This window comes from Serratia nematodiphila DZ0503SBS1 (genome assembly GCF_000738675.1).
Taxonomy (GTDB): domain Bacteria; phylum Pseudomonadota; class Gammaproteobacteria; order Enterobacterales; family Enterobacteriaceae; genus Serratia; species Serratia nematodiphila.
Window position 1 is genome coordinate 2,688,351 of the sequence record NZ_JPUX01000001.1, and the last position, 230,686, is coordinate 2,919,036.

Here is a 230,686-nt window from a genome sequence, read left to right on the forward strand (position 1 = left end):
CTGCTGGCGCTGCTGTTCACCAGCATCTACCCGCAGCGCGCCTATATTCTGTGGCGCATGCAGATGGCGGACTGCCTGCAAACCGCCGCCCGCCTCTACGGCGCGTATTTTTCGCCGAACGTCATTGAGCGGCCGCGGCTGGAGCCGCAGCTCAAGGATCTGTTGAATCAGGTGGTGAAGCTGCGCAGCCTGATCGTGCCCGCCAGCAAGGAAACCCGCATCCCCAAAGCGGTGTTCGAGGCGGTGCAAACCCTCAGCCGCAATCTGGTGTGCACGCTGGAGCTGATGGCCGACGCCTACTGGGCCTCGCGTGAAACGCACTTCATTATGTTGAACGCCCGCACGCTGCGCAGCACCCAGCTGCTGACGCTGAGCTCGCTGGAGTCGTTGGCGGTGCTGATGCGCGAAGGGCCGCAGGCGCAGCGGCAGGCGGCGGCGGGGCAGTTGGCGGAGATCGCCGGCGAGCTGAAAACGCTGATGCAGGAGGTCAGCCTTGGCCAGCACGGCGAAGCGCCGATTTACGGCTATGTCTGGCTCAGCATGGAGCTGGCGCAACAGCTGGAAGAGCTGGGGGATTTGCTCCAGGTCTGCACCGCCGCCGGGCGTGAATAAGGGGTCAGATCATGAAGGCGGCGCTTTGGGTTTTGGCCGCCGGGGCAAAGTGGGTAAGATAAGCCAATCACTGTTGTGCCGGACCGCCACAAACCTGTATCTTGGTGCCATGTGGCCGTAAGCAAATGAATCTGTGTATTACTAAAGCAAGGGTATAAAGATGGATAATGCAAATAAGCCGAGTTTCCAGGACGTGCTGGAGTTTGTGCGTATGTTCCGCCGCAAAAACAAACTGCAACGCGAGATCGTCGACAACGAAAAGAAAATTCGTGATAACCAGAAGCGCGTGCTGCTGCTCGACAACCTGAGTGAGTACATCAAGCCCGGCATGAGCATTGAAGACATTCAGGGCATCATTGCCAACATGCGCAGCGACTACGAAGATCGCGTTGATGACTACATCATCAAAAATGCCGATCTGTCCAAAGAACGCCGCGAGCTGTCCAAAAAGCTGAAGGCGATGGGCGAAGTGAAGTAACCCGCTTTAGCGGGCCGGGCGTCCTGCCTGGCCCGCATCCTTATCATCCCGCCTGATTTTCCGTTCTTGCCGACATTGCCGTTTCCGTTGGGGCGTTCCCCGGCGGCCGAAGGCGCCTCCCCATCCTGCAGGATCTGCAGGTGACCGCCGGGGAACGCGTGTTACTGCTCCGCGCCGTACATGTCGAAGTCGAAATACTTGTCATTGATTTTCTTGTAAGTGCCGTTGGCGCGGATCGCCTGCAGCGCGGCGTTGAAGGCGTTAAGCAGCGCGGTATCCTCTTTGCGTACCCCGATGCCGTCGCCGACGCCGAAGTACTTGCTGTCGCTCAATTCGGCGCCGATAAAGGCAAAGTCTTTGCCGCCGGGCGTTTTGAAGAATTCGCTGGCGCTGACGCTGGCCAGCAGCGACGCATCCAGGCGGCCGTTGGCCAGATCTTCGTTCACCTCCTGCTGGCTTTGGTAAGCCACCACGTTGACGCCGGCCGGCCGCCACAGCGCGTTGGCGTAGGCCTCCTGGCTGGAACCTTGCTGCACGCCGACCGATTTGCCTTTCAGCGAGGCGGCGGTAGGCTGCAGATTGCTGCCTTTATGCGCCACCAGCCGCGCCGGGGCGTTGGAGACTTTGCTGGAGAAAGCGATCTGCTGCCGGCGCTGTGGCGTAATGGTCATCGACGAGGCGATGGCGTCGAACTTCTTCGCCTGCAGGCCGGGGATCATGCCGTCCCAGCTGCTTTCCACCCACACGCATTTGGCCTGCATCTGGTCGCACAGCGCCTGGGCGATATCGACGCCGAAGCCGGTCAGCTTGCCCTGCGGATTTTTATACTCCAGCGGCGGAAAGGTGGGATCGATGCCCAGCTTGATCACTTTGCCGCTGAATTCACCGCTCAGCGCGGGAAAGCTCGCGGCCAGCGGCAACAACAACAACAGCCCTTTGATGATTTTCATGTCATTTCCTCTGTGTTGGCGATTAAACCGCGGGGCGAGCCAAAAAGCGCTCGACCAATTTGACCCAGTAAGTGGCGCCCAACGACAGACTGTCGTCGTTGAAGTCATAACCGGGGTTGTGCAGAGAATTGCCCGGCGTGGCGGGGCCGTTGCCGATAGAGATGTAGCTGCCTGGGCACTTCTCCAGCATAAAGGCGAAATCTTCGCTGGCGGTGAATGGCCGCAGCGTGGGGATCACCCGGCTCTCTCCGGCCCATTCCAGCGCCACCGCGCGCGCCAGCTCGGTTTCTGCCGGGTGGTTCACCAGCACCGGGTAGCCGTGCTGATAGTCGATCTCCGCGCGGGCGCCGAAGCTGGCGGCCTGCGCCGTGACCAGCTCGGTGATGCGCTGTTCCAGCCGCGCACGCACCGCCGCCGTCAGCGCGCGCACGCTGAGCGTCAGGGTGGCGGTCGCCGGGATCACGTTGGCGGCCTGGCCGGCCTGCATCGCCCCCACGGTGACGATCGCCGTTTCCTGCGGATCGATATTGCGCGCCACGATGGTTTGCAGGCTCATGACGATGGCCGCGCAGGCCACCACCGGATCGACGGTGCTCTGCGGCACCGCGCCGTGGCCGCCGTGGCCGTGCAGGGTGATGTGCACCGTATCGGCCGAGCACATGAAGGGGCCGCAGGCGAAGCCCAGGTGGCCGGTGGGTAAGCCGGGCACGTTGTGCATGGCGAACACCGCGTCGCAGGGGAAGCGCTCAAACAGGCCGTCTTCAATCATCACTTTGGCGCCGCCGCCGCCTTCTTCCGCCGGCTGAAAGATCAGATGCAGCGTGCCGAAAAAGTTCGGCTGCCGCGCCAGATAGCGGGCCGCCGCCAGCAGCATGGCGGTGTGCCCGTCGTGGCCGCAGGCATGCATCACCCCGGAATGGGTGCTGGCGTAAGGCAGTTTGGTGGTTTCGGCAATCGGCAGGGCGTCCATGTCGGCGCGGATGCCGAGCGATTTTCCCGGCCCGCGCTGCAATGTGGCGACAACGCCGGTTTGTCCTACGCCACGCGTGACGCGGTAACCCCATTCCTCCAGCCGCTGCGCCACCAGATCCGACGTCGCAAACTCCTGGAAGCCCAGCTCCGGGTGGGCGTGAATGTGGCGGCGAAGCGCGACCATCTCATCATGAACGGCGGCGATATCAGGCAGTACCAGTGAATGCATCATCACGATCTCCGGCAAAGGGCCCCGGCTAACGGGTACGGAACGGGGCAGAGAGGTTGGTATCGAGACTAGCAAACTCCGTTTTTGCCGGGTAGCCGCCGTTCGGTTATGCTGACAACCTATGATTGTCAGGAGGTGAGCATGAAACTGCACCAACTGCAGGCGCTGGTGGCCAGCGCCGACAGCGGCAGCATTCGCGCGGCGGCGCGGCATCTGGGGCTGTCGCAGGCGGCGGTGACCCGCGCACTGCGCGAACTGGAGCAAGAACAGGCGCTGCCGCTGCTGATCCGCACGCCGACCGGGCTGGGTTTTACCCCCTACGGCAAAACCCTGCTGGCGCACGCCCGGCTGGTGCTGAACCAGTTGGAGCAGGCGCAGGGCGAAATGGCGGCGCTGCGCGGGAGTGCGGCGGATCTGGTCAAGGCGGCGATCACTCCCTGGCTGATGCTGACGGTGCTGCCGCCGGCGGTGATGGCGTTTCGCAGCAAGGTGCCGGCGGTGCGGCTGGAACTGTCGGAAAGCCTGATGGCCAACGCCCAGTCGCAGCTGCGCGAGGGCACGATGGATTTCGCCATCACGCCGCTGCCGGCGTCGTCGGCGCCGCAGGAGTTCCACTGCGAGCCGCTGCTGGAGTATGAAACGGCGTACATGGTGCGGCGCGGCCATCCGCTGGCGCACAGCACCTCGCTGCATCAGCTGCTGGAGCAGGATTGGGTGATGAGCTATACCCAGGAAAGTTTCGATGCGCTGCTCGATGAGGTGTTCCACCGCCACGGCGCGCGCCTGCCGCGCCAGCGCATTATCCAGGCGCATTCGTTCGGCATGCTGCAGGCGCTGGTGGAATCCGCCGAGATGTGCACCTGGTGCCCGCGGCCGATCGTCGCGCTGCCGCAGTTCGCCTCTCGCCTGCAGCCGCTGGCGCTGCGCGAGAGCTGCCAACCGGCGCAGTTGAATATCGTCACCCGGCGCAACAGCATTCTGAGCGCCGCCGCCCACGCGTTTATCGACACGCTGGTGCGCACCCTGCGCCAGCAGGTGCGATCGTCGCGGCCGGAGGATCGCCAGATCTACGATCGCGTGCGCCTGCTGATTTAGCGGATCTGCCCGGATCGCCGATCCCGTAAATGGGATCGCGATCCGCATTTGTAGCATTTTTAGCCGCAATGTTAACGAACTGTGATTTTGCTCAAATAATTATTTTTGCAGCTTTGGTTATATGTCGCTCTATGTTCACGTTGTCATTTTTAGTTATCGGGATGTGTAATGGTTAATTTGTTGAAATTTATAATTTTATAACTCAGTTTGTTTTTTGTTTGATAAAAATGACAACGTCAACATTTATAATTTTCAAGCGTTTAACGAGAATATTGGAGGGATAGATGAGCCAGTTGCCGGAAAAAATGCGCGCGGTCGTTTGCCACGGCCCGCAGGACTACCGTTTCGAACAGGTGCCCACGCCGCTGCCGAAGGCGCGCGAGCTGGTGATCAAGGTGGAAGGCTGCGGCATCTGCGCCGGCGACTGCAAGTGCAAGAACGGCGCGCAGATGTTTTGGGGGGAGACCCCGTGGGTCAAACCGCCGGTGGTGCCGGGGCACGAGTTCTACGGCCGCATCGCCGCGCTGGGCGAGGGCGCGGAAGGCAAATACCGGATCGGTGAGCGGGTGATCGCCGAGCAGATCGTGCCGTGCTGGGAGTGCCGTTACTGCAAATCCGGCAGTTACTGGATGTGTGAGACGCATAACATTTACGGCTTCCAGAAAGACGTGGCGGAGGGCGGCATGGCGGAATACATGCGCTTTTCCGAGAACGCCATCGTGCACAAGATCCCGGAAAGCCTGAGCCATGAAGACGCGGTATTGATCGAGCCGATGGCCTGCGCCATTCACACCGTGGCGCGCGGCGACATTCAGCTGGACGACGTGGTGGTGCTGGCCGGCGCCGGGCCGCTCGGGCTGTGCATGGTGCAGGTGGCGCGGCTGAAAACGCCGAAGAAACTGATCGTGATCGACGCCATCGACGAGCGGCTGGCGCTGGCGAAGGAATTTGGCGCCGACGTGGTGATCAACCCGCTGAAGGAAGACGCCGACCAGATCGTCAAATCGCTGACCGGCGGCTACGGCTGCGACGTCTATATCGAGGCCACCGGCGCGCCGATCGGCGTCACTCAGGGGCTGCAGATGATCCGCAAGCTGGGCCGCTTCGTGGAGTTCAGCGTGTTCGGCAAGGAAACCACCGTCGACTGGTCGATCATCGGCGATCGCAAGGAACTGGACATTCGCGGCGCGCACCTGGCGCCCTACAGCTATGAGATCGCCATCGATCTGTTCGAGCGCGGGCTGGTGACCTCAAGCGGCGTGGTGACCCACAGCTATTCATTGAACGACTGGGACGAAGCCTTCGCCCTGGCGGACTCGACCGACTCCATCAAGGTGATCCTGGTTCCCTGACCCTCCCGCCGTACCGCTGTTGCAGTCACGATCGTCGGCCCGTCCGCAATGGAGGGGCCGGCCGGTCGGCCAAACGTAAAGACATGCTGTTGCTCTGATAACCACAACAAGAAGCTTCCCTACAGGAGAATTGGCTATGTTTTCATTATTCAAAAAGACCCTGCCTTTTATCGTCGCCGGTGGAATGTTGGCGGCCAGCCATGGGGCGCTGGCCAAGCAAATCACTATCGGTATGTCGTTCCAGGAAATGAACAACGACTACTTCGTCACCATGAAGCAGGCGCTGGATCAGGCGGCTGCGGATATCGGCGCCAAGGTGTACGTGGCCGATGCGCGCCATGACGTCGCCAAGCAGATCGGCGACGTGGAGGACATGCTGCAGAAGAAGGTGGATATCCTGCTGATCAACCCAACCGATTCGGTGGGGGTGCAGTCGGCGGTGATCTCCGCCCATAAGGCCGGCGCGGTGGTGGTGGCGATCGACGCGCAGGCCGAAGGGCCGCTGGACTCGTTCGTCGGCTCGGAAAACTACGACGCCGGCTTCCAGGCGGGCGAATACCTGGCGAAAGCGCTGGGCGGCAAAGGCAAGGTGGCGATCCTCGACGGCATCCCGGTGGTGCCGATCCTGGAGCGCGTGCGCGGCTTTGAGGCGGCGATGAAGAAATACCCCGACATCAAGATCGTCACCAAGCAAAACGGCAAGCAGGAGCGCGACACCGCGCTGACCGTCACCGAAAACATGCTGCAGTCGGCACCGGATCTGGCGGGCATCTTCAGCGTCAACGACGTCGGCGCGCTCGGCGCCCTGGCGGCGATAGAAAGCAACGGCGCCAAGGTCAAGCTGGTGAGCGTCGACGGCCAGCCGGAAGCCATCAAAGAGATCCTCAAGCCGAATTCGCCGTTTATCGCCACTTCGGCGCAGTTCCCGCGCGACCAGCTGCGCATCGCGCTCGGCATTGCGCTGGCCCGCTACTGGGGCGCCACGGTGCCGAAAACCGTGCCGGTCAAAGTGAAGCTGATCGACCGCAGCAATGCGGCCGGCTTTAGCTGGTAACAGCGGCAGGTTCGCCCCGCTGCGGCGGGGCGTTCGGTGCGGAGGGCAATGCGGTGACACCTTTACTGGAACTGAAGCGAATAAAAAAGAGCTTTCCCGGCGTGAAGGCGCTGGACGGCATCGATCTGGCCATTCAACGGGGCGAGGTGCACGCCCTGCTGGGCGAAAACGGCGCCGGCAAATCGACGCTGGTGAAAATCATGTGCGGCATCCATCAGCCGGACGAGGGCGACATTTTTATCGACGGCGAGCAGCGCCGCTTTAACAACTATCGCCAGGCGATCGAGGCCGGGGTCGGCATTATTTTTCAGGAATTCTCGTTGATTCCCTACATGAGCGCCATCGACAACATCTTCCTCAACCGGGAGATCAGGAACCGCTGGGGCCTGCTGGATCGGCGGGCGATGCGGCGCAAGGCCGAGGCCATTTTCAAGCGGCTGACGGTGGCTATCGATCTCGATTGCCCGGTGGAGCAGCTGAGCGTGGCGCAGCAGCAGTTTGTGGAGATCGCCAAGGCGCTGTCGCTGGAGGCGCGGGTGCTGGTGCTGGACGAACCGACCGCCACGCTGACGCCGGGCGAGGCCGAACACCTGTTCAGCGTGATGAACGATCTGCGGCTGCTGGGCGTTGGCATGGTGTTTATCTCGCACCATTTGGACGAGATCTTCACCATCTGCGATCGCATCACCGTGCTGCGCGACGGCGCCTACATCGAAACGCTGGCCACCGGCGACACCAACGTGGAAGAGCTGGTGCGGCTGATGGTCGGGCGCAAAATCGAGAACGCCTTCCCGGTGAAACAGCATCCGGTCGATACCGCGACGGTGCTGCTGGAGGCGGAGATCCAGCGCGAGAAGCACGGCGCGACCGACCGCTTCCACCTGCACAAGGGTGAGATCCTCGGCTTCGCCGGGCTGGTGGGCTCCGGGCGCACCGAGACCGTCTCGGCGCTGATCGGCGCCAGCCGCTGCCACCGCAAACGCGTCAGCCTCGGCGGCCAACCGGCGGCGCTGCGCTCCCCGGCGCAGGCGCTGGCGCAGGGCATCGGCCTGCTGCCGGAGAGCCGCAAAACCGAGGGCCTGGTGCTGCCGTTCTCGGTGGCGCAGAACATCACCCTCAACCGGCACCACCGGCGCGGCAAGATCTTCGTCAGCGCCCGCAAGGATCGCGACGTGGTGCAGCGGCTGATCCGCGCCGTGGGGGTGAAAACCCCGGACGCCGAGACCGCCGTCAGCACCCTGAGCGGCGGCAACCAGCAGAAAGTGGTGATCGCCCGCTGGCTTAACAACGACTGCAACATCCTGATCTTCGACGAGCCGACGCGCGGCATCGACGTGGGCGCCAAGGCCGAGATCTACCAGCTGATGCAGCAACTGACCCAGCAGGGCATCTCCATCATCATGATTTCCTCCGAACTGCCGGAGATCATCGGCGTGTGCGACCGCGTGCTGGTGTTTCGCGGCGGCCATATCGTCGCCGAGCTGACCGGCGACGACATCGAATCCAACCACATCATGCTTCACGCGACCGGGAGTGCCTTATGATCGGAATTGAACAACCCGCCGTGGCGCGCCGCGCCGCCGGCCTCAGCCTCGGCAAGCGCTGGGAAAAACTGCTGCATCACCCGGCGGTCCTGCCGTTTATCGGCTTCGCTGTCCTGTTCGTGCTGATGAGTCTGCTGAACGACAGCTTCCTCAGCGTCAACAACCTGACCAACGTAGCGCGCCAGGTGTCGATCAACGCCATCATCGCGGTGGGCATGACCTGCGCCATCCTGACCGGCGGCATCGATCTCTCGGTGGGGCCGGTGATGGCGCTGGCCGGCTCGGTCGCCGCCGGGCTGATGCTGGCGGCGGTGCCCATTCCACTGGCGATGGTAGCGGCGTTGGCGCTCGGCGCGCTGTTCGGCCTGGCCAACGGCGCCTGCATCGCCTACCTGCGCATGCCGCCGATCATCGTCACTCTGGCCTCGATGGGCATCGCCCGCGGCCTGGCGCTGCTTTATACCGGCGGCTACCCGATCTCCGGCCTGCCCGACGTCTTCTCCTTCTTCGGCCGCGGCACGGTGCTGGGCATCCAGGTGCCGATCCTGATCATGCTCGGCGTGTATGTGCTGGCCTGGCTGATGCTCAACCAGCTGCCGTTCGGCCGCTACGTCTACGCGATGGGCGGCAATGAAGAGGCGGCGCGCCTGAGCGGCATCCGCGTGCCGCGCTACAAGATGCTGGTGTACGTGATCAGCGGCCTGACCGCCGCGCTGGCCGGGCTGGTGCTGACCTCGCGCCTGATGAGCGGGCAGCCCAACGCCGGCGAAGGCTTCGAGCTGGACGCCATCGCCGCCGTAGTGCTGGGCGGGGCGGCGATCTCCGGCGGGCGCGGCGCCATCGTCGGCACGCTGGTGGGGGCGATGATGCTCGGGGTGCTCAACAACGGCCTCAACCTGATGAACGTGTCGCCGTATATCCAGAACGTGGTGAAGGGCGGCATCATCCTGGCCGCCATCTACCTCAGCTCCGTGCGGCGCAAATAGGAGGCGCGATGTCAGTCTTTCTTGGCATAGACGTCGGCGGCACGGTGATCAAGGTCGGGCTGTACCGGGCAAGCGGCGAAGAGCTGGCGATCGCCGAGCGCGACGGCGCGGCGATCGCCGCCCAGCCGGGCTTTAGCGAACGCAATATGGATGCGCTGTGGGATGACGTCTGCGCGGCAATCCGCCAGACGCTGCACGCTGCGGGGCTGTCGGTCGGGCAGGTGCGCGGCGTCAGTTTCTCGGCGCACGGCAAAGGGCTGTACGCCATCGATCGCCACGGCAAGCCGGTCGGTAACGGCATCCTCTCCTCGGACAACCGCGCGGCGGCCACGGCGGCTGAGCTGCGCCGCGCCGGCGTGGACGCGCAGAGCTACCCGCGCAGCCTGCAGCCGCTGTGGCCCAGCCACCCGGCGCTGCTGCTGCGCTGGCTGAAGCAGCGGCAACCGGCGCAATACGCCGCCGTCGATCGCATCCTGATGGCGCACGACTACCTGCGCTTTCGCCTCACCGGCGAGGCGGCGGCCGAAGTGACCAACATCTCCGGCAGCAACCTGTTTAACCAGCGCAGCGGCGCTTACGATCCGGCGCTGATGGCGGCCTTCGGCATCGAAGAGGCGCAGGAGAAGACCGCGCCGGTGATCGGCTCGGCGCAGCTGGCCGGGCGGGTGACGGCCGCGGCGGCGGCGCAATGTGGTCTACGGGTAGGAACTGCGGTGTACGGCGGCCTGTTCGACGTGGTGGGCGCGGCGCTCAGCTCCGGCGTGGCCGACGATCGCACGCTCAGCGCGGTGGCGGGCACCTGGTCGATCGCCACCTGCGTGACCGAGCGCATCATTCCCGCCGATTACCCCTACGCCTGGGGGCGCTACTGCATCGACGGCCGCTATTTCGTGCACGAAGGCAGCCCGACCTCGGCCGGCAACCTGGCCTGGTTCCTGCGCCAGTTCTGCGCCGGCGACCGGCAGCGCTACGCCCAGTTCAACGCCTGGGTGGCCGAGCGCCGCGAGCAGCCCAGCGGGCTGCTGTTCCTGCCGTATCTGTACGGCTCCAACCTCGGCGGCAACACGCCGGGCGGCCTGATCGGTCTGAGCGCCCACCACGAGATGGCGGACGTGGTGCAGGCGATCTACCAGGGCATCGTGTTCTCGCACCTGATCCATCAGGAGCGCATGGTGCAGCTGAACCCGCGCATCGAGCGGGTGCGCATGACCGGCGGGCCGACGCAGTCCGAGGTCTGGATGCAGATGTACGCCGACGCCGGCAACCTGCCGCTTGAGGTGGTGGAAACGCGCCAAGGAGGCTGCCGCGCCGCCGCCCTGTGCGCCGCCGTCGGCGCCGGGGAGTACGCCGGGTTCGCCGAGGCGATCGCCGCTGCGCCGCCCAAACTGCGCTGTTATTATCCCGCGACCGCCGCTCATCGGCGCCTGCGCGCCCAGCAGGCGCGCTATCTGGCGGTGGCTCAGGCTTTGAGTGAGGTGACTGATGCAAACGACTAACGCCGCCTGTCTGGGGCTGTATGAAAAGGCGCTGCCCGCCGAACTGAGCTGGCCGCAGCGGCTGGCCACCGCCGCCGAGCTGGGCTTTGAATTTGTGGAGATGTCGATAGACGAACAGCCGGCGCGCCAGCAGCGGCTGGACTGGGATCGCCGCCAGCGGCTGGCGTTTATCCAGGCGCGGCTCGACAGCGGGGTGACGGTGCCGAGCCTGTGCCTGTCGGCGCACCGGCGCGATCCGTTCGGCAGCGCCGAGGCTGCCACCCGCGAACGGGCGCGGGTGCTGATGAGCAAGGCGCTGGAACTGGCGACGGATCTCGGCATCCGCAACATCCAGCTGGCGGGTTACGACGTCTATTACGAACCGGCCGATCGCCACAGCCGCGAGCGCTTTATCGAGGGCATGCAGTGGGCGGCGGCGCAGGCTGCCAGGGCGCAGGTGATGCTGTCGGTGGAGGTGATGGACACGCCGTTCATCAACAGCATCAGCAAATGGCGCGACATCGCCCGCCACGTCAACAGCCCGTGGTTCACGGTGTATCCCGATCTCGGCAACCTCAGCGCCTGGGGCAACGACGTCGCCGCCGAGCTGGCGCTGGGCATCGGCAGCATCACCGCCATACACCTCAAAGACACCGTGGCGGTGGGGCCGGGCAGCGCCGGGCAGTTCCGCGACGTGCCGTTCGGCGAGGGCTGCGTGGATTTCGCCCACGCCTTTTCCGTGCTCAACGCGCTCGGCTATCGCGGCCCCTACCTGCTGGAGATGTGGGCGCGCGAAGACGGGCAGGATAAGCAACGCATCGCCCAGGCCAAGGCCTGGCTCGAACAACAAATGAATGATGGAGGCATCGCATGCTGAACGAACTCAAGCGGCAGGTGCTGGCCGCCAACCTCAGCCTGCCGGCATACGGGCTGGTGACCTTTACCTGGGGCAACGTCTCGGCGATCGACCGCCAGAGCGGGCTGGTGGTGATCAAGCCTTCGGGCATCGCCTACGAGGCGATGACGCTGGAGGATTTGGTGGTGGTGGATCTGGAGGGCAAGGTGCGTGAAGGGCATCGCAAACCCTCATCCGACACCGCCACCCACCTGGCGCTGTACCGCGCCTTCGCCGATATCGGCGGCGTGGTGCACACCCACAGCCGCAACGCCACCATCTGGGCGCAGGCCGGGCAGCCGATCCCGGCGCTGGGCACCACCCACGCCGACTACTTTTACGGCGACATTCCCTGCACCCGGCCGATGAGCGAGGCGGAGATCGCCGGGGATTACGAGGGGGAGACCGGCAAGGTGATTATCGAGACCTTCAATCAGGCGGGGCGTGATCCGCAGCAGGTGCCGGGAGTGCTGGTTTACTCCCACGGCCCGTTTGCCTGGGGCAAGGACGCGGCGGATGCGGTGCACAACGCGGTGGTGCTGGAAGAGGTGGCGATCATGGCGATGGCGACGCGCCAGCTGGCGCCGGCCATCGCCCCGATGCAGCCGGAGCTGCTGGACAAACATTTCCTGCGCAAGCACGGCAAACACGCCTACTACGGGCAATAGCGCCCGTCAGCGATTCAACAGCGAGCCGGTGAAGAACTCTCTGCGCACCGGCAGCTCGCCGCGCGGGCTGTTAATGGCGCTGAACAGCAGCTCCGCGGCAATCTCCCCCAGTTTCTGCGTATCGTGATACACCCCCGGAATGTGCAGGCCGTAAGCGCCGGCGCGCGGCGGCTCGTCTATCGAGAAGAACTTCACCTGCTGATAGAGCCCCATCTCGTGGCAGATGGCGATGGCGCCCAGCGTGATGATGCCATTCAGGCCGATGATGTAATCCGGGCGGTTCTCCGGCTGCGCCAGATAGGCGCGCACCTCGCTCTCTTGCGAGGTGAAATCGTAGTCGCCGTTGATGATATGAATCTCACGGCCGCTGCCCTGCAAGGCCGCGACGATGCCGGCGGTGCGCGTTAGCGTAATTTCCGAATCCGCCGGGCCGCCGATAATTAAAAGCTTCTGCTCCGGCTGCTCCGCCAGATAGCGCCCGGCCAGCACGCCGATTTCGCGGTTATCGAGGAACACGCCGCTCAGCTGCTGATCGTAGAGATCGCGGTCGATCAGGATCAGCGGCACGCCGTACACCTCGGCCAGCTCGAGATAGGTGGGGCGGTAGCGCTTGTCGTCGCGCACCGCCGAGAGCAGGATACCGCGCGCCTTGTAGCCGAACAGCGCCTGAATGGCGCGCATTTCCGCCTCTTCGCTGCCGTCGGTGTCGAACAGCATGATCTGGTAGCCCTGCTGGCGCGCAATGCGCGACACGGTCTTGATCAGGCCGGAATAGAACGGGTTGTACATGCTGCTGGTGACGATGCCGATAATCTGGCTGCTGCTGCTTTTCAGCCCCTGCGCAAAGGCGTTGGGCACATAGTTCAGCTCTTTGGCGATGGCGTGAATGCGCTCGCGGGTTTCCGGCTTGACCAGCTCGGGCTTATTGAAGGCGCGGGAAACGGTGATATTGGTCACCCTGGCGCGGCGGGCGATATCCACGATAGTGGCATTGGGATTGGCTTTCGACACCGTCTTTCCTTGCGTTATGCCTCAACAGATCCCTTATTGTAGGGAAAGGGCGGGGGCGGTGCTAGGGGGGAGTTGGGGGTGGCTGGATGGGGGAGGAAAAATAACGAAACTCAGTCGTTAGGCACGATCTGCATTCATTTTATTTAATGCCTTTGTTAGCGCCCTTTGACAACGCTTGGGAATTGAGGATGGTTAATGGGACAAAGTCGCTATTTCCGAACGTTAAGATGGTTGATTAGTATTATTCCGCAAGCGGGATAAGCTTTTTACCCGTGTCTTCGAAGAAAGAAAATGAAGCCCAGCGATATGTATATAACAAAGCAATCTTGCCGGCATGCTTCTCAATAACCTCTTTTAAATATGACTTGCTTTTTTTGCTATTTGGGAAATGGGCCGCAAAGGTCACTATTGCTCTTGATGAGAGTCCACCACCATTTCGCATAAAGAGAACAAAATCGTTCCCTCTAAGCACGTTGAACTCCGCACAGTTTGTAACATCATTATCAAACTTAGCAACTACATTTTTTATTTTATCATACAGGATAATCATATCCCCAAAGATTTTCTTGTTTGCTAGGTCAATATTTCTTTTGTTTAACTCACCTATATACTTATCATCATCAACTTTACCAATCGGGTATCGTGCCTGCAGCACTATATCCTGCGACGCAATTTTTAATAGCTTCAGCTCGTCAGGGGCTAATGACAGCTCCAAATCGATAGCCATTTTATCAAGCTTATGTCCATAATCGCGAAATTTAAGGTCTATAGTGTCTTTCTGAGCACCAAGATTCATTAACAGGACAGCAGATTTTAATAACATTTCGAATGCATAACCCAACATAAGTCTGCTGGTTTTATCAGTTGCAGACGTGATATCAATATATTCATAAATAACAGGGTTTTTATTATTTTCATGAAGCGGATTTTTATTTTTATCGCCTTCGGCTCTCAAAATCTTTGCTGATAAATACAGTTTTTTAGATTCGGCTAACCAAGCCTTGCGATCGAAGATACCTTTTCCATTTTTCTGTGTGATTATTTCACTCTGCATTTAGTAGTTCCCATGTTAAAAGTATTAAACCCGAAACTAATCAGGAGCCAATCCCATAGCAGTAATAGCCAACCACTTTCAGTAAAGGTTCAAATTCAATTGCGCTGATATCTTCAACACGTTGCCAGTCTCGTTCAACCTCATCCGGGTTAAGTCCACCTAAGGTGAAGGCATTAGTAACAATGAGCCCGGTGTGTTCATCCTGTAAGCCGTTGATATCTTCGATGGATAAATGACCGAGATAAAGATGTTGTTTAACAAAAAGTCGTAGAGTTAAAGTAACCTCCACCTTGTCACCGTATCCATTATCAATTTGAGTTTTAGCTTCCTCAAATATCAGCAACTCCCCATGCTCCCCAGGTTCACTCGGTAAGGAACCATTATTCCACCGAGTCTGTGCAATTTCTAACGAAGTACCTAATAGCTTGTTTTCCGCGCTGTAGACAGGCAAATTGTAAAACTCATTTGGAATTAGCAGGGGTTTAGGGGCGGAACATCTAATTCCAAAACTCATGAAGCCATTTCTGAAATCACATAATACAGGGGCTGCCACCTTTGCCCGCCATTTATGGTCGCCTGTAGAAACTGGGCGGTAAAGCGCAATCTGTAATTTCTGCGCACGCCGTAACGCTGCTTTGGTAAAACCAGCAGGGCAGACTAAAGCCCCTTGATGCGCGCATACGTCTTGTACTAATCCGTGAAATTCTTCAACACCTTTGACATCTACCGGATTAGCATAGTCCTTACAATCAATAACAATACGCATCTTGTACTGACCAATGGACTGCTCCACCAGAACATCCACCTGTCTTTTGGTTTCGCTCTGGACACCATCAAGCATCACATTGTGTTGCACTACAGCACCAGGAGATAGTTGCCTTTGTATCATGGCAACAAGTTGCTCGAGAGCTTTCCAATCTGGAATCTTACTTTTATCTTGATCAGCCATTGCGCCGCTCCGTTTGAGTCTTATATGTGAAGATACCATTAGAATAACTTGAAGGAGAAATTGTTGGTTACCCAGTAAAGTGGACGACTCTTTTCAGTAATCTTAAAGAGGGCAGATTAGTTTACCTTTAAAGCGAACTTTCGCTCTTCGCCCAAAGCTGCCCCTCCAATACCGCCGATCAAAGCACTAAACCAGCGCCAGCAGCGCTGGAGCGATGGTGGTGAGGGGCTTATCAGGGGAAATCGCCGTCCCCGCTTAAGAACGATCGAAAAAGCAACGCGGACGATGAGTTCTACGACCGTCTTCCGGTAACAACACCGCTAATCTAGCCGCGACTTTTCACCCCCAACCCCGCGCCACAACTCCGGCAGCAGCGTCAACGTCTCATCAATCAGCGCCCGTCGGTCGTTGCCCGGCTTCCAGATAGTCACCATGGTTTGGCTGATCCCCTGGCTGCCCACTTCTGTACGCAGCGTGTTGACGTTTTTCCACTGTTCGGCATGCATATGTGTTGGCAGGAATCCCCAGCCGCAGCCTTGTTCAAGCAGGGCGCGCAGCATTTCCAGCTCGTTGGTGAAAATGGTATGCCCAGAAATTTGCAGGCGGCGCGCCACCGGTTCGTCAGAGTCCGGATGCATGATCACCTGCGGCGTGAGCGAGAGCTCCAGCAGCGAAAGCGGCTGCTCCGCGCCGGGGAAAAGCGTTTTAGCGGCGTAGAAATCCATCTCTATCGCCCCTAAGGCGCGCCACTCCATGGCGTCGCCCACGCTGCGGTGGCGCGCCTGGCAGATGCCCAGATCGGCCTGGCCGTTTGCCAGCAGGCTTTCCGCCTCGTCGCGCGAGGCGTTAATCAGGCTCAGGCGCGTGTTGCGCTGGGCCATGGCGGCTATCAGCGCCTGCAGCAGCGCGCGGGGGGTAAAGGGATCGTAGACCAGCGAGATTTCCTGCGCCGCGCTCTTCGGCACGTCTTTGGCAAATGCCTCAAAGGCTTTCACCTGGCGCATCAGCAGGTGTGCCTGGCGCTGCAGCTGTTCGCCTTCCGGCGTCAGGTGCAGGCTGCGCCCCTCGCGCAGGAACAGCGCATAGCTCAAGCCATCCTCGAGAAAATCAATCAAATCGCGCAGCGTCGTGCGGTCTTTGCCCAGCTTGAGCGCGGCTTTCGCCAGGCTGCCGTGCTCGGCCACGGCGGTGAAGGCTTCCAGTTGGGCAAAAGAATAAATCAGGCTTGGCACGCGGCTCTCCCGTCGATTTTGCGGGGGATTTTCTCCCATCAGGCGTTTTTTATTATAGGCCGCGTTTTTTTAAGCTGAACGCCTTCCTGAACCAAGCGAGAAAAAATATGAAAAGCAAAGTGTTTAACCGCAGCCTGTTGGCGGGCGTTGTCATCAGTCTCTGCAGCGGCCTGTTGGCGCCCGCCGCGCTGGCCGCCTGTGCGGGCACCGAACTCAGAGCCTGTCCGGCGCCTTTCGATGCGCAATTGCCGGACACGCACAAGATGCTCACCTGGAGCCAGAGCGACCGGGTGATCGGTTTTCGTAATGACTACCGCAACTATGCCGGGGATGTGTTTCATCACGGCAGTGCCACACCGCTGGTGGCTGCCGCTAAACAGCTAACGAATGCCAGCTATCGGGTGAATGGCAAAACCTACAGCCTGCAGGATTATCTTCAGCGCCAGAACGTCAGCGGCATGCTGGTATTGAAAGACGGCAAAATCGCCTGGAAATATCTGGGGCAGGGCAATACCGACGCCACGCTGTGGACATCGCGCTCGGTGGGCAAATCGGTGGTCGCCACGCTGGTGGGCGTGGCGATTAAACAGGGCAAGATCCGCTCGCTCGACGATCTCATCACGCAATACGAACCCGACCTGAAAGGCACCGCGTGGGACGGCGTGACCCTCAGGCAGCTGATCACCCACACCTCCGGCGTGGCGTGGAATGAGGATTACACCAACCCGAAGTCGGACTTCGCGCAGCTGACCGAGTGTGAAGCCAAACCCGGCACCTATGCCTGCGTGCGCAAGCTGGTGGCCGGCCTGCAGCGTGCGCATCCGGCCGGGCAGAACTGGTCTTACTCCTCCGGCGGCGCGTGGCTGCTGGGCGACGTACTGGAGCGCGCCACTGGCATGCCGCTGGCGGCCTATCTTGAGCAAAGCATCTGGCAGCCGTACGGCATGGCGAGCGATGGCGTGTGGCATGCCTACGCCAAAGGCCAGCACGACGTGGGCGCGCACGGCTTTAACGCCACGCTGGAAGACTGGGGGCGCTTCGGTGAGTTCATTCTGCATAACGGGACGTTGCCGAACGGCAAACAGATCTTGCCGGAAGATTGGGTAGCCCAGTCGTCCAACTGGACGCGGGCGGCGGGCTCGGTATCGGCGGCGCATCCTAACGGCATCTACGGCTTCCAATGGTGGAACAACGAAGTGCCGGCCAATGCGACTAACGTAGAACCCGCTCCGCAGGCGTCCCTCAAGCATTCCCTGTGGGCGCTGGGGATCTTCGGCCAGATGATCATGGTGAATCAGGCGGAGAATCTGGTGATCGTCCAATGGTCCACCTGGCCGCAGGCGGAGCCTTCTTTCAGCGCGCAACCGCTGGAGGCGTCGCTGATGTTTAGCGCGATAGCGAAGGAATTGCGTTAACCCCGGCAACTATCGACAGAGCGAGCAGGGGCGGTTGCCATTTCGCCCCTGAGCGGCATATTACATGTTTTCGACGTCGACCTATTCATGCCGTAGGGGAGGGGAGTATCAATTCTCTATAGGTAGTGGAGGCCAGTCTCCACCGTTTTTAATTAATAACTCTTTTATCTTGTTAATTTTCTCTTTATCCTCGGCATCGCCTACCCCTCTATCTATAAAGCGCTGAAGCTGATTGCCCATAGTCCAACCAAATTTCCCTTTTATTTTGCTATCTGCACCTCTCTCTAACAAAAAAATCGTATGATCAAACGAATGAGAATCCAGTGAGCTTATCAATAAGGTGTTTCCCAATGAGTCTCTTGTATTTATGTCTGCGCCATAATCCAGCATCACCCTTAACGTTTCAGTGTTTTTGGCTTTGATTGTTTGGAATACAATGGGCTCATTGAATACCTTATCTTTTGCGTTTGGCGGTAAACCGCCGTCGAGCATGGCTTTGACCCAAATCCCCTTGTCGGCTTTCATGACAAATTCCGCCGGGCTGCTTCCCCCTTCCGGTCTGGGCTGCAGCGGGTCTGCGCCAGCTTTAACCAGGTCGGTTATTATTTTCAGCCTTTCCGGCGTATTTTTATCGTAGATTGCGTTTAGCACCGACCAAAACAGCAGGGTCATGTCTGCTTTCACCGGTCGATTCAGTTCTTCCTTGCTTATAGAGGGAAGTTTCTCTTTCAGTTTCACTTCATCGCCATCATAAATCAGCTGTGCGATGTCCAGCTGCCGGCCTTCAAAAAAATCCTGTGGCTCATATCCCATGCTTTTGTTGCATCCTTGCACCATGAGGACAGTAAACAGTAGCGCTATTGCCATTATCAATTTGCTCATACTCTCCCCCTGAGAATGGTGGCATCCTCGTCTCTTCAATCAGTTTTTTGGTCTATAGCGTGTTTATCGAAAGCCAGATGTAACCTGACAGCTTCAGTATAAATAACCGGCAGCTGTCAGATCCGAGTTAGTGAAATTACTGAGTTTCCTTTGCTCCTTTTAAAAGCATGATCTCGAGTATTTTCTTACACTGTTCATTGTATTCTGAGCCATCTTGGCTGTCTTTTATTTGCCGATTCACTGCTGTTAACAGCGAAAGATTGTTTATATTTACCGGGTTAGGGTTCGCACCCCGATTGAGCAGTAGGGTCATGTGCTCAAAGGCTGAGCTAAAAAAAGCATCCATTAATAAGGTTTGTTGTAAGGAGTCTCTGATGTTAATGTCCGCTCCGTAATCCAGCATCACCTTTAACGTTTCAGTGTTTTTGGCTTTGATTGTTTGGAATACAATGGGCTCATTGAATACCTTATCTTTTGCGTTTGGCGGTAAACCGCCGTCGAGCATGGCTTTGACCCAAATCCCCTTGTCGGCTTTCATGACGAATTCCGCTGGGCTGCTTCCTCCCTCCGGTCTGGGTTGCAGCGGATCTGCGCCAGCTTTTACCAAGTCGGTTATTATTTTCAGCCTTTCTGGCGTGTTTTTATCATAGATTGAGTTTAGCACCGACCAAAACAGCAGGGTCATGTCTGCCTTAACCGGTCGATTCAGTTCTTCCTTGCTGACAGAGGGAAGTTTCTCTTTCAGTTTCACTTCATCGCCATCATAAATCAGCTGTGCGATGTCCAGTTGACGGCCTTCAAAAAAATCCTGTGGTTCATATTCCATGTTTTTTTGCATCCTTGCATCATGAGAACAGTAAACAGTAACGCCATTGCCATTATCAATTTGCTCATATTCTCCCCCTGATAGTGGCGACATCCTCGTCTTTCTGATCTTCAATCATCAGGTGAAATAATATCATCGGCGATATACAGCAGTTTCAAACTGGAAAACATAGTGTGTCTCTTCCTTTGCTTGCTGCGTCTTGGCCTGTTCAGGCGGGCGCTCGCACTCCTTGCACTCGATGGCCCCCTGAGGGGCATGTTATCGAACGGCAGCCAGCGATAGCTAACGGCGCATAGGACACCAAATAAAGGATGATAACGGCTCAGGCCAATTTGTAAAGCCGGCCAACTATTAACTGGAAAGTTCTTGTTTTCTAAAGGCTGCTGTAGGGTGTTAACTCCGCCGCATAAATCGATAAACCAACGCCAGGATCAGTAGCGGCGGGGATGTGCCCCTGTTTCTGTCCTTAACATTATCAATCTTTGCCATACCAGGATTTAAAATACTTCAGGAAACTGTAGGCCACGGCATAAAAGCCAGTGACGGCGCCGACTTTGCCTTCCTTCCATGCGCCGCTCAGTACGTACCATTTGAAAAATGCGCCGATCGCGCTAACGACGCCACGAAATAACGAGGGCCTAATGTTTCTGTATTTTACTACCCTTGTCGTATAGCTATTGAGCTTGTTGAATATTTCATGGAGAGAGTAAAAGGTATCGTGCTTAACATTGCCGGGAATGACCGACGTGTGAATATAGCCTTCAGCGGCATCATCTACCGGAGCATCATTGAACCTGACCTGCGTTCTATTGAACAGCCGAACGGGGTAGTCCGGTGAGGAGATGGGATAAATCGTTCTGACTGGCTGTCCGAGAACAAACCAATTCCTTTTGATTCTAAAGGCTTGCTGTGGCGGTGGGTTTTCCTGCGCTTTGAATTTTAAAATGGACGCTATGGTTTCGGCATCAAGGATTTCGTCGCTGTCCAGGCACAACACCCAGTCATGATGAGCTTGAGAAATCGCAAAGTTCATTTGCCGTCCGTGAGTCTCGAAACGATGATAAATAGGGCTTATTCCAAAGCTTTGGCAAATAGACAGCGTTTTATCCGTACTGCCGGAGTCCACCACAATCCACTCATCCGCAATGCCCATGAGTGGAGAAAGCACCTCGTGTAATAAACGAGAGGAGTTAAAAGTCAGTATACAAACAGCTATCTTTGCCATTAACTAACATCCTTAAAAATCGCGAGCAGGTGAGTGCGTGATATTTTCTCTGGAATGGAAATTACGATTCTCTTCTTATCCCTTATCAACCTCAGAAAATGCTTAACCCCGCCGGTCAAACCGATAAACCAGCGCCAGCGCCAACGCCAGGAGCAAAAGCGGCGGGCGAGGGCGGTGAAGGGCGCGTTGAGGGCGAACAGCAATCCCAGGTTGAGAACGATCTGGTAAGCGATGTAGGTCAGCAGCCCGATGATGACGCCAAGCGCTAGCCGGCTGCCCATGCCGGGGGCGCGCGGGGCGGTGAAGGTAAACGGGATGGCCAGCAAAATCATCGCCAGCACCAGCAGAGGCTGGCCGAGTTTTTTCCACAGCGCCAGGCGGTATTCGGTGCTGGGCTGCCCCGAGCCTTGCAGGTAATCGATATAGCGATCCAGCTGTTGGAGCGAGAAACTGCCCGCCGGCAGGGTCAGCTCTTTCAGGCTCGGCACGGCGAACAGTGAGCGCCAGAGCAGGCTGTCTTGTCGCGCAATCGTCTCCTTTCTGCCTTGCCAGCTTTTCTGCATCACGTTGTGCAGCAGCCAGCTGCCGTCAGCGGCGGTGCTGGCGCTGTCGGCGTAAATGTAAGACTCCAGCGCGCGGTTGGCTTGATAACGGAAGATCTCAATGCCGTGGGGCTGGTCGTTCTCATCGACGGTCTTCACTGTTACAAACTCGTTGCCGTGCCGCGCCCACAGCGGGTTAACGGTAACGTCGTTATTATTCGACTGCGCCAGGGCGTTATTCTTCATTTGCAGCGCGCGTTGCTGCAGCGGCGAGGCGGCCCATTCATCGAGGGCGCCGAGCGAGAGGTTCATCAGCAGCCCGGCGGCGAGCATCACCAGCGCGATGCGGAATATCGACATCCCGGCGGAACGGATCGCCGTCAGCTCCAGGCTTTTGGAGAGCTGCCCCAGCCCGACGATGCCGCCGAGCAGCGCGATAAACGGCCCCAGATCGACCAGGCTGCGCGGCAGGGTCATCACGGTCACCAGCAGCGCCTGCTGCCAGCGGTAGCCGCCCGGGGTCACGTCCTCCAGCTCGTTGATCAGCGTAAAGGTGGTGAACAGCGGGATGAGCAGCCCGGCCGCGGCGGCGAAGCCGATGAACACGTTGCGGATCAGATAGCGGCTAAAAAGAGTCATCGGGAGGGTTTCCGCAGCAGAGATAGGTCGCGCGCCAGCAGCAGGGCGATACCGACAGCCATCGCTATCGGCACCAGCCAAACGCCGGGGATCGTTGGCAGAGAGCCGTTGGCCACCAGCGTGCGGCAAATGTTGCCGCCATAGAAAATCACGGTAAACAGAACCGTGAGGGGCAGCAGCGCGGCGTAGCGCCCCTGCCGCGGCTTGATGCGGCTAAAGGGGATCGCCAGCAGCACCATCAGCACGGTGGTCAGCCCGCGGCTCTCGCGCCATTGCAGTTCGGCGGCGTCGCCCGGATCGGCGGAGCGCGCCAGTTCCGCCGGCGAGGCCGACTTGTGCCGGCTCTCGGCGCTGGGCACGAACGGTTTGAGCGCGATGTCGAAGTTGTCGTAGTTCTGCCCGTTGTCGTCGGCGCCCTCACGATCCAGCACATAGGCGGTGCCGGTTTTCAGCCGCACGGCGGGGCTGGCGGGGGAGGCGTCGAGCACCTCCACCGACTGCGCGCGGTACAGGCTGGTGTGATGGCCGCCGCGCACATAAATCAGGGCGTCCGTCAGGTGGTTGGCCGTTTTGTCGACGTGACTGGCGAGGATCATGCGGCCGTTGCCGCTGACGTTGAATTTGTCGGCCTGCAGGTGGCTCACGTCCAGCACCGATTGCGACTGTTGCTGCAGCTGATAAATATTGGCGTACGCCCAGGGCCTGCCATACAGCGACAGCAGCGTGACCGCTATCGCCAGCGGCACGGCGAGTATCAGCACCGCCTTGTACAGCCGCAGCGGGCTGGCGCCGGCGGCCAGCATGGCGGTGATCTCCGCATCGCTGTACATCTGGCTCAGCGCGACCGCCACCGAGACATACAGCGCGACGGGCAATATCATCTCCAGCGCGATCAGCGATTTATAGAAAACCACGTCGGCCACCACCCGCAGCGCCAGCGTGCCGTTGGCGGCGTCGGTCAGGTAGCGCTGAGCGGAGTAGCTGGCGAACATGAAGATCAGAAACCCGGCGATCATCATCACCAGGCGGCGGATCTCAACCGTGATATAGCGTTCAATCAAAGACATGCGTTATCGGTTCCCGGCGGCGTGCGCTTCATGGCGTCTCCTGCGCGATCAGCGCGCGCAGCAGGGCGATCACCTGGTCAACTTCCTGCGGGGTGAGTGCGCCGTCCTTCGCCCACTGCACGCGCCCGGCCTTGTCCAGCACTACGATGGTGGAGCTCTCCTCCGGCAGCCGCCAGGCCATGCGCCCCAGCCCGTCGCTGTCGACGATGAATTGCGCCCAGGGGTAATGCCGCTTGTTTTTCTCGATCTTGCCGCGCACGAAGAAGCCGGAACCCGGTATCGCGTCGTCGGTGTTGACGATGGTGGTCGGCTGGAAGCGATCGCCCGGCAGGTTCGCGTCCTTAACGGCGTTGATCAGCAGCGAGTTCTTCTTTTTGGCGGAGGTGCGCCCGGCGATGTACTGGATCACCCGCACCTTGCCCGCCAGTTTTGCGCTGTTCCACGGCCGGTAGCTGAAATCGCCGTTGCGCAGCAGCAGCTCGCCGCGATCGGCGATGGCGATCGGCGCCACCGGCCGGCCATGCACGAAGTTATGCGCAGATGCCGTCAGCGGCGACAGCAGCAGCGCAAGGGTCAGCAAGCGACGTAACGTCATCATGGCTCCGTGCAACCCGCTTATCTGCCCGCCGCGATGGCCGGCTGGGAAAACGACAGCGGAAAACGCGCCAGCAGCAGCTCCAGGCGCTGGCGGATGTCGATATCCAGGATCGCCGGCCGATCATAGATATCGCCGCCGGCCAGCTTGTCCGCCACCATCACGTCATGCCGGTCGCCCATCAGGCCGTTAATCGCCGCCAGGAAGCGCGAGATCTGCCGGGCCTCGCGGTTGTCGGGATCGATCGATCTCAGCGTGTCATAGAACGAGACCTGGCGGCTGACGATTTTGCGCACGTCATGGAACTGATGCCCGGTCAGCGCTGGGCCGGCGATCAGCGTTTGCAGCTGGCGCATTTGCTCCTGGCGGTAGGTGATAAAGCCCTGTGCGCTTTCCAGCCGGGTGTGGCGCAGCGCATAGCGCACGTAAGACCACACCGGCTTGCTGAGCAGCAGCCGCAGCAGGTTGCCGTAAAGCGTCAGGTTCTTCTGGTTGCCGTTGCGAAACGCGTCCTGAAAATGGCCGAGCACCACGGTGGTGGTGTGGAACAGGCGGTTGGCGCGGTGGGGGGCGCCGTACAGCTGCTGGGCGAAGCGCAGGTGCTTATAGCGGGCGCGGATATATTTGTAGCGCATGCGGGTAGCCGCCGCCAACTGCGGGTCTTGCAGGAAACCGTTCACCAATTGCAGCAGCTCGCGGCGGGAAAAGCCGTCTTCCCAAAACTGCAGGCACAGCGCGTAGTTGTCCCGAATGCTCTCGGGGGAGCATTCCAGATCAATCTGCTGCGGCAGGCTGATATTCGCCTCAACCAGGTCGTCCTCTTCCACCGCGACAAACAGCGCCTGGGTGGTTTCGGCTGAGAACTTTTTCCAATTATTGCTAGCGGTCATTGATTACTCTCTTTGGGCACATTCAGCCCCAACATAAAGCGATTGCGGTAGGCGCCGATCGTCGGTATCAGGGATAACAGAACGTCTAAACATTGCCCAAGTAAATAAGCGAAGGCGGCGCCCTGCACGCCGAAGGCATACGCCATCGACACCAGCAGCGCAATGTAGGCCGCCGAGGCCGTCGCCTGCGCGATCAGGAAGGCGCGCTGTTTGCCCGCCATAAACAGTAAGGATTCCTGCGGGAAGCCCATCATGGAGACGATGATCGCGCCCAGCATGATTTGAATCAGGTCATAGGCTTCCAGGTATTGCTGCCCGAATACCGCGGAAATAAGCGGCTTGCCCACCAGCAACATCAACACCGCAACGGCCAGGCCGATGCCGCCGGCCAGCAGCGAAGAGCGCAGGCCGAGCAGCCACGGGGTCTTGGTGCGCGGATCCAGGCGCATGATCTCGGGATAGAAGCTTTTCTCCAGCAGCTTGGCCGGGGTGCCCGTCGCATCGAAGAAGGTCATGGCGATCTTGAACAGCCCGGCGGCGGCCGGGCCGAGCACCACGCCCACCAGCACGGTGGTGCAGGAGTTGCGGGCGGCCCAGATGGTATGGGCGATGTTGGTGGTCCAGACGAAGTTCCAGGCGCCCTCGATGCGGCGCGCGACGTTGAACAGGCGCGGCCTCAGCGCGCCATGGATATCGCGGCGGCGCAGCTCGCGCGCGGTGAACCACCAAAACAGCGTGCCGCCGATCAGGTTAGAGGCGTACCAGGTGACGATAAAGCCGGGGAACCCCAGATCGAAATAATAGGAGATGACGCTGCCCACTGCCTGCAGGAATGGTTTGATCGCCTGCTGGATGGCGATTAAATCGAAGCGGTTGAAGGCGCGCAGCACGCCGGTCGGCGTGGAGGAGGTCATCGATGGGATCAGGGTGCAGTACAGCATGGCGAGCCAGAAACTTTCGCTGTCCAGCCCCAGAGCGTGAGACAAGAACGGCAGCATGATCATGCCGCCCAGCACGGCGATGACGCCGCTGGCGATATCCAGGCCGAAGGAGAAGGCGACGACGTCGCGGAAGCGCCCGGTATTTTGATGCTCCAGTGCCGGAGTGCCAAATTGCACCACAAACTGCCAGGTCTGGAATTTGATGAAATCGCTGACCGCTTTGGTATAGGCCTGAATCACCACCAGCACGCCGAACATGTCAGGCGACATGCCTTTACCGGCGCAGGAGAGCGCCAGCAGGCCGAGCAGCGCGCTGGCGACGCTGCCGGAGCCCAGGTAGGCGGCATTACGTAAAATGGAACGAAACGCGCCGTCGGAAAACCACCGTTTCATAGCCCAAACCAGCCGTTATCGTTGTTTTGCTGCATTTTGTGTTCCGCAGTCATGCGTTTGCCCTGTATTCGGTTAATAAACCTGAGTTTCTTCGCCGGCGTTCTCGCCGGGTTGCCCGAGATCGCTCTGCGGGCGCTTCGCGGGGTTCACCACGGCGGAAATGGCATTGAGCGCATTGCTCAGCACCTCGTCGTAAGGGGCTCTGGCGTCCAGCTCGATGATGCGCGAGCCGTTGTATTGCAGGCGCACCATGGCGGCGATCTTGTCTTTCAGCTCTTCGTAACTGTGATCGGGCTTGCGGGAAAAGGCCGTATCGACGTCGATATCAAGGCGAATGATCAGCTCCGGCCGATAGACGGCCATGCGTTGATATAAACGGCGTTCGCGCGCCGCCAGGCGGCTTAATAGCCACCCTTTTGCGCGTTCCACGCCGATGCCGGGCCCATCGTAGTAAAAACCTGAGATTTCCGCCTGCGGGTAGCGATCGCTGATCACCAGAACACCGCTCTGCGCCAGCCGCCGCACCTTGCGCAGGTTGGATGCGCGCCACAGCGAAAAACCGTACATGATCAGCGCCGCCCACAGCGCCGGCGGCCTGTTGCTCATGCGTTGGGTTTTGTCGGATTTGGCCGCCAGGCGCCGTTCCAGCCACACGCCGATGAACGGCAACCGCTTGATTTTGTCGCCGTCTTCGCCGGAGATCAGCCCCAAATAGCGCCGCTCCGTGGGGCGATGTTGCTGCAGGTTTTTCACCAGGTCGGCGGTCAGCGTGGACTTGCCCGTGCCGTCACTGCCCACCACGGCAATCAGCCCGGTGATGCAGGTGGGAGAGGTATCCTGTGTGGCGGTGAGTTTATTTTTTTTCATCTGTTTCGGTACGGAAAGGTTATTTGTCGGCTAGGCATTGGCGGCCCTCAGCGATATTTTAACGGCGCGCAGCGATGCGTCGAAAATACGGTCGGCCGGCTCGCGGCCGTCTAAATCCAATATGTTAGCGCCGTTAAACGTCAGGTGCGGGATGACGGCGATCTTTTCACGCAACGCCGCCAGCGAGTGATCGGGTTTGCGTGAATAGGCCGTTTGTTCGTCAATATCCAGCCGAATTAATAATAAGGGCTGATAAGACGCCATCCATTGGTACAGGTTTTGTTCGCGCTTTCTCAGCCAGCGGATCCAGCGATTGCCGCCGGCGGTTTTCGCCAGCTGCGGGCCATCGAAACGAAACCCCGCCACTTCGGCTTGCGGATAGCGATCGGTGATCAGTAATGCGCCGCTGCGGCTTTTCTTCAGCATGCGACGGAATTTATAAACGCGCCAATAGGAGAGTAAAAATATCACCAGCGCCGTGGCATTATCCGGCGGTGTGGAAGGGCGCTCATGCACGCGTTCCGATTTCTTCAGCAAATAACGCCCGAAGGGCGCGCCAATAATCGGCAGCGAACTGATCCATTCGCCAATACGCCCGGAAGACTGGCCGAGATACAGCAGTTCGGCAGGTTCTTGTGCCGATAAAGCGTTGACCAGGCTGGCGGCTAACGTGGATTTTCCCGAGCCATCACAGCCGGTTATCGCTATTACGCGCACGGGCGAGCGATCAGATGAAGGTCTTATCTGCTGACTCACAATAATTGTTCCAATGCGAAAAAAACTATTGTATTCCAATACGCCTTGGGTTCAAGATATTTATTGTGCTTTGCTGCGATAAAATAATGAGATCGGTATTCTTTTTCGTTATTTGAATTGATATTCATGGCGTTTGTTCTTGTTATTTTGTGCTAATTGTTCGTGCGTGGGCCGGTTTCGCTTTTTATGTTAATTCTCGGCATGGCTCACGGCGAAAAAAGAGCAGAGGTTTTCAATTTTCGCTTAATCTTTTGTGCTTTTTTGGCGCTGCGTATGGCAAATTTTTTTCACGCAGCCACCGCGGCAATGATAAGCGATCGTTCGCTTCAAATATGGCACGCCGTTTCTGGTGTATTGAAAGAGAGTCTTATTATGAGTGCAAAATTTCCGCCGCTGATTGCGGTTATCGGCAGCGACGGATCGGGTAAGTCCACCGTTTGTGAACATCTGATCGAGTATGTGAAACATTATGGCCCGGCGGTGCAGGTGCATCTGGGCAAGCAGGCGGGCAACGTCGGGCGCGCGGCGGCGAAATTGCCGCTGCTCGGGCGCTCGGTGGGCAAGGCTATCGAGAGCAATACCAAAAAAGTCAAAACGAAAAAATCCCGCATCGGCCTGTTGCCGTCGGCGGTGATCATCGCTTTCGTGGGGCGGCGGCTGCTGCGTTTTCGCCGCATGCTGGCGTATCGCCGGCAAGGGTTCATCGTGTTGACCGACCGTTTTCCGCAGGCGCAGATCCCTGGCGCTTACGACGGCACGGTTTTTCCCGTCGACGTTGAAGGGAGCCGTTTCGTCCGTTGGCTGGCGGCGCGTGAACGGGCGGCGTTTCAATGGATGGCGGGGCAAAAACCGGATCTGGTGCTCAAGCTGAATGTCAGTCTGGACGTGGCCTGCGCGCGCAAACCCGATCACCGCAAAGCGGCGCTGGAGAAGAAGATCGCCGTCACGCCGCTATTGACGTTCGAAGGCGCCGACATCGTGGATCTCGATGCCGATCGGCCGATCGAGGAGGTGCTTTCGGCGGCGGAAAAAGCCATCGCGGAATTTATGGCGGCGCAGGGGTATCGCTATTCGGCTGATGGGGTATCAACGGCTGCGCACTGAGGTGCGCATCGGTTCGGCAGGGCGGCGTGGCCATTTTCGGCACCGCCGCCGCGGCCGAGAAGGAAAGGCTTTATTTTTTCAGCGCCGCAAAGGCGCGCACGATGGTGTCGATTTCTTCATCGCTGTGCGCGGCATTGACGCTGCAACGCAGCAGGGTCACGCCCGCCGGCGCGGCCGGCGGCAGCACCAGGTTCACATAGACGCCGTGGGCGATCAGCTCGCGCCAGAAACGCAACCCTTCTTCCTTTGAACCGATCATGACCGGCACCACCGGGCTGATGCGCGGCCCCAGGGTATAGCCCAGCTCGGCGAGGCCGTGGTACAGGCGGTGCGCATTGCTCCACAGTTTTTCCCGCAGCTCGGGATGGCGGGCGATTTTTTGCAGCGCCGTGCGCACCGAAGCGATGCTGGACGGCGACGGCGAAGCGGTAAAGATATACGGCCGGCTGCTGTAGCGCAGCACGTCCATCCCCTTGCCGCCGACGGCGAAGCCGCCGATCGAAGCCAGGCTTTTGCTGAAGGTGCCCAGGATGATATCCACGTCTTGCTCGACGCCCAGCGCTTCGGCCAGGCCGCGGCCGTGCTCGCCCATTACGCCGAAGGAGTGCGCTTCGTCGACCAGCAGATACCCGCCCAATCGCCGCTTGATGTCGACGATTTCCACCAGCGGGGCGACGTCGCCCAGCATGCTGTAGATGCCTTCCACGATAATGATCGCCTCGCGGGCGCGTTCGCCCAGGCGCACCATGCGGCGCTCCAGATCGGCGGCGTCATTGTGGCGGAAGCGAATAATTTCCGCGCCGCCGAGGGCGCAGGCGTCGTAAATGCTCGCGTGGCTGTCCGCGTCGATCAGCACCACGGCACCCGGTCCCGCCAGCGTGCTGATGACGCCCAGGTTGGCGGTATAGCCGGTGGAGAACACGATGGCGCTCGGGCGATCGAAGAATTCCGCCAGCTCCCGTTCCAGCGTCAGGTGCGATCCGTAACTGCCGTTCGCCATGCGCGAGCCGGTGGTGCCGGTGCCGAGCGCGGCCAGAGCCGCCTGGCCGGCGGCGATCGCCTGCGCATCGAACGTCAGGCCAAGGTAATTATTGGTGCCGGCGAGGACAATCTTTTGATCGCCGATGCGCCCCTGGGTGGCGGAATACACTTCGTCGATACAGGTGCCGAACGGATTCAGACCGGACGTTTGAAATTGTTCACGGTCATTGGCGAGCCGCGCAAACTTATCATACAGTCCCATGGTTTTTCTCCAGATAAGGGCGCAGCGCGTCAAGCAGTTGCTCAGGCGTTCTGACATCAAGCAATATATTGATAGGAATGGAGATATCTAATTCATCTTCCAGCATCATAAGCAGATCCAAGACTCTGATGGATTCCAGGCCAAGATCATTGACGAGATCGCTATCAGGTTTTATTTCCACTCCGCCTTCGACGATACCTTGCAAACACGTCAGGATATAATCCATTACAGCATCGCGATTTAGCATAAGAACGTTGACACACCTCTACTTGGAATAATTAAAACAGCCCTTCACGCAGCGCGCGTTCCAAACTCACCTGTGGAAACCAATTAATCTGTTGAGACAGCGCCTGATTACTGGCGGACCAGTCGCGATGCGTTAATTCGCGTATTTTGCTGCGCGTCAGCATCGGTTCTTGTTTTACCAGGCGGTTCCACACCACGCTGATATCCGCCAGGGCTTTCAGCAGCGGCAGCGGAATGCCCACCAGACGCACCGGCCCGTGACGCACGGCGGCGCCGATGTCCCGCAGGCGCAGCCAGTTATAGCCTTCGGCCACGCCGTCGCACAGTTCGTAAATATTCGGCTGCGCAGGTTCGGTTTGCACCCATTGGCTGACCGCCTTTGCCAAATCGCTCACGTGCAGAAAAGAGAGCCTGGCGTCAGGCGCGCCCAGCCGGGGCAGCACGCCGCGCAGCAGGCCGTTGAACAGCGGTTTCAGCTCTTTATCGCCGGGCCCGTAAACCGCCGTCGGGCGGAAAATCCCCAGCGCGATATCGCCCGTGGCGGCGATGAGTTGCTGCTCGGCGGCCTGTTTTGAATGGGCGTACCAGGACAGCGCCGGATGGCGGGCCGCCAGCGACGACATGAACAAGAAGCGATTGCAGCGGCCGTTCTGTTTGGCCGCCTGCATCAAATTCAGGCTGCCGGTGACGTTGCAGCGGGTGAACACCGCTTCCGCATGCCCGCGCACCTGGCCCGCACAATGCACGACGCACTCCGCGCCGCGCACCAGTTCGGTGAGCGAGGGCCGATCTTCCAGCGCACCGGGGATCCACTGCAGGTTGTCTGCGGCGGCTTTTCCGGCTTGCCGCGTCAGGGCGCGCACGCTAAACCCTTGCGCCAGCAGTTCCTGGACGATATGCCGGCCGATAAAGCCGGTCGCGCCCGTCACTGCCACGGTGCCGCTCATTGCGCGAAACCGGCCAGCTGCGGCATTTGCGGGTAGAGCGAAGCGCTCAGCCAGCGTTTCTTGGCCTCCGCGCGCGCGGGTTTGCCCGACGACGTGCGGGGAATGCTGTGCGGCGGCAGCAGCTCGATGTCCACCGCGATGCCGAACTCGCTTTGAATGCGCGCGCTCAGCGAATGCACGATTTGTTCACGGCGTTCTTCCGAACTGACTCGACACTGGATCTGCAAAATGATCCTGGCCGCTTCGTCGTGTTCTTCGGTCACGAAGGCAATCGCATCGCCGGAACGGATTTCCGGTTCGGATTCCGCGACGTACTCAATATCCTGCGGCCAGATATTGCGGCCGCGAATGATGATCAAATCCTTCTTGCGGCCGGTGACGTACAGATAGCCGTCCAGCAGATAGCCGAGATCGCCGGTGTCCATCCAGCCGGTCACCTGGATCTGCTGCTGGGACTCATCGTCGCAGAAATAGCCGTTCATCAGGCTGGGGCCGGAAATCGTGATATGGCCGACCTGACGTTCCGGCAGCGGTTGCCCGGTTTCGCTGCGGATCTCGATGCGATGGCCGGGCAGCGCACGGCCGCAGTTGACGAAGGTCGAGACGGCGCGGGTCTTCTTGCCCGGCGCGACCGCTTTACCCTCGTATTCCAAAATATCGCGGTCGACCTCGTTGGTTTGCGGGCCGGAGCAAGGGTCGGAAAAACTCACCGCCAGGGTGTTCTCGGCCAGGCCGTAGCACGGCATGAAGGCTTTGCTGTCGAAGTTGATGCTGCTGAAGTGTTCGCCAAACTGGCTGAGCAGCTCGGCCGGGATCGGCTCGGCGCCCACGCCGGCGACCCGCCAGCTGGAAAGATCCAGATCGGCCAGCTCTTTGGCGTTGCTGCGGCGCAGACACAGATCGTAGCCGAACGGCGGGGCGACGGACACCGTGCCGCGGTTCTTGGCGATCAGTTTCAGCCACTGCATCGGGCGCATGGCGAAATCTTGCGTGCGCAGGTAGTCGACGGACAGCTGGGTCGCCACCGGCGTCAGCAGGAAACCGACCAGGCCCATATCGTGATAGAAGGGCAGCCACGACACGCAGCGGTCGCCCGCGCGCAGCTTGATCCCGTCGCGACTGATCGCGTTCAGGTTCGCCATCGCCGCCCGCTGGGTGATGATCACGCCGCGCGGAAAGCGGGTGCTGCCCGAGGTGTATTGGAGATAGGCGATATCGTCGGGCGAAGGCGCCGGCAACGCGATCTCCGGCTCTGGCAAGGCGTTAAAGTCCGCGTCGCTGAGGATGTGCATCGCCGACGTGTTTTCCGTGGCCGACGCGATGAGCGGTGTCCACTCTTCGCTGCTGATGATCGCCGCGGGGTTGCAGCTGGCGATTAGCCCTTTCAGTTTGGCGGTGTAGGAGTCGCGCTGGCCAACGCCCATCGGGATCGCCAACGGCACCGCCACCAGGCCGGCATATTGGCAAGCGAAAAAGGCTTCGACGAAGCCCGGGCTGGTTTCGGCGATAAGCGCCACGCGATCGCCTTTCTTGAGCTTCAGGGACAATAAACGCCGCGCGCCCGCGATCGCTTTTTGCTGCAGCGTGCGATAGTCGAGAACGGTCACGAGTTGATTGCGACGGTCGTAAAAATTCATTCCCGTATTACCGAGCGCCGCGTAATCCAACGCGTCTACTAACGTGGGGAAGTCCGCATAGCGCATGGGAAGAGAATGAACGGAACTTGTTTCAGACATAGACAAACTTAGCCATAGATTAAAAATCACCAAAAGAGAGAAATCACTCTTGGCGAGGTAATTGATGTTTTACTATGAATAGGTTTTGAATAAGTTTGTTATTCAACCATCTTCATTCCGCGAACAGCGTATATTGCCGTGCTCGAGCGGCATGCCGGTTATTAACCGGGCAGAACGTAAGTAGCCCGAGTCATCAGCCTTGAGCGGCATCCTGGCGAGATATGAGAGACTATTGTAATATCCGGACTTCGCCGTTCTTTAGTCTGCATCTGTCGGGCAGGAAATAACTGTCGGCTCATAGGTTATGACCTCATGCATGGCTATCTTGGAACTTAAACACTTCATAAACAGTATGCCGCAAGAAATTCAAAAGTGAACGATTCATTTAAGGCTAATCTTAAAAATAGCATTAAGTGGTAAAAATGGCGGCACACCTCCTGATTAAAGTCGGTACACTAAAAGCGGCGAGTTTCTTTTACCATAACAGCACGAAATAATAAAAGAGCACTATTAGCGTAGCCTGGCTGCGCCGCTTTCTGTTTCCTTTTTTTATCAATTATGGGCATCGCAGGGTGAATGTCAGGCAACACGTTGCTGATTCGCCGGGGGAGAATATTCGGTTTTTCTTATCATTGAGCCGGGGGCAATACACAATTCAATAAAAGGCAACAGCATAAAAAATGCTAAAGGCGTTGTCGCGTGCTTATTTAATTATTTTATTAAAACGTAAGGCTATTTATGATCCGTATTGAGAAAGTTCTGGATAAACGCGAACTTAAAGAATTTATTGCTTTCCCCTCGCAACTGTTTCGCGATGATCCGAACTGGATTGAGCCGCTGCATGTAGAGCGCGAAGAGCACCTGTCAAAGAAGAATCCCGGGACCGACCATATTGAATGGCAGGCATGGGTGGCCAAAAAACAGGGCAAAGTGGTTGGGCGCATCACTGCGCAAATCGATTCTTTGCACCGGGAGCTGCATGGTGAGGATACCGGCCACTTCGGCATGATTGACGCCGTTGACGATCCCGCCGTGTTCAGCACCTTATTCACGGTAGCGGAGGAGTGGCTGAGGTCGAAAGGCGCGCGTAAAATCACCGGGCCATTCAGCCTCAATATCAATCAGGAAAGCGGCCTGTTGGTCGAAGGGTTCGATACCCCGCCTTCCGCCCTGATGACGCACGCGAAACCCTACTACGCGGCCCAGATAGCGCAGCAGGGCTACAGTGAAGGGATTGATTTGCTTGCCTATTGGATGAAAAGAACCGACCTGCATTTTTCGCCGTCGTTAACCCGGATGATGGATCAGGTGCGTAAAAAGGTGACCGTCCGCCGTCTCAATCGCAAGCGCTTTCGCGAGGAGATGCAGGTGCTGCGCGAGGTGTTCAACTCCGGATGGCAACATAACTGGGGGTTTGTCCCGTTCACCGAGCATGAGTTCGCCACCATGGGGGATCAGCTGAAGTTCCTGGTGCCCGACGATATGATCCATATCGCCGAGGTGGATGGCGCCCCCTGCGCCTTTATCGTCGGTCTGCCGAACATTAACGAAGCGATTGCCGATCTGCAGGGGCGTTTATTGCCGTTTGGCTGGGCGAAGCTATTGTGGCGCCTGAAAGTCAGCGGCGTGCGCACCGCGCGCGTGCCGTTGATGGGCGTACGCCAGGAATATCAATTCAGCCGCATCGGGCCCATTATTGCGCTGCTGCTGATTGAGGCGCTGCGCGAGCCTTTCGCGAAGCGCAATATCGACGCGCTGGAAATGTCGTGGATCCTGGAAACCAATACCGGCATGCGGACGATTTTAGAACGCATCGGCGCGGTGCCGTACAAGCGTTACCGCTTGTACGAGAAAACGCTTTAAGCGGCTGATATCGCGTCCCCTTTTTACGCTCCCAGAATAATAACCGCGCCAGGGCATTTTCGGGCGGTGCCGTTTCAGGAGCAGGGTGACGGCGAGTGAGTGAATGCATCGTTTTCTGAAAGAGAACGGTTAAGGTTTTTAATTAATAAACTTGAGATAAATTCACGCTGCGTGATTTATTTGCGAGTGAGTGTCGCAGTTTTGACGAGAGCTGATTGTATGCCTGTGGAAAAGAAAAAAGGAATAAGCCGATTAACCTACAGCATTAGGAATTCCTGGGCCGGGTTTATTGATGCTGTGCTTACCGAAGATGCGTTCCGCCAATTATTGGTTATTAACGCTATTTTACTGGTTGTTACATTTGGTTTAGATATTACAAATATAGAAAGGCTGTTATTAATCACCTGCAGTTTTCTGCTATTGGTGGTTGAGCTGCTTAATACGGCGATTGAAACCGTAGTCGATCGCATTTCGCTGGAATTACATCCGTTATCCAAACGCGCCAAAGATTTGGGCGGCGCAGCGCAGCTGGTAGCCGTGGTGATGACTATCATTATTTGGGGAATGGTGCTGCTGGGGCGATAGGGGCTTGGGTGGTTCAACCACCCAGTCGGTGAACGTGGCGATATAAGCGGTTATCATCGCTGTTTTGCGTCTTCTGCCATTTAAGCAAGGAGAGTTGGCCGTTATGCCCGTGAATTTTGATCTCAACGATCTCTATGCGTTTCGCGCGCTGGTGGAGTATGGCAATTTTCGGCTGGCCGCAGAGTCCATCTGCCTGTCCCAGTCGGCATTGAGCCGCAGGATTGAGAAGCTGGAAAACGCGCTGGGCATCAAGCTGTTCGATCGCACCACCCGGCGCGTGACCTTGACGCTGTACGGGCAGGCTTTTGCCGAACGTTCGGAACAGTTGCTGATGAACGTCGAAGCGGTGATGGCCGATATCGATAAGGTCAGCCAGGAGCGGGTGGGGCTGGTTACCGTCGCCACTGTGCCCTCGGCGGCCTACTATTTCATGCCCGACGTGATACGCCGTTTCCGGCTGCGCTATCCGCGCGTGCGCGTCAAGCTGATCGACGGCAGCGCAGGTAATGTCATCGAGGCGGTCACCGGCGGCCAGGCCGATTTCGGCATCTGCTTCGCCGGGCGGCTGCAGCCTAATCTTGAATTTGTGCCGTTGGTGGGAGACGTCTACGTGGCCGCCTGCCGGCGCGACCATCCGCTCGCCGCTAAAAAGAACCTCACCTGGCAAGAGTTCTATCAGCAGGATTACGTCTCGCTGGATAAAACCTCCGGCAATCGCAATCTGCTCGATCAGCGCCTGGAACACCTCGTGCCGGAACGCCCCAGCGTGTGTGAAACTCGCCATGTGACGACCATGCTGGGCATGGTTGAGGCGGGCATCGGCATTGCCGCCGTGCCCGCCATGTCGATGCCCACTTCAGAACATTCGGTGTTGACGTCGGTATCGCTGGTTGATCCGGTGGTGAAACGCACCGTCGGTTTGATCCGGCGCCGCGGCCGCATGCAGTCTTTCGTCGCCGCCGAGCTGGAAAAGCTGATTACTGAACAGTATCACTCTGCCTGACCGGCTGCTGCGCCGGCACGGTTCGCATGCCGGTCGCGCGAATGGTCGGCTGCGCCTGAGAGGAGGCGAGGAAGTCCAGCAACGCTTTGCCTTCGCGGCGGTGCTCGGCCTTGGCGGTCACTGCGCCGGCGAAGCGGGTGATGTACTGCACGTTTTCCGGCAGCTCGCCGATAAAGGTGACGCCCGCCACGGGCAGCAATTCGCTCACCTGCTGGAAGCCCAGCGCGTATTTCCCCTGCGCCACTTCAGAGGCCACCGGAATGCGCTCAACCTTATGCGCTTTCCCTTTCACCTGTTCCTCGATGCCCAGTTTTTTGAACAGTTGGCCGCTGACATAGCGGCCGCTGGCGCTGTCGGAATAGGCGAAAGAGTCCGCCTGCAGCAAGACATTGCGCAGCTCGGCATCCGTTTTTATCACCGGCTTGGGCGCGCCCTGTTTCACCACCATGCCGATCGGCGAATCGGCCAGCTCCACGCGCGAACCCGGCTGGGTCCAGCGCTCTTTTTCCAGTTGGGTGAGCGCGTCGCCCACCATGATCAGCACATCGGCTTGCTCTCCGCGCGCCAGCCGCGCGGGGATCGCCTGCGGCGTTTTGCCCATCGAGGGGCCGGACACCAGAATGATTTTGTCGCCGCTTTGAGCTTCATATTCCGGAGCCAGCTTCTCCAGCGCGGCTTTGAAGCCGCCGGAAATCATGACGGTCACGTCTTTGGCCAGCGCCGCCGTACTGCAGGAGGCGCACACCAGCGCGGCGAGGATCGAACGAGTGAGTTTTTGCATGGCATCATTCCTTTTGAGATGGCGGCTTAGCGCGCGGTTTGCAGCGGCATGGCGATGCGGCGATACATATACAGCGTCGCCAGCAGGGCGCACAACGCGGCGAAGCTCATCCAGTAGCCCGGTGAAGCCTTGTCGCCGGTGTATTCGATCAACGCGGTGGAGACTACCGGCGTAAAGCCGCCGAACACCGCCGTCGCCAGGCTGTAGGCGAGCGAGAACCCGGCCACCCGCACTTCCGTTGGCATGATCTCCGTCAAGGCCGGGATCATGGCGCCGTTGTAGAGGCCGTAAATGAAGGACAGCCACAGCAGCACGGCCAGCATCATGCTGAAGCTGGGGGCGGCGGCGAGCAGGCTCAGCGCCGGGTAGGCGGTGGCCAACGTCAGCAACGTCATGGCGACCAGCACCGGTTTGCGGCCGAAACGGTCCGACAGCGCGCCGCCGATGGGCAGCCAGATGAAGTTGGAGATCGCCACCAGCAGGGTGACCAGCAAGCTGTCGGAAGCGCTGAGCAGCAGCACCTTTTTGCCGAAGGTCGGCGCATAGACGGTGATGAGGTAAAACGCGGTGGTGGTCATGGCGACCATCAGCATGCCGGCGATCACCACCGGCCAGTTTTTCAGCAGGGTTTTAAACACGTCGCGCATCGCCAGGTGGTGACGGCGAGCGGTAAATTCCTGCGTCTCTTCCAGCTTGCGGCGCAGGAAAAAGATGAAGGGAACGATCAGGCAGCCGAACAGGAAAGGCAGGCGCCAGCCCCATTCGCGAATGGCGCTTTCTTCCAGCGCCGCATTGAGCGCGAAGCCCATGGCCGCCGCCACCATGATAGCCACCTGCTGGCTGCCGGACTGCCAGCTGGTGTAGAAGCCTTTACGGCCCGGCGTGGCGATTTCGGCCAGATAGACGGACACGCCGCCCAGCTCCGCGCCCGCCGAGAAGCCTTGCAACAGACGCCCGCACAGCACCAGCAGCGGCGCCCAAAGCCCGATGCTTTGGTAAGAGGGGATCAGCACGATCAGGAAGGTGCCCGCGGCCATGATCGACAGGGTGACGATCAGCCCTTTGCGGCGGCCGACTTTATCGATGTAAGCGCCCAGCACGATGGCGCCGATCGGGCGCATCAGAAAGCCCGCGCCGAATACCGCGAAGGTCATCATCAGCGAGGCGAACTCGCTGCTGGCCGGGAAAAAGGTGTGTGCGATGTAGGTAGCGTAAAAGCCGAACAGGAAAAAATCGAACTGCTCTAAAAAGTTGCCGGAGGTGACGCGCAGTATCGCGCCGGATCTGGCCCGGGTGGTCATGGGTGAGGTAGAGGAATGCATCGTTATCTCCAGTTTGTTATTGGCGCCTGACGCCGCGCCTGTTGCTGAAGACTCGCTCAGGAAAATAAAGTAAATAAGCGCAATAAACGCATGGCGCGATGCGTTTGGCGCATCAATCGGCGTTAACAATGTTGCCTAACCCGATGTAACGTGGCGTTAACAAGTTTGCCGCTCACCGCCCGCTGCGCAGAACGCCGAAAACGTTATGCGCTTTTTGTGACAGGGTTCATAAAGGGGCGCGGGGAAGCGCCCGTGCCTCTGAACGATTATTCGATACCGCTCGTAAAAAGGTGAATGCCGCGCACTGCGTTTGCAAAATGCGTGGATGTACGTTCAGCCTTGCAGTAACAACGCATGCCTTTGCATGCTATCCCAGCGCCTCTCTGCTATAGCTTTACATCTATATAGTTACTGATCTATATTTTAGGGAGGTCCTGTGTGGGAAATTAAAACAACGGATGCATTTGATCATTGGTTCAGATCACTCAGCGATGCCGACCGGGCCTGCGTGCTTGCTGCATTGATGGTCCTGCGGGAAAAAGGGCCCGGCTTGCCCAGGCTCTATGCCGATACGGTTAAAGGCTCGCGTTACAGCAACATGAAAGAGCTGCGTATTCAGAGCCGTGGCGAACCGTTGCGGGCATTCTTCGCTTTCGATCCGTACCGTATTGGCATTGTGCTTTGCGCGGGCAATAAAGCCGGTAATGAAAAACGTTTTTACGATCGAATGCTGCAGATTGCCGATCGGGAATTCACGAACTGGCTGAACACATTAAACGAGAAGGAGTGACGCGATGGGCAGAACGTTGGAACAGCTTATTGCGGATGAAAAGCCCGAGGTCGTGGCCAAAGCGCAGGCGCTGGCGGCGGACATCATGCTGAACATTCACCTTGCCGAGCTGCGTGAAAAAGTACAGAAAACGCAGGTTGAAATGGCGCAGGCGCTGGGGATCAGGCAGCCGACCGTCGCCGTGATGGAAAAACCGGGCCGCGATCTGAAACTGTCTTCGCTTAAACGCTATGTTGAGGCAGCCGGCGGCAAACTGCGCCTGGACATTGAACTGCCGGACGGTTCGCACTACGAATTTGTGCTGTAAGCGCTAACGGCAGAAAAGCACAAAGCCCGCTCAGGTTCCCCGGAGCGGGCTTTGTGTACCAGGGCTCCTTTGACACGAGCAGGCGGCCGTGAAAGCAAAGAGGCTCAAAACGGGCAGGCTGTGTGAGCGCTTTCGTTTGGGCCGGATAGCGTTAAACAAGCCACCCGCACTCCCTTCGCGATGTCTTGCTTGCCCGTAACTGTCTCCTTGCTTCTTAGCTGAAACGATACAAATTATGTTGATAAATAGCTCATTTCATGTGCAAAAACTCAATATCTTTCATTAGAACTGCGATGAAATTCGTATTTTTATCGCACTATTACTTCAAATACTCACCCGGTGAAGTTCATCACATTTCTTTAACCTGCTTAACAGTAGATTTTCCTTGTTTAGAAAAAAATCGATTCAGCTAAAGGGGAAGGGAAATGAAAAAGACATGGGTTATGGCGGTGTTTTCGGCCTTGATTTCAGGGCAGGCGGCGGCGCAGAGTTGGGTGCTGACCAGCGCTGAAGATGGCGTGGAGAAAGGAAACTGGAAGATTTCGAGCGAGGCGCTGAAGGTGAAGGATAAAACGTTCAGCATCGAACAGAAAGTGTTGCACGGCGGCAAGCAAGAAGGCAGCAAAGTCCTGATTATCCGCAGCCAGGATGGCCTGACCATCACGCTGAGTCCCACCCGCGGCATGAACCTCCTGCGGGCAGAAGGCTTTGGCGCGAAAATGGGATGGGATTCACCGGTCAAAGAGGTGGTCAACCCCGCTTTTATCAATCTGGAAAGCCGCAATGGGCTCGGCTGGCTGGAAGGTTTCAATGAGATGATGGTGCGTTGTGGCTATGAGTGGACCGGTCATCCGGTGACCGAAGGAGGGCAAATTTATACGTTGCACGGCAAAGCGGGCAATACGCCGGCCTCGCGGGTTGAGGTTGAGGTAGCGGATACGGCGCCGTATGAAATTCGTATTCGCGGCCTGATCAAAGAGAGCACATTCAAAAAAGCCGATCTGCAAACCCTCACCGAATTGCGCTATGTGCCCGGCAGCAACAGTTTCAGCCTGCATGATGTGTTAACCAACCGGGCGGATTATCCCCATGACTACCAGATTATTTATCACAGCAATTTCGGCGCGCCGATTCTGGAAAATGGCGCCCGTTTCCTGGCGCCGATGGCCAGCATCAGCCCGTTTAACGACTATGCCAAAGCCGGGCTGAAGACCTGGGGAACCTATGCCGGCCCAACCAAAGGGTTCGATGAAATGGTCTTTAACATTAAGCCATTATCGGATCCGAATCATCAGACACTGGCGGCGCTGGTCAATAACGCGGGCGACAAAGGGGTGGCGATTCAGTTCGATACCCGCCAGTTGCCCGTCCTGACGCTGTGGAAGAATACCGATACGTTAAAACAAGGGTATGTGACGGGGATTGAGCCGGGCACCAGCTATGCCTACCCGGTTACCGTCGAGCGCGAACAAAAACGCGTCAAGCAGTTGCAGCCTGGCGCCAGTGCGCAGTTTGATCTGACCTATACCTTGCTGCACAGCAAAGCGCAGGTGGCGGATCTGGAGAAGAAGATTGCTGATATTCAGGGTAAGGTAAAAATTGATGAGAATGCCGCGCCGATAGCCAAAGAGTAACGCTGCCTGTCGACGCGTTTAGCGTTAAAGCAAAAAGCCCGCTTAAGTTGCCTTAAGCGGGCTTTTCTAAATATGGCTCCTCTGACTGGACTCGAACCAGTGACATACGGATTAACAGTCCGCCGTTCTACCGACTGAACTACAGAGGAATCGTTGGAACGGGGCGAATAATAGCGGGGCGCCCGGGGTTTGTCAAAGCGCTAAACTGCAAAAAAAGCGCGTTTGCTGAGGGAATGAACACCTTGCGCTGTTTTTCGGCATTTTCCATCGCTGTGCGGTGATTTTGCGGCCCACAACGATTGCACAAGCCTTTGCACGGCGATGGTGCAGGGCCGTTCTCCCTCTCATGCTAGCCGCACTGCCCATACTCTCGGTTATCCCCGCTACACGCCGCGCTGCAACTGATATGTAGGATGAATAAGCAAACAATATGTATTCGTCGTCACAATGGCTGGATTTTTGCTTACCCATTTTTGGGGAATGCGACTGCGCTCTCAAGAAAATTATTTTCCCCGTCTACACATAAAGTGACTGATCCGCGCCCCAGGGCGTTTCGCTACAACAGTGCTGAGGAAGATAACAATGTCATCGAAATTGATAAAAAGTCCGCTCGCTGCTTTGCTCATCGGTTGTTTAGGTACGGCTTTTTCCGCGCAGGCCGATATCGTCATCGGCGTCGCCGGGCCGTTCTCCGGGCCGAACGCCACCTATGGCGATCAGTATTGGCGCGGGGCTTCGCAGGCGGCGGCGGACATCAACGCCGCCGGCGGGATCAAAGGGGAAAAAATCAAACTGGTGCAGGGGGATGACGCCTGCGAACCGAAGCAGGCGGTCGCGGTCGCCAACCGGCTGGTGGATCAGGACAAGGTGTCGGCGGTGGTCGGCCACTTCTGTTCCTCATCCACCATGCCCGCTTCCGAGGTGTATGACGAGGCCGGCATCATCGCCATTACCCCCGGCTCCACCAATCCGCAGATCACCGAGCGCGGCATGAAGAGCATGTTCCGCATGTGCGGGCGCGACGATCAGCAGGGCGTGATCGCCACCAACTACATGTTGGATACGCTGAAGGCCAAGCGCATCGCGGTGATCCACGATAAAGACACCTACGGCCAGGGGCTGGCGGACGCAGCGAAGGCGGCGATGAACAAGCGCGGGGTCAAGGAAGTGCTGTATGAGGGGCTGTCGCGCGGTGAGAAAGACTTCAACGCGCTGGTGACCAAGATCGCCTCGGTCAAGCCTGACGTAGTCTACTTCGGCGGCTGCCATCCGGAAGCCGGGCCGCTGGTGCGCCAGATGCGCGAACAGGGCGTGACCGCCAAGTTCTTCTCCGGCGACTGCGTGGTGACCGAAGAGCTGGTGACCGCCGCCGGCGGGCCGCAGTACACCAACGGCGTGCTGATGACCTTCGGCAACGATCCGCGCCTGATCCCGGAGGGCAAGGCGGTGATCGCCAAGTTCCGCGCCAGCGGCTTTGAGCCGGAAGGCTACACCCTCTATTCCTACGCCTCGATCCAGGCGATCGCCGCCGCCTTCAACGCCACCGGCGGCAAAGACAGCGCCAAGGCCGCCGAATGGCTGAAGTCACACGACGTGGACACCGTGATGGGCAAGAAAGCCTGGGATCAGAAGGGCGATCTGAAGGTCTCGGACTACGTGGTCTATCAATGGGATGACAAGGGCAAATATCACCAGCTGTAAACGGCCGAACCGTGAAGTTATGACCCTATGACCGACGGGCCGCCGCCCTGGCGCGCCCGTTCCGCGATGACCTTTGGCCGCGTCGGACTGCGTTGGCGGCCTTACCAGGCGAGACTGCTCATTATGGATGTATTCTTTCTGCAACAGCTGATCAACGGCCTGACCCTCGGCGCGGTGTATGGCCTGATCGCCATCGGCTACACCATGGTTTACGGCATCATCGGCATGATTAACTTCGCCCACGGCGAGGTATATATGATCTCCGCCTACCTGTGCGCCATCGGTTTGGCGCTGCTGTCGTTCTTCGGGCTGCACTCGTTTCCGCTGCTGATCCTCGGCACGCTGGTGTTCACCATCGTCATCACCGGGGTGTACGGCTGGGTAATCGAGCGCATCGCCTACAAGCCGCTGCGCAACTCCACCCGTCTGGCGCCGCTGATCTCCGCCATCGGCATGTCGTTAATCCTGCAAAACTACGCGCAGATAAGCCAGGGGCCGCGCCAGCAGGGCATCCCGACGCTGCTGAGCGGCGTGTTCCGCCTGGAGTTCGACGGCGGCGTGGTGCAGATCACCTACACCAAAGTGTTCATTCTGGTGGCGTCGCTGCTCGGTATGGCGATCCTCACCTACATCATTCAGCGCACCCGGCTGGGGCGCATCTGCCGCGCCACCCAGCAGGATCGCAAAATGGCTTCGATTCTCGGCATCAATACCGATCGGGTGATCTCGCTGGTGTTCGTGATCGGCGCCGCCATGGCCGGGTTGGCCGGGGTGCTGATCACCATGAACTACGGCACCTTCGATTTTTACGTCGGCTTTATCATCGGCATCAAGGCCTTCACCGCCGCGGTGTTGGGCGGCATCGGCTCGCTGCCGGGCGCGATGCTGGGCGGGCTGCTGCTCGGCGTGGCGGAGGCGCAGTTCGCCGGCATGGTGAATTCGGATTACAAGGACGTGTTCTCCTTCGGGTTGCTGGTGGCGATCCTGATCTTCCGTCCGCAGGGCCTGCTCGGCCGGCCCCTGATCGCCAAGGTTTAAGGAGAACGCCATGTCGCAATCCGTAATCAACGGCGGGCTGAACGTCAAACGCAGCCTGCTGGACGCTGTCTTGGCCGGGCTGATCGCCCTGATCGTGTTCGGGCCGATCGTCGGCATCGTGCTGAATGGCTACAGCTTTAACTTCGAGCCGCACCGGCTGGTATGGATTATCGCCGCGGTGATGGCCGGGCGGCTGCTGCTGAGCCTGTTCCTGCAAACCGCGCCGGGGCGCAGGGTGTTGGCGCGCTTCGACGGCGGCAACGACGGCGTTTACGTGCGGCCGCTGGGCTATAAATCCAACCTGCGCTGGATCCTGCCGCTGATGGCGGCGATCGCGCTGCTGTTCCCGTTTGTCGCCACCAAATACCTGCTGACGGTGGCGATCCTCGGCCTGATCTACGTGCTGCTCGGCCTGGGGCTGAACATTGTGGTCGGGCTGGCGGGGCTGCTCGATCTGGGGTACGTGGCGTTTTACGCCATCGGCGCCTACGGGCTGGCGCTGGGCTACCAGTATCTCGGGCTGGGGTTCTGGGCGATGCTGCCGCTGGGCGCGCTGATGGCGGCGCTGGCTGGCGCATTGCTGGGCTTCCCGGTGCTGCGCATGCACGGCGACTACCTGGCGATCGTTACGCTGGGGTTCGGCGAGATCATTCGGCTGGTGCTGAACAACTGGATGTCGCTCACCGGCGGGCCGAACGGCGTCTCGGTGCCGGCGCCGACGGTGTTCGGCCTGGAGTTCGGCCGGCGCGCCAAAGACGGCGGGGTGCCGATCCACGAGTTTTTCGGCATCGATTACAACCCGAATCTCAAGTTCATTTTCATCTACGCGGTGCTGTTTTTGGTGGTGCTGCTGGTGCTGTATATCAAGCACCGGCTGACGCGCATGCCGATCGGCCGCGCCTGGGAGGCGCTGCGCGAGGATGAGATCGCCTGCCGTTCTCTGGGGCTGAATCACGTGTTGGTGAAGCTGTCGGCGTTTATGCTCGGCGCTTCCACCGCCGGGCTGGCGGGGGTGTTCTTCGCCACCTACCAGGGCTTCGTCAACCCGACTTCGTTCACCTTCTTCGAGTCGGCGCTGATCCTGGCGATCGTGGTGCTGGGCGGCATGGGCTCCACCCTCGGCGTGGTGCTGGCGGCCTTCGTGCTGACGGTGGCGCCGGAGCTGCTGCGCAGCTTCGCCGAATACCGGGTGCTGCTGTTCGGCGTGCTGATGGTGGCGATGATGATCTGGCGGCCGCGCGGGCTGGTGCGCATCAGCCGATCCAGCTTCGCTGAACGCAAGGGGGTGGCGCCATGAGCGACGCCATTTTGCGGGTGGAACACCTGATGATGCACTTTGGCGGCATCAAAGCGCTGAACGACGTCAATCTGGAGGTGGAACGCGGCTCCATCACCGCGCTGATTGGCCCCAACGGCGCCGGCAAGACCACGGTATTCAACTGCCTGACCGGCTTTTACCGCGCCAGCGGCGGCGCGATCCTGCTCAATACCCACAAGCGGCCGACCGACGTGATCCAGGTGCTGGGGCAGAAGTTCCGCGCCGGCGACTGGATACGCCCAAAGCGGCTCGGTTCGCGCCTCTATTACAAGATGTTCGGCGGCACCCACCTGGTGAACCGCGCCGGGCTGGCGCGCACCTTCCAAAATATCCGTCTGTTCCGCGAAATGTCGGTGGTGGAGAACCTGCTGGTGGCGCAGCACATGCAGAGCAACCGCAACCTGATCGCCGGGGTGCTGAATACGCCGGGCTACCGCCGGGCGGAGAGCGCCGCGCTCGATCACGCCTTCTACTGGCTGGAGGTGGTGGATCTGGTGAGCTGCGCCAACCGGCTGGCGGGGGAGATGTCTTACGGCCAGCAGCGGCGGCTGGAGATCGCGCGCGCCATGTGCACCGCGCCGGAGATGATCTGCCTCGATGAGCCGGCCGCCGGGCTGAACCCGGTGGAGACGGCCACGCTGAGCCGCATCATTCGCTTCCTGCGGCAGCATCACGGCATCACGGTGCTGTTGATCGAGCATGACATGGGCATGGTAATGGAGATCTCCGATCGGGTGATCGTGCTCGATCACGGCGATGTGATCGCCCGCGGCACGCCGCAGGAGATCCAGCACAACGAGGCGGTGATCGCCGCCTACCTGGGCGCGGATGAAGAGGAGCTGGCGGGATGAGCGAAGCGATGTTGGAATTTCGCGAAGTGGATGTGTTTTACGGGCCGATCCAGGCGCTGCGCCAGGTGTCGCTGCAGGTGAACGCCGGGGAGACGGTGGCGCTGATCGGCGCCAACGGCGCGGGCAAGTCCACGCTGTTGATGTCGATCTTCGGCCAGCCGCGCATCGCCGGCGGGCAGATCCTGTTTGGCGGCGAGGACATCAGCCGTCGCTCCACGCACTTTGTTGCCAGCAGCGGCATCGCGCAGGCGCCGGAGGGGCGGCGCATCTTTCCGGACATGAGCGTGGAGGAGAACCTGCTGATGGGCACCATCACCGTCGGCAATCGCTACCTGGAGGAGGATTTGCCGCGCATGTTCGAGCTGTTTCCGCGCCTCAAGGAGCGGCGCAACCAGCGGGCGATGACCATGTCCGGCGGCGAGCAGCAGATGCTGGCGATCGCCCGCGCGCTGATGAGCCGGCCGAAGCTGTTGCTGTTGGACGAGCCGAGCCTGGGGCTGGCGCCGATCGTGGTGCGGCAGATCTTCGGCGTGCTGCGCGAGCTGACCCGCAGCGGCATGACGCTGTTTCTGGTGGAGCAGAACGCCAACCACGCGCTGAAACTGTCCGATCGCGGCTATGTGATGGTCAATGGCCAGATCCGCCTCACCGGCAGCGGCCAGGAGCTGTTGAACGATCCGGAGGTGAGAAAGGCCTATCTGGGCGGCGGCTGAGCGCCGCCCCACGGGCAGGGATGCCCGCGTTCATTTTTCAGCGGCGTTGCGCTTCTTGGCCATCGTAGTGCGAACGGGCCGCTCTGAAGGCGTCGGCGGAGGCGATAATCCACGACCAGAGCGGCAGCATGTTGAGCAGCATCTCTTCCCCCGCGTCGGTGATGGTGTAAACCACGCGGGGCAGTTTCTCCTGATAATCGCAGCGCGATATCAGCCCGTCCCGCTCGAGATGGCGCAGCGTCCGCGTCAGCATTCTCTGCGTCACGCCCGCCAGTTGGCGGCTTATCTCGCCGTGGCGCAGCGGCCCGTGAGTGCCCAGGAGATGCAATATCCCCAGCGACCAACGGTTGCCCGCATGCGCGAGGATCTCACGCTTCAACCCTTCATCGTCGTTGCTCAGTTCTTCACAGAACGCCTGCGAAAATTGCAGCAGCGCTGCGCGATCGCTCGTCATATTCCTCTCCGGTATCACGCGTGTACCTAATTGAACCCGTTTTTGTCAGCTGTCAGGATGACGCAGTGTCAAGACAGGAGGCAAGCATGAAATCCACAAATCCATCTATCAATACCGTGCTCATACTCGGCGCCGGTGAACTGGGGTTGCCGGTACTGCGAGCGATGAGCCGGCAGGCTCGGTTATCTCCATCTTTAAAAATCAGCGTGCTGCTCCGGCCGGAGGCTGCACGCGCCGTCAGCGGCCCGCTCCGGGCGCGGCGGGATGCGCTGGCGCGGCTCGGCATCGCCGTGGTGGAAGGCGATCTGCAGCAAAACGGCGTGGAGGCGCTGAGCGCGCTATTCCGTTCCTTCGACGCGGTGATCAACTGCAGCGGCTTTGTCGGCGGGGCGGGCACGCAGATAAAGATCACCCAGGCCGTCTTGCAGGCGGGCGTGGCGCGCTATTTCCCGTGGCAGTTCGGCGTGGACTACGATGTCGTGGGTAAAGGCAGCGGGCAACAGGTGTGGGATGAACAGCTTGAGGTGCGCCACCTGCTGCGTGCGCAGAAGGCGACGGAGTGGGTGATTGTTTCCACGGGCATTTTTACCAGCTACCTGTTTGACCCCGCCTTTGGCGTGGTGGATGCGGCAAGCAAAACGGTGCGCGCGCTGGGTGACTGGCGCTACGCGGTGACGCTGACCACCCCTGAGGACATTGGCCGGCTGACGGCCGCGATTTTTTTCCATCGGCCCGCGTTTCGCAACCAGGCGGTTTATATCGCCGGCGACACGCTGACCTACCGCGAGCTTGCCGAACTTATGCAGGCGCACTGGGGCGTGGAGGTCAACAGGATCCTGTTGGACAAAGAGCGGCTGCGGGAAGATGTGCGGAACCATCCGCGTGACGTCGGCGCCAAATACCGGCTGGCTTTCGCCCGGCCCGACGGCGTGGCCTGGGATAAGGCGAAAACCTTCAATGCGCGCCAGGGCATAGCCACCACCACCGCCGAGCAGTGGCTGGCATCTCAGGGCGGTTAATCGCCTGAGCGCCGCAGTCAGAACTGGCGCTGCATCCAGCGCACGTTCAGCCGCACCAGCGCGATGATGGCGCCGGAGAGCAGCCGCAGCCCGGCGGGCATGTCGCGGCGGCGGATGTCCAGCAGCAGCACGGTGCGCACCTGCGGGCTGTCGTTCCATACCTCGTGCTCGAAGGTATCGTCCCACAGCATGAATTCCCCCTCGCGCAGCCGGTATTCGCGGCCGTCCACTTTCAGCACCGCCGCCGGCGCGCCGTCGGCGCGTTTGGGCATGTCCAGCACCAGATAGCCGCGCAGAATGCCGCGAAACGGCCCGCGATGGGGCGGCACCTGTTTGCCGGGCGCCAGGAAGGAGAGCGAGGCGGACAGCACGTCAGGCGACGAAGCGATCAGCGCCGCCAGCGTCGGGCAGCGCGCCAGGTTGTGGGGGATGGGCTGGCCATAGGCCTTCATGATGAACATGCGCCAGTCGCGCGCGTCATTGGCGGAGATCGACGCCTGCTGGCTCATGATCTCGTGAAAACGGGGAATATTGTGCAGATCGTGGGCGACGGTCAGCGCCTCTTCGCGGATCTGCCGCCATTGGGCGGTGAAACGTTCGGCGTCGGGGAACAGCGCGGCGCTGTCGAGCACCGGTTGGCCCTGAATGCGGCGATCGTAAACATTGCGCAATGCGAGCACGGACCAATCATAAATCGCGGACATCATAATGACCTCGCCTCAGGAAACGCCAAAGGGACACTGCGCGCTTCTTCGGCGCGGCGCGTGGACGGCCTGGGAAGAACGGCAGGAAAAATTGGTACGCTTCAATAGATTAGCACAGCATTTTGGCAACCGTGCGTCGGTGAGCGTGTCGATGGGCGGTGAAAAAAACCACACAATTAAAGTGTGACGCATATCGCATTTATCGGGCCGGTTGGTTAAAATATCGCAACTTGCCGCACCTGTCCGGATTTTGTTTACCATGGAACACGCTCCCGTTTCGCGCTCAACCGCCTGGTTGCGCGTGGTTATCCTTGCCGTCTCGGCCTTTATCTTCAACACCACCGAGTTTATTCCGGTCGGTCTGCTGAGTGATATCGCCGCCAGCTTCTCGATGCAAACCGAACAGGTCGGCTTGATCATTACCATTTACGCCTGGATCGTCGCCGCCGCCTCGTTGGCGTGCATGCTGCTGACCAGCAAGATTGAGCGCCGCAAGTTGCTGATCGGCGTGTTCATGCTGTTTATCGCCAGCCACGTGCTGACCGCCGTGGCCTGGAACTTCACCACGCTGGTCATTTCGCGCGCCGGCGTGGCGCTGGCGCACTCGGTGTTCTGGTCTATCACCGCCTCGCTGGCGATCCGCGTGGCGCCGCCGGGCAAGAAAGCCCAGGCGCTGAGCCTGCTGGCGGGCGGCACCGCGCTGGCGATGGTGCTCGGGCTGCCGCTCGGGCGGGTGGTCGGGCAGCTGCTCGGCTGGCGCATGACCTTTATCGGCATCGCGGTGTGCGCCACCCTGGCGCTGGTGCTGCTGTGGCGCCTGCTGCCGGTGCTGAAAAGCGAGCATTCCGGTTCGCTGGCCAGCGTGCCGCTGCTGTTCAAGCGCCCGGCGCTGGTGGCGCTTTACATGCTGACCATCATTGTGGTGACGGCGCACTTCACCGCCTACAGCTACATTGAGCCGTTTATCCAGACCGTGGCCGGGCTGTCGGAGAACTTCACCACGCTGATGCTGCTGCTGTTCGGCGCCGCCGGCATCGTCGGCAGCCTGCTGTTCAGCCGCTACAGCGAGCGGTTTCCTTCCGGCTTCTTCATCGGCGCCATCACGCTGCTGGCCTTGAGCCTGCTGCTGCTGTTGCCGGCGGCCGGCAGTGAAAGCCACCTGACGGTGCTGTGCATCTTCTGGGGGATGGCGATCATGGCGATCGGCCTGTCGATGCAGGCCAAAGTGCTGAGCCTGGCGCCGGACGCTACCGACGTGGCGATGGCGATTTTCTCCGGCCTGTACAACTTCGGCATCGGCAGCGGCGCGCTGCTGGGCAACCAGGTGAGCCTGCATCTGGGCATGGGCAACATCGGCTTCGTCGCCGCGCCGCTGGCGCTGATCGCCCTCGGCTGGTGCCTGTTGAGCGTCTACCGCAGCGAACGGCTGCAGCAGCACCACAGCCGTTAACCTGCCGATTCGGGATGCCGCTGCGGCATCCCGCGCTACATTTTCCTGCTATAAAACAGGCTGCTGCAGCGTTTTATGCTTAACTTTTTTTCATAGTCTGCTAATTAAAAATTTAACTCCGACGCCGCTTCGCTAGCATAGAAAGTCATCAAAAATGTTAATGCGAGGTTAATGGTGAGTGAATCTGTAGCGGCGTCGCCGATCCATGCGCGGGATTTGGCGGCCAGAATCGACGCCTTGCCCGCGTCGGCCGGCCTGTGGCGCTTTATCATTCTGCTGTCGCTGGGCGGCTTTTTCGAACTCTACGATCTGTTCCAGACCGGCTATATCAGCACTGGCCTTATCGCCGACGGCATTTTCCACACCGGCGCGCAGGGCGTTTTCGGCGTGTCGGATCAGGCGGCCTTTGCCTCCGCCACCTTTCTCGGTCTGTTCGTCGGCGCCAGCCTGCTGAGCCCGTACGCCGATCGCTTCGGCCGGCGCGCCACCTTTATGTTCGCCCTGATCTGGTATGGCGCCTTCTCGCTGCTGTTGGCGTTTCAACAGCAGGCGGAATGGGTGATCTTTCTGCGTTTTCTGGTGGGCGTCGGGCTCGGCATCGAGTTGGTGACCATCGATACCTACCTGACGGAGTGGGTGCCCGCGCACTTGCGCACCCGGGCTTTCGCCTTCGCGTTCTTCGTGCAGTTTCTGTCGGTGCCGGCGGTGGCGCTGATGTCCTGGTGGCTGGTGCCGCAGACGATTTGGGGGCTGAGCGGCTGGCGCTATGTGGTGATCGCCGGCGCGCTGGCTTCGCTGGTGATCTGGCTGGTGCGCAAGGGGCTGCCGGAGTCGCCGCGTTGGCTGGTGCAACAGCGGCGCTATGCGCAGGCCCGGCAGGTGATGCGGGACATGGAGCGGCGCTGTGGCGTGGCGGCCGCGGACTTCCCGTCGCGCCCGGTGGACGATGCCGAGGGAGCGCCGCTGCGCGGCCGCTTTCGCGACATCTGGGCGCCGCAATATCGCGATCGCACGCTGATGCTGGTAGTGATGAATTTCTTTCAGGCCATCGGCTTCTTCGGCTTCGGCAACTGGCTGCCGGCGCTGCTGTCGGGTAAGGGCGCTTCGGTCACCCACAGCCTGCTGTACGCTTTCTTTATCACGCTGGCCTACCCGCTGGGCTCGCTGCTGTGCAGCTTCTACGCCGACAAGATGGAGAACAAGTGGCAGATCGTGTTGTCCTGCCTGGTGACGGTGATCTTCGGCTCGCTGTTCGCACTGCAGAACAACCCGCTGTGGCTGATCCTGTGCGGTTTCTTCATCACCTGGTCCAACGCCTGGCTGACCTACAGCTACCACTCTTACCAGTCCGAGATCTTCCCGACCCATATCCGCGCCCGCGCCGTCGGTTTCTGCTACTCCTTCAGCCGGCTGTCGACGGTGTTCAGCAGTATCATCATCGGCATTATCTTGCAGTACGGCGGTTCGCTGGGGGTGATCGCGTTTATCGTCGCCAGCATGCTGATCGTGATGCTGGTGATCGGGCTGTTCGGCCCAAAAACGCGCGGTATCGATCTGGAAAACATCTGACGTTTTTGCGCCGGCGGCGACGCCGGCTTCTTCAGCAAAAAAACTCGCGATCATGCGAAAATTATTCCGTTATCACTGCCTTTACGCCTGCCGTACTGTTAACCCGTACAAAATCCAATTCGATACCGAGCGGGGAACACGTCATGAGCACCCTTACCGCGCCCGATGGCGCACGCATTTTCTATAAGGATTGGGGCCGCGGCCAGCCGATCCTGTTCTCCCACGGTTGGCCGCTGTCCGCCGACGCCTGGGACAACCAGATGCTGTTTTTCGGCCAGAGCGGATTCCGCGTGATCGCCCACGATCGCCGCGGCCACGGCCGTTCGGAGCAAACCTGGCACGGCAACGACATCAACCAATACGCTGACGATCTGGCCCTGCTGATCGAAACGCTGGATCTGCGCAATCTGATCCTGGTCGGCCATTCCACCGGCGGCGGCGAAGTGGCGCGCTACATCGGCCGTCACGGCAGCGATCGGGTGGCGAAGGTGGTGCTGGTCGGCGCCGTACCGCCGCTGATGCTGCAAACGCCGGTCAACCCTGAGGGTACGCCGATGGCGGCCTTCGACGGCATTCGCAGCGGCGTGGCGGGCAACCGCTCGCAGTTCTTCAAAGATTTGGCGGTGCCGTTCTATGGCCTCCACTGCGACGAGGTGGAGAGCAATGCGGGGCTGATCGACCACTTCTGGCTGATGGGCATGCAGGGCGGCGTGAAAGGGCAGTACGAGTGTGTGCGCGCGTTCTCCGAAGTGGATTACACCGCCGACCTGCTGGCGATCGACAAGCCGACGCTGCTGGTGCACGGCGACGCCGATCAGATCGTGCCGATCGGCGCCTCGGCGCTGAAAGCCGCTAAGCTTATGCAACAGGCGGAGCTGAATGTTTACGCCGGCGGTTCGCACGGTTTGGCGCAGATCGATCCCGATCGCTTCAACGCCGATCTGCTGGCCTTCATCCAAAATTCGCCGTTTTAAGGGGCGCGATGAACCTGACTGCTATCGCCGCCCGCTGCGCACAGCGGCTGCATGCGCCTGCGGTGCGTTGGCTGCTGCTGCTCGCCATTTGCGCCGCCTATATTCAGGGCGGGTTGGTCAAAGCGCTGAACGTCGAAGGCGCGGTCGCCGAGATGAGCCACTTCGGCCTGCAGCCGGCGGCGCTGTTCGCCGTGCTGGTGACGCTGCTCGAACTGGCGGCGTCGGCGCTGATCCTGAGCGGCTTTTATCGCTGGCTCGGCGCGCTGGCGCTGGCCGGTTTTACCCTGATGGCGACGCTGATGGCCAATCCGTTCTGGCAGTTCGACGGGGCGGAGCGCGGCCAGATGATGAACGGATTTTTTGAACACCTTGGGCTGGCCGGAGCGCTGTTGCTGGTGGCATTTAACGATTTGAAGGAGCGAACAGATGGCTGAGCAGACGGAAAACAAGGCGGCGGCGGGCGGCTTCGCGCCGCTGAAAATCCCATTATTTGCGGTGCTGTGGGGCGCGACGGTGCTCGGCAACGTCGGCAGCTTTATGCGCGACGTCGCCAGCTCGTGGTTGATCACTGACCTGTCGAGCAACCCTTCGGCAGTGGCGCTGATGCAAACCGCCGCTACGCTGCCGGTGTTCCTGCTGGCGATCCCGGCCGGGGTGCTGTCGGACATTCTCGATCGGCGGCGCTTTCTGATCTTCGTGCAAATCTTGCTGGCCTGCGTGAGCGGCAGCCTGCTGGTGCTGTCGCAGACCGGCTCGCTGACGGTGGAGTATTTGCTGGCGCTGACGTTCGTCGGCGGTATCGGCGCGGCGCTGATGGGGCCGACCTGGCAGGCGATCGTGCCGGAGCTGGTGCCGCGCGCCGAGCTGAAAAACGCCGTGGCGCTGAACTCGCTGGGCATCAACATCGCTCGCTCCATCGGCCCGGCGGCCGGGGGGCTGCTGCTGGCCAGCTTCGGCGCCGGCGCGGCCTACGGCGCGGACGTGATGAGCTATGTGCTGGTGATCGCGGCGCTGCTGTGGTGGAAGCGGCCGAAGGTTGAGGACAGCGGCCTGTCGGAACACTTCTTCGGCGCCTTCCGCGCCGGCCTGCGCTATGCCCGCTCCAGCCGCGAGTTGCACGTGGTGCTGCTGCGGGCGGCGGTATTTTTCGCCTTCTCCAGCTCGGTCTGGGCGCTGTTGCCGCTGGTGGCGCGCCGCATGCTGGGCGGCAGCGCCGGCTTTTACGGCGTTTTGCTGGGGGCGGTGGGCGCCGGGGCGATCCTCGGGGCTATTGTGCTGCCGCGCCTGCGTCAGCGGCTGAATGCCGACGGGCTGGTGTTGCTGGCGGCGGTGTTGACGGCGGCGGTGATGGCGGCCCTGTCGCTGGCGCCGCCGCAGTGGCTGGCGGTGGTGCTGCTGTTGGTGCTGGGCGCAGGCTGGATTATCGCGTTGACCACGCTCAACGGTGCGGCGCAGGGCGTGCTGCCCAACTGGGTGCGCGGCCGCGGCCTGGCCATCTACCTGATGGTGTTCAACGGCGCGATGGCGGCGGGCAGCCTGCTGTGGGGGCTGGTGGCGCAGGAGCTGGGCGTGGCCGCCACGCTGCTGGTCGGCGGCGTCGGCCTGTTGGCGGCGGGGCTGCTGTTCCACCGCCTGCGTCTGCCGACCGGTGAGGCCGATCTGCAGCCGTCGAACCATTGGCCGGAACCGTTGGTCAACACGCCGGTCGAAAACGATCGCGGCCCGGTCATGATTCAGGTGGAGTACCGCATCCGCGAACAGGATCGGCCGCAGTTCTTGCGCACGCTGCTGATGCTGGAGCGGGCGCGCCGCCGCGATGGCGCTTACGCCTGGGGTATCACCGAGCATACCGGCGATCCGGAATGCATCATGGAGTGGTTCCTGGTGGAGTCCTGGGCGGAGCATCTGCGGCAGCACCAGCGGGTGTCGCACGCCGACGCCGATCTGCAGCAGGAGGCGCTGCGCTTCCATATTGGCCCGGAGAAACCGGTGGTGCATCACTTCCTGTCATTGGACAGGCGGCAGGTGAAGCATTAACTGCACGGCCAGGCGGTGAGAAGGTGCTATGCTTTTGGTCGGTTCGGCGGCGCGGCCGCCGTAAGACGAATGTAGTCAGTACAGGGAGACACATTGATGACGGCACCTTCTGCTTTTGCCCGCGAGCTTGGGCTGCGCTATCCGATCGTTCAGGGGCCGATGAACGGCGCGTCGCCGCCGGCGTTGGCGGTGGCGGTGAGCAACGCCGGGGCGCTGGGATCGTGCGCGGCGGCGCTGTTTTCACCGGCGGTGATCCTCGAACGTGTGCAGCAGATCCGCGCGCAGACCGCCGCGCCGTTCAACATCAACCTGTTTCTGCTCAATGAGCAGCACCCGGATCTCGCCGAACTGAAGCGCGCCCAGCACCTGCTGCGGCCGTTCCGCGAAGCGCTGGGGCTGAGCGAGCCGCCGATCCCCACTCAATTCGCCGAAAACAACCGCGACCAGATCGCAGCCTTGCTGGAGGCTGCGCCGCCGGTGGTCAGCTTCACCTTCGGTGTGCTGCCGCGCGCCACGGTCACGCAGTTCAAGAAGGCCGGTTCACGGGTGATCGGCACCGCCACCACGGTGGCGGAAGCCCGCGCCTGGGAAGAGGCGGGCGCCGACTTCGTTTGCGTCTCAGGCTCGGAGGCGGGCGGCCACCGCCCGACCTTCCTCGGCGATATCGAACAATCCTGCGTCGGGCTGATGGCCCTGCTGCCGCAGGTGGTGGCGGCGGTGAAAATCCCGGTGATCGCTGCAGGCGGCATCATGAACGGGCGCGGCATCGCGGCGGCGCAATTGCTGGGCGCGCAGGCGGCGCAGCTCGGCACCGCGTTTCTGTGCAGCCCTGAGTCGGGCATCGCCGAAGCCTGGCGGGCGGCGCTGAGCAACGCCGGCGATGACAGCACGCGCCTGACGCGCGCCTTCAGCGGCCGCCCGGCGCGCGGCATCGTCAATGATTTCATGCGGCAGATGCGCGCGGAAGAGGCGCAGATCCTGCCTTATCCGGTGCAGAACGCGCTCACCGGCGATATCCGCCAGGCGGCGGCCAGGGCCGGGCGCGGGGAGTTTATGTCGCTGTGGGCCGGGCAGGGTGTCGGCCTGGCGCGGCCGATGCCGGCGGCGCAGCTGGTCGCCACCCTGGCGGCGGAGCTGGCAGCGGTGTGACCTCGTCTGCGCGATTTATTGCTGTGGCAATGTAAAAAGACGCCGGGGTGAGGCCTGATAAGAGATGAACAGTCCGGCGTTCGCGCCGGACTGTTGGTTTCTTGGCTAGACGAGAATATCGGCGGAAGCGTCGACATGCCCAACGATTTTAACCAGGAAATCAGGTGATTGATTGCCGGAGAGATTGATGGCCAGATCGGTGACATTCTGCTGCGCGTCATAATTCAGCGCCGCTTCATACAACGAGCCGCTTAAACTATCCACGAAGTGCAACTCGCTCCCTTCGGCCTTAGCCGTCTGGTTGAGCCACGACAGGTCGATTTTATCCACCGCCGTCTGGAAATCGCGGATCCAATCCGGCGCGGCGGCTTGGCTGTCGCCGGTTTCGCGGAAGACGAAGGTGTCCGCGCCTGCATCGCCCCAGAGCTGATCGGCGCCGCCGGCACCGTAAATGATGTCGTTGCCTGCACCGCCTTTTAGCGTATTGTTCAGCGCGTTGCCCACAAGAATGTCGGCGCCGCTGCCGCCGATGATATTTTCAATCTGCGCGCCGTAGGCGATGGCGATATTCGCCTTCAAGCCGCCTACATCAGAGAATGCGCCTTCGTTAATGTTGATGCGCTGATCCTGGCTGTAGCCTGAAAAATCCAGCGTGTCATTGCCGCCGGCATCCCAGATAGCCGCCACGATTTTGTCCGTGGACGCTTTAACGCTCAGAAAGTCTCTGTCCGTATTCGAGTTGAAACCATAGGTGGTATCGCCGGTGCGCGTGGTGGTATTCGCGCCGTAAAGCTTCTGTATGGCGGTAATATCATCCAGCTGCGGTCCTGATGGCCAAACGCCTTTATAGTCAGCGCTGGTGTATTGTTCGTTAAAATAGCTCATCAAAGAATATTGATGGTCGTCTTCATAATACTTCGCCGAGTTGGCGTAGGTGGGGTAGGTGGCATTTGACGCATCATAATTGCCGGGATGAGAAAGCCCCAACGCATGCCCTATTTCATGGGTAAGCGTATCCCTGGCGTAGTTATTGGTTTGCGGATTGGAGGCGTCGTAGCCGTTATTACCGCTGATCCAAATGGTGCTTTTGAGATTGCTCTGCGTACTTTCATACGAGGTGTAATTGCCCCCGCTGGCCGCCTTATAAAAACCAAACTTTATATCTGCATTTTTCGCGTCGTTGCCTTTAACCTCGGTGAACGTGATGTTGGCCACATCCGACCAGGATTGCAATGAAAGCTTGGTTTGGGCTTGCTGAGCGGCGGTAAGCTGCGCGGCGCCCGTCTTGTCGCTGCCGGTATAGACGGGGAAAGAGTAGGTCAAGGTAGCCGCATGGTCGGTCACACCTTTGCCATTGGCGGAATAATGGCTCCTCAGCAGCAGATCTGAAACCTCTTGCGTGGTATATGACGGTTTACTGCTCCCCGCGTGATCGCCTCTTTCATAACGGGTTAAATAATCGGAAATCTTATCGGTAGCTAATGACATATCAAACTCCTTTGGACGTTGACAATATTGCACCTAACGCTCTATATGCTCGTACACAGGTTTGAAAATCAGGGGTAATTAATGTGATATCATTGGCTTGCCTCCTTGGTCTGGCTTGAATATTGCGTTCAAGCGGAATATATCCTTATCATTAATCACGGTGAGGAATTAATTGTGCACTGCGATTGAGTTAAAGCAGTATAAACACAATTATTTTATTAATTAGTTATTCTTATATGAATCTTTTACATAAGATATGAGTAAAAGACTTGTTTAAATAACTCGTTGGAATTAAATCTTAATTTAATATTTCTCTGTAATCGGCGCGCGGCATTTGCGTTGCTGATTTATCTTTCTGTTTTTCCAGCTTTTTATCTGTGAAATGCGGTGAGTAGCCGCCATTGCCGTAACGCATAGAGGCGGCCGCACGCCGGCTGTCGTCATTAATCGGATACGGGATTATTGAGGGCGCCCGCGTACACCGATTAACTTGCCTGATGCTTAAAAACTGTAGGTGCCCTGCGCCAGCACGAAGTTCATATCTTTCAGCCCGGCATGGTGCTGCAGGCTGGGGCCGACGTCGAAGTAGACGTAGGCGACCTTGAACTGGAGATCGCTTCTCGGCGTCCAGGTGGTTTCGACCTGGTACTGGTTGCCGATAAAGCGCGATCCCTGTTCGCTGCCTTTCACCGGGCGCATTGGCCCGAGATAGAAGGCGTCCTCGCGGCGTTGCCGCCATAAGGCGTCCCAGCTGAAGTCGATGGCCAGGGTTTGCCACGGCGTAATGGTGACCGAAGGATGGATGGCGATCAGGTTAGCCGGCGCCACCAGCCCGTTTTCGGTCAGGTAGGGAAGCTTGGGGTACATGGCGTTGAAGGTGTTGAGCTGCCCATCGTGACCGTTTTTGTCGCCGCTGGCGATGCCAATCTTGCCGCCGAAGCGCGGCCGCCAGCGCCAGTCGCTCACCGTATAGCCGGCGTGCGCCGACGCCGACCAGGCGCGGATATCGCGCTGTTCTGCGCTGCCGAACTGCCAGGCAGCTTCATTATCCCAGTCGAACCCCCGCGCTGCGCCGAAGATGCGTGCGCCGACGGTATAGCGCCGCTCTTGCCCGCTAAGCTGCGCGTAGTGGGCGTCGTTATCCTCAAAGCCAAAGGTGTAGAGATCGAGCGAGGACGCCAGCGGCGTCAGCGGCGTGGTGCCGTACAGTCCCCACACCTTTTGGCTGTTGTCGGTATCGTCGTCGAAACTGCCGGTTTTAAGGGTGACGGGATGGCCGATAAAGGCGTCGAGGCGGTTTTTATCCTTGACCCAGCTGGCGCGGATAGCATCGAAGGAACGGCGCACGTTGGGGCCATCGCGGGTGCCCAGCAGGTGCAGCGAACCCAGCGCAATCTCCTGGCGGCCGACCCGCAGGGTGCCGAGGCCGTAGGCAGTGGGCAGTTTCATATCTACATAGCCCTGCCCGAGGTAGGCATGATCTTCGTCGGTCGGCTTGCGCCCGCGATCGCGCGGCGTGGCCAGCGACGATCCCACTTGCACATAGGCGCCGAAATAGTCGCCGTAGTCGAGGCGCGCGCCAACCAGCAAGCGCTGCATGAAAGTGTCGTCGCGTCCGCCGCTCAGATCCCGTTGATCCGTCCATTCATAGCGCTCGCGCAGTGAACCGTCGAAAGATAAGGTGGCCGCATCGCCCAACGGGATGTTTTTCCAGGGGGAAGCGGCGGGCTCCGCCGCCAGAGCGGGAAGCGTGGAGAACAGCAACAGTGCGGGTAACGTGCGTTTCATCATGAATATCCGAAGAAAAAAGCGCGCCGCAGCGCGCCTTGGGTTTATTTGGCCGTCTGGTGAATTTCGGCGATGTAGCCGCCGGGGAAACGCACCAGCGCCGAGGCGCGGCGTTCCGCCGCCGTCGAACGCCACAGCACCTGCGCGCCGCTGGCCGTCGCTTTGGCCAGCGTGGCCTGCAGATCCTCGACGCCATAACCGGTGCGCTCATGGCCGAACGGATAAGGCAGATGCCCATCGGTGACGAAAATGCGCGTTTTGCCAAAACGCGAGTCCAGTTCGATCTGGCGGATCTTGCCGTTATCGTTGCGGCCGATCGCCGCATCGCTGACCTGCTCGTCGCGCACGACTTTGCCGTGCGAGAACGTCTGATAGCTTTTCAGGAAGTCATCGACGCGGTAAGCGGAGAGATACAGGCGGTTTTCCGGCACGCTCAGCAGCGGCTTGTAGTTGGGCGCCTTGGTGTGCCAATAAAGCTGCATGTTGACGCCGCCGGGCCATTGGATCACCGCGTCGCGCCCAATCGGATCGTCGAAGGGGGCGACCAGCACATCGGCGCCGGCGGCCCTGGCCTGCCGGATAGCGGCGTCCATATCCCTGACCAGAAAACCGTTGCGTTCGACGCCGAACGGGTACGGGATCGGCGTTTTGAAATCGAACACCGAGAAGCTGCCGGCCGGCGTCAGTATCAGCTGGGAATAGGTTTCGCTCGGCGTCGGCGTGACGTTGACCAGCACGCGTTCGGTGCGGGTGCCGCCGAAGGTTTTCAGGATGCTGTCGACAAAGGCATCCATCTTGCCGCGTTCGACGTAGACATGGGTGGTGTCATATTGCGGCCCCACGGCGAGAGATGCCGTATCGGCCGCCCATGATACGGCAGGGAGCAGCAGCGCAAGGGCCGATATCCTCAGCCGACGAGAAGAAATACCGATAATGTGTTGCATGATGACCTCCAGGTAGCGGTTATTTTCCTGAGTGCAGCGTAATTTCCTATGAGCTTTCCCGTCGGCTGAAAAATAAAAGCTAAAAACGCAACGCGCGTGATGAAACGCTAAATAGGGGCGAAGTTCTGACGCCCCGGCGAATATGGCGCAGGGGCAGAACATTTATTCTTATTGGCGTAAACGGTGAGGCGCCGGGCCAGCAGGCCCGCTATCGCTAAGGGACGGCGCTGATAATGCGGCCCGCCTCGTCGCGTGTTGAAGTGAATTGAGGATAATCCATAACGGTGTTCTCCTTGATGGGATATATCGTATTAGCGCGCTGAATTTACGTTCTTCATTGCCCTCTCAATATAAATACAGCATTAAAAGAATTGCCGCCCATCAAATTTTTATATGACTTGTTGAGTAAATACGAATAAGCGGGGAAATAAAGTATAACGGCGCACGCCGTGGCCGGCGTTGAGGGGCGGCGGTGTGGATCTCGGGAGGAAAAACGGCCTGCCGAAGCAGACCGTTGCGGGGAGTTTACGCCAGATCGAAGCGATCGAGGTTCATCACTTTGTTCCAGGCGGCGACGAAGTCATGGGCGAACTTCTCTTGCCCGTCGGCGCTGCCGTAGACTTCGGCCAGCGCGCGCAGCTGCGCGTGCGAACCGAACACCAGATCGACGCGGGTACCGGTCCATTTGACCGCGCCGCTGCGGCGATCGCGGCCTTCGAACAGGCCATCCTCACCCACCGGGTGCCAGGTGGTGCCCATGTCGAGCAGGTTGACGAAGAAGTCGTTGGTCAGCGCCTGCGGGCGATGGGTGAACACGCCGTGCTGCGTGCCGCCGACGTTGGCGCCGAGCACCCGCAGCCCGCCGACCAGCACCGTCATTTCCGGCGCGGTCAGGGTCAACAGCTGAGCCTTGTCGACCAGCAGCGTTTCGGCCGGCACGCGGTATTTGCCCTTCAGGAAGTTGCGGAAACCGTCGGCGAGCGGCTCCATCGCCTCGAAGGAGTCCAAGTCGGTCTGTTCCTGCGAGGCATCCATGCGGCCTGGGGCGAACGGCACCGTCAGGGTCAAGCCGGCGTTCTTCGCCGCCTGTTCCACGCCCGCCGCGCCGGCCAGCACGATAAGATCCGCCAGCGAGACGCGCTTGCCACCGGTTTGCGCATCGTTGAAGGCGCGCTGGATGCCTTCCAGCGTGGCCAGCGTCGCGGCGAGCTGCGCAGGCTGGTTGACCGCCCAGTCCTTCTGCGGCGCCAGGCGAATGCGCGCGCCGTTGGCGCCGCCGCGTTTATCGGAACCGCGGAAGCTCGATGCGGAAGCCCAGGCGGTGGAGACCAGCGCGGACACCGGCAGGCCGGAAGCCAGCACCTTGCTTTTCAGCGCGGCGATGTCCTGCTCGTCGATCAGCGGATGATCGACCGCCGGAACCGGATCCTGCCAAATCAGCTCTTCCTGCGGCACTTCCGGGCCGAGGTAGCGCGCGCGCGGCCCCATGTCGCGGTGGGTCAGCTTGAACCAGGCGCGGGCGAAGGCGTCGGCCAGCTCTTCCGGGTGCTCATAGAAGCGGCGCGAAATCTTCTCGTAGGCCGGATCGAAGCGCAGCGACAGGTCGGTGGTCAGCATGGTCGGGCGGCGCTTCTTGTTCGGATCGAAGGCGTCGGGAATGGTTTCGCCGATGTCTTTCGCCACCCACTGGTGCGCACCGGCCGGGCTTTGGCTCAGCTCCCATTCGTATTCGAACAGGTGGCGGAAGAAGTCGTGGTTCCACTGGGTCGGGGTGGTGGTCCAGGTCACTTCCAGGCCGCTGGTGATGGCGTCTTTGCCGACGCCGGTGCCGAAGGTGCTGTGCCAGCCGAGGCCCTGCGACTCCAGCCCGGCCGCTTCCGGATCGGCGCCGACGTGAGACGCCGGGCCGGCGCCGTGGGTCTTGCCGAAGGTGTGGCCGCCGGCGATCAGCGCCACGGTTTCTTCGTCGTTCATCGCCATGCGGGCGAAGGTTTCACGGATGTCGCGCGCGGCGGCCACCGGATCGGGGTTGCCGTCCGGGCCTTCCGGGTTGACGTAGATCAGGCCCATCTGCACCGCCGCCAGCGGGTTTTCCAGATCGCGATCGCCCGAGTAGCGGCTGTTCGGCCCGCCGCTCAGTTCCAGCCAGATCTTCTCAGACCCCCAGTAGACGTCGTCCGGCTCCCAGGTGTCGGCGCGGCCGCCGGCGTAGCCGAAGGTTTTGAAGCCCATCGATTCCAGCGCCACGTTGCCGGTCAGGATAATCAGATCGGCCCAGGAGATGTTGCGGCCGTATTTCTGCTTGATTGGCCACAGCAGGCGGCGCGCCTTGTCGAGACTGACGTTGTCCGGCCAGCTGTTGAGCGGGGCGAAGCGCTGCTGGCCTTCGCCCGCGCCGCCGCGGCCGTCGCCGATGCGGTAGGTGCCGGCGCTGTGCCAGGCCATGCGGATGAACAGGCCGCCGTAGTGGCCGAAGTCCGCTGGCCACCATTCCTGCGAGTCGGTCATCAGGGCGTGCAGATCCTGTTTGACCGCGGCCAGATCGAGGCTGTTGAAGGCATCGGCGTAGTTGAAGTCTTTATCCATCGGATCGGACAGGGGGGAGTGCTGATGCAGCGGTTTCAGGCTGAGCTGATTAGGCCACCAATCCTGATTGGTGGGGCCGTTCTGCGGTGCGGGCTGCTTGCCGCCCGAAAACGGGCATTTGCTTTCAGTTGTCATAATGCGCTCTCTGCTTCCGTAAAGATGCTCCAGCCGCCGGGCGTGGAGCGGTTAACAAGGCATGCGGGTAAGGCTTGCGTCGGGTGTTGCGCTAAATAACTGAACTCAATCGATTTACGTCACTCCCGTCGCCAACGGACAAAGGGTGACTCATGGCTAAGCTTAGTCAGCGGCGGCGGAGAGATAAAATAGGAATGAGTGAATATTGTGATAGCTTGCGGCGATTCATGGCTGTGCTATTGATTGTCAGCACACCGCTTTATCGGCGCCGCAACATGAACGTGAGCACCGCGTCCGCCAGTTTGCCGAACGGCGCGCGCAGCAGGCCGGTAAAGTGCCAGCGGCTCTGGATGAAAACGCCCTTGGCGTGGCTCAGCGCCCGAAATCCTTCGATGCCGTGACAGGCCCCCATGCCGCTGGGGCCGATGCCGCCGAACGGCAGATCGTCCTGGGCGAAATGCAGCAGGGTGGCGTTGACGCTGACGTTGCCTGAGGTGGTGTGCGTCAGCAGCCGATCCTGCTGCGCGCCTGCCGGGCCAAAGTAATACAGCGCCAGCGGGCGCGGCCCGGCGTTGATAACGTCGATCGTTTCATCAAAGGCGGCGTAGGTGCGCACCGGCAGCAGCGGCCCGAAGATCTCTTCTTGCATGATCCGGCTGTCGTCGGGGGCGCCGACGATCAGCGTGGGGGCCAGGATTTTCGGCCGTTCAGACGCCGAGTCCGGGCGATGGCCGACCGGAATGATTTGCGCGCCCCGCGCCTGGGCGTCGGCCAGCAGGTCTTGCAAACGCTGATAGTGCCTGTCGCTGATGATGGCGCCGTAGTCGCTGCCCGTCGGCCCTGTGGGGTAAAACGCTTTGACCGCCGCGTCGTAGAGCGCCATGAAGCTTGCCAGATCGTCCTGATGGATTAGCAGGTAATCGGGCGCGATGCAGGTTTGGCCCGCGTTCGACAGCTTGCCGAACGCCACGCTCTGGACGTTTCTGGCGTTAACCGCGCCGCGCGCCATGACGGCGGGGCTTTTGCCGCCCAACTCGAGCGTTAACGGCACCAGATTTTTAGCGGCCGCCTGCATGACCTGACGGCCGATCGCCGTACTGCCGGTGAACACCAGATGGTCGAAAGCCAGCTCGCTGAATCTGGCCCCGACCTCCGGCCCGCCGGTCACCACGGCGATCTCGTCGGCGGGAAACTGCGCCGCCAGCATCGTCTCTATGAGCTGGCTGGTATGCGGCGTGAGCTCCGAAGGTTTCAGCATCACGCGGTTGCCGGCGGCCAGGGCGGTGGCCAGCGGGATGAAGGTCAACGATAAAGGGTAGTTCCACGGCGCCATGACGCCGATCACGCCCTTGGGCTGATATTGCACATAGGCGCGCGCAGCCTGGTACGGCAGGGCGACGTGGCGGCGCTCCGGCTTCATGAAGCGTTTCAGGTTGCGCAGCAGGTAATCGATCGCCTGCACGGTGACCACAATCTCCAGAATGTCGGTCTCGTAAGGCGAGCGGTGGCCGAAGTCCGCGCTGACGGCCGCCGCCAGCGCGCCGCGCTGGGCCAGAATGGCGCTCCGCAAGCGGCGCAGGGCGGCCTTGCGCTGATCCATCGTCGGCGCGCCGTCGCGCAGGAAGGCGTGGCGCTGGGCGGCAAGCCGTTGCTCCATCGTCGTGGCGGTGTCATCTCCTTGCACTTGAATACTCCTGATGCCGATCGAAAGCGGGAATGCGGTTTGCCGAATTGGGTTTGACCTTAAAGTGAGCTTTAAACCTATACTCGTTAAACGATCAACGCAAGATCGTCGGCCAGCCGGGATGAGGGAGCCAGAGATCCCGGCGCCGCGCGCAGTATAAACCTTCTTTTTTAACCATAGTGTAAATGGGAGAAACGACATGGGTTATGTAACGACCAGCGATGGCGTCGAGATTTTCTACAAGGATTGGGGCCCCAAAAACGGCAAGGTTATCTATTTCCACCACGGCTGGCCGCTGTCCAGCGATGACTGGGATGCCCAGATGCTGTTCTTCGTGAACCAAGGGTTCCGCGTGGTTGCGCACGATCGCCGCGGCCACGGCCGCTCCAGCCAGGTGTGGGAAGGGCACGACATGGACCACTACGCCGATGACGTCGCCGCGGTGGTGAAACACCTCGGCGTACAGGGCGCGATGCACGTGGGCCACTCGACGGGCGGCGGCGAGGTAGTGCGCTATATCGTGCGCCACGGCGAGGACAAGGTGTCCAAAGCGGTGTTGATCAGCGCGGTGCCGCCGCTGATGGTGAAAACCGATGCCAATCCGCAGGGCACCCCAAAATCGGTATTCGATGATTTCCAGGCGCAGTTGGCCGCCAACCGGGCGCATTTCTATTACGACGTGCCCGCCGGCCCGTTCTACGGCTATAACCGTCCGGGCGCCAAACCGTCGGAGGCCATTATCTGGAACTGGTGGCGGCAGGGCATGATGGGCGGCGCCAAGGCGCACTATGACGGCATCGTCGCCTTCTCGCAGACCGATTTCACCGAAGATCTCAAGAAGATCGCCATTCCGGTGCTGGTGATCCACGGCGACGACGATCAGGTGGTGCCTTATCAGGATTCCGGCGTGCTGTCGGCCAAGCTGGTGCAAAACGGCACGCTGCATACCTACAAGGGCGCGCCGCACGGCATCCCGACTACCCACGCCGATCAGGTCAACGCCGATCTGCTGGCGTTCGTGAACAGTTAAGCGCGAACAAGCACTTTGCTCCGCCCTGAGTGGGCGGGGCTTTTTTCATTGCGATGAGGAACGCCAATGCAAACGATCCTGGGCGCCAGTGGCCAGATCGCCCAAGAGCTGGCGCGTGAACTGAAGCGCGCGTACACCGATGATTTAAGATTGGTCAGCCGCAACCCGAGGAAGGTCAACGACAGCGATACGCTGGTTGCGGCCGACCTGCTCGATGCACAGCAGACCCTGGCGGCGGTGAAGGGCAGCGAGGTGGTGTATTTCGCCGCCGGCCTGCCGCCGGATTCGGCGCTGTGGGATCGGCAATTTCCGACCATGCTGCAGAATGCGCTGCACGCCAGCCGTACCGCGGGCGTGCCCTTTGTCTATTTCGACAATACCTATATGTATCCGCAGAACGGCGAGCCGCAGACGGAATCGACGCCGTTCGCGCCTCGGGGGCGCAAGGGACGGGTGCGCGCTCTGATGACCGAGAGGGTGCTCGACGAGATGAAGCGGGGGCAGATCCCCGTGCTGATCGGCCGTGCGCCCGAGTTTTATGGGCCGGGGAAAACGCAGAGCTTCACCAATGCGCTGATCGTCGACAGGCTGAAAGCGGGGGAAAAACCGCGCGTGCCGGTTCGCGATGACAGGCTGCGCACGCTGATCTGGACGCCCGACGCCAGCCGCGGGTTAGCTCGGCTCGGCAATACGCCCGACGCGTTCGGCCAGACGTGGCATCTCCCGTGCTGCGACGAGCGGCTCACCTATGCGCAGTTCGCCGCCTTGGCTTGCGAGGTGTTTGGGAAGGACATTTCATATTCCGTTATCGGCAAATGGGCGTTGATCGCCGCAGGGCTGTTTTCGTCCGGGGCGCGAGAGATGCGCGAGCTGCTGCCGCGCTACGAGCACGATAACCTGTTCGACTCGACCAAGTTCAAACAGCGTTTTCCCGATTTCGCCGTCACGACGTATCGCGCCGGGCTGGAAACGATTTGGCGGGAGTGGAAGAACGCGCAAGCGCGACGTTAAGGCATCTGTCGCGCCATGAGCAGGCGCATTCGGCACCCTGTCATCACTCTGCCCTCATGATCCTCTCACACCGTCTCGATCGGCGCGAGCGAGCCTCGTCCTTCTCCGGGCGGGGCTTTTTATTGGCTATGGTACCCCGCTTGAGCGCCGCCAGCGCGAGGGTGATTGAGGGATATCCCTCATTGCGGCCCTGCCGGCGGTTATTTAAGCTGAATGGGCAATGCAACGGTGAATATGGAGATAATCATGACTGATTCAGTGTCCAACGATCGTAATCCCACCCCGGATGTGGCGGAAGACAACGCGTTTTTCCCATCCCCTTACTCCCTCAGCCAATACACCTCGTCCAAAACCGACTTCACGGGCGCCAGCTACCCGAACGCCTATCGCGGCGGCAAGTGGAAGGTGCTGATGATCGCCTCGCAGGAGCGCTACCTGCTGATGCAAAACGGCAAGTTCTTCTCCACCGGCAACCATCCGGTCGAGATGCTGCTGCCGATGTATCACCTGGATCTGGCCGGTTTCGAGATCGACGTCGCCACGCCGTCCGGCGATCCGGTGAAGCTGGAGATGTGGGCGTTCCCGCATGAAGATGAAGCGGTCAAGGCCACCTATGAGAAGTACCGCAGCCAACTCAAGCAGCCGAAAAAGCTGACGGAAGTGGTGAAGGATCTGGATGGCGGCAACTACCTCGGCGTTTTCATTCCCGGCGGCCACGGCGTGCTCAACGATATCCCGTTCAGCGAAGAGGTGAAAAAGACGCTGCACTGGGCGCATGACCACGATCGCTACGTGATCTCGCTGTGCCACGGGCCGGCCGGTTTGCTGGCGGCGGGCATCGGCGAGAGCAAAGACGATTTCCTCTATCGCGGCTATGAGATGTGCGTGTTCCCGGATGCTCTCGATACCGGCGCCAACATCGATATCGGCTATATCCCCGGCCCGATGCCCTGGCTGGTGGGCGAACGCCTGCGTGAGCTGGGCGTTAAGATCGTCAACGCCGACATCACCGGCAAGGTGCATAAAGATCGGCGCCTGCTGACCGGCGATAGCCCGCTGGCTTCCAACAACCTCGGTAAACTGGCGGCGGAAACGCTGCTGGCCGACGTCGCCGCGCGATGAGCGACGAGATCGCGCAGCGCGCTTTCCAGACGGCGTTGGCGATGGACCACGAGCGCACTTTGTCCGCCATTCAGGGGCGGGTTCGCGCCTTCGCCGCGCCGTTCGGTTTCAACCGCTTTGTGCTGTTTTCCGCCTCCGCGGCGGCGGAGGCGGGGATCGAGCATATTTATTGGGTCGAAGGCGACTGGTTCGGTGAGGGGGAGGCGGTCGATGCGCTGACCTACGTGCGGCACTGCCCGGTGACCCGGCACATGCTGCGGGCCGCCGAACCGTTCTTCTGGACCAAAACCCGGGCGCAGCAGGGCGAGCGCTACCGGATTGTGCGCACGCCGCGCGGCGCCGGTCTGCACGGCGTGCAGATCCCGGTATTCGGCCCCGCCGGGTTGGAGGGGGCGGTCAGCCTGGGGGGCGAGCGCATCGACGCCTCGCCGCCGGTGCGGCTGGCGCTGTCGCTGGTGGGCACGGCGGCTTTTCTGGCGGCGCGGCGGCTGTTCGAACCTGCTGCCGGTGAGGGGGAGGGCCGGCTGTCGGCGCGCGAGCGCGAGGTGCTGAGCTGGACCGCCATTGGCCGGCGGCAGGCGGATATCGCCGCGATGCTCGGCCTGTCTGAACGCACGGTGGAAAACCACCTGCGGCGCATTCGTCAACGTCTCGGCGCCGCCACCACCGCGCAGGCGATCAGCGTGGCGATCCGCCTGGGCGAAATCGCCCCCGAGAGCCGTTAGCCCGCCGCCATTTGCCGCAGCAGCCACGCGCGCAGCGCCATGATATCGGGGCGCTGCGCGGTCTCTTCGGTGGCCACCAGATAATAGTTGGCGCCGGGCAACGCCATCTCGAACGGCGCTGCCAGCACGCCGCGCTGCAACAAATCGCGCGCCAGCAGCCGGCTGGCGATCACCACCCCCTGGCCCGCCACCGCCGCCTGCAGCGCATGGGTCTCGTCGCTGAAGGTCAGCCCGGCTTCCACGTTCAATCCTTCCGGCCCGTAGCGCCGCCGCCAGTTCTCCCAGGTCGGTGAGTCGGCGGGCACCTGCCGATGCGCCACGTGAAACAGCGTCACCCGCAGCAAATCTTCGATGCGCTCCAGCGCCAGCGCCGGGCTGGCCACCACGATAAAGCGATCCTCATGCAGCAGGGTGCAGTGCAGATCGCTTTCCGGCATTTCGCGGTAGCGGATGGCGACGTCCACGGTGCGCTGGCTGAGATCCACCCGCTCGACGCTGGTGTGCAGGCGCAGATCGATGGCGGGAAACTCCGCCTTGAAATCCGCCAGGCGCGGCACCAGCCAGTGGGTGAGAAAGTTGGAGGTGGTGGTGACGGTCAGCGCCGGCGGCTGCCGGGCGCGGGTGATTTGGGCGACGGACTGCTCCAGCGCGGCGAAGGCGCGCTGGGTGCCGGCATACAGGATCTCGCCGGTTTCGGTCAGGCTGACGCCCTGCGCGCTGCGCTCGCACACCCGGCATGCCAGCACCGACTCCAGCAGCTTAATCTGATGGCTGATCGCCGTTGCGCTGACGCCCAGCTCCTCGGCGGCCAGTTTGAAGCTGCGGCAGACGGCCACGGCGTGGAAAGCGCGCAGCGCGCCCAGCGGCGGCAAACGGGTTTTTCTCATGGCTGAATTATTCTCATCCAAGGCTGAAAACTATGAGTTTGTCTGACCGATTATACAAGAGATAGGCTACTGACATGTGAACAGGGAAATGAATTTATTTCATCATTTCCATCATGTCGGAGTGAACGATGAGCCTCTATATCAACAACGGCGCTCTGGGCGCCATGGAACACACGGGAACGGCGGCGAGTGCCCTGGCGCTCAGCGTGCCGGTCGCGGCGGGCGCCTTGCTGCTGAAGACCGAAAATCTGCTGGGCATCGGCGCTACCCTGATGCTGCTGACGGCATTGGCGCTGGCGTTTCTCGGCGGCGCCGCGCTGGCCCGCTGGCGGACGCTGCGGAACCGGCCTGCGCTGGCTATTCTCCGCCACGGCTTTTTACTGGCGGCGGCGGGATGGCTATTGATGCTGCTGATGCTGTTCGGCGGCCACGGCTGGCCGGCCCTGCTGCCGGGCCTCGCCCTCGGCGGCCTGGGCCAGGGCGTCGCCTACCGCACGGCGGTGGGGGAGAAAGGGGCCTTCGTCGTGGCGTGCAGGCTGACGACGGTGGTGACTCTCGTGGCCGTAGTGGTTGCCGTTTCGCTGGTGCAAACCTATGCGGCGCCGGGGATAAAGGGAGCCTGTTTCGCGCTGGCGCTGCTGGTCGATCTGGCCTTGCTGGGGGCGTTGATGGCGCGGATTGCGGAGCGTGACAGGGAGTGAGCCGCCGCGCCGCAGGTAAACAGCCCGCCGGTAAACCCGGCGGGCTTCGCTTAGGCGGCCGCCAGCTCTTGCGGGGCAATGGTTTGCAAACCGACAAGCTGAATGGCCGGCTGCTCCAGATTGATGCCAAAGTATCCTTGATCCCAATTGTAGATATTGACGACGTGCTGATTGAGCGCGCTTTCGCCCTGCATGAATATCGACAGATCCTGCGTATGGGTTTGCGCGTTGTAATTCAGTGAGAAGCTGCTGTTTGATCCTTCGGCGCCGAAGGCCAGCAGGTGGTTATCGATAGACAGGGAGGAGGCCTGTAAAAAGCCCAGCTCGAAGCTGTCGTCGATGTAGATATTGTGGGTCTGCTTCACGGGAATGTTCAGCAGGCTGTTGGGGAAGGGCACATCGTTGGACAGCATGCTCAGGTTTACGCCGAGATAATCCTGCGGCGCACTCCCACCCGGCGCAGTGGTATAACCATGCTCGAAGCGAATCTCGCTGGAGCCTTTGCCCAGGTTGACCTCCAGACCGTTGGCCGGCGTCAGCACCCGATCGTTAAAGGTGACGTTGTCCTTAAAGTCGGTCAGTTTCACCGCTTCGATGTTGTACAGCCCGTCCTTAAAGCCATACAGCCCGATGCCGTTTTTCTCGATCACCCCGCGTCCGCCGTAGCTGCCCTGGGCGTCAAACTTCAGGTTTACCCCGTGCGACAGGCTGGAATAATCGACCGTATCGTGGCCGCCGCCGCCGTCGATCACCGTCCAGCCGTAGTTGCCGGCGTTGTTTTGCCAGCCGCGCGGTACGCTGATGGTGTCGTCGCCGCTGCCGGTGTTAACGGCGATATTGCCGAACGCCAGCGTGAAATCATCATCATGCAGCGTACCGACGCGGTACAGATTCGGCGTGGACAGCACGTCGGCAATGTCGTTGAAAATCGCCGAGCCGATATCCAGCTTGCCGGGGATAATGCTGCCGCCGCCGGTCACGCTGCTGCCGTAGGACTCAGTGTAGAAATCACGCGCCGCCTCGGCGGCCAGGCGGATGGTCTCGTGGCCAATGCCGAGGGTGGTCAAATAGGTGGGCACTTCGCCCGCCAGCAGCGTTTCAACCACGTAACTGAGGTTTTTCATCTGCATGGAGACCTGCGCCGCGGCAATCAGATCGTAAGTCCCGCCTTCCACCTTAAAGGCCGAGGTGTCGTTGGTCGCCACCCATTCGGTAAAGAACGAGGTGTCGCCTAAATAGGAGAACAGCGTGGTGCCGGCCCAGGGGGAATAGTTGGGGGCGCCGGTCGAGGAGGCGTCGGTGAACACTTCGGACGCCGCCGCACCGGCGTCGATCAGGCCAACCTCGTGAATATCCGGCACTTTGGCGCTGGTGGGCGGGGCATCCGGCAGCGGCGCATTGGGATCGCTGCTCAGATCGACGCCAAACAGCGTTTTGGCGAAGTTTTTGGCGATGTTGTCGGAGGCATTCTGAATGCGCGCCTCCCAGTCATCGGGCACGTGCCCGGTGCGCAGCTCATACTGCAACTTGGTTTGGTCGCGAATGTAATGGGCAAACGCCCCCTGATTCGAGTTCACGCCATAGGCGCCTTTGATCCAGGTATACACCGCGATATCCACGCCATCAATGGGTTGGTTGGCATGGTTGGGATCGGTGAGCGCATCGACGGATGCGGCATACACGGCCGGCCAGTCGCCGGCTTTGGCGGCCTCCCAAATCGCTTGCAGTTTTTCTCGGTCGGTAATGACGTAAGCCATATAAACACTCCTTGTTGCTGAGAGATTGCTTTGAAATTCAACATGATGAATGGAAGCGCGCGATGGAATAAACCGAAACCCGAACAGCCAGAAACGCGCATGCCGCGAGCCGCAGCGAACGATGGGCGGCAGGCACCCATAGCGAAAGGATAGACGCAACTTGCCGAGCGCGAACAATTCGCTTATCGATTGTTTTTACAGGATTATTGCTGTAAAACGGCGGGTTAACCCGCGTATTGGCGTCAGGAAGGGATATCCGTCAGCTGGGTTAGGAATATTCTTAGATAAAAGAGTGGGTTTCGCTGGTGGGGGGGCCGGATAGTTTCCTACAGCTGCGTTTATCTCCTTGCCGCCGTATCATTTACCCTGGCGCCCGCTTATCCTGCATCAGCATTAGCGCGTAACGGAAACCGCGGGCTGATGAACGGTTAATCCAACCTGGAGGACTCGCTATGTCCGATCGCCCTACCATTGCGCTTATCGGCCCCGGTGCCATCGGCACCGCCATCGCCGCGGCGCTTCATGAAGTGGGCCGCACGCCGCTGCTTTGCGGGCGTACGGCCCATCCGCAATTAATTCTGCGCCACGATGAGGGAGAAGTGGTGGTGCCGGGGCCGGTTTTAAGCGATCCGCGTACCGTAGCCCATCCCTACGATCTGGTTTTTGTCGCCGTAAAAACCACGCAGGTGACCGACAGCGCGGGCTGGCTGGCGGCGTTGTGCAATAAAAACACCGTCGTGTGCGCGCTGCAAAACGGCGTCGAGCAGCAATCTCTGCTGGCGCCTTACGTCAATGGGGCGACAGTGCTGCCCTCCGTGGTGTGGTTTCCGGCGCAGCGCGAGAAAGATGCGTCCGTCAGGCTGCGCGGCACGCCGCGCCTGACGCTGCCGGATGCGCCACAGGCGCAAGCGATCGCCGACGCGCTCAGCGGTTCACGCTGTGCGGTTGAGCTGTCATCGGATTTTATCTCGATTGCCTGGCGTAAGCTGTTGCAGAATGCGGCTGCGGGGCTGATGGTGCTGGCCAATCGCCGCGCAGGCATGTTTTCGCGCGCCGATATAACGCAACTGGCTCTGGCTTATCTGCGTGAATGCCTGGCCGTCGCGCGCGCGCAGGGTGCGGTGCTTCACGATAACGTGCCGGAGGCGATCGTGGACGGCTTTCAGCGTGCGCCCGCGGATTTGGGCACCTCTATTCTTGCCGACCGGCAGGCCAACCGGCCACTGGAGTGGGACATACGCAACGGTGTCGTGCAGCGTTATGGGCGCTTGCAGGGCATGCCTACGCCGATTAGCGATATCCTGGTGCCGCTGCTGGCGGCGGGCAGTGAAGGGCCGGGGTGATAGCCGGCGGCGCAGGCGTTCGTCGGGCAAGGGTATTTTCGCTGTCAATGCAGCTGGCATTCAGACAGCCGGTTGCCTGCCGCAGCCCAAACACCCCAACAGCAAAAAGCCCGCTTAAGTTTCCTTAAGCGGGCTTCTCTAAATATGGCTCCTCTGACTGGACTCGAACCAGTGACATACGGATTAACAGTCCGCCGTTCTACCGACTGAACTACAGAGGAATCGTGTGAACGGGGCGAATAATAGCGAGGCGCCGCAGGCATGTCAAAGGCGGATTACACATTCTGTGACTGTTTGCTTACAGAATGCGCAACCCGTTGAGTTTTTTGGCAGATTTAGCCCTCGGGCGCCCGCTGCAGGCGCAGCTGATAGCGGTAAACGCCGGCGGTGAGCAGGAAATCCCGGTGCACGCTCGGGCTCCAGGAGTCGTCGCCGCCCACCCCCATGTGGAAGCCGTCCAGGTGCAGCCAGGTGCCTGCTTCCGGCTGCAGCAGATGCTGGTGGCTGCAGGCCATCAGCTGTTGCAGGCCGTAGCGGCTGAGCGAGAAGTGGAAGCGGCCGTCGATGCGCCAGCCGCCGTAGCGCAGGCTGCGGGTGTCGCAGCGCAGGCCGTTCTCGCCGGGGAAAATATACGGCGTGTGCAGATCCGCCAGCGGCAGGCGCCAGCGCCCGTGCTGCGCGGCCAGGCGGCGATCCGGGTAGTTCTCGTGCGGGCCCAGACCCAGCCATTCCGCCTGCGGCTGCACCGTCGCCAGTTGGCAGTTCAGGCCGATGCGCGCCGGCGGCGGCAGGGCGTCGGCCACCTCGACCTCCACGTTCACGCTCACCGCGCCCAGCGCGTCGAACAGCCACTGCTTGCGGCTAATCAGCAAAATCTGCCCGTCCACGCCGAACTGGTGTTCGCTCACCACCCGCACGCCGTTTTGCAGCGCATCCGCCTGCAGCCGCACGCAGTGCTCCTCCAGCCGGTACAGGCCCGCCAGCTTCCAGCGTTCGACCCAGGCGTTGGGATCGATATGGTCCGCCTCGCTGACGCCGATGTCGTTATCGATCGGCGCGCGCGCAAAGCCGTCGCGCAGCGGCGTCAGCAGCTGCGGCTGCTCATTCTGCCACCACTGCGTCAGGTGGCCGCTGCTGCGCTCGAAGCGCCAGCGCTGGTCGCCGTGGGTGAGGGTCAGCCCCTGATCGTCTTCAATCAGCGTGGGCGGCACGCCCTGCGCCTGCGCCGGCGCGGGATGCAGCGCGCGCGGCACCCGCCACTGATCCCAGGCGCAGCGGTGGTGCGCTTCAGACCAGTCGGTGGCCTGCGGTTGCACCACCTCCACGTTCAGCCACAGCTCGCCGGGCTGATGCAGCATCGGCAGCCGGTCGAGCAGGGTGAAGCTAGCGCTGCCCTGCGGCGGCAGCGCCAGATCGAAGCTGCCGCTGGCGCGCTCCACGCCGTCCAGCTCCAGCCGCCAGTTGAGCTGTTCGTTGTCGGTGTGGCGGAACAGGTAATCGCTGGTGACGGTCAGCGTCAGCGAGGCGGCGTCGAAGGCGAAGCGGAACAGTTGCTGCGCCCGCTGCGCTTCGAACAGCGCCGGGTGCGGGGTGCGATCCGCGAACACCAGTCCGTTCAGGCAGAACTGGCGATCGTTGGGGGTGTCGCCGAAGTCGCCGCCGTAGGCCCAGAACTCTTCGCCGCGCTCGTCGCGCTTGATCAGCGCCTGATCGACCCAGTCCCAGACAAAGCCGCCCTGCAGGCGCGGATGTGCGTGGAACGCGCGCCAGTAGCGCTCGAAACCGCCGAAACTGTTGCCCATCGCGTGGGCGTATTCGCACAGGATCAGCGGGCGCGGCTCCTCCGGCAGGCCGATCCACTTGCCGATCGCCCATTTGGGCACCGCCGGGAACGGCTGATCCTGATCCACTCGCGCATACATCGGGCAGATGATGTCGGTGGCGGCAGTGTCGGCGCCGCCGCCTTCATATTGCACCGGGCGGGTCGGATCCTGGCTTTTCACCCAGCGGTACAGCGCGTCGTGGTTCACGCCGTGGCCGGACTCGTTGCCCAGCGACCAGATGATGATGCAAGGGTGGTTGCGATCGCGTTGCACCATGCGGGTGACGCGCTCGCTCATCGCCGGCAGCCACAGCGGATCGTCAGCCAGGCGGTTCATCGGCTGCATGCCGTGGGTCTCGATATTGGCTTCGTCCACCACGTACAGCCCGTAGCGATCGCACAGCCGGTACCACAGCGGGTGGTTGGGATAGTGCGAGCAGCGCACCGCGTTGAAGTTGTGCTGTTTCATCAGCAGGATGTCGTGGCGCATCGTCGCCTCGTCCATCACCTGGCCGTGGCGCGGGTGATGCTCGTGGCGGTTAACGCCGCGGATCAGCAGCGGCTGCCCGTTGAGCTTCAACAGCCCGCCGCTGATTTCCACCTGGCGGAAGCCGACGTCATAGGCTTCCACCTCGATAATTTCTCCTGTGGGCGAGAGCAGGGCGACGGTGGCGCGATACAGCGCGGGCGTTTCGGCGCTCCACAGCGCCGGGCGTTCCACCGGCAGGCGCAGCGTGACGCGATCGTCATAGGCGCCGCGCTCGTCCACGATCTCGCTGCCGAGGGGCTGGGTGCGCTCGGCCACCCGTGCACCATCGCGCCACAGCTGCACCTGCACCTGCAGCGGGCCGGGCCGGCTGGCGCGCGCCGTCACCACCAGTTCGCCGCGGGTAAAGCCGTCATGCAGCGGGGTGGTGATGCGCACATCGCTCAGGTGCGTGGCGGGTTTGTGCAGCAGGCTGACGTCGCGAAAGATGCCGCTCATGCGCCACATGTCCTGATCTTCCAGATAGCTGCCGTCGCACCAGCGCAGCACCATCACCGCCAGCCGATTTTCCCCCGGCCGCAGCCACGGGCCGAGATCGAACTCCGCCGGCAGGCGGCTGTCCTGCGAATAGCCGACCCAGTGGCCGTTGCACCATAAATAGAACGCCGAGTTGACGCCATCGAAGATGACGCGCGTCTGGCCGGCGGCCAGCCAGGCCGGATCGACGTTGAAGGTGCGCGAATAGCATCCGGTCGGATTGTCTTCCGGCACGCGCGGCGGATCGACCGGGAACGGGTAGCGCACGTTGGTGTAAATCGGCGCGTCGTAGCCGGCGAGCTGCCAGTTGCCCGGCACCGCCAGCGGGGCGGCGTCCGGCAGATCTTGCTGCAGCCAGCCTTCCGGCGCCGCCTCTGGGCGCGGGAAGTAGCTGAAACGCCACTCGCCGTTCAACGACCGGCGGCTGGCGCTGGGGGCATCGTCGCGCGCGTCTTCCACCGTGCGCCAGCTGGCGAATGGCGGGTGGGCGTCCAGCCGGCGGTAGTGGGTGCAGGCCGGGTTTTGCCAGTCACGGCGGGCGAGGATCTCGGACAGGGAAGCTAGGGGTTCAGCGGGCATCGGCGATCGTCCAGTCGGCTAGGTGATGCTCACCAAGATGCTGACCGGCGCATAAAAAGTAAAGCGGTTACACGCAACCTTGCAAGGGCGATCAAATAACCGCTAATGCGGCTCGCCAGCGCGGTAGATCCGCTGTGGGCGGCCCACCTTGCCGTAAATGATCTCGGCGCGCAGCTGCTGTGCGGCGGTGCAAAACTCCAGATAACGGCGCGCGGTGGTGCGGCTGAGCCCCATTTTTTGCGCAACGCTTTCAGCGGTGTGGCGCGCGGCGGGCTCGGCGAACAGCGCGCGGACCTTGCCGAGCGTCAGTTCGTCGATGCCGGCGGGCAGCGCCGCCTGCTGTTCGCCGCGGGCGTAGGTGTTGAACATCTCGTCAATGCGGCGCTGGTTGAGGCGCGCTTTGTCTTTCAGCGCTTCGCGGCGCTGGCTGAAGCGCTGCAATGTCTGGCTCAGCCGGTCATAGGCCAGCGGTTTGATCAGGTAGTCGAACACGCCGTAGCGCAACGCCTCGGCCACGGTGGCCATGTCGCTGGCGGCGGTGATGAACACGATGCCGCCGCGATAGCCGCTCAGCGTCAGTTCGCGCAGCAGGGTGATGCCCTGGCCGTCGGGCAGAAAGTTGTCCAGCAGGATCAGGTCCGGCTTGAAGCGTTCGGTCATGGCGCGCGCCTGCGCCAGCGTGCCGGCCAGCCAAATCTGGCGGCAGCCGCCGTTCTGGCGGATAAACTCCGCGTGCATCTCCGCCAGTGGCGTTTCGTCTTCAACGATCAGGATGTTCAGCCATTCCATAGTGCGACCCGTAATTGCAATAAAAATGCTAAGTGAATGTAAGTGAATTGCGGCGCCAAATAAAGATTATCTCAATAATAAACACCATAAGATTAATTAAGTAAATAAAGAACATTAAATAACTTATTAACCGGGATCGGTTTGTGAAATAGGTCAATAATCGGCGTTTTTTTTCTGCTTACCATGGGTTTATTGAACGAGAAGGTGGTTTTATCTTCATGGTTTTTAAGGTTTTAATTGCCATTTCTGATGTTAATTAAAATGCCTTTTTGTATTTCATTTGTTGTTTGCCAGTTAACCCAGAGAGCGTGTTATGTTAGGCGATGCCGTATTTAATCGGGTAAAGCGATCGGATCATAAAGCGATTTCAGAAATAAGCGCCTTCTTGCGCAGTAACGATCTGAATATCGACACCACGGTTGAAATATTTATTACCGTTACCCAGCACGACAAATTGGTCGCCTGCGGCGGCATCGCCGACAATATTATCAAATGCGTCGCCATCAGCCCGCTGATGCGCGGCGAAGGGTTGGCGCTGGCGCTGGCGACCGAGCTGGTGAACCTGGCCTATGAGCGCCATCACACCCAGCTGTTTATCTACACCAAGGTGCAGAACGAGCCGCTGTTCCGCCAGTGCGGTTTCTACCCGATCGCCACCGTGCCGGGCATCGTGGTGCTGATGGAAAACAGCCCGTGCCGCCTGAAGCGCTACGCCGCCCAGCTGGCGAGCCAGCGCCGGCCGGGCGAGACCATCGGCAGCATCGTGATGAACGCCAACCCCTTCACTCGCGGGCACCAATATCTGGTGCGGCAGGCGGCCAAACGCTGCGACTGGCTGCACCTGTTTCTGGTGAAGGAAAACACCTCGCGCTTCAGCTATGAAGACCGGCGCCGGCTGGTGCTGGCCGGCACCGCCGATATCCCCAACCTCACGGTACACGAAGGCTCGCAGTACGTGATCTCGCGCGCCACCTTCCCCTGTTACTTCATCAAGGACCAGGGCGTGGCCGACGACTGTTACACCGAAATCGATCTGAAGATCTTCCGCCAGTATCTGGCGCCCGCGCTGGGCATTACGCACCGCTTCGTCGGCAACGAGCCGTTCTGCGCGGTGACCGCGAAATACAACCGCGACATGCGCTACTGGCTGGAAACGCCGGCGTTGCCCAGCCCGCCGATCGCGCTGGTGGAAATCGAGCGTTTGCAATATCAGGGCACGGCGATCTCCGCCTCCTGGGTGCGCAAGCTGCTGGCGGCGGGGGACTTCCACGCCGCCGCGCCGCTGGTGCCGCCGGACACCCTGTACTACCTGCAGGATCTGCAAACGCAGCGCCGGGCCAAGGCGGCCCCGCATCCTTTTGAGTCCGCACAATCAGGTGAATGATGAAAATTATCCGAGAAGCAATGGCCGGCACGCTGGAATCCAGCGATGTCATGGTGCGCATCGCGCCCGCCGAAGGGCCACAGCACGATCTGCTGATCGCCAGCAGCGTGGAAAAACAGTTCGGCGCGGCGATCCGCCGCACCCTGCTGGAGGTGCTGCAGCGTTATGAGGTGGAACCGGTGCAGGTGATCGTCGACGACAAAGGGGCGCTGGACTGCGTGCTGCGCGCCCGGCTGGAAACCGCGCTGATGCGCGCCTGCGAGGGTGGCCAACTGCCGTGGGAGGCGAAAGATGAAAACGCTGAATAAAACCCGGCTGCGCCGCAGCATGTTGTTCGTCCCCGGCGCCAACGCGGCGATGGTCAGCAACGCCTTTATCTATCAGGCCGATGCGCTGATGTTCGATCTTGAAGACTCGGTGATCCTGCGTGAAAAAGACGCGGCGCGCCGGCTGGTGTACCACGCGCTGCAGCACCCGCTGTACCAGGAGGTGGAAACCATCGTGCGCGTCAATGCGCTCGACTCCGCCTACGGCCTGGCGGATTTGCAGGCGGTGGTGCGCGGCGGCGCGGACATCGTGCGCCTGCCGAAGACCGACAGCGCGCAGGACGTTATCGACATGGAGCGCGAGATTGCCGCCATCGAAGCGGCCTGCGGCCGGCCGGTCGGCAGCACCGGGCTGCTGGCGGCGATCGAATCGGCGCAGGGCATCACCAACGCGGTGGCGATCGCGCACGCTTCGCCGCGTCTTATCGGCATCGCGCTGGGGGCGGAAGACTATGTACGCAACCTGCGCACCGAACGCTCGCCGGAAGGCATCGAGCTGCTGTTCGCCCGCTGCTCGCTGCTGCAGGCGGCGCGCGCCGCCGGCATTCAGGCGTTCGACACCGTTTACTCCGACGCCAACAACGAGGCCGGTTTCCTGCAGGAGGCGGCGCTGATCAAACAGCTCGGCTTCGACGGAAAATCGCTGATCAACCCGCGCCAAATTGAGCTGCTGCACAACCTGTACGCGCCGACCGCCAAAGAGGTGGCGCACGCGCAGCGGGTGGTGGACGCCGCCGAAGCGGCGGAGCGGGAGGGGCGCGGCGTGGTGTCGCTGAACGGAAAAATGGTCGACAGCCCGGTGATTGAACGCGCCCGGCTGGTGCTGGCGCGCGCCGCGCTGTCCGGCTTACGGGAAGAACCGGCGCAGCACGGGGAGGAAGCATGATGAACCGCCAACAACGATTGATGACCTTCGCCAACCCGGCGGATCTGCCGGGCTATCAGGACGTGTCCAAAGCCAACCTGCAGGCGCGCAAACCGCGCGATCTCAAACTGTGTGACTCCTTGCAGGAAGCGGTGCGCCGCAGCGGGCTGCAGGACGGCATGACCATTTCCTTCCACCATGCGTTTCGCGGTGGTGATTTGACGCTCAATCAGGTGATGGAGACGCTGGCGGCGATGGGGTTCCGCAACCTGACGCTGGCCTCCAGCTCGCTGACCGACTGCCATGCGCCGCTGGTTGAGCATATCCGCCACGGCGTGGTGAGCCGCATTTACACCTCCGGGCTGCGCGGCCCGCTGGCGGACGCCGTTTCGCGCGGCCTGCTGGCGGAGCCGGTGCAAATTCATTCGCACGGCGGCCGGGTCAACCTGATCGAATCCGGCGAGCTGAAGATAGACGTGGCCTTCCTCGGCGTGCCGGCCTGCGATGAGTTCGGCAACGCCAACGGCTACAGCGGTGAAGCCTGCTGCGGCTCGCTCGGCTATGCGCGGGTGGACGCCGAGGCGGCGGGCACCGTGGTGTTGCTGACCGAGCAGCTGGTGCCGTATCCGCATCATCCCGCCAGCCTGGCGCAGGATCGGGTGGATCTGATCGTGCAGCTGGAGCGGGTGGGCGACGCCGACAAGATCGGCGCCGACGCCACGCGCATGACCTCGAACCCGCGCGAGCTGCTGATCGCCCGCCGCGCCGCCGAGGTGATCGCCGGTTCCGGCTACTTCACCGAAGGCTTCTCGCTGCAAACCGGCACCGGCGGCGCCTCGCTGGCGGTGACCCGGTTCCTGGAGGACAAGATGCGCGCCCGCGGCATTCGCGCCGCGTTCGCCCTTGGCGGCATCACCTCGACCATGGTGGATCTGCACGAGAAAGGGCTGATCGGCAAGCTGCTGGACGTGCAGAGCTTCGATCGGGCGGCGGCGACCTCGCTGGCGCGCAACCCGCGCCATATCGAAATCAGCGCCAACCAGTACGCCAACTTCAGTTCCAAGGGCGCCTCGGTCGATCGGCTCGACGTGGTGGTGCTGAGCGCGCTGGAAATCGACACCGGCTTCAACGTTAACGTGCTGACCGGCTCCGACGGCGTGCTGCGCGGCGCATCCGGCGGCCACTGCGACACCGCCGCCGCCGCGCGGCTGGCGATCATCGTCGCGCCGCTGGTGCGCGGGCGCATCCCGACGCTGGTGGAGCAGGTGACCACCTGTGTCACGCCGGGCTCCAGCATCGACATTTTGGTGACCGACCACGGCATCGCCGTCAACCCGGCGCGGCCGGAGCTGGCGCAGCGCCTGCGGGAGGCCGGGCTCGAGGTGGTGAGCATCGACTGGCTGCGCGCCCGCGCGCTGCAGCTGACCGGCGAACCGCAGCCGATCGCCTTTACCGACAAGGTGGTGGCGGTGGTGCGCTACCGCGACGGCTCGGTGATCGACGTGGTGCATCAGGTGGCGGAGTAAGCGATGGCCGCCGTCGATCCCCAACTGGCCGCCGAACGCGCAGTCAGCCTGCCGGAACTGCTCACCAGCCGCGAATGCCGTCAGGCGCGCCAGCAGGCGTGGCTGGCGCAACACCAGTGCACGCTGCTGGTGCTGACGCTGGTCGTCCCCGGCCCGGTGAAGGACAGCGCGCTGACGCGCGGCATCTTCAACCTCGGGTGGGCGGCGCTGCTGCGGCTGTGCGCCGAGCAGGGCTGGCCCAGCCCGCAGGCCGAAGCACTGGCGCTCTCCACCGGCTGCGAAGGTTTTGTCGCGCTGCGCGCCGATGCCCAGCGGGTGAAGGACTGCGCCATGCAGCTGGAGGTGAGCCGCCCGATCGGCCGGCTGTGGGATATCGACGTGCTGGATACGCAGGGGCGCATTTTGTCGCGCCGCGATATCGGCCTGCCGGAACGGCGCTGCTTGCTGTGCGGCCAACCGGCCAAGATCTGCGCCCGCCAGCGGCGGCACAGCAGCGAGCAACTGCTGCATGAAATGGAAAGGATGTTCAACGATGCGATCTCTGCCGATTAACCTGCCCGCCCGCCGTGCCGAACCGGCCTGCGACTTCGCCCGCGCCGCCTTTCGCGCGCTGCTGGTGGAGGTCAACCTCACGCCCAAACCGGGGCTGGTCGATCGTCATAACACCGGCGCCCACCGCGACATGGATCTCGGGCATTTCTACCGCAGCGCCCGCGCCATCGGCGTGTGGCTGCCGCGCTTTATCCAGCGCGGGCGCGAAGACGCGGCTCTGCCGGCAGAACAGCAGCTGGCGCGGCTGCGGCCGCTGGGCCTGGCCTGCGAAAACCAGATGTTTCGCGCCACCGGCGGCATTAACACCCACAAGGGCAGCGTGTTCTCGCTCGGGTTGTTGTGCGCCGCCTTCGGCCGCCTGCAGCAGCAGGGGCGCGCCATCGGCGCAGCGGCGCTGTGCGCCGAAACGGCGGCGATGTGCCGAGGATTGGTGGACCGCGAGCTGCGGCGCAACAACGCCGGGCAGACCGCCGGCCAGCGGCTGTTCGCTGCCTACGGCCTCAGCGGCGCGCGCGGCGAGGCGGAGGCCGGTTTTCGGCTGGTGCTGGACGGCGCGCTGCCGCTGTATCGGCAACGGCTGGCCGCCGGCGGCGACGAACAGCGGGCGCTGCTGGACAGCCTGCTGTGGCTGATGGCCCACAACGATGACACCAACGTCGCCTCGCGCGGCGGCATGCACGCCCTGCGCTGGCTGCGGCGCCGGGCGGCGTTGCTGCTGGCGCAGGGCGGTTCGGCCGGGGAGGCGGGCCTGGCGCGCCTGCGGCGCTTCGATGCCGATTGCATTGCCCGCAACCTCAGCCCCGGCGGCAGCGCCGACCTGTTGATAGTGACCTGGCTGCTGGCGCAGCTGGGTGCCCAAGAATAATAACCAAGCCTTCAGGAGAGTCCCTATGTCCCAAACCCAGGAAAAGATCTGGAAAGCGATAGCGCCGCTGGCGGTGCTCGCGATCCTGTTATTGATACCGGTGCCCGACGGCATGCCGCCGCAGGCGTGGCACTACTTCGCCATCTTCGTGGCGATGATCGTCGGCATGATTCTGGAGCCGATCCCGGCCACCGCCATCAGCTTTATCGCGGTGACTGTCAGCGTGCTCAGCGCCAACTGGGTGCTGTTCGGTGCGCAGGAACTGGCGGAGCCGGGTTTCAAGGCCGGTAAAGAGGCGCTGAAATGGGGGCTGGCGGGCTTCTCCAGCACCACCGTCTGGCTGGTGTTCGGCGCCTTTATTTTTGCGCTGGGCTACGAGGCCACCGGGCTGGGGCGGCGCATCGCGCTGTTCCTGGTGAAATTCATGGGCAAGCGTACGCTGACGCTGGGCTATGCGGTGGTGATCATCGATATCCTGCTGGCGCCGTTCACGCCGTCCAACACCGCGCGCACCGGCGGCACGGTGTTCCCGGTGGTGAAAAACCTGCCGCCGCTGTTCGATTCCTTCCCTAACGATCCCTCTTCGCGCCGCATCGGCGGTTACCTGATGTGGATGATGGTGGTCGGCACCAGCATCAGCTCCTCGATGTTCGTCACCGGCGCCGCGCCGAACGTGCTGGGCATCGAGTTCGTCGGCAAGATAGCCGGGGTGCACATCAGCTGGATGCAGTGGTTCCTGGCGTTCCTGCCGGTCGGCCTGCTGCTGCTGATCATCGCGCCGCTGATCTCCTACTATCTGTACAAGCCGGGCGTGACCCACAGCAGCGAAGTGGCCGCCTGGGCGAATACCGCGCTGGGGGAAATGGGCAAGCTGACGCGCAAGGAGTACACCCTGATCGGCCTGGTGCTGCTCAGCCTGTGCCTGTGGGTGTTCGGCGGCAAGGTGCTGGACGCCACCGCGGTGTGCCTGTTGGCGGTGTCGCTGATGCTGGCGCTGCACGTGGTGTCGTGGAAAGAGATCACCAAATATTCCAGCGCCTGGAATACGCTGGTTAACCTGGCGACGCTGGTGGTGATGGCCAACGGCCTGACGCGCTCCGGCTTTATCGACTGGTTCGCCCAGACCATGAGCACCCACCTGGACGGCTTCTCGCCGAACATGACGGTGGTGGCGCTGGTGCTGGTGTTCTACTTCGCCCACTACCTGTTCGCCAGCCTGTCGGCGCACACCGCCACCATGCTGCCGGTGATCCTGGCGGTCGGCAAAGGGTTGCCGGGCGTGCCGATGGAGCAGCTGTCGATGCTGCTGGTGCTGTCGATCGGCATCATGGGCGTGCTGACGCCGTACGCCACCGGGCCGGGGGTGATCATCTACGGCTGCGGCTACGTGAAATCGAAAGACTACTGGCGCCTGGGCGGCATTCTCGGCGTGGTGTACATCGCCGCGCTGCTGCTGATCGGCTGGCCGATCATGAGCCTGTGGTACTGAGTTGACGCACAGCGGCCGCCGCCCGGCGGCCGCTGGTACGATCTTTTCCCGTGAACCCTGTCACACACTTGTCACACTAACCCCGCCATCATACGCAGGCAAACGCTAACACCTTAAAAATAATCATTTTCCGGGAGCCTCTGCGGATGAGAAAAAAAACGTTATTGCTGTGCCTGCCCTTGTTATTCACCGGGAACGCGCTGGCGGACGCCGGCGGTTATCAACTGGAACAGGTGCTGGTGATGAGCCGCCATAACCTGCGCGCGCCGCTGGCCAACAACGGCAGCGTGCTGGCGCAGTCCACGCCGAAGGCCTGGCCGGCCTGGGAAACGCCGGGCGGCCAGCTGACCACCAAGGGCGGGGTGCTGGAAGTGTACATGGGGCACTACTTCAACGCCTGGCTGAAGCAGACCGGCCTGTTGCCGCAAGAGGGCTGCCCGACCGCCGGCAGCGTGTACGTCTACGCCAACAGCCTGCAGCGCACGGTGGCCACCGCACAGTTCTTCAGCAACGGCGCGTTCCCGGGCTGCGACGTCAGCGTGCACCATCAGGACAAGATGGGCGAGATGGATCCGACTTTCAACCCGATCATCACCGACACCAGCGAAGCCTTCAACCAGCAGGCGCTGGCGGCGATGAACGCCGCGCTGGGATCGCTGAAGCTGGACGCCTCGTATAAACAGCTGGCGAAGATCATCGATTACAAGGATTCCGCCGCCTGCAAGACCGACAAACACTGCGACCTGACCAAAGAAACCAGCGTGATGAGCGCGGTGCCGGGCAAAGAGCCGGGTGTCTCCGGCCCGCTGCGGGTGGGCAACTCGCTGGTGGACGCCTTTATGCTGCAGTACTACGAAGGTTTCCCGATGAAAGAGGTGGCCTGGGGCAAAATCGCTACCCCGCAGCAGTGGAAGCAGCTGGCGCAGTTGAAAGACGGCTATCAGGATTCGCTGTTCACCTCGCCGGTGGTGGCGCAAAACGTCGCCAAACCGCTGCTGACTTATATCAACAACGCGCTGCTCGGCGAGCGCAAACCGGACGCGCCGAAGCTGACGGTGCTGGTCGGCCACGACTCCAATATCGCTTCGCTGCTGTCGGCCATGCAGTTCCAGCCGTATCAGCTGCCGCAGCAGTACGAGAAAACGCCGATCGGCGGCAAGCTGGTGTTCCAACGCTGGCGCGACGCGCAGAACGACCGTGAATTGCTGAAGATCGAGTACGTCTATCAGTCCACCGAACAGCTGCGCAAGGCGACGCCGCTGACGCTGCAAACCCCGCCGCAGCGGGTAACGCTGGCGCTGAAAGGCTGCCCGATCGACAAGGACGGTTTCTGCGCCTGGAGCGATTTTGAAAAGACCATGAAGGGCATCCTGTAATGCCCAGCCTCTCTCCCGAATGCGGGGGAGAGGCCTCTTCCCATCCCGGCTAACGCGCCGCCGTGCCGGCCTTAACGCCATTTATTTTGCCCAGGGTCATTGTTGCAGGCGGTTTCGGGGGCTAACATCATCAGCCTGCCTGCTTATCATGGATACCGCCGTTGCCCACTTTTATCCGCAATATCGAATTTTTCACGCCGGACGGCTATCCGGGCCAGGTGGCGCGCTGCCAGTTTGCGCTGGCGGATTACCGCGACGACAGTTTTTCTGAGGCGGGCTTTGCGCTGCCGGACCATCTGGCGCGCGCGGTGCCGAAACGCCGTGCGGAGTATCTGGCCGGGCGTGTTCTGGCGCGCCAGCTGTTGGCGCCACTCGGTTTCGCCGACTTCACCCTGGCGCGCGGCGAAGATCGCGCGCCGCAGTGGCCGCCGGGCATCGCCGGGGCGCTGAGCCATAATTCGCATACCGCGCTATGCGCCGTGCATCGCGAGAGCGGGCTGGGCGGCGTTGGGCTGGACGTGGAGACGTTGCTGTCCGTGGAGCGAGCTGAGGAGCTGTGGAGCGCGATCGTTTCACCGGCGGAGCGCGAGGCGTTGCTGGGCGAAACGCTGCCGTTCAACGCGCTGCTGACGCTGACGTTTTCCGCCAAAGAGAGCCTGTTTAAGGCGCTGTATCCGCAGGTGCGTTGTTACTTCGATTTTCTTGATGCGCGCATGACGGCCGTGGATGTGCAGCGGCAGACGTTCGTATTAGAGCTGCTTAAGACATTGACGCCGCATTGCCCCGCCGGGCGCCGGTTCAGCGGGCATTTTTGGCGTGAAGGTGACGACGTCACGACCTTTATTTTTTGCTAAAATCCAATAATAACAATGTGTTATTTATTTTCGTGCCGTAACGCAGATTTGACGCAGCGGGCGGAAAGATTCATTCATCGGAGATTGACCCACGGTGGGGAACCGGTGTAATTTACCATCCCTTTACAGCTAATGATAACTATTCGCATAAACATTATCATTGGTGAGGCGCAACAAAGGAGTGGTCTTGTGGCGACACTGACGACAGAAAACCAAACCTTCCCCGGGTTTGCGTACGCCGAACAATCGACCTTTTTGTACCGGTCCGAATTCCGTTCCCTCTCCGCCAGCGGCGTGTTCGAGCGCATTGAGACGCCGGCGTTCGGCGGCGAGCAGGAAGACAGCGCGCTGGCGCAGCATATCCGCCAGGCGTTGGCGCGCGCCAAAGCCGCCGGCCAGGCGGCACCGGTGGTGGTGGGCGCCATTCCGTTCGATACGCGCCGGCCTTCCAGCCTGTACGTGCCTGAAAACTGCCAGTTTGTCGCCAACGACAGCTTTACCCGCGCCGCGCGCCCGATGCTGCAACAGCCGCATCGCCTGGCCGCCTGCACCAGCATTCCGGACGAGCCGCGCTTCAAGCACGCGGTGGCGGAAGCGGTCAGCCGCTTCAAACAAGGCAAGCTGGACAAGGCGGTGCTGTCGCGCATCCTCGACATCGAGCTGGAGCAGCCGGTGGCGGGTCACCAAATCCTCAATAACCTGATGGTGCAGAACCCGACCGGATACCACTTCTCCCTGCCGCTGGCCGATGGCGGCGTGCTGCTCGGCGCCAGCCCGGAGCTGCTGATCCGCAAGCAGGGCGGCGAAATCCACACCAATCCGCTGGCGGGGTCGGCGCGCCGTCAGGACGATGCGCGGCAGGATCGCCTCGGCAGCGAGCGCCTGATGCGCTCGACCAAAGACAAATACGAACACAAACTGGTGATCGACGACATTCGTCGGCGCCTGGCGCCGCTGTGCGCCAGCCTGAGCGTACCGAGCGGCCCGTCGCTGCTCAGCACCGGCACCATGTGGCACCTGTCCACCCGCATTCGCGGCGAGTTGCTGAACCCCGCGCTCAACGTGATGCAACTGGCCTGCCTGCTGCATCCGACGCCGGCGCTGTGCGGCTTCCCGACCGAGAGCGCCCGCCAATTGATCGCCGATCTGGAACCGCACGATCGCGGCCTGTTCAGCGGCATCGTCGGCTGGTGCGACGCCAACGGCGACGGCGAGTGGGCGATCGTCATCCGCAGCGGCCTGCTGCGCGGCAACCGGGTGCGTCTGTTCGCCGGCGCGGGCATCGTCGCCGCCTCGACGCCGCAGTCCGAGTGGATGGAAACCGCCGCCAAACTGGGCACCATGCTCAACGCTTTCGGCCTGAACAGCGGCGCGCTGTAGGGCCACTGTGCGGCGCAGCGCGCCGCATCACATGCTTTTCGCAGGAGACAACGATGAACAACAACATGACCCGGCTGTGCGCCCGGATGGCGGTGCGCGCATGAGCATTCAGATGGATTTCACCGGCAAACGCGTGTGGGTGACCGGCGCGGCGCGCGGCATCGGCGAGCAGATCGCCCGGCATTTTTTGACGCAGGGCGCCGAGGTGGTGGGGTTTGACCGCGAGTTCGCCAACCCGGATCTGCCTTACCCTTGCGTGACGCTGGACATCAGCCGGCCGGAGCAGGTGGAGGCGGTGTGCCGCCAACAGCTGGCGGAAAACCCGCGACTGGACGTGTTGGTCAATGCCGCCGGCATTCTGCGCATGGGCAATACTGAAGATCTGAGCGTGGATGACTGGCACCAGTGCATCAACGTCAACGCCTCGGGGGCGTTTTACCTGTTCCGCGCCGTGCTGCCGCACTTCAAGGCGCAGCGCAGCGGGGCGATCGTCAGCATCGGCTCCAACGCCGCGCACGTGCCGCGCGCGCAGATGGCGGCCTACTGCGCCTCCAAGGCGGCGCTGACCAGCCTGAACCACTGCGTGGGGCTGGAGATGGCGCCGTTCGGTGTGCGCTGCAATCTGGTGTCGCCGGGCTCGACCGACACGCCGATGCAGCGCGGCATGTGGCAGACCGACGATGCACAGCAGCGCACCATCGCCGGCTTCCCCGAGCTGTTCAAACTGGGGATCCCGCTGGGTAAAATCGCCCGCCCGGACGAGATCGCCAACGCGGTGTTGTTCCTGGCCTCCGACTTGGCCAGCCACATCACCATGCAGGATATCGTGATCGACGGCGGCGCCACGCTGGCCGCCTGAGTCAGACCCGCTGGCGGCGCAGCAGGTGTTGCGCACCTTCCGCCGCCAGCAGCAGCACCGCCAGCCAGATCGCCAGATAGGTTGGCCATTCGCTTTGGCTGATGTTCTCGCCGAGCAGCAGCGCGACGATCACCAGCAGCACCGGTTCCACATAGCTCAGCAGGCCGAACAGGCTGAACGGCAGCAGGCGGCTGGCGAGGATGTAGCACACCAATGCCACGGCGCTGATGACGCCGAGCAGCGGAATGCGCCAATACAGCTCGGTATTGATCGGCAGCGCCGCGGCGCCACCGTCGCCGAAGGCGAACCAGGCCGCAGCCGGCAGCATCAGCGCCAGCTCGCACCACAGCCCGCCGAGATTGTCGGTGCCGAAACGCCGCCGCAAAATAAAGTAGAGCGGATAACCCAGCGCCACCACCAGCGTCGGCCACGACACGCCACCCGCCTGATACAGCTCATTGCCCACCCCCACCATGGCGCATGCCACCGCCAGTTTTTGCAGCAGCGACAGCCGATCGCGGTAAATCAAACGGCCCACCAGCACCATCGTCAGCGGCAGCAGAAAATAGCCGAGCGATACGTCGAGCGCCTTGCCGTGCAGCGGCGCCCACAGGAACAGCCACAGCTGCACCCCCAGCAGCGCCGAGGTGAGCAGCAGGCCCAGCAGACGCAGCGGCCGTTGGCCGATCCAGGCCAGCGTGTCGCCCACCTTGCGCCAATCGCCGGACAGCGCCATGAACAGCGTCAGGAACGGCAGCGTCAGCAGCGTGCGCCAGCCGTAGACCTGCTCGCCGTTCAGCGGGGTGAGGGTAGAGGTGAAGTAATACATCGCGCCGAACAAGATGGAGGCGACGACTGAAAGAGTGATGCCCTTAATCACACGCATTCCTGGTGAGTGATTGATTTTATGGCGGCTACTGTAGAGAAATTTGCCGCCAACAACAATGGCGCCGCCGGGCGCTGGACAATCGGCGGCGGCGGGTTACAATGGGTACTGTGTATTCATACAGGCTTTGGCGATGACAATCGATCTTTTTGAAGACGCGCTGCCGCCGCCGTGGCGCGAAGAGATCGCCCCCGGCGCGGTGGTGATGCACGGCTTCGTGCGCGATCACGGGCCGGCACTGCTGGCGGCGGTGCAGGGCGTGGTGGCCCAGGTGCCGTGGCGGCATTTGACCACCCCCGGCGGGCACGTGATGTCGGTGGCGATGAGCTGGTGCGGCAACGGCTGGACCAGCGACAGCCGGGGCTACCGCTATTCGGAACGCGACGCGCGCAGCGGCAAACGCTGGCCGGCCATTCCGCCGATCCTGATGGCGCTGGCGGACGAAGCTGCGCAGCAGGCGGGCTTCGGCCCCTTCGTGCCGGATTCCTGCCTGATGAACCGTTACGATCCGGGCAGCAAGCTGTCGCTGCATCAGGATAAAGACGAACACGACTTCGGCGCGCCGATCGTCTCGGTGTCGCTCGGGCTGCCGGCGGTGTTTCAGTTCGGCGGCCTGCAGCGCAGCGACCGGGCGCGGCGCATTCCGCTGGCGCACGGCGATGTGGTGGTGTGGGGCGGCCCATCGCGGCTCTGTTTTCACGGCATCCTGCCGGTCAAGGAAGGCTACCACTCGCTGGTGGGGCCGCACCGCATCAACATCACGCTACGCAAGGCGCTTTAGCTGCGGCTCCTGCGCCAGGCAGGCGACGAGATAGTCGATAAACACCCGCAGTTTGGGCGGCAGATACTGGTTGGGCGCGTAGAGCAACCACAGGCCGCCGTGATAGCTGCTGAGGAAATCCCATTCCGGCAACACCTGCACGATCTCGCCGTCGTCGAGCGCCTGGCGGGCGGTAAAGTACGGCAGGCTGCCGATGCCGATATGCCGTTTCACCGCGTCCAGCCGCACGCCGGTGTGGTTGGCGGCGTAGCGGCCGCGCACGTTGACCGTCACCGTTTTGCCGCTGCGGCGGAATTTCCATTGCGCGTCGCTCGGCGTTTCCCCCAGATAGATGCAGCTGTGCGCCGCCAGATCGTGCGGGTGCTGCGGCGCGCCGTGCTGCGCCAGGTAGTGCGGCGTGGCGCACAGCAGATGGTCTATTCTCATCAACTGGCGGCCGATCAACCCGGGCGACGGGCGATCGGTAATGCGCAGCGCCAGATCGACCCGATCGTCTATCAAATCCATGTAGCGATCTTCCAGCCGCAGCCGCACGTCCACCTTCGGGTAGCGGCGCAGGAACTCCGGCATGTGCGGATGCAGCACGAAGCGGCCCACCGCTTTGGGTACGCTGACGCTGACCAGTCCTTCTGGCTCCGCGGCGCCACGCCCGCCGATCGCCATCACCGCGTCGGCCGCCGCCAGCAGGGTGCGGCAGTGCGCAAACACCTCTTCGCCGCTTTCGCTCAGCCGCAGTTTGCGGGTGGTGCGATGCAGCAGCTGCAGCGCCAGCGCCTGTTCGAGCTTCGCCACGCTGCGGCTGACGGCGGAAGGCGAAGCGCCCAGTTTGCGGGCGGCGGCGGAAAAGCTGCCGCTCTCTACCACCTGAACGAAAACGGCCATTTCGGCCAACAGCGCGTAAGAAAGATTTGTGCTCATGACGCAAAAGTCCATTGTGATGGCGGCGGATTATCCTCCGATTATGGCATGAATATAATGGCTCTCCGAACCGAGGAGAAAAAATGATGACCGAGCGACGTTATTACTACAGCGACGATTTACAGGGCCAGGCGCGGGTGTTGAGCTGTGCGCCGGCCGAGGCGGGCGCTTACGCCGTGGAACTGGACGCCACGCTGTTCCACCCGCAGGGCGGCGGCCAGCCTTCCGATGTGGGGTCGTTAGGCGGCGTTACCGTGCTGCGGGTGCAGCAGCAGGGGGATACCGTGGTGCACTTTACCGCCGCGCCGCTGCCGAACGGGCCGGTTACGATGCAAATCGATGAAGCGCAGCGTCGGCTGCACGCCCGCTGGCACTCCGCTGGGCATCTGATCGGCTGGTTGGGCGAAACCCGGGGCTGGCGGCCGGTCAAGGCGCATCATTGGCCGGGGGAAGGGCGCATCACTTTCGCGCCGGGATCGGATGCGCAGACGATAGAAGTGGACTTTTTGCAGGCGGAGCTGATGCGTTTGATCGCCGCCGATCTGCCGCGCCGCCAGCAGGCGGTGGACGGCCTGCGCCAGGTCGGCTTCGGCGAGTTGCCCGCCTACGGCTGTGGCGGCACCCATGTCGCCGCGTTGGGCGAGGTGGGCGCGATCGCGATTACCGGCCTAAAGATGAAGAAAGGGCAATTGAACGTGCAATATGAGCTGGGTTGAATAAGGGGGCGGCTCAGCGCCCGGCCTGCCGCAGCTGGGTGCAGAATGCGCATTGGCATCCCGCTACCGGCACCGCCGCGCAGCTGCCGATGCTCACCGGCTGGGCGTCCATGGCGTGAAAGCCGTAAAACAGATTTTCGATGTTTTGTTCCGCCACCCGCGCCTGCTCCGGGCGCGGTTCGGGCACTTTCGACTGAAACGCTGCGGCCTTGCCGGCCAGCAGGCTGAGAAACAACAGCGACAGCTGGATTTTCATCGTCGTCTTCCCTTTACTTGTTTTTTGATACGTTATAACAAAACCAAGGCGCCGCCAAGCGCCGCTCTCGCGATCGGCGCCCGCCAGCGCGTGAGCCGGTGCGGTGAACGCCCGTGTTTAATTTACCTTTCTATTTGATTTCATTGAAATTGATGAAGTAGTCCGATGCCATCATCCAGGGAATGACAGGGCAGTCAATATTCTAAATACTTAAGTTTTCAGCGGCGCCTGGAAAGCGGGCCGGGTCGGGGCCGTGACCGGCGTTTACGCGGTGTCCTACAGCTTTTTGAAGTATTTCAAGGCGTGGTACCACAGATAGCCGAACGGCGGGCGTGGAGTGAGCTCCCGTTCGGTTGCGGTGCGCGATTGCGGCTTTGGGCCGGCAACCGCGCGCCGAAGGCGGGGGGCGAACCGCCTTCATCTCCTCGTTTAAACGCTGTCTTCAGCGATCAGCACCTCAGTGATATCAATGCGATGCAGCAGCTTTCTCTGTTTCTCATGGCTGATTTTCTTCATGCGGCGCAGCCGGTACAGCTCTTCTCTTTCCGCGTGCAACGAGGCTAAGTACAACTGCTTTTCCAGCCGCTTCAGCGCCACGATATTCTTAACGTCTTCTTTGGTCAGAATTTTACGTTGCAGCACGTCCAGCATCCGCCGCGTCGTTTCTTCAATCAGCTCCGGCGTGGCGTCGTCCGGCGGGGCGACGAGCAGCTTTTCCTTGGTTTCGTTAACGGCTTTGGTCGCCGCGCTCGCCAAGGCTTCTGAAACGGAGAAAGCCTCTTCCTGATCTTCTTCCGGCGGCAAATTGCCGCGCAACAGGAAGGGCAGCGTGACGATGCCGACGACGATCGACAGCAAGATGACCCCCGAGGCGATAAACACCAGCTGATACCGCCCCGGGAATGGCGAGCCATCCAATAAAAACAGCGGAATTGACAGCACGCCCGCCAGGGTCACCGCCCCTCGCACCCCGGCAAAGGCGGCGACGAACAGATCGCGCGTGCTGAATTTCGAAAATAACAGCGGATCTTTGCGCATCAGGGTCGCGCTGCCGACCTTCATCAGCCACAGCCAAATCAAACGCACGGCGATCAAACTAAAATAGATGATCACCACGTAAGCCAGCAGCGTCTCCAGGCTGATGGAATGATCGATACCGGTTTGCGCCACGGTGAAGTTCAAGATGCCTGGCAGCTGCAGCCCAAGCAGAATAAACACCATGCCGTTAAACACGAACTCGAGCATTTCCCAAATATTATTGGTGCGTAAACGCACCAGCGGCATGCTGCGATTCACTTTGGATTGGCCAATCATCATGCCGGCGCTGACGGCGGCCAGGATGCCGGATACGCCGATTCTTTCCGCAATCAGATAGCAGGAAAAGGGCAGTAACAGCGAGAAAATAATCTGGGTGGCGGAATCGTTATACATCCATTTATGGATGAACTTAACCATTTGATTATAGAGAAAGACAATAATGATGCCGCACAGCACCCCGCCAATCGATACCTGCAGAAAAGTCAGAAAGGCGCTCTCCAGGGTAAACGCCATCGCGCCGAGCGCGACAGCGATGGAGAAGTTGAGGGAAACCAACCCGGAGGCGTCGTTCATCAGCGCCTCCCCTTCGATCACGCTCATCACGGGTTTGGGCATGCGTCCTTTACCGACAATGCCGGACAGCGCCACGGCGTCCGTTGGCGACAGAACGGCGGCCAGGGCAAACGCGGCGGCGAGGGGGATTGACGGGAGCAGGAAGTGAATCAGATAACCCACCCCGACGACCGTGATGATCACCAGCACCAAGGCCAGACAAAGGATTTCTCTGCCGTAATGGATGAACTCTTGCGCCGGCGTTTTCCAACCGTCGGCGAACAGCAGCGGGGGAATAAACAGCATCAAGAAAAGCTCGGGATTGAAGTCGATATGCAACCCAAACTGCGGCCAGGCCAAGACGGCGCCAACGATGATTTGCATCAGCGGAAGCGGGATTTGGAAGGGCAAGATGCGCGTCACGACGCCGGACAACGAGACGGTGAGCAATAAGATCAATATGGTGAAGAATGTTTCCATCGTGAACCTTTTGTGGATTTAATTTTTCTCGCCGTTATCAAACGGTTTTTCTGCATGCCGCCCCTCAGGCGGGCTCGTCGGCCAAGGCTAAGCAGCGGCCATGGCGGCCGCTGTCGATAAAGAAAGCGCAGTTGAGCAAGGCCGGTCTTCGCCCCGCTTGCCTGTGGGATGGCGCAGACAAACGGGGCAAAGGGTTAAGGCAGCGCAAACGCCATCACGTAATCGCCGGTTTCTGACGAATGCGCGGCGCCGCCGACCACAATAACGATGTATTGCTTGCCGGTTTTAGGCGAAACGTAGCTCATCGGCGTCGCGCTCGCGCCGACCGGCAGCGCATATTTCCAGACTTCTTTGCCGGTGCTGCTGTTATAGGCGCGCAGATAATAGTCCTGGAAGCCGGCGAAGAAGACCAGGCCGCCGGCGGTCGTCATGGTGCCCGCGTAGGTGGGCATGCCAACCGGCATCGGCAGATGCGATCTGATGCCCAGTGGCCCCATTTTTTCGGCGGTGCCGGCCGGTATCTGCCAGGCAATCTTTTTGTTTTTGTAATCGACGGCGGTGATCGTGCCGTAAGGGGGTTGGTTGCAAGGCACTTCGAGCGGCGACATCCACATCAACGTGATCATGCCGTATGGCGTGCCGATCATGGGAGAAGGCCCGTGGCCATCGATCACTTTTTGCGGGTACTGTTTCGCGACGCGTTCATAGTTGTCGCGCGCCACTAACCAAAACACATTCGGGATGCGCACATCGTTCATGTAAGCCAGATGGTTCACAGGATCAATCGACATGCTCCCCCAGTTGAGTCCGCCTAAATTGCCGGGCTGCTCGAGCGTTGGGCGGGTGCCGATCGGGGTCATGTCGCCCTGGTAATTCATCTGTTTGAACAGGATGCGGCAGGCCATCTGGTCAAACAGGGTGGTGCCCCACATTTTTTCTTCGGTCAGGCGTTCGGCGCCAATGGTCGGCATGCCGACGGAGAGCGGCTGGGTTGGCGAGAGGCGCTCTTCCTCTGCGGCGCCTTGGGTCGGCACGGCTTTCTCTTCAACCTGCGCCAGCGGTTTGCCGGTCTCCCGGTTCAGGTAGAAAATCTGCCCGCGTTTGGTGCCGAGCAAAAGGGCGGGCACCGGGCGATGTTGCTCATCAAAACCGTCCACCAGCGCGGGTTGGGATGCGAGGTCATAATCCCAAATGTCGTGATGCGTGGTTTGGAATTTCCAGCGCTCACGGCCTGTTTCAATATCAATGGCGACCAGGGCAGAGTTGTACGCATCCGAATTTTCCGGGCGATTCATGCCGTAATAGTCGGGCGTTGCATTGCCAAGCGGCGCATACAACAAGCCTAATTTGTCGTCATAGGCGGCGGTGGTCCACATATTCGGCGTGCCGCGCGTATAGGTGCTTCCGGCAGGCGGAGCCTTGGTGATGCCCGGGTTGCCTAAGTCCCACGCCCAGTCCAACTCGCCGGTTTTGGCGTCGAACGCCCTGATGACGCCGGAGGGCTCGCCTTTCATTACGTTATCGATAACCCAGCCGCCGACGATAATCTTCCCTCTGGCGATGGTCGGCGCCGAGGTTTGGAAGTAATAACCCGGTTTGACTTCCCCCATATGCTGGCCGAGATTCACCTCACCGTTTTGACCGAAGGCGGGGCATTTCTGGCCCGTTTTGGCATCCAGCGCAATGAGGCGGGCATCGATCGTGGTGTGAACGATCGTTTTCTCGCACAGCGCGCCTGGCGCAATATCTTCATTTTTGTAGTAGCCAAGCCCGCGGCAGCGTTGCCAAACGGGGGAGGTGGAATGCGAGTCAAATTTCCAGCGCGCTTTACCCGTATCGGCATCGATAGCGGTGATAAGACCGTTGGGCGTACAGCTATACACCACATCATCAATCGCGAGCGGGGTGTTTTGGTCCACGCCCGGCCGGAAATCGCCGGTGCGATAAACCCAGGCGAGTTTCAGGTCTTTGACGGTTGAACGGTTCACCTGATTGAACGGCGCGTAGCGCGTTCCTTCCGTCGTGCGGCCATAGGCGCTCCAATCGGCAGGCGCATTGTCGCTTTTGCTCTCGATAAACGTCACGTCGCCAGCAGGGGTAATTTCGCCATGGGGAAAGAAGGCGCCGATAAAGAAAGCGACAAAGGCCACGGATAATGCCGAACCGGCGATGTAAGCCTGCTTTTGACTCTTGGCGCCGTGCAGGTATGAGGGAAGTAAAAACGCGGCGATAATAGAGAGGCCGGCGGGCACCAGCAGGCGAGGGAACAATGCCCAGTAGTTAAGCCCCGATTCCCAAAGCGCCCACAACAACGTCATCAAAAACAGCAGGCCGGTTAAGTAACAAGCCGATTTGCTGCGCTTGAGGACCAGCACTGCGGCGGCGATGTAGCCTATCCCGGTAATGGCATAGTAGAACGATCCGCCGAGGGCGATCAGCCAAATTCCCCCCACGGTTAACGCGACGCCAGAAAAAACCAGCAAGCAAAAGAACGTGATTATTGCGGCTCTCTTACCAAACGATGTTCTAATCATATGTTTTCCTTTGACTTTTAAATCCACATTGGATCACCATCCCATCGCTGCCAACGCGTGAAAATGCAGGCGCGAAAGGCAAGGCATTTCCCGCCTTGAGACTTTTTATTCTTTAACGCTTTAGGGGCATTGAGTTGTCGTTTTGATATCCATTTCAACAGTGGCCATTGCGGCTTGGATCCGTCGCCAGACCAAGATAAGGGTTTTTTATTGGGCGATGACAGAACGCGCGCGATAAAAATAACCATCAACATTTTTATTTAATACCGGGTTGTAACCGTCTCGCAGAGATACGGTTGTGGGTGCGCTGGGCAATCCGATATTTTATAGCAGTGATAAGCGCATTGAATGAAAGAGCCTCTCTGGACTAATTATTTAGAGTGATGATGAATGCGGAACTGCTTTTAATCACGAGGTTGCGTAGAGGTTTACCCTGCGTTGAGTTCAGGGTGAAACGTCATTCTTTATCAAGCCGGTGTCGATAGAAGCGGCGAAAAAAATGATTCAATGCCATTCTTTCCCCATCGACATAGACAATATAACCTTTCCCGCGTTCGCCGACGGTGACTTTTTCAACATTAACATTAGGATAGTGTTTTTTTAGGTTTTTAGACCATGCTTGGATACTCATAATTCTATTTTCCTGACGCGCTTTATTCTTGTTTAAGGCATATTGATAGCACCCGTAAAAATAAGTCTCGTGGAAATAAAATATCGTCACTACCTGGGGATGTCTACAAGCGTGCGGGCGGGATAAAGCGAAAAATGCCGGTTGCGCTCAGGCAGGGTATTTAATGAAAATGTAATAAAAACAACAAGTTGACCAATCAGTCGCACAAAAAGCAAATGTGGGTAACACATTGATATTTAATGTTTTGGTACGTAAGTCATATCGAAGTCAACGCTTAACGGATAAGCGGTTATTCCTTGTGGGGGCGAGAAAATCTCATCTTGGCGCGATCTTTAGGGAGGTATTGACGCGTTTTCCAATTAGATAAGTCTTAAAGTTGGTGCTTTGCGGCGAGTGGATAATGAGTGGTTTTGAGCCTAAATTCATCATGACTCTTTATTGATAAATATAAATAATTACCCTTTTTAATAAATAGCAACGCCGATAGTGACAAGGTTAGCGCTCTGGCCCAGGCGCTACCTCTTTCTCTCTGTGCTTGATAGGGAAGACAATGGGGATATAGGTCTTCATCTCTATTCTATCGCCGCCTTTGGGGGTGATGATTTCAATGAGAAAGCGATCGATCATGCCAACTTTATTTATCGGGAATGATTTGGTGTAGATACTTTGCGTGAATTTTTGCGCCTCATCGCTTGCGCCGTCAAAACTGAACTCTGCAAAAAGTTGCATGTCTTTTTTTCCCTGGGCGTCGGCCAGGGAGGCAAGCACGCTGCCAAGACAGTCTTCTTCAGAAATATAGAGGGTCTTCAAATAGATGCTGACGTAATTCTCTTTCTTGATGCTCGCGCCAAAATTGAAAAAGTTAATCACGCCGCTATCCGTTTTTTTCATGTTATCAATTGCCGCCAATCGCAGCGCGGAAACCGCAGGATGGAAGTGATATATTTCTGCATCAACGCCATCCCCTGAATCGTCGAAAAACTTTGGCAGGTGCACATAGCGATGCTCGGGAATGCCGTCGAGAAACAGCAATGGGATGGCGGAGGACACGTCCCACGATTTACTTTTGCGATACTGCATCGGCGAGGTTCTGAATTGCTTGCGGAAGGCTCGTTCAAATGATTGATATGACTGAAAATTTAGCGTTTTAACGATATCGGAAATAGAGAGGTTCGTCGCTTTCAACATAAATGCGGCGCGAATGAGTTTTCTGCCCCTCACATAGCTTCCGAAAGTCATCCCTGTTTCATCTTTAAACGCTTTTTGGATATGCCCGCGTGAATATCCGCTTTTTTCTGACAGCATCTCAACGGTGAGCTTCTCATTGAACCCACTTTCTTCCACCCAGGCGAGCAGCTCCTCAATGACTTTGGTTATAAACATGCAGGAGCTCCCTTTTAGTTAACTGCCTAATGGTTGCGTTGGGTAAAATAACGCGTTATCGGTATTCAGCGATAAGCCCCAATTTATCCGTTCTTTTAGGCAATATCCTGAGTATAGAACGCTTGCAATATTAACGCGGTAAATTAAAAAAAATGTACTTAAAAGTGTCATTTACCAAATAGCCGCGTATGGCAAGAAGTCGAACGTGAAGGGGGGGCATTTTTGATTTTGTTAATTTATTGATTTTTATTGATTTTTATTGGGGTTCCAAGGTGAAGGGAGAACGATTTTTGCTCATTGATAGATAAAAACTCTATATGGCTGTCAATTTATTGACAGTAACATCTTTTCGAATCGGAATAATTAACTATTCTATGTTTAAGAGTGGGTGGTTAAGCGGAAAATAGGCAGGCAAGGCATTGCGTAATTAAATGATGGTTAATCCAGGGGGGCGTCAAGGGTAATGATATTCAGAGAAGCGTATGTATGCTTTATTTTCACGATAAATAGCGTTTGCTATTTATCTTCTGGCTGTGGCCCGCGCTTTTTGAGGCAGAATAAACGCTGAGCGTTGTTCTGTCTTGGCGTCCGTGGTTTATCAGCGTTTTTCCACACGACTTCTTTGTGAATCTCATCTTGTGCGAGAGGTGAATCGGCATCTTTCGCCCTGGAAATGATTTTTTTTGCAATGTGATGCGTGGATATATTTGAACGGATATGGGAATGCCATTCTTCGAAAGAAAGCAAGTCGGACAGCTTTTGGTTCCGCAAGAAGAGAGATGCATTCAATAATAAAAATAGCAAGATGACAGGCTTTACTATGGATTGTTCTAACAAGTTCAGACGCAATATTTTAGATGAGATAATCGCTATCATTGAAAAAGCCATTGATACACAAAGCCATGTATCAATAAGGGCGCTATCCATTAAGTCAGGGTATTCCATCGGGCATTTACAGCGGATGTTCTATTTGTATGAAGGGATGAAGATAGGCACTTATATCAGAAAGCGCAGACTAAGCCGCGCGACGTTATTGCTGAAATGTACCGATCTGAAGATCTATGAAATCGCGTTGCTTTCCGGATTTAGTTCTCAGCAATCATTTAGCCGTGCGTTTTCAAATCAATTCGGTTGCCCGCCGAGAACATTCAGAACTCTGCGCGATTGGCCTTTTCTCAATTATCAACCGATTATTGGCTTCGATAAAGAGCCTTTCCCCAGCAGCATCGTGTACTTGAATTTGCATGAGTATTACGAGAAAAAAAGGATCGTGCAACTGCTTTCGCCGATAATCAGCCGGGGGCAGATGAAGGTAAACGTAAAGAATCCAATAACCTGTAGCCTGTACAACGCATCGGCAAAGTACATTGCGATCAGACGCAATGAAAAAAAGATGAGCGAAAACGAGTTCATCCTATCGCTCTATGAGGGGGTGTTGGCTTCCCAGGATATCTTCATCACGCAAAGCGTAATCTTTAAAATTCACGATCACTGCCCAGGTGAAAAGGAAAACGTCAGCATGTGGTATTTCATCCCGATAAAATGAGCTTTGTTTATCGCGCGCGGCAGAAGGTTGCCTGATCACAACGGAAAGCTTTGGTTATGCCATCGATATTTTGATGGCGCCCTCCCGTCACCCCCCCTTAAGCCTGTTTCCGTCAACGGAACGGTTGGCGAGGAAGAAAAAAAACCGACCGCGAGGGTCGGTAAGCATGGGGTATTCAATAGGTATGACAATACTACAATTAAATAATAGCGCGTGTTTGGTTTTTTTCTTTACCGAAAAGTGTTATTTCATGGAGCAATTGGCCCGGCATTCGCACATCCTCTTTTACCATAAGACTGGGGGCCGTGACGTGCAGGCATCATGAAATGAAGATAAAAAAAGCCGGCGATTAACGCCGGCCAATGAAACATCGAAATCTCTCTGAGATGCACGACCTCTACACGGTAAATAAGGCTATGCGGTTGCTATTTAACCCCGCCTGCTGCGCTTTTTTTTACCAAAAAGAGATATTTTTGGCAGGCGAGGAAAGGAAATAAAAAAGCCGGTCGGACGACCGGCGAATGCGAAAATAACAGGGTAACGTTAATTGAAAGTGCACATAAAATGATAGCGAATTAATCCTAGCACTGACATCGGCAGTATATTTTACCTAAAAATGTCTTTGCGGCATTGGCATTACCGCCCGGCTCTGACGGCGGAATGAGTTTGTGCGAGAGGAGAAAGGGCGGCCGATACTGCGCCCCCGAAGCCAGGCTAAGATCCCAGCGGCCAGACCGCCTCGCGCACGGCGATCGCTCTGGGTAGCAGCCCGAGGGCGTAGAAGCGGTCGGCGATGCTTTGCTGCTGGCGGATCACCTGCAAATCCATGGCGCGGATCTCGTGGCTGCGGCGCGACAGCGCGAGTTCCAGCGAGGCGCTCGCCAGCCCCAGTTCGTCGGAAAGGTGACGAGCGGCTTCTCTCGGCTGCGCGGCAATGTAGCGGCCGGTGTGCTGCAATGCTTGCATCAGCGGCTGCAACAGATCGCCCGAGCGCTCGGCGAAGTCGCGGCGCGCCAGATAGAATTGCTGATTGAGCACTCGCTGGGTGCCGTCGGCGATCACGCGCAGTTCCCCGCTGCGCTGCGCGTCGCTGAGCAGCGGATCCCACATCATCCAGGCGTCCACCGCCTGCAGGTCGGTCGCCGACAGCGGATACTTCGGCGGCGCGTAGACGATACGCACATCGTTCAACGTCAATCCCTGTTCGTCCAGCATCTGCAGCAATAAATAGTGCACGTTGGAGCCTTTGTTGAGCGCGATGCGTTTGCCGCGCAGATCGGCGGCGCTGTGTATCGGGCTGTCTTGCGGCACCACCATCGCCACGCTCTGCGGCGCCGGCGGCTCAAAACCGACGTACACCAGCGCATTGCCCTGTGCCTGGGCGAAGATCGGCGGCACTTCGCCGGTGGTGCCGAAGTCTATCTCATCGCCGTCGAGCGCGTGCAGCAGCTGCGGCCCGGCGGGAAACTCGCTCCACAGCACGCTGATGCGCTGTGTGGCGAAGAGCTGTTCCAGGCTTTGCCGCGCCTTGAGCACCCCGAGGTTGCCGAACTTTTGATAGCCGATGCGCAGTTCGCGTTCGGGCAGCGGCGCTGCGGCGATGGCCGGCGAATGTGCGGGTGCGCCGGCGCTGCGACGGCGCGGTTTGATCAAACCAAGATGCGCCAAATGGGTGCGCAGGGTATTGCGGCTGACGCCGAGCAACGACGCCGCTTGCAGCTGGTTGCCGCCGCTGCGCTCGAAGGCGTTGCGCACCAGCGCATCCAGCACCCGTTGGTAAAGCTGCGCGCTGTCGCCTTGCAACTGCTGCTGCACAAAGCGATCGATGGCGTCATCGCCGCCGCCGTCGTTATCCGTCAGGCGATGGGTGAGCTGCAGTTGCTGCGGGGCGATCGCCCCCTCCTGGCTCAGCAAGACCGCATTATGCAGCGTGTTCTCCAGCTCGCGCACGTTGCCGGGCCAAGGGTAGTCCAGCAGCGTCTGCTGCGCTTCCGCCGTCAACCGCGGCAGTGGCCGTTCCAGACGGCGGGCGTACAGCGCAAGAAAATGTCTGGCCAGCACTGGAATATCGTCCGGCCGCTGGCGCAAGGGCGGTAAAGCCACCGCCGCCACGTTCAGGCGGTAATAGAGATCTTCACGGAACCGCCGTTGGCGAATCGCGCCGGCCAGATCGACGTGGGTGGCGGCGATGACCCGCACATCGATCTTCAGCGGTTTGCGCGAACCGACGCGGGTGATCTCCCGTTCCTGCAGCACGCGCAGCAGCTTGACCTGCAGCGACAGGTTCAGTTCGCCGATCTCGTCCAGAAGCAGGGTGCCGCCTTCCGCCGCTTCGAACCAGCCCTGATGAGTGCCGACGGCGCCGGTGAAGGCGCCTTTCTCATGGCCGAACAGTTCGGCTTCCGCCAGGCTTTCCGTCAGCGCGCCGCAGTTGACCGCCAGGAAAGGTTGATGGCGGCGCGCGCTGTGGTGGTGCAGATAGCGCGCCACCACTTCTTTGCCGGTGCCGGTTTCACCGACGATCAGCACGGTGGCGTCGGTGGGAGCCAGCCGATCGAGCACGCTTTGCAGAGCGAGCGACGCCGGATCGATCAGCACCGGTTTGTCGGCGGCGAACGGTTGGGGATCGTACATGGGCGTCTCCTGTCTGACGACGATGGGGAAAAAAATCTTATCCCAGCCAATGAGCCGCCGCGAGAGGATAAAAGGCGCACGGTGCTGCATTGGCAACAGCTTTCCGCCGCCGCCTGCTGCCAATGCAGCAGCGTTTTGACGTCGATATCTCATCAATGTATTGATATGCATTGTTTTTTTTAAATCTGCAATGTGGCACGCATCCTGCTTTTCTTTTTATAACCAAGCAAAGTTTTTCTATCGATAAATAATGAAAATAGTTATATAGGAAAGGCATAAATGACTGAGTCAGTGAAAGATCGCATCAACGTTTTCTGGTTTCTGCCGACCCACGGCGACGGTCGCTATCTGGGCACGGCGCAGGGCGGGCGCCCGGTGGACCTGCCTTATTTGCAGCAGGTGGCGCTGGCCGCCGACAACCTCGGCTATTACGGCGTGCTGATCCCAACCGGTAAAAGCTGCGAGGATTCCTGGCTGGTGGCGGCGGCGCTGGCGCCGATCACCCGCCGGTTGCGCTACCTGGTGGCGGTGCGCCCCGGCCTGCAGCCGCCGAGCCTGGCGGCGCGCATGGCCGCGACGCTGGATCGGCTGTCGGACGGGCGCCTGCTGATCAACGTGGTGACCGGCGGCGATCCGGTGGAAAACAAAGGGGATGGCATCTTCCTCAGCCATGCCGAACGCTATGAGGTGACACAGGAATTTCTCACGGTGTATCAACGGCTGTTGCAAGGGGAGAAGGTGGATTTCAGCGGTAAGCATATTCGCGTCGAAGGCGCCGAATTGCTGTTCCCGCCGGTGCAGGAAAACGGCCCGCCGCTCTATTTCGGCGGCTCATCGTCGGAAGCGATCGACATCGCCGCCGGGCAGATCGACACCTACCTGACCTGGGGCGAGCCGCTGGCTCAGGTGGCGGAAAAGCTGGCGGCGGTGCGCCAGCGCGCCGAGCGGCAGGGGCGTAAACTCAGCTATGGCATTCGCCTGCACGTTATTGTGCGCGAAACTGAAGACGAAGCCTGGGCGGCGGCCGAGCGACTGATCGCGCATCTGGATGACGACACCATCGCGGCGGCGCAGCAGATCTTTGCGCGCATGGACTCTACCGGCCAGCGCCGCATGAGCGAACTGCACGGCGGCTCGCGCGAGAGTCTGCGCATCGGCCCCAACCTGTGGGCCGGCGTCGGCCTGGTGCGCGGCGGCGCCGGCACCGCATTGGTGGGCAATCCGCAGCAGGTGGCGGCGCGCATACGCGAGTATCAGGCGCTGGGCATCGACAACTTCATCCTTTCCGGCTATCCGCATCTGGAAGAGGCTCACCGCTTCGCCGAGCTGGTGATGCCGCTGCTGCCGCTGGCGCAGTCGACTCATCAGACGGCTCGCACGATCAATACCGGCCCGTTTGGCGAAACCATCGGCGGCGATCGTCGTCCCGGCCCGGCGCAGCGGGAGGGCTGATGGCGAAGCGTGCCCATATTATCGTTATCGGCGGCGGTTTCACCGGCGCGGCGCTGGCGATCCAGCTGGCGCGCGGAGCGGTGGATGTCACGGTGATCGAACCGCGCGCCGCGCCGGGCTATGGCGTGGCGTATTCGACCACCGAGCCGACTCACCGCATCAACGTCCCGGCCGATAGGATGCAGCTGGCGGATGAACCGGCGGGGGATTTTGACCGCTGGTTCCGCGAGAGCGGCGGGCTGGCGGCCGATCCGCAGGCGTTGTGGCGCGACGGTAAAGCCTATCCGCAGCGCGGCGCCTTCGGCCGCTACGTCGAGGAACGTTTTCATCAGGCGGCGCAGTCGGGCCAGGCCCGCTTGCGGCACCTACGCGATCGGGCGCAGCACCTGCAGCCGCAGGCGCAGGGCGCGTCCGTCATCACCGCCGGCGGCGAACGGCTGTGGGGCGACTATGTGGTGTTGGCGACCAGCCATCCGCCGCCCGCGCTGCCGCGGCAGATCGCCCCGGAACTGGCGCGCGACGCGCGTTTGATCGCCAATCCCTGGGCGGAGGGGGCGCTGGATGAGATTGAACCCGATGAATCGTTGGCGATCGTCGGCAGCGGGCTGACGATGGCCGATGCGGTGGCGGCGTTGCACCGCATCGGCCATCGCGGGCCGATTACCGCGTTCTCTCGTCACGGCTTGCTGCCGCGTGCCAATGCCGAAGGGGAGTACCCGACGTGGTCGTTTACCCCGCCATCCGGACTGCGTGACGGGGTGCGGCAGGTGCGCCTTGAGGTGGCGCGCGCCGCTCGGCAACGGGTGCCGTGGCAGGCGGTGTTGGACGCGGTGCGCGCCCAGGGCCAGCGCCTGTGGCAAGCGTTGACGCCGACCGAACAGCAGCGCTTTCTGCGGCATCTGCGCGCCTATTGGGACGTGCACCGCTATCGCCTTGCGCCGCAGGTGAGCACGCTGCTGACGGAGCAACAGGCAGCGGGCACGCTGCAGGTATTGGCCGCTCGTCTGCGGCGGGCGGAACCCGCGCCGCAGGGCGTGCGCTTGACGATTCTGCCGCGCCAGGGCGCAGAGCGGGCGCTGCAGGCGCAGCGGTTGCTGATCGCTACGGGGCCGGCTTATGCCGGCCTGATCGCCGCCAGCCCGTTGCTCAGTTCGCTGGCGGAGCAGGGGGCGCTGCGCGCCGATCCGCTGGGATTGGGGCTGTGGGTCAATGCCGACAGCCAGGCGATCGGCGGCGACGGCCTTGCCAACCCGCGCCTGCTGGTGGCCGGCCCGGCGGCGCGCGGGCGCTTCGGCGAACTGATGGGGCTGCCGCAGGTGGCGGAACACGCCCAAAGCGTCGCGCAATACCTGCTGGCGCGATGTCCGGCTGCAAACTGATCGTCCATTCCCGTTTTTAACACCCTAAGACCCCCCATCCGGCCCGGCTCCGCCCGTGGCCGGCAGATAATTGTGGAGCTCGCTATGTCATCGCAACGTGAAATTCGTCTTAACGCTTTTGATATGAACTGCGTCGGCCATCAGTCGCCGGGGCTGTGGGCGCACCCGCGCGACCGTTCCTGGCAGTATAAGGATCTCGAATATTGGACCGATCTGGCGCGCCTGCTGGAACGCGGCAAGTTCGATGGATTGTTTATCGCCGACGTGCTGGGGATTTACGACGTGCTTAACGGCAGCGGCGACGCGGCGATCCGCCAGGCGACGCAGGTGCCGGTTAACGATCCGCTGGCGCTGGTGACGCCGATGGCGCTGGTTACCGAACATCTCGGCTTCGGGCTGACCGCCTCGCTGTCATTCGAGCACCCTTATCCTTTCGCCCGCAGATTGTCGACGCTTGATCACCTGACCAAGGGGCGCATCGGTTGGAATATCGTCACCTCTTACCTGGAGAGCGGCGCGCGCAATATTGGCCACCGGGCGCAGACCGATCACGATGCGCGCTACGACTACGCCGATGAATACCTGCAGGTGGTTTACAAGCTGCTGGAGGGCAGTTGGGAAGACGGCGCGATTTTGCGCGATCGTCAGCGGCGCATCTTCAGCGATCCGGCGAAAATTCATCCGATCAACCACAAGGGCGAGTTCTTCCAGGTGCCGGGCATTCATCTGAGCGAGCCTTCGCCGCAGCGCACGCCGGTGCTGTATCAGGCCGGCGCTTCCAGCCGCGGCAAGCAGTTTGCCGCGGAACACGCCGAATGCGTGTTTGTCGCTTCTCCTTCGAAAACATTGCTGAAAAAAACCGTGGCCGATATCCGCCGCCGCGCCGCCGAGGCCGGGCGCGATCCCCGCAGCATCCTGATCTTCAACCTGCAGACGGTGATCGTCGGTGAAACTGACCGACAGGCGCAGGAAAAATGGCGGGAATACAAATCCTATACCAGCTACGAAGGCGCGCTGGCGCTGGTGTCCGGCTGGACCGGCATCGATTTCGGCCAGTATCAGCCGGATCAGGTGCTGAAGCATCTGCACACCAATGCCATTCAGTCGGCGGTGGAAACTTTCTCCAGCGCCGATCCCAGCCGTGAATGGACAGTACAGGGCATCGCCGAATGGGTCGGCATCGGCGGTTTCGGCCCGCTGTTGGTGGGTGGCCCGCAAACCGTGGCCGACGAGCTGCAGGCGTGGGTGGAGGAAACGGATGTTGACGGTTTCAATCTGGCCTACGCCGTTACCCATGAAACCTTCACCGACGTGGTGGAACTGCTGATCCCCGAGCTGCAAAAACGCGGAGCGTACAAGCGCGACTACACGGCGGGCACTCTGCGAGAAAAATTGTTCAATCAGGGGCCGCGCCTGGCGGAGCCGCACCCGGCGGTGGGCTACCGCTGGCCGGCCGGCGCGTCCTTGGCCGATGCACTGAGCGTCAAGTGAGGATGTGATGATAGAGATTGAGGAGTTGCACAAGGCTTACCGCGCGCCGGACGGGCGCCGGATTGAGGTGCTGAAGGGCGTTTCGCTGCGGGTGCCGGCCGGATCGATTACCGCCGTAGTCGGCCCCAGCGGGGCGGGCAAATCGACGCTGGCGAAATGCATCAGTCTGCTGGAGCGGCCGAGCAGCGGCAGTATCCGAGTGAACGGCCAGGACTTGTCGCGGCTTGCGGGCGAGGCGCTGCGCAGGGAGCGGCGGGCGATAGGCACGGTGTTCCAGTCTTCCGCGCTGCTGCAGCGCAAAACCGCCTGGCAGAATGTGGCGCTGCCGTTGACCTATCTGGGCGTGGTGCCGCGCGATATCGACAAGCGGGTAAAGAGCCTGCTGGCGGCGGTGGGGCTGGCGGACAAGGCGGCGTTTTACCCGGCGCAGCTGTCCGGCGGCCAGCGCCAAAGGGTAGGCATCGCCCGCGCGCTGGCGCTGAATCCGTCGGTGCTGCTGGCGGATGAGGCCACCTCCGGGCTGGATCCGGACGCCACCGGGGCCATTCTCAGCCTGCTTAAACAGCTGCGCGATCGGTATGGCCTGTCGATCATCCTGATCACCCACGAGATGGATGCGGTGCGCGACGCCGCCGACGCGGTGGCCGAGATCCGCGACGGCGTGATTGTGCAGCAAGGGCCGGTGCGCGAACTGTTGGCAGCGCCCGATTCCTCGCTGGGCCGCCGGCTGTTCCCGCTGAAGACGCTGGCGTCCGACGCCGCGTTGCGGCTGCAGGTAACCTACTGCGCCCGTCAGCCGGCGGCCACCGACTGGATCAGCCGCATCAGCCGCCAACTCGACCTGCAGATCGATCTGTTGGGCGGCCACGTTGAAGTGGTGGGCGGCAGCCTGGCCGGGCGGTTGGAGATTGCGGTGCGTTTTGGCGGCGGTTCGCGTTCGGTGGCTGAACTGCAGGACGAGCTGCGGCGGTTGGGCATTCTCGCCGAGGTGCTGGAACAGCCGGCGGCGTTGAAGGAGGCGGTATGAAAAATCTGTCAGACAGCGTGATGAGCCAGGACACGCCCTGGCGCGAGATCCATCGGTTGATGCTGCCGGCCTACGGCGAAACCTGGCTGATGGTCGGCATCGTGATGCTATTTGTGGTGGCGATTGGCGGCGCCGTCGGCGTGGTGTTGTTCAACACCTCATCGCGCGGCTTGTTTCCGCGCCCGGCGCTGAATCGCGCGCTGAGCTGGTTGGTGAACATGGGCCGTTCGCTGCCGTTTCTGGTGCTGATGGCGGCGATTATTCCGTTCACCTTCTGGTTGACCGGCACCACCATCGGCATTCCGGCGGCGGTGATCCCGATGATCGTCGCCGGCATTCCATTCTTCGGCCGGCTGGTGGAGAACGCGCTGCGCGAACTGCCGCCGGAGGTGACGGCGGTGGGGCTGGTGTCCGGCGGTTCGATCTGGCAGATAGTCACCCGCGCGCAGCTCAGCGAGGCGCTGCCGGCGATTGTCGCCGCCATCACGCTGAACGTCATCTCGATGATCGAGTATTCGGCCATCGCCGGCACCATTGGCGCGGGCGGCATCGGCTATCTGGCGGTGGTGTACGGCTACCAGCGTTTCGACAATCACATCATGATCGCCACCATTGTGGTGCTGATCGCCACGATCCAACTGATTCAGTTTATTGGTGACCGCCTGGTCGCCGCGTTGCGTCATCATCAGGAAACCCTTTAATCATGCCTAATCACGATTTTGAGATAGTGAAGAAGAAACGCTGGCCGTGGCCGGTGGGTATCGCGGCGGTGGCGATTATCGCCGCCGCGGTTTGGCACTTCAGCGCCCGCCAGCAGCAGACGGTGCAGTTCGGCAGCACGCTGAAAGTGCACTTTGAGCCGGCGATGGCCGGAGAGCAGCGGGTGATCGAGTACGTCGGCGAGCATATCGCGCCGGATTACGGCCTCAGGCTGGAGGCGGTTGGCCTGCAGGACCCGGTGCAGGCCGATCGTGCGGTGGCGCAGGGGCAGTACGCCGCCACGATCTACCAGCACCAGTGGTGGCTAAAGCAGGTGGTGGAGGCCAACGGTTTTAAGCTGACCCCGACGCTGCCGGTGTTTCAGTGGGCGTTCGGCATCTATTCCGACCGCTATACGTCGATCGCCGAGTTGCCGGACGGCGCGGAGATCGTGGTGCCCAACGACGGCGCCAATCAGGGGCAGGCGTTGTGGCTGCTGCAGCGCATTGGACTGATCGGGCTGGATCCGGCGATCGAGGCGCGTACCGCCAGGCTGAAAGACATTCGCGAGAACAAACGCCATTTTAACTTCAAGGAGCTGGATTTGCTGACCATGCCGCGCGCGCTGAATTCGGTAGATGCGGCCATTGGCTATGTGTCGCAGTTCGACGCCGGCAAGGTGCCGCGTGAGAAGGGCATCTTGTTCCCACCGGCGCCGAAGACCTTCGCTTCGCAGCTGGTGATTGGCACGCCCTATCTGCAGGACGAAAATATTCGCAAGCTGCAGCGGGCGTTTGCCGATCCCAGGTTGCAGGCGTGGCTGAAAAACACCGACGACCCGCTGGTGAAAGGCGTGCTGGTGCCGGTCTCGGCAGAATAATCCCCGCCCGAAATGGCCGTGATAAAGGCCGGATTAACGCGTGTTAATCCGGCGCTTCTGTTACGCTGTAACTGAGTTTAATTTATTGATATTAATGATATTTATAGAATAATTTGTTGTTTGTCGGCGTAATTTTTTCACCCTATAAACGAGGTGTCACCTGCCAATTACAACGAGGAAGCTATGAGTACCTTAAATATCGATACCGCGCCGCCGTTATCTGCGCCCATCGGCTCCGCCAGCGATGTGGCGCGTTTGATTAACCAACGCAGCGAGAAAAATACCCATGCGCGCATGATCGTGCTGTTGGCGCTGGGCGGTGTTTTTCTCGATGCCTATGATCTGACCACGCTGTCTTACGGCATCGATGACGTGGTGCGTGAATTCAGCCTCAGCCCGCTGCTGACCGGGGTGGTAACTTCTTCGATCATGGTCGGGACCATTCTCGGCAACCTGGTCGGCGGCTGGTTGACCGACAAGTACGGCCGCTATCAGGTGTTTATGGCCGATATGCTGTTTTTTGTGGTTTCCGCCATCGCCGCCGGGCTGGCGCCCAACGTCTGGGTGCTGATCGGCGCGCGCTTTTTGATGGGTATCGGCGTCGGCATCGATTTGCCGGTGGCGATGGCCTATCTGGCCGAATTCTCCAAATTCTCCGGCAAGGCCAACAAGGCGTCGCGCCTGGCGGCCTGGTGCCCGATGTGGTACGCCGCTTCGTCGATGTGTTTTCTGATCATCTTTGCGCTCTATTTTCTGTTGCCGGCCGAACATGCGAACTGGCTGTGGCGCGCCTCGTTGATTTTCGGCGCGGTGCCGGCGCTGCTGATCATCATGGTGCGCAGCAAGTTTATGAACGAGTCGCCGCTGTGGGCCGCTAACCAGGGCGATTTGAAAGAGGCGGCGCGCATCCTGCGCGAGTCATACGGCATTGCCGCCCATGAGGCGGAACCTGACGCCGCCCAACCGGCGGCGCCGCCGAAGGTCAGCTTCCGCGTGCTGTTCCGCAAGCCGTACCGCGAGCGCACTCTGGTCGCCAGCGTGATGAACGTTTGCATTTCCTTTGAATACACCGCCATCGCCTTCTTTCTGCCGTCGATTCTGGCGCAGTTTCTCGGTGCCGGGGTGTTTGAAACCCTCTCCGCCTCGCTCGGGCTGAACGTGCTGTTCGCCTTTACCGGTGGCCTGCTCGGCATGCGTCTGGCATGGAAGTATCCGTCGCGCCACGTGGCGATCGCCGGATTTGCGCTGCAGTTTATCGCGCTGATTGCCCTGGCGTTGATCGGGCATCCGCAGGCGGCGTTCGGCGTTGGGCTGGCGATCCTGATGTTGGGCCTATGGCTGTTCGCCGAAGGCTTCGGCCCCGGCGCGCAGATGATGATTTACCCGGCGCTCTCTTACCCGACGGCGATCCGCGCCACCGGCGTCGGTTTCGGCCGTTCGCTGTCCGGTATCGGCAGCGCGCTGGCGCTGTTTATTCTGCCGATTTTGCAGGCGCGCTTCGGCACCGACATGTTTTGGATTGTTTCACTGGCGGCGGCGATCCCCATCGTCTTCCTGCTGATCATTCGCTTTGAACCGACGGCGCGCGATATCGACGATCTGGCCGATCGCGCTTAACCACAGAGGACACTGACATGACGCAACACCTGTTATCCACCGGAGCAGACTACGCACAGCTGGCCGCGCGTTTTCGGCCGATCTTCGCCGAAATCGCCGCCGGGGCGGTGGAGCGCGAGCTGTCGCGCACGCTGCCGCATGAACCGATCCGTTGGCTGAAAGAGGCGGGGTTCGGCAGGGTGCGCATCCCGCGTGAAAAGGGCGGCGACGGCGCTTCGTTGCCGCAGCTGTTCGAACTGCTGGCCGAACTGGCGGAGGCGGACTCTAACCTGCCGCAGGCGCTGCGGGCGCATTTCGCCTTCGTGGAAGATCGGCTGAACGCGCCGGACGGCCCGGAGCGCAATCGCTGGTTCGAACGCTTTCTCGACGGCGAGCTGGTTGGCAGCGGTTGGACCGAGATCGGCGGCGTGAAGCTGGGGCAGGTCAATACCCGGGTAACGCCGCAGGCCGACGGCTGGTCGCTCAACGGCGAGAAATTTTACAGCACCGGCAGTCTGTTTGCCGATTGGATCGACGTGTATGCCGAGCGCAGCGACAGCGGCGGCCCGGTGATCGCTTTGGTTAACGTCGCCCAGCCGGGCGTAGAGCGCGACGACGACTGGGACGGATTTGGCCAGCGCACTACCGGCAGCGGCACCACGCGTTTTATTGATGCGCAGGTCGAGCAGGCGCACGTCTATGACTTTGCCGAGCGCTTCCGCTACCAAACTGCGTTCTATCAGCATGTGTTGCTGGCGACGCTGGCGGGGATCGGCCGCGCGGTGCTGCGAGACGTCGGCGAGGGCGTGAGGCAACGTAAAAGGATCTATAGCCACGGCAACGCCGGTTGGGTGAAGGACGACGTGCAGATCCAGCAGGTGGTGGGGCAAATCAGCGCCTGGGCCTATGCGGTCGAGGCGACGGTGCTAAAAGCGACTTCCTCGCTGCAGCAGGCTTATGAGGCGCATCGATCCGGCGATGAAGCGCTGCTGCAGGCGCTTAACGTGACGGCGGAGCTGGACGCGGCCAGAGCGCAGGTCATCGCCGGGGAGTGGGTGCAGCGCGCCGCCGGTGAATTGTTCAATGCGCTCGGCGCTTCAGATACCCGTACCGGCAAGGCGTTGGATCGCCACTGGCGCAATGCGCGCACGCTCTCTTCACATAATCCGGTGATCTACAAGGCGCGCAATATCGGTGACTGGGAAATTAACCGCCATACGCCGACCTTTATCTGGCAAATCGGCAGTGGCGGTTGAGGCCGTGGCTATTCCGTCCAAACCTGCGTGCTGCGCGGGCTGTCCATCTGATAATCCGAGTAGGGGCGGGTGAAGAACTCGCGCCCCAACTCGCGGGCGGCCCGCAGCGGGTTGCGCGGATCGCGGGCGATCTCGCCGCGCTGGTTGCCGGCGCCGTGCACCAGCCCGACGAAGGCGGAATGGGTGTAGCGGCTGAACTCCTGGATCTGATGCACGATGCCCAGCGCCGCGCCGGGATAAGTTTCTTCCGACGCCACCGCCAGCCCGATGCGTTTGCCGCTCATGCGTTGGTGCACCTGTTCCGCCTGAGGGTAGGCGTTGGAATAGAAGCTGAACGAGCGATCGAAAAAGGCCTTGGTTTGCGCCGACATGCCGTACCAGTAAATCGGCGTGCAAAATACCGCGCCGTCGGCCGGCAGGAAGTGCTCCAGGAACAGCTCGGCGTAGCGATCGGCCGGCGGCGGCGTATGGCGTTCATCGCTCAGGAAACCGCTCAGGTAATCGTCGAGAAAATGCAGGCTGGCGGACGTGCCGGCTTCGGCGGCGCCCGCCATGATCGCCTGCGCCAGCGTGGCGCTGTTGCCGTCGCGGCGCGGGCTGCCGACCAGCACCACCAGGCGCTTGGATTGATGAGCTGTATTCATGTCATGCTCCTTGGTGTGAAGTGAACTCAGCCTTAATCTAGAAGCGAACGTCTGCAGGCGACAAATGACGGTTTTTCTGCCAGGATGAGCTCAACTCATCTCAAGAGGCTTCGCCATGTTCGCTACGCTGCCCGTCAACGCGTTACGCACCTTTGAATCCGCCGCTCGCCTGCGCAGCTTCAAGCTGGCGGCGGCCGAGCTGGCGGTGACGCCGACGGCGATTTCGCACCAGATCAAGGCGCTGGAACAGCAGCTGGGTTTTGCGCTGTTCGAGCGGGTGCCGCGCGGCGTGCGGCTGACGGCGAAGGGCGAAACGCTGTTTGCCGGCGTGCACGGCGCGCTGCTGGACGTCGCCGCCACGCTTGAGCGCCTGCGGCCGCAGCCCAGCAGCGGATCGCTGTGCGTCTCGGTGACGCACTCGTTCGCGGCGCTGTGGCTGGTGCCGCGCCTGGGGCGTTTCTACCAGGCGCATCCGCACTATCTGGTGCGCCTGGAGGCCTGCGCCGAGGTGATCGACCTGCAGCAGGACGCCAGCGTGGATGTGGCGGTGCGCTACAGCCGCGCGCACTATCCCGCGCTGCATCAGGCGGCGCGGCTGGAGGAAAGCTTTGGCGTCTACGCCGCGCCGGGGCTGGCCGCCGCTCCGCCGGAAAACCCGGTGCTGATCACCGTCAAGTGGGGGGATTCGGCGCTGTACGACAGCGGCTGGCATGACTGGTGCCGGGCCGCCGGCGTGGACTGGTGGCAGCGCCATGCGGCGATGCGCAGCTATCACGAGGAGCATTACGCCCTGCAGGCGGCGGTGGCCGGGCAGGGATGGGTGCTCGCCAGCTCGGTGATGGTGTCCGAGATGGTGGACAACGGTCTGCTGGTGGCGTACCGGCCGGAGGTGCGCGTACCGGGCGCCGCATACAGCGTGCTGTGCGCGCCGGGGCGCGAGCGGCATCCGCCGGTCAGGGCGTTTTTGGCCTGGCTGCGGCAGGAATTGCCGCAGGACAATGGCACGAAATAAAAGTTTTACCGTCCTAAGCTGTGGGAATATCAGCGAACTTTTGTTTTTACTTCACTGCGAGAACCTATCATGAGCCAGCCAAGAATCTCCGATTACCCGATTGACGCGCAATTTATCGAGCGTTGGTCGCCGCGCGCGATGACCAACGACGCCATCGACGATCAAACGCTGCTGAGCTTCTTTGAAGCGGCGCGCTGGTCGCCTTCGGCTTACAACATTCAGCCGTGGCGCTTTGCCTACAGCAAGCACGGCTCCGACAGCTGGGAGAACTACCTGGAGTTCCTGATCGACTTCAACCGCGGCTGGGCGCAACACGCCTCGGCGCTGGTGGTGATCGTCTCCAAAACCACCAGCCTGAACGGCGAGCGTCTGGTGGACAACCCGACCCACGCATTCGACACCGGCGCGGCCTGGGCTAACCTGGCGCATCAGGCGCACCTGAAAGGCTGGCTGACCCACTGCATGAGCGGCATTCACCACGATAAGATCAAAGCGGCGTTGCAACTGCCGGACGACTATGCGGTGCACGCCATGGTGGCGATCGGCAAGCCGGGCGACAAAGCCCGCCTGCCGGATTTCCTGCAGGAGAAAGAAGCGCCGTCGGGCCGTCTGCCGCTCGGCAAGACCGTCAGCGAAGGGCTGAATTTCACGCTGTGATTGCCCGCTTTCTCGCAGGCCCGCTTGGCGGGCCTGAGATTGATGACAAACCTCATACCTTTGCTGGTTTGGCAGATAGCACAGAATAAAAAAACAAGGAAAATCAATTTATTGATTTTCGACTGATCACCACAAAGGGGGAAAAACCACGCTTTTTCCCTCTTTGTCAACAGTCTGAGGCCCGCTTGGCGGGCCTTTTTTATGCGGCGAGTAAAACTTAGGGAGTATGTTCTCGTTCGCTCATTCACTGTATATTTTTTTATATAGCGATTGTGCGGTGAGGAGGAACCCGTGGGAGATCATTTTGGCAAAGGGTTGTTGGCGGGGTTAAAGGTGGAGAACCTGAAGCCGGAGGCGGAGCTGTCGCGCTTTTGCTCCGACTACAAGCGCGGTTTCGTGCTCGGTTATGCGCATCATTTGGCGCAGCGCTGCGGCGACGAGAACCGGGCGGCGTTCGAGGCCGGGCAGCTCAGCCGCGCCTATGGCCTCGGCAGCGAGCCGATGAGCGAGTTCTTCTCCGGCGGCGACAGCCGGTTGGCGGAGAAGTTTTTCCACGCCGGCTATAACCAGCCGACGCAGGGGTAGCGCCGGCGAGCCGTCAGGCGGCGCTCAGCACCGCCACCATATACACGCATGCCTCATCGCTTTGGTTTTCAAAGCGGCAGTCCGCCGGTGGGCCGAGCTCCAGGCAGTCTCCTTCGGCCATGTCATGGCGCGCGTCGCCCTCAAGAAAGACCAGCTCGCCGGATAAAACCCAGATCAGCTGACGCTTGAAGGCGTACACCGACGCCGGCATCGGGATCGCCGCGCCGGCCGGCAGTTCGATGCGCACCAGATCGAGCGGCAGATCGGTGCGCGGCGACACGTGGCGCCGCACGTAGCCGCTCTCGGGATCGACCCACACCGGTTGATCTTCCCGGCGCAGCAGCCGGCCTTCCTGCGTTTCCGCGCGGGCGATCAGTTTGGACATGCTGAGGCCGAACGCCCCCGCCAGTCTGCCCAACAGCATCGCCGTCGGGCTGCTCTCGCCGCGTTCGATCTTATGCACCATCGCCCGCGATACGCCCGCCCGTTCGGCCAAATCGGACAGCGACCAGTGGCGCGCCTCGCGTTCAATGCGAATGCGCGCGCCGATCAGCTGATTTAGATTGTCTAATTTAATATTCATATCGTAGTATTATAGTGGACAATTGGCCGGGGTAAACCATGATTATACGAAATGCGACGCTCAACGATAGCGCGGCGATTGCCGCTATCTATAACGACGCGGTGTTGAACAGCACCGCCATCTGGAATGAACAAACCGTGGATGCGGCCAACCGCGCGGCGTGGATCGGCGAGCGGCAGGCGGCGGGCTACCCGGTGCTGGTGGCGGTGAACGCCGCGGACGAGGCGATCGGCTACGCGTCGTTCGGTGACTGGCGCGCCTGGGACGGCTATCGCCATACCGTGGAACATTCGGTGTATGTCCATCAGGCGCATCGCGGCGCAGGGATTGGCAAGGCGTTGCTGCTGGCGCTGATCGCACGGGCGCGGGAAATCGGCAAGCACGTGATGGTGGCCGGCATCGAATCCGGCAATCAGGCCTCGATTAAGCTGCACCTGGCGCTGGGGTTTCGCGACGTGGGGCGCATGGAACAAGTGGGCGCCAAATTCGGCCAATGGCTGGATCTGACGTTCCTGCAGCTGAGGCTCGACGAGCGGGCGACGCCGCCCGCGCGCTGATCCCGGGAGACAGGGCGATGAATATGCTGTTACTGCTGATCGCGGCGGGAATGGGGTTGGTGGTGCAGAATCTGCTGATGGTGCGCATTACCGAAAGCGTTTCGACCATCCTCATTACGCTGGTGATCAACTCCAGCGTTGGTTTGTTGTTGCTGGTGGGGTTGCTGCTGGCCAAAAACGGCCTCGGCGCGGTGGCGGAAGTGACCGGCGCCGCCAGGTGGTGGATGCTGTTGCCGGGGCTGTTGGGATCGCTGTTCGTGTTCGCCGGCATTCTGGGTTACCAGAAGCTGGGGGCGGCGGCGACCATCTCGATCCTGGTCGCCAGCCAGCTGTGCATGGGGCTGTTGGCGGACGTCTACCGCGCCGGCCCGGCGGCGCTGCGCGAGAATCTGCCGGCGCTGGTCGGCGCCTTATTGCTGGTGGCGGGCGCCTATCTGGTGGCGAAACGCAGCTTTTGACGGCGGCTGAAAGGCAAAAAGCCCGCTCGGGTTTCCCTGAGCGGGCTTCTCTAAATTTGGCTCCTCTGACTGGACTCGAACCAGTGACATACGGATTAACAGTCCGCCGTTCTACCGACTGAACTACAGAGGAATCGTTGGAACGGGGCGAATAATAGCGGGGCGGTTGCGGCTTGTAAAGCGTGAAAACGCCCGATGCGTTCGTTTGCTGCAAGATTGCCCAACCTGCTGCTTTTTCTCGCTTTTGTCGCTTATCCCGCGCGCAGCGCAGTCGAATTGCCCGTTGATCGGCGCTGTTGCCTGCCGATGGTGCAACGGTTGCCCTGCGCGGTGGCGCGCGCCGCCCGGCGAACGGCCATTTACCGCCTTGTACCCCGCTTCCACGGCCGTTTACCGACTCTGGCCTGGATCTTGCTGTGATTGCATGACCGGATTTCGGCATTCTCAATTTAGCGGCTCGCTGGAGGCACTATGAATTTCAGACGTCTGAAGTACTTCGTGAAAATCGTCGATATCGGCAGCCTGACCCAGGCGGCGGAGGTGTTGCACATCGCCCAACCGGCGCTCAGCCAGCAGTTGGCGACGCTGGAAGGGGAGCTGAAGCAGCAGCTGCTGATCCGCACCAAGCGCGGGGTGCAGCCGACCGAGGCCGGCAACATTCTGTATGCCCACGCGCAGACCATTCTGCGCCAGTGCGAACAGGCGCAGAGCGCGGTCAACAGCGCCGGGCAGGCGATGAGCGGCCAGGTGTCTCTCGGGCTGGCGTCGGGCAGCACTGCGGCGCAGTTGGCGCTGCCGCTGTTGCAGACCCTGCGCGATCAGCAGCCGGGCATCCTGCTCAGCCTGCATGAAAACGGCGGCGCGGCGTTGGCCGGGCAGGTGGCTAACCAGACGCTGGACATGGCGATGGTCTACGGCGCCAAAATGCCCGCCGGGCTGCACGCCATCGCATTGATGCGGGAAGATCTTTATCTGGTGGCGACGCGCGCGGTGCCGCATCCCGGCAACAGCGTCGAGCTGCTGGACGTGGCGCGGCTGAACCTGTTCCTGCCGCGCGAGGGCGATGCGGTTCGCAACCAACTGGAGGAGGCGATGGCGCTGCGCAAGCTGGCTGCCAACGTGGTGGGGGAGATCGAATCCTCGGGCGCGCTGAGCGCCGCGATCGCCAGCGGGTTGGGGGCGACCGTGCTGCCGGAATCGGTGGCGCGCGCGATGATCGGCCCGGCCAAGGCCTGGATGGCGCGCATCAATGCGCCGACGATGTCGGTGCCGCTGTCACTGTGCATGTCCAGCCAACAGGGGCTGTCCGCCCCGGCGCTGCTGGTGAAAGACCTGTTGCTGTCGATCGCCGGCGGCCGCAGCCAGGAGAAGCGCGCGCTGGCGCTGGTGCGTTGAGGAAAAAACGGCCCGCCGCAGCGGGCCTGGCACCGTTAGCGGAACGGCGGTTCGTTGAAGGTGCGCAGCTTGCGCGAGTGCAGGCGATCGCCCTCGGCGCGCAACAAATCGATGGCGCAGATGCCGATCTGCAGGTGCTCGGAGATCGCCCCTTCGTAGAAGCGGTTGGCCTGGCCCGGCAGTTTGATCTCGCCGTGCAGCGGTTTGTCGGAGACGCACAGCAGCGTGCCGTACGGCACCCGGAAGCGATAACCCTGAGCGGCGATGGTGGCGCTCTCCATGTCGACCGCCACCGCGCGGCTGAGGTTGAAGCGCCGCGCCGAAGCGGAGTAGCGCAGCTCCCAGTTGCGATCGTCGGTGGTGACGACGGTGCCGGTGCGCAAACGCTGTTTGACCTCTTCACCGGGCATGCCGCTGACCATCTTGGTGGCGTCATACAGGGCGCGCTGCACCTCGGCGATGCTCGGGATCGGGATATCCGGCGGCAGCACCGCATCCAGCACGTGATCGTCGCGCAGATAGGCGTGGGCCAGCACGTAATCGCCGATCTTCTGGCTTTCGCGCAGGCCGCCGCAGTGGCCGATCATCAGCCAGGCGCTCGGGCGCAGCACCGCCAGATGATCGCAAATGGTTTTGGCGTTGGACGGGCCGACGCCGATGTTGATCAGCGTGATCCCTTGGCCGGTGCGCGAGATCAGGTGATAGGCCGGCATCTGGTGGTTTTTCCACGCCAGATCGGACACCGCCTGTTCGGGCGCGCTGGTTTCCGGCGTGATGTAGGTACCGCCGGCGCTGGAGAGCGCGATGTACGGGCTGGCCGGATCGGCGATCTGCGCGCAGGCCCAGCGCACGAACTCGTCCACATAGCGGGTGTAGTTGGTGAACAGCACAAACGGTTGAAAATGTTCCACCGGCGTGCCGGTGTAGTGCCGCAGACGCGCCAGCGAGAAATCCGCGCGCAGCGCATCGAAATGCGACAGCGGGAAATGCTTGTCGGTGGCGTGGTACAGGCCGTCGGCGGTCTCGTCACCGATCTGCGCCAGCTCGGTGGTGGGGAAATGCTGCGCGATGCCGGCGCTCATTGAGCGATCGAGCGCCAGGCTGGAACCGTCGATGACATAAGGGAACGGGATTTCCTGTTGCGACGGCGCCACTTCGATATGGGCGGCGTAATCGTGTTCCAGCATCGCCAGCTGTTCGGCCAGATAGTGGCGGAACAGCTGCGGCCGGGTCACGGTGGTGCTGTAGCTGCCGGGATGGGTAAAGCGGCCGAAGGCGCGGGTTTTGCTCGGGCCGGATTGCTGCCCGTCCCAGCTGACGCGCAGTTCGGGATACACGAACAACCCGGCGGCGCGCGCTTGCGCATCCGGCAGCGTGCCGTGGCTGATAAAGTCACTGACCGCCTGCCGCAGCGCGTCTACCGCGGCGTCATACAGGGCTTCCAGTTGATCGAGTGCCTGATCGGCGCTGAGGCCGCTGCGAGGTGGGGCATAGCTCATACTTTCTCCTTGGATGTCCCGGCTCTGTGGCGGGGTTGCGGCGTTTTACCGTCACAGGTTAGCCGAAGAAGGGCGTAAAAGCTTGGTCGAAATGACGGGCGCGGCAAAGAAAATACCGCGCCCGTGAAGGCGGGGGATCAGGAGGCGGGAGCGGCCGCTTCGATCTTCAGCGACACCAGGCCGATGCCCAGCTTCTTCGGCGTGAAGCCGCCGCTGGCGCTCTCTTTCGGCTCGGTCGGCGCCGGCGGAGTAATGCTGATCTTCTGCGCGCCGCGCGGGTTGTCGAAGCGCAGGGTGACGGTGCTGTCCTGTTCACCGAGCGACACGAAGCGCTCTTCGTCGCCGACGCGTACCGAAATCGGTTCGCCGACGTTGTTGCCGTAGGCGCGGGCGCGCAGCACCAGATCGAAGCGCTTCGGCAGCGGATCGACGTAATCGATGTCGACCGCCGGCGCCAGATTGGCGTCGGACCAGCGGCCCCATTCCTCGACGGCGGAGACGCCGGTGATGGCTTTCACCTGTTCCGGCATGCCGGGTAGCATGAACTCGATGGCGTCCGCCCGGTATTTCACCGCCGCGTCGTCCACCTGCAGGCGGGCGACGGCGTTTTGATAATCGGCGACGCTGTCCGCCGCCGGGCCGGAGAAGTTCACCTTGCCGTTGAAGCGTTCGCCGCTGGCCTGCGCGATCTGCGGCGGCGAGGCCAGGGTGCCCGAGGCCACGCAGATGTCGGTGCTCAGCGCCAGCTGCGGCGCCCAGACCCGGCCGATCTCGTAGCATTTATCGACCCAGACGAATTTCTCCCCCGCCCCCAGCCCGGCCAGCTGCTTGCGCAGCGGGGTGGAGAGGTAGACGTTGAACATCGGTTCGATGCGGTTGTCGCCCACCCGCAGGATGAACGGCACCTTGTAGGTGACGCCGGAGAAGCTGAAGCTGCGTTGGCGCGTATCCACGCTGTAGTCGCTGATGCGGTTCGGCAGGCCCCACTGATTGATCACCGCCGGTTTCCAGCCGTTGATCTTCTCTTCGATATTCAGGAACACCGTGGACAGCGACGGCGCCGACAGGCTGCTGCGGCCAAGGCCGATGTAGTTGTCGCCGCCCATCACGTCCAGCACCGTGGCGCCGTTGTCCAGCGTGCTGCGTTTCTCGTTGCGCTGTTCCGCCAGCGGCCGGGTGCCGTCGATGATGAAGAACAGGTTGCGGCGCTTCTGTTTGGTCAGGATATCGTAGGCGGTGTTGTTCATCGCCAGATGATCGGAGGACACCACGATCACGGTATTGCTGAAATAGGGCGAGCGTTTGATCTTGTCGATCAGCGCGGCGATGTGTTGCTGGCTGCAGGCTACCGCGCTCAGCGAGCGGTTTTCCTTGTTCTGCCAGGCGTAGCTTTTCTTGCTGCAGCCGGCGGAGATAAAGCCGTCCGGGTGATGGGTATCGACGGTCAGGGTGAACAGCGAGAACGGTTGGCGCTGTTTGGACAGCTCGACGAACTTGCCGTACACCACGTCCAGCACGCTGTCGTCGTACCAGCCCCAGTCGTTTTTGTAGCTCGGATCGGCGACCCGATCGCGCAGCTCTTTGAAGCCGTAAACGTGGTCGAAGCCGTGGGATTTCAGGAAGGTGTCTTTACCGGCGAACGCCAGCTCGGCGCCCTGATAGAAATAGTTGCTGTAGCCGGCGGCCTTCAGCACGTCGCCCAGGCAGACGTTCTCCGGGTAGAAGGTGGAGACCGCGCTGGAGGCGTTGCCGTCGAAGGGCGCGAACAGCGGAATGCCGCACTGCGAGGCGACCATGCCGGCGATGGTGTAGCCGGTGCCCGGCAATTGCTGGGTATTGCTGAAATCGATGCTGTCCGTGCGCAGGGCGTTCATCTCGTCGGCCAGGCCGGGAAACAGCTCGGTATCGAAGTAGGTGCGCTCCAGGCTCTCGGCATAGATGTACACCAGGTTCGGCCGCTTGCCCTGCACGGTCTTTTTCGGCGCCTTGTAGTAGGTGGTGAAATCGGCGGTATCGCCGACGATCTGGCTCTTGACCAGCAGCGAGATGTCCTGAAACGCCGGGGTGGTGCCGACAGAAAACAGCGCCAGCAGTACGGCGACGACGCTGTAAGCCACGCTGCTGCCTTTGGCCTTGCGGCGCAGCAGGCTGCGGGCCAGCACCGCGAAGATAAGCCCCAACGCCGCCAGCAGGCCGATAAACGGCAGCACGTATTTGCTGATGCCCGCGCCTTTGAGGCTGCTGGTGACGGTGTAGATCACCGCATCGGTGATGCCGTCGCCGGTGAAGTAGTTGCTGGCGATCAGGATGACGTTCAGCACCAGATAGCTGCCGAGCAGCGTCAGCAGAATGGCGAACCACCAGCGGTTGGCGGCGGCCCGGGTGCGATAAATCAAAATCGACGCCAAAAAGAGAACAAACGAAACGACTGCTAAAACCATCCGCCAAACCTTGTCTGATTGAAATAAAACCGTTGCTGCCCTGGTTTGCGCCGCCGAGCGTGCCGCGGCGCGAAAAGTGAAGGGTATAGCCTATTGCCGGCGGCGGAACAACGCGCGATCTCCCGCTACGGCCGACGAGCGGCGGCTATTGTACATTTTTATGACAATAGTGTGACGTTAATCACACCGACGGCGGCCGCGGCGGCGAAAGCTTGCTGGTCGGAGGTTTCGCTCTACGCTTAATGAGCGCCGCGACGGTGCGCCCATCAGCCATTCAGGAGGAAGTATGCAGACAATCCCCGCAGCGGTACTCGACGATCTGGCCCCGCAAGGCGTGTTGCGCGCGGCGATCAACTACGGCAATCCGGTGCTGGCGCAGGCCGGGGCTGATGGCAAACCGCAAGGCGCTTCGGTGGAGCTGGCCGCCGCGCTGGCTCGCGAACTGGGCGTGGCGCTGGAGCTGGTCAATTATGACGCGGCCGGCAAGGTGTTCGCCGATCTGGACAGCGGCGCCTGGAACCTGGCGTTTATGGCCATCGAGCCGGTGCGCGCGGCGCAGATCGCCTTCAGCGAACCCTACGTGATCATCGAGGGGACTTACCTGGTGGCGAACGACGCGCCTTACTCTGAGGTGGCGCAGCTCGACCGGCCGGAGGTGCGCATCGCGGTCGGGCAGGGGGCGGCGTACGATCTGTTTTTATCGCGCACTCTGCAGCAGGCGCAATTAGTGCGGGCGGCAACCTCCGCCGAGGCGATCGCGCTGTTTTTCGAACGGGGGCTGGAGGCGGCGGCCGGCGTGCGTCAACCGCTGTTGGCCGCCGCGGCCGCCCATCCCGGCTACCGAGTGCTGGACGGACATTTTACCGCCATCCGCCAGGCGATGGCGGTGCCGCGGCAAAACACGCAGGGCGCCGCCTATGTGAACGCGTTTATCGAACGCTGCAAGGCCAATGGGCTGGTGAAGGCGGCCCTGCAGCGCAGCGGCCAGGGCGAGGTGACGGTGGCGCCGCCTCGGCGTGATCAGTTCAGCTCCACCGCGTACTGGTCTACCGGGGTGATTTTCTTGATCAGCTTATTGTCGAACAGGAACTGTTCGTAAGCCTGGTAGCGGGCCCGATCCAACTTGGCCGGATCGCGGGCGAACAGCGGCAGGCTGGCTTGCCACGCCTGTTTGTTCAGCTCGGTATTCAGCTCCGGGTGCGCCTTGGCGAACGCCAACCAGGTGTCCTGCGGGTGCGCGTGCAGGTAGTCGCTGCCTTGCTTCAGCGCGACGAGGAATTTGCGAATTTTCGGCTCGTTCACCGCATCGCGGTTGGCGACGATGATCAACTCGTCGTAGGCCGGCACGCCGTAGTCTTCGACGTTGAACACCACAGGCTTTTTGCCCTGCAGCTTCAGCTCCAGCGCTTCGATATTGCGGTAGCCGCCGATCACCGCATCGACCTGGCCCGCCAGCAGGGCGCTGGTCAGTTGGAAGTTGACGTTGATGAGCTTGATATCCTGCGGTTTGAGATGCTCGTGTTCGACCATGGTGGCCAGCGTCGCCTGTTCGATGCCGCTGACCGAGTAACCCACCGTTTTGCCTTTGAGATCCGCCGGCGAGGTGATGTTTTTATCCAGCGCGATCACCGTGTTCAGCGGCGTGTTGATCAGCGTGCCGACGCGCATCAGCGGCAGGCCCTGATCGGCGAAGAAATGCAGCTGCGGCTGATAGGTGATGGCGAGGTCGGCCTGTTTGGCGGCCACCAGCCGCGGCGGCAGCGCCGGATCGGACGGCGGCACGATCTTGACGTCCAGCCCTGCGGCCTTGAAGGCGCCGATCTGCTCGGCCACCATAATCGGCGCGTGATCGGGGTTGATGTACCAGTCGAGCACCAGCGTCAGCTTGTCGGCCGCGCCGGCCTGGCCGGTGATGGCGGCGCCGAGCAACAGCCCGCAGACGGTTTGTTTGATCATGGTCGTTCCTTTATCCCTGGTTATGGTTGCAATCATCAGTCGTTTTCCGGCGCCCAGGCGATCAGGCGCCGCAGCAGCGCATCCACCGCGGCCCACAGCAGCACGGTCATCAGCACCAAAATAAACAGTGCGGCGAAGCAGACGTCGGTCTGCATGCGCGCATTGGCGTTCAGCATCACATAGCCCAGCCCTTCGGCCGAGCCGACCCATTCGCCGATAATGGCGCCGATCGGCGCGACGGCGGCGGCCATGCGCAGGCCGGAGCCGAAGGCCGGCAGCGCCGCCATCAGCCGCACGTGCCGCAGCTGCGCCCAGCGCGAAGCGCGCATCGTGCGCGCCAGATCGAGATAGTCGTTGTTGACCCGGCGCAGCCCGTCGAAAAAGGCCGACACCACCGGGAAGAAGATCACCAGCACCGCCATCGCCACCTTGGCGCTCATGCCGAAGCCGAACCACAGCACCAGCAGCGGGGCCAGGGCGAACACCGGTATCGCCTGGCTGGTGAGCACCAGCGGCATCAGCCAGCGCTGCAGGCGCGGCGAGAAAATCATGCACAGCGCCAGCGCCGCGCCGAGCAACACGCCCAGAACCAGCCCGCTGACGATTTCCGAAGCGGTGACCAGCGTGTGCCAGGCGAGATAGCCGCGCCCGTCCCACAGCGCCTGCGCCACTGCGCCCGGCGTGGGCAGCAGAAAGGCCGGGATGCCGCTTTGCGCCGCCAGCCACCACAGCAGCAGCAGGCCGACGAATACCGTCAGCCCGCGCCGCAGGCGGGTGAGTCCACGCTCTTGGGCACTATTCATTGCGCGGCCCTCACCAGCTGCTGCAGCAGCTCGGCCTGGCTTTTCAGCAGGTCGGCGTCATCCGGCGCGCGCGGCGGTAGCCCGCTGATGCGGTGAGTATCGTCGAGGCCCAGCGGCCAGGGCGACAGCACCAGCAGCCGGTGGCTCAGGCGGCAGGCTTCCATCGGATCGTGGGTGATCAACAGCACGGTATTTTGCGCCAGCAGCTCGGCGGCCAGGCTCTGGATCTCGGCGCGGGTAATGGCGTCCAGCGCGGAAAAGGGTTCGTCCATCAGCACGATCGGCTGGCGTTCGTAGAGCGTGCGGGCGATGGCGGCGCGCTGGCGCATGCCGCCGGACAGCGAGGCGGGCAGGCTGCGGCCATGCGCGGCCAGGCCCACGCGCTCCAGCAGGTGCGCCGCCCACGCCCGGTCCGGCGTTTCGCCGCGCAGTCGCGAACCGAGGGCGACGTTCTCTTCGATGGTCAGCCACGGGTAAAGCAGATCTTTTTGCCCCATGTAGGCGATGCGCCCGGCGATCGGCAGGCCGTCGCTGCCGGTCACCGAACCAGAGCTGGCCTGCGCCAGGCCGGCGATGATCTTCAGCAGGCTGGTTTTGCCGGCGCCGCTGGCGCCGAGCAGGGCGACGAAGCTGCCGCCGGCGATGTCGAAGCTCAGCCGGTCGAAGACGATGTGCTGACCGAAACGCAGGCTGAGATCCCGCACCTGGATACCGGGCGGGAGAAGCGGGGAGGTCATGAGGCGTTCAGCCCCATCTGCCAAAATGCCGACTCCAGCTGGGTGGCGGTGGTGAAAATCTGCGCCAGCTCGGTGAAGCGATCCTGTGCGCCGCGCTGCTGACCAACGGTTTCCAGCAGTTCGATGGCGGCGCGTACGCCGGCCAGATAGCCCTCGTCGCCGTAGTTGCGGATCCAGGAGGCGTAAGGATTGCCCTCCATCTGGGTGGCGGGATCGTGCAGCAGCCGCAGGCCGATTTCGGCATAGCCGGCCACGCAGGGCAGCAGACCGGCCAACAGATCGAGGGCGTCGCCGGCATGGCCGATATCCAGCACGTAGCGGGTGTAGTTCATGGTCTCCGCCGCTTCCGGCTGGGCGGCGATCTGCGCTTCGCTCAACCCCCATTCGGCGCAGTAGGCCACGTGCAGCGGCAGCTCGGCGACGATGCCGTTGAGCGAGGCGGTGGCGGCGCGCATCTCCGGCAGGGTGCGCAGCTTGCTGACCAGCAGCGCGTAGGCGCGGGCGAAGTGCAGCAGGAACAGATAGTCCTGGGTCAGGTAACGGCGAAAAGCGCGTTCAGGCAAGGTGCCGGCGGCCAGCTGCTGCAGAAACGGGTGATCGACGTAGTTCTGCCAGTGGCTGCCGGCATGGTGGCGCAACCGGCCGTAAAGACCGCTTTCGAACAGGGTGGTGATGGACATGGGACCTCCTTGAGTCAGTGGAGATCCGGGCACGCTGAGGTATGAACAGGCAACGGGTGATCGCGTTGTTGCCTAACCGTCCCTTCGCTGGCATGACCCAGATCAGGTTCAAAGGGTTCGGCTTGCACCATCTCAGCCCGTAACAGGACACCCCTCGGAGCTGCTTGTTATACGACATTTGTTTTTTGATTACAATCGCCGGGCGGCGCGGCGGCAATCGGTTCGTTTAGTGCGATCGGGGGCGATTTTGCTGGCGCAAGGCGCGCGGTTTTTGTCACTGTAGGCCGATGATTTTGCCTTTGAGGACGATGCCCGATGAAAAAGATTGGTTTTCTCTCGTTTGGCCACTGGACGCCTTCCGCCCAGTCCGGCACCCGTTCCGCAGCGGATGCGCTGCTGCAGTCCATCGATCTGGCGGTTGCCGCCGAAGATCTGGGCGCGGACGGCGCCTATTTTCGCGTGCACCACTTCGCGCGTCAGCTGGGATCGCCGTTCCCGCTGCTGGCCGCCATCGGCGCCAAAACCCAACGTATCGAGATCGGCACCGGCGTGATCGACATGCGTTATGAAAACCCGCTGTACATGGTGGAGGACGCCGGCGCGGCGGATCTGATCGCCGGCGGGCGGCTGCAGCTCGGCATCAGCCGCGGCTCGCCGGAGCAGGTGATCGACGGCTGGCGCTATTTCGGTTACGCCCCGGCCGAGGGCGAAACCGACGCGGACATGGCCCGCCGCCATACCGAAGTGTTCCTGGAAGCGCTGCGCGGCGAAGGGTTCGCCGAACCCAATCCGCAGCCGATGTTCCCCAATCCGCCCGGGCTGCTGCGGCCGGAGCCGTTTTCCGCCGGGCTGCGTGATCGCATCTGGTGGGGCGCCGGTTCGAACGCCACCGCCGTCTGGGCGGCGAAGCTGGGCATGAACCTGCAAAGCTCGACGCTCAAGAATGACGAGACCGGCGAACCCTTCCATATCCAGCAGGCCAAGCAGATCCGCGCCTATCGCGCCGCCTGGCAAGAGGCCGGCCATGCGCGCGAGCCGCGGGTTTCCGTGAGCCGCAGCATCTTTGCGCTGGTGGATCAGCGGGATCGCAATTACTTCGGCGGCAGCGGTAAGGAAGGCGATCAACTGGGGTATATCGATGCGCAAACCCGGGCGATCTTCGGCCGCAGCTATGCCGCCGAGCCGGACGCGCTGATCGAGCAGCTGGCGCAGGACGAGGCCATCGCTGAAGCGGATACGCTGCTGCTGACCGTGCCTAACCAGCTGGGCGTGGACTATAACGCCCACGTTATCGAATCGATTTTAACCCATGTCGCGCCGGCGCTCGGCTGGCGCTAAACGGAGGAGTGGCATGTCACGTATTTTCATTACCGGTTCGGTCGACGGGCTGGGCCGCGCCGCCGCGCAAACGCTGTTGGAGGAAGGGCATCAGGTGATCCTGCATGCACGCGCCCCCGGCCGTCTGGAGGCGGTGCGCGATCTGCTGGATCAGGGCGCGCAGGCGGTGATTGGCGATCTGTCCGAGGTGCAGCAGATCCGGCAGGTCGCCGAGCAGGTGAATCGCATCGGCCGCCCGAATGCGGTGATCCACAACGCCGGCATGTTCACCGGGCCGCAGGTGATGCCGGTGAACGTGATGGCGCCCTATCTGCTGACGGCCCTGATCGAACGCCCCGATCGCATCGTCTACCTGAGCAGCAGCATGCACTTTGACGGCGTAGCGGAACTGAACGGCGTGGACTGGCTTGGCGGCGCAGCCGGCTCCTATTCGGACAGCAAGCTGTTCGTCACCGCGCTGGCCGCCGCCGTGGCGCGCCTGTGGCCCGGCGTCATCAGCAGCGCGGTCGATCCCGGCTGGGTGCCAACCAAAATGGGCGGCGCGGATGCGCCCGACGATCTGGCGCTGGGACACGTGACGCAGGCGTGGCTGGTGAGCAGCGATGAGCCGCAGGCACTGATTTCCGGCGGCTATTGGCACCACCAGCAGCGGTTTGAACCTCACGCGGCGGTGCACGATGAGGCGTTTCAAACGGCGCTGCTGGCGCAATTGGCGCGCGCCGGCGGGGTGAACCTGCCGCAGGCTTGATGGCCGTTCCTTCCTGGCCCGTCGGTGATTATCGGCGGGCTTTTTTATACCCGCAGGGTGAACCGACGGGGCTTTTCTTATACAGTGGTTGTCTGGCCTGTTTTGATTGTTATTTATATTATCGCCATGCACTCATTCCTGATTATCGTCCCTGAAGGGGGCATGCTGTTCGAAGCGGCGGGCATCGCCGATATCCTGATGCAGGCCAATCGCCTGAGTCCTGCCGAGACGCCGCTGTATCAGATCGCGGTCGCCACCACGCAATCTCACCGGGTGGTGCACGGTCTGTCAGGCCTGAGCCTGCTGGCCGACCATCGCCTGGCGGATCTCGATCCGTTCCTGCCGCGCGATACCGTGATCGTTGCCGGCAAGGGGGCGACCGAAGAAGAGGGGGCCCTGGTCGCCGATTGGCTGCGCCGCGCGGCGCCGCAGGCGCGCCGTATCGCTTCGGTTTGCGGCGGGGCTCTGCTGCTGGCCGAAGCCGGGTTGCTGGACGGGCGGCGGGCGACTACCCACTGGCGGCTGGCGGAAACGCTGCAGGCGCGCTTCCCGCGGGTGCAGGTCGAAAACGGCCCAATCTACGTGCAGGACGGGCCGATCTGGACCTCCGGCGGCGTCAGCTCCGGCTTCGATCTGACGCTGGCGCTGGTGGAGGATGATTACGGCTTCGTGCAGGCGCGCGAAGTGGCGCAGGATCTGGTGATGTTTCTGCGTCGCCCCGGCGGGCAGGCGCAGTTCAGCCGCTATCCGCTCAACCAGGCCAAATCGCCGGGGCCGATCCGTGACCTGCAATCCTGGATCCTGGAAAACCTCGCTGACGATCTCAGCGTCGATCGGTTGGCCGAGCGCGTGGCGATGAGCCCGCGCAACTTTACCCGGGTGTTCACCCGCGAGACGGGCATTTCTCCCGCCAAATTCGTCGAAGAGGGGCGGTTGCATACCGCCAGGCAGCGCCTCGAACAGAGCGCGGAAGGTATCGAGCAGATTGCCCTGGCCACCGGCTTCGGCAACGGCCTTAACCTGCGGCGGGTGTTTGAGCGCAAACTGCAGCTGACCCCGAGCGAATACCGCGAACGCTTTCATGCGCGCAATTTGGCGTAAATTGATTGGTAAACGTCATTTACGCCGCTTCTGGTCGGCGCTAGATTTTAGGCAAAGTCCACAAATGAGGAGTGCATCATGGTGAGAGTAGGCATTAACGGCTTCGGCAGGATCGGGCGCAACGTGCTGCGCGCGGCGCTGGGGCGCAGCGATTTTGAAGTGGTGGCGATCAACGATCTGACCGACAGCAAGACGCTGGCGCACCTGCTGAAATATGACACGCTTTCCGGCACGCTGGCGGCCAGGGTGGAAGCCGGCGACAACCAGCTGCTGCTGGACGGCCGGCCGATTCAGGTGTTTTCGCAGCGCGATCCCGCCGAAATTCCCTGGAGCAGCGTGGGCGTGGACGTGGTGATCGAAGCGACGGGCTTCTTTACCGATAAAGCCAAGGCGGAAGTGCACATCACGCACGGCGGCGCCAAACGGGTGATTATCTCGGCGCCGGCCAAGAATGACGACATCACGCTGGTGATGGGGGTTAACGATCACCTCTACGATCCGGCGCTGCATAAGGTGGTCAGCAACGGCAGCTGCACCACCAACGGGCTGGCGCCCGCCGCGCAGGTATTGCATCAGGCGTTCGGCATCGAATACGGGTTGATGAATACCACGCATGCCTATACCAACAGCCAGGCGCTGCACGATCAGCCGGAAAAAGATCTGCGCGGCGCGCGGGCGGCGGCGGAATCGATCGTGCCTTATTCCAGCGGCGCGGCCAAGGCGCTCGGCAAGGTGATCCCCGAACTGGACGGCCGCCTGACCGGTTATTCGCTGCGGGTGCCGGTGCCGGTGGTTTCCATCGTCGATCTGACGGTGACGCTGAAACGCCCGGCGACGGTGGAGGAGATCAACGCCGCTTTCCGCGCGGCGGCGGCGTCCGGCCCGCTGAAAGGGATCCTGGGGTACAGCGATGAACCGCTGGTGTCGAGCGACTATCGGGGCGATGCGCGTTCGTCGATCATCGACGGCCTGTCCACGCTGGTGATCGGCGGCAACCTGGTGAAAGTGCTCGCCTGGTATGACAACGAGTGGGGCTTCTCCAACCGCTTGGTCGATCTGGCGCTGCTGATGGAACAACGCGGGCTGTAAACGCCCAACAGCAAAAAGCCCGCTTAAGTTTCCTTAAGCGGGCTTCTCTAAATATGGCTCCTCTGACTGGACTCGAACCAGTGACATACGGATTAACAGTCCGCCGTTCTACCGACTGAACTACAGAGGAATCGTGTGAACGGGGCGCATCATATCCAGCGGCTCCGGGTGTGTCAACGCTAAATTGCCCCAGGCGGTGCGACTGCTCGGTATCTGAGCAATACGCCCGTCAATCCGCCCATTGCGCGTCGTTTTCCGCCTGGTCTCGCAGCAGGCGCGCCAGCGGATCCTGGCGGTAGAAGCGGCAAAAGTGCTGATAGAGCGCCGGGAAGCGTTCGGCCAGCAGTTCGGGAGCGCTGAAGAAATACTCCGACAGCACGGCGAAGCACTCGGCCGCATCGGTGGCGGCGTAGGCATCCATGCTGGCGGCCTCTTCGCCGACCATGTCGATCTCGTCTTGCAGGCTTTCCATCGCGGCGTGCAGATCATGTTCCCAGGCGGCCACCTCGCGCAGCGGGATCGGCGGCACGCCGGTGGCGACGCCGCCGTTGCGCATATCCAGTTTGTGCACCGCTTCGTGGATCACCAGATTGAAACCGGAGAGGTCGAAAGAGTCCTGCACGTCTTGCCAGTTGAGCACGATCGGCCCCTGTTCCCAGCTTTGGCCCGACTGCACCACCGGCCCCGAGTGCACCAGACCGATCTCGTCCTGCCATTCGTCTTCCACCACGAACGGGGTGGGGTAGAGCAGAATTTCGTTGAAGCCGTCGAGGCATTCCGCGCCCAGCTCCAGCACCGGCAAGGCGAACAGCAGGGCGATGCGCGCCTGCATTTGCGAGGTGAGCTGCAGCCCCTGCAGCGGCACGATGCGCTTTTGCTGCAATATTTGCCCGGCGACGGCCACCAGCCGCTGCCGCTCCTGCTCATTCAGCGGCGAGAGCAGCGGGATCGCCAGCGCGTCCTGCCACTGGGCCTCGATGTCTGCCTGGGATTGAGAGGGTTGAGTCGCTTTCCACGGCCATTTAATCATCAGGTTGCTCGTAAACTCATCACTTGAACGTTCAGCGGTATGCTAATGCTGTAAAAATGCCGCAAAAGCGGGCATGATAGCAAGCGTTGTCAGGAGAGATGCCGGAGCGGCTGAACGGACCAGTCTCGAAAACTGGAGTAGGGGCAACTCTACCGGGGGTTCAAATCCCCCTCTCTCCGCCACTTTACCCCGCGTTATTCCCCCATTGAATCAAAATCCTTTTCTTTCGCTAATGCTTGTAAACCGTTGGATATGAAACCGGTTTGCGTTGGCCGAGATCCTTTCCCGCATTATAACTCGTGCAATATCAACGAATAGCATTTTGCGATTATGTTCTTCATTTTGTGAGCCACGTTGCGCTTGAACCCGGTGCGGCGCTTGCGGCAAGCCCAGTGCTATGCATGCCAATCACGCTGAACGTGTGAAACCGTCACGGCGATAATGCCTGCCGGCAGGGGCGTGCACGGCCTGAGTCCGCTATCCCTTGAAAAGTTTGCCAGACTGACAACATGCCCAACGCCTCCAGGATAGAGTGTATTTACACGCGATTTTTTGCGCACTAATATGTGTGCACATGCACATAAATGATCAGTCTCCTGCCCGAAACGAGGGCTAAAGAAGGGGCTGACCGCCTGGAGACTGGAGGACTTGCCATGAGTTTGCTCGATTGCGCACTGGATTTTCGTCACTTCATTGAGGAATTGCGTCGCCGAAACGATTTGGTCGACGTGCATCAGGAAGTTTCCGCCGACCTGGAGATAGCGGCTGTCTGCCGCCGGGTCTATGAGCAACGGCTTTCGGCTCCGCTATTTCATCATGTGGCGGGCGCGATGCCGGGGGCCCGCATCCTCGGCGCACCGGCCGGCATGCTCGCTTCTGCGGAACATGCCTATTCTCGCCTCGCCCTCCATTTTGGGCTGCCGCCGGAGAGCGCTCCGCGGGATATCGTGGCGGCGATTCGCCGGGCGGTGAAGGCGGAGCCGTTTGCGCCGGATTATTGTTCGACCGGCCCGGTGAAAGAGAATATTTGGCGTGGCGACGAGGTTGATCTGGAACGCTTCCCGGTACCGCTGTTGCATGAACGGGATGGCGGGCGCTATTTCGGCACCTACGGGTTCCATGTCGTGCAATCCCCGGACGGAAAGTGGCATAGCTGGGGAGTCGGCAGGCTCATGATGCTCGATCGCAATCGTCTCACCGGCCCGGCGATACCCACCCAACACATCGGCATGATCCGTGAAATGTGGCGCCGAGAAGGGAAACCTACGCCGTGGGCGATGGTGCTCGGGGCGCCGCCTGCCGCGGTGGCGGTCGCGGGGATGCCGTTGCCGGCCGGCGTCAGTGAGCCTGACTATGTCGGCGCGCTGCTCGGTAAAAGCGTCACGCTCACCCAAGCGGAAACCAACGATCTCTGGGTGCCGGCCAATGCGGAAATTGTGCTGGAAGGTGAAATCAGCCTTACGGAGAGGGCGCTGGAGGGGCCGATGGGGGAGTATCACGGCTATCAACACCAGCAAGGCCATGAACAGCCGGTGTTTCATGTGCGTGCGGTGACGTTTCGCGATGACCCCATTTTGCCGATTTGCGTCGCCGGCACGCCGCCGGAAGAAAATCATACGATCTGGGGCACCATGATATCAGCTCAGCTGCTGGAAACCCTGCAGAGCGCGGCCTTGCCCGTTGACTTTGTCTGGTGTTCCTATGAGGCGGCGACCTGTTGGGCGGTGGTCTCCGTCGATATCGAAAAACTGGCCGGAATGAATGCCACCGCGGCGGATTTTGCCGGCAAGGTGGCGGAAGTGGTCTTCGGTTCGCATGCGGGCTACCTGATCCCCAAACTGATACTGGTCGGCAATGACATTGATATTGTCGATATCGATCAGGTGGTTTGGGCGTTGGCCACGCGCTCACATCCGGCGCGCGATCATTTTATCTTCCCGGACGTACGCGAGTTCCCGATGGTGCCGTACCTGACGGAAGAAGACAAGGCGCGCGGTAGCGGCGGCAAAGCCATCATCAACTGCCTGTTCCCCGAGCAGTTCAGCGGCGTAACACGTGCGGGTACCGCCTCTTTCAGGCACTCTTATCCGGAACAGGTCAGGGCAAAAGTCGAGGCTAATTGGAGACAGTATGGATTCTGAAAAAAAAGGCGCGCAGAGCGGCAGACGGGGAATGGGATTGCCCAATGGTGCGCTTTACAGGATGACGGAGGTGGTGCGTCACCGCGAAAAAAGGCTGTCTGCGTTACTCGCTTTGCAAGGACTCAGCCTCCATGAGTGGCGCGCGTTGCGCATTCTCTACAGTTTTCCGGGCGACGTGGCCATGAGCGAGGTGATAGCGCATTCGCAGACCGATCGCACCGCGCTAGGCCGCACGATCACCCAACTGGTTAATCGGGGATGGGTCGCGCGCTTCCCCGATCCGGAAGATAAGCGCGCGGTATATCTGCGCGTCATGCCGGCGTCTCGTCCCATTTTTGACCAGGCGAGGCAATGGGTGGCGGATTATGACGCACAGCTGATGGCCTGTCTGGATGATGCCGGGCTCAGTGCCCTGGATGACGCACTGCAACGCATGATGCAGTTCATCGAGCCCGCGTAGTCCGTTCCGGCGAAAGCCAGCGCCGTATTTCCCGAGTGACCTCATCGCGGTGTTGTACTGTTGCCCGCGGGTAAGGTAATTTGCTGAGGGCATGATGACTGAGGCAGGGGTCAACGGACATGAATGAAAGGATCGACTACCACATCGAGAAATACCACTTCGCGCCGCTGGATGAAGCCCCGCGGCTCGCGCGCCAGTGGAGCGAGGTGTTGAACGAGTGTCGCCAGACGCAGGCCGGGGCGGAACAGCGTCTGCGCATTGCGCTGCTCAACGTGGACTATGTGACCAGTTTCGAATTGCCGTTTCGCTTATTGCTGGTGCGGGCGCCGCAGCTGATTGCCGGCCTGCGCGATGAGCTGTCGATCAGTCAAAAAAATGTGGTGTTCAACGGCAAGCGCTTTGGCTGCGTTTACAGCCTGAAAAGCGATTTAAGCGACGTGCCCGAGGCCTTCCAATATGGCCTGTCGACCCGCATTCACCGAACTTCGGCGTCGGGCGTGGGCGCGCTGCCTTACCGGGAAATCGCCAAAGCGCTCAAGGCGCCGCGTGAGCGGCTTAAGCTGGCGCTGGAGCAGGGGCTGCGCGTCACGGCGCTGGACGGACTGTTCTGGTTCGGCATACAGCGCATCGCCGCAGAAGTGCGCAGGCTAAGAAAAACCGGCATGACGATCGTGACGGCGGAAACGGAGATCTTCGACACCCTGACCGGCACGACGCGCAAGGTTCCGGTTTACCGGCTGGCCGATCGTTAATGGCCGATGACTGGCTATTCATTATGCTGGTTTAAACCTGATTTCCGGTGGGGGACAGTCTGACCCCGCGGTGGCTTCCTCTTTTTCTACCCACATTTCCTCGTCGCTCGATAAGAAAATAGGCGCGACTTCTTCTCAAACTCTCCTCATCGTTCGATCGGCTGCAGCACAACGCAAACGGCGGGCCGTCGTCGATGGCGGGTGTCACGATAGCGTCTCCGGTTGATGGCGCCGTTTGCTGTCCACCGTTGGCTTACAACGATGAAGATTTGAAGGAGAAGAGCATGTTGAAACGTTTTGCGTTGCTGTGCGGGTGCCTGTTCGGTGCCCATGCGCTGGCGGCCGGCCCCAACGCCAATATCAAGTATTACGGCTATGACTGGCTGGACTTTTATGAAACCGCCACGCCGTCTTTCAGCGCCACAGAGGCGCTTAAGGCGATTACCGGCACCGGTTTCAGTATGACCAATCTGAACGTGGTGCACACCCTGGAAAGCCTCAATCTGCCCGTTTGCGCCGAGGGAACATGCGCCGTGAACATACAGGCCGGCTCGGGGGCGCTCTCGGGATCGCCGTTTATCGATATCTGCTCCGGCGCGGACTCGAACAGCAGTTGTCAGGCCGCAGGTTCCTGGAATGCGATCTGGACGGTGGTGAAGAAGATCGCCGAAACCAAATATAAGCCCGGCGCCATTTATTTTATCGATGAGCCGTTCGATGTTCCGGCCTTACAGACGGCAGGAAAATATGACGCTTACCAATATTCCAGCTATGTTTGCACCCTGCGTCAGGCTATGCAGCAGTATGGGATCGCGATCCCCATTTACACCATTTTGTCCTACCGGCATGCCAATAACGCCGAATTGATCCGTGAAATGCAGCAGGGCGCGCCCGCGACCGCGTGTCCGAGCAATGTAAAAAGCACGCCAGATTGGGTTGGGGTGGATAACTACAATTGGTCGGTGGCGGATATGTGGAGTACCTACAATCGCCTGGCGCCGATAAGCGCAGCCGGACAAAAGTGGGTGTTGGTACCGCCTTCTACGGCATCGTTAGGAATGAACGACCAGCAACTGCATGCGCAAATTCAACTGTATTGGGATTTCATTAATCAATATCCGACTGCGCCCGTGGTTTACATCATGAACTGGCGGTTTGATCGCGCGGTCACCGAGAATCGCGCGGCCTTCCCCGAATCGACCGCCTTATTGTCTTTCATGGCGAACACGCTGCTCACCCAACCTTAAGCGAGCAAAAAGGAGGTTCAAACCAAGAACCTCCTTATTAATGCTACCGCTTACCGATAGGCTTCATTCCGCGCGATCGCGTATTTGCCGCTGCCCAGCAGCAGGATGGCGAGTCCGCCCATAAAGAACACCAGCTCGTTTTCAATGCCCCAGGCGCCGACGTCGGTGACGGTGAAGACCTTGCCGGTGCCCACCATCAAAAACGCCACCACCAGCGTAAAGGCGTAAACCAGCGCGGCGGGGCGGGTGAACAGCCCCAAAATGATCAGTATCGGCGCCAGGATCTCCCCCACATACACGCCGTAGGCGATGAAGGCGGGTAGCCCCTGTTCCTGCAACGCCCCGGCGATCCAGCCGACGCCGTGCTGAATCTTCGCCACGCCGTGAAACAGCATCAGCCCGCCGAAGGTTAGCCTGAGCGCCAATTTGCCGGCGTCCGGGTGGTCAAAAAAGCGAGTGAATGCCGCATTGAGTGACTTAACCATGGCTTTTTCTCCTGAATAGGAATGATTTTCAATCAATATATCAGTCGGATGAATGCGAAAGCTGTTCTGGATCAGGAAAACGGCGGGCTTGGCGTTAAATCGCCGGGCGAGGCCGGCGGTGCGGCCTGATTTTTAGGTGGAATGACCTGTGCGCACGGGCCGAAACGGGGGATGAGAAAAGTCATCGGCAGAGGTGGCCCGCCGCGTAGCCCATCTCTTTTCTGTATGTGCTGGCTACCCGATTTGCGTTTTCATCAAGGATTGTCAAAGGACAGGCAACGTAAAGATTCATAAGGTTTTTTTGCAGCAATGAAAAGGTGCGCGTTTTCGCTTTAATAACCCAATAGAGTTACCTTTATTTTTATTTTGAACCGCTAAATCATTAACGCTTTTTTCGGCCTTTTTATTGGGAATTATCTTGCTTATTTTGCCTTGCGAAAGTTGATCCTGTGGGGCGTACGGCCAGTGGCGGGTTTTATTTTTATAGATTTTCTTATTTTTTGATGACAATTCAATGCCGAAGAGAATGAGGGAGATTGACTGAGGGGGTTATGAGGGGGGTGTAAATTCCCATGAACTATTTTTCCTGGCGTAAAAGTAATCGATTCAGCGCTGTTTTAAGTTATTGAATTGTTTGTTTTATGTATATTGATTTGTTATTTTTTTATTAAAAAAATAATATTTTTTCTTGATATTGGGTTTGCCTTTGCTAGTATCAAATTAGTGGTCTTATCAGTTAGGGAAACATTTCTTGTATATGGAACAGATCGCTGGTCTTAACACGGTTCCTGTCGTTGCAGCGCTTACGTGGTTATTTTGCCGTTATAGTAAATGATATCTCTAATGCCACTTTATTCTGCGAGACTCTTTACCGCAGTGATGCTTTTGCCGCGGTAAGCCGTATGAGAACACACACAAAGGGGAATTGAATCTTAAATGATTCTGATCATTACCCTGAGTTAACTATAAAAGAATGATGCTTTATCCACCAGGCTGTTTGTGTACCAATAGGTATTCGGTGCACCACGGCGGAATGTTAATCTGTGCTTTAGCTTTAAAATTAATAATCAAAACTCTCGCCAAATTGTTTATTTTCACACTAGGTTTCGCATGTGTAAGTACTGAGTGCTGGAAATGAAAGTCACACTGCCATCGTTTTCTATTGATCATTGCGTGCTACCCGCTTGCAAGAAACGACTGGCTGTCATGGTTTTATGAAAAAATTTCACTATTTACTGTGGTTATCATTTGCTAATTAAATTATTTGTATCCAGTGGTATTACTGGAATTATCCTACCAAGGATGAAACGTTGTTTTTAGGGCAGTTTTTGATTTTTTTCCTATTCTTAGCTTGCATAATTATCGGTTGCAATTTATTGATTTTGAAAGAAAAAAATAAATATGTAAATGTAAAATAGTTTAAACCGATCACTGTGATTCTATTGATAGGTTCAATCTATTATTGTTGTTAATATTAATACATCTAAACAATTTGCGAGCTTGGTGACGACTAACTTACGCTAAAAGGACTCTGGGAAAGACTGGCGAACGTAAAAGCCCGCTTTATTAGGCTTTATGTTTCTAGTGCTGATTGAAAAGGATATCAGGCCATGAATGAAGTCATCTCAACGGAAGTGAATGGCGTCGAATTTGATCCACGATACAGTGAAATTGAATTCACGCTTTCGGAATATGACAGCCAAACCGATCCGCTTAATGCCGTAGACAATGCGCGTGATATCAATTGGCACGCCATTCGCGAGCAGTCTGCCGCGTTGCTGGAACAGTGCTTCGATTTACATGTCGTGCTGTGGTTTATGCGCGCCAATCTTCATATCGACGGTTTTTCGGCCTTCTACCAGGGCATTAAGGATATTGACGCCAAATATGCCGAGGAGGGCGCCACCATTTTCCCTCAGGCGGACATGGAACCCTCATCGGACAGCTTTCATGCGGCCGCATTAGGGTGGCTCGCCACATCGTCCTGTCTGCACGAAATCAAGAACAGCAAGATTTTTCCCGACACGCCGTTAACCACCGACGAGCTGCTGAATATGCGGCTTGACGAGCAGGAAGGCAAAAGCCTGCATTTTTCGGAGGTGGTAAAGGTGCTGGGGCAAGCCGACAGTTATTTTGCCGGCAGAAATCTGCCTTCGCTGAAAGAGCAATTGGCGCTGGAAATCGATGCGCTGGAGCGCGTCGAGAATTACGCCAATCTGCAGGCTGAAGATTATCGTTTGGACTGTCGGCAGGTGCGCGACTATTTGAAACAGTTCAGCCGCCAGCTGGCTTCACTGGAACAGCAGGAATTGCCGGCTGAACGGGATGACGCGGAGATTGACTCGCCGGATGCTGACGCGCCTGTCGCCATGCCCGGCAAATATATCCGTTCCCGGCAGGATGTCATCTTGCTGTTGGATCAGGTTTTGGACTATTTCCAAAACTATGAGCCCAGCCATCCGGCCCCCATTCTTATTCGACGTTCACAAAAAATGATCGGTATGGACTTCGCGACGATTGTTGAGGAGCTTTTGCCGGAATCTCTGGCCTCGTTAAATCAATTGTCCGGGAAGTAATTTTTATCACAAAGGAGTTTTCCAATGGCTAAGGACTCAAGCTCTCAGAAATTTATCGGTAAAAATAACGCGCCGCGCGTGCAAATTGAATATGACGTAGAGCTTTACGGTTCACAAAAGAAAGTGGAGTTGCCCTTTGTTACGGGGGTCATGTCCGATCTCTCTGGGCATCGGAAAAAGCCTTTGCTGCCGATCGAAGAGCGGAAATTCCTGACCTTCGATCAGGACAACTTCAACGATCGCATGCGCGCCATCAAGCCTCGTCTGCAATTTTACGTAGAGAACACCCTGAGCGAAGACGATGCGTTGCTGGACGTGGAATTGGAGTTTGAATCGATGGATGACTTCACGCCTGGCGCCATCGCCAAACGGGTTCCGCAGATGCAACGCCTGCTTGAAGCCCGGGAGCATCTCACGGAGCTGATCACCTATATGGATGGTAAATCCAGCGCGGAAGAGGTGGTGAAGAATCTGCTGGAGAAACCCGATTTTCTGCATCGTTTAGTGACGGATGCGCGTAAAACGGTCGCGGATGCGGAACAGGATGTGCAGGATCCCGGCAATAAAGGAGATGAGGAATGAGAGCGAGGCAACGACGCTATTCGGCTAAGCAGCAGGCTACGGCAGTCGCTGAAGTTGAAACGCAGGACACGGAAAATGAGCTTGACGGTTTGCTCAAGCGTTCATTCCGGCCCAGAACGAACGAGGCTTCGGAAGCGGTTCGTCGGGCTATCGGCACGCTGTCCGAATATGCCAACAAAGGCAAGGTCAAGGTCAGCCAGGATGTCGTATTGACCATTGAATCGTTGATTGCCCAGATCGACGAACAGCTTTCGCAACAGATGAACAATATCTTGCACCACAAGGAGTTCCAGAAGCTGGAGTCCGCCTGGCAAGGTCTGAGTTATCTGGTCGATAACACCAACGTCAGCGAAACGCTCAAGATCCGGGTGTTGAACATCAGCCAGGATGAGCTGACGCGCAATTTGCGCCGCTATCGGGGCTCCGCCTGGGATCAAAGCCCGGTGTTCAAACAGATTTACGAACAGGAATATGGTCAGTTCGGCGGCGAGCCGTTCGGTTGCATCATCGGCGATTTTGAATTCGATCACAGCCCGATGAGCGTCACGCTGCTGACCGAGTTGGCGAAAATTTCCGCGGCGTCGCACTGTCCGTTCATTTCCGCCGCGTCGCCGTCGCTGCTGCAGATGAGCAAGTGGAACGAACTGGGCAACCCGCGGGATATCGGCAAGATTTTCACCACGCCGGAATATGCGTCCTGGCGCCGCCTGCGCGAAAGCAACGACTCGCGTTACCTGGTGTTGACGATGCCGCGTTTCCTGTCGCGTTTGCCTTACGGGGCGAAAACCAACCCGATCGAAGAGTTCGCTTTCGAGGAGTCCGTCAGGCCGGATGTGGATGATGATTTTTCCTGGGCCAACTCGGCGTATGCGATGGGCGTCAACATCAACCGCGCGTTCCATGAGTACGGCTGGTGTTCGAAGATTCGCGGCATCGAATCCGGCGGCTCGGTGGAAGAACTGCCCGCCTACGCGTTTCCTTCCGATGAGGGCGGATATGAACTGACGTGCCCGACGGAAGTGGCCATTTCCGATCGGCGCGAGCAAGAGCTTTCCGACGCCGGGTTCTTGCCCCTGGTCTATCGCAAGCATTCCGATTTCGCCGCTTTTATCGGTTCTTGCACCATGCACGCGCCGGCGAAATACGAGGATCCCGACGCGACGGCCAACGCCAAGCTGTCTTCGCGCTTGCCTTATATTTTCGCCACGTGCCGATTCGCGCACTATTTGAAATGCATCGTGCGCGACAAAATCGGTTCTTTCCGGTCCAGGGACGATATGCAGCTGTGGCTGAATGACTGGCTGATGAACTACGTCGATGGCGATCCTTCCGTATCGACCGAGGCGACCAAGGCGCGTCGTCCATTAGCCGCCGCCGAGGTGCGCGTTGAGGATGTGGAAGATGATCCGGGTTATTACCGCGCGCATTTCTATTTGCGCCCGCATTACCAGTTGGAAGGCATGACCGTGTCCTTGCGACTTGTATCAAAACTTCCGTCAGCCAAAAAAGATGGGAGCAGATAAGTTACGGCTGGTCATTGGTTTGGATATTGCCGACGTTAATTATTAAATGGCGTTGGTGGGAATTGATGTTTCATTGAAATTTAGTGGCGCTGTTTTTTACGCTATTGCTATTTATTAATGGCTAATGGGTTCTCATTGTCGCTATTTCAATGATCGCGTAGGCAATATAACGACTTATCTGAATAGACTTTTCAATTAACGAAGTAGACCTATCAGTCAAGGAGACAAAAAATGAGCACGAAAGCTTTAGTAGACTATTTTTTGAAAATTGAGGGTGTTGATGGTGAATCACCCGACCAAACCTACCCTGGCTGGATTCAGCTGCAAGCCTGGCAATGGGCGGAAGAAAACGCCGGCCGTTGGGGGTTCGGAAGCGGCGGTGGTTCAGGCAAAGTCGAGATGAAAGACTTTGAGTTTCGCATGGTGAGCAATAAGGCTTCGCCGAAACTGTTCCTGATGTGCGCCACCGGCGAGCATATTCCTCAGGCAAAACTTGTTTGCCGTAAATCAGGCCAGGGTCAGCAAGACTTCATTGCCGTGACCTTCAGCAACTGCCTGGTTTCCTCATTCAAGACCGTGGGTAATATGCCGCTGAATTCCACCATCGGTACTGAAATCGATACCGTGCTGCCAACCGACGTTATCAAGCTGAATTTCGCACGTATCGAAGTTGAGTACAAAGAGCAAAACAATGATGGCTCCATGGGTGCGGTCATTAAGACGGGGTATGACCTCAAGCTTAATGCCCGTATCTGATCATTGATGTCACAACACTAATTGCAGGCTGTCTGCCCGCAGCGATTGCGGGCAGACATAAGCCTTATCGCGAGGTGTTAAATGAAAGCGTCATTGCCCATGCTATTCGATAAGCTCAGCGTGAGACATCAAAGCGCCAGCGCCGATAATTGGCGGCGTGTTTTGGTGCGTGATATCGAATTTTTACTGAATGACGCATCGCGCAGCGCTGATTTGAAACTTCATGATTATGCGCACAGCGAAAGCTCGGTATTGAATTATGGCCTGCCGTCGCTGAGCCAACGCATACCGATTAATACCGATCCGTTAACGCTGGCGAGACATATACAAAGAATCATTACTTCATTTGAGCCGCGTCTGGATCCGAAAACGATTCGTGTGGTGCCTGTAGTGAATGAACGCCAATCGTATGTGCTGGCGATTTTATTCGATATTTATGGCACCTGCTCATTACCGGGTGACGAAATGCTGGTTAATTTGCGCATCGCTCTTGATTATTCCTGTGGCGCCGTACACGTATTTGATTAATAGGGGTGACTATGTTCAGTGAGCGCTTTCTCCAATTATATAATGATGAGCTGCGTTATTTTCGCGAGGCCGGTCGTCAGTTCGCCTCTTCTCATCCCCAGGTCGCCCAGCATTTAGGCATGCATATCGACGGCGTGCTGGATCCTTTCGTTGAGCGTCTGTTGGAGGGCTCCGCGTTCCTTTGCACCCGCATCCAGGAAAAGCTGAACAATGAGCAGCCGGAATTTGCCCTGCAAATGCTCTCACGCCTGGCGCCGCTGTGGTATACGCCGGTTCCCGCGATCGCCACCGTCGCGATTAAGCCCGATCTCTCTTTTCCCCAGTGGCACAGCCAGGTTGACCTGCCGCGCGGGAGCCGCATGACCCTCAACGATATCTCGCTGAACAACAAACCCGCCACGTTCACCACGGCGCGGCATATTAAAGTGCAGCCGGTTGAGATTTCACTGGCGGAATGCGAGATTTTGCCGCCGCACCATTTGCCTGACGGCGCCGCCAGACACATGCAGGATTGCTCGGCCTACGTCAGGATATGCCTGACGACGCACGGCGTGCTTCCCGTCTCGGAGCTGGATCTCGAGCCGCTGCACCTGACGCTGGCGGAAGATACGGTGCGGGCCAATCAACTGCTGGCCGCGTTGCTTAATCGCACCTTGCGCATCGTGCTATGGGCGAAAAGCGACGACCGGCCAATCGTCAAAGTCCTGCCGCCGGACAGCTTGCACCTGGGCGGCGTCAGCGATGAAGAAGCCTTGTTGCCCACCGTGGTGGGGGAATTGCCCGGCAACCGGCTGATGCGCGAATACTTCGCCGCGCCAAGCCGCTTCTTCAGCCTGGAGTTGCATGGCGTGCAGGATTTTCTGCGTCAATGTGAACGCGTTCACGAGTTCGAGATCTTGTTCGCGCTGGAGCAACGCCCACTCACTCTGATCGGTCGCGTCAACGCCAGGGATTTTCATCTTTTCGCGACCCCGGTCATCAACCTGTATCGCCGCCATTGCTCGCCGGTGCTGCTGACGGATGAGCGCACGGAGCACCAGCTGGTGGTCGATCGTTTGAACACCTCGCTGTATGAGATACACAGCGTAAAACAGGTGAAAGGCATGCTGCCCGACGGCAACCCGGTGATTTTCTCTTCGCTGCAGGCCGACGTGCAGTACGACTGCGAGCGGGAGCCGGCCGGTTATACGCTGCACCGTCGCCGGGAGCCGTCGCCCTCCAAGTACAACAATCCGCACCTGCCCAACGAAGATACCTTCATCGCCATCTCGCCGGGCAAAAGCGGCATCGACATCGACGACATCACGTCGCTCAGCGTCGAGGCGCTGGTCTGCGAACGGCATCTGGTGCCGGCGCACCTTCAGCAGCCGCATTTCCAGCTGGAAACGGCGATGCCGATCCACCAGGTGGAGATCGTCCGCTACCCGAGCAACCCGGTCGCGGTGCCGAACATCAGCCAGGCGTGGCAGGCGATTCAGATGCTGGCCTCCAATCCTTTGCGCCATGCGCGCCCCGACGTTCAGGATTGTTCGGCGCTGTTGCGCGACTGGCTGTCGTTGTTCTGCCATCAGGATGACTCCAGCCAGCGCAAGCGCATCGCCAGCATCAAAAACGCCTGGGTGGAGCACCACTTCGAGCGCAATCAGGGGCCGGGGCCGCTGGCCTGGATCCGCGGGGCCGAGATCGCCGTCAACTTAAGCGCCAACCATCATGCCGACCACGGCGCCTATCTGTTCGGCAAAATATTGCACCACGCGTTGAGCCAATACGGCGACCTGAACCAAACGTTAAGCATGAAGCTGTTGCTGGATGGGGAAACCCACGCCGACTGGGGGGCGCTCTACTATGGCTGATATGTCGTTGATGCGTGAAACGGCGCTCTCGTTGGAACAGGCGCCGACGCCGGGGGCGCAAAGCGAAAGCGCGGGCCAGGCCGAAATCCGCGGGCTGTCCAATCGACAGGATTTTTTCGAGCTGCTGCGGCGTATCGAACGCGCGCAGCCGGATGCGCCGCGGCTCGGCGTCTCCAACGATCGCAGCCGCGAAAGGCTCTGCATTACCCAGCCGGCGGATATGGCGTTCGCTTCGCGTGAAATCGCCTCTATCGTGCAGCGCCCTAAGCAAGTGCTGATTCAGGCGCGGCATTTCGGCATGTTCGCCCCCTACGGCCCGCTGCCGATCCATGTGACCGAGCACGCGCGCACCGAAGTCATCGCCAGACGCAACCAGGCGTTCCAGCAGTTCGTCGGCATCGTCAGCCAGCGCTTCGCCGTATTGCACTACCGGGCCTGGGCGCAGCTGAAGGCGATGATCGGCCATGAGCATGACGATGACAAAAACCCGTTCTTGCGCCATTTGCGCCAGACGGTGGGCGTCGATACGGCGCTGATGGTGAACCCGCATGTCCAGCGCCTGCGCGAGGCGTATCCCGGCACTTATCTGCCCGGCCGCCGCTCGCTGCGGCAGCTCAACAAGATGTTGGCGGCCTACTTCGCCGTTCCCATCACGATTACGCCGCGCTACGCCAAGTGGATCGACGACGGCAAGCAAAGCGGCAGCCAAAAGTTGGGCAAGTTGGGCAGCACGCGCATCGGCAGCCGCTTTTTCGATGCCCAGTACGGCGCGCATATTCAGATCGGCCCGCTGGGGGCCCCGCAGTATCAGCAGTATCAGCGCGGCAGCCGGCGGCTGCAGGCGCTGGTGAGCATCTGTCATGACTTCACGAGCCATCAGCTGATGCTGGACGTCAGCCTGCTGATCGCCACGGAGCCGGGCATGGCGGCGCAGCTGGGCGGCAAGTCGCTGAGTAAAGACAGCTGGCTGAAACCTAAGACAGGGACGTTTAGGCAGCTGGTTTATCAATCAACAACTTAATATAAGGAAATTTAAGGTGTATCAACGAGAACGTCTTTTTTCGCGATTGGGCCACTTTGCTTATCAGTCATTCGTCGAAGCGACCAAGCTGTGCCGAACCTTCAGGCACGAATACGTGGAGCTGGAACACTGGCTGAAAGTCCTGGTGGACAAGGAGCGCGGCGACCTGCCGCTGATCCTGGCGCACTACGCCATCAACAGTCAGCGCATCAGCGATGCGTTGGATCGCATTCTGCATACCTTGCCGAACCGCACGAATGCGGTGGTGGATCTGTCGACGCAACTGGAAACGGTGGTGGAAAGAGGGCTGCTGATGAGCCAGCTCGCCGAAACGCCGTCCGGCGGGGTGCGCACCATTCATATCCTGGTCGGCATTCTGCAGGATCCCACGTTGCAGCGCAGCCTGTACCGGCTGAGCGACGAGTTCAAAAAACTGCCGATCCCGCAGCTGTTCGACGATTATCCGGCGATTCTGGCGGAGTCCGTCGAGCATGAGGAAGAGGAAGAAGAGGTCTACAGCGCCTACGGCGATGCGCCGGAGGCGTCCGAGACGGTCGATATTCTCGATAAATGGTGCGCCGATCTGACCCGCCAGGCGCGCGACGGTGAAATCGACCCGGTGATTGGCCGCGAAGCGGAGCTGCGCCAGGTGATCGACATCTTGCTGCGTCGCCGGCAGAACAACCCGATTTTGGTGGGCGAAGCCGGGGTCGGCAAAACGGCGGTGGCGGAAGCGCTGGCCTGCAAGATAGCCCAGGGGCAGGTGCCGCCGCTGCTGCAGGGCGCCCGGCTGCTGTCTTTGGATCTGGGGCGCATGCAGGCCGGGGCGAGCATGAGGGGCGAATTCGAATCGCGCCTGAAAGCGCTGATCGACGCCATCGCGCATTCGGCGGTGCCGGTGATCCTGTTTTGCGACGAGGCGCATACGCTGGTGGGCGCCGGCGGGCAGGCCGGCACCGGCGACGCCGTCAACCTGTTGAAACCGATGTTGGCCAGGGGGGCGCTGCGCATGGTGGCGGCGACGACCTGGTCGGAATACAAACAGTTCATCGAGCCGGACGCCGCGCTGACGCGCCGTTTCCAGTACGTGTTGGTTTCTGAACCCGACGAAGAGAATGCGGTGAACATGATGCGCGCCATCGCCCCGCATTTTGCGCAGCACCACAGCGTCAAGATCCGCGAGTCGGCGCTGCAGGCCGCGGTGCATTTGTCGCTGCGCCATCTGCCGTCGCGGCAACTGCCGGACAAAGCCATCAGCTTGCTGGACACCGCCTGCGCGCGGGTGGCGCTGAGCCAGCATGCGCTGCCTGAAAAAATCGAGTCGCTCGAGGCCGGGTTGGCGGTGAAGCGCACCGAAATGAACGGCCTGCAGGAGGAGAGCAAATTCGACGATCTGGCGCTCAGCCGCATCACTGAATTGCAGCAGACCCTCAGCGACATGGAAGGCGAACTGGCTGCGCTGCGTCAGCGGCAGGCGCAGGAGCAACAGGCGGTCACCACCTTGCTCGACGCGGAGCGGCAGTCGCCGGAGCGCTTGCCGCAGTTGGCCTCCGAGCTGGGAGCCTTGCAAGACGGCGGCCTGCCGTTGGTGTATCCGTGGGTGGATGACCGCGTCGTGGCGGAGGTGTTGTCGGATTGGACCGGCATCCCCACCGGCCGCATGCTGCAAAGCGATCTGGACAATGCGCTCAATCTCAATCAACTGCTGAGCCGCCAGATATTCGGCCAGCAGACGGCGATCGATGAAATCGCGCAGGCGGTGCGCATCTCCCGCGCCGGCATTCAGGCGCACGATCGGCCATTGGGCGTTTTCATGCTGTCCGGCCCGAGCGGCGTCGGCAAAACGGAGACCGCGTTTGCGCTGGCGGAGGCGATGTACGGCGGCGCGCATAATCTGATCGTCTTCAATATGAGCGAGTTTCAGGAATCGCATACCGTTTCCACCCTGAAAGGGGCGCCGCCGGGCTATGTCGGCTACGGCAAGGGCGGCAAGTTGACGGAGGCGGTGCGCCGCAAACCTTATTCCATCGTCTTGCTCGACGAATTCGACAAGGCGCATCCCGATATCCACGAGGCGTTTTATCAAGTCTTCGACAAGGGCGTGATGGAAGACGGTGAGGGCCGCATGATCAGCTTCCGCCAGTGTTTCATTTTAATGACGAGCAATATCGGCGCCGGCGAAATAGAAGCCACGCTGGCGGAAACGCCGGATCTGAAAACCGAAGCGCTGCGGCCGATGCTGCACGACGTGCTGGCGCGCTTCTTCCCGGCGGCGCTGTTGGCGCGCATGAACGTCATTCCCTACGTGCCGCTTTCTACCGAAGCGATAACCCATATCGCCACCAAACAGATTTCGCGTTTACAACAGCGTTTGCACAAAGAAGTGGGCGTGTCGCTGGTGCTGGAAGGCGACATTCCAGGCTGGATAGCCAAACGCATCAGCGCCCATCCTTCGCGCGGCAGAGCGGTCGAGTCGCTGCTGCAGCAGGCGATTTTGCCGCCCATCAGCAATGAAGTGCTGCAGCGCAAACGGACGGGACAGGAACTGCAGAATATCCAACTCATGGTCGAGAACGATAGTTTAAGTGTTTATTTCGACTGATTTTTAATTTGCCGCCGGCCCGTAAACGCGGGGCGGGGTTCGATATCGGATCAGAGAGGTTGTTATGCCTTTAATCGAAATTGATAACCCGGTGTTAGCCGAATTAAATGCGTTTCCACTCAGCTTCACCACCAAAGAAGGGTTGTCGAGCAACTCGCAATATACGCTCGAATTCGAATGTGAACAGGCGGACGTTGATTATGAATCTCTGCTGGGTCAAGGGATCAGCATTCAAATAGAAAGGCCGGATTTCGGCGCGCGGCCGTTTTACGCTTACGTGATCGGCGCCTCCGATTCGGGGCAGCATCAGGATAAGTTCGTTTATAAGCTGGAGCTGAGCACCTGGCTGTGGTTTTTGATGCAGAACCGCAACAGCCGCATTTTCCAGGATTTGAACGTGCTCGACATCATCGAGCAAATCTTCTCGCGCTACGGTTTTGCCGACTACCGTCTGGATATTCAAGGCACTTATCCGACGCGTGAATATTGCGTGCAGTTTTCCGAAACGGATTTCGCGTTTATCAGCCGCCTGCTGGAAGACGAAGGCATCTGGTATTACTTCGATCACGCCGAGGATAAACACACGCTGGTGATCACCGACCGGCAGAATTTCGACGATCTGGATTTTGGTTACGCCGTGTTGCCGTTCATGCCGGACAGCGAAGAAAACCGCGCCATCCGCGAAGGGATCCAGCGCATCCAGCGCTCCCGCAAAGTGCGCCCGAATGAAATCGTGCTGCGCGACTTCGACTTCCAGAACCCGCGCAAGAACCTGCAAACCAAGGTGGAAGAGAGCCGCCTCGGCCTGCAGAACACCCCGTTGGAGTGGTACGACTACGCGGCGGGTTATGTGGATACCGAACGCGGTGAAAACCTGGCGCGGCTGCGCCTTGAAGAAATGCAAAGCGACGGCCATCTGCTGTTTGGCGAGAGCAACGCCGTCGGGCTGATGGCCGGCAAGGATTTCTCCTTGATTTTGCACCCGGACGCCAACCGCAACCGCCGTTTCAAGCTGACTCGCTGCGACTATGTGTTCGTGCAAGACGGCCCGGACAGCAGCAGCGACGGCCGCAACGTCACCTGCCGTTTCAATGCGTTGAACGACGACGTGCCGTTCCGCCCGCTGCGCGAAACGCCAAAACCGCAGATGCCGGGCATCCAGAGCGCCACCGTGGTCGGCGCGCCCAACTCCGAAGTGCATACCGACAAATTTGCGCGCATCCGCGTACATTTCCACTGGGATCGCTACAAAACCACCGAGGAAGACAGCTCTTGCTGGATCCGCGTGGTGCAGGCCTGGGCGGGGAAAGGCTGGGGCGTGATCGCCATGCCGCGCGTCGGTCAGGAAGTGCTGGTGACCTATGTCGACGGCGATCTCGATCGTCCGATGGTGACCGGGATTGTGTATAACGGCGACAACCCGCCGCCTTATCAGTTGCCTGAATACATCAACTACTCGGGCATGGTGTCGCGTTCGCTGCGCTTCGGCAAGCCGCAGCATGCCAGCCAGTTGACCTTCGATGACAACCGCAACAACGAACGCGTCATGCTGCATGCCGAACGCGATCTGCAAACCACGGTGGAGCGCAACCAGGCCACCGAGGTGGGAATGGACAAGTTCGACATCATCCGCCGCACCTTTACGGACTGGTTCACCAACCACGTCTCTTACAAGGATTACGTCTTCAGCATTACCGGGTTTGACGCCTCGATTAAAGGCGTCAGCGCGTCGATGACCGGCGTCAGCCTCACCGCCACCGGCGTGAGCACGTCATTTACCGGCGTCAGCACCTCGTTCACCGGCGTAAGCACGTCATTTACCGGCGTCAGTACTTCGTTCACCGGGCTGAGCACGTCGTTTACCGGGCAGAGCACCAGCTGCACCGGCGTGTCGAACTCGATGACCGGCGAAAGCAACTCCTTCACCAGCATCAGCAACAGCATGACCGGCGAAAGCAACAGCTACACCACGGTCAGCACCAGCCAGACCGGCAGCAGCACCAGCTTTACCGGCGTCAGCGTCAGCACCACCGGATCGTCGACCAGCACCACCGGCTGCAGCATCAGCACCACCGGATCGTCGACCAGCACCACCGGCTGCAGCATCAGCACCACCGGCAGCAGTGTCAGCACCACCGGCAGCAGTGTCGGCACCACCGGCAGCAGCGTCAGCAGCACCGGCAGCAGCGTCAGCAACACCGGCAGCAGCGTCAGCAATACCGGCAGCAGCAGCAGCACGACAGGGGTGTCGATCAGCTATACCGGCGCGTCACTGTCCGAGACCGGCGTCGATTTGAAAAAAGTCGGGATGCAAAGCAAAAACTAACGAGGCGCGGCAATGAGAATCATACGGCCACAGCAATTGGTGGCGATTAAAGGAAGTTACCAGATCGGGACAGACAGCCGGCTCGGCATCAGCGTCGTGGCCGGGTGCTACCTGTCCCGGCCTGAACACTTCGTGAACGAAGCCGAAATCTGGGAGGCGTGGAAGCGCGTGCCGCTCAGCCTGCCGATATTGGATGTTGCCGAGCCGAAGCCGTTCGCCGAATACCTGATCGCCGGCCATGCCGGCATCGGTCAGCCGGTGAAAACGCTGAATGTCAGCGCCGACATCGGCGGGCTGAAGCGCCGTTGGCGGGTCGAGGGCGAGGGACGGCGCGGCGCGATGGAGGTGGAACCCTTCCTCAGCGTGCCGCTGGATCACACCTCCGCCTGGGGCGGTAAAGACAACAAGGAGAACCCGTTTGGCCGCGGCTGCAATGACGGGCTGCGGCCGCTGCTGATGACGCTGTCCGCCGAGGGGACCGCGCAGGAGCGCTCTCCGCTGGCGGCGCCGGCGCCGGTGCCGCACGAGTTTGCGCTGCGCAAGGCGCACATCGATAAGGTGGCGGGCCAGATCGCCGGCAAAGCCTATCTCGAGACGGCATTCCCCGGGCTGCCGGCCAATATCGATCGGCGTTATTTCCAGATGGCGCCGCCGGCGCAGTGGTTGCCGGAAGCGGCGTGGCCGGATCGGGTGCCCTTCGAGCTGCAGGGCGTCGGCGCGCAAAGCGAGGCGATTCGCGGCGAGCTGCCGGCGGTGCGCGGACGGGCGTTCATCCGCCGTCACGATAGCGACAGCCTCGAGGAAATCGAGCTGCAGCGCAAAACGCTGTGGTTCCTGCCCGACAGCGACATCGCTTTGCTTATCTTCACCGGCAATGCGCCGTTGACGCACCTGCTGGACGAGTCCATCGAGTCCGTCATGCTGGCGTTGGATCGCTGCGATGCGCCGCGCTCGTTCGACTATTTCCAACAGGTATTCCGCAAGCGCAGCGATGATGACGCCTCGCCCTTTGAGTTTCTGTTCGATCCGGATCTGATGCCGGCGGAGATGGGGTTGAACGTCATCCAGGCGGTGTCGGATCACCCCAGCGACTTGCGTTACGATCCGTCGCCCACCTCTCTGGGCGATTCCGCCGTGTTCTATCGACGCATCCGCGAGGCGATCGCCTTGCATCAGCAACAAACGGCGGCGGAGCCCGCTTCCGTGACGCTGCCCGATGTGCCGGATCTTCCCGCCGAAGACGGCAATGACGCGTTTTTCCCCGATAGCGCGACCGTGGAAGGGAAGACCTTCAGCGGTTTGCGCTGCGAGGCGCTGTCGGGCAGGCATTTTCTGCAGTGCCGCTTTGAGCGCTGCGATTTCTCGCAGGCTTCTTTTGAGAACTGCACCTTCGAAAACTGCGTTTTTGATGCGGTCAACCTGACGCAGGCGGCGCTGCGCCAGATCCGCATGATCTCGTGCACGCTGCAAAAGCCGTTGCTGGCGGAAAGCGTGTGGCAAGAGGCGGTCTTCGAACGGGTGACGCTGGCGGAGCCTCAGGGGCAAGGGCTGCGCGCCGACCACGTGAAGCTGGATAACTGCGTTTTCGAGCGGGGTGATTTCACCGCGAGCCGCTTTGAACACGCGGCGATCGGCAACGGCATGTTTAATGGCGCGACGCTGATCCGCGCGCAGTTTCTGCAAGGCGAGCTGGACGCGTGCGTGTTTAACCGCTGCCTCGCCGAAGAGGCGGTTGCGCTGGAGATGACGCTCACCAAAAACTCGTTCCTTGGCGGCAACTGGCGCGGCGTACGCTTCGAACGCTGCCGCGTCGAGAGCCTGACGGCGGGCATGCAGGCGAACTTTTCCCACGCCGTGTTCAGCGATAGCTGTTTCACCAAAGTGGGATTGAAAGCGGCGCGTATGGAGAGGTGCCAACTGCAGTACAGCGTTTTCACTGAATGCAACTTTGACGAGGCCGATCTGACGGCCTGCGCGATCGCCGGCTGCGATCTGGCCGGCGTGCGGTTTAAAGACAGCCTGTTGACGCACTCACGTTGGCAAAACAGCAGCGCTCAGCAAGGCCTGTTTTATAACGCCGATCTGCGCGATGCGGCATTTGACCAGTGCAATCTGGCGGCGGCGCATCTGGCGATGACCTGGCAGGACGCCGGCACGCGGTTCAGCGGTTGTCTGCTGGAGCGCGCGTGTTGGGTGCCGCGCAGAATCATTCATGGGGACTATGCGCATGAAAACTGAAAGCCGCGTGATTCAACAGGCGCTGCCTGACCGAGAGGCGATCGAACTGGAGGTCGCCCAGGCGGTGGCGCAGACGCCGCCCATGCCGCGGATCTTCAAGAAACGCCGGTTTCACGATCGCGAGCTGAAAGGGTTGACGCTGAGCGACTGCTTTTTCATCGACTGTCATTTCGAACGCGTCACGTTTGAAGGCTGTGATTTGCGGGCGGTGCGCTTTGAGGGCTGCACCCTGCAGCAGGTCAACGTGGTCGGCGGCAGCCTGATGAGCCTGTCGTTCAACGAATGCCGGTTTGACAACCTGACGCTGCAACAGGGGCTGCTGTGCAATTTGGCGTGCAACGACACCGCGCTGCAGGGGTGTTACGTCGGCGATTGTCTGCTGGATGACTGCGGTTTGATCCGGTGCGAGGTCAACGGCGCGGAAATTGAACGCAGCAGCCTGGGGCATCTGGCGGTGCAGTCCAGCACCCTGACCAACCTGATGTTTCATCAGGACGTGATACAGGACGCCAACTGGTACGCCTGCCAACTTAGGCAGTGCCTGTGGCAGGCGTCGACCCTGGATCGTCAGGTGATGGGCAGTTGTCAGCTGGAGACGTGCAGTTGGCAGACGATCGCGGGGCAGGCGCGCATCTGGTTCACCTGCCGCCTGTCGGGCTGCACTTTGGCGCAGCTACAGCTGCAGGGCGCCAGTTTTCACCGCAGCGAGCTGGAGGCGTGTTCGTTCGCCGACAGCGATCTGACCTCGGCGATCTTCGCTGAAGCGCAGGCGCTGCGCTGCGATTTCGAACGCGCGACGCTGACCCTGGCGCAGGGGCAGAAGGCCCGGTTCAGCGAATGCGCGATGGGCGGCGCCAACTGGGGGCGCGCCATCCTGACGCAAGCGGAATTCAGGGCGTGCGATCTGGCGTTAGCCAATCTTGAGCAGGCCGAACTGCGGGAAGCGAACCTGATCGAACAGCCGTTGACCGCCGCTCAGCAACAGAGCGCTCGCCTGCATGGCGCGCAGCGTCATCGCGCCGAAAACGTGCCGCTTACCGCCGATCCGTTCTTGAGTGCGATCGACGCCTGGTATGCGCATCAACAACCGGGGCCGCGGCAACCGTCGTATCAACGGCCAACAGGAGTAAGCAGATATGTATAAGTCCAGAAGAGAGCATCAGAAGGTCTATGCCAACGCCAGGGTGACGCCTTTGCAGTTGGTGCGCAGCGCTCCGCTTGCCGAACAAGGGGGGCGCAAGGTGGTGACGCTGGCGGCCGACGCCAACGGCGGTCTGTATGTCGACGGCATGCGAGCCCATTGTCTGGCGGTCGCCACCAGCTGTCTGGTTCAGCCGCTGGCGGGCGATCGCGTTTGCGTCATCGCCGACGGCGATAAGTTGGTCATCACCGAGATCTTGTCGCGGCAACAGGCGAACGCCGTCATGACGCTGGACAGCCGCTGCGCCAACTTGCGCATCGTGGCGCCGGAGATCGAGCTGCAGGGCGGCAAGCGGCTGACGTTGCGCAGCCCGCACTTCACGCTGCTGACGCGCAGCAGCCGTTGGGTCGCCGAAACGCTGCACCAAATCTCTCAACGCCTGTTTGTGCGCAGCAAGCACGCGAGCCGGCGGGTGGAGGAAACCGACGAGGTGCTGGCGAAGCACATCATTCAGGATGCGCGGCAATCCCTCGTCATCACCAGTGAAATTGGTTCCCTGAAGTCTTCGGCGGTGCTGAAGATCGACGGCGGCCAGATACATATGGGGTAAACCACCATGACTGCAGCCAATAACAACATGGCCGGGATCAGCTTTGCCGGCTGTGACCCGATGATACCGGCGCCGGGCCCGAACACCGCGCCCAACAGCACCGGCATACCGAACGTGCCTAACTATTTCCTATGCGGCGGCAATGAACAGAATCTCGGCAGTATTCGCGCGGCCACCGTCGATTCGGGCGGGGTGATCGGCGCCGCCTCCGGGACGCATTCGGCCCAGATGCAGCCGGTGCAGGGGTCGGGCAAGTATTTCACCGGCGGCATGCCGGTCACGCGGCTAGGCGATTCCAGCACGACGAACAATAACAACATGGTCGCCACTCAGGTCGCGCCCAGCCAGACCAAATGTTTCGTTAATGCATAGGAGTTCAGCATGGTGAAAACGCTCCGGGGGATGGCGACAGGGGGACTGTTGGCGGTGGGGATGCTCGGCGGATGCAGCTGGTTTTCTCACGATGAGGCTGTGGATGCGGGGCGCCGGTTGCGGTTTATCGACGTCGAGGTGACCGCCAACGACAACGTAAACCCCAATGCCGCCGGGGAGGCGCAGCCGGTCAAGGTGTGCGTGATAGAAACCAATCGCTCGGGGTGGATGCCCGAGGGGATTGGCGACGGCGCTCCTTGCCGCGAGACGGCGCCGTCGGAAGGGGCGCTGAGCCGGCACCAGAGCATTTTGCAACCGAGGGAGACGTTGCGATATCGCTTCGAGGTGCCGGCGGGGCAAGAGCGATGGGTCGTCGTCGGGGCGGAGTTTCAGCAAATCAGCGGCGTGTTGCCGCTCGCCGAGCAAAAGTCCCCTGCGCAGGCTGATTCGCAAATGAAGGTGATGGTGGGGATGACGTCACTCAGCATAGTGACTAACGACAAAATGGATGAATGACATGTTACCTAAACAACGCGTCGCCTGGGTAGAAGGCATGTTGATGGAACCGCAGCATTTCCAGCAGCAGGAACGTTTTTTCGAGCACTTGATTGAAGCGCGCTTGCGCAGCGTCGAAACCTTCACCTGGGGGTTCCTGACGCTGGAGATCGACAACGGGCTATTGGAACAGGGCAAGTTTGCGCTGAAGAAAGCCAAGGGCGTTTTCCCCGACGGCACGGCGTTCAGCATGCCTGAGGATATTCCGCTGCCGCCGCCGCTGGTGCTGGGAGAAGGCTGCCAGGGGAAAGTGGTGTGCCTGTCCGTGCTGATGGACATCGCCGGCAATGCCCAGATCGATCTTATCCAGGATGCGCGAAAAAGCAGCCGTTTTCGCACCATGGACGCCGAGGTGCCGGATCGCAACCACGGCGTCAGCCTGGAGGGAACGCCGCGCGTGTGCACGATGCAACTGGGCAGCCTGGTGACGCGGCTAAGCCTGGAGGACGCGGTCAGCAGCGCGGAAAGCGTGCTGCCGGTCGGTTTCGTGCGGGAGATCACCAGCGATCGTCGGGTGCTGCTGGATGAGCGCGCCTTGCCGCCGATGCTGGATTTCCGCGCCATCGGCTGGCTGCCTGCTTTCACCACCGAATTGCTTGGGCTGATCAGCCAGCGTCTGGAGTCGGTTTTCCGCCCGGACGTGCATATGACGATCGGCGGGCTTTCCGAGCTGCTGGAGTTGCTGTTGCTGCAAACCTTGAGCGAGTTCAATTTGCGCATCAGCCAACTGCTGGCCAGCCCGCAGGTGCATCCTGAAACCCTGTTCGACACGTTGCTGAGCCTGCTGGGGCGGCTCAGCATCATTCCCGGCGGCGAACGCCTCTGGGATCGGGCCGATCTGGTGTATCTGCACGATGAACCGCACAACTGCTACTTCCAGCTGTTCGCCTCGATTCGCCGCGCGCTGTCGCTGGTGATCGAAGCGCCGGCGGTGGCGTTGCCGTTTGTCGATCGCGGCGACAGCATTTATCTGTGCCCGAACGATTCGCAGCTGCGCCTGGAAAAACTGGTGTTCGCCGTCAGCTGCGGTTTGTCCATCGAGCATCTGCGCTCGTATTTCCCCGCACAGGTCAAACTGGGGCCGGTCGAGAAAATCATTCAGCTGATCGATCTGCAATTACCGGGCGCTCGTTTGCTCCCGATGGCTTCGCCGCCACGGCACATACCGTATTACCCGAACAGCATCTATTTCGAGGTTGATCATGCCGACCCGATTTATAAGGAAATGATGGCCGGCTCGGCGATGGCGCTCAGCATCGTGGGTGATTTCCCCGACCTGCGTTTTGACGTCTGGGGATTAAGGCAAGGGAGGGTGGGATGAACGAATTTGAGAGAAAAATACGCGAGGCGATGGCGGTAACGCGCAACAACGCGACGCCGCGCCTTCCCGCGTCCGGCTCCGTGGGCAAAACGACGGCGGAGATCGCCGCGCTGTCCTTCGGCGCGCGGGCGCTGGCCGCCAAGCTGCGGCCGGGAAGCGCCGGGGTGGCGACGCCCCCCGAACCCAAGCCTTATGAGGCTGAAAGCGTTGCGCCGGAAAGCAGCGAGCCCGCGCCGGGCGAGCGCCCGGCCGAGGCCGCGCCGACCTCGAGCGGGCTGTTCGGCCGCGCCGCGCTGAGCAAGCCCGGCGTGATGATGGGCCATTGGGACAACCCGCTGATCGCCGCCGCCATCCCGGTTCTGCTGCAGGTGGAGCGGGTGCGCGATCAGAAACAGCTGAATCCGGGCGCGGTGCGCGCGCAGATCGTGCGCGAGATCCAACAATTCCAGCAGACGCTGCTGGCGGATCACATCGCGCCGAGCGATGTGGACAAGCTGGCCTATCTGCTGTGCTCCTACGTGGATGAGTGCTGCATGAGCACGCTCGAATCCGGCGAACTGAATCTCAGCCTGCTGGTGGAGTTTTATCGCGACGCCTGGGGCGGGGAAAAGTGCTTCGAGCATCTGCAGGCCTATCTGGCCGCCTCGCCGCGCAACAAGGAGATCCTGGCGTTTTACGATCTGATCCTGTCGCTGGGCTTCGAAGGGCAATATCACGTGATGGAACGCGGCGCGGTGTTGTTGGCCGACGTGCGCAACCGTCTTGATGGCTATCTGTATAGCCAGAACCCGACGCAGACGCTGGCCGATGCAGAGCCGAGCAAAGTGGTGCGCAAGGCGACCCGCATCACGCCGCTGAAGCTGCTGTGCTACGGCCTGGCCATCGCGCTGCTGGCGTATGCCTCGGCCGCCTGGTATCTGCACGATCAGTCCCGCGCGCTGCGCAACGCCATTTTGGCCTGGACGCCGCCGCAGCCGCGCAAAATCAACATCATGGAGACGCTGCCGCAGCCGCTGCCGCAAATCCTCAGCGAAGGGTGGCTGGAGGTGCGCGCCGATCCGCGCGGCTGGCTGTTGATCTTCACCTCTGACGGCGCATTCGCCACCGGGCAGTCGAAGCTGTCGGAAGAGTTCAAAAAGAAACGCAACATTGAGCGTTTGGGGGAGGCGCTGGCGCCGTGGCCGGGCGATCTGGAGGTCATCGGGCATACCGACAACAAACCGTATCGCAACACCTCCAACAACTCCAACCTGAAACTGTCCGAGGCTCGCGCGCAGACGGTGGCCGACAAGCTGCGCGAATCCTTGGCCAACAGTAAATACAACCGCACCGTGACATCGGTCGGCAAGGGCGATCAGGAGCCGCTGGACGACAACGCGACGGAAGAAGGGCGCCGCCGCAACCGCCGCGTGGACATCCTTTGGAAAATCGGCGAGAGGGAGATGGCTTCACCGTCTGCAACGTTAAATCAGGCAGGGGTAGCCGCCGAGGTCCCCGAGGATAACTAAGACATCCGCCGGCGTAGAGATAATAAGGAAATTATATGATACGTAGATCATTCATATTGGTGATTGCCTTGCTGCTGTGTGCGGTGGTGTGGTGGGTTGGGCCGTTGATCGCCATCGGCACCTATCGGCCGCTGCTGTCGGTCTGGGTCAGGGGCATCATCATCGCGCTGATCCTGTGCTGGGCGCTGTGGCCGTTCGTGGCGACGTTCTTATCCTGGGTGTTCCGCCACGCGCGAGCGCCGGCCCCGGCCAAACGCAAGACCGCCCAGCGAGATCGCGTGACCTCGCGCTTTTACGACGCCTTGCGCACCTTGCAGTACGTCGGCACGGCAAAGCAGCGCACCCCTTGGCAGCGCTTCAAATACCGCCTGACGCGCCGTTACGTCAGCGAAAAGCCGTGGTTTCTGGTCATCGGGCCGCCGGGCAGCGGCAAAACCTCGCTGATCGGCGAAAGCGGCGAACGCTTCTTGCTGGCCGAGCACTATGGCCTGCAGCAGACGGTGGACGTCGGGCCGACCCAGGATTGCAACTGGTGGCTGGCGGAGAATTCGGTGTATGTCGACACTTCCGGCGAATGGCTGCAGTTGAACGGTCTGGGGGAAGAGGGTGCCAGGGCGCGCGACACCCTGTTCAAACTGATCCGCCGCCATCGCCGCCATCCGGGCATCGACGGCATCATGCTGTGTCTGGATGCGCGTTGGTTGCTGCACGCCTCGCTGACGGAGAGAAAGTCGGTCGCCGACGCGCTGCGCGTGCGCCTGCTGGAGATGGCCTCGTGGTTCCGCAGCGAGCTGCCGGTCTATCTTACCATCAGCCACCTCGATCAACTGGTCGGCGGCGAGACCTTCCTGTCGATGCTGGGCGACGATCTGTTGCAAAAAGGCATGGGGTTCAGCCTGAACCGCGCCGAACAGGGAGAAACCCCCTTCGAGCAGTATGAAACCCTCTACCGGGAGATGGTGGCGCGCGTCAGCCATCACGTGCTCGAACTGTTGCACGATGCGCCGGACGGCCAAAACCGCCAGCAGCTGCTGTTCTTCACCGAGTCGCTGGGGTCGCTGGGCAACCCGCTGTATTCCCTGTTAGAGCAGATCTTCCCGCAAACGCCGGTGGGCTACGCCTGCCATCTGCAGCAGGTGTGGCTGGGCAGCACCATCGCCTTGCCGCCGCAGGGGGCGATCTACAACGCGGAAGCGGCGGATATCTATGAAGCTCGCCCGACCGGGCGCATTTATCACCCGGAGCTGGATTACGCCCGGCAAGAACGCGGGGTGATGCAGCAGTCTTCGCACGCCAGGCCGCTCGGCAGCCGCATGAGCTCTCTGGGCCGCTATGTGCTGGTGCTCATTCTGTTGGCGGTCTCGTTTAACCTGCTGGCGATGCGTTACCTGTGGGAGAGCGATTACATCTCTTACATTGCGGCGCGCTTTGACGAAACGAAGCGCATCGTGCGCGAAATACCGGTGACTAACCGCGTCAGCGACGATGTCATTTCCGCCTATGAGCAGCTGGGCTACATGAACGCGCAGCTGGGCGGCGAAGTGTCGCCGGTGCCGAATCCCTATTTCGAGCACAAGCTGATCAACAGCGCGGCGCAAAAAACCTACCAACGCCATTTGCTGCAGATCTTCTGGCCGGCGGTGGAAAACTATATCGCGGACGAACTCAAGAATGACGTCTCGGCGTCCAACAAGGACGTCTACGGCACTTTGAAAGTGTACCTGATGATGGGCGAACCTTCGCATCGCTCCGCCGAAGCCTTGGTCGACTGGTTCATGGCGCGCTGGGAAACCTTTATGCCGCAGGGTTACACCGACATGAACAAAGGCATCTTCGCTTACCATCTGCGGGAGATGTTCTCTTTGCCGGACGCGCCGGTCATGAAGATGAACGGCGATCTGCTGCGCCTGGCGCGGGTGAAAGCGATGAACATTCCGATGCAGGTGCGGGTGGTGCGCCGCATCGAAGAGAAACCGTTGCCGGCGGCGATCAACGATATTTCATTGGCCGACGCCGCCGGACCGAACGTCTCCTTGATGCTGCGCCGCAAGAGCCAGGCGACGGTCACCGATACCGCCGTGCCGGGGTTCTATACCCGCGCCAGCTATCGCGACGTTTTCCTGGCGCAGCTCGATGACGCCGCCAAGGACATGATCGAAGAAGAGTCCTGGGTGCTGCGCGACAGTGGGGAAGGGAAAAACGCGGTGAACTCGCTGGCCTCGGCGCAGAAGCTGGCCGACGAGGCGAGGAAGCTTTATCTCATCGAGTATGCCGACAAATGGGATGCGTTCATGCGCGATGTGCGCGCCCGGCCGGTCAACGGGCTTGAGGATGCGGCGATCCTGGCGCGTCAACTGTCCGACCCTTCTTCCCCGCTGGCCAATCTGGTGCGCTTCGCCGCGCGCGAAACCAGCATGACCGGCACCAACCAGGGCGATGCGGCAAGCTGGTTCGATCGCCAGCGCAACCGCATCGAGCAGCAGCGGCGCGACATCCTGGGCGAGATTTCCGGCGAGCGCGCGCGTTTTCGTCTCACGCCGGAGCGCGCGGTGGAAGATCGCTTCGAGCTGCTGCGCCGTCTGGGCTATCAGCTGTTGCAGACCACCAACGCCAGCAACGATCCGCTGAGCCGCAGTTTCGAAGCGCTGTACAGCCAGTTGACCACCTTGTCCACCTCGCTGCGCGGCGGCCAGGTGGTGCCCGCCGGAGGCACGCTGAAGCGCCTGCAGCTGGATGCGGCGCGCCAGCCGGAACCGGTGCGCAGCGTGATGATGGATCTGTTGCAGGTCGGGGACAGCCAGACGATTCAGCAAAGCCAGAAGAACCTGAGCAAAGGCGCTTCGTCGCTGGCCTCCGGCTTGTGCAAGAGCAGCATCAGCGGGCGTTATCCGTTCTCGCGCAACGCCAGAGCGGAGGTCGGCATCGAGGACTTCTCGCGCATGTTTGGCCAAAGCGGCGCGATGCAGCAGTTCTTCGATGAGAACCTGGCCCCTTATGTGGACGTCAACGCGCAGAAATGGAATGCCAAACCGGGTTCAGAGGGGATCGTCAATGCCAGCACGCTGGGCGCGTTTGAAAATGCCCGGCTGATCCGCGATACCTTCTTCACTGCCGGCGACAAGCTGTCCTTCTCCATGTTCATCAGGCCGTTGTCCCTGACGCCGACCATTACGGAAGCGACCCTGGATATCGACGGGCAGGTGATTAACTACAGCCATGGTTTCAGCCAGCCTACCCGTATCGATTGGCCGGGCCCGAAAGGCGGCAGCTATGTTCGACTCACCTTCCGCACCGGCACCGGCCAGATCCAGGTCGCCAGTTTTGACGGACCCTGGGCCTTGTTCCGGATGTTCGACGCCAGCAATCCCGTGCCGCTCGCCAGCGACAGGCGAGAGCTGACGATGTCGATGTCGTCGGTGGTGGGCGTGCTCAAACTGGAATTGCGCTCGACGATGAAAGATTTCCCACTTTGGTCACGGGCGTTGCGAGGATTCTCGTGCCCGAAAGCGATGTAAACACAACCGTAAAGAGGTGATAAACATGTTAGATCCAGCCAAAATTTTAGAAACCATGAAGGCCGGCGGCAATTTGGGCACCAACTCCCAATCGTCGCTGAGTCAACCGTTTATGCAAGGCGTCAGCAATATTCAAATGTCGGGGCCGGATGCGGCCAAGTCGGTCATGAGTAACGTGACAAAATCTTGCGATGATATGTTCGGCAATATGAAGGGCATTTTTAATGGTCTGCAATCAAATGTGAACGCACACCAGAAAATGCAAACGAGCGAGCAGCCGAAAGATTTTAATGTTTCCATGGACGATCTTCGTCCGGCGATTGCGAAAGGGTTCCCGCACGAAATGGCGGACTTCTTTTCCAAAGTGCCGAAACTGTAATCAACAACTCGATGGATAAAATACCGGGAGGTGGAAATGCCTCCCGGTATTCACAAGGAGTGGTGCGATGATCTATGACTGGATGCTTAAAAACGCCAATAAACGCATGGGTTTTTTCATCATAGTGATACCCAGCTTGTTTTTTTGGATAATGGTTTTTCTGACCTTTTATATTCTTTGATTCTTTGATGTAAAAAAAAGCACCCGCGAAGGTGCTTAAAATGAAACGAATTAAAAAAATAGGAAGGGATGATTATGAATTGTTATTACAGTTTAGAGATGATCTGCAATCCGCTGGAAATCAGCGCATCGACGGCCAGACCAATACCTTTACCGATGGTGCCGACAACGGTTTTGGCATCCGGGTTAACACCGGCAATCGCGGAAATGGTATCAATACCTGTACCTACCGCACTGCCAATCAGTGTGCCTACGTCACCAAAAAAACCAGCACCGTTAACTTGTTCAATTTCTACTGCGGATAGTTCTTTCATGATTGAAACTCCTTTTTCAGTTAGCCCTTTACTTCAGGCCATTTCATTATTGCAAATCAGGTCATTTTTTCAATAAAACTCGCGCTGTTTTTTTATACTATTGTGTTTTTTGTTAGATTGATTTTGCATCGTTAGATTATATATTGCCGAAGCCTGGATTGTTATATCTCACTCGCCTTGAACGGCGGCTGTTTTATGAGGTTATTATTTTAAATCGGAATGATATATACCAGAAGGGAGACCTTATGAAGGTATTGACGACGCCGGAAAGACCTTTCCGGTATGATGAGCTTGCGGATAAAATTATCCGGGAGGCCAGGAGCCGCTTGGGGTGCGCCGTTCTGCGGTTTTTAGACTGCATGATCCTGGGGTATGGCCCGCCGGTGATAGTCTTTGATATCTATAATAATCACGGTAAGTTGCAAACGTTCAAAGTCATTCTTCCTCTTGGGAGCGACAAGCAGCTAAAAAAAGATCACCTCGGATTGGTTTCCTGTCTGGAGGCCAAAAAGCTGATGAGGATCAAAAAAATATAATTCATCCCGCTCGTCAACGATGCCGCGTTATCTTTCTGCGCTGCGCATCACTCCTGAAAAATCGTTACTCCTACCAGGCATTTCTTGCGCGGGCGGCCGATGGGTTCGCCTTCTTCTTTTTTGTTGCCGTCTACATGAAAGGGCGGGAATCACTTACTGCCATAAAGTGTAGCTTTTTTTTATGCAATTTTTTTACAATAAAATGAATATGGTTATACTCTGTTTAATAGGGGCTGCGATGACCCCGCCGCCACGGACGAAAAAAGCATTATCCTGCCTTTATCATAAGTAAATTCCTAATGCATAAACGGATTCTCTTAACAATCAATGTCGCGCAATGTTATGTTCTATATTATGTGTTTTTTCGATATTTATCTGGATATATTGCGCTCTTGGAGTAAAATTAACGTATCAGAGAAAAATCTTAGCACCGTGATGCTGATGGCAATGATGCCTTATAAATATATCTTACGATAACAATTTCCCTTGCGAAGCGCGGCAGCTTACCGCGTCTTGCTTTTGTATGCTCTCCAGGGCAGATGATTTATATAACCCTATATAAAATGCACTTTTGCGAGGCATGGTCTTTTTTGCTTCGCCTATAACGCTTTTTTATTAAAAAGCACGTTAAAACAAAAAATAATCACAGCAATGATATTGCAGTAAGGAGAGTGAGCAAGCGTAGTCAAAAGGGAGGTTTGTTAATGGAGCGCGTCAATATCGCTATTGTGGATAAAAATCAATTCTTCAAGCTGGGGTTGAGTCTTGCCTTGCAAGAAGGTTTTCTCACGAATGGCATTAAGGCCAAGATCACGGGAGAAGAACGTGCCAACATCATATTCAGGGCGCCGGACAAGCGGGTGTCCATAAATTTTTGCCATACCCAGCTTTTGCAGGGCAACTTTTCTTCTATTCCGCTCTATTTTTCAATATTGGAGCATAAAAAGACATTCCCTAAAATTCATTGCAATTTGGAGGCCGGAAGTATTACGCGCAAAGACAGCGTGGCGGCGATCGTGGACAAGGTCATGTTCTGCTATCGCAAGAAAAATAGTTTGGTTTCAAGCTATTGCCCGCGTTGTCGTACCCAGCTGACCTTTAGCGAGGGGAAAGTGTGCCGTTTGATCCATTTGGGCTATTCACAAAACCAAACGGCGATGTTGCTCGGCATCAGCCCGAAAACGGTGAGTATTCATAAACGTTCGGCCATGAGAAAACTGAACATCGATAATAATATTGAATTTTTGCGCTGGCTAAAAATGCACAGCGACTCTTGTTAATCAGGGAAAGGAAGCGAACGGTCCGGCGCCGTATTATCAACGGCGCTGAGCGGTCATCTTTTATTGATTTCCGCCTAGCATGGAATCGGTTTTATAGGGAGATAAAACATGGCTGTCTTTGTGAGGGAAGCGGTTTCTCATAATCATTTCAAATTATTGCAGGAGCTTTATGGCAGAGATTTGGGCGGGGAGCGTTTCCTGCACTGGAAGCATTTGCTCGATCCGCATTGTGGGGCGCCGATGGAAAAAACGGGCATATTTTACAAGGATCAAGAACGTTATCTCGGGATGTTTGTATCCAGTTTTTATCCTTTTAAAATCAACAAATTGTCTTTTAATGTCAATATGCTTGGCGATCTTGGGATCCACCGTCAGGTCAAATCTTCCACCGTCTTGAAAGACTTTTTCCTGCAGGCTAAGCGTTCGGATGTGGCGGCGGATATCTGCTTTTCCGATGACAGGAAGATCAGGGTTTATGAAAAGATTTTCAGAAAGTATTTAACCACCAATACGCAAATCTATCCCTTCGTCGAATTAACCTTAAAGCCTGATAAGTTTATGGCCTTTCGTTTTACCGAGGGCGGCCAAGCGCGGCAGGCCAGTTTTATCAATAATCTGGGGCGAGAAAAAGATCATCGCGCATTTGAATATATTGAAAAACATCCTCTGTATCATAAAATTCATTATATCAATAAAGGCAATCTCTACGCTGTGATTGGCTGTTCCAGTGAGTGTGCCGAACTTTTGGATATTTCCAATCCTTCCAGGGAGTGTTTTTCCTGGGCCATCGGCGTTTGTCGGCACCTGCATAGCCGTTGCAAAGTGATGATCCCTACTGGTTTTTACAAGTCGATTTGCGCTCAGGCGGCGGAGGTCATTGCAGAAAAACGCATCAACATGCTGATCGGTTATTACTCCGAAAAGATAAGCGAGCTGATGCCGAAAGAGGTTTGGGTATGCCGCATGGATCGCCGTTAAGCAGGGCACGTGTATTCTAAATGGAGTGTTTGTCATGGAAGAGATTCCTGTATCACCCTATTCAAAAGTTTTTATCGATGAATATGACCGCCATCCAGAGGGCTGTAATTACAACGTATTGGTGCTGCAGCGTATTGAGGGCGCGCTGGATCCCATCAGATTACAAGCTGCGCTGAATGCGCTGGTGCAAGATCATGTCCTGCTGAACAGCCATATTCATGAACAGAATGGCGAGCTGTATTGGCGTCGCAATGACGCAATCCATCCTTTGCAGCATTACACGGACCGCACGCTGCTGACCCAAGTGATTCGCCAGCCCTTCGACATTTACCGCGGGCCGCTTTATCGTTGGGCGCTTTTCGCCGAGGGGGCGGGGCGCTATACCCTGGCGCTGGTGGGCCATCATCTGGTGATCGACGGCGCGTCTTCCGACGAGTTTTTCTCATTGGTGAGCCATTACTATGGTCAACAGCGGCTGTCGACACGCCTCGAGGCGGCCGAGATTGCCGCCATCAACCGGCAGCTGCAGCGCGAGGTTGAACAACTGGCCGCCGACGGAGCGCTGGCGCACTGGCGGGCCGAAGCGGCAAATTTGGGCGCGATAGACGTGCCCTTTGAGAAAAGCGGCGCCGTGCGAAACGATGAGGCGGCCGAGCTGCGTTTCCAGGTGCCCAAAGCGCAATGGAAAGCGCTGAAGCAGGGCGCGGGAATACGGCGAATGAATGACTTTCTGGCGTTGCTGGTGCTGTGGGGCATCTTGATGGCGCGCAGCGGCAATCAGGAAACGGTCTATATCAGCTATCCGGTGTCGATAAAAAAGGGGCAAAGATTTGCGCTTGGCGGGCATGTAAACACCAGCGTGATGCCCCTCTCGCTGCGTGATGGCGAAGGCTTCGCCGCCGTTTATCAACGCGCGCTGGCGTTTATTACCGCCGCGGCGCCGCACTCGCGCCAACGGTTTAACCAACTGCCCACGCAACAGGTGGTGCAGGCGCTGGGGATCCGCGCGATGCCGATTTCCTTTGCCCAGACCAACCTGCGCGATGCGGCCTTGGCACTGGCCGATTGCGCCACTTCGCCGCTGTTTGAAGCCAACCACGATATGGCCAGCGCGTCGCTTTCCCTGGAATATGAAGATCGGGCCGACAGCGATGCCTTGCAGTTCCGGCTGCGTTTTCGTCAGGACATGTTTGACGAAGAAGATATGCGCGGCTGCGCGGAACATTTCATGCGCTTGATGCAAGCGGCGATGCGCGCGCCTGACGCGCCTTTACGCCACCTCGCCTTTTATCCCGCCGCCGACATGCCGCCAGATGACGACGCGGCCCCCGCGTTGCCGAGAGAAACCCTCAGCGCCCGGTTTGAGGCGATCGCGCTGCGTTATCCGGATAAGATTGCGCTGGAGTTTGAGGGGCTGCATGTCAGCTACCGTGAGCTGAACGGCATGGCGAATAGCCTGGCGCGCGAAATTGCGCTCCGCTACCAAGCGCTGACCGGGGGCGCCCCCCAGGCGGATACGCTGATTGCGCTGTACAGCGAGAAAAGCCTGGAAATGGTGGTGGCGCTGCTGGCGGTGCTGAAAACCGGTGCGGCCTATGTGCCGCTCTCCTGCAATTATCCTCAGGCGCGCATTCGGCATATTCTCGAAGAAACGCGCGCGCCGGTGCTCATCGCCGGGGAAAGCCTGCAGTCGGCCGCCGAGGCGCTGGCGGCGATGATGACGCACGCCGTGTCCGTCCTCACGCTGGGCGATCTGAACCGCCTGCCACACGAGCGGCAGAATCTGCCGGCCGTCACCGGCGCCGACCGGCTCGGCGCGGTGATCTATACCTCGGGATCGACGGGGATCCCGAAAGGCGTGATGCTCGAGCAACACGCGATGTGCGGGTTGGCGACCGCGTCCGGCATCGCTGTCACGCCCGATGACGCGTTGCTCTTCCTCTCGAGCCCGGCGTTCGATGCGGCGACGTTCGAGGTGTGGGGCGCATTGCTCAACGGCGCCAAATTGGTCGTCGTGCGCGACACGGAGGATATCGCCGGCGATGTGCCGCAGCTGGAAGCCTTGCTGCGTCGGCAGCAGGTATCGATTCTGTGGGCGACGCGCAGCCTGTTCGATCATCTTTACCTCAGTCACCCCGACTTGTTCGCCGGGCTGCGCTGTCTGCTGGTGGGCGGGGAGGCGCTGACCGCCACGCTGATGCAGCGCCTGGTGCGGCAAGCCAACCGCCCGCAGCAGGTCATCAATGGCTATGGCCCGACGGAATGCACCACGTTCACCACGATGTACGCCATCGCGGCGGACGAAACCCGCAGCAGCATCCCGATTGGGCGAGCCATACCGGGGCGCGAACTTCATGTGCTGGATCGCTGGCTGCAGCCGTTGCCGCCAGGGCTGGCCGGCGAGCTGTATATCGGCGGAGACGCGCTGGCGCGCGGCTATCTCAACCAGCCGCAGCAGACGCAAGAGCGTTTCATTACGCTGAACGGGCGACGCTTGTATAAAAGCGGCGATCGGGTGCGAGAGTTGCGCGACGGCAACCTGGAGTATCTCGGCAGAAACGATTGCCAGGTAAAAATCCGCGGTTTCAGAATTGAACTCAGCGAAATAGAGAATACGATCAATGCGCTGGAGGGCGTCGAGAAATGCGTCGTGGTGGATGTCGTCCATCGCGATAGCAAGCGCCTTGCCGCTTATGTGCTGATGGCGCGGGGCGAGCCGCTGGATCCTGCCGATTTGCGCGCCCGGCTGGAGCGGATCCTGCCGGATTACATGGTGCCGTCCAGCTATGTCGCGCTCGACGAGATACCGCTGACGGTGAACGGCAAGCTGGATCGCACGGCGCTGCCCGCGCCGCAATTCGCGCAAAGCGAGCGATATGCCGCGCCGCAGAACGCGCTGGAGGCGTTGATTTGCGCCCTGTGGGCGGAGATCCTCGGCGTTGAACGGGTAGGGGTGGATGACGACTTCTTTCGTCTGGGCGGCGATTCGATCCAAAGCATCGTGTTCACCAGCGAATTGAGCAAGTCGGGCTATCACAGCAACTCGCGTGCGGTGTTCGAAACCCGGAATGCGCGGGCGCTGGCCAAGCGCATTTTGCAGCAACGGGAGGCGATTGCGCCGCTCAATGAACAGGGCGAGCTGCAGGGCGAATTCGAATTGCTGCCGATTCAGCGCTGGTACAACGAGCAGCCGCCGCAACATCGCGCCTTCTTCAACCAGACTTTTTTGGTGCGGGTGCCGCCGATGTCCGCCGAGCGCGTGGCCGATCTGGTGAACGGGCTGGCGTCGCGCCATGACATGCTGCGCGCGCGGTTTAGCGCCGACGACGCCGGCGCGCTGGTCGCGCAGCGCTATCTGTCGGTGGCCGACGGCGGCCCTTCATGGGGATACTATGACCTGGCGCTTTGTCGCCAAAGCCGCGCCGAACTTCTGCATCAATGGCAATCGGGGTTTGATCCGGTAGAAGGGCCGCTGTGCCGCTTCGTCTACATTTTCGACAGCAGCGCGCCCGGTTACGCGCTGATGTTCTGCGCATTCCATCATCTGATCATCGACGTGGTGTCCTGGCGCATCATCGTCAGAGACATGCGACGGTTGCATCAGGGGGAATCGCTGTCGGCGAAAGGCACCAGCTACCGGCAGTGGGGCGAGACGTTAAGGCACTACGCGGCGAGCCGGCATGACCAATGCGCTTACTGGTTGGCGATGATCGCCGGGCAACCCGATTACGCCACGCTCAGCGAGGGGGCGCAGAGTCCGGCGTTTTGCCGCTTCGAGTGCGACGCGGCGTTGACGACGCTGTTGATGGACAGCTGTCATCAGGCCTACCGCACCTCGATCCGCGATGTGTTGCTGGCGGCGCTGGCGCCGGTGCTGCAGGCCTGGCATGGCCGTGCGGACAGTTACCTGACGCTCGAACACCATGGCCGCGATATCAATGACGATAAGATCCAGCTCGACGACACCGTCGGCTGGTTCACCGCCTTACTGCCTTTGCGCATCACCGCCCATCAGAGCCCAAAACACACGCTGCGCGCCATCAAGGACGCATTAAGAAAGATGCCGGATCACGGCATCGGCTATTCGGCGCTGAAATACGGTTCAGCGTCGGACGACGAAGCGATAGCCTGCCTGCGGCGCCACCGCTTGCCGGCCATTTCATTCAACTATCTCGGGGTCTTTAACGAACAGACTGACGACGCCTTGTGGGCCTTGATCGACCAAACGGCGGATCTGGAAAACGGCGCGCTGCCGGCGAGCGACAATGTGCTGGATCTGGTGCTCTACGTGCACGGCGACCGACTGAGCATCGTGATGTCGGGCTTATTGCCGCAGGCGACGCTGGCCCGGATCGGTTCGCACTATCGGGAGAGCCTGTCGGCGCTGGTCGCACACTGTTGCCACGAGGCGAGCCAGGGCGTTCGCCTCGCCAGCCCGGGGGACTTCCCCCATGCCAACGTCAGCCTCGCCGAGTTGGACCGCTGGCAGCAACGTCATCGCATCGCCGCCGTTTTCGAGGCTACGGTCACGCAGCGGGAATTGATGTATTTCAACCGGCTTAACCGCGAGTATCAGATCGATCAGGCCGTTTATGAGGTGGCCGGCCCGCTGCAGCCGGAGGTGTTGAACCAGGCCTGGTCGCTGGCGCTGCAGCGATTTGAAATGCTGCGCGCCGGGTTCGGCGATCAAACCCGCCGTGGGCGGCCAAACGTCTTCATCTGCGAGACGCTGCAGGCGCCGATCGCGATCGAGGATTGGACCGATGCGCCGCCGTCCTTGCTGGAAGAAAGGATGGAAGCGCTGTTGGCCCGGGAACGAGAAACCTCGTTTGAGCTGGATGCGCCGCCGTTGATCCGCTGGCGCCTGATCAAGTTGAACGCCGATGAGCACTATCTGGTGCAGACCTTTAACCATATCTTGTTCGACGGTTGGTCCCTCGGCGTTCTGTTCGAACACTGGTTCAACGACTACCTCACCTTGCTGGAAGGGGGCGCGCCGGCGCTGGAAATTAACCGATTTGAGCCTTTCGCCGCTTATGTGCGCGCGCACGGCGACGATCCCGAGGCGCAGGCATTCTGGGCGAACTATTTGCGCGGGGCGCCGGTCAACCAACGTTTGCCGTTGAGCGCTGCGCCGGATGCCGCGCCGCAGGGGCGACGCATGCGGCAATATGGCGCGGAATTCAGCGCGGAACAGGTGGCAAGCCTCACCGCGTTTTGCCGGCGCCAGGGGATCACGGTCAATCAACTGACGCAGCTGGCCTGGATGCTGGCGCTGGCCGAAGCGCTGGCCTGTGACGATATCGCGATCGGCACGACCATGAGCGAGCGCCCGGCGGACATTGAGCAGGTGCAGACGCTGTTTGGCCTGTGTGTCGCCAGCCCGGTGCTGCGCCTGCAGGCGATTCGCCGCCGGCCCATTTATGCGTTGCTGGCCGATATCGCGGCTTCCCAGACGCTGAGGCAGAAGTACGCCTTTTCCGAACTGAACCGCTACGACGAACAATGGGTGCCCACTTCGCCGTTCGGCAGCCTGTTTGTGTTTGAAAACATGCCGCAACCGCAGAAGGATCCGCGCTTGCCGTTTACGTTCCAGGTGACGGATATCGTCAGCGGCAGCAACCACCAGACGGTGCTGTGTTTGTTCCCCGAAGCGGAACGGCTCGCCATTTCACTGTTTTATGATTCTCACGAGATAGCTCAGGAGACCATCGTTGCGGTAGGGCGCCGTTTTCAGGCCATTGCGCTCGCGATCGCCCACCTTCCGCCCGACAGCGAAATCCGCGCCGAAGACGGGATTATCCAGGCGGAGGAGGCGTGATATGTGGCTTGCTATCGACGGCAAAATAAAATACCGGGCGATCGTGAGCGATCTTGACGGAACCTTGCTGGATCCTGCCGGGAATCTGTCTGATCTGACGGTGGAAACGCTCAATATCCTGCATGCCCGCGGGCTGGAAATCGTCATCGCGACAGGCCGTTGCGATGCGGATGCGCGCGGGATTGTGGATGGCTTGGGGTTCTCGCCGGCGATCGTCTCCTGCAATGGCGCGATGGTCAATATCGAGGGGCGGCCGGTGGCGGATAAAAGCTATTTCCTGCCTCGCGACAGCCAAATGATGTTGATGGATTACCTCTTCGCCTGTCCGCTCCACGTGACGTTGTTCACCCAGGAAGGATGGATGATGGCCGAAGAGAATCCGCATTTTGCCGACTATATCAAAACCTCGGGCGTCGCTTGCCGCTATGTCGAGCCGGAGGCGATGAAACGGCAACCGATCCTGAAAGTGCTGCTGCAGGGTGAAGCGGCGCTGATCGAGCGATTTTACGACGAGGTCAGTCAGGCTTTCGGAAAAACGCTGTCCATCTGTAAGTCCTCTGCGGAAACGATAGACATCATGGATAAGCATATTTCCAAGGCCAGAAGCGTGGCCGACTATCTGAGCGCCAAACAGATAGCGATGCGCGATTGCCTCTCTTTCGGCGATGCGATGAACGATTTGGACATGCTGCGCTGGGCCGGAACGGGGGTGGTGATGGGCAATGCGATGGGCGAATTGAAGCGCGCGCTGCCGTTTAACCCGATTGCGTTGCCCAACAGCCGCAATGGCGTTGCCGATTATCTCTGCCGTGAGTTCGGCCTGTTCTGACATTGTCACCGCCGCGCGGGTGAACGCATTGGCAACAGGGTCTTTCGTGGGCAGATAACAAGGAGGTGAACAAACAGTGAGAGTTTCATTTTTTCATTACTAAACATGTCGATAAATACAAAGGAGACAGTATGAAAGAACTGACTGAAGCAGAAGTCATGGCGGTTTCCGGCGCAGGCATCGCTTCCGATGCCGGCAAAATCCTGGGCAATGGCATTGGCGCCATCGTAGATGCCGGTACCGGTCTATTCGGGATCCACGCGGATGCGGCGGGCGCCGGCGCCAAACTCGGTGAGGGCATTGGCGCCGTCATCGATGCCGGTATTAGCGCCTTCTCGCAGCTGTTTGGCCGTAAATCGTCATAAGCCCGGCCCTTAATGAAAAGTGCCCGCAAGGGCACTTTTACCTCGCACATGTCGGGAGCCGGAAGAACGGCAAAGGGAGAGTTCATGGCGAATAAAATCATCTTGATCATGGCCATCAACCTGTTCGTGGCGGTGGCGTTGGCGGTGTTTAACTTTATCTATATCCAAAAGAAGGTGGATATACGCGCCCCCAATGACGCCACGCCCTTTCAGGTGACCGAGAAAGCGCAGGGCAGGATCGTCTCCATGCAGCAGACCTCGGTATTTCTGAACAACAATCCTGTGGTGGCGTTTACGTTGGAAATCAACGCCAGGCGCAAACAGTTTACGATCGCTGACCATCGGGAGGTCGTGCTGTATATCGCCATGAGCCGTTATGAGGAAAACGGCGTTTACAGCCTATTGCTGGGCGAGAACGACAGGGACGTGGCGTTCGAAAAGGACAGCTTTGGCTATCCGATACGCTTTCATCAGGTGCTCTAGGCGCGCGGAAGGTTTCCTGCCGCCAGGCGGCGTAAAAGGGATTTGCCACGGACAAAGGGGGGAGGAAAAAATGCTAAAACGCATCGGATACATCGCGCTGATTTGCCTGGCCTTAATCGGCGGCCGGCAGGCCATGGCGGCAGAGGAAGATCGCTGCTTTGCGGACGAACATTCCGCCTTGCACACCGTTATTCCTTGTTATAACAATCAGTTGGCGATATTGCCTCTGTCATATTCGTTAAAGGGCGTGGATAACGGCCATGACGTGTCGATACGTCATTATCGGTTGATGTCGCAATCCTGGTCGCCGCAAGACGCCATCCGGCCGACGCAATGGTGGCACGATGTGGATATTTATATCCCCAACGGGGCGCTTGCCCGTAAAGCGTTGGTGCTGATGAGCGATGACTGCGCTTGCGCCGCCGCAGGGGCGAGCGGGCCAGGCAAGCAAACTGCGGCGTTTTCCGTCGCCATGCCGGCGGCCTTGGCGGCGGAAAGTCACACCGTCGTGATTGTCGTCAACCGGCTGCCTTATCCGTACCTGGAATATCAAAATGAGGGGCGGCGTCGTGCGGGGGAGGATAGCCAGGCCCGAGGCTGGCGATTGTTCCTGGACGATGCGGATGAATACTTGATGATGCCGCTGGCGATCCCCATGACGGCGGCCTTGTCGCAAACCATGACGCTGGCGCAGCGCGAATTGAGCCGGTGGGGGATAGATAAATTCATCGTGGCGGGCGCGGCGAGCGGCGCAACCGCGGCGTGGCTGGCGTCATTGTCGGATGAGCGCATCGATGCCGTCGTCGCCATGTTCCCGGATGGGGTCGCGGCGCGGCAGGTCTTGAAGCATATCTATCGTACGTATGGCGGCCGTTGGCCGTTGGCGTTTCATCCTTATTACCAACTCGGCATCGATCGGCGCATAGAGACGCCGGCGTTCGATAAACTGATGCAAATAGCGGATCCCACCGCTTATCCGCCGCCGACGGCGGGAGCGCGGCCAGCGGTACCGAAATATGTCATCATCGCCAGCGGCGACGAACGTTATCCGCCGGACAGCACGCGATTCTATTTCAGCGCCTCAGCGGGAGAGGCTTCGCTGCGCGCGATTGCCGACGGGGATCGTGCGGCAAGTCGGCCGGCCGCCGAACGCGCCATATTGGCGATGATCAAGCGCCGCCAGCGCGATATCGCGTTGCCGACGATCGAGGTGCAAGGCAGCGCCGCGGATGCTGCGGTGCGCACGCTGCGTTTTTCCGAACCGCCGGCCACCGTGCGGCGCTGGAGCGCGCACAACCGCACGGCCCGAGATTTTCGTTATTCGTGCGGCGTACGCTTCACCCCGGAGCCGTTGGCCGCAGCGGAGGCCGATCGCGGCGAGTTTCGTCTGGCCGCCCCGGCGCAAGGCTGGGAGGCCACCTTTATCGAGGCGGTGTTCAACGATGGGTTTATCGCGACCACGCCGGTCTTTATCACGCCGGACGATAACTATCCGTCCGCCGTTCCCGCGGGCGATGGCCTGGCGTGTGAAACCCTACCCGGCAGAGGGTTGGGTGAAGATTATCGCCATGACGATTAATTAGCGGCGCCGAAAAACAATAAGGCGGCAATGCGTTATTCTGCGCGACAGAGCGCATTGCCGCCTTATTTTCGAAATAGTGAACGGCGCCAGACAGAATATTTCTGCGTAACGCCATTTTCTCGTTGTCACATGACCGCGCCGGTTTCACGAACGGCGAACGCCTTATTCTCCCTCCTGTTTGATAAACCGTTATCGCCATGCTTTTGCTATTCTGCCGCCCCTCTCGCTGCCGCCGCGTCGTGATGTCTTTCGTAATATAAATGTCATTTATTTCAGTCGATTTTTTTTCGCCAGGTTTTCATTTTACGGCGATGTCGCCCGATTTTCCGGCTGAGGGGAAAATGAGGAGGATCTGGCGAAAGCGCCTTCGAATAGCGCGATAATAACTTCCCTTGCGGCCAGATGAATGAATCAAGAAACGCCGATTTGGCGGTTTTTTCAAAATAAAATTAAGAATGATGCTAATTCTATTTGGGGTAATTATCTTTTCTCATCTTTACATTGATTTTATGTATTGCTAAAGGGGGAAAGCTAAGCATAATTAACTGTGAAAGGAGCGGGGCTCCTATTCTCCCTGTCCGGGTTCTCCGTGGCGGGGATATTTTGAAGTCTGTCTAATCAAAAGGAGAAGTACCCATGATGGAAAAAAAAGTGATTATGTTGGCATTTGTCGCGGCAGCGTGTTCAAGCGCTTTACCTGCTCTGGCAGCAGATGGTCAGGTTAATTTTACCGGGAATATTGTCGATGCTGCGTGCAAGGTCACGAATGACTTGAGTAATCCATTAAATGTTGTTTTGGGTGATGTGGCCCGAACGGCATTTGCGGGTGGCAAGGGATCAACGTCCAGCGCGACAAAATTCACGCTGGAAGTCACCGATTGTCCGGATACGGTAAAAAGCGCCACCGTTAAGTTTGACGGCGCGGCCGATAACGGCGACAGCAACGTATTACAGCTGACTCAGGAAACGGATGTCGCTACCGGCGTCGGTATCCAACTGTCTGATATTTCTAACAGTGTTCTGCCGCTTTACACGGCGTCGACGGCTTATCCGTTGGCTTCCGGCAGCGGCGTGAAAAATAACCTCGATTTTACCGCCCGCTATATTTCCACGCAGGCAGATGTGACCGCCGGTAAAGCCAATAGCGTCGCCACCTTTACGCTGAATTATAACTGATAATATTTTCTTGCCCGCTGGTTCACAGCGGGCTGTATTGCCTCGGAGATAATATTATGCGTTTTAATCGCTACGGCGCCTTAGCGGCTTTCATTATTTTATTGTTTGCGTCTACGGTTCACGCCGGCGTGGTGATTGGCGGGACGCGGGTGATATTCAACGGCGAAAAAAAAGAAGCGTCAATCAGCGTGGAGAATCCAGATAAAGAACCGTATTTGATTCAGTCCTGGCTGGAGAATCAACAAAGCGGGGTGGATAAAATCGCGTTTATCGTTACGCCGCCTTTATTTCGGCTGGACGGCAACCAGGAAAATATGCTGCGCATCGTGAAAGTGGGCGATGACTTACCGAAAGATAAAGAAAGCTTGTATTGGATGAATATTAAATCCATTCCTTCAACAACCCAGGCGGGTAAATCGAATACGCTGCAAATAGCGGTCAAGACCCGCATTAAATTGATTTATCGGCCGGCGCCGCTGCTCCGCCAGGTACCCGAAGAGGTGACGCAGCAGCTGAAATGGCAGCGTGTCGGTTCAGAATTAAAACTCACCAACCCAACGCCTTATTATATGAACTTCCATTATGTCCGTATCGGGGGGCGGGAAATGAAAGAGGTGGCGTATATCGCGCCGATGAGCAGCGAAATGTTTGCATTGCCCGTGGCGGGCGCAACGTCGGTAAGCTGGAAATTAATTAATGATTATGGCGGCACAGGTAAAGAACATCAGTCAGGTATTTAATCTGTAAGGGAAGGCAGAAAAAGGGATAAAACATTTCAATAATGGAGCTAATGAATGATAACTCAAAAGCGTATATTAGCGAAGCGGGATGCTTGGCTGAAACGCATAGCCTTATTCACGGTAACAACGGCGGTATGCGGCAATATGGCTAATCCCGCCTTCTCTCGTGATTATTTTAATCCGGCGTTGCTGGAAACCGGGCGCTCAGGCCAGCAGCACGTCGATCTGTCGATTTTTGAAAATGGCCAGCAGGTTCCCGGCACGTATCGGGTCGATATTTGGGTGAACGACATGCTGCTGGAAACGCGCGAGGTGTCGTTCGCTCTGCGAGCCGGCAGCGACGAGAAGGCCGATCTACAGCCTTGTCTGACGCGGGAAGATCTGAAACGGCTTGGGGTGAAAGTTGAGCTGTTTCCCGGTTTGGCCGGCGCCGATCGCTGCGCGAATTTGGCCGCGATCCCACAGGCCTCGGCGCAATTTCAATTTAACCGCCAACGCCTGATGCTGAGTATCCCCCAGGCGGCGTTGGAAAATAAGGTGCGCGGATACGTTCCGCCGGAACAATGGGATGAAGGCCTGCCGGCGATGCTGCTGAACTACGGCTTCACCGGCAGCAACAGCAAGGGGCGCGATCGATTCACCCAGAGCGCAAGCAGTTATTACCTCAACCTGCGGCCGGGCTTCAACCTGGGCGCCTGGCGAGTGCGGAACTACACCACCTGGAGCTACAACAGCGCCGGCGGCGGGCGAGCGTCGGAGGATCGTTGGGACTCCGTCTATACCTACGCCCAGCGCAATATCATCCGCCTGAAAAGCTTGCTGACGCTCGGCGAAAGCAGCAGCCCGTCCGATGTGTTTGACAGCGTGTCGTTTCGCGGCGCGCAGCTGGCTTCCGATGACGACATGTTGCCGGAAAGCCTGCGTGGTTATGCGCCGGTGGTGCGCGGCATCGCGCGCAGCAATGCGCAAGTGGTCATTCGCCAAAACGGCTATGTCATCTACCAGAGTTACGTTGCGCCGGGCGCGTTTGAAATTTCGGACATGTACCCGACCGGCGGCAGCGGCGATTTGGAGGTGACTATCAAGGAGGCGGACGGCAGCGAACAGCACCTGACCGTTCCCTTCGCCAGCCTGCCGGTGCTGCAACGCGAAGGGCGGCTGAAATATGCGCTGACCTCGGGGCAATACCGCACTTACGATCACAGCGTGGATAAAAAGATCTTCTCGCAGGCCAGCCTGATTTATGGCTTGCCCGCCGGTTTCACCCTGTATGGCGGCGGCCAATTCGCCGGGCCGTATCAATCGCTGGCGTTGGGCCTGGGCAAGAACCTGGGCGAGTTCGGCGCCCTGTCGGCCGACGTCACCCAGGCGTGGGCAAAGCAGGAGCATCAACCGAAAAGCGATGGTCAGTCATGGCGCGTGCGCTACAGCAAAAATATCGTCGAGACGGGGACGAACTTCGCCATCGCCGGCTACCGCTATTCGACCAGCGGCTACTATGGGCTGCAGGAAGTGCTGGACACCTATCGCAGCGGCAACCGTTACGCCCCGATAGACCGCCGCAAAAATCGCGGCGAAATCACGCTGAACCAGAATTTATGGGAAGGGGCGGGGTCGCTTTCACTCAGCGCGGTCTCCGAAGACTATTGGGGCTCCGAGCGCAATATGCAGTCGCTGAGCGCGGGTTACAACAATAGCTGGAATGGCATCAGCTACGGTTTTAACTACAGCTACAGCCGGAATTCACAGGCTATTTACGGCGATTCGAACCGCGGGCGCATTTACGATCGCGATCAGATCTTCGCTTTCAACATCAGCGTGCCATTAGAGAAATGGCTGAGCAACACCTACGCCACCTACAACCTCAACACCAGCAAAAAAGGCAATACCAGCCATACGGCGGGCCTCAACGGCACGGCGCTGGCCGGCGGCAACCTCAGTTGGAGCGTACAGGAAGGGTATGGCAGCCAGGGCCAGGGCAACAGCGGCAACGCCAACGCCGACTGGCGCGCGACGTACGGCGAACTCACGGCGGGCTACGCCTACGATCGCAGTCAACAGCGCGTCAACTACGGGGTGAAGGGCGGGGTGATCGCCCATGAAGACGGCGTGACCTTCGGTCAACCGTTCGGCGAAACCGTCGCCCTGGTGCAGGCAGCCGGCGCGAGCGATGTGGCGGTCGGCAATCAGGTCGGGGTGAAAACCGACTGGCGCGGCTACGCTATCGTTCCTTACGCCACGCCTTATCGCAACAATTCGATTCGCCTCGATGTCGACAGCTTGCCGGATGATGTCGATCTCGAGTTGACGAACCAGTCGGTCACGCCGACTCGCGGCGCGGTGAGCCGGGCGAATTTCAAAGCCAACGTCGGCAGACGGATTTTGATGAAGGTGACGGACTCGCAGGGGGCTCCTCTGCCGCTGGGCGCCAGCCTGCGTCTTGCCGAGGGGGCGACTCAGCCGTTTCTGGTCGGCGGCGACGGCGTGGTCTATCTGAGCGGCATGGCGGAAAAGGGCCTGCTCATCGCGCAGTGGGGCAGGAATGGCGAGAACCAATGCCGCATCCGTTATCAGTTGCCGGCGGAGCCGCCGTCAGCGGGTCTCCAAACCCTAAATGGCGTTTGCCAATAGATCTCGCTCTATCTCCATCATGACTTTTAAGTGAGAGTGAAAATGAACGTTTTTCTCAGGATATTCGGTTACGGCGCCCTGGTGTGGCTGGCGACGCTCACGACGGCGGTTTATGCCGGCACCTGTACCACCAACGCGAAAACCGCCCGCATGGGGTTGCTGACGCTGGCCGTGGATCCGCGCATCGAAGTCGGCGAGCAGCTGGCTGTTCGAACCGAGAACAGCATGAACGGCACGACGTTTTCTTTTCTTTGTTCCGGCTCGGTCGCCTATCGCTCCATGTCGCCGCTGACGCCGAGCGCGCTGCCCGGCGTATTTGAAACGGGCATCGAGGGCGTGGGGGTGACGATTTCAGACTTATGGCAGAGCAATAAGAACGTGCCCGTCAACACGGCGATTTCGCCCAACTTGCTGACGCCATGGATCAATCGAAACGATGTTCGGCTGACGTTTATTAAAACCGGCCCGATCAAAACCGGCGGCGATATGGGCGGGAAAATTATCGCCAGATATTATCTGGATTCGACCTCCATTTTGGATCTCAGTATTTCCGGCATGAAGGTCATTCAGAAAAGTTGCCTGGTTGATTTGAACTATAAAAATCAAACGGTGAATCTGGGCAGCCCTAAACGCAGCGAGTTTAATGGCGTCGGCAGCACGGCGGCGTCTTCCGAACGCAATTTTTCCGTGGTTCTGCAATGTCAGGAGGACAATATTCCGGTTCAGGTCACGTTCGAGGCGGTCGGAAATTCGCCAGGCGTGGGAATGATTGATATCGCCGACGGCGCTGATGCGGCGAAGGGCGTCGCCGTGGAAGTGTTGGATGAGAACCGTAATCCATTAACGTTTTCCAGACCGATCAATTACCACACCGCGGCTGAAAAAGAGATCAGGATCCCCTTGATGGCGCGCTATAAGCAAACGGGAGCCATTAGCCCCGGGCAGGCCGACGCGGTGATGACATTCACCATTACGCAGAATTAAAGAGACCCCCATTAAAAATATAATGTCGTCTGTTCGCGCGACATTATTGGTGGCATCAGGCGCTGCAGGCCGATGCCAATGCAATGACAACACGCATGTATGGCCGTGTTTGTCCGTTTAAATATGGAGATTAACCAATGAAAGAACTGTCTGTTATCGAAATTAACGAAGTGTCAGGCGCTTATTCCTGGGATATGAGCAATGGACTGTCGGGGCTGATTGGCAGCGCCGTTTCCAATGCCGCGGAAGCCGTTTCATCCATCGCTCTGGGCGCCTCCGTGGGCAGCATGGCGGGCGCCGTCATCGGCGGTAAGCACGGCGGCGACGGCGGCGGCCTGCTGGGCGTCGGCTCGATTGGCCAGGGCGTCGGCATGGTCGCCGGCGGCATCCTGGGCGGCGTAGCCAGCGGCGTGGCCGCAGCCGTTATTGGCTGGGACACCACGCTGGAATACTCCAAAAAAGGCCTCGATGGGCTGATTAACGGCACCATCAGCTAAATCCATACGCGGTCCAAAGCCGCAGCGTTCTCGCTGCGGCTGTCTTCCGGTCAGGCAAGCGCAGGTTCTTCCTATGAGTGATAATCAGAGCAGGAATATTTTCCGCCAGGAGGCGGTCAATTATCAACGTCAAAGATGGACCGGCAGGGCGCTGTTAATTTCCGGCGCGTCGAGCCATGTGATTGCCGCCACCTGTTTCACTTTTATTCTGATCCTGGCGGGCGCACTCTATTTTTGCGAGTACACGCGCCGGGTCGATGTTGAAGGCGAGGTGATCAGCATCCCGCATTCCACCAATGTGTTTTCCTCCCAATACGGCTACGTGAGCCAGGCATTTCATAAAGCCGGTGACGTCGTGGAAAAGGACGAGCCGCTGTATGTGATTGATGTCTCGAGAAGCACCACGTCCGGCAATGTCAGCCATATCGCAGCCAGCGAAATAAGCAAACAGATTAGCAATCTGGATTCGATAATCAGCAAGCTGAATAAAAATAAAACCGCCATGCTGGATAATTTGCGCAAACAGATCAATAGCTATGAAAACGCCTATAAAGAAACCGAGAAACTGAACCTCAGCGCCAAAGAGGGGATGGATAAAATGCGGGATAGCCTGAAAAATTACGAGCACTATTTGACGAAAGGCCTGATCACCAAAGATCAGTTAAATTATCAGCGTTCGCTCTTTCAACAACAGCAAAGCTCGTATCAGGCGCTCTACAGCCAAAAGATCCAGCAAAATATTCAGCTGTCGCAGTTGCGCAGCGATTTGCTGATTCGCGCCGCCGATTACGACAATCAGATATCGCAAAGCGAATCGCAACGCAGTGATTTACAACGCCAGCTGGCGGAGTCCAATGCCGGCGGCCAGGTCATTATCAAAGCGCCGCTCAAGGGGAAAATCGAGTCGTTGAGCGTGACCGCCGGGCAGGTGGTCGAGAGCGGCAGCAGTCTGGCGCAAATCAAACCGATTGATAACATCAAATATTATCTGGTTTTATGGCTGCCGAATAACAGTTTGCCCTACGTGAAAATCGGTGATGGCATCAACATTCGCTATGAAGCCTTCCCGTCGGATAAATTCGGTCAGTTTCCGGGAAAAATAGAATCCATCTCGTCGGTCCCCGCCTCCCCGCAGGAAATGTCGGAATACAGCAGCGGAAATAAAAGGGAAAGGAACGCCTACTACAAAGTGCTGGCGTCCATCAGCGACACGCAATTCAGCGATAAAGGCAAATATCTCGAAATCAGCAGCGGGCTGCAGGCCAGGGTCATCGTCTTCCTGGATAAGAAACCGCTTTATCAGTGGGCGATCGCGCCTTTGTATGACATAAAAAACAGCGTCGTGGGGCGAGTCGATGAAGGACAATAATCTCTTTGAACGGATCAACGAGAAGTTAACCTTCTCACTGCGCAAGCGGGTGCCGAGCATCTTGCAGTCGGAGTCATCGGAATGCGGCCTGGCGTGCCTCGCCATGATCGCCTCCTATTACGGGTTTAATGTGGATATGCTGAGCCTGCGGCAGCGATTCGGCATTTCCACCCAGGGCGCGACCCTGGGGACGATCTCTCAAATCGCGTCGCAAATCCAGCTGAAGACGCGCGCCTTGTCCCTGGACATCGACGAAATCAATCAGCTGAAAACGCCCTGCATACTGCACTGGAATATGAATCACTTCGTGGTGTTGGTTAAGGTGCAGCGCGCCGGTTTTGTCATTCACGATCCGGCCTTCGGGCGCCGAGTGATCGGGCTGCAGGAGATGTCGAATCATTTTACCGGCATCGCGTTGGAGCTGTGGCCCGACAGGGCCTTTCAAAAAGAGACCCTCAAGACCCGTTTGCGCCTGCTGGATTTGATGAAAAACATCGAGGGCCTGCCGGGGACGCTGCTCAAGATCTTTGCGTTATCGATAGTCATCGAGTCGGTCAACCTGCTGCTGCCGGTGGGAACCCAACTGGTGACCGACCATGTCATTCAGGCGCATGACTACAGCCTGCTGACGGTCATCTGTTTGGGGCTGATCTTCTTCACCTTGTTCCGCGCGGTGGTCAGCATCGCCAGGGCCTGGATCTCCATCGTGCTCGGGACGCTGACCGATATTCAGTGGAAGACGACGCTGTTTGAACACCTGATGAAGCTGCCGCTGGATTTTTTCGAAAAAAGGCACCTGGGGGACATTCAATCGCGCTTTTCCTCGCTGGATGCGATCAGAACCACCTTTACCAATAATATCGTCAGCGGGATCATCGACGGCATCATGACGGTCGGGCTGTTCGCGATGATGATGGTCTACGGCGGCTGGCTGGTCTGGGTCGTGGCGGGCTTCACTCTGATCTACATCCTCATCAGGATGATGACTTACAGAACCTACCGTCAATTCTCGGAGGAGCAGATCGTCAAGGCGGCCAAGGCCAACTCGCATTTCATGGAGACGCTGTACGGCATCTCTACCGTCAAGGCGCTGGGCATCAAGGAAACGCGCTCCAGCTATTGGCTCAATCTGAACGTCGACGCCGCCAATACCAATATCAAAATCACCCGATTCAATATGATGTTCGGCGGGATCAATACCTTTATCACGACGCTCGATCAGGTGGCGATCCTGTGGCTTGGCGCCATGATGGTCATCGACAATTCCATGACGCTCGGCATGTTCATGGCGTTCAATGCCTATCGCGGCCAATTCTCTCAGCGGGCCTCGAGCCTGATCGATCTGGCGATCGGCTTGCGCATGCTGTCGCTGCACAATGAGAGGATATCCGACATCGTCTTTACCGATGCGGAGACGGAGTCCGCGCCGCGACAGGTTTTCCCCTTGGGCACGGGGATTGCCATTGAGGTAAAAAATCTTACGTATCAATATGACGCGCTGTCGCGGCCGATCTTCAAAGACCTGAACATGCGCATTGCGGCCGGCGAAAGCGTGGCCGTCGTGGGCGCCTCCGGCGCGGGCAAGACCACCTTGCTGAAGGTGATGTGCGGTTTGCTCAGCCCCACTTCCGGCCAGGTTTTGGCCGACGCGATGGATATCCATAAAGTCGGGGTGAATAACTACCGTAACGCGATCGCCTGCGTGCTGCAGGACGACCGGCTGTTCTCCGGGTCCATTGCGGAAAACATCAGCGGGTTTGAGGTCAATGCCAATAAAGAGCTGATCATGGCCTGCGCGATACACAGCAATATCCACGATGAAATCATGCAGATGCCGATGGGCTACGAAACCCTGATCGGCGAGTTGGGCAACGGCATCTCCGGCGGGCAAAAGCAACGTTTGTTTATCGCGCGCGCCCTCTATCGCCGCCCGAGCGTGCTGTTTATGGATGAAGCGACCAGCCATCTGGACGTTGAGAATGAGTCGGCGATCAACCGGGCGATATCTTCGCTGAATATTACGCGCGTGATCGTCGCCCACAGAAAGTCGACCATCGACTCGGCCGACAGGGTGGTGGTGCTGGGGGCCGAGAGCGGCGCGCCGGCAGGCGGCGGTGAATAAAGGGCGCTTGCGGGCGCCGGGGGCGAAGCCGGCAACGCAGGCTGTCCCCGCGGCCCAAATCGCGGTAAAATGCAGCAGTTGACCCTATCGCATTCCATCAGGCCGTCGAACCCGCTATGAAAACGCGCAAACCGCGCCGCCCGCCCGGGCGGTGGATCTATTACATCCTGCATGAAGACATGCTGTGGCCTTGCCCGGTCAAATGGGAGTGGGAGAGCGGCTATAACGCCTGGTTGCCGTTTTACTATTCCCCCACGCTGGAATTCGTCGCCGGCAACCCCGCCCGCGCCACCAAGGTCAGCAGCGGCCGGCGCTAAGCGTGCTGCCCGCCTTGCCGCCCGGCATCCGCTCACCTAAGATCATTGCATCACCCACAGGTTTCCGGGAGCGTCCATGTCTACTCTGTTTCGCGCGTCTCTTTGCGGCGTAGCGGCGTTGTTGCTGCTTGCGGGTTGTCAGCAGACGGCGCATCAACCGGCGCCGCCGCTGCAGGCGCAATTGGATCACATCGCTTTGATGTTGGCCGGCGGGCATTTCCTGCGCGTGGACTGCGGGCGCAGCGAGATACCGGACGACGTGAAGCTGCAGCGCACCGCAATGCGTGCGGCGCAGCACCGCGGCTGGGACACGCAGGCGGCAGGGTATCGGCAGTTGCCGGCGCTCACCCAGGCGCGTTACCTGACTCTGCAACAGGATAGTCAACTGCTGACGGACAAATGCGCCACGCTCAGCCGCAGCACCGCGCGCTTTATCGCGGCGGCGCAGGCCGATCAGGAAGACTACATGGAGTAGCGCTGCGGTGTGCCTGTCGGGCGTTCGCCACGGGCGCCCAAAAATTCTTTGCAGGATAACGATTTATCGCTCATCATTTGAAATGATGTTTCACTTTTATCCATCGAGCCCACCTTGAACCTGTATGCCGCACTGCGTCAGCGCGTGGAAAATACGCCCTGGTACGCCAAACGGAAAAGCTACCGCGTGCTGTTCTGGCGCGAAATCACGCCGCTGGCGGTGCCGATTTTTCTGGAGAACGCCTGCGTTCTGTTGATGGGGGTGCTGAGCACCTTTCTGGTGAGTTGGCTCGGCAAAGAGGCGATGGCCGGGGTAGGGCTGGCGGACAGCTTCAACATGGTGATCATCGCCTTTTTCGCCGCGGTGGATCTCGGCACCACCGTGGTGGTGGCCTTCAGCCTCGGCAAGCGCGATCGCCGGCGGGCGCGGGCGGCGGCGCGTCAGTCGCTGGTGCTGATGACCGGCGTGGCGCTGCTGTTGGCGGCGGGCATTCACCTGGCGGGCGAACCGATCATTGATGTGATCGCCGGCGCGGCCTCGCCGGAAGTGAAAGCGCTGGCGCTCTCTTACCTGCAAACCACGGTGTGGAGCTACCCGGCGGCGGCGATTGCGCTGATCGGCAGCGGCGCCCTGCGCGGCGCAGGCAACACCAAGATCCCGCTGCTTATCAATGGCGGCATGAATATCCTCAATATCATCATCAGCAGCATCCTGATTTACGGCATGCTGGGCTGGCACGGGCTGGGGTTCGTCGGCGCCGGGCTGGGGCTGACGATTTCCCGCTATATCGGCGCCATCGCCATCCTCTATGTGCTGGCGATCGGTTTTAATCCGGCGCTGCACATCACGCTGAAAAGCTATTTCACGCCGCTGAAGATGAGCATCCTGTGGGAAGTGCTGGGGATCGGCATTCCCGCCAGCGTCGAGTCGGTGCTGTTTAACGGCGGCAAACTGTTGACGCAGATGTTCGTCGCCGGCATGGGCACCAACGTGATCGCCGGTAACTTCATCGCCTTCTCCATCGCTTCGTTGATCAATTTGCCGGGCAACGCGCTGGGCTCGGCTTCGACCATCATCGTTGGCCGGCGGCTCGGCAAAGGCGAGATCGGTCAGGCGGAACGGCAGCTGCGCCATATTTTCTGGCTGTCGACCCTTGGGCTGACCGCTATCGCCTGGGGCACGGCGCCGTTGGCCGGGGTGTTCGCTGCGTTTTATACCTCGCAGGATGACGTGAAAACGGTGGTGAAAACCCTGATTTGGCTCAACGCCGCCTTTATGCCGATCTGGGCCGCTTCCTGGGTGTTGCCCGCCGGACTGAAAGGCGCGCGCGACGCCCGCTTCGCCATGTGGGTGACGATGCTTGGCATGTGGGGCTGCCGCGTGGTGGCGGGCTACGCGCTGGGTATCGAACTGGGCATGGGCGTGGTGGGTGTCTGGTTGGGGATGTTCCTCGATTGGGCGGTGCGCGGCGCCTTGTTCTACTGGCGCATGGTCAGCGGGCGCTGGCTGTGGAAATATCCGCGAGCCAAACGCCGGGAGGCCGGGTAACGCCGGCCGCGGGGCACCGGCGAGATGGCCTCAGTATAAAAGCGTCATCGCGCTGAAGAACAGCAGCGTCAACGCGATGATGATGAGGTTTTGCGTGGCTTTGCGCACCAGCTTGCTGGCGCTCAGGCGGCTGTCGATGACGTAGAGCAGCGGCACCATCAGCAGCACATAGGCGAACATCAACATGGCGGTAAAGGGCTGCAGATTCATTCATGTTCCTCCTGTGCGCCATCATGGCCGACCAGATGCACCAGCACCGCCTTCGGCTGATGCGGCAAACCAATAAAGGGCGGGGTGGCTGGGGAGTCCGCCGTGAACGGCAGACCGGCACGCCGCGTCTTCACCGCCGCTTGCAGGATCTTCTTTCGATGCTTCCGAGTATGGTCGACCATGCGCCTCCGAATAGGGCCGCCCGAAGGCGGCCGATCGTTGTATTGCCCATTAAGCTGGAGAGGATCGCAGCCGCTGCCGGGGCCGCAGAGGTATAATATTGCGAATGATAACCATTATCAATAATGCGAGTGAAAAAATTAAGGGTATTGCGAGGGGACAGCCGGCGGGGCGGGAAAAGAAAAAGCACGCCTTGCGGCGTGCTTTGCGGGGTACTAACGGCGGTGGTTACTTCTGATCGGGCAGAGCGTAAGCGACCACGTAGTCGCCCAGCTTGGTGCCGAAGGAACCGTGGCCGCCGGCGTAGATCAGCACGTACTGCTTGCCGTTGACCTCATAGGTCATCGGCGTCGCCTGGCCGCCGGCCGGCAAGCGCGCTTCCCACAGTTTTTCACCGTTGGTCACGCTGAAGGCGCGCAGGTAGTTGTCAGCGGTGGCGCCGATGAAGAACACGTTACCGGCGGTGGTCACCGGGCCGCCCAGCATCGGCATGCCCATTTTGAACGGCAGCGGCAGCGGTGAGCTGTCGCGCACGGTGCCGATGCGTTTTTTCCACACGATGTCGTTGGTTTTCAGATCCACGGCGGAAATGTAACCCCAGGCCGGCTGTTTGCACGGCAGGCCGAACGGCGACAGGAACGGATTCAGGGTGACGCCGAACGGCACGCCATACTGCGGCTGTACGCCGGATTCGGTGCCGCTGCCGCCTTTGTCGCCTTCCGGCGGCTCAATCGGGTTGCCCGGGCCGCGCGGGATCAGTTTGGAGACGAACGGCAGCGCGATCGGGTTGGCGATGGCGATTTCGCGATCGGTATCGACGGCCAGGCCGCCCCATTCGAACATGCCCAGGTTACCCGGGAACACCAGCGTGCCCTGCTCGGAAGGCGGGGTGAAGGTGCCTTCATAACGCAGGCTGTGGAACATCACGCGGCAGACCAGCTGATCATAGATGGTCGCGCCCCACATGTCGGCGCCGGTCAGTTTCTTCTCAGGACGGAAGGTCAACTCGGAGAACGGCTGGGTCGGCGACAGGCGATCGCCTTTGGCCGGGCCCTGCGGTACCGGTTTCTCCGGCGCCGGCACCACCAGTTCGCCGTTGGTGCGGTTCAGCACGAAGATGTTGCCGGTTTTGGTCGGCACGTAGATGACCGGCACTTTTTTACCGCTCTTGTCGGTAATGTCCGCCAGGGTTGGCTGCGCCGGCACGTCCATATCCCACAGGTCGTGGTGGACCGTCTGATAGAACCAGGCCAGTTTGCCGGTGGAGGCGTTCAGCGCCAGCAGGCCGCTGGCGTAGCGCTCCATTTCCGGGGTGCGGTTGCCGCCCCAGATGTCCGGCGTGGCGACGCCCATCGGCAGGTAAACGATATCCAGCTTGGCGTCATAGGCGGCAGGCGCCCAGGAGTTCGGCGAGTTCGGCACGAAGTGGTGCTCGTCCGCCGGGATGGCGTTCGGATCTTTCGCGCCCGGATCGAAGGCCCACAGCAGCTTGCCGCTGTTGACATCGAAGCCGCGGATCACGCCGGAAGGCTCACGGTTGGAGTAGTTGTCGGTCACGGCGCCGGCGACGACGATCACTTTATCGGTGATCACCGGCGGTGAGGTCGGCTCGTAGTGGCCCGGCGTCGCATACGGCATGTTGCTCTGCAGGTTCAGCTCACCGTTGTTGGCGAAGTCCGGGCAGGGTTTGCCGGTTTCGGCGTCCAGCGCAAACAGGCGGCCGTCGTTGACCGGCAGAATGATGCGGCGTGCGCACATCGCCGGAGCGGCGTCGCCGGCGGCGCCTGCGGCTGCGGCGGTTTCGTGATAAGACACGCCGCGACAGGTGATGTGCTGGAAGGTTGGGTTGTATTTCAGCTGCGGATCAAACTTCCATTTTTCTTTACCGGTGGCGGCATCCAGCGCAAACAGCTTCTGGTGCGGCGTACACATGTAAAGGGTATCGCGGATTTTGATCGGCGTGACTTCGTTGGTGATCTCACCCGGATCGTTGGCGGTCTTCAGATCGCCGGTCTGGAAACGCCAGGCTTCTTGCAGCTGGCCAACGTTTTTGTCGTTGATCTGGCTCAGCGGCGAGTAACGGGTGCCTTCCTGGGTGCGGCCATAGGCCGGCCAGTCGGCGCCGGTGGCGTCTTTCGGCTGTACCTGCGCGGCGTCGAGCGTGCCGTTGATCTCTTGCGGATCGTTGAACACGGCATAGGCCAACGCGATGACGGTGATGACCAGCGCCGCGCTCAGCGCGCCGTAGGCGAATTTGCCGTTGGCCACCAGCTTGCGGTAGATAAACGGCAGCACCAGCCACAGGCCGAAGAAGAAGGTGACGTCCAGGCGCGGCGTCAGCGCCCAGAAGTCCGGGCCCACTTCCCACAGGGCCCAAATGGTGGTGCCCAACAGGAATGCCGCGTACAGCAGCAGCGCGGTGGCGCGGCGGCGGAACAGCAGCCAAGAGGTCGCCAGCAGCACCAGCCCGGCGATGATGTAATACAGCGAACCGCCCAACTTGGCCAGCCAGATGCCGCCGCCGAGCAGATAAAGCCCGCTCAGCGCGGCAAACAGCGCCGTTATGACGATAAGCGGCGATAGTGACGCTTTATTTTGCATAGCAATACCCTTACCAAAAATGAAAGTCCCCGATTTAGAGATTAAGCCAAATCGGAAAAAACACGCGGTTTCTCCCTATTATTTCAGCGAGAAGCCGCTAGGGTGACGTAAAACCCATCCCGTTTTTTAACCTTAAGGTGCTTTGCCTTATTCAAAGCGATAAGACAAGGTGGCGCCGCCACCCCAGTTGCGCCCCGGCGCCGGCTCGAAGTAGCGGCCGTTGCCTTCGTTGACGATCACCGAACCGACGTATCGGCGATCGAAAACATTGTCCACCCGGCTGAACACGTCCAGCGCCCAGCGGTTCCAGGTAAAGCGATAACCGGCGTTTACGCCGGCCACGGTGTAAGCGGGAGCCTGCGCGCTGTTGGCGTCATTGGCCTGAATGTCGCTCATGTAGCGCAGCTCCGCGCCGGCGTGCCAGCCTTCCGGCGGGGCATAGGCCAGCGAGGCGTAGCCCATGTTGCGGGCGATGCCCGGCAGGCGATTGCCGGCGGGAATGGTTTGGGCCGGGGTACAAACGGCTTTGCCGCACATTTCGCTGCGGTAGGTGGCGTCCAGCAGCGTCCAGGCCATATGCAGGCGCCAGTCCAGCGCGAACTCTTGATCCAGCGCCAGTTCCAGGCCGCGCCGCCGGGTTTTGCCGGCGTTGGCGTAGCTGGTGCGCCCACCGCTGCTTTCCGCCACCACCAGCTCGTTGTCGGTATCGGTCTGGAACAGGGCGGCGCTCACCAGGCCGTTGCCGAGGCGCAGTTTGCTGCCCAGTTCGACGGTGTCGCTGGTGGACGGCTGCAGACCGATGTTCAGGCCGGCCTGGCCGTCGGGGCGGTAGGAAAGTTCGTTGATGGTCGGGGTTTCAAAGCCGCGGCCGGCGGAGAGATAAACGTTCCACGCCGGATTGATTTTATAGTTGAGCGAACCCATCGGCAGCCACTGGTGGTAGCGTTTGCTGCCGCTGTCGTCGCCGTTGCGCGGCGTGATGTAGTAGTCGGTCGAGTCGAAGCTGACCGTGCTGTAGCGCAGGCCGGCGTCCAGCGTCCAGTGCGGCGTCAGTTGCCAGGAGGTTTGCAGGTAAGGATCCAGGTTCCAGATGCGGTTTTTCTCGTTGCGCCGCTGGTCGCCTTTCTCGCCGTAGTCCACTGTGCCGTCTCGCAGAATAAAGTTTTCAAACCCCTGCCGGCGTTCGGTCATGGTTTCATAATCCAGACCGCCGATCAGTGTTACCGGTAACGAGGCGAGAGTATCCTCATGCTTCCAGCGAGTGTCAATGCCCTGATATTTTCTTTCCAGCACGATCACCCCGCCGGCGTGGGTAGGGTTGAGCTGCGGCCCGCGTGGAATGGATTGGTACTGCGTGGTGTGGCGCTCGCCGTGGTAGGCGGTCAGCGTCAGTTCGTCGCGCTCGCTCATCTGGCGCTGATAGCGCAGGCCGGCCTGGGTCTGATCGAGCGACTTGCGGGTGTTGTATTGATCCGCGCGCGGCGCCTGGCGCGGGTTTTCCTTCCATTCCGCTTCGGTCAGGCCGCCCGGATCGCCGGCGTCAATCGAGACGCTGTTGAACATCAGCGTCAGGGTACTGACGTCGTCCAGCCGCACGCCGAGCTTGCCGTTGCCGAGGTTTTTGCGCGCGGCGCTGTGATCGCGATAGCCCTGAGTAGTGAAGCGGGTTCCCGATATAGCATAGTTGACGTCGCCGGCCTGGGTGCCGTCGCCGGTGGCGCCGGTCGCTTTCACCCCGTAGCGCCAGGTGTTGTCGCTGCCGAAATAGCCGCCGGCCTCCAGCGTCGGCGGCTGGGTGCCGGTCTGGGTGTCAACGTTGATTACCCCGCCCGAGGCGTTGCCATATAGAGCGGAATAGGGGCCGCGCAGCACCTCGATGCGCTCGACGGAGTTGATGTCGATATTGGAGGTTTGCCCCTGGCCGTCGGGCATGGTGGCGGGAATGCCGTCGACGTACATGCGCACCCCGCGCACGCCGAACATCGAGCGGCTGCCGAACCCGCGTATCGACAGCTGCAGATCCTGCGCATAGTTTTGCCGGTTTTGAAGCTGCAGGCCCGGCACGCTGCCGAGGTTTTCCGACAGGTTAATCTGCGGGGCGGCGTTGCGCAGGTCTTGCCCGTCGATCACGCTGACGGACACCGGCGATCCCAGCTCGGTCAATCCGGTGGGTTGCGCCATCACCACCAGGGTGTCGCTGTCTTTCTGATCCGCCGCCAGGGCCGAACCGATGCAGACCGGCTGCAGCAATAACAGGGTTGCCGGGGTCAAGACGGGATGTTTTTTATTCATCAGATAATTCTGCCAATAATGCTGAAAAAATTGCCCGTAAGTGGGCGAAAATAGCCATTTGTGACTCCCTGTACTGGCATTCAATGGGAGGAAAACTGCATCCTGCAACGAGTATAGGATATTCCGACACCCTACGCTTTGGAATAGCGCAACTGAAAGATGCGTGTTTTCATTTAAGAAGATTCTCTTTTTTATCGTTTTTCCTGCGATGCCTTTAAATTAAATCTATTTATGTTAGATATATTCCTATCTTTGTTTTTAATTTGTTTACAATAGTTATTTTATTTATGAATGAAAAATAAATAATCATTTTGAAATGATAAATTGTTTTTTATGGTATTGTTTTTATTGGCTTTATTTTATTTGTTTTTTTGTGTCTTTATTTTTTACAAAAATAAAATAATATTCGCTCTAACGTTTTTTAAGTTTTCACCTAACAGCTCAGTCGCATAACCGTCACGGTATTTATGTCATGCATAAATATCTATTCATATATTGTTGGAATATATTAAAAGGGAATTGATTCATGGGCGCGATCATCGCTTCACCCTATACCCACACGTTTTGGAATGAATACGTCCTCAATCCACGCTCCTGCGAGTACAACCTGGTGCTGGATCAGACCATTGAGGGGGCGCTGGACGTCGATCGACTGCGCGCGGCGGTCGACGGGGTGTGCCGGGACTATATTCTGTTTCACCATGTCCTCGACGACAGCTCACCGCAATTACGCTGGGTAAAGACGGAGAAGAAAATTGCGTTGGAAACGCTTGATGCCGATTGCGATGTCGGCAAATTAATCAATACGCCGTTCGATCTCCGGGAGGGGCCGCTGTGCCGCTTCTACCTGATTGAGCTGGCGCCGCAGCGCTATAATTTGATCATTGTCGTTCATCACATCCTGATCGACGGCCTGTCCGGCCAGGAGTTCTACAACGCCGTTTCCGCCTATTACAATCGCGGGGCGGCCGTGGCGCCGCCGCAGGCGGATGAAACGGACATTTGTCGATTGTACCGGCGCTATGAGGCGGATATCGCGGCGTTGAAGCAGGACTTCGCTTCCGCGTCATTCTGGGGCGACCGGTTGGCCGAATGCGCCCCGCGGGTAGCGTTGCCTTATCTCCCCGGCGAAGTCCCCGAAGCACCCGGCGCCGGCGAAGTGCGCTTTACGTTGCCGTTCGCCGAGTGGCAGGCGCTGAAGTCCGGCGTCAGGTATGCCAACCCATTCCTGATATTCAAAACGCTGTGGGCGTTGCTGATCGCCCGGCAATCCGCGCAAGACACGGTGCATATCGGTTATCCCGTCGCGCCGGACGGCGGCGAGCCGCTGTTCTTCGGCGCCCAGGTCAACACCGCAGTGTTTCCCTTAACGCTCGCCCCGGAAGCCACGTTCAACCAGCTGTACCGCGCGACGCTGGCCTACAGCAAAGCGCTCAAGGCGACGGGCAAGCTGCGGCACAGCCAATTGCCGGTTTATGACATGCTGAACCTCAGCCCGGTGCGCGAGCTGAACGTCAATTTCACCCAGGCTTACCTGAAAGATGCGCCGCTGGCGCTTGACGGTTGCCGCATCGGCGTCAATCACCGTTACAACGTCGATCTGGCCGGTTCGGAACTGCTGCTGGAGTATCAGCCGACCGAGCAGGCCTTTGAGTTTCGCCTGCGTTATCGGCCCGATCTGTTCGACGCCACGCAAATGGCGGAGATGGCGGAGCAGTATCTCGGGCTATTGCAGCGTGCGCTAACCGAACCGGACGCACCGATAGCCGCGTGGCCGCAGCTCACGGCGCAGCAGGTTTTACGCTGCCGCGACGCTTGGGAGAGCGAGCCGGACACGGCCGACCCAGGGGCGACACTGCTCGACGGCGTGGCCCGCCAGGCGCGCCGTCATCCGGAACGCATCGCCGTAACCGATGCCAACGGTTCGCTCAGTTACCGCCAACTGGCGCAGCGCAGCGATCGCCTGGCGTTACGGCTGCGGGAAGAATATCGCCGGTTGCGCGGCGCCGCCATGCCGCCAGAGACGCTGATCCCGCTGTATCTGCAGCGCAGCGCGGAAGCGGTGGTGGCGATGCTGGCCATCATGAAGGCGGGCGGCGCCTATGTGCCGCTGGATCCCGCGGCGCCGGCGCAGCGCCTGGAATATATTCTGCAAGAGGTGAACAGCCCCATCGTCCTGACGGAAAGCGCATTGCAAGAGGCGGCGCAGCGACTGGCGCCGGACGGCGTTTGCCTGGCGGCGGATGAATCGCTTGTTGATGCGGATGCCGCGAGCCTGCCGAATGTCGAAGCCCGGCAATTGGCCTACGTGATTTACACCTCCGGCACCAGCGGGCGGCCGAAAGGCACGCTGTGTGAACACCGGGGCGCGGCCAACATGGTGCGGGGCCATACGCAGCGTTTGCTGCGCAATGAATCGGGCGCGCTCAACTGCCTGCAGTTCGCGTCGCTGGCCTTTGACGCGCACGTGTTTGAAGTGTTCATGGCCCTGAACAACGGCCACCGGCTGTTCATCGCGGGCGAGGCGCAGCGGCGCGATCCGGCACTGTTGTGCGGCCAAATGGCGGCCTGGGGCATCGAAGCCTGTTTCCTGCCGCCGGCGCTGCTTGGCACCTTGCCTGACCTGCCGGCTTCGGTGCGCTATCTCGCGACCGGCGGCGAGGCGACTGCGCAGGAGGCGCTCGACCATTACCTGGCCTGCGGCATGCAGGTTGCCAATCTGTACGGCCCGACCGAGGCTTCGGTCAGCGTCAGTCTGAATATTTATCGCCGCAACGGCGCGCGCAATATCGGCCACGCCATCGCCAATATGCGTTGCTATGTGGTTGACGAGCATGACAATCTGCTGCCGCTGGGGGCGGAGGGCGAGCTGTGTCTGGCCGGCGTCGGTCTGGCGCGCGGATACCTGAACCTGCCGGCGCTGACGGAAGCCGCATTCGTCGCCAATCCTTTTGAACTGCGTGAGCCTTACCGGCGCCTGTATCGCACCGGCGATCGGGTACGGCGCTTGGCCGACGGCAGCCTGGATTATCTCGGACGACACGACCAACAGATCAAGATCAACGGCTATCGCATCGAGTTGGGCGAGATCGAAATGCAGCTGCGCGCGCTGCCCGAGGTGGCCGAGGCGGTGGTGACCCTGCGCCCCGGCACGACGGACCAACTGGCGGCTTGGTATGTGCCGAAGCCCGGCGCGACGCCGCAGGCCGGCGACATCTTGCAACGTCTGGCGGCGCAGCTGCCGCATTATATGTTGCCGTCGGCGCTGTCGGCGTTGTCGGCGCTGCCGCTGACGGTGAGCCGCAAGGTCGATTACCGGGCATTGCCGGAACCGCTGCCGGTCGAGCGGCAAACGGCGTTTCGCCAACCGGGCACGCCGCTGGAGACTCAGCTTTCTGCATTGTTCAATCGGCTGCTGGGCAGCCATGTCGGCATGGACGACAACTTCTTCCGCCTCGGCGGCAACTCCATTATGGCCATCAGGCTGTGTCACGAAGTGAATAAACTGCCGGGGGCGAAGATCTCGGTGCTGACGTTGAATCAGCATCCGACGGTGGCCGCGCTGAGCGAGCATATCGCCGCTCAACGGCAGGCGCCGTCGGATGAGCCGCCCATCCTCGCCGGCGGGCTGCGGGAGGGGCCGCTGTCGCTTCAGCAGTCGCGATTGTGGTTTGTTCAGCAACTGTCGGCGGGCGCCACGCACTATCTGTCGCCGGTGCTGCTGCGGTTGGCGCCGGACATCGATGACCAACGTTTTGCGGACTGTCTGCAGGCGATCGTCGAACGCCACCAGATCCTGCGTAGCCTGATTCGCCAGAATGAGCGGGGCGAAGCCAGCCAGTGGGTTAGCGACGCCGTGCTGCCGGTGCCTTTGCTGACGGTGAGCGGCGCTGAGTTTGACATGGCGCTGGCGCAGGCCTGCAGCCGGCCGATGGATTTGACGCGCGAGCTGCCGCTGCGCGCCACGCGCTATCGTTACCGCGATGCGGCGGGCGGGGAAACGGCCGTTTGCCTGTTGGTGTTCCATCACATCGTCTTTGACGGCTGGTCGCTTGAGGTGTTGCTGCAGGAACTGGACGCGCGCTATCGGGGCGCGCCGCCTGCGCCGCCGGAGCCCGAGCTGCAATACCTCGACTATGCCTGCTGGCAACAAGCGCCGGAAAATGCGCAGCGCCGGGCCGATGAATTGGCCTTTTGGCGGCGAGAGTTGGCGGGCTGGCAGCCGCTCTCGCTGCCGGTGGATTTTTTGCGGCCGGCGGTCTTCGACGTACGCGGTGACAACAGCGAAGTGCCGCTGCCGGCGGCGCTGGTGAAGGCGCTGGAGGCGTTGGCGCGCCGAGAGGGCGTGACGCTGCATGCCGTGATGCTGGCGGGGTTCATGCTGCTGCTGTCCCGCTACAGCGGTCAGAACGATGTTATGGTGGGCACGCCGCTGGCGAACCGTAATCGCCCTGAGCTGGAGGATCTGATCGGATTCTTTGTCAATACGCTGCCTTTACGCCGGCAGATCGACCCGCGTCAGGGCGTCGCCGAATTTGTGCGAGAGGTTGCAGCCACGACGCTGCGGGCGCAGCAGCACCAGACGCTGTCGCTGGAGGCGCTGGTGGACGCTCTGGCGCTGCCGCGCGACTTTTCGCGGCATCCGCTGTTCCAGGTCATGTTCGCGCTGGAGGGCGAGAGCGGCGCACCGGCGCGTCCGGACTGGCTGTCGGTGGTCGATTTGAGCGCTGATGAGCGCACCGCCAAGTTCGATCTGACGCTCACGCTGACGCTGCAGGGGGAGCAGATGCGCGCGCGCTTCAACTTCGCGTCGGCGCTGTTCAGCAAAGCGTCGATGGATCGGCTGGCCGGCTACTATCTCGCCCTATTGCAACAGATGGCGCGCCACAATGACTGGCCGCTGGAAAATATACGTCTGCAGCCGCAGAGCCCGGCGCTGCCTGCGGCGCCGGCCTTTAGCTATGCGTTTGAACGCTGCCTGCAACAGGACTTCGTGCGGCATGCGCTGCGCAATCCGCAGGCCGTCGCGGTGATCGACGCGCAGGGGGAAATGACGTACGGCGAACTGCATGAGGCGGCGTTAACGCTGGCCACTCAACTGCGTGTGCAGGGCAAGATGACCGGCGACGCCATCGCCGTCGTCGCCGACAAGGGGCGCCGGCAACCGATCGCCCTGTTGGCGGCGCTGATGTGCGGCAAGGCGTTTTTGCCGATGGAGGCGACATGGCCGCCGCAGCGGCGGCTGAAGGTGATGGCGCAGGCCGGCATCAATACGTTGCTCAGCGATGCGCCCTGGGCCTGCGACGAGATCAACCTGGTCGAACTGAATGCCGGCGGGCTGGCGGCGCAGTTGCCGCTGCCGGAGAGGCGTCTGCTGGCGGTGGAGGCCGGTCCTGACAGTCTGGCCTATATCATTTTCACTTCGGGCTCAACCGGCACGCCCAAGGGCGTGGCGATCGAACATCGCAGCGCGGTGAACATGCTGGAAGGCGTTCGGCGGTATTTCGGGTTCAACGAGCGGGATCGCAGCCTGGCGCTCAGCGCGTTGAGCTTTGATCTGGCGATCTTCGATATTTTCAGCCCGTTGAGTGCGGGCGGCGCGGTTGTGATGCCGGCCGAGCGAGATCGGGTCAATCCGCAAGCCTGGTATCAGCTGATGATGACACATCGAGTGACGCAATGGTTGAGCGCACCGGCCCTGATGGAGCTGTTGCTGGACTATGTAAACGGTGCGGGGCTGGCGGCTGGGCCTGCGCCGGCGCTGCGGGCGGTGATGGTGGGGGGCGACTGGATCGCCACCTCGCTGCCGGAACGCTGCCAGGCCTGGGCGCCGCACGTCCGCTTCTGCAGCGCCGGCGGCGCTACGGAGGCGGCGATCTTCACCATGCTGTATGAGGTGCCGCGAGGCGAGAAAATTCGCTCGGTCAGCATCCCTTACGGTAAACCGTTGCCGCACCAGCGTTGCTACATTCTGGATGCCGGACGACGGCCCGCGGCGCCGGGCGTGCGCGGGGAGATCTATCTGGCCGGTGAAGGGTTGGCGCGCGGGTATTACGGCGATCCGCAACGCACCGCCGAGAGTTTCTTCTGGCATGAGGAGCTGCAGGAGCGGGTGTATCGCACCGGCGACGCGGGCCGGTGGCTCGAGGACGGCAATGTGGAGTTTCTGGGGCGTCTCGATCAGCAGGTCAAGCTGAACGGCTACCGCATCGAGCTTGGTGAAATAGAGCATGCCGCGCTTGCCTATCCGGGGGTGACCGCCTGTTGTTGCGTGCTCGTCACCGACCCTCAGCCCTGTCTGGCCGCTTACTTCGTTGCCGATGAGGCGATCGCCCCGCAGGATTTGGCGCAGCATTTGAGCAGCCAACTGCCTCCTTACATGGTGCCGCAGGCGCTGATGCAGCTGGCACAGCTGCCGCTGACCGAAAACGGCAAGATAGCCCGACAGGCGTTGCCGCCGCCGAAAAGGACGGCGCGCGAGTTCGTCGCGGCGCAGAACGAGCGGGAGAACGCTTGCCTGGCGGTGTGGCGCGATCTGTTGCAGCGGCAGGATATCGGCGTGGAGGACAATTTCTTCTCGCTGGGCGGCAATTCCCTTCTGGCGATCCAGGCCTGTTACCAGATCGGTCAGCGGTTGGGGAGCGAGGTGACGTTGAGCGAGCTGGGCCGGTTCCCGACGATCCGTTCATTGTGCCGTGCGTTGCTGCGGCAGGGGCAGGGCGCAGCGCCGATGTCGATCCCGCCGCTGCGGCGGCGCGAGTATCCGCTCTCCGCTTCGCAGCTGCAGCTGTGGTTTATCGAGAACCTGAACGGCGGCGGCAATCTTTATCATGTGCCGATGCTGTTCCGTCTCGGCGAGGAGGTCTGTCTGACGGCTTACGAGCGCAGTCTGCAGGCGGTCGTCGCCCGGCATCAGGTGTTACACAGCCTGATTGCCCAGCAGCCGTCCCAACTCGCCGTTGCCCGAGCCTGTGAACAAACGCTTTCGCTGGAGCGCGTGGCGCTGGAGGCGGCGCGCTGGCCGGACAGACTGCGGCAGGATATCGATCGGCCGTTTGCCCTGGAGAGGGAGTTGCCGATCAGGGCGAGCGTTTACCAGGTGGCGCAGCCTGATGGCGGGCGGGTGACTTACAGCCTGATCCTGGTGCACCACCTGGCGTTTGACGGCTGGTCGCAGCCGGTGCTGCTGCAGGAGTTGGATGCGCTGTATCAGGCGCAGCGGCAAGGGCGGGAGGCTGAGCTGGCGGCGTTGCCGTTGCAATATGGCGACTATGCCGTCTGGCAGCGGCGCTGGCTGGACTCCGCGCTGGCGGATGAGGCGAAGGCGTATTGGCGACAAGCGCTGGATGGGTGGCTGGCGCTGGAGATGCCGCTCGATTTCATGCGGCCGGCGCGCTTCGATCATCGCGGCGCCAATCACGTCATCGCGCTGCCGGAGGCCCTGACGATGCAGGCGACGCAGTTCGCCCGGCGGCAAGGCGTCACGCCGTTTGCGCTGTATCTCGCGGCCTTTAATCTGCTGCTCGGTTACTTCAGCGGCCAGCAAGACATTCTGGTCGGCACGCCGGTCGCTAACCGGCCGGTGGCGGAGACCCGCTCGGCGATCGGATTCTTCGTCAATACGCTGCCGTTGCGCTCGCAAATAGACGATGCGGCGTCGCTGAACGATTATGTGCATCGGGTCTTTGACGGCGTGCTGCAGGCGCAGCGGCATCAGAATTTACCGTTGGATCAGTTGATTGAGCTGCTGCAGGTGCCGCGCGATCTGTCGCGCCATCCGCTGTTTCAGACGCTGTTCGCGCTGGAAGAGGCGGGTGAAGCGCCGGCCTGGCTGGCGCCGCAGGATCTGTTGACACACTATCAGGCGGCCAAATTCGATTTGACGCTGAGCATACAGTTGGCGCCGCAAGGCGGCAGGGCGATCTTCAACTATGCCACCGCCCTGTTTGCACCGGCCACGCTGGCGCTGTTGGGTGAGTATTATCTGACGATCCTCACGCAGATCGTCAATCACGGGGAGCAGCGAGTCAGTCAGTTGGCGCTGGTATCGGCGAGTGAAACGGCGCGGCAGCGCGCTTTCCGTCAATCCTGTCCGCCGGCCTACGATTTCGAACGCGCCATCCATCATGATTTTATCCGTCAGGCCGAGCGCGATCCGCAGCGGGTGGCGATCGTCGATGAATGGGGTGAGCTGAACTATGGTGAGCTGTATCGGCGTGCGTTGGCGCTGTCGTTGCAGCTGCGCGAGCATGCGGATATGCGCGCCGACACCATCGCGGTGATGGTGGACAAAGGGCGGGCGCAAATCATTGCGGTGCTGGCGATCCTGATGGCCGGCAAGGCCTATTTGCCGCTGGACGGCGCCTGGCCGGAGCGCCGCCGCCTGGATATCGTCGCGCAGTCGCAGACCCGGATTATCCTCAGCAGCCGGGCGTGGGCGGCCCACGGTAACGCCAGACTATTGACCATCGATCCGCAAGGTGCGGTCAACGCGTTACCGCCGGCGGCGCCGGGTGAGCCGGTCTTGCCGGCGCCTTCCGCGCTGGCCTATGTGATCTTCACCTCCGGTTCTACCGGCACGCCGAAAGGGGTGGCGATAGAACATCGCGGCGCGGTGAACAGCATCATCGATACCTTGCACCAGCTGGAACTCGGCGCGGACGATCGCGGGTTGGCGCTCAGCGCGCTGAGCTTCGACATTTCGGTGTTCGATATTTTCGGCCTGCTGTCGGTGGGTGGCGCCATCGTGATGCCGACCGAAACCGAACGCTATCAGCCGGAGGCCTGGCATCGGTTGTTGATGACTCAGGGGGTGACCTTCTGGAATTCCGCGCCTTCGGTGATGACGCTGCTGGTGGAGCAGCTGGAGTCCGCCGCGTCGCAGGCGCAGTGGCCGCATTTGCGCAACGTGGTGCTGGTGGGCGAGGTGATCTCGCGTTCACTGCCGGCGCGCATTCGCCAATGGCGGCCAGGGTGCCGGGTAGTCAGCGCCGGGGGCGCGACCGAAAGCTCCATTTGGTCGATTTTGTATGATATTCCGCAAACGCCGATCCTGGCGCCCAGCGTGCCTTATGGCCGGGCGATGGCCCATCAGCGTTTCTATGTGCTGGATCGCCATCTGCGCGTGTTGCCGCCCTGCTTACCGGGGGAGCAGTACATCGGTGGGGCCGGCGTGGCGCGCGGCTATTACCGCAATCCATCGCTGACCGAGGAAAAATTCATCTACCATCCGGAATTGGGGGAGCGGCTTTATCGCACCGGCGATGCCGGGCGCTATTTGCCGGACGGCAATCTGGAGTTCCTCGGCCGTATGGATTTTCAGGTGAAAATCAATGGCTACCGCGTCGAGCTGGGGGAGGTCGAGCAATGTGCGCTGGCGTTCGGCGCGATCAAATCCTGCTGCGCCGTGGTGCTGTCAGAGGCGCATCGGCAGCGTCTGGCGCTGTATTACGTCAGTGAGGCGCCGCTGGAGGAGCCGGCGCTGCTGGCCTTTATGAGCGGGCAATTGCCGCTATACATGCTGCCTGCGGCGTTGGTGCGGCTGGAAGCGTTGCCGTACAACTCCAGCGGCAAGCTGGATCGCAAGGCGTTGCCGGCGCCGACGGCGAATGAGCCGCAGGCCTATGTCGCTCCCGCGAATGCGCTGGAGCAGCAGTTGTGCGCATTGTGGCAGGAGGCGCTGCAGTGCGAGCAGGTCGGCATGACGGACGATTTCTTCCTGCTGGGCGGCACCTCGATCAAGGCGATCTCCCTGTGCGTTGGCATGGGGGCGCTGATGGCCGCGCCGGTGCCGGTGGTGCAGCTGTTGCAAAGCCGCACCCTGAAAAATCTGCTGGCCGCAAGCGAGCGCCGTTTGGTGATGCCGCTTAACCGCCGGACAGACGGCGTGCCCGCGGTGTGGATGATTCACCCGGCGCTGGTGGGCGCGGAGGCGTTTCATGCTTTCGCTCAGCCGTTGCAGGGGAGACTCAATTGCTATGGCGTAGATAACCACAATCTTTACCATCAACCGACCATCGACTCGCTCGGCGAGCTGGCCGAACGGTATCTGAACGACATGATTGCCGCCGGCCTGCTGCAAGGTGCCGGGCCGGTGCGCATTCTCGGTTGGTCGCTGGGGGGCATCATCGCGCTGGAGATCGCCGCTCGCCTGGAGGCGCGCGGCTGCCGTAACGTGCAGCTGTATCTGCTGGACAGTTTCTATCGGCAGACCACGGCGGAGCTGCCGCTGGAGCAACTGTTGCCAGCGCTGGGCATCGAGGGGGAGGCGGCGACACGCGCCATGGCCGCCGGGCAGGCGGAGCGGCGGCTGTCAGAGGGAAGACTGAGCCGCCGATTGCAGACCACGAAAGTGACGCTGTTTAAGGCGACGGAGGGTAACCCGCAGTTGCCGGAGGCGATAACGGCGCCGCTGCTGGCGCTGGAAGATAACGGGCTGGGCGTGGTTTGTGAGCGGCTGCGGGTCATCCCGCTGGCTTGTCACCACCATAATATCTTGCAGTGTGAGGAGGCTATCGGCAACGTACTCAATCAGGACGCCTGATTGGCTCACCGGCTCCGTACAGGCAGGCGGAGCCGGCAAGCCAGGAAGGGGCCGAGGAAGGCGAGGACTAACGCGGTCGCTTTCCTCTGCGCGCGTCAGCGGCAGCCGATATGGATAGCGATCGCATCAGGCACCCAGGCCGCCAAGGCACAGGTATTTGATTTCGAGATAGTCCTCGATGCCGTACTTCGATCCTTCGCGGCCCAAACCGGAGTGCTTCATGCCGCCGAACGGCGCCACCTCGGTGGAAATCAACCCTTCGTTGATGCCGACAATGCCGTACTCCAGCGCTTCGGCCACGCGCATCACTCGGCCTATGTCGCGGCTGTAGAAGTAAGCGGCCAGGCCGAACGGCGTGTCGTTGGCCAGTTCGACGGCGTCGGCCTCCTGGCTGAAGCGGATCAGGGGCGCCACCGGGCCGAACGTCTCCTCGCGGAAGATTTTCGCCGTGCGCGGCACATCGGTCAGGATAGTCGGGGTGAAGAAATTGCCGCCCAGCGCGTCAGGCTTGCCGCCCAGCAGCACCGAGGCGCCGTGCTCGACGGCGTCGGCGATATGCTCGCGCACTTTCTCCACCGCGTCCGGGTTAATCAACGGGCCGATGGTGACGCCGTCATCCAGGCCGTTGCCGACTTTCAGCTTGGCGACGGCGGCTTTCAGTTTGGCTGCGAAGGCATCGTATACGCCGTCCTGCACCAGAAAACGGTTGGTGCAGACGCAGGTCTGGCCGGCGTTGCGGTATTTCGAGGCGACAGCGCCGGCCACGGCGGCGTCCAGATCGGCGTCGTCAAACACGATAAACGGCGCGTTGCCGCCCAGCTCCATGCTGGTTTTCTTGATGGTGGGCGCACACTGGGCCAGCAGCTGCGCACCGACTTCGGTGCTGCCGGTGAAGGAGAGTTTGCGCACGTCCGGGTTAGCGGTGAGTTCGCCGCCGATGCCTTTGCTGGGGCCTGTTATCACGTTGCATACCCCGGCGGGCAGCCCGGCGCGCTCCGCCAGCACGGCGATCGCCAGCGCCGAGAACGGGGTCTGGCTGGCGGGGCGGATCACCCCGGTGCAGCCTGCGGCCCAGCCGGGGCCGGCTTTGCGGGTGATCATCGCCGCCGGGAAGTTCCACGGGGTGATGGCGGCGAACACGCCGATCGGCTCTTTTTGCACGATGATTCGGCGACCGGCCTGGGGCTGTGGAATGGTGTCGCCATACACCCGTTTGCCTTCCTCGGCGAACCATTCGATAAAGGAGGCGGCATAGGCGATTTCACCGCGGCTTTCGGCCAGCGGTTTGCCCTGTTCCGCCGTCATGATGCGCGCCAGATCTTCCTGATTTTCCATCATCAATTCAAACAGCCGGCGCAGCTTGCCGGCGCGCTCTTTGGCGGTCAACGCGCGCCAGGCGGGCAGCGCTTTTTTGGCGGCGGCGATGGCGCGTGCGGTTTCTTCGGCGCCGAAGGCCGGTACGTGGCCGATCCGTTCGCCGTTGGCGGGATTATGAATGGCGATCGAACGGCCTTCCTGGGCCGGCAACCATTGCCCGTCGATGTAGTTGGCCTCGCGGAACAGCGTAGGATCCTTGAGGGTAGCGCAGATACTGGTGCTCATGAGTCTCTTCCTTTGCTGAGTTCAACAGAGTGGTCTATCCCATACGGCTACCCTTTACCCTAGCAAATTTTGCCGCCGCCGTTTGCCCACGCGGCAACAAGATGGTGGTTTTCTTTATGCGCACCTTCTGTACAAAAAATATCCTTCACCGGGCCGATACTGAAAGAGCAGGCATATGACCCTTTTCGATGTAATTAAAAGGAGTGTGCGAATGATGAAATCAGTGGACAGACATCTCGCGGCCTACGGCAGCGAAATGGATTTTTTGGCGTCGAGCATCGCTCTGATGGAATGGCAAGGGCGGCAGATTGACGCCGGGCAGGTGGCCGGCAATATGTCGGAGCAGCAAAGCCGCCTGTTCTTTGCGCGGTTGAATTATTTTCGTCAGCTTTATCAGGCCGCATCGGCGGCCGAACACAGCCTGTAATTTCCGAACCAGCCCCGCTGCAGCGGGGCTTTTCATTTCAGCGCTGCCACACCCCGGTCGCCAGCGTCGCCGGCGAATACTCCAGATTACGCCCCCGCCACGGCAACGCCGCCGTAAAACGCCAGGCGCGGCGAACGTCAAACCGCCAATAGCGCTCTGCGCCTTCAACGCCGGGATGCCCCTGCGCTTGCCAGAGGATCTGCGTTTCCCCCTGCAGATGCAGCACGTCACCGCGTTCAAAATCGATGAACAGCAGCGCCGCCCGCGGTTCGGCCAGCAGATTGCCCAGCGTGTTCATATAGCGGTTACCGCGAAAGTCCGGCATCCACAGCGTGTCACCTTCCAGATGGATAAAGCCGGGGCGGCCGCCGCGATGGGAAATATCGACGCCGCCCTGCGCCAGTGCCAGGTGCGCGCAGCTGGCAACGAAGCTGGTATCCGCGGTGCGGATCAGCGCCTGCGCCGCCGCATCGAGCGAGGCTAAATGCTCAACCGGCTGTGGCCGGCTGTCCACCGGGTAGAGTTCACGGCGCTGAATATACTGCGGGCAGTTACCGAAGCTTTGCTGAACGACGATCTCCACCCGGTTTTTGTCGGTGCGGCCGACGGTGCCGTTGGCGCGGTTGCGCCGCCGGTTGCTGAAATCCAGCCCGAGCGCGCCGACCGGTTTGCCGGGCAGCAACAGCGCCTGGGCGGGATCGTCGCTGCGACGCGGCGCGCTGATACGCAGGTGCGTGTCGTCCGGCGTGCGTAAAAATCCGGGCGGGCCGGTGAACAGGGTGGCGATGGGCCAGCCTTGTTCATCCAGCGTGGCGACGAACAGGTAGGGCAGCGCGGCGAAAAACGCGCGGTGCTGATCCGGCATCGCAGGGTAGATGCCACCGCCTACGCCGCCAAACCCGGCCAGCGTCTGCGCGCGCAGCTCATCGGGATGGAACAGTTGCGGGATCATGGCCTCAGTTCCCCGCCGGTTCCGGCAGGGCCGGCATGGCAAAGAAGCCGGGCAGTGCAGCGATGCGCGCCGCCCAGCGACGTATCGCAGGGTAAGGCGCCAGCGAAATGCCGCCTTCGGCCGCGACCGCCACGTAGCTGTGGCAGGCCAGATCGGCGATGGTCGGGTGTTCGCTGGCCAGGTAGTCCCGCTCGCTCAGATGCTGTTCCATCTGCGGCAGGAAACGATCGCTGACCGCCCGCGCCGCCTGATAGTCCTCCGGCACCGCGAACTGGGCGATCAATCGGCAAGAGGCCGGGCCGTAGCGAACTTCACCGGCGGCTTTGGAAAGCCAGGCCTGCACCCGCGCCGCCGCGGCCGGCTGTTCCGGCAGCCAGTGGCTGTCCGGCGCATAGCGTTTCACCAGATAGACCAGAATGGCGTTGCTGTCGGCCAGCGTCAGATCGCCGTCCTGCAAGACCGGGATCTGGCCTAACGGGTTGAGCCGGCGAAAGGCTGCGCTCTGCCGCACCTCCGCCGAGGCTTCGACCCATGCATAGGGCTGCGCCAGCATGCGCAGCAACAACGCTACGCGGTGAACGTGGCCGGAAAGCGGGGTGCCGTAGAGTGTGATGGTGGACATGGCGTTTCTCCTCAGTGCTTTTTTTTCAGCATACTCTTGCGGTGAATGAGAGGAATCCGGCAATGTGGAAATTGATAATTTCACTTATCGGAAGAGTCTATGGATCGGTTAGACGAGTTGGCCATCTTCGTGGCGGTGGTGCAGCAGGGCAGCCTGGCGGCGGCCGGGCGCAAACTGCGGCGTTCGGCGCCGGCGATCACCCGGGCGATCGCCGCACTGGAACAGCGTTTTGGCACCCGATTGGTGGAGCGCACCACCCGGCGGCTGGCGCCTACCGAAGCGGGCGCGCGGCTGTTGGAGCGCGCGCAACAGCTGCTGCAGGATTATCAGGCGGTGGTGCAGGATACCGCCGAAGCACAGCTGAGCGGCTTGCTGCGCGTTACTTCGCCGGTGCAGTTCGGCCGCCGCTACGTGGCGCCGGTGGTGATGGCGTTTCTCGATGACTACCCGCAGATGCAGATCGAAATGGTGTTGAACGATCGCAATCTCGATCTGATTGACGAAGGGTTGGATATCGCGGTGCGCATCGGTCATCTGCAGGACTCTTCCCGCGTGGCGCGGCGGCTGGGGCAGGTCAGCCGGGTGACGGTCGCCAGCCCGGATTACCTGGCGCGCTGCGGCGAGCCGCGATCGCCGGCGCAGCTGGCGGAGCATGCCACCATCGTCGGCACCCAGCGGCCGTCGCTGCGCGAATGGCGCTTCGGCCCGCAGGAAAACGGCGAGCGCGTGCGATTGGCTCCCCGGCTGTTGCTCAACGACGTGGAAGCGCAACTGCTGGCGGTGCGCGCCGGCAAGGGCGTCGCCCGGTTGCTCTCGTATCAGGTGGCGGACGATTTGGCCGCCGGTACGCTGGTGCGGCTGTTGACGGATCATGAGCCGTTGCCGATGCCGGTACAGCTGGTGGCGCAGCAGGCGCAGCACATGCCGCTGAAGGTGCGCGCCTTTTGGGATTATGCATTTGAACGGCTCAGCGCCTTGCCGCAAATTCAGCCGGACGGGCGGGGGAAATAAGCGCAAAAAGTTTCATGGGTTAAACTTTTTCATTATTCATCAGGTTTTATTTTACCGGGCGCGCATTGCTGATGCGCCCGTCTTGACAATAATTTTGCCGGTGCTAATAGTTAATTTACATTTTAAATAATAAACGAAGTTTAATATATGAAACCACTTGCGGGGAGTTATGATAACGGCGCCACGGTGGATAATGAAGCGGCTATTTTGACTTCATTTCAAACTCGCAGCGCGTCTGTTTATAAACAGACGCGCCATGAAAATAATATTGCTTATGGCAACGGCGAACGCGAAACATTTGATTGGCTCTATTCTGCCAAGCCGCATCAGGGGACGTTAATTTTTATTCACGGCGGCTATTGGCAATTCTGCGATAAGGCGGATTTCGCCTTTATCGCCGCCGGGCCGTTGGCGTTGGGTTTTGACGTGGTGCTGGTGGAATATGCGCTGGCGCCCGCGGTGGATCTCGACGAAATATGCCGACAGATCGGGATGGCGCTGGATGCCATTCAGCGCCGCCTGCCGCCGCACTACGCCCATCCGGTTTATCTGTGCGGCCATTCCGCCGGCGGGCATCTGGCGGCGCTCTGGCAGCAGCATGCGTTGGTGGATGCCGTCTTTCCCATCAGCGGCCTGTTCGAGCTGGCGCCGTTGCAACAAAGCTATGTCAATCGGGCGCTGCAGCTGAGCGCGCGGCAAATTGAAACGCTCAGCCCGGCGCGCCGCCTGCCGAGGCGCGGCAAACCGCTTACGCTGTATTACGGCGCATTGGAGCTGCCGGAACTGAGAGGTCAGTCGCAACACTATCATGCAGCGCTGCGCCAACGCGGGCTGCCGGCCGATCTGGTCGCGGTGCCCGGCGCCAATCATTTTACCATTCTGGATGCGTTGTTCGCCGCCGACGGCGCGCTGCTTCACCAACTTAACCACCACGGGAACCACTGACATGCGCGAGATCGTAGAGACCGGGCTGCCGGAGATCGGCCAGCCTTTTTCCTGGGCCACCCGGGGCGGTGGCATGCTGTTTACCGCTCACGGCCCGGTGCGGGCGGACGGCAGCATCGACACCGGCGCGCCGGAGCGACAGATTACGCTGACCTTCGATAATCTGGCGCAGACGCTGGAAGCGGCGGGCAGCCACAGCGATAAGGTGATGCAGGTGATCGTGTATCTCACCGACGTCAACGACGTTAAATTACTCGATGATATTTACCGGAAATACTTTAATTATCCTTATCCCAATCGCTCCACGGTCATTGTCGAAAAATTGGTGGTGCCGGGAATGAAAATAGAAATTACCGTCAGCGCCATCGCCTGATTTAATTTCTTCTTAAGTCAGTCTTCATATTAATTCAATAACGAGTTAAGGATGCGTCATGTTTAAACAGGTTGCACCTTCCGCCGCCGATCCTATTATGTCGCTGATGGAAGCCTATTTGCAGGATCCCAATCCGAAAAAAGTGAATTTAGGCATTGGGCTGTATTACGATCGGCAGGGGAATATTCCGCTGATGCAGGCGGTTGAGGCCGCCGAGCAGCGGTTGCTGGCGCTGCGTCGCCCGCACGGTTATCCGCCGATCGAAGGTTCGCCGCAGTTCGCTCGCCAGGTGCAGACGCTGCTGTTCGGTGAACAACAGGCGGCCGAGATCGCCACGGTGCAGACCGTCGGCGGCTCCGGCGCGTTGAAGCTGGCGGCGGATTTTTTGCGCCACTTTCTGGCGCGCGGTGAAATTTGGGTGTCCGATCCCACCTGGGCCAATCACTGGGCGATTTTCGAAGGTGCCGGGCTGCGGGTGAATACCTATCCCTACTTTGATGAATCGGCGGGCGGCCTGCGTTTCGCCGCCATGCTCGACGCGTTGGACAGCCTGTCGCCCGGCAGCGTAGTCCTGCTGCATCCTTGCTGCCATAACCCGACCGGCACCGATCTGACGGCGGAGCAGTGGCGCGCCACGCTCGCCGTGCTGCAGCGGCGTAACCTGCTGCCGCTGTTCGACATCGCCTATCAGGGCTTCGGCGATGGGCTGGAGGAGGACTGCTTTGCATTGCGCGAAGCGCTGAAAACCGATCTGCCGTTTTTGGTCTGCAACTCGTTTTCCAAAAACGTCGCGCTGTACGGCCAGCGTCTGGGCGCGCTGTCGGTGCGCTGCGCCGATGCGGAAAATGCCGCCAACGTCAAAGGGGCGTTAAAAACGCTGATCCGCCGCAGCTACTCCTGCCCGCCGACGCACGGCAGCCAGATCGTGGAAACCCTGCTCGGCGACGCCGAACTCGGCCGGCTTTGGCGCAATGAGCTGGCGGAAATGCGCTCGCGCATCAAGCAAATGCGTGAACAGCTGGCCGCCGGGCTGGCGCAGGGCGGCTCTTCGCTGGACCACCGGCGCATTCGCGAGCAGCGCGGCATGTTCAGCTATACCGGCCTGAACGAAGCGCAGTTGCAGACCCTGCGGCAGCGCTACGCCATCTATCTGGTCTCGCCCGGCCGCATGTGTCTGCCGGGGCTTAACCCCGGCAACATCGACTATGTGACCGCCGCGATCCTCGACGTCACTCGCACCGCCTAACTCCGCTCGGGAACCCAGCCATGCCACAGATGAATGATTTTGAGCATATCGCCCGCCGCCAGGGCGGGTTGAACAAGCATCTTACCGCCGGGCAGATGTCGATGCTGGCGATCGGCGGCGCCATCGGCACCGGGCTGTTTCTCGGCAGCGCCTACGCCATTCAGATGGCGGGGCCGTCGGTATTGCTGAGCTACCTGATCGGCGGCGTCATTGCGCTGCTGCTGATGGGCAGCCTGGCGGAAATGACCTCCGAACACCCGACGCCTGGTTCGTTCGGCGACTACGCCGAATTCTATCTCGGCCCGCTGTTCGGTTTTCTGGTGCGTTATTCTTACTGGTCCTGCGTGGTGTTGGCGGTGGGCACCGAAGTCACCGCCATCGGCATGTACATGCAGTTCTGGTTCCCGGCGACGCCGACCTGGCCGTGGGTGCTGCTGTTCTCGGCGGCGGTGATCGTCGTCAACGTGATCGGCGTGAAGTCGTTCGGCCAGGTGGAATACGCGCTGTCCACCGTCAAAGTGACGGCGATCGTGGCGTTTATTTTGATCGGCATCGGCATTTTGGCATTCTCGGGCAACCCGGCCTACGGCCTGCGCAACCTGACCGCCGGCGGCTTCATGCCGTTTGGCGTCAAGGGCATGTGGTTTGCGGTGATCGTGTCCATCTTCAGCTACCTGAGCATTGAAATGATCGCGGTGGCCGCCGGCGAGGCAAAGAATCCGGTGATTGCGGTGAAGGCGGCGTTCAAGGGCACCATCGTGCGGCTGTTCATCTTCTACATGCTGTCGATCGCCCTGATGCTGGCCATCGTGCCCTGGCGCCAGTCCGGCACCGGCGAAAGCCCGTTCCTGATGGCGATGAACGTGATCCATTTGCCCGCCGCCGCCGGTATTTTCAACTTTATCGTGCTGGTGGCGGCGTTGTCGGCGATGAACAGCCAGCTGTATATCACCACCCGCATGATGTTCTCGCTGTCGCGCGCCGGGCAGGCGCCGGCGGCGTTGGGGCGCGTCAGCCGACGCGGCATTCCGGTCAATGCGCTGGCGATGTCGTGCATCGGCATCGTGGTGTCTATCGTGCTGAGCCTGGTGGCGCCGGAAACGTCGTTTGCCGCCATGATGTCTATTTCGGTGTATGGCGCCTGCTTTACCTGGCTGATGATTTTTGTCACCCACCTGTTTTTCCGCCGCCGGCATCGGCAGACTCACCTGAAGTTCCGCATGTGGGGGTTCCCCTATACCACCTTGCTGGGCGCCGGGCTGATGACGGCGCTGATGATCTCGACCGCGTTTACCGAATTCTTCCGCATGACGTTGTGGTTCGGTATTCCGTTCACCCTGCTGCTGGTGGTGGCTTATCACTTCCAGAGCCGCCGCGCGGCTGCGCCGTCGCCGCTCAAGGCGCCGGAAGTGGAGTAATGCGGGGAGGGGCTGAGGCGCGCCTCAGCCCTGGGGATTAAAGCTGGCTTTTCGGGATCAGGTGATCGCCGAAGCTCAGGCGTTGGCGGCCCGGTTCGATTTCGGTCAGCGGCGCCACTTCGTGCAGCGAGGATTTGCAGCGCTGCACCAGATCCTGATACTCGCGGGTGCCGGCAATCTTCCAGGCCAGCTCCTGTTCGGTCAGATCGCGCAGCACGCGCGCCGGGCTGCCCACCACCAGCTTGTTGGCTTCGATCGTCGCCGCGGCTTTGACGAACGCCATCGCGCCGACGATGGTGTTCTCGCCGATCTCCGCGCCGTCCATCACCACCGCGTTCATGCCCACCATCGCGTTGCGGCGAATGCGGCAGCCGTGCAGGATGGCGCCGTGGCCGATATGGCCGTCTTCTTCCACCACCGTGTCCTGCTGCGGGAAGCCGTGCATCACGCAGTTGTCCTGAATGTTGGCGCCGTCGCAAATCACCAGGCGGCCAAAATCGCCGCGCAGGCTGGCGTTCGGGCCGATATACACGTGTTTGCCGACGATCACGTCACCGATCAGCACCGCCGTCGGGTGCACGTAACTGCTGGGGTCAACGACCGGCGTCAGGCCGTCAATCTGATACACAGGCATAGCGTGAGTTCCTTAATATGTAGGGTCGCGCGGCAGGCCGCCGAAGCGCCGATAGTAACCGGCGGCCGGCGCGGGCAGGGCGCCGATGGTGGTCTCCGCCAGCGCGCTGACGTAGTCCGTCGCGGCGCGATCGACCTGCTGGTAGAGATTGATGCACAGGTTGCGGGCGATTTGGCCCTCCCACTGCGCGGGCAGCAGCGCATCCGGCAGCAGCGGATCTTTCAACACCACGCGACGGAAGAAGTGAATCAATAATAGCTTAATCTGGAAACAGCGCAGCGGCGTCAGCGCCGCCGGGTCGACTTCGCGCAACAGCGTCATCAGTGGCCGGAAGGAGACGATAAACTCGTGATAGCCGGCCGCCACGTCGCTGAGCGACCAGCAGTCGGCCACCAGTTTCTGCAGGGTTTGCTCGGAGCGGTTGTAGGGGTAATCGGCGCGAAAGTAGATCACCTGTTCGCTGGCGTTGAGTTCGCCGAGCAGCGCCGTCACGTCGGTCTGCGCATGGGTGGGGGCGGCCATCAGATTGTTGGCGATCTGCCCGAACCCGAGCCAGCCCAGCTCTTTTTTCAGCCGCGCGCGCGCGTTTTTTTCGGCGCATTCCAGCAGCAGCAGCTCCCACTTGCCGTCCCAGGCGGGCTGCTCGCGCAGATAGATCTTCGATTCGGCGTGGCGGAACTGGCGCATTCCCTGCTCGGTCACGCGGTAGAAGCTGCGGCGGCCGATTTTCTCCACCGCCAGCCAACCTTCTTTTTGCAGGCGGAACACCGAGGTGCGCACGAAGCGATCGCCGAAACCGAAGGCCTCCAGCAGCGCGCTCAGGCTGCCGAGCCACACTTCGCCGCCGCGGTGGCTGAGCGCGTCGCCGTACAGCGAAATGATCAGCGAGGTGCCGCTGATCGGCTGCGCGTCGACGGCGTGGCGAATGAACTCATCCAGTTTATGTTCCATATTTTTCCATGGGTTAGCCTTCGATGAGCCACAACATTAACATAATTTGGGGCGGCGTCATCCGTGACGCCGTGCGCCTCAGCGCGGCCGCAGATCGACCACGCGCTGCGCCTTGCCTTCCGAGCGCGGGATATCGCCGCAGTTGGCGATGCTGACGTCGGTGCTGACGCCCACGATCGATTTGATGTGGTGGCGCAGCTGGTGGCAGATGTCGCAACGCTGCTGGTGGCTGAGGCTGAGCGCCGATTCTTTCAGCTCGACGCGCACCGCCAGCGTGTCCAGGTGCCCGCTGCGGCTGACCTGCAGCTGATAGTGCGGCGACAGCTGCTCGAACTGCATGATCTGCTCTTCCACCTGCGACGGGAAGACGTTGACGCCGCGGATGATCAGCATGTCGTCGGAGCGGCCGGTGATCTTGCCCATGCGGCGCATCTGGCGCGCGTCCCCCGGCAGCAGCCGGGTGAGATCGCGAGTGCGGTAGCGGATCACCGGCAGCGCCTCTTTGGTCAGGGTGGTAAACACCAGTTCGCCGTGCTCGCCGTCCGGCAGGGCGACGCCGGTCTCCGGGCAGATGATCTCCGGCAGGAAGTGGTCTTCCCAGATGGTGGGGCCGCCGCCGCTTTCCAGACACTCCATCGCCACGCCCGGCCCCATCACTTCCGACAGGCCATAAATATCCAGCGCCTTGATGCCCATGCGGGATTCGATTTCGTGGCGCAGGGCTTCGGTCCAGGGTTCGGCGCCGAACACGCCGAGCCGCAGCGAGCAGCCGCGCGCGTCGCCGCCCATCTTGCGCTCCAGTTCGTCGATCAGCGTCAGGCAATAGGACGGCGTCACCATGATGATGTCGGGTTTGAAGTCGAGGATCAGCTGCGCCTGGCGTTCCGTCTGCCCGCCGGACATCGGGATCACCGTGGCGCCGAGCCGTTCCGCGCCGTAGTGCGCCCCCAGGCCGCCGGTGAACAGGCCGTAGCCGTAGGCGACGTGCACCTTGTCTTTGGCGGTGGCGCCGCCGGCGCGCAGGCAGCGGGCGACGATATCGGCCCAGTTATCGATGTCGCGCTGGGTGTAACCGACCACCGTCGGGCGGCCGGTGGTGCCCGAGGAGGCGTGGATGCGCACCACCTGCTCCATTGGCACCGCGAAGGTGTCGAACGGGTAGTTGTCGCGCAGATCCTGCTTGGTGGTGTAGGGGAAGCGCGCCAGATCGCTCAGCTGCTTAAGATCGTCGGGGTGTACGCCCGCCTGATCGAACTTGCGCTTGTACATCGGCACATTGTCGTAGGCGTGGTGCAGCGTCCACTTCAAACGCGCCAACTGCAACGCTTCAATCTCATCGCGCGAGGCGAATTCGATCGTTTCGAGGGGCTGTGGATTTATTGTCATGGTTAGCCTCAGGGGTCAGACACGCTCAATGATCATGGCGATGCCTTGGCCGACGCCGATGCACATGGTGCAAAGCGCGTAGCGGCCAGCTCGCCGTTCCAGTTCAAACAGGGCGGCCAGCGCCAGGCGCGCGCCGCTCATGCCCAGTGGGTGCCCCAGAGCGATCGCGCCGCCGTTGGGGTTAACCTGCGGGGCATCGTCCGGCAGGCCAAGCTGGCGCATCACCGCCAACGCCTGGGCGGCGAACGCTTCGTTCAGTTCGATGACGTCCATCTGCGCCAGGCTCAGCCCGGCGATCTCCAGCACCTTGCGGGTGGCCGGCAGCGGGCCGATGCCCATCAGCCGCGGCTCCACGCCGCAGGTGGCGGTGGCAACGATGCGCGCGCGCGGCGTCAGCCCCTGGCGCACCGCCATTGCTTCGGAGGCGACGATCAGCGCCGCCGCGCCGTCGTTCAGGCCCGAGGCGTTGCCGGCGGTGACGCTGCCGGGCTGACGGAACGGGGTTTTCAGCGCCTGCAGCTGCTCGAAGGTGGTGTCGGCGCGCGGGTGTTCATCCTGGCTGAACAGGGTGACCGCGCCTTTTTTACCGGTGAGGTTGACCGGGGCTATCTCCTGCGCCAGGTGGCCCAGCGCCTGCGCCCGGGCGGCGCGCTGCTGGCTGCGCAGCGCAAAGGCGTCCTGATCGGCGCGGCTGATATTGAACTGCGCCGCGACGTTTTCGGCGGTCTCCGGCATCGAATCGGTGCCGAACTCGGCCTGCATGCGCGGGTTGACGAAGCGCCAGCCGAGGGTGGTGTCGTACAGCTGCGCCTGGCGGCTGAAGGCGCTGTCGGCCTTGCCCATCACCAGCGGCGCGCGGGTCATCGACTCCGCGCCGCCGGCCAGCAGCAGCCCGGCGTCGCCGGCTTTGATGCTGCGCGCCGCCATCGCCAACGCATCCAGGCCCGAACCGCACAGGCGGTTCACCGTGGTGCCGGAAACGCCGACCGGCAATCCGGCCAGCAGCAGTGCCATGCGCGCCAGATTGCGGTTGTCTTCCCCTGCCTGGTTGGCGCAGCCGAGGATCACGTCGTCCAGCTGTGCCCAATCCACCTGCGGATGGCGCTCCAGCAGCACGCGCAGCGGCAGGGCGGCGAGGTCGTCAGCGCGCACCTGCGCCAGCGCGCCGCCGTAGCGGCCGATCGGGGTGCGCACGCCGTCGCAGATAAATGCCTGATTCATGCCTGATCTCCTAAAATGCTGTGGCCAAGGCGGTGCGCGCGGCCGCGAAACCAGGCGACGGTTTTGCCCTGTTGATTGACGATTTCGACGTCATACAGCCCGGTGGCTTTGCCCTGATGGCGCATCTGCGCGCTGGCGGTGAGGCGATCGCCGGCCAGCGCCGGGCGGACGAAGTCGATGCTGCAGCCGGAGGCCACCGCCGCCAACCCCTGGCTGTTGCAGGCGTAGGCGAAGGCGGTGTCCGCCAGGCTGAACAGTTGGCCGCCGTGGCAGGTTTGGTGGCCGTTGAGCATCTGCGGGCCGACGGTCATGCTGACCTGCGCGTACCCGGCGTCGACGGCGTCGATGTGCATCCCCATCGCCTGAGCGCAGGTATCTTGCTGGAACATCTGTTCGGCGCAGCGCTGAGCCAGCGCGCGCGGCGTATTGGCGTTCATCGTTTGGCTCCTGGGAAAGAGGCGGGGGAAGCGTAGCGGCGCAGCAGCGGCATCGGGCGATAGCGCGCTTCGCCGTAATAGCGTTGCAGGTTTTCCAGCGTCGTCAGAATGTGACGCCAGCCGAGTGCGGCGCCCCAGGCCAGCGGGCCGCGCGGATAGTTGACGCCGCGCAGCATCGCCAGATCGGTATCTTCGGCGCCGGCGACGCCTTTGTTCACCACGTCGAGCGCTTCGTTGGCCAGCATGGCCAGGGTGCGCATCGTCAGCAGGCCGGGATAATCCGGCAGTTGAATGACCTGCTTGCCGAGGGACTGCAGCAGGCGAATCGCGTTGGCATTGTGTTGCGCGCCGTTTTGCGCCGCGCAGCTGATGGCGATGGCGGAGGCATGCGCATAGTCGGCACAGAGATCGAACAGCACCACAGGCGTTCCACGTTCGTCGGCCAGTTGGCTGGCGGTTTTGCCATTGGTTAACATCAGTGTAACGTCGTCGATCGTGAGGTACGGGCTGGTCTGGCCAGGTTGTTTGATCGCCCCGCATTTTCGATCAACAGTTCCGCTAAATCGGCCAGAGAAGACCAGTCGCCGTGCAGCGTGACGCGTTGCGGCGGCGCGGCCTGCGCCGGCGGCGCAAAGGCGATCATCTCTGCGGCGGGGCGTTGCGCGTCGTAGCGGTAGAAGCCGCGGCCGGATTTGCGGCCGAGATGTCCGGCGGCCACCAACTCCTGCTGCACCAGAGAGGGGGTGAAGCGCGGATCCTGGTAGAAGGCCCGATACACCGAGTCGGTCACGGCGTAATTGACGTCCTGGCCGATCAGATCGGTCAACTGCAGCGGGCCCATGGCGAAGCCGCCGGCGTCGCGCAATACCGCGTCCAGGGTGGCGGCGTCGGCCACCCGTTCCTCCAGCGCGCGCAGGGTTTCGGCGTAGAACGGCCGCGCCACGCGGTTGACGATGAATCCCGGCGTTGAACGGCACACGACGCTTTGCTTACCCCAGCGCTGCGCCAGGGCCTGCAGCGCCGCGAGGGTCTCGGCCCCGGTCTCCAGACCGCTGACGATCTCCACCAGCTTCATCAGCGGCGCCGGGTTGAAGAAGTGCAGCCCGGCCATGCGCTGCGGGTGTTGCAAGGCGCCGGCGATGGCGGTGATCGACAGCGAGGAGGTATTGCTGGCGAACAGCGCCGTGGGCGAGCAGACCGCTTCCAGATCGCGGAACAGGCTCTGCTTAATCGCCAGATTTTCCGCCACCGCTTCAATCACCAGCGTGCAGTCGGCCAGTTGCTCGAGCGAGTCGGCGCGTTCGAGGCGCGCCAGCAGCGCCTCGGTGGCGTTGGCGTCGGCCTTGCCGCCGTCGACCCGCTGCCGCAGGCGGCGAGCGAGTTCGTCTATCGCGCGCTGGGCAGCAGCGGGCGCGATGTCGAACAGCCGTACCGGGTGGCCGGCGGCGGCGGCCACCTGGGCGATGCCGATGCCCATGGTGCCGGCGCCGATCACCGCCACCTGGCCGTTAAGAAGGGGCGCGTTCATGGCTATTTCCCGCTGAAGTTTGGCGTGCGTTTGGCAAAGAACGCGCTGACGCCTTCGCGGTAGTCGTCGCTGCGGCCGCCCAATCGCTGCAGATCGCGCTCCAGATCGAGCTGCTGATCGAGGCTGTTGGTGGCCGAGCTGTAGATGGCTTTCTTGATAAGACCCAGACCGTAAGTCGGCTGGGTGGCCAGATGGCGCGCCAGCGTTTGCGTGCGGTCGGCCAACTCCTCCGCCGATACCACCTGCCAGATCATGCCCCACTCCAGCGCCTGCTGGGCGCTGATTTTGTCACCCAGCAAGGCCATGCCCATGGCGCGGGCGTGGCCGGCCAGCCGCGGCAGGAACCAGCTGCCGCCGGAATCAGGGACTAGCCCCAAACGGCAGAACGACTGAATAAAGCTGGCGTTGTCGGCGGCGATGACGATATCGCACGCCAGAGCCAAAGCGGCGCCGGCGCCGGCCGCCACGCCGTTGACCGCGCATACCACCGGTTTCGGCAGGGCGGTCAGGCGGCGGATCAGGGGGTTGTAGAAACGTTCGACCGACAGGCCGAGATCCGGCGCCTGTTGATCGGCGCTGACGTTGCGATCGTTGAGATCCTGCCCGGCGCAGAAACCGCGCCCGGCGCCGGCGATCAGCAGGCAGCGCACGCTGTCGTCGCGCTCGGCCTGCGTCAGCGCTTCGCCCAGCTGGCGATGCATCTCGTCATTAAAGCTGTTGATCCGATCCGGCCGGTTGAGGGTCAGCGTCAACACGCCGGCGTCGAGATGGCTGAGAATCAATGCGTTATCCATAAATCAGCGCCCCTGATAGTTTGGCGTACGTTTTTCGAAAAAGGCGGCGATGCCTTCGCGGCGATCGTCGGTGGCGGCCAGGGTGACGAACTGCTGACGCTCCATCGCCAGCCCCTGGCTAAGGCCGATTTCCTCGGCCTGTTTCAGCGCCTGTTTGGCGGCGCGCAGCGCCAGCGGCGCCTGACGGCTGATGCGATCGGCAATCTGCTGCGTGCGTTCCAGCGTCAGGGCATCGACGCACACTTCGCTGATAAGGCCGGCCTGCAGCGCGATGCGGGCGTCGATGGCTTCGCCGGTCAGCACCATCTGGCTGGCGCGCGATTTGCCGACGCAGCGGATCAGGCGTTGGGTGCCTCCGGCGCCCGGCATCAGACCAAGGGTGATCTCCGGCAGGCCGAAGCGGGCGCTTTCACCGCCGATGACGATGTCGCAGGCCAGCGCCAGCTCGCAGCCGGCGCCCAGGGCATAACCGTTCACCGCCGCCAGCAGCGGCTTGCTGAAGTGCGCCAGACGCTGCCACAGCTGCGGACGGCGATCCGCCAGCGCGGCCGGCAGGTTCTGTTGTTGCAGTTCGCGCAGATCGGCGCCGGCGGCGAAGAAGCGCGCCGCGCCGGCGATCACCACGGCGCCCACGCCGCTGTCGGCGTCGGCCTGCTCCAGCCGGGCAACCAGCTGTTCCAGGCACGGCGTGCTCAGGGCGTTACGCGCCTCCGGGCGATGCAGCGTCAGCGTGACCACCCGGTGTTGCTGCTGATGCAAAATAAACGGGGTATCCATCGCGGCTCCTAGACGTCGAAGTCCAACACCACGCCGTCGCCTTTCGGCCACGACTGGCAGCTCAATACGTAGCCCGCCGCCAGCTGATCCGGCTCCAGGCTGTAGTTGACGCCCATCTCCACCTGGCCGGCCTTGAGACGGCATTTGCAGGTGGCGCACACGCCGCCTTTGCAGGCGTAGGGCAGATCGGCGCCCTGGCGCAGCGCGGCATCGAGAATGCTGTCGTCCTGTTCGCCGACCTCGATATCCAACCGGCGGCCGTCGAGCAAGATCGCCACCCGGGTGGCATTGCGATCGCCGCTGTGGCGCGGGCGGGCGACCAGGCCGCTGGTGTTGAAACGTTCGCTGTGGATGTGATTGGCCGGTACGCCGGCCTGTTCCAGCACGGTCTGCGCGTCGTCCATCATCGATTCCGGCCCGCAGATGAAGGCGTGGTCATAGTCGCGGAAATCCAGCAGCGCGCCGCCGATCGCCGCCAGGCGTTCGCGGTCGATGCGGCCGCTGAGCAGCGGGCTGTCGAGACTCTCCTGGCTGAACAGGTACAGCGGCTGAAAACGCTGTGGGTAGCGGTTTTTCAGATCCGACAGCGCCTCTTTGAACATCATTGAACGGCTGTTGCGGTTGCCGTAGATCAGGGTGAAGCTGCTGCCCGGCTCGAGCTGCAGCGTCGCCTTGATGATCGACAGCATCGGCGTGATGCCGGAACCGGCGGCGATCGCCAGATAGTTGCCGCGGCGCTCCGCCTGCGGCTGATAGCCGAAGCGCCCCTGCGGCACCATCACTTCCAGCGCATCGCCGACTTTCAGCATGCGGTTGACGAAGCCGGAGAAACGGCCCTGATCAATCGCTTTCACGCCGATCTGCAGCAGGCCTTCCTGCGGCGAACTGCAGATGGAATAGCAACGCCGCAGCTCTTCGCCGTTGACTAGCGCCTTGAGCGTCAGGTGCTGGCCGGGGGTGTAGCGGTATTGGTTTTGCAGCTCTTCGGGCACCCGCAGGGTGATGGCTACGGCGTCCGGCGTTTCGCGCTCGATGGCGGCGACGTTCAGGCGATGAAAGACCGTCATGGTGTCAGCGCTCCTATATGCATTTGAAATAATCGAACGGTTCCCGGCAGTCGCAGCAGCGGTACAGCGCTTTACAGGCGGTGGAGCCGAACTCGCTGATCTTCTCGCTGTGGGTGCTGCCGCAGCGTGGGCAGGCTACCGGACCGTGGGCATGCGGCCGATCGCAGGTGTGGCCCTGCGGCGGCGCTACGCCGTATTGCCGCAGCCGTTCGCGGGCGTCGGCGTTCATCCAGTCGGTGGTCCAGGCCGGGCTGAGGCGAATGTCCACCCGCACCGGGCTGAATCCGGCGGCCGTCAGCCGCTGCTCGATGGCGTTGAGCAAAAATTCGGTGGCCGGGCAGCCGGAATAGGTTGGGGTGAAGGTCACGCGCCAGCCGTTGCCGTCGCGCGCCACGTCGCGCACCATGCCCAAATCGGTGATCGACAGCACCGGCAGCTCGGGATCGCTGATCTGTTGCAGACAGTGCCAAATCTGCGGGATTTCAGCGGGTTGCAAACGAGTGACGTTCATCGCGGCCTCCTACCATTGGCCGTTTGGATAGGCGCGTTGCAGGAACTGCATCTCCGCCAGCAGCGGGCCGAGGTGTTCACTGTGTCGGCCTTGTTTGCCGCCGTGCCGGAACGCCTGCTCGGCGGGCAGCGTCAATGTCGCCTGGCGCAGCGTCTCTTCCACCTGCGCTTGCCAGGGAGCCTGCAGCTCGCGCGGATCGACGGCGATGCCCTGTTCCGCCAGCTCAAGCTCCAGCGCGTCGGCGTGGAACAGCTCGGCGGTGAAGCGCCACAGGTTATCCAGCGACTGCTGGATCTTGCGGTGGCTGATGTCGTTGCCGTCACCGAGGCGGATCATCCAGCCGCGGCTGAAGCGCAGGTGGTAATCGGCCTCCTTCAACGACTTGGCGGCGATGGCGGCGATCTGCGCATCGCCGCTGCGGCTCAACGCCTGGTGCAGCTGCACGTGGTAGACGTCGAGCAGGAACTGGCGCACCAACGTATCGTTGAAACCGCCGTTCGGCTGTTCCGCCAGCAGCAGGTTATGAAACTGGCGTTCGTCGCGGCCGAAGGCCAGGCTGTCTTCGCTGCAGGGCGGCCCGGCCAGTTCGGCGGCGTAGCCCAGGAAGTGGCGCGCCTGGCCGAGCAGATCGAGCCCGATGTTGGCCAACGCCAGATCGATCTCCAGCTCGGGCGCGTGGCCGCACCAGGCGCACAGGCGCTGGGCGAGGATCAGAGGCGTGTCGCCCTGGCGAAGCAAATAGCTGATGCGCGGATCGTTAACCGTCATGGTCGCCTCTACATGTTCTTGATGCCGTCGGGAATGGTGTAAAACGTCGGATGACGGTAGATCTTGTCTTCGGACGGATCGAAGAACGCGCCGCGATCTTCCGGCTGCGAGGCGATCAGATGGCGCGATTGCACCACCCAAATCGAGCAGCCTTCATTACGGCGCGTGTAGGCGTCGCGGGCGTTTTCCAGCGCCATTTGGTCGTCGGCGGCGTGCAGGCTGCCAACGTGGCGATGCGCCAGCCCTTGTTTGCTGCGGATAAACACTTCATACAGCGGCCATTCAACGTGGCTCATGATCTCGGTTCCTTATGTTGGCTATGCGGCGGAAGCGGCGTTTTTCGCGGCGTGGGCCATGGCGCCGTCACGCACCCAGGCGCCGTCTTCCCAGGCGCGGCGTTTGGCCTGCAGGCGTTCGTGGTTGCATTGGCCACGCCCTTTGATCACCTCATGCAGCTCGCTCCAGTCGATCTCGCCGAAGCGATAGTGGCCGGCAGCGGCATCCCAGTGCAGATCCGGATCCGGCGCCGTCATGCCCAGCGCTTCCAGCTGCGGTACGGTGTTGTCGACGAACTTCTGCCGCAGCTCATCGTTGCTGTGGCGTTTGATTTTCCACGCCATGCTCTGGGCGCTGTGGGGGGAGTCGACGTCGCTCGGGCCGAACATCATCAGCACCGGCCACCAGAAGCGATCGATGGCGTCCTGCAGCATGGCGCGCTGCGTGTCGCTGCCGTTGGCCATCGCCATTACCGCCTCGTAGCCCTGGCGCTGGTGGAAGCTCTCCTCTTTGCAGATCTTCACCATCGCCCGCGCATAGGGGCCGTAGGACGCGCGGCACAGCGCCACCTGGTTGACGATGGCGGCGCCGTCGACCAGCCAGCCGATCACGCCGATATCCGCCCAGTTGAGCGTGGGGTAATTGAAGATAGAGGAGTATTTCATCTTGCCGTCGAGCATCTTTTGGTAGATGTCCTGGCGCGAACAGCCGAGGGTCTCGGCGGCGCTGTAGAGGTACAGACCGTGGCCGGCTTCATCCTGCACTTTGGCCAGCAGCACCGCCTTGCGGCGCAGCGTGGGGGCACGCGTCAGCCAGTTGGCTTCCGGCAGCATGCCGATGACTTCTGAGTGGGCGTGTTGGCCGATCTGCCGAATCAGGTTCTGACGATAGGCGTCCGGCATCCAGTCTTTAGCCTCAATGGCGATATCCGCCGCGATCTTGTCGTCGAAATGCTGCTGATACTGTGCGTCAGTTGTCATGCTTGCCTCTTGGTGATTCGTATTTTTCACATTAAATATAAAAATGTGAATCACTTTAACTAACCATAAGGCTACAAATTGATAACAAAAAGATCAAACGAGATTTATGTGGTTTTGCGAGCGCACTCACAAGTGTTTTTGTTAATTTTATGATTCTAATTGATAAATTTAAGAGGTGACTCCGTATTAATGCCAGAGGGAACGGCTTGAAAGCGCTTCTTGTTCTCTTTTTGTTAAAATTGAGTTTGGCGTTGACTGGCATTTATGTGATACGTAATTAAGCTGTATGGTGAAAATTTATGAATTCCGGAGGGCACATGCAGCAGTTACACAGTTATCTTTCTGGCGCCTGGGTGTACGGGCAGGGAGAGGCGCGCGAGATCCGTCACGCCGTAACCGGCGAAGCGCTGTACCAGGTTTGCTCCGACGGCCTGCCGTTAGCGGCGAGCCTGAGCTATGCCCGCAGCCACGGCGGCCCGGCGCTGGCGCACATGACGTTCCAGCAGCGCGCCCAGATGCTGAAAGCGGTGGCGAAACACCTGCTGGCGCATAAAGAGACGCTGTATCAGATTTCCTATCAAACCGGGGCGACGCGCAGCGACGGCTGGGTCGATATCGAAGGCGGCATCGCCACGCTGTTCGCCTATGCCGGCATGGCCGGCCGCGATCTGCCGGACGATACGCTGTGGCCGGAAGATGAGCTGATCCCGCTGTCGAAGCAGGCGCAGTTCGCCGCCCGCCACGTATTGACCTCGCGCCCCGGCGTGGCGCTGCATATCAACGCCTTCAACTTCCCTTGCTGGGGCATGCTGGAAAAACTGGCGCCGACCTGGCTGGCGGGCATGCCGGCCATCATCAAACCGGCCACCGCCACCGCGCAGCTGACGCAGGCGATGGTCAGGCTGATCGTCGACAGCGGGCTGGTGCCGGAAGGCGCGCTGCAGTTGGTATGCGGCGGCGTCGGCGACATGTTTGCGCACCTGGATTATCAGGATGCGGTAACGTTCACCGGTTCGGCGCAGACCGGGCAGCGGCTGCGGGCGCATCCGCGCCTGTTGGAGAAATCGATCGCGTTCACCATGGAGGCGGATTCGCTCAACTGCTGCGTGCTGGCGGAAGACGTGACGCCGGAGATGCCGGAATTTGCGCTGTTTATCAAAGAAGTGTGCCGTGAAATGACCGCCAAGGCGGGGCAGAAGTGCACCGCGATCCGCCGCATCATCGTGCCGGCGGCGCAGGTGGCGGCGGTGCGTCAGGCCTTGTTGCAGCGTCTGGCGGGGGTGACGGTGGGCGACCCGCAGTTGGAGCAGGTGCGCATGGGGGCGCTGGTCAGCCACGAGCAGCGTGATGATGTGCAAAGCAAGGTGGAGTTCCTGCTGCGCAACGGCTGCGAACCGCTGTGCGGCGCGTCGTTGGATAAGCTGGAAGTGATGGGCGACGGCGCGCGCGGCGGGGCGTTTTATCCGCCGACCCTGCTGTATTGCGCCGATCCGTTCACCCATCAGGCGGTGCACGGCACTGAGGCCTTTGGCCCGGTGGCGACGCTGATGCCGTATGCGGATACCGAGCAGGCGATCGCCTTGGCGTTGCTGGGGCAGGGCAGCCTGGCGGGATCGCTGGTGACCGCCGATCCGGCATTGGCCAAGCGCTTCATTCGCGCGGCGGCGTGCGCCCATGGCCGCATGTTGATTTTGGATGAACAGGCGGCGGCGGAATCCACCGGCCACGGTTCGCCGCTGCCGATGCTGGTGCACGGCGGCCCGGGGCGCGCCGGCGGCGGTGAAGAGCTGGGTGGACTGCGCGCGGTGAAGCACTATATGCAGCGCACGGCGATCCAGGGCAGCCCGGCGATGCTGGCGGCCATCGGCGGCGAATGGGTGCGCGGCGCGCCGGTCGCCGAACATCCGGTGCACCCGTTCCGGAAATACTTCGAGCAGCTGCAGCTGGGCGACAGCCTGTTGACCGCGCGCCGTACCGTGACTGAAGCGGATATCGTCAACTTCGCCTGCCTGAGCGGCGACCACTTTTACGCGCACATGGACAAGATCGGCGCTGCCGATTCGCTGTTCGGCGAGCGGGTGGCGCACGGTTACTTTGTGGTGTCCGCTGCGGCCGGGCTGTTTGTCGACGCCGCCGTCGGGCCGGTGATCGCCAACTATGGCATGGAGAATCTGCGCTTTATCGAACCAGTGAAGATCGGCGACACCATTCAGGTGCGGCTGACTTGCAAAAAGAAAATCCGCAAGCCGCAAAAAACCGCCGAAGATCGGCCGCACGGCGTGGTGGTGTGGGATGTTCAGGTGTTGAATCAGGAACAGCAACCGGTGGCGCTGTACAGCATTCTGACGCTGGTGGCGCGCCAGCAAGGGGACTTCGAGGCATAATGCGCGTTTCGCCGCCGCCGGCATCCCGGCGGCGGCGAGCCATTCAGATCAGCGGCTGCCCGCGCAGCTGTTCCAGCACTTTCAGCGGCGAACGCTGCGGATCCTGCATCTTGTTCACCGGCAACAGGAAGGTCTGTTCCAGCATAAACTGGCCGCCCATTGCGGCGTGCGGCGTTTGATCCGAGAAGCAAATCCAGCTGCTGCCCGGTGGGAATTCCAGCGCCAGCTGCGGACCCCGTTGCTGATAATCGCCGTCGGCCTTCATGGCGTCATGCAACTGCAGCATCAGGTGGTCATAATGGCTGCGGCGGGTCTTGGTGATGCGCACCTGATGCTGCAGCCAACTGCTGAGGGCGGAGTAGCGTGCGAGGCGCGGCATAAAGCGTGCCGCCAGCTCAGGGAACGGCTCGCCGACGCGCCATTGGCGATGCTCGCCGTGCGGGTTGATGTTGGTGAAAATGCGCAGAATGCGTTCGCCGTAGTTCGGGCGCGACGGGAAAGCGTCAACGTGCAGGCGGCTGTCGTCTTTGCGCCAGGAACTGGTCGCCCGCCAGGCGGAAACCGGGTGCAAACGCAGGCTGCCGGTCGGGTGGTGCAGCGCCTCCTGATACTCGGGCAGCAGCCCGGCGATCAGCTGGCGGCAAGATTGATAATAGCGCTCCAGCAGTTGCTGAACCTGTTGACGGCGTTCCGCGACGGCGACGCCGCTCAGTTTGCCGGACAGCGGTTGATAGCTGATGTTTTTGCGCTTCGGATCGACCAGCGTTGGCTCCAGCAGCGGCATTTCCTGTTCAGACAGGGGGAAGGCCAGTTCGGGCAGAAACAGTACCTTGCCCTGTTCCAGTTCGCTGACCGCGCTGGATGCTTCCGCTGCCGCCCATTGTCGCAACGGCAGCGTCAGGACGGCCTGTTCACGCATAATATCGCCAGTAGGCATGAGATCTCCTCGCAAATCTATATCGCTTTATTCCCGTCTTTCAGGTTGCCGCGTGATTGGCTGCACTGGCTTGCGCAGTGGCTGGCTGGAGCGGCGTCAGCAGGCCGCTCAATTGCAACGTGAAATTTGTGGGTTCTATTATGGATGTATCAGCAGGGCGCAGTGCGCCGAAGCGTGCGATGGCTTCCTGATATAGAGAATAGTCCTGATAAGGATATCACCGGCAATACCAATGAAAAGTAAACGAGGGCTAAACGGGGCTGCGCGTAGGCACGAATAATCAAAAATGGCACGAATTGTCTGCGGAATGGTGATTTTTTATCTTGTTGAATTTTAATGGAAATAAATATTACGCTTATTATTGGCGTTATTTTATTCAGAGCGCAGGGTAACCCGGGAAAATAATGTTGCGGAGAGGAATTATTTCATTTTGGTTGGTAATAAATCGGGCCGCCAAAATTTGGTGGCCCGATTAATGATTAAGCGCCGTAAATGCAGTTTTTGCCTTTTTTCTTGGCCTGATACAACGCACTGTCCGCCTCATTGATAAAGCTGATTGGCGTATCGTTATACATATGTGGCACTTTGGCGCAGATACCGATGCTGATGGTGACGATGCCGTGCGGATTACCCTGATGCGGAATTTTCAGATCGCGCACCGCGTTGATGACGCGTTCGGCGAAAATCAGTGCGCCCTGGACGTCGGTATCCGGCAGGATAATCCCCATCTCTTCGCCGCCGTAACGCGCCAGAACGTCGTTGCTGCGGCACGCCAACCCTTTGAGCGTTTGGCCAATCTGCTGCAGGCATTGGTCACCGGCGACGTGGCCATAGCTGTCGTTGTACTGTTTGAAATAGTCGATATCCAGCATCAGCAGCGCCACGCTGCGGTAGTTGCGCGAAGCCCGTGCCAGCTCGTTCTTCAGCGCGATATCAAACTGGCGGCGGTTGGCCAGCCCGGTCAGGCCGTCCAGCAGCGCCAGCTCTTCGAGCATCTGGTTGATGCTGGTCAGCTGATCGCGGGTGCGCATCAGCTCGGCTTCGGTTTGCATGCTGTGCTTGATTTGCCGCAGCAGCACCATGCCCATCGCCAACAGGATCATCAGCAGCGAGAGGCCGCCGACGGCGAACAGGCCGGCGTCGGTGCGCCAGTCCGCCAACGCGTCGCGTTTCGACAGCCCGGCGGCGATCACCAGCGGAAAGCGGTTGACCCGCGAATAGCCGTAGATGCGCTCTACTTTGTCGTACAGCGAGGTGATGGTGGCGTTACCGAATTCCGAATGCGGCAAAATTTCGCTGAACAGCACACCCTTGGCGATGTTTTTACCGATCGACGCCGCCGAGTAAGGGCGGCGGTAAAGGATGGTGCCGTCCGCCAGCAGCAGATTCAGTGAGGCGTCGGTGTTGAGGGCGAAGCTATCGTAAAACTGGCGGAAATAATCGATGTACAGCGTCGCCAGCACCACGCCGCCAAAGCTGCCGTCCGGGTTGTTGAAACGCCGCGAAACGGGAATGATCAGATCGCCGGTGGTGCGGCTGCGGATCACCTTGCCGATGTACAGGCCGCCGTCGTCGCGGTTTTGATGGTATATGAAGTACTCGCGATCGGCGTTGTTGGCGTTCTTGATGAACTTGCCCGAGGAGGTCGCCAACCAGCGGCCGCGCGCATCGTAGAGAAACAGCCCATGCAGCTGCGGCAGGTTGCCGACCTGTGTTTGCATCACCCGCTGCTGCCGGGTCAATTGCGATGGCCCCAGTCCGTCGTTCTGGAGACGTTCGGTCAGATCGAGCAGATTGCCGTCCACCTGCATGAAAGTATCGTCGGCATGCTGCGCCAGCGAGCGGGCGAGGTTGGCGGATTCATGCTCGGCGCTGCGCAGATCGCGCTGGTGTGCGTTCCAGATTTGCCAGCTGTTAAAAAGGATCAGCGTGGCGGCAACGATGATGACAAACACGCCGGCCTGAAATAATAATGGGGAGCTTTTAACGCTGCGCGCCGGCACGGCATCCTGTATGGGTTGCTGCTGAGTCATGTCACCCTTGTTGTTTGATTACTATTCAGTTTGAGTTAAGAGCAATCTTATATTTTATGCATAAATGCGTCAGACCTCTAGCCTTTAACGAGGCGATAAGGCGAAAGGTCGATCGCTGCCCGCATCAGCGGCGGTGTGAACACCTCGGAGTGAAAGAGCCATGTCTGATTACATCATTATCGCTTTACTGACGCTGGCGGTGTATTACCCCCTTACGCTGGGAACGCTGGCGGTGATGATGTACTTCGCCTGGCGCCGCCGCCGATCGCCCTATTGGCGGTTGGGATTGGCGCTGTTGGCGCTGCTGTTCGTGCTGTTCGCCAAGGCGGCGTATGACTGGCACCGCTATGGCTAGCGGCGCCATGCGGGGTTATTCGACGTTGATCATCCAGTTGACGCCGAATTTGTCGGTCAGCATGCCAAAACCTTTGGCCCAGAAGGTGGCTTGGTAAGGCATCGTCACCTGGCCGCCCTGCGCCAGATTGTCGAACAGTTTGCGTCCTTGTTCCGCATCGCTGGGGTTCAGCGACAGCGAGAAACCTTTGTGAGAAGCACCGCCGCTGTCATCTTGCGGACAGCCGTCGGAGGCCATCAGCACGCCGTCGCCGATCAGCAGGCGCGCATGCATGATCGCTTCCGGATTGACGTCCTGCGGTCCGCCTTGCCGGGCTTCTTCGGGCATGTCTTTAAAGCGCATGACCATTTCAACTTTGGCATTCAACTGCTGTACGTAGAAGTTAATCGCTTGCTCACAGTTACCGCTGAAAAACAGATAGGGTTGTACCAGCATGACATTGACCTCGATTATGGCCCGACAGGCAACGACCGGCTCTCGGGCGGACGAAATGATTGCTGGCGGCAATAATTGCCGTCGGTGACTTACTAGTGTAGTTCCCCTGGCGCAGAATGCTTGTGCGAGGTGAGCGCGCCTTCGCCGGCGGTGTGACGGGCAAAGGCGCGAAGGGGTCAATACAGCGACGGTTCGCCGGGTGGGCGGGTTTTAAAGCGGCGGTGCAGCCACATGTATTGGTCGGGGGCCAGCAGCACTTGTTCTTCCACCACGCGGTTCATCTTGGCCGCCGCGCGCGTTTCATCATCCAGCGGGAAGTCCGTCAACGGCGGCTGCACGATCAGCTCATAGCCCTGAGCATTTGGCAGGCGGCGCGGCACGAAAGGCACGATCGACGGCCGCCCCATGCGCGCCAGAATAAAGGTGCCGGTGGTCGTGGCGGCATTTTCCACGGCGAAGAACGGTGTGAATACGCTACTTTGCGGCCCATAATCGTGATCCGGCGCGTACCACAGGATTTCGCCCTGTTTCAGGTTGCGGATCATACCTTTGATATCTTTACGATCGATCATGAATTTATTCGAGCGCAGCCGGCCGCGGGTCTGTACCCATTCCATCAGCTTGTTGTTGTGCGGGCGATGCACACCGATGCCGGGGTTTTGCATGCCGAAAATGCGCGCACCCAGTTCCAGCGTCAGGAAATGCAGACCGATCAGCAGAACGCCTTTGCCGTCCTGACGCGCCAGCCGCATGTTTTCCATGCCGCTCACCTTGAACCAGCGGGCGATGCGCCAGTCGGGCCAGAACCAGGCCATGCCGACTTCGAACAGGCCCATGCCGACGGACTCAAAATTTTTGACGATCAGCGCCTCGCGCTCGGCGGTGGGCATTGCGGGGAAGCAGAGTTCTAAATTGCGGCGCGCTATTTTTACCCGGCGTTTCATTAGGCGCATGGCTATTCTGCCAAGGCCGTGTCCGAGCCGATAAATGAGCGGGTAGGGCAGTAATACCAAGAGATAGAGTATTCCCAGTCCTATCCACAACAACCAATAACGAGGGCGCAATAATTCGCGCTCAAAGCGTTGGTTAGAAAGCATTTTTCCTGTTATTCCTTTTCTTTGCCAATGGGACCTTAACCCAAATTGTCATGAGGAAGATGATAGAATATTTTGTGCTAAACAGGATTTTCCATTAATGCTTTTTTTTACACTTTATTTAAACGCAGGCGAAAAACGAAGCGAAATAGGATTTTTACCGAGGGAGGAGGGGATATTTTCCGCTATTTCAATCGGCTGGCGAAATTGAAAAATAAAGACACAATTAAGCGCATCGCAAAAGTGACAACGGCTATGTAACCTTAATGAAACAGTAACGCTACGGAACCGTCCCAAGCGGCGGCCAGTGCGTACAGTAGCGCGAGGATCAGGACAAAAGGTGCATTGAACATCGGCGTTTCCTCCCGGAGGATATGTTTAAAGTTTAGCCTTGCAAGATGACAGCGGGATGAAATCAGATCGTTTTTTGTATGGTGAAATTCAGACGGACGGAAATAGGTAAACCGCTGATTTTTTACCATAGTCATAGTGTGAAGTTGTGCGTTT

The 230,686-nt window shown here is 60.4% G+C and carries 192 protein-coding genes, 5 tRNA genes, 3 pseudogenes and 1 riboswitch (1 of these 201 running past the window's edge); of the genes and pseudogenes, 120 read left to right on the plus strand and 80 right to left on the minus strand.

The window, feature by feature from the left end; translation table 11 throughout:
* On the plus strand, positions 1 to 612 hold the 3' portion of the coding sequence (locus JL05_RS12420; protein ID WP_033632575.1) for an FUSC family protein. The gene continues 456 nt to the left of window position 1, outside the view; only the last 612 of its 1,068 coding nucleotides appear in the window; its start codon lies beyond the left edge, outside the window; its stop codon occupies positions 610 to 612.
* 160 nt (positions 613 to 772) lie between these two features.
* A complete protein-coding gene (gene tmaR / locus JL05_RS12425; protein ID WP_004935612.1) occupies positions 773 to 1,090 on the plus strand; it encodes a PTS system regulator TmaR in 318 nt (105 codons plus the stop codon).
* 161 nt (positions 1,091 to 1,251) lie between these two features.
* On the opposite strand, the gene JL05_RS12430 is transcribed toward tmaR, so the two are convergent.
* Both JL05_RS12430 and JL05_RS12435 read right to left on the minus strand, forming a co-directional pair.
* The gene (locus JL05_RS12430) at positions 1,252 to 2,040 is read right to left on the minus strand and encodes an ABC transporter substrate-binding protein (protein WP_015378505.1); all 789 of its coding nucleotides are present in this window, start codon (positions 2,038 to 2,040) and stop codon (positions 1,252 to 1,254) included.
* A 22-nt stretch (positions 2,041 to 2,062) separates the two neighbouring features.
* Complete coding sequence (locus tag JL05_RS12435) at positions 2,063 to 3,244, minus strand: M20 aminoacylase family protein (RefSeq protein WP_033632576.1); 1,182 nt, start codon at positions 3,242 to 3,244, stop codon at positions 2,063 to 2,065.
* Between the two features lie 138 nt (positions 3,245 to 3,382).
* Here JL05_RS12435 and JL05_RS12440 point away from each other — a divergent pair, with 138 nt between their 5' ends.
* From JL05_RS12440 to araD, 8 genes are all read left to right on the plus strand, one after another.
* Entirely contained in the window at positions 3,383 to 4,336 is a 954-nt protein-coding gene (locus JL05_RS12440) for a LysR family transcriptional regulator (RefSeq protein WP_033632577.1), read from the plus strand.
* 284 nt (positions 4,337 to 4,620) lie between these two features.
* Complete coding sequence (locus JL05_RS12445) at positions 4,621 to 5,688, plus strand: zinc-binding dehydrogenase (protein WP_033632578.1); 1,068 nt, start codon at positions 4,621 to 4,623, stop codon at positions 5,686 to 5,688.
* A 136-nt stretch (positions 5,689 to 5,824) separates the two neighbouring features.
* Positions 5,825 to 6,742, plus strand: a complete 918-nt coding sequence (locus JL05_RS12450) for an ABC transporter substrate-binding protein (RefSeq protein WP_015378502.1) — start codon at positions 5,825 to 5,827, stop codon at positions 6,740 to 6,742.
* 53 nt (positions 6,743 to 6,795) lie between these two features.
* On the plus strand, positions 6,796 to 8,286 hold the full coding sequence (locus JL05_RS12455; protein WP_033632579.1) for a sugar ABC transporter ATP-binding protein: 1,491 nt from the start codon (positions 6,796 to 6,798) through the stop codon (positions 8,284 to 8,286).
* Positions 8,283 to 9,272, plus strand: a complete 990-nt coding sequence (locus JL05_RS12460) for an ABC transporter permease (RefSeq protein WP_033632580.1) — start codon at positions 8,283 to 8,285, stop codon at positions 9,270 to 9,272. The genes JL05_RS12455 and JL05_RS12460 overlap by 4 nt, the downstream gene beginning before the upstream one ends.
* Positions 9,273 to 9,280: 8 nt before the next feature.
* Positions 9,281 to 10,768 carry an FGGY-family carbohydrate kinase gene (locus tag JL05_RS12465; protein ID WP_033632581.1) on the plus strand — a complete coding sequence of 496 codons (1,488 nt, stop codon included), beginning with the start codon at positions 9,281 to 9,283 and terminating at the stop codon, positions 10,766 to 10,768.
* A complete protein-coding gene (locus JL05_RS12470; RefSeq protein WP_033632582.1) occupies positions 10,755 to 11,624 on the plus strand; it encodes an L-ribulose-5-phosphate 3-epimerase in 870 nt (289 codons plus the stop codon). The genes JL05_RS12465 and JL05_RS12470 overlap by 14 nt, the downstream gene beginning before the upstream one ends.
* Entirely contained in the window at positions 11,618 to 12,310 is a 693-nt protein-coding gene (gene araD, locus JL05_RS12475) for an L-ribulose-5-phosphate 4-epimerase (RefSeq protein WP_033632583.1), read from the plus strand. The genes JL05_RS12470 and araD overlap by 7 nt, the downstream gene beginning before the upstream one ends.
* Positions 12,311 to 12,316: 6 nt before the next feature.
* Here araD and JL05_RS12480 read toward each other — a convergent pair whose 3' ends face one another.
* The 4 genes from JL05_RS12480 to JL05_RS12495 form a co-directional block, all read right to left on the minus strand.
* Positions 12,317 to 13,321 (minus strand): LacI family DNA-binding transcriptional regulator, encoded by a 1,005-nt coding sequence (locus tag JL05_RS12480; RefSeq protein ID WP_033632584.1) that lies wholly within the window; start codon positions 13,319 to 13,321, stop codon positions 12,317 to 12,319.
* A 241-nt stretch (positions 13,322 to 13,562) separates the two neighbouring features.
* Positions 13,563 to 14,375 (minus strand): hypothetical protein, encoded by an 813-nt coding sequence (locus JL05_RS12485; RefSeq protein WP_033632585.1) that lies wholly within the window; start codon positions 14,373 to 14,375, stop codon positions 13,563 to 13,565.
* Positions 14,376 to 14,415: 40 nt separating this feature from the next.
* Positions 14,416 to 15,324: a restriction endonuclease gene (locus JL05_RS24365; protein ID WP_050501241.1), complete on the minus strand. Its 909-nt coding sequence runs from the start codon at positions 15,322 to 15,324 to the stop codon at positions 14,416 to 14,418.
* Positions 15,325 to 15,644: 320 nt separating this feature from the next.
* Entirely contained in the window at positions 15,645 to 16,556 is a 912-nt protein-coding gene (locus tag JL05_RS12495) for a LysR family transcriptional regulator (RefSeq protein WP_033632586.1), read from the minus strand.
* A gap of 107 nt (positions 16,557 to 16,663) precedes the next feature.
* On the opposite strand from JL05_RS12495, the gene JL05_RS12500 reads away from it, so the two are divergent.
* Entirely contained in the window at positions 16,664 to 17,971 is a 1,308-nt protein-coding gene (locus JL05_RS12500; protein WP_033632587.1) for a serine hydrolase domain-containing protein, read from the plus strand.
* Between the two features lie 108 nt (positions 17,972 to 18,079).
* On the opposite strand, the gene JL05_RS12505 is transcribed toward JL05_RS12500, so the two are convergent.
* The 10 genes and pseudogenes from JL05_RS12505 to JL05_RS12550 all read right to left on the minus strand — a co-directional run bounded on the left by JL05_RS12505 (position 18,080) and on the right by JL05_RS12550 (position 27,594).
* Positions 18,080 to 18,853: an ankyrin repeat domain-containing protein gene (locus JL05_RS12505; RefSeq protein WP_033632588.1), complete on the minus strand. Its 774-nt coding sequence runs from the start codon at positions 18,851 to 18,853 to the stop codon at positions 18,080 to 18,082.
* Between the two features lie 136 nt (positions 18,854 to 18,989).
* The gene (locus JL05_RS12510; RefSeq protein WP_238545844.1) at positions 18,990 to 19,772 is read right to left on the minus strand and encodes an ankyrin repeat domain-containing protein; all 783 of its coding nucleotides are present in this window, start codon (positions 19,770 to 19,772) and stop codon (positions 18,990 to 18,992) included.
* Positions 19,773 to 20,154: 382 nt separating this feature from the next.
* Positions 20,155 to 20,904: a glycosyltransferase family 2 protein gene (locus tag JL05_RS12515; protein WP_033632589.1), complete on the minus strand. Its 750-nt coding sequence runs from the start codon at positions 20,902 to 20,904 to the stop codon at positions 20,155 to 20,157.
* Positions 20,905 to 21,006: 102 nt separating this feature from the next.
* A pseudogene (gene lptG / locus JL05_RS12520) lies at positions 21,007 to 22,085 on the minus strand (LPS export ABC transporter permease LptG).
* On the minus strand, positions 22,082 to 23,152 hold the full coding sequence (gene lptF / locus JL05_RS12525) for an LPS export ABC transporter permease LptF (protein WP_033632591.1): 1,071 nt from the start codon (positions 23,150 to 23,152) through the stop codon (positions 22,082 to 22,084). The pseudogene lptG and the gene lptF overlap by 4 nt, the downstream one beginning before the upstream one ends.
* A 28-nt stretch (positions 23,153 to 23,180) precedes the next feature.
* Positions 23,181 to 23,747 (minus strand): YtfJ family protein, encoded by a 567-nt coding sequence (locus tag JL05_RS12530; RefSeq protein ID WP_015378488.1) that lies wholly within the window; start codon positions 23,745 to 23,747, stop codon positions 23,181 to 23,183.
* Between the two features lie 20 nt (positions 23,748 to 23,767).
* Entirely contained in the window at positions 23,768 to 24,637 is an 870-nt protein-coding gene (locus JL05_RS12535) for a hypothetical protein (protein WP_016927024.1), read from the minus strand.
* A complete protein-coding gene (locus tag JL05_RS12540; RefSeq protein WP_033632592.1) occupies positions 24,634 to 25,971 on the minus strand; it encodes a lipopolysaccharide biosynthesis protein in 1,338 nt (445 codons plus the stop codon). Before JL05_RS12540 ends, JL05_RS12535 begins: the two co-directional genes overlap by 4 nt.
* 72 nt (positions 25,972 to 26,043) lie before the next feature.
* Positions 26,044 to 26,838 carry a nucleoside/nucleotide kinase family protein gene (locus tag JL05_RS12545; protein ID WP_033632593.1) on the minus strand — a complete coding sequence of 265 codons (795 nt, stop codon included), beginning with the start codon at positions 26,836 to 26,838 and terminating at the stop codon, positions 26,044 to 26,046.
* A 30-nt stretch (positions 26,839 to 26,868) separates the two neighbouring features.
* Positions 26,869 to 27,594, minus strand: coding sequence for a nucleoside/nucleotide kinase family protein (locus JL05_RS12550; protein WP_033632594.1), 726 nt, complete (start codon positions 27,592 to 27,594; stop codon positions 26,869 to 26,871).
* A gap of 372 nt (positions 27,595 to 27,966) precedes the next feature.
* On the opposite strand from JL05_RS12550, the gene JL05_RS12555 reads away from it, so the two are divergent.
* On the plus strand, positions 27,967 to 28,698 hold the full coding sequence (locus JL05_RS12555) for a nucleoside/nucleotide kinase family protein (protein WP_015378484.1): 732 nt from the start codon (positions 27,967 to 27,969) through the stop codon (positions 28,696 to 28,698).
* 70 nt (positions 28,699 to 28,768) lie between these two features.
* On the opposite strand, the gene spt is transcribed toward JL05_RS12555, so the two are convergent.
* Genes spt through JL05_RS12575 form a run of 4 tightly spaced genes read right to left on the minus strand, consistent with a single transcriptional unit; the run spans position 28,769 to position 32,870 of the window.
* Positions 28,769 to 29,941, minus strand: a complete 1,173-nt coding sequence (gene spt, locus JL05_RS12560; protein ID WP_004935542.1) for a serine palmitoyltransferase — start codon at positions 29,939 to 29,941, stop codon at positions 28,769 to 28,771.
* The gene (locus tag JL05_RS12565) at positions 29,928 to 30,188 is read right to left on the minus strand and encodes an acyl carrier protein (RefSeq protein WP_015378483.1); all 261 of its coding nucleotides are present in this window, start codon (positions 30,186 to 30,188) and stop codon (positions 29,928 to 29,930) included. Before JL05_RS12565 ends, spt begins: the two co-directional genes overlap by 14 nt.
* Positions 30,189 to 30,219: 31 nt before the next feature.
* Positions 30,220 to 31,134: an NAD-dependent epimerase/dehydratase family protein gene (locus JL05_RS12570; RefSeq protein ID WP_033632595.1), complete on the minus strand. Its 915-nt coding sequence runs from the start codon at positions 31,132 to 31,134 to the stop codon at positions 30,220 to 30,222.
* Positions 31,131 to 32,870: a fatty acyl-AMP ligase gene (locus tag JL05_RS12575; protein WP_033632596.1), complete on the minus strand. Its 1,740-nt coding sequence runs from the start codon at positions 32,868 to 32,870 to the stop codon at positions 31,131 to 31,133. The genes JL05_RS12570 and JL05_RS12575 overlap by 4 nt, the downstream gene beginning before the upstream one ends.
* A gap of 738 nt (positions 32,871 to 33,608) precedes the next feature.
* Here JL05_RS12575 and JL05_RS12580 point away from each other — a divergent pair.
* The 3 genes from JL05_RS12580 to psrA all read left to right on the plus strand — a co-directional run bounded on the left by JL05_RS12580 (position 33,609) and on the right by psrA (position 36,321).
* Positions 33,609 to 34,733: a hypothetical protein gene (locus JL05_RS12580; RefSeq protein ID WP_016927031.1), complete on the plus strand. Its 1,125-nt coding sequence runs from the start codon at positions 33,609 to 33,611 to the stop codon at positions 34,731 to 34,733.
* A 99-nt stretch (positions 34,734 to 34,832) separates the two neighbouring features.
* The gene (locus JL05_RS12585; protein ID WP_238545845.1) at positions 34,833 to 35,318 is read left to right on the plus strand and encodes a diacylglycerol kinase; all 486 of its coding nucleotides are present in this window, start codon (positions 34,833 to 34,835) and stop codon (positions 35,316 to 35,318) included.
* A gap of 103 nt (positions 35,319 to 35,421) precedes the next feature.
* On the plus strand, positions 35,422 to 36,321 hold the full coding sequence (gene psrA / locus JL05_RS12590) for an L-proline-binding transcription factor PsrA (RefSeq protein WP_033632597.1): 900 nt from the start codon (positions 35,422 to 35,424) through the stop codon (positions 36,319 to 36,321).
* Here psrA and JL05_RS12595 read toward each other — a convergent pair.
* Complete coding sequence (locus tag JL05_RS12595; RefSeq protein WP_033632598.1) at positions 36,296 to 37,102, minus strand: substrate-binding domain-containing protein; 807 nt, start codon at positions 37,100 to 37,102, stop codon at positions 36,296 to 36,298. The two genes, psrA and JL05_RS12595, sit on opposite strands and share 26 nt — an antisense overlap.
* A 26-nt stretch (positions 37,103 to 37,128) precedes the next feature.
* Positions 37,129 to 38,424 (minus strand): MFS transporter, encoded by a 1,296-nt coding sequence (locus tag JL05_RS12600; RefSeq protein WP_033632599.1) that lies wholly within the window; start codon positions 38,422 to 38,424, stop codon positions 37,129 to 37,131.
* Between the two features lie 436 nt (positions 38,425 to 38,860).
* Between JL05_RS12600 and JL05_RS12605 the strand changes: the two genes are divergently transcribed.
* From JL05_RS12605 to JL05_RS12615, 3 genes are all read left to right on the plus strand, one after another.
* Positions 38,861 to 39,214 carry a type II toxin-antitoxin system RelE/ParE family toxin gene (locus tag JL05_RS12605; protein WP_033632600.1) on the plus strand — a complete coding sequence of 118 codons (354 nt, stop codon included), beginning with the start codon at positions 38,861 to 38,863 and terminating at the stop codon, positions 39,212 to 39,214.
* A gap of 4 nt (positions 39,215 to 39,218) precedes the next feature.
* Complete coding sequence (proR, locus tag JL05_RS12610) at positions 39,219 to 39,521, plus strand: transcriptional regulator ProR (RefSeq protein ID WP_016927038.1); 303 nt, start codon at positions 39,219 to 39,221, stop codon at positions 39,519 to 39,521.
* Positions 39,522 to 39,946: 425 nt separating this feature from the next.
* Positions 39,947 to 41,155 carry an aldose 1-epimerase family protein gene (locus JL05_RS12615; RefSeq protein ID WP_033632601.1) on the plus strand — a complete coding sequence of 403 codons (1,209 nt, stop codon included), beginning with the start codon at positions 39,947 to 39,949 and terminating at the stop codon, positions 41,153 to 41,155.
* A gap of 73 nt (positions 41,156 to 41,228) precedes the next feature.
* Here the strand turns inward: JL05_RS12615 and JL05_RS12620 are convergent.
* Positions 41,229 to 41,304, minus strand: a tRNA-Asn gene (locus tag JL05_RS12620).
* 433 nt (positions 41,305 to 41,737) lie between these two features.
* Here JL05_RS12620 and JL05_RS12625 point away from each other — a divergent pair.
* The 5 genes from JL05_RS12625 (at position 41,738) to JL05_RS12645 (ending at position 46,776) form a co-directional block, all read left to right on the plus strand.
* Complete coding sequence (locus tag JL05_RS12625; protein ID WP_033632602.1) at positions 41,738 to 42,856, plus strand: branched-chain amino acid ABC transporter substrate-binding protein; 1,119 nt, start codon at positions 41,738 to 41,740, stop codon at positions 42,854 to 42,856.
* A 123-nt stretch (positions 42,857 to 42,979) separates the two neighbouring features.
* The gene (locus tag JL05_RS12630) at positions 42,980 to 43,894 is read left to right on the plus strand and encodes an ABC transporter permease subunit (protein WP_004928592.1); all 915 of its coding nucleotides are present in this window, start codon (positions 42,980 to 42,982) and stop codon (positions 43,892 to 43,894) included.
* Between the two features lie 10 nt (positions 43,895 to 43,904).
* Positions 43,905 to 45,191: a high-affinity branched-chain amino acid ABC transporter permease LivM gene (gene livM, locus JL05_RS12635; protein ID WP_021505878.1), complete on the plus strand. Its 1,287-nt coding sequence runs from the start codon at positions 43,905 to 43,907 to the stop codon at positions 45,189 to 45,191.
* Positions 45,188 to 46,063 carry an ABC transporter ATP-binding protein gene (locus JL05_RS12640; protein WP_004928596.1) on the plus strand — a complete coding sequence of 292 codons (876 nt, stop codon included), beginning with the start codon at positions 45,188 to 45,190 and terminating at the stop codon, positions 46,061 to 46,063. The genes livM and JL05_RS12640 overlap by 4 nt, the downstream gene beginning before the upstream one ends.
* Positions 46,060 to 46,776, plus strand: a complete 717-nt coding sequence (locus JL05_RS12645) for an ABC transporter ATP-binding protein (RefSeq protein WP_004928599.1) — start codon at positions 46,060 to 46,062, stop codon at positions 46,774 to 46,776. Before JL05_RS12640 ends, JL05_RS12645 begins: the two co-directional genes overlap by 4 nt.
* 37 nt (positions 46,777 to 46,813) lie before the next feature.
* Here the strand turns inward: JL05_RS12645 and JL05_RS12650 are convergent, their stop codons facing one another.
* Complete coding sequence (locus tag JL05_RS12650; protein WP_033632603.1) at positions 46,814 to 47,230, minus strand: winged helix-turn-helix transcriptional regulator; 417 nt, start codon at positions 47,228 to 47,230, stop codon at positions 46,814 to 46,816.
* 86 nt (positions 47,231 to 47,316) lie between these two features.
* On the opposite strand from JL05_RS12650, the gene JL05_RS12655 reads away from it, so the two are divergent.
* Positions 47,317 to 48,249, plus strand: a complete 933-nt coding sequence (locus tag JL05_RS12655; RefSeq protein WP_033632604.1) for an aromatic alcohol reductase — start codon at positions 47,317 to 47,319, stop codon at positions 48,247 to 48,249.
* 17 nt (positions 48,250 to 48,266) lie between these two features.
* Here the strand turns inward: JL05_RS12655 and JL05_RS12660 are convergent, their stop codons facing one another.
* On the minus strand, positions 48,267 to 48,953 hold the full coding sequence (locus tag JL05_RS12660; protein WP_033633625.1) for an aspartyl/asparaginyl beta-hydroxylase domain-containing protein: 687 nt from the start codon (positions 48,951 to 48,953) through the stop codon (positions 48,267 to 48,269).
* A 259-nt stretch (positions 48,954 to 49,212) separates the two neighbouring features.
* On the opposite strand from JL05_RS12660, the gene JL05_RS12665 reads away from it, so the two are divergent.
* The 6 genes from JL05_RS12665 to JL05_RS12690 all read left to right on the plus strand — a co-directional run bounded on the left by JL05_RS12665 (position 49,213) and on the right by JL05_RS12690 (position 56,132).
* Positions 49,213 to 50,403: a sugar transporter gene (locus JL05_RS12665; protein ID WP_033632605.1), complete on the plus strand. Its 1,191-nt coding sequence runs from the start codon at positions 49,213 to 49,215 to the stop codon at positions 50,401 to 50,403.
* A gap of 171 nt (positions 50,404 to 50,574) precedes the next feature.
* Entirely contained in the window at positions 50,575 to 51,972 is a 1,398-nt protein-coding gene (locus JL05_RS12670; protein ID WP_004928618.1) for an MFS transporter, read from the plus strand.
* Between the two features lie 143 nt (positions 51,973 to 52,115).
* Positions 52,116 to 52,946: an alpha/beta fold hydrolase gene (locus JL05_RS12675; RefSeq protein ID WP_033632606.1), complete on the plus strand. Its 831-nt coding sequence runs from the start codon at positions 52,116 to 52,118 to the stop codon at positions 52,944 to 52,946.
* A gap of 8 nt (positions 52,947 to 52,954) precedes the next feature.
* The gene (locus tag JL05_RS12680) at positions 52,955 to 53,380 is read left to right on the plus strand and encodes a DoxX family protein (protein WP_033632607.1); all 426 of its coding nucleotides are present in this window, start codon (positions 52,955 to 52,957) and stop codon (positions 53,378 to 53,380) included.
* Entirely contained in the window at positions 53,373 to 54,983 is a 1,611-nt protein-coding gene (locus JL05_RS12685) for an MFS transporter (protein WP_033632608.1), read from the plus strand. Before JL05_RS12680 ends, JL05_RS12685 begins: the two co-directional genes overlap by 8 nt.
* Positions 54,984 to 55,079: 96 nt before the next feature.
* Positions 55,080 to 56,132 carry an NAD(P)H-dependent flavin oxidoreductase gene (locus tag JL05_RS12690; RefSeq protein WP_033632609.1) on the plus strand — a complete coding sequence of 351 codons (1,053 nt, stop codon included), beginning with the start codon at positions 55,080 to 55,082 and terminating at the stop codon, positions 56,130 to 56,132.
* A gap of 105 nt (positions 56,133 to 56,237) precedes the next feature.
* On the opposite strand, the gene JL05_RS12695 is transcribed toward JL05_RS12690, so the two are convergent.
* The 5 genes from JL05_RS12695 to JL05_RS12715 all read right to left on the minus strand — a co-directional run bounded on the left by JL05_RS12695 (position 56,238) and on the right by JL05_RS12715 (position 64,757).
* Positions 56,238 to 57,620, minus strand: a complete 1,383-nt coding sequence (locus JL05_RS12695; protein ID WP_033632610.1) for a serralysin family metalloprotease — start codon at positions 57,618 to 57,620, stop codon at positions 56,238 to 56,240.
* A 501-nt stretch (positions 57,621 to 58,121) separates the two neighbouring features.
* Positions 58,122 to 59,411, minus strand: coding sequence for an alginate export family protein (locus JL05_RS12700; protein WP_033632611.1), 1,290 nt, complete (start codon positions 59,409 to 59,411; stop codon positions 58,122 to 58,124).
* Positions 59,412 to 59,452: 41 nt separating this feature from the next.
* On the minus strand, positions 59,453 to 60,352 hold the full coding sequence (locus tag JL05_RS12705) for a VOC family protein (RefSeq protein ID WP_015378455.1): 900 nt from the start codon (positions 60,350 to 60,352) through the stop codon (positions 59,453 to 59,455).
* 525 nt (positions 60,353 to 60,877) lie between these two features.
* Positions 60,878 to 63,073 carry a catalase/peroxidase HPI gene (katG, locus tag JL05_RS12710; protein WP_033632612.1) on the minus strand — a complete coding sequence of 732 codons (2,196 nt, stop codon included), beginning with the start codon at positions 63,071 to 63,073 and terminating at the stop codon, positions 60,878 to 60,880.
* A 259-nt stretch (positions 63,074 to 63,332) separates the two neighbouring features.
* Positions 63,333 to 64,757: a coniferyl aldehyde dehydrogenase gene (locus tag JL05_RS12715; protein ID WP_238545846.1), complete on the minus strand. Its 1,425-nt coding sequence runs from the start codon at positions 64,755 to 64,757 to the stop codon at positions 63,333 to 63,335.
* A 199-nt stretch (positions 64,758 to 64,956) separates the two neighbouring features.
* Here JL05_RS12715 and JL05_RS12720 point away from each other — a divergent pair, with 199 nt between their 5' ends.
* The 4 genes from JL05_RS12720 to JL05_RS12735 all read left to right on the plus strand — a co-directional run bounded on the left by JL05_RS12720 (position 64,957) and on the right by JL05_RS12735 (position 68,645).
* Positions 64,957 to 65,787 carry an alpha/beta fold hydrolase gene (locus JL05_RS12720; RefSeq protein ID WP_033632614.1) on the plus strand — a complete coding sequence of 277 codons (831 nt, stop codon included), beginning with the start codon at positions 64,957 to 64,959 and terminating at the stop codon, positions 65,785 to 65,787.
* Between the two features lie 66 nt (positions 65,788 to 65,853).
* A complete protein-coding gene (locus tag JL05_RS12725; RefSeq protein WP_033632615.1) occupies positions 65,854 to 66,798 on the plus strand; it encodes an NAD-dependent epimerase/dehydratase family protein in 945 nt (314 codons plus the stop codon).
* Positions 66,799 to 67,044: 246 nt separating this feature from the next.
* The gene (gene hchA / locus JL05_RS12730) at positions 67,045 to 67,920 is read left to right on the plus strand and encodes a glyoxalase III HchA (RefSeq protein ID WP_033632616.1); all 876 of its coding nucleotides are present in this window, start codon (positions 67,045 to 67,047) and stop codon (positions 67,918 to 67,920) included.
* Positions 67,917 to 68,645, plus strand: a complete 729-nt coding sequence (locus JL05_RS12735) for a PA1136 family autoinducer-binding transcriptional regulator (RefSeq protein WP_033632617.1) — start codon at positions 67,917 to 67,919, stop codon at positions 68,643 to 68,645. The genes hchA and JL05_RS12735 overlap by 4 nt, the downstream gene beginning before the upstream one ends.
* On the opposite strand, the gene JL05_RS12740 is transcribed toward JL05_RS12735, so the two are convergent.
* Positions 68,642 to 69,532, minus strand: a complete 891-nt coding sequence (locus tag JL05_RS12740) for a LysR substrate-binding domain-containing protein (protein WP_033632618.1) — start codon at positions 69,530 to 69,532, stop codon at positions 68,642 to 68,644. The two genes, JL05_RS12735 and JL05_RS12740, sit on opposite strands and share 4 nt — an antisense overlap.
* Positions 69,533 to 69,660: 128 nt before the next feature.
* Here JL05_RS12740 and JL05_RS12745 point away from each other — a divergent pair, with 128 nt between their 5' ends.
* Complete coding sequence (locus tag JL05_RS12745; protein WP_033632619.1) at positions 69,661 to 70,233, plus strand: hypothetical protein; 573 nt, start codon at positions 69,661 to 69,663, stop codon at positions 70,231 to 70,233.
* Positions 70,234 to 70,283: 50 nt separating this feature from the next.
* Here JL05_RS12745 and JL05_RS12750 read toward each other — a convergent pair whose 3' ends face one another.
* Positions 70,284 to 71,990 carry a hypothetical protein gene (locus JL05_RS12750; protein ID WP_033632620.1) on the minus strand — a complete coding sequence of 569 codons (1,707 nt, stop codon included), beginning with the start codon at positions 71,988 to 71,990 and terminating at the stop codon, positions 70,284 to 70,286.
* 452 nt (positions 71,991 to 72,442) lie between these two features.
* Here JL05_RS12750 and JL05_RS12755 point away from each other — a divergent pair, with 452 nt between their 5' ends.
* Positions 72,443 to 73,333 carry an oxidoreductase gene (locus JL05_RS12755; RefSeq protein ID WP_033632621.1) on the plus strand — a complete coding sequence of 297 codons (891 nt, stop codon included), beginning with the start codon at positions 72,443 to 72,445 and terminating at the stop codon, positions 73,331 to 73,333.
* A gap of 145 nt (positions 73,334 to 73,478) precedes the next feature.
* On the opposite strand, the gene JL05_RS12760 is transcribed toward JL05_RS12755, so the two are convergent.
* The 3 genes from JL05_RS12760 to dpiA all read right to left on the minus strand — a co-directional run bounded on the left by JL05_RS12760 (position 73,479) and on the right by dpiA (position 77,547).
* A tRNA-Asn gene (locus JL05_RS12760) sits at positions 73,479 to 73,554 on the minus strand.
* Between the two features lie 114 nt (positions 73,555 to 73,668).
* Positions 73,669 to 76,758: a beta-galactosidase gene (locus JL05_RS12765; protein WP_033632622.1), complete on the minus strand. Its 3,090-nt coding sequence runs from the start codon at positions 76,756 to 76,758 to the stop codon at positions 73,669 to 73,671.
* A gap of 102 nt (positions 76,759 to 76,860) precedes the next feature.
* Positions 76,861 to 77,547 carry a two-component response regulator DpiA gene (dpiA, locus tag JL05_RS12770; protein WP_021505854.1) on the minus strand — a complete coding sequence of 229 codons (687 nt, stop codon included), beginning with the start codon at positions 77,545 to 77,547 and terminating at the stop codon, positions 76,861 to 76,863.
* A gap of 313 nt (positions 77,548 to 77,860) precedes the next feature.
* Here dpiA and citC point away from each other — a divergent pair, with 313 nt between their 5' ends.
* From citC to dhbA, 11 genes are all read left to right on the plus strand, one after another.
* On the plus strand, positions 77,861 to 78,931 hold the full coding sequence (gene citC / locus JL05_RS12775) for a [citrate (pro-3S)-lyase] ligase (protein WP_028127715.1): 1,071 nt from the start codon (positions 77,861 to 77,863) through the stop codon (positions 78,929 to 78,931).
* Positions 78,931 to 79,239, plus strand: coding sequence for a citrate lyase acyl carrier protein (citD, locus tag JL05_RS12780; protein WP_004940811.1), 309 nt, complete (start codon positions 78,931 to 78,933; stop codon positions 79,237 to 79,239). The genes citC and citD overlap by 1 nt, the downstream gene beginning before the upstream one ends.
* Positions 79,223 to 80,143: a citrate (pro-3S)-lyase subunit beta gene (gene citE, locus JL05_RS12785; RefSeq protein WP_033632623.1), complete on the plus strand. Its 921-nt coding sequence runs from the start codon at positions 79,223 to 79,225 to the stop codon at positions 80,141 to 80,143. Before citD ends, citE begins: the two co-directional genes overlap by 17 nt.
* Positions 80,143 to 81,648 (plus strand): citrate lyase subunit alpha, encoded by a 1,506-nt coding sequence (citF, locus tag JL05_RS12790; protein WP_004940815.1) that lies wholly within the window; start codon positions 80,143 to 80,145, stop codon positions 81,646 to 81,648. The genes citE and citF overlap by 1 nt, the downstream gene beginning before the upstream one ends.
* Positions 81,649 to 81,651: 3 nt before the next feature.
* On the plus strand, positions 81,652 to 82,200 hold the full coding sequence (gene citX, locus JL05_RS12795; RefSeq protein WP_019452467.1) for a citrate lyase holo-[acyl-carrier protein] synthase: 549 nt from the start codon (positions 81,652 to 81,654) through the stop codon (positions 82,198 to 82,200).
* Positions 82,181 to 83,065, plus strand: a complete 885-nt coding sequence (gene citG, locus JL05_RS12800; RefSeq protein ID WP_033632624.1) for a triphosphoribosyl-dephospho-CoA synthase CitG — start codon at positions 82,181 to 82,183, stop codon at positions 83,063 to 83,065. Before citX ends, citG begins: the two co-directional genes overlap by 20 nt.
* Positions 83,066 to 83,090: 25 nt before the next feature.
* Positions 83,091 to 84,554 carry an anion permease gene (locus tag JL05_RS12805; protein WP_016927089.1) on the plus strand — a complete coding sequence of 488 codons (1,464 nt, stop codon included), beginning with the start codon at positions 83,091 to 83,093 and terminating at the stop codon, positions 84,552 to 84,554.
* A gap of 146 nt (positions 84,555 to 84,700) precedes the next feature.
* Positions 84,701 to 85,930 carry a bifunctional glucose-1-phosphatase/inositol phosphatase gene (gene agp, locus JL05_RS12810; protein WP_033632625.1) on the plus strand — a complete coding sequence of 410 codons (1,230 nt, stop codon included), beginning with the start codon at positions 84,701 to 84,703 and terminating at the stop codon, positions 85,928 to 85,930.
* Between the two features lie 161 nt (positions 85,931 to 86,091).
* On the plus strand, positions 86,092 to 86,784 hold the full coding sequence (locus JL05_RS12815; protein ID WP_033632626.1) for a 4'-phosphopantetheinyl transferase family protein: 693 nt from the start codon (positions 86,092 to 86,094) through the stop codon (positions 86,782 to 86,784).
* A 189-nt stretch (positions 86,785 to 86,973) separates the two neighbouring features.
* A complete protein-coding gene (locus JL05_RS12820; RefSeq protein WP_033632627.1) occupies positions 86,974 to 88,164 on the plus strand; it encodes an isochorismate synthase in 1,191 nt (396 codons plus the stop codon).
* A gap of 100 nt (positions 88,165 to 88,264) precedes the next feature.
* Complete coding sequence (dhbA, locus tag JL05_RS12825) at positions 88,265 to 89,023, plus strand: 2,3-dihydro-2,3-dihydroxybenzoate dehydrogenase (protein ID WP_031300685.1); 759 nt, start codon at positions 88,265 to 88,267, stop codon at positions 89,021 to 89,023.
* A 1-nt stretch (position 89,024) separates the two neighbouring features.
* On the opposite strand, the gene rarD is transcribed toward dhbA, so the two are convergent.
* Positions 89,025 to 89,903 (minus strand): EamA family transporter RarD, encoded by an 879-nt coding sequence (gene rarD, locus JL05_RS12830; RefSeq protein WP_033632628.1) that lies wholly within the window; start codon positions 89,901 to 89,903, stop codon positions 89,025 to 89,027.
* Positions 89,904 to 90,042: 139 nt separating this feature from the next.
* Here rarD and alkB point away from each other — a divergent pair, with 139 nt between their 5' ends.
* On the plus strand, positions 90,043 to 90,690 hold the full coding sequence (alkB, locus tag JL05_RS12835) for a DNA oxidative demethylase AlkB (protein ID WP_016927095.1): 648 nt from the start codon (positions 90,043 to 90,045) through the stop codon (positions 90,688 to 90,690).
* Here the strand turns inward: alkB and JL05_RS12840 are convergent.
* Positions 90,673 to 91,608: a LysR family transcriptional regulator gene (locus tag JL05_RS12840; RefSeq protein WP_033632629.1), complete on the minus strand. Its 936-nt coding sequence runs from the start codon at positions 91,606 to 91,608 to the stop codon at positions 90,673 to 90,675. The two genes, alkB and JL05_RS12840, sit on opposite strands and share 18 nt — an antisense overlap.
* 86 nt (positions 91,609 to 91,694) lie before the next feature.
* Here JL05_RS12840 and JL05_RS12845 point away from each other — a divergent pair, with 86 nt between their 5' ends.
* On the plus strand, positions 91,695 to 92,324 hold the full coding sequence (locus tag JL05_RS12845) for a serine-tRNA(Ala) deacylase AlaX (protein WP_033633626.1): 630 nt from the start codon (positions 91,695 to 91,697) through the stop codon (positions 92,322 to 92,324).
* Between the two features lie 13 nt (positions 92,325 to 92,337).
* Here the strand turns inward: JL05_RS12845 and JL05_RS12850 are convergent, their stop codons facing one another.
* A complete protein-coding gene (locus tag JL05_RS12850) occupies positions 92,338 to 92,580 on the minus strand; it encodes a hypothetical protein (RefSeq protein WP_004940831.1) in 243 nt (80 codons plus the stop codon).
* Positions 92,581 to 92,794: 214 nt separating this feature from the next.
* On the opposite strand from JL05_RS12850, the pseudogene JL05_RS25745 reads away from it, so the two are divergent.
* Positions 92,795 to 92,899 (plus strand): annotated as a pseudogene (locus JL05_RS25745) (glycosyltransferase family 2 protein); the annotation flags it as partial.
* A gap of 110 nt (positions 92,900 to 93,009) precedes the next feature.
* On the opposite strand, the gene JL05_RS12855 reads toward JL05_RS25745, so the two are convergent.
* The 4 genes from JL05_RS12855 to JL05_RS12865 form a co-directional block, all read right to left on the minus strand.
* Positions 93,010 to 94,650 (minus strand): Na+/H+ antiporter, encoded by a 1,641-nt coding sequence (locus tag JL05_RS12855; protein ID WP_016927100.1) that lies wholly within the window; start codon positions 94,648 to 94,650, stop codon positions 93,010 to 93,012.
* Positions 94,651 to 94,844: 194 nt separating this feature from the next.
* A complete protein-coding gene (locus JL05_RS12860; RefSeq protein WP_050501244.1) occupies positions 94,845 to 97,184 on the minus strand; it encodes a membrane-bound PQQ-dependent dehydrogenase, glucose/quinate/shikimate family in 2,340 nt (779 codons plus the stop codon).
* Positions 97,185 to 97,641: 457 nt separating this feature from the next.
* Positions 97,642 to 97,815, minus strand: a complete 174-nt coding sequence (locus JL05_RS25380; protein WP_153303162.1) for a hypothetical protein — start codon at positions 97,813 to 97,815, stop codon at positions 97,642 to 97,644.
* A gap of 495 nt (positions 97,816 to 98,310) precedes the next feature.
* A complete protein-coding gene (locus tag JL05_RS12865) occupies positions 98,311 to 99,198 on the minus strand; it encodes a helix-turn-helix domain-containing protein (RefSeq protein WP_033632630.1) in 888 nt (295 codons plus the stop codon).
* 697 nt (positions 99,199 to 99,895) lie between these two features.
* Here JL05_RS12865 and JL05_RS12870 point away from each other — a divergent pair.
* The gene (locus tag JL05_RS12870; RefSeq protein ID WP_238545847.1) at positions 99,896 to 100,744 is read left to right on the plus strand and encodes a helix-turn-helix domain-containing protein; all 849 of its coding nucleotides are present in this window, start codon (positions 99,896 to 99,898) and stop codon (positions 100,742 to 100,744) included.
* A 714-nt stretch (positions 100,745 to 101,458) separates the two neighbouring features.
* Here the strand turns inward: JL05_RS12870 and JL05_RS12875 are convergent.
* Positions 101,459 to 103,378, minus strand: a complete 1,920-nt coding sequence (locus tag JL05_RS12875) for a sigma-54-dependent Fis family transcriptional regulator (RefSeq protein WP_033632631.1) — start codon at positions 103,376 to 103,378, stop codon at positions 101,459 to 101,461.
* Between the two features lie 279 nt (positions 103,379 to 103,657).
* Here JL05_RS12875 and ssuD point away from each other — a divergent pair, with 279 nt between their 5' ends.
* From ssuD to JL05_RS12915, 8 genes are all read left to right on the plus strand, one after another.
* Positions 103,658 to 104,830 carry an FMNH2-dependent alkanesulfonate monooxygenase gene (gene ssuD, locus JL05_RS12880; RefSeq protein WP_033632632.1) on the plus strand — a complete coding sequence of 391 codons (1,173 nt, stop codon included), beginning with the start codon at positions 103,658 to 103,660 and terminating at the stop codon, positions 104,828 to 104,830.
* Positions 104,830 to 106,209 (plus strand): FAD/NAD(P)-binding protein, encoded by a 1,380-nt coding sequence (locus JL05_RS12885; RefSeq protein ID WP_033632633.1) that lies wholly within the window; start codon positions 104,830 to 104,832, stop codon positions 106,207 to 106,209. The genes ssuD and JL05_RS12885 overlap by 1 nt, the downstream gene beginning before the upstream one ends.
* An 84-nt stretch (positions 106,210 to 106,293) precedes the next feature.
* A complete protein-coding gene (locus JL05_RS12890) occupies positions 106,294 to 107,700 on the plus strand; it encodes an LLM class flavin-dependent oxidoreductase (RefSeq protein ID WP_004940847.1) in 1,407 nt (468 codons plus the stop codon).
* 7 nt (positions 107,701 to 107,707) lie between these two features.
* Entirely contained in the window at positions 107,708 to 108,727 is a 1,020-nt protein-coding gene (locus JL05_RS12895) for a methionine ABC transporter ATP-binding protein (protein ID WP_021505840.1), read from the plus strand.
* On the plus strand, positions 108,724 to 109,428 hold the full coding sequence (locus JL05_RS12900) for a methionine ABC transporter permease (protein WP_004940850.1): 705 nt from the start codon (positions 108,724 to 108,726) through the stop codon (positions 109,426 to 109,428). Before JL05_RS12895 ends, JL05_RS12900 begins: the two co-directional genes overlap by 4 nt.
* A gap of 2 nt (positions 109,429 to 109,430) precedes the next feature.
* Positions 109,431 to 110,306 (plus strand): MetQ/NlpA family ABC transporter substrate-binding protein, encoded by an 876-nt coding sequence (locus JL05_RS12905; RefSeq protein WP_015378417.1) that lies wholly within the window; start codon positions 109,431 to 109,433, stop codon positions 110,304 to 110,306.
* 183 nt (positions 110,307 to 110,489) lie between these two features.
* On the plus strand, positions 110,490 to 111,923 hold the full coding sequence (locus tag JL05_RS12910) for an MFS transporter (RefSeq protein WP_033632634.1): 1,434 nt from the start codon (positions 110,490 to 110,492) through the stop codon (positions 111,921 to 111,923).
* A gap of 17 nt (positions 111,924 to 111,940) precedes the next feature.
* A complete protein-coding gene (locus tag JL05_RS12915) occupies positions 111,941 to 113,158 on the plus strand; it encodes an acyl-CoA dehydrogenase family protein (RefSeq protein WP_033632635.1) in 1,218 nt (405 codons plus the stop codon).
* A gap of 8 nt (positions 113,159 to 113,166) precedes the next feature.
* Here JL05_RS12915 and JL05_RS12920 read toward each other — a convergent pair whose 3' ends face one another.
* Positions 113,167 to 113,802: a flavodoxin family protein gene (locus JL05_RS12920; RefSeq protein WP_033632636.1), complete on the minus strand. Its 636-nt coding sequence runs from the start codon at positions 113,800 to 113,802 to the stop codon at positions 113,167 to 113,169.
* Positions 113,803 to 113,917: 115 nt separating this feature from the next.
* Here JL05_RS12920 and JL05_RS12925 point away from each other — a divergent pair, with 115 nt between their 5' ends.
* The 3 genes from JL05_RS12925 (at position 113,918) to JL05_RS12935 (ending at position 116,056) form a co-directional block, all read left to right on the plus strand.
* Positions 113,918 to 114,814 (plus strand): LysR substrate-binding domain-containing protein, encoded by an 897-nt coding sequence (locus tag JL05_RS12925; protein WP_033632637.1) that lies wholly within the window; start codon positions 113,918 to 113,920, stop codon positions 114,812 to 114,814.
* 69 nt (positions 114,815 to 114,883) lie between these two features.
* Positions 114,884 to 115,471, plus strand: coding sequence for a nitroreductase family protein (locus tag JL05_RS12930; RefSeq protein WP_015378412.1), 588 nt, complete (start codon positions 114,884 to 114,886; stop codon positions 115,469 to 115,471).
* 291 nt (positions 115,472 to 115,762) lie between these two features.
* Positions 115,763 to 116,056: a DUF2623 family protein gene (locus tag JL05_RS12935; RefSeq protein ID WP_033632638.1), complete on the plus strand. Its 294-nt coding sequence runs from the start codon at positions 115,763 to 115,765 to the stop codon at positions 116,054 to 116,056.
* Between the two features lie 13 nt (positions 116,057 to 116,069).
* Here JL05_RS12935 and JL05_RS12940 read toward each other — a convergent pair whose 3' ends face one another.
* Complete coding sequence (locus JL05_RS12940) at positions 116,070 to 116,639, minus strand: helix-turn-helix domain-containing protein (protein ID WP_033632639.1); 570 nt, start codon at positions 116,637 to 116,639, stop codon at positions 116,070 to 116,072.
* 38 nt (positions 116,640 to 116,677) lie between these two features.
* Here JL05_RS12940 and JL05_RS12945 point away from each other — a divergent pair, with 38 nt between their 5' ends.
* Together JL05_RS12945 and JL05_RS12950 are read left to right on the plus strand one after the other, a co-directional pair.
* Positions 116,678 to 117,196, plus strand: coding sequence for a GNAT family N-acetyltransferase (locus JL05_RS12945; protein WP_033632640.1), 519 nt, complete (start codon positions 116,678 to 116,680; stop codon positions 117,194 to 117,196).
* Positions 117,197 to 117,213: 17 nt separating this feature from the next.
* Positions 117,214 to 117,654 carry a DMT family transporter gene (locus tag JL05_RS12950; protein WP_016927118.1) on the plus strand — a complete coding sequence of 147 codons (441 nt, stop codon included), beginning with the start codon at positions 117,214 to 117,216 and terminating at the stop codon, positions 117,652 to 117,654.
* A 57-nt stretch (positions 117,655 to 117,711) separates the two neighbouring features.
* Here JL05_RS12950 and JL05_RS12955 read toward each other — a convergent pair.
* Positions 117,712 to 117,787 (minus strand) — tRNA-Asn (locus JL05_RS12955).
* A gap of 338 nt (positions 117,788 to 118,125) precedes the next feature.
* Between JL05_RS12955 and nac the strand changes: the two genes are divergently transcribed.
* A complete protein-coding gene (nac, locus tag JL05_RS12960; protein ID WP_015378407.1) occupies positions 118,126 to 119,049 on the plus strand; it encodes a nitrogen assimilation transcriptional regulator NAC in 924 nt (307 codons plus the stop codon).
* 35 nt (positions 119,050 to 119,084) lie between these two features.
* On the opposite strand, the gene JL05_RS12965 is transcribed toward nac, so the two are convergent.
* The gene (locus JL05_RS12965; protein ID WP_033632641.1) at positions 119,085 to 120,548 is read right to left on the minus strand and encodes an AMP nucleosidase; all 1,464 of its coding nucleotides are present in this window, start codon (positions 120,546 to 120,548) and stop codon (positions 119,085 to 119,087) included.
* Between the two features lie 137 nt (positions 120,549 to 120,685).
* Positions 120,686 to 122,989 carry a phosphatidylglycerol--membrane-oligosaccharide glycerophosphotransferase gene (gene opgB / locus JL05_RS12970; RefSeq protein WP_033632642.1) on the minus strand — a complete coding sequence of 768 codons (2,304 nt, stop codon included), beginning with the start codon at positions 122,987 to 122,989 and terminating at the stop codon, positions 120,686 to 120,688.
* Between the two features lie 286 nt (positions 122,990 to 123,275).
* Here opgB and JL05_RS12975 point away from each other — a divergent pair, with 286 nt between their 5' ends.
* The gene (locus tag JL05_RS12975) at positions 123,276 to 124,088 is read left to right on the plus strand and encodes a transporter substrate-binding domain-containing protein (protein ID WP_238545848.1); all 813 of its coding nucleotides are present in this window, start codon (positions 123,276 to 123,278) and stop codon (positions 124,086 to 124,088) included.
* Here JL05_RS12975 and JL05_RS12980 read toward each other — a convergent pair.
* The 4 genes from JL05_RS12980 to JL05_RS12995 are packed head-to-tail and all read right to left on the minus strand — an operon-like array spanning position 124,010 to position 127,165.
* The gene (locus JL05_RS12980) at positions 124,010 to 124,945 is read right to left on the minus strand and encodes an ABC transporter substrate-binding protein (protein WP_033632643.1); all 936 of its coding nucleotides are present in this window, start codon (positions 124,943 to 124,945) and stop codon (positions 124,010 to 124,012) included. The two genes, JL05_RS12975 and JL05_RS12980, sit on opposite strands and share 79 nt — an antisense overlap.
* 35 nt (positions 124,946 to 124,980) lie before the next feature.
* The gene (locus JL05_RS12985) at positions 124,981 to 125,748 is read right to left on the minus strand and encodes an ABC transporter permease (RefSeq protein ID WP_015378402.1); all 768 of its coding nucleotides are present in this window, start codon (positions 125,746 to 125,748) and stop codon (positions 124,981 to 124,983) included.
* Entirely contained in the window at positions 125,745 to 126,485 is a 741-nt protein-coding gene (locus JL05_RS12990) for an ABC transporter ATP-binding protein (RefSeq protein WP_033632644.1), read from the minus strand. The genes JL05_RS12985 and JL05_RS12990 overlap by 4 nt, the downstream gene beginning before the upstream one ends.
* The gene (locus JL05_RS12995; RefSeq protein WP_033632645.1) at positions 126,482 to 127,165 is read right to left on the minus strand and encodes a TenA family protein; all 684 of its coding nucleotides are present in this window, start codon (positions 127,163 to 127,165) and stop codon (positions 126,482 to 126,484) included. The genes JL05_RS12990 and JL05_RS12995 overlap by 4 nt, the downstream gene beginning before the upstream one ends.
* Positions 127,166 to 127,227: 62 nt before the next feature.
* Positions 127,228 to 127,330: riboswitch (TPP riboswitch) on the minus strand.
* Between the two features lie 150 nt (positions 127,331 to 127,480).
* Here JL05_RS12995 and JL05_RS13000 point away from each other — a divergent pair.
* The 4 genes from JL05_RS13000 (at position 127,481) to gap (ending at position 131,441) form a co-directional block, all read left to right on the plus strand.
* Complete coding sequence (locus JL05_RS13000; protein ID WP_015378399.1) at positions 127,481 to 128,503, plus strand: LLM class flavin-dependent oxidoreductase; 1,023 nt, start codon at positions 127,481 to 127,483, stop codon at positions 128,501 to 128,503.
* Between the two features lie 13 nt (positions 128,504 to 128,516).
* Positions 128,517 to 129,251 (plus strand): SDR family NAD(P)-dependent oxidoreductase, encoded by a 735-nt coding sequence (locus tag JL05_RS13005; RefSeq protein WP_033632646.1) that lies wholly within the window; start codon positions 128,517 to 128,519, stop codon positions 129,249 to 129,251.
* Positions 129,252 to 129,377: 126 nt separating this feature from the next.
* Complete coding sequence (locus tag JL05_RS13010; RefSeq protein WP_033633630.1) at positions 129,378 to 130,352, plus strand: GlxA family transcriptional regulator; 975 nt, start codon at positions 129,378 to 129,380, stop codon at positions 130,350 to 130,352.
* 78 nt (positions 130,353 to 130,430) lie between these two features.
* The gene (gap, locus tag JL05_RS13015) at positions 130,431 to 131,441 is read left to right on the plus strand and encodes a type I glyceraldehyde-3-phosphate dehydrogenase (RefSeq protein WP_033632647.1); all 1,011 of its coding nucleotides are present in this window, start codon (positions 130,431 to 130,433) and stop codon (positions 131,439 to 131,441) included.
* 54 nt (positions 131,442 to 131,495) lie between these two features.
* Here gap and JL05_RS13020 read toward each other — a convergent pair.
* Positions 131,496 to 131,571 (minus strand) — tRNA-Asn (locus JL05_RS13020).
* Positions 131,572 to 131,670: 99 nt separating this feature from the next.
* Entirely contained in the window at positions 131,671 to 132,471 is an 801-nt protein-coding gene (gene mtfA, locus JL05_RS13025; protein ID WP_004935401.1) for a DgsA anti-repressor MtfA, read from the minus strand.
* A 92-nt stretch (positions 132,472 to 132,563) separates the two neighbouring features.
* Between mtfA and JL05_RS13030 the strand changes: the two genes are divergently transcribed.
* The 5 genes from JL05_RS13030 (at position 132,564) to JL05_RS13050 (ending at position 137,071) form a co-directional block, all read left to right on the plus strand.
* Positions 132,564 to 132,653: transfer RNA gene (locus tag JL05_RS13030), tRNA-Ser, on the plus strand.
* A gap of 471 nt (positions 132,654 to 133,124) precedes the next feature.
* Entirely contained in the window at positions 133,125 to 134,612 is a 1,488-nt protein-coding gene (locus JL05_RS13035) for a UbiD family decarboxylase (RefSeq protein ID WP_033632648.1), read from the plus strand.
* Positions 134,602 to 135,072 carry a MarR family winged helix-turn-helix transcriptional regulator gene (locus JL05_RS13040; protein ID WP_033632649.1) on the plus strand — a complete coding sequence of 157 codons (471 nt, stop codon included), beginning with the start codon at positions 134,602 to 134,604 and terminating at the stop codon, positions 135,070 to 135,072. The genes JL05_RS13035 and JL05_RS13040 overlap by 11 nt, the downstream gene beginning before the upstream one ends.
* Positions 135,073 to 135,191: 119 nt before the next feature.
* On the plus strand, positions 135,192 to 135,824 hold the full coding sequence (locus JL05_RS13045) for an ECs1377 family protein (RefSeq protein WP_033632650.1): 633 nt from the start codon (positions 135,192 to 135,194) through the stop codon (positions 135,822 to 135,824).
* Positions 135,825 to 136,108: 284 nt separating this feature from the next.
* Positions 136,109 to 137,071, plus strand: coding sequence for a hypothetical protein (locus tag JL05_RS13050; protein WP_033632651.1), 963 nt, complete (start codon positions 136,109 to 136,111; stop codon positions 137,069 to 137,071).
* Between the two features lie 50 nt (positions 137,072 to 137,121).
* Here JL05_RS13050 and JL05_RS13055 read toward each other — a convergent pair whose 3' ends face one another.
* Positions 137,122 to 137,556, minus strand: coding sequence for a DoxX family protein (locus JL05_RS13055; protein ID WP_015378393.1), 435 nt, complete (start codon positions 137,554 to 137,556; stop codon positions 137,122 to 137,124).
* A 1,610-nt stretch (positions 137,557 to 139,166) separates the two neighbouring features.
* On the opposite strand from JL05_RS13055, the gene JL05_RS13060 reads away from it, so the two are divergent.
* From JL05_RS13060 to JL05_RS13145, 18 genes are all read left to right on the plus strand, one after another.
* Positions 139,167 to 140,132, plus strand: a complete 966-nt coding sequence (locus JL05_RS13060) for a type VI secretion system protein TssA (RefSeq protein ID WP_004935378.1) — start codon at positions 139,167 to 139,169, stop codon at positions 140,130 to 140,132.
* Between the two features lie 24 nt (positions 140,133 to 140,156).
* Positions 140,157 to 140,714 (plus strand): type VI secretion system contractile sheath small subunit, encoded by a 558-nt coding sequence (gene tssB, locus JL05_RS13065; RefSeq protein WP_004935376.1) that lies wholly within the window; start codon positions 140,157 to 140,159, stop codon positions 140,712 to 140,714.
* Entirely contained in the window at positions 140,711 to 142,237 is a 1,527-nt protein-coding gene (tssC, locus tag JL05_RS13070) for a type VI secretion system contractile sheath large subunit (RefSeq protein WP_004935371.1), read from the plus strand. Before tssB ends, tssC begins: the two co-directional genes overlap by 4 nt.
* A 231-nt stretch (positions 142,238 to 142,468) precedes the next feature.
* On the plus strand, positions 142,469 to 142,993 hold the full coding sequence (locus JL05_RS13075) for an Hcp family type VI secretion system effector (protein ID WP_004935369.1): 525 nt from the start codon (positions 142,469 to 142,471) through the stop codon (positions 142,991 to 142,993).
* An 81-nt stretch (positions 142,994 to 143,074) separates the two neighbouring features.
* The gene (locus JL05_RS13080) at positions 143,075 to 143,521 is read left to right on the plus strand and encodes a type VI secretion system baseplate subunit TssE (protein ID WP_015378391.1); all 447 of its coding nucleotides are present in this window, start codon (positions 143,075 to 143,077) and stop codon (positions 143,519 to 143,521) included.
* Positions 143,522 to 143,532: 11 nt separating this feature from the next.
* Complete coding sequence (gene tssF, locus JL05_RS13085; protein WP_033632652.1) at positions 143,533 to 145,374, plus strand: type VI secretion system baseplate subunit TssF; 1,842 nt, start codon at positions 143,533 to 143,535, stop codon at positions 145,372 to 145,374.
* Positions 145,367 to 146,395 (plus strand): type VI secretion system baseplate subunit TssG, encoded by a 1,029-nt coding sequence (gene tssG / locus JL05_RS13090; RefSeq protein WP_033632653.1) that lies wholly within the window; start codon positions 145,367 to 145,369, stop codon positions 146,393 to 146,395. The genes tssF and tssG overlap by 8 nt, the downstream gene beginning before the upstream one ends.
* A gap of 16 nt (positions 146,396 to 146,411) precedes the next feature.
* A complete protein-coding gene (gene tssH, locus JL05_RS13095) occupies positions 146,412 to 148,997 on the plus strand; it encodes a type VI secretion system ATPase TssH (protein ID WP_033632654.1) in 2,586 nt (861 codons plus the stop codon).
* 64 nt (positions 148,998 to 149,061) lie between these two features.
* Positions 149,062 to 151,323 (plus strand): type VI secretion system tip protein VgrG, encoded by a 2,262-nt coding sequence (gene vgrG, locus JL05_RS13100; RefSeq protein WP_033632655.1) that lies wholly within the window; start codon positions 149,062 to 149,064, stop codon positions 151,321 to 151,323.
* 12 nt (positions 151,324 to 151,335) lie between these two features.
* Positions 151,336 to 153,561: a DUF2169 family type VI secretion system accessory protein gene (locus tag JL05_RS13105; protein WP_033632656.1), complete on the plus strand. Its 2,226-nt coding sequence runs from the start codon at positions 151,336 to 151,338 to the stop codon at positions 153,559 to 153,561.
* Positions 153,551 to 154,705, plus strand: coding sequence for a pentapeptide repeat-containing protein (locus tag JL05_RS13110; protein ID WP_235363142.1), 1,155 nt, complete (start codon positions 153,551 to 153,553; stop codon positions 154,703 to 154,705). The genes JL05_RS13105 and JL05_RS13110 overlap by 11 nt, the downstream gene beginning before the upstream one ends.
* The gene (locus JL05_RS13115) at positions 154,698 to 155,312 is read left to right on the plus strand and encodes a DUF3540 domain-containing protein (RefSeq protein WP_033632657.1); all 615 of its coding nucleotides are present in this window, start codon (positions 154,698 to 154,700) and stop codon (positions 155,310 to 155,312) included. Before JL05_RS13110 ends, JL05_RS13115 begins: the two co-directional genes overlap by 8 nt.
* Positions 155,313 to 155,318: 6 nt before the next feature.
* Positions 155,319 to 155,684, plus strand: coding sequence for a PAAR-like domain-containing protein (locus JL05_RS13120; RefSeq protein ID WP_033632658.1), 366 nt, complete (start codon positions 155,319 to 155,321; stop codon positions 155,682 to 155,684).
* Positions 155,685 to 155,693: 9 nt separating this feature from the next.
* The gene (locus JL05_RS13125) at positions 155,694 to 156,200 is read left to right on the plus strand and encodes a type VI secretion lipoprotein TssJ (protein ID WP_033632659.1); all 507 of its coding nucleotides are present in this window, start codon (positions 155,694 to 155,696) and stop codon (positions 156,198 to 156,200) included.
* Between the two features lies 1 nt (position 156,201).
* On the plus strand, positions 156,202 to 157,560 hold the full coding sequence (tssK, locus tag JL05_RS13130; protein ID WP_033632660.1) for a type VI secretion system baseplate subunit TssK: 1,359 nt from the start codon (positions 156,202 to 156,204) through the stop codon (positions 157,558 to 157,560).
* Positions 157,557 to 159,068: a type IVB secretion system protein IcmH/DotU gene (gene icmH / locus JL05_RS13135; protein WP_004935328.1), complete on the plus strand. Its 1,512-nt coding sequence runs from the start codon at positions 157,557 to 157,559 to the stop codon at positions 159,066 to 159,068. The genes tssK and icmH overlap by 4 nt, the downstream gene beginning before the upstream one ends.
* 35 nt (positions 159,069 to 159,103) lie before the next feature.
* Positions 159,104 to 162,583, plus strand: coding sequence for a type VI secretion system membrane subunit TssM (gene tssM, locus JL05_RS13140; protein ID WP_033632661.1), 3,480 nt, complete (start codon positions 159,104 to 159,106; stop codon positions 162,581 to 162,583).
* A 25-nt stretch (positions 162,584 to 162,608) separates the two neighbouring features.
* Positions 162,609 to 162,962, plus strand: coding sequence for a DUF6277 family protein (locus JL05_RS13145; RefSeq protein WP_033632662.1), 354 nt, complete (start codon positions 162,609 to 162,611; stop codon positions 162,960 to 162,962).
* Between the two features lie 266 nt (positions 162,963 to 163,228).
* Here JL05_RS13145 and JL05_RS13150 read toward each other — a convergent pair whose 3' ends face one another.
* The gene (locus JL05_RS13150) at positions 163,229 to 163,456 is read right to left on the minus strand and encodes a hypothetical protein (protein ID WP_004935320.1); all 228 of its coding nucleotides are present in this window, start codon (positions 163,454 to 163,456) and stop codon (positions 163,229 to 163,231) included.
* A 245-nt stretch (positions 163,457 to 163,701) separates the two neighbouring features.
* Between JL05_RS13150 and JL05_RS13155 the strand changes: the two genes are divergently transcribed.
* The 18 genes from JL05_RS13155 to JL05_RS13240 all read left to right on the plus strand — a co-directional run bounded on the left by JL05_RS13155 (position 163,702) and on the right by JL05_RS13240 (position 187,189).
* Entirely contained in the window at positions 163,702 to 163,992 is a 291-nt protein-coding gene (locus JL05_RS13155; protein ID WP_004935318.1) for a hypothetical protein, read from the plus strand.
* Between the two features lie 704 nt (positions 163,993 to 164,696).
* A complete protein-coding gene (locus JL05_RS13160; protein WP_004935315.1) occupies positions 164,697 to 165,272 on the plus strand; it encodes a helix-turn-helix transcriptional regulator in 576 nt (191 codons plus the stop codon).
* Between the two features lie 108 nt (positions 165,273 to 165,380).
* On the plus strand, positions 165,381 to 166,250 hold the full coding sequence (locus JL05_RS13165) for a hypothetical protein (RefSeq protein WP_033632663.1): 870 nt from the start codon (positions 165,381 to 165,383) through the stop codon (positions 166,248 to 166,250).
* Positions 166,251 to 166,284: 34 nt separating this feature from the next.
* Positions 166,285 to 172,071 (plus strand): non-ribosomal peptide synthetase, encoded by a 5,787-nt coding sequence (locus JL05_RS13170; RefSeq protein ID WP_033632664.1) that lies wholly within the window; start codon positions 166,285 to 166,287, stop codon positions 172,069 to 172,071.
* A 1-nt stretch (position 172,072) separates the two neighbouring features.
* Positions 172,073 to 172,900: a Cof-type HAD-IIB family hydrolase gene (locus tag JL05_RS13175; protein WP_004935307.1), complete on the plus strand. Its 828-nt coding sequence runs from the start codon at positions 172,073 to 172,075 to the stop codon at positions 172,898 to 172,900.
* Positions 172,901 to 173,031: 131 nt separating this feature from the next.
* On the plus strand, positions 173,032 to 173,265 hold the full coding sequence (locus JL05_RS13180) for a hypothetical protein (RefSeq protein WP_004935304.1): 234 nt from the start codon (positions 173,032 to 173,034) through the stop codon (positions 173,263 to 173,265).
* 84 nt (positions 173,266 to 173,349) lie between these two features.
* Positions 173,350 to 173,748, plus strand: coding sequence for a hypothetical protein (locus JL05_RS13185; RefSeq protein ID WP_004935300.1), 399 nt, complete (start codon positions 173,350 to 173,352; stop codon positions 173,746 to 173,748).
* A gap of 70 nt (positions 173,749 to 173,818) precedes the next feature.
* Positions 173,819 to 175,327, plus strand: coding sequence for a PhoPQ-activated protein PqaA family protein (locus tag JL05_RS13190; protein WP_033632665.1), 1,509 nt, complete (start codon positions 173,819 to 173,821; stop codon positions 175,325 to 175,327).
* A 639-nt stretch (positions 175,328 to 175,966) separates the two neighbouring features.
* On the plus strand, positions 175,967 to 176,506 hold the full coding sequence (locus JL05_RS13195; protein WP_004935293.1) for a fimbrial protein: 540 nt from the start codon (positions 175,967 to 175,969) through the stop codon (positions 176,504 to 176,506).
* 56 nt (positions 176,507 to 176,562) lie between these two features.
* Positions 176,563 to 177,246, plus strand: coding sequence for a fimbrial biogenesis chaperone (locus JL05_RS13200; RefSeq protein ID WP_033632666.1), 684 nt, complete (start codon positions 176,563 to 176,565; stop codon positions 177,244 to 177,246).
* Between the two features lie 54 nt (positions 177,247 to 177,300).
* The gene (locus JL05_RS13205) at positions 177,301 to 179,877 is read left to right on the plus strand and encodes a fimbria/pilus outer membrane usher protein (protein ID WP_033632667.1); all 2,577 of its coding nucleotides are present in this window, start codon (positions 177,301 to 177,303) and stop codon (positions 179,875 to 179,877) included.
* Between the two features lie 42 nt (positions 179,878 to 179,919).
* Complete coding sequence (locus tag JL05_RS13210) at positions 179,920 to 180,861, plus strand: fimbrial protein (RefSeq protein WP_033632668.1); 942 nt, start codon at positions 179,920 to 179,922, stop codon at positions 180,859 to 180,861.
* Positions 180,862 to 180,998: 137 nt separating this feature from the next.
* Entirely contained in the window at positions 180,999 to 181,358 is a 360-nt protein-coding gene (locus JL05_RS13215; RefSeq protein WP_033632669.1) for a hypothetical protein, read from the plus strand.
* A 73-nt stretch (positions 181,359 to 181,431) separates the two neighbouring features.
* Positions 181,432 to 182,727, plus strand: coding sequence for an HlyD family secretion protein (locus JL05_RS13220; protein ID WP_033632670.1), 1,296 nt, complete (start codon positions 181,432 to 181,434; stop codon positions 182,725 to 182,727).
* Entirely contained in the window at positions 182,714 to 184,849 is a 2,136-nt protein-coding gene (locus tag JL05_RS13225) for a peptidase domain-containing ABC transporter (RefSeq protein WP_033632671.1), read from the plus strand. Before JL05_RS13220 ends, JL05_RS13225 begins: the two co-directional genes overlap by 14 nt.
* A 116-nt stretch (positions 184,850 to 184,965) precedes the next feature.
* A complete protein-coding gene (locus JL05_RS13230) occupies positions 184,966 to 185,166 on the plus strand; it encodes a hypothetical protein (RefSeq protein ID WP_015378375.1) in 201 nt (66 codons plus the stop codon).
* Positions 185,167 to 185,242: 76 nt separating this feature from the next.
* Positions 185,243 to 185,641: a type II secretion system pilot lipoprotein GspS gene (gene gspS / locus JL05_RS13235; RefSeq protein WP_033632672.1), complete on the plus strand. Its 399-nt coding sequence runs from the start codon at positions 185,243 to 185,245 to the stop codon at positions 185,639 to 185,641.
* A gap of 114 nt (positions 185,642 to 185,755) precedes the next feature.
* Positions 185,756 to 187,189: an EmmdR/YeeO family multidrug/toxin efflux MATE transporter gene (locus JL05_RS13240; protein ID WP_004935263.1), complete on the plus strand. Its 1,434-nt coding sequence runs from the start codon at positions 185,756 to 185,758 to the stop codon at positions 187,187 to 187,189.
* Positions 187,190 to 187,219: 30 nt separating this feature from the next.
* Here the strand turns inward: JL05_RS13240 and JL05_RS13245 are convergent, their stop codons facing one another.
* From JL05_RS13245 to pqqU, 4 genes are all read right to left on the minus strand, one after another.
* Positions 187,220 to 187,399, minus strand: a complete 180-nt coding sequence (locus tag JL05_RS13245) for a hypothetical protein (protein WP_015378373.1) — start codon at positions 187,397 to 187,399, stop codon at positions 187,220 to 187,222.
* On the minus strand, positions 187,396 to 187,581 hold the full coding sequence (locus JL05_RS24855; protein ID WP_071796820.1) for a hypothetical protein: 186 nt from the start codon (positions 187,579 to 187,581) through the stop codon (positions 187,396 to 187,398). The genes JL05_RS13245 and JL05_RS24855 overlap by 4 nt, the downstream gene beginning before the upstream one ends.
* A 226-nt stretch (positions 187,582 to 187,807) precedes the next feature.
* Positions 187,808 to 190,180, minus strand: a complete 2,373-nt coding sequence (locus JL05_RS13255) for a glucose/quinate/shikimate family membrane-bound PQQ-dependent dehydrogenase (protein WP_033632674.1) — start codon at positions 190,178 to 190,180, stop codon at positions 187,808 to 187,810.
* Positions 190,181 to 190,327: 147 nt separating this feature from the next.
* A complete protein-coding gene (gene pqqU / locus JL05_RS13260) occupies positions 190,328 to 192,472 on the minus strand; it encodes a TonB-dependent receptor PqqU (RefSeq protein ID WP_033632675.1) in 2,145 nt (714 codons plus the stop codon).
* Positions 192,473 to 192,998: 526 nt separating this feature from the next.
* On the opposite strand from pqqU, the gene JL05_RS13265 reads away from it, so the two are divergent.
* Positions 192,999 to 203,015, plus strand: a complete 10,017-nt coding sequence (locus JL05_RS13265; protein WP_033632676.1) for a non-ribosomal peptide synthetase — start codon at positions 192,999 to 193,001, stop codon at positions 203,013 to 203,015.
* A 126-nt stretch (positions 203,016 to 203,141) separates the two neighbouring features.
* On the opposite strand, the gene gabD is transcribed toward JL05_RS13265, so the two are convergent.
* Positions 203,142 to 204,617 carry an NADP-dependent succinate-semialdehyde dehydrogenase gene (gene gabD / locus JL05_RS13270; RefSeq protein WP_033632677.1) on the minus strand — a complete coding sequence of 492 codons (1,476 nt, stop codon included), beginning with the start codon at positions 204,615 to 204,617 and terminating at the stop codon, positions 203,142 to 203,144.
* A 211-nt stretch (positions 204,618 to 204,828) separates the two neighbouring features.
* Between gabD and JL05_RS13275 the strand changes: the two genes are divergently transcribed.
* On the plus strand, positions 204,829 to 205,044 hold the full coding sequence (locus JL05_RS13275; protein WP_004935234.1) for a glycogen synthase: 216 nt from the start codon (positions 204,829 to 204,831) through the stop codon (positions 205,042 to 205,044).
* A gap of 37 nt (positions 205,045 to 205,081) precedes the next feature.
* Here the strand turns inward: JL05_RS13275 and JL05_RS13280 are convergent, their stop codons facing one another.
* Together JL05_RS13280 and JL05_RS13285 are read right to left on the minus strand one after the other, a co-directional pair.
* A complete protein-coding gene (locus tag JL05_RS13280; RefSeq protein ID WP_033632678.1) occupies positions 205,082 to 205,996 on the minus strand; it encodes a pyridoxamine 5'-phosphate oxidase family protein in 915 nt (304 codons plus the stop codon).
* Positions 205,997 to 206,000: 4 nt separating this feature from the next.
* A complete protein-coding gene (locus JL05_RS13285; RefSeq protein WP_033632679.1) occupies positions 206,001 to 206,618 on the minus strand; it encodes a glutathione S-transferase family protein in 618 nt (205 codons plus the stop codon).
* A 99-nt stretch (positions 206,619 to 206,717) separates the two neighbouring features.
* On the opposite strand from JL05_RS13285, the gene JL05_RS13290 reads away from it, so the two are divergent.
* The 5 genes from JL05_RS13290 to JL05_RS13310 all read left to right on the plus strand — a co-directional run bounded on the left by JL05_RS13290 (position 206,718) and on the right by JL05_RS13310 (position 211,611).
* Entirely contained in the window at positions 206,718 to 207,629 is a 912-nt protein-coding gene (locus tag JL05_RS13290) for a LysR family transcriptional regulator (RefSeq protein WP_033632680.1), read from the plus strand.
* A gap of 147 nt (positions 207,630 to 207,776) precedes the next feature.
* The gene (locus tag JL05_RS13295) at positions 207,777 to 208,574 is read left to right on the plus strand and encodes an alpha/beta hydrolase (protein ID WP_033632681.1); all 798 of its coding nucleotides are present in this window, start codon (positions 207,777 to 207,779) and stop codon (positions 208,572 to 208,574) included.
* Position 208,575: 1 nt separating this feature from the next.
* On the plus strand, positions 208,576 to 208,947 hold the full coding sequence (locus tag JL05_RS13300; RefSeq protein ID WP_033632682.1) for a RidA family protein: 372 nt from the start codon (positions 208,576 to 208,578) through the stop codon (positions 208,945 to 208,947).
* Positions 208,948 to 209,005: 58 nt separating this feature from the next.
* Positions 209,006 to 210,193: an amino acid aminotransferase gene (locus JL05_RS13305; RefSeq protein ID WP_033632683.1), complete on the plus strand. Its 1,188-nt coding sequence runs from the start codon at positions 209,006 to 209,008 to the stop codon at positions 210,191 to 210,193.
* A gap of 20 nt (positions 210,194 to 210,213) precedes the next feature.
* On the plus strand, positions 210,214 to 211,611 hold the full coding sequence (locus JL05_RS13310) for an amino acid permease (protein WP_021505795.1): 1,398 nt from the start codon (positions 210,214 to 210,216) through the stop codon (positions 211,609 to 211,611).
* Positions 211,612 to 211,648: 37 nt separating this feature from the next.
* On the opposite strand, the gene paaY is transcribed toward JL05_RS13310, so the two are convergent.
* From paaY to paaA, 13 genes and pseudogenes are all read right to left on the minus strand, one after another.
* Positions 211,649 to 212,245, minus strand: a complete 597-nt coding sequence (gene paaY, locus JL05_RS13315) for a phenylacetic acid degradation protein PaaY (RefSeq protein WP_004935205.1) — start codon at positions 212,243 to 212,245, stop codon at positions 211,649 to 211,651.
* Between the two features lie 12 nt (positions 212,246 to 212,257).
* Positions 212,258 to 213,196, minus strand: coding sequence for a phenylacetic acid degradation operon negative regulatory protein PaaX (gene paaX, locus JL05_RS13320; protein ID WP_033632684.1), 939 nt, complete (start codon positions 213,194 to 213,196; stop codon positions 212,258 to 212,260).
* Between the two features lie 78 nt (positions 213,197 to 213,274).
* Positions 213,275 to 214,582 (minus strand): phenylacetate--CoA ligase PaaK, encoded by a 1,308-nt coding sequence (gene paaK / locus JL05_RS13325; protein WP_004935199.1) that lies wholly within the window; start codon positions 214,580 to 214,582, stop codon positions 213,275 to 213,277.
* 15 nt (positions 214,583 to 214,597) lie between these two features.
* The gene (gene pcaF, locus JL05_RS13330; RefSeq protein WP_033632685.1) at positions 214,598 to 215,803 is read right to left on the minus strand and encodes a 3-oxoadipyl-CoA thiolase; all 1,206 of its coding nucleotides are present in this window, start codon (positions 215,801 to 215,803) and stop codon (positions 214,598 to 214,600) included.
* A complete protein-coding gene (gene paaI / locus JL05_RS13335; RefSeq protein ID WP_015378355.1) occupies positions 215,800 to 216,240 on the minus strand; it encodes a hydroxyphenylacetyl-CoA thioesterase PaaI in 441 nt (146 codons plus the stop codon). The genes pcaF and paaI overlap by 4 nt, the downstream gene beginning before the upstream one ends.
* Positions 216,237 to 217,768: pseudogene (locus JL05_RS13340) on the minus strand (3-hydroxyacyl-CoA dehydrogenase). Before JL05_RS13340 ends, paaI begins: the two are co-directional and overlap by 4 nt.
* A 2-nt stretch (positions 217,769 to 217,770) precedes the next feature.
* Positions 217,771 to 218,562, minus strand: a complete 792-nt coding sequence (gene paaG, locus JL05_RS13345) for a 2-(1,2-epoxy-1,2-dihydrophenyl)acetyl-CoA isomerase PaaG (protein WP_033632686.1) — start codon at positions 218,560 to 218,562, stop codon at positions 217,771 to 217,773.
* A 3-nt stretch (positions 218,563 to 218,565) separates the two neighbouring features.
* Positions 218,566 to 219,339, minus strand: a complete 774-nt coding sequence (paaF, locus tag JL05_RS13350; protein WP_033632687.1) for a 2,3-dehydroadipyl-CoA hydratase PaaF — start codon at positions 219,337 to 219,339, stop codon at positions 218,566 to 218,568.
* Positions 219,340 to 219,347: 8 nt separating this feature from the next.
* Positions 219,348 to 220,406: a 1,2-phenylacetyl-CoA epoxidase subunit PaaE gene (gene paaE, locus JL05_RS13355; protein WP_015378351.1), complete on the minus strand. Its 1,059-nt coding sequence runs from the start codon at positions 220,404 to 220,406 to the stop codon at positions 219,348 to 219,350.
* A gap of 13 nt (positions 220,407 to 220,419) precedes the next feature.
* Positions 220,420 to 220,917: a 1,2-phenylacetyl-CoA epoxidase subunit PaaD gene (gene paaD / locus JL05_RS13360; RefSeq protein ID WP_004935179.1), complete on the minus strand. Its 498-nt coding sequence runs from the start codon at positions 220,915 to 220,917 to the stop codon at positions 220,420 to 220,422.
* 9 nt (positions 220,918 to 220,926) lie between these two features.
* The gene (gene paaC, locus JL05_RS13365; RefSeq protein WP_033632688.1) at positions 220,927 to 221,685 is read right to left on the minus strand and encodes a 1,2-phenylacetyl-CoA epoxidase subunit PaaC; all 759 of its coding nucleotides are present in this window, start codon (positions 221,683 to 221,685) and stop codon (positions 220,927 to 220,929) included.
* 8 nt (positions 221,686 to 221,693) lie between these two features.
* Complete coding sequence (paaB, locus tag JL05_RS13370; RefSeq protein ID WP_004935173.1) at positions 221,694 to 221,981, minus strand: 1,2-phenylacetyl-CoA epoxidase subunit PaaB; 288 nt, start codon at positions 221,979 to 221,981, stop codon at positions 221,694 to 221,696.
* Between the two features lie 21 nt (positions 221,982 to 222,002).
* Positions 222,003 to 222,941, minus strand: coding sequence for a 1,2-phenylacetyl-CoA epoxidase subunit PaaA (gene paaA, locus JL05_RS13375; protein ID WP_033632689.1), 939 nt, complete (start codon positions 222,939 to 222,941; stop codon positions 222,003 to 222,005).
* Between the two features lie 317 nt (positions 222,942 to 223,258).
* Between paaA and paaZ the strand changes: the two genes are divergently transcribed.
* The gene (gene paaZ, locus JL05_RS13380; protein WP_033632690.1) at positions 223,259 to 225,325 is read left to right on the plus strand and encodes a phenylacetic acid degradation bifunctional protein PaaZ; all 2,067 of its coding nucleotides are present in this window, start codon (positions 223,259 to 223,261) and stop codon (positions 225,323 to 225,325) included.
* A 43-nt stretch (positions 225,326 to 225,368) separates the two neighbouring features.
* Here paaZ and kdoO read toward each other — a convergent pair whose 3' ends face one another.
* Positions 225,369 to 226,262 carry a Kdo hydroxylase KdoO gene (gene kdoO / locus JL05_RS13385; protein WP_033632691.1) on the minus strand — a complete coding sequence of 298 codons (894 nt, stop codon included), beginning with the start codon at positions 226,260 to 226,262 and terminating at the stop codon, positions 225,369 to 225,371.
* 479 nt (positions 226,263 to 226,741) lie between these two features.
* Complete coding sequence (locus JL05_RS13390) at positions 226,742 to 228,295, minus strand: sensor domain-containing diguanylate cyclase (protein WP_033632692.1); 1,554 nt, start codon at positions 228,293 to 228,295, stop codon at positions 226,742 to 226,744.
* A 160-nt stretch (positions 228,296 to 228,455) separates the two neighbouring features.
* On the opposite strand from JL05_RS13390, the gene JL05_RS13395 reads away from it, so the two are divergent.
* Complete coding sequence (locus JL05_RS13395) at positions 228,456 to 228,650, plus strand: hypothetical protein (protein ID WP_004935157.1); 195 nt, start codon at positions 228,456 to 228,458, stop codon at positions 228,648 to 228,650.
* Between the two features lie 15 nt (positions 228,651 to 228,665).
* Here JL05_RS13395 and yjdN read toward each other — a convergent pair whose 3' ends face one another.
* Positions 228,666 to 229,085 carry a VOC family metalloprotein YjdN gene (gene yjdN, locus JL05_RS13400; RefSeq protein WP_004935154.1) on the minus strand — a complete coding sequence of 140 codons (420 nt, stop codon included), beginning with the start codon at positions 229,083 to 229,085 and terminating at the stop codon, positions 228,666 to 228,668.
* Between the two features lie 176 nt (positions 229,086 to 229,261).
* A complete protein-coding gene (locus JL05_RS13405) occupies positions 229,262 to 230,182 on the minus strand; it encodes a Kdo(2)-lipid IV(A) acyltransferase (RefSeq protein ID WP_033632693.1) in 921 nt (306 codons plus the stop codon).
* Positions 230,183 to 230,686 lie beyond the last annotated feature (504 nt).

Excerpts from the sequence above, each read along its gene's own strand:
- paaY (WP_004935205.1), bottom strand. The coding sequence starts at position 212,245 with ATGCCTGTGTATCAGATTGACGGCCTGACGCCGGTCGTTGACCCCAGC.
- JL05_RS13045 (WP_033632650.1), top strand. The coding sequence starts at position 135,192 with ATGAATGAAAGGATCGACTACCACATCGAGAAATACCACTTCGCGCCG.
- JL05_RS13060 (WP_004935378.1), top strand. The coding sequence starts at position 139,167 with ATGAATGAAGTCATCTCAACGGAAGTGAATGGCGTCGAATTTGATCCA.
- JL05_RS12555 (WP_015378484.1), top strand. The coding sequence starts at position 27,967 with ATGAGTGCAAAATTTCCGCCGCTGATTGCGGTTATCGGCAGCGACGGA.
- JL05_RS12640 (WP_004928596.1), top strand. The coding sequence starts at position 45,188 with ATGAGCGACGCCATTTTGCGGGTGGAACACCTGATGATGCACTTTGGC.
- JL05_RS12865 (WP_033632630.1), bottom strand. The coding sequence starts at position 99,198 with ATGTTTATAACCAAAGTCATTGAGGAGCTGCTCGCCTGGGTGGAAGAA.
- livM (WP_021505878.1), top strand. The coding sequence starts at position 43,905 with ATGTCGCAATCCGTAATCAACGGCGGGCTGAACGTCAAACGCAGCCTG.
- gabD (WP_033632677.1), bottom strand. The coding sequence starts at position 204,617 with ATGAGCACCAGTATCTGCGCTACCCTCAAGGATCCTACGCTGTTCCGC.
- JL05_RS12755 (WP_033632621.1), top strand. The coding sequence starts at position 72,443 with ATGTCCGATCGCCCTACCATTGCGCTTATCGGCCCCGGTGCCATCGGC.
- JL05_RS13175 (WP_004935307.1), top strand. The coding sequence starts at position 172,073 with ATGTGGCTTGCTATCGACGGCAAAATAAAATACCGGGCGATCGTGAGC.
- JL05_RS12470 (WP_033632582.1), top strand. The coding sequence starts at position 10,755 with ATGCAAACGACTAACGCCGCCTGTCTGGGGCTGTATGAAAAGGCGCTG.
- JL05_RS12570 (WP_033632595.1), bottom strand. The coding sequence starts at position 31,134 with ATGAGCGGCACCGTGGCAGTGACGGGCGCGACCGGCTTTATCGGCCGG.
- nac (WP_015378407.1), top strand. The coding sequence starts at position 118,126 with ATGAATTTCAGACGTCTGAAGTACTTCGTGAAAATCGTCGATATCGGC.
- JL05_RS12725 (WP_033632615.1), top strand. The coding sequence starts at position 65,854 with ATGCAAACGATCCTGGGCGCCAGTGGCCAGATCGCCCAAGAGCTGGCG.
- JL05_RS12965 (WP_033632641.1), bottom strand. The coding sequence starts at position 120,548 with ATGAGCTATGCCCCACCTCGCAGCGGCCTCAGCGCCGATCAGGCACTC.
- JL05_RS13150 (WP_004935320.1), bottom strand. The coding sequence starts at position 163,456 with ATGAAAGAACTATCCGCAGTAGAAATTGAACAAGTTAACGGTGCTGGT.
- JL05_RS13105 (WP_033632656.1), top strand. The coding sequence starts at position 151,336 with ATGAGAATCATACGGCCACAGCAATTGGTGGCGATTAAAGGAAGTTAC.
- JL05_RS13040 (WP_033632649.1), top strand. The coding sequence starts at position 134,602 with ATGGATTCTGAAAAAAAAGGCGCGCAGAGCGGCAGACGGGGAATGGGA.
- JL05_RS13170 (WP_033632664.1), top strand. The coding sequence starts at position 166,285 with ATGGAAGAGATTCCTGTATCACCCTATTCAAAAGTTTTTATCGATGAA.
- katG (WP_033632612.1), bottom strand. The coding sequence starts at position 63,073 with ATGACAACTGAAAGCAAATGCCCGTTTTCGGGCGGCAAGCAGCCCGCA.
- paaE (WP_015378351.1), bottom strand. The coding sequence starts at position 220,406 with ATGACGGTCTTTCATCGCCTGAACGTCGCCGCCATCGAGCGCGAAACG.
- JL05_RS13160 (WP_004935315.1), top strand. The coding sequence starts at position 164,697 with ATGGAGCGCGTCAATATCGCTATTGTGGATAAAAATCAATTCTTCAAG.
- JL05_RS12670 (WP_004928618.1), top strand. The coding sequence starts at position 50,575 with ATGGTGAGTGAATCTGTAGCGGCGTCGCCGATCCATGCGCGGGATTTG.
- JL05_RS13310 (WP_021505795.1), top strand. The coding sequence starts at position 210,214 with ATGCCACAGATGAATGATTTTGAGCATATCGCCCGCCGCCAGGGCGGG.
- JL05_RS12460 (WP_033632580.1), top strand. The coding sequence starts at position 8,283 with ATGATCGGAATTGAACAACCCGCCGTGGCGCGCCGCGCCGCCGGCCTC.
- JL05_RS12625 (WP_033632602.1), top strand. The coding sequence starts at position 41,738 with ATGTCATCGAAATTGATAAAAAGTCCGCTCGCTGCTTTGCTCATCGGT.
- JL05_RS13230 (WP_015378375.1), top strand. The coding sequence starts at position 184,966 with ATGAAAACGCGCAAACCGCGCCGCCCGCCCGGGCGGTGGATCTATTAC.
- citF (WP_004940815.1), top strand. The coding sequence starts at position 80,143 with ATGAACCGCCAACAACGATTGATGACCTTCGCCAACCCGGCGGATCTG.
- JL05_RS12600 (WP_033632599.1), bottom strand. The coding sequence starts at position 38,424 with ATGCATTCCTCTACCTCACCCATGACCACCCGGGCCAGATCCGGCGCG.
- JL05_RS12535 (WP_016927024.1), bottom strand. The coding sequence starts at position 24,637 with ATGACCGCTAGCAATAATTGGAAAAAGTTCTCAGCCGAAACCACCCAG.
- JL05_RS12840 (WP_033632629.1), bottom strand. The coding sequence starts at position 91,608 with ATGAGCACAAATCTTTCTTACGCGCTGTTGGCCGAAATGGCCGTTTTC.
- JL05_RS12630 (WP_004928592.1), top strand. The coding sequence starts at position 42,980 with ATGGATGTATTCTTTCTGCAACAGCTGATCAACGGCCTGACCCTCGGC.
- citE (WP_033632623.1), top strand. The coding sequence starts at position 79,223 with ATGAAAACGCTGAATAAAACCCGGCTGCGCCGCAGCATGTTGTTCGTC.
- JL05_RS13115 (WP_033632657.1), top strand. The coding sequence starts at position 154,698 with ATGTATAAGTCCAGAAGAGAGCATCAGAAGGTCTATGCCAACGCCAGG.
- JL05_RS13295 (WP_033632681.1), top strand. The coding sequence starts at position 207,777 with ATGAAACCACTTGCGGGGAGTTATGATAACGGCGCCACGGTGGATAAT.
- JL05_RS12930 (WP_015378412.1), top strand. The coding sequence starts at position 114,884 with ATGAGCCAGCCAAGAATCTCCGATTACCCGATTGACGCGCAATTTATC.
- mtfA (WP_004935401.1), bottom strand. The coding sequence starts at position 132,471 with ATGATTAAATGGCCGTGGAAAGCGACTCAACCCTCTCAATCCCAGGCA.
- JL05_RS12645 (WP_004928599.1), top strand. The coding sequence starts at position 46,060 with ATGAGCGAAGCGATGTTGGAATTTCGCGAAGTGGATGTGTTTTACGGG.
- paaX (WP_033632684.1), bottom strand. The coding sequence starts at position 213,196 with ATGGAACATAAACTGGATGAGTTCATTCGCCACGCCGTCGACGCGCAG.
- pcaF (WP_033632685.1), bottom strand. The coding sequence starts at position 215,803 with ATGAATCAGGCATTTATCTGCGACGGCGTGCGCACCCCGATCGGCCGC.
- tssF (WP_033632652.1), top strand. The coding sequence starts at position 143,533 with ATGTTCAGTGAGCGCTTTCTCCAATTATATAATGATGAGCTGCGTTAT.
- JL05_RS12890 (WP_004940847.1), top strand. The coding sequence starts at position 106,294 with ATGTCATCGCAACGTGAAATTCGTCTTAACGCTTTTGATATGAACTGC.
- JL05_RS13280 (WP_033632678.1), bottom strand. The coding sequence starts at position 205,996 with ATGATCCCGCAACTGTTCCATCCCGATGAGCTGCGCGCGCAGACGCTG.
- JL05_RS12445 (WP_033632578.1), top strand. The coding sequence starts at position 4,621 with ATGAGCCAGTTGCCGGAAAAAATGCGCGCGGTCGTTTGCCACGGCCCG.
- proR (WP_016927038.1), top strand. The coding sequence starts at position 39,219 with ATGGGCAGAACGTTGGAACAGCTTATTGCGGATGAAAAGCCCGAGGTC.
- JL05_RS12510 (WP_238545844.1), bottom strand. The coding sequence starts at position 19,772 with ATGTCGCCACTATCAGGGGGAGAATATGAGCAAATTGATAATGGCAAT.
- tssG (WP_033632653.1), top strand. The coding sequence starts at position 145,367 with ATGGCTGATATGTCGTTGATGCGTGAAACGGCGCTCTCGTTGGAACAG.
- JL05_RS12485 (WP_033632585.1), bottom strand. The coding sequence starts at position 14,375 with ATGCAGAGTGAAATAATCACACAGAAAAATGGAAAAGGTATCTTCGAT.
- kdoO (WP_033632691.1), bottom strand. The coding sequence starts at position 226,262 with ATGCCTACTGGCGATATTATGCGTGAACAGGCCGTCCTGACGCTGCCG.
- JL05_RS13200 (WP_033632666.1), top strand. The coding sequence starts at position 176,563 with ATGCGTTTTAATCGCTACGGCGCCTTAGCGGCTTTCATTATTTTATTG.
- JL05_RS12660 (WP_033633625.1), bottom strand. The coding sequence starts at position 48,953 with ATGTCCGCGATTTATGATTGGTCCGTGCTCGCATTGCGCAATGTTTAC.
- JL05_RS12855 (WP_016927100.1), bottom strand. The coding sequence starts at position 94,650 with ATGGAAACATTCTTCACCATATTGATCTTATTGCTCACCGTCTCGTTG.
- JL05_RS13405 (WP_033632693.1), bottom strand. The coding sequence starts at position 230,182 with ATGCTTTCTAACCAACGCTTTGAGCGCGAATTATTGCGCCCTCGTTAT.
- JL05_RS12530 (WP_015378488.1), bottom strand. The coding sequence starts at position 23,747 with ATGACGTTACGTCGCTTGCTGACCCTTGCGCTGCTGCTGTCGCCGCTG.
- JL05_RS12435 (WP_033632576.1), bottom strand. The coding sequence starts at position 3,244 with ATGATGCATTCACTGGTACTGCCTGATATCGCCGCCGTTCATGATGAG.
- JL05_RS13305 (WP_033632683.1), top strand. The coding sequence starts at position 209,006 with ATGTTTAAACAGGTTGCACCTTCCGCCGCCGATCCTATTATGTCGCTG.
- JL05_RS12805 (WP_016927089.1), top strand. The coding sequence starts at position 83,091 with ATGTCCCAAACCCAGGAAAAGATCTGGAAAGCGATAGCGCCGCTGGCG.
- JL05_RS12695 (WP_033632610.1), bottom strand. The coding sequence starts at position 57,620 with ATGTCATTAGCTACCGATAAGATTTCCGATTATTTAACCCGTTATGAA.
- JL05_RS13155 (WP_004935318.1), top strand. The coding sequence starts at position 163,702 with ATGAAGGTATTGACGACGCCGGAAAGACCTTTCCGGTATGATGAGCTT.
- JL05_RS12575 (WP_033632596.1), bottom strand. The coding sequence starts at position 32,870 with ATGTCTGAAACAAGTTCCGTTCATTCTCTTCCCATGCGCTATGCGGAC.
- JL05_RS13245 (WP_015378373.1), bottom strand. The coding sequence starts at position 187,399 with ATGAATCTGCAGCCCTTTACCGCCATGTTGATGTTCGCCTATGTGCTG.
- JL05_RS12875 (WP_033632631.1), bottom strand. The coding sequence starts at position 103,378 with ATGTACGATCCCCAACCGTTCGCCGCCGACAAACCGGTGCTGATCGAT.
- JL05_RS13035 (WP_033632648.1), top strand. The coding sequence starts at position 133,125 with ATGAGTTTGCTCGATTGCGCACTGGATTTTCGTCACTTCATTGAGGAA.
- JL05_RS12655 (WP_033632604.1), top strand. The coding sequence starts at position 47,317 with ATGAAATCCACAAATCCATCTATCAATACCGTGCTCATACTCGGCGCC.
- JL05_RS12675 (WP_033632606.1), top strand. The coding sequence starts at position 52,116 with ATGAGCACCCTTACCGCGCCCGATGGCGCACGCATTTTCTATAAGGAT.
- JL05_RS12975 (WP_238545848.1), top strand. The coding sequence starts at position 123,276 with ATGCAGACAATCCCCGCAGCGGTACTCGACGATCTGGCCCCGCAAGGC.
- citX (WP_019452467.1), top strand. The coding sequence starts at position 81,652 with ATGGCCGCCGTCGATCCCCAACTGGCCGCCGAACGCGCAGTCAGCCTG.
- spt (WP_004935542.1), bottom strand. The coding sequence starts at position 29,941 with ATGGGACTGTATGATAAGTTTGCGCGGCTCGCCAATGACCGTGAACAA.
- paaA (WP_033632689.1), bottom strand. The coding sequence starts at position 222,941 with ATGACAACTGACGCACAGTATCAGCAGCATTTCGACGACAAGATCGCG.
- JL05_RS24855 (WP_071796820.1), bottom strand. The coding sequence starts at position 187,581 with ATGGTCGACCATACTCGGAAGCATCGAAAGAAGATCCTGCAAGCGGCG.
- JL05_RS12885 (WP_033632633.1), top strand. The coding sequence starts at position 104,830 with ATGGCGAAGCGTGCCCATATTATCGTTATCGGCGGCGGTTTCACCGGC.
- alkB (WP_016927095.1), top strand. The coding sequence starts at position 90,043 with ATGACAATCGATCTTTTTGAAGACGCGCTGCCGCCGCCGTGGCGCGAA.
- lptF (WP_033632591.1), bottom strand. The coding sequence starts at position 23,152 with ATGTCTTTGATTGAACGCTATATCACGGTTGAGATCCGCCGCCTGGTG.
- agp (WP_033632625.1), top strand. The coding sequence starts at position 84,701 with ATGAGAAAAAAAACGTTATTGCTGTGCCTGCCCTTGTTATTCACCGGG.
- pqqU (WP_033632675.1), bottom strand. The coding sequence starts at position 192,472 with ATGAATAAAAAACATCCCGTCTTGACCCCGGCAACCCTGTTATTGCTG.
- JL05_RS13080 (WP_015378391.1), top strand. The coding sequence starts at position 143,075 with ATGAAAGCGTCATTGCCCATGCTATTCGATAAGCTCAGCGTGAGACAT.
- JL05_RS12580 (WP_016927031.1), top strand. The coding sequence starts at position 33,609 with ATGATCCGTATTGAGAAAGTTCTGGATAAACGCGAACTTAAAGAATTT.
- JL05_RS12665 (WP_033632605.1), top strand. The coding sequence starts at position 49,213 with ATGGAACACGCTCCCGTTTCGCGCTCAACCGCCTGGTTGCGCGTGGTT.
- JL05_RS12945 (WP_033632640.1), top strand. The coding sequence starts at position 116,678 with ATGATTATACGAAATGCGACGCTCAACGATAGCGCGGCGATTGCCGCT.
- JL05_RS12980 (WP_033632643.1), bottom strand. The coding sequence starts at position 124,945 with ATGATCAAACAAACCGTCTGCGGGCTGTTGCTCGGCGCCGCCATCACC.
- araD (WP_033632583.1), top strand. The coding sequence starts at position 11,618 with ATGCTGAACGAACTCAAGCGGCAGGTGCTGGCCGCCAACCTCAGCCTG.
- JL05_RS12500 (WP_033632587.1), top strand. The coding sequence starts at position 16,664 with ATGAAAAGCAAAGTGTTTAACCGCAGCCTGTTGGCGGGCGTTGTCATC.
- yjdN (WP_004935154.1), bottom strand. The coding sequence starts at position 229,085 with ATGCTGGTACAACCCTATCTGTTTTTCAGCGGTAACTGTGAGCAAGCG.
- JL05_RS13290 (WP_033632680.1), top strand. The coding sequence starts at position 206,718 with ATGGATCGGTTAGACGAGTTGGCCATCTTCGTGGCGGTGGTGCAGCAG.
- JL05_RS12920 (WP_033632636.1), bottom strand. The coding sequence starts at position 113,802 with ATGAATACAGCTCATCAATCCAAGCGCCTGGTGGTGCTGGTCGGCAGC.
- JL05_RS12900 (WP_004940850.1), top strand. The coding sequence starts at position 108,724 with ATGAAAAATCTGTCAGACAGCGTGATGAGCCAGGACACGCCCTGGCGC.
- JL05_RS12680 (WP_033632607.1), top strand. The coding sequence starts at position 52,955 with ATGAACCTGACTGCTATCGCCGCCCGCTGCGCACAGCGGCTGCATGCG.
- JL05_RS13225 (WP_033632671.1), top strand. The coding sequence starts at position 182,714 with ATGAAGGACAATAATCTCTTTGAACGGATCAACGAGAAGTTAACCTTC.
- JL05_RS13190 (WP_033632665.1), top strand. The coding sequence starts at position 173,819 with ATGCTAAAACGCATCGGATACATCGCGCTGATTTGCCTGGCCTTAATC.
- JL05_RS12950 (WP_016927118.1), top strand. The coding sequence starts at position 117,214 with ATGAATATGCTGTTACTGCTGATCGCGGCGGGAATGGGGTTGGTGGTG.
- tssB (WP_004935376.1), top strand. The coding sequence starts at position 140,157 with ATGGCTAAGGACTCAAGCTCTCAGAAATTTATCGGTAAAAATAACGCG.
- hchA (WP_033632616.1), top strand. The coding sequence starts at position 67,045 with ATGACTGATTCAGTGTCCAACGATCGTAATCCCACCCCGGATGTGGCG.
- JL05_RS12565 (WP_015378483.1), bottom strand. The coding sequence starts at position 30,188 with ATGCTAAATCGCGATGCTGTAATGGATTATATCCTGACGTGTTTGCAA.
- JL05_RS13180 (WP_004935304.1), top strand. The coding sequence starts at position 173,032 with ATGAAAGAACTGACTGAAGCAGAAGTCATGGCGGTTTCCGGCGCAGGC.
- JL05_RS12515 (WP_033632589.1), bottom strand. The coding sequence starts at position 20,904 with ATGGCAAAGATAGCTGTTTGTATACTGACTTTTAACTCCTCTCGTTTA.
- JL05_RS12430 (WP_015378505.1), bottom strand. The coding sequence starts at position 2,040 with ATGAAAATCATCAAAGGGCTGTTGTTGTTGTTGCCGCTGGCCGCGAGC.
- JL05_RS12650 (WP_033632603.1), bottom strand. The coding sequence starts at position 47,230 with ATGACGAGCGATCGCGCAGCGCTGCTGCAATTTTCGCAGGCGTTCTGT.
- JL05_RS12595 (WP_033632598.1), bottom strand. The coding sequence starts at position 37,102 with ATGCAAAAACTCACTCGTTCGATCCTCGCCGCGCTGGTGTGCGCCTCC.
- JL05_RS12545 (WP_033632593.1), bottom strand. The coding sequence starts at position 26,838 with ATGAAAAAAAATAAACTCACCGCCACACAGGATACCTCTCCCACCTGC.
- JL05_RS13275 (WP_004935234.1), top strand. The coding sequence starts at position 204,829 with ATGATGAAATCAGTGGACAGACATCTCGCGGCCTACGGCAGCGAAATG.
- JL05_RS12700 (WP_033632611.1), bottom strand. The coding sequence starts at position 59,411 with ATGATGAAACGCACGTTACCCGCACTGTTGCTGTTCTCCACGCTTCCC.
- paaG (WP_033632686.1), bottom strand. The coding sequence starts at position 218,562 with ATGGATAACGCATTGATTCTCAGCCATCTCGACGCCGGCGTGTTGACG.
- JL05_RS12895 (WP_021505840.1), top strand. The coding sequence starts at position 107,708 with ATGATAGAGATTGAGGAGTTGCACAAGGCTTACCGCGCGCCGGACGGG.
- icmH (WP_004935328.1), top strand. The coding sequence starts at position 157,557 with ATGAACGAATTTGAGAGAAAAATACGCGAGGCGATGGCGGTAACGCGC.
- JL05_RS12750 (WP_033632620.1), bottom strand. The coding sequence starts at position 71,990 with ATGGCTTACGTCATTACCGACCGAGAAAAACTGCAAGCGATTTGGGAG.
- citD (WP_004940811.1), top strand. The coding sequence starts at position 78,931 with ATGAAAATTATCCGAGAAGCAATGGCCGGCACGCTGGAATCCAGCGAT.
- JL05_RS13145 (WP_033632662.1), top strand. The coding sequence starts at position 162,609 with ATGTTAGATCCAGCCAAAATTTTAGAAACCATGAAGGCCGGCGGCAAT.
- citC (WP_028127715.1), top strand. The coding sequence starts at position 77,861 with ATGTTAGGCGATGCCGTATTTAATCGGGTAAAGCGATCGGATCATAAA.
- JL05_RS12850 (WP_004940831.1), bottom strand. The coding sequence starts at position 92,580 with ATGAAAATCCAGCTGTCGCTGTTGTTTCTCAGCCTGCTGGCCGGCAAG.
- JL05_RS13205 (WP_033632667.1), top strand. The coding sequence starts at position 177,301 with ATGATAACTCAAAAGCGTATATTAGCGAAGCGGGATGCTTGGCTGAAA.
- JL05_RS13265 (WP_033632676.1), top strand. The coding sequence starts at position 192,999 with ATGGGCGCGATCATCGCTTCACCCTATACCCACACGTTTTGGAATGAA.
- gap (WP_033632647.1), top strand. The coding sequence starts at position 130,431 with ATGGTGAGAGTAGGCATTAACGGCTTCGGCAGGATCGGGCGCAACGTG.
- paaZ (WP_033632690.1), top strand. The coding sequence starts at position 223,259 with ATGCAGCAGTTACACAGTTATCTTTCTGGCGCCTGGGTGTACGGGCAG.
- JL05_RS13210 (WP_033632668.1), top strand. The coding sequence starts at position 179,920 with ATGAACGTTTTTCTCAGGATATTCGGTTACGGCGCCCTGGTGTGGCTG.
- JL05_RS12465 (WP_033632581.1), top strand. The coding sequence starts at position 9,281 with ATGTCAGTCTTTCTTGGCATAGACGTCGGCGGCACGGTGATCAAGGTC.
- JL05_RS12860 (WP_050501244.1), bottom strand. The coding sequence starts at position 97,184 with ATGATTAGAACATCGTTTGGTAAGAGAGCCGCAATAATCACGTTCTTT.
- tssM (WP_033632661.1), top strand. The coding sequence starts at position 159,104 with ATGATACGTAGATCATTCATATTGGTGATTGCCTTGCTGCTGTGTGCG.
- gspS (WP_033632672.1), top strand. The coding sequence starts at position 185,243 with ATGTCTACTCTGTTTCGCGCGTCTCTTTGCGGCGTAGCGGCGTTGTTG.
- JL05_RS12740 (WP_033632618.1), bottom strand. The coding sequence starts at position 69,532 with ATGAGAAAAACCCGTTTGCCGCCGCTGGGCGCGCTGCGCGCTTTCCAC.
- JL05_RS12845 (WP_033633626.1), top strand. The coding sequence starts at position 91,695 with ATGACCGAGCGACGTTATTACTACAGCGACGATTTACAGGGCCAGGCG.
- JL05_RS12925 (WP_033632637.1), top strand. The coding sequence starts at position 113,918 with ATGTTCGCTACGCTGCCCGTCAACGCGTTACGCACCTTTGAATCCGCC.
- JL05_RS12720 (WP_033632614.1), top strand. The coding sequence starts at position 64,957 with ATGGGTTATGTAACGACCAGCGATGGCGTCGAGATTTTCTACAAGGAT.
- JL05_RS12910 (WP_033632634.1), top strand. The coding sequence starts at position 110,490 with ATGAGTACCTTAAATATCGATACCGCGCCGCCGTTATCTGCGCCCATC.
- JL05_RS13110 (WP_235363142.1), top strand. The coding sequence starts at position 153,551 with ATGAAAACTGAAAGCCGCGTGATTCAACAGGCGCTGCCTGACCGAGAG.
- paaK (WP_004935199.1), bottom strand. The coding sequence starts at position 214,582 with ATGACAATAAATCCACAGCCCCTCGAAACGATCGAATTCGCCTCGCGC.
- JL05_RS13390 (WP_033632692.1), bottom strand. The coding sequence starts at position 228,295 with ATGACTCAGCAGCAACCCATACAGGATGCCGTGCCGGCGCGCAGCGTT.
- JL05_RS13000 (WP_015378399.1), top strand. The coding sequence starts at position 127,481 with ATGAAAAAGATTGGTTTTCTCTCGTTTGGCCACTGGACGCCTTCCGCC.
- JL05_RS12990 (WP_033632644.1), bottom strand. The coding sequence starts at position 126,485 with ATGACCTCCCCGCTTCTCCCGCCCGGTATCCAGGTGCGGGATCTCAGC.
- tssK (WP_033632660.1), top strand. The coding sequence starts at position 156,202 with ATGTTACCTAAACAACGCGTCGCCTGGGTAGAAGGCATGTTGATGGAA.
- JL05_RS12735 (WP_033632617.1), top strand. The coding sequence starts at position 67,917 with ATGAGCGACGAGATCGCGCAGCGCGCTTTCCAGACGGCGTTGGCGATG.
- paaB (WP_004935173.1), bottom strand. The coding sequence starts at position 221,981 with ATGAGCCACGTTGAATGGCCGCTGTATGAAGTGTTTATCCGCAGCAAA.
- JL05_RS12745 (WP_033632619.1), top strand. The coding sequence starts at position 69,661 with ATGAGCCTCTATATCAACAACGGCGCTCTGGGCGCCATGGAACACACG.
- JL05_RS13195 (WP_004935293.1), top strand. The coding sequence starts at position 175,967 with ATGATGGAAAAAAAAGTGATTATGTTGGCATTTGTCGCGGCAGCGTGT.
- JL05_RS12540 (WP_033632592.1), bottom strand. The coding sequence starts at position 25,971 with ATGAAACGGTGGTTTTCCGACGGCGCGTTTCGTTCCATTTTACGTAAT.
- JL05_RS12450 (WP_015378502.1), top strand. The coding sequence starts at position 5,825 with ATGTTTTCATTATTCAAAAAGACCCTGCCTTTTATCGTCGCCGGTGGA.
- JL05_RS12765 (WP_033632622.1), bottom strand. The coding sequence starts at position 76,758 with ATGCCCGCTGAACCCCTAGCTTCCCTGTCCGAGATCCTCGCCCGCCGT.
- JL05_RS13125 (WP_033632659.1), top strand. The coding sequence starts at position 155,694 with ATGGTGAAAACGCTCCGGGGGATGGCGACAGGGGGACTGTTGGCGGTG.
- JL05_RS13255 (WP_033632674.1), bottom strand. The coding sequence starts at position 190,180 with ATGCAAAATAAAGCGTCACTATCGCCGCTTATCGTCATAACGGCGCTG.
- JL05_RS25380 (WP_153303162.1), bottom strand. The coding sequence starts at position 97,815 with ATGAGTATCCAAGCATGGTCTAAAAACCTAAAAAAACACTATCCTAAT.
- dhbA (WP_031300685.1), top strand. The coding sequence starts at position 88,265 with ATGAGCATTCAGATGGATTTCACCGGCAAACGCGTGTGGGTGACCGGC.
- JL05_RS13005 (WP_033632646.1), top strand. The coding sequence starts at position 128,517 with ATGTCACGTATTTTCATTACCGGTTCGGTCGACGGGCTGGGCCGCGCC.
- paaF (WP_033632687.1), bottom strand. The coding sequence starts at position 219,339 with ATGGATACCCCGTTTATTTTGCATCAGCAGCAACACCGGGTGGTCACG.
- JL05_RS13185 (WP_004935300.1), top strand. The coding sequence starts at position 173,350 with ATGGCGAATAAAATCATCTTGATCATGGCCATCAACCTGTTCGTGGCG.
- JL05_RS13285 (WP_033632679.1), bottom strand. The coding sequence starts at position 206,618 with ATGTCCACCATCACACTCTACGGCACCCCGCTTTCCGGCCACGTTCAC.
- paaD (WP_004935179.1), bottom strand. The coding sequence starts at position 220,917 with ATGAACGTCACTCGTTTGCAACCCGCTGAAATCCCGCAGATTTGGCAC.
- JL05_RS12940 (WP_033632639.1), bottom strand. The coding sequence starts at position 116,639 with ATGAATATTAAATTAGACAATCTAAATCAGCTGATCGGCGCGCGCATT.
- JL05_RS12690 (WP_033632609.1), top strand. The coding sequence starts at position 55,080 with ATGACGGCACCTTCTGCTTTTGCCCGCGAGCTTGGGCTGCGCTATCCG.
- JL05_RS13010 (WP_033633630.1), top strand. The coding sequence starts at position 129,378 with ATGCACTCATTCCTGATTATCGTCCCTGAAGGGGGCATGCTGTTCGAA.
- JL05_RS24365 (WP_050501241.1), bottom strand. The coding sequence starts at position 15,324 with ATGGCTGATCAAGATAAAAGTAAGATTCCAGATTGGAAAGCTCTCGAG.
- JL05_RS12705 (WP_015378455.1), bottom strand. The coding sequence starts at position 60,352 with ATGCAACACATTATCGGTATTTCTTCTCGTCGGCTGAGGATATCGGCC.
- paaI (WP_015378355.1), bottom strand. The coding sequence starts at position 216,240 with ATGAACGCCAATACGCCGCGCGCGCTGGCTCAGCGCTGCGCCGAACAG.
- JL05_RS12440 (WP_033632577.1), top strand. The coding sequence starts at position 3,383 with ATGAAACTGCACCAACTGCAGGCGCTGGTGGCCAGCGCCGACAGCGGC.
- dpiA (WP_021505854.1), bottom strand. The coding sequence starts at position 77,547 with ATGGAATGGCTGAACATCCTGATCGTTGAAGACGAAACGCCACTGGCG.
- JL05_RS13165 (WP_033632663.1), top strand. The coding sequence starts at position 165,381 with ATGGCTGTCTTTGTGAGGGAAGCGGTTTCTCATAATCATTTCAAATTA.
- opgB (WP_033632642.1), bottom strand. The coding sequence starts at position 122,989 with ATGGTTTTAGCAGTCGTTTCGTTTGTTCTCTTTTTGGCGTCGATTTTG.
- tmaR (WP_004935612.1), top strand. The coding sequence starts at position 773 with ATGGATAATGCAAATAAGCCGAGTTTCCAGGACGTGCTGGAGTTTGTG.
- JL05_RS13395 (WP_004935157.1), top strand. The coding sequence starts at position 228,456 with ATGTCTGATTACATCATTATCGCTTTACTGACGCTGGCGGTGTATTAC.
- tssC (WP_004935371.1), top strand. The coding sequence starts at position 140,711 with ATGAGAGCGAGGCAACGACGCTATTCGGCTAAGCAGCAGGCTACGGCA.
- JL05_RS13050 (WP_033632651.1), top strand. The coding sequence starts at position 136,109 with ATGTTGAAACGTTTTGCGTTGCTGTGCGGGTGCCTGTTCGGTGCCCAT.
- citG (WP_033632624.1), top strand. The coding sequence starts at position 82,181 with ATGCGATCTCTGCCGATTAACCTGCCCGCCCGCCGTGCCGAACCGGCC.
- vgrG (WP_033632655.1), top strand. The coding sequence starts at position 149,062 with ATGCCTTTAATCGAAATTGATAACCCGGTGTTAGCCGAATTAAATGCG.
- JL05_RS12685 (WP_033632608.1), top strand. The coding sequence starts at position 53,373 with ATGGCTGAGCAGACGGAAAACAAGGCGGCGGCGGGCGGCTTCGCGCCG.
- JL05_RS12505 (WP_033632588.1), bottom strand. The coding sequence starts at position 18,853 with ATGAGCAAATTGATAATGGCAATAGCGCTACTGTTTACTGTCCTCATG.
- ssuD (WP_033632632.1), top strand. The coding sequence starts at position 103,658 with ATGACTGAGTCAGTGAAAGATCGCATCAACGTTTTCTGGTTTCTGCCG.
- JL05_RS12995 (WP_033632645.1), bottom strand. The coding sequence starts at position 127,165 with ATGTCCATCACCACCCTGTTCGAAAGCGGTCTTTACGGCCGGTTGCGC.
- JL05_RS13300 (WP_033632682.1), top strand. The coding sequence starts at position 208,576 with ATGCGCGAGATCGTAGAGACCGGGCTGCCGGAGATCGGCCAGCCTTTT.
- JL05_RS13120 (WP_033632658.1), top strand. The coding sequence starts at position 155,319 with ATGACTGCAGCCAATAACAACATGGCCGGGATCAGCTTTGCCGGCTGT.
- JL05_RS13055 (WP_015378393.1), bottom strand. The coding sequence starts at position 137,556 with ATGGTTAAGTCACTCAATGCGGCATTCACTCGCTTTTTTGACCACCCG.
- JL05_RS13215 (WP_033632669.1), top strand. The coding sequence starts at position 180,999 with ATGAAAGAACTGTCTGTTATCGAAATTAACGAAGTGTCAGGCGCTTAT.
- JL05_RS12915 (WP_033632635.1), top strand. The coding sequence starts at position 111,941 with ATGACGCAACACCTGTTATCCACCGGAGCAGACTACGCACAGCTGGCC.
- JL05_RS12985 (WP_015378402.1), bottom strand. The coding sequence starts at position 125,748 with ATGAATAGTGCCCAAGAGCGTGGACTCACCCGCCTGCGGCGCGGGCTG.
- JL05_RS12905 (WP_015378417.1), top strand. The coding sequence starts at position 109,431 with ATGCCTAATCACGATTTTGAGATAGTGAAGAAGAAACGCTGGCCGTGG.
- JL05_RS12615 (WP_033632601.1), top strand. The coding sequence starts at position 39,947 with ATGAAAAAGACATGGGTTATGGCGGTGTTTTCGGCCTTGATTTCAGGG.
- JL05_RS13220 (WP_033632670.1), top strand. The coding sequence starts at position 181,432 with ATGAGTGATAATCAGAGCAGGAATATTTTCCGCCAGGAGGCGGTCAAT.
- paaC (WP_033632688.1), bottom strand. The coding sequence starts at position 221,685 with ATGACGGTTAACGATCCGCGCATCAGCTATTTGCTTCGCCAGGGCGAC.
- JL05_RS13075 (WP_004935369.1), top strand. The coding sequence starts at position 142,469 with ATGAGCACGAAAGCTTTAGTAGACTATTTTTTGAAAATTGAGGGTGTT.
- psrA (WP_033632597.1), top strand. The coding sequence starts at position 35,422 with ATGCCCGTGAATTTTGATCTCAACGATCTCTATGCGTTTCGCGCGCTG.